Genomic DNA, 227,497 nt, shown 5'->3' on the forward strand with positions numbered 1-227,497 from the left:
AAGCCCGGCCCGGGCGTTGTCGGGCTAAGACTGGTGTTGGTGGGGCCGTTCGTGCGTGCGGGGGGCCCCACCGGGGGGCGCGGGGGGGCCGGCCCCCCCCGGGGGGGCCCCCCCCGCGGGGGGGGCCCCCCCTCTCCCTGCCTCGTGGCGGGTCTCCACGACCCGGCACGAAGGGATCAGTTGTGGCCGAAACGCTTCTGCCGGCCCTTGCCCCGGCCCATGTCGCCGGGGGTCACCTCCGTGGTGCGCTGCTCGTCGGGCGTCTCCATCGCGGTGGGCTGCGCCGCCCGCTGGGCGCGCTCGGCCTGCGGCTGCTTACGGTCACGGTTCTTGTTCTTGGCCATGGTGATGCCTCCTGTGGGGATCTAGGGGCCAGGGCCGGGACCAGATTCACATACCCTGATAAGCAGTGCATGTTGGACAATTACCGTGCGTGACAGGGGCGGTCGGCGAAGGAAGTGTGGAAACGCCACGCCGAAGATCGAGTTCGGGCCGTTAACCCCGGCCAGGTCGGGCAGACTCGAATCGAGCCCAGCCCGAAGCAAGCCTCCCGGAAAGAGGGTGGAACGCGTGGACCGCTGCATCGTCCTGGTGGACGCCGGGTATCTGCTGGGTGCCGCCGCCAGCCTCCTCGCCGGGGAGCCCTCCCGGTCCCGCATCACCGTCGACCACACCGCCCTGATCCAGGGGCTGCGCGAGCGCGCCGAGTCGGACACCGAGCAGCCGCTGCTGCGCATCTACTGGTTCGACGGCGCCCCCGACCGCGTCCCGCAGCCCGAACACCGCCGGCTGCGCGTGATGCCCCGGGTCACCGTCCGGCTGGGCGCCCTGACCCGCAGCGACGGACGCTGGGCGCAGAAGGGCGTGGACGCCGCCATGCACGCCGAGCTGACCGAGCTGGCCCGCAACCGCGCCTGCTCCGACATCGTCCTCGTCACCGGCGACGGCGACCTGCTGCCGGGCATGATGGCGGCCAAGGAGCACGGCGTCGCCGTCCACCTGTGGGCCGTGCAGGCCGCCGACGGCGACTACAACCAGTCCGAGGACCTCGTCGCCGAGGCCGACGAGCGCCGGGTGCTGGACCGGGCCTGGATCACCCGCGCGGTGCGGCCCAAGGAGTATCCCGGGACGTGCGCCCCGCCGCCCGCGCCCCGGCCCGAGATCGCCGCGATCCTGTCCGCGCCGCTGCCGGACTCCGCGCTCGCCGCGGCCGCCGAGCGGACCGCCCAGGAGCCCCGCGGCCCGGCCGCCCCCGGACGCAACGGCACGACGGAGCGCCCCCCGGCCACCAAGGGCGTCCCCACCCCGAAGGACCTGGCGGCCCTGCGGGGCCCGGGCACCCCGCACCCCCAGCAGCCCGCCTCGGCGACCCTGCGCTGGTCCTCCGACAAGGGCTGGGTCGACCGCCCCGCCGCCGAGCCCGCCGAGGCCGCGTCCATGCCGACCCTCGCCCAGCTGACCACGGCCGAGCAGCGCTGGGCCGACCGCGAGGAGGACATCACCACCGTCGGCGGCGACCCCTACGAGGTGGGGCAGGTCTTCGCCCGGCGCTGGGTGGAGCGCCTGGGCGACCAGACCCACATCCAGAAGCTGTCCGCCATGTACCCGCGCATCCCGCACCGCATCGACGGGGAGCTGCTGCGCTACGCCGCCCGCTTCGGCCTGCTCGCCCACAAGGACGACCAGATCGACGAACGCGACCGTTACGCCATCCGGGCGGGCTTCTGGCGCGAGCTCGACGTCCGGACCGGCACGGAACGCACGGCCGCCCCCGGGGAGTGACCCGGGCCGGCCCGCTGCCCCGCGTCCCCGCTCCCGAGGTCCGGCGGGCGCCGCCGGGTTGGTCGGGGTTGCGGCCGGTTCGACGCGCCGCGGGCGAAATGCGGGCCCGGGGGCGACCCGAGGGCGGGCCGGGGCCCACGACCCCGTAGTCTCGTCCCTTGTGAGTACGCGCGTGGCACAGGGAACCGGGCACGACGGCGAGGTCGTGTGTGCGGTGCGCGGGCTGACCAAGACCTATCCCGCGGTCCGCGGACGGCGCGGGGTGCCCGCGACACCCGAGGTCCGGGCCACCGACGACGTACGGCTCGACATCCGGCGCGGCGAGATCTTCGGGCTACTCGGCCCCAACGGCGCCGGCAAGTCCACCCTGGTGCGTCAGCTCACCGGGCTGATGCGCCCCGACCGCGGCAGCGTGGAGATCCTCGGCCACGACATCGTGCGCCACCCCGAGCGGGCCTCGCGCATCCTCGCCTACCTCGGCCAGGAGTCCACCGCCCTCGACGACCTCACCGTGTCGCTCGCCGCCGAGACCACGGGACGGCTGCGCGGCCTGGACGTCCGGCGCGCGCGGGCCGAACGCGACGCCGTCCTGGAGGAGCTGGGGCTCACCCCGCTCGCCGGCCGCCCGCTGCGCAAACTGTCCGGCGGGCAGCGCCGGCTGGCCTGCTTCGCCGCCGCGCTGGTGGGTCAGCGGCCGCTGCTCGTGCTCGACGAGCCGACCACCGGCATGGACCCGGTCGCGCGCCGCGCGGTGTGGTCCGCCGTCGACCGGCGCCGGGCCGAACACGGCACGACCGTGCTGCTGGTCACCCACAACGTCATCGAGGCCGAGACCGTCCTCGACCGGGTCGCCGTCCTCGACCGGGGCCGCGTCATCGCCTGCGACTCCCCGGCCGGACTGAAGGAGCAGGTCGCCGGAGAGGTCCGGGTCGACCTGGTGTGGCGCGAGACGGCACCGCTGCAGGTGCCCGAGGTGGCCGCGCTGCGGGACCGGGCCGTCGAGTCGGGCCGCCGGTGGACCCTGCGGCTCGCCCCCGAGGAGGCCCGCACCGTCGTCGCCACCGTCACCGGCGGGGCCGCCTTCGCCGCCCTCGACGACTTCACGCTGGCCACGCCCAGCCTGGAGGACGTGTACCTCGCGCTGGGCGGCGCCGTACGACAGGGACTGGTGAAGGCGTGAGCACACGGGCCGCGGCATCCGTACGGAACGGGGCGACCACGTCCGCCGGACCGGGCGACCCCCCGGAGCGGCGGCCGGGCCGACTTCCGGGCGAAGGGCCCAGGGTCTTCCGTCCGGATCGGGCCGGATCAGGGAGCGGGGCCGGCGAGCCCGGCACGATCCATACGAGAGGCCCTAGCGAAGGGGAGCAGCGCGACGTGAGTGTCGTACCCGCCGATGTCCTGCCGGGCGGTGCCCGGGGCGTGGAGGAGACCGCGCCGGCGCCGGCCGAGCTCGGCCCCCGGGCCCGGCTGTGGCCCTCCCTGGCGGCGGTGTACCGGGCGCAGCTGTCCCGGGCGAGGGTGGCGCGCATCCCCCTGCTGTTCGTGGCGACCTTCCAGTCCGTCGGGATCATGATCCTGATGCGCGGGGTCGTCGACGGCGGCGGCGAGGCCCGGGCCGTGGTCGCCGGATCGTCGGTCCTGGTCGTCGCCTTCGTCGCGCTGAACCTCCTGGCCCAGTACTTCGGCCAGCTGCGTTCCAGCGGCGGCCTCGACCACTACGCGACGCTGCCCGTCCCGCCGGCCGCCGTGGTGCTGGGCGCGGCCGGGGCGTACGCCTCCTTCACCGTGCCGGGGACGGTGGTCACCGCCGTGTTCGGGTGCGTGCTCTTCGGGCTCCCGCTGACCCACCTGTGGGTGCTGGCCGCGGTGATCCCGCTGGCGGGCGCCGCGCTCGCCGGGCTCGGTGCGGCCCTGGGCCTGCTGGCTCCCCGGCCGGAGCTCGCCACCCTGCTCGGCCAGCTCGGCATGTCGGCGGCGCTGCTGCTGGGCGTGCTGCCCGCGGAGCGGATGCCGGAGGCGGTGCGCCTGGCGCGTGACCTGCTGCCCTCGACGTACGGCGTGGAGGCCTACGCACGCACCTTCGCGCCGGACCCCGACTGGGCCTTCGTGCTCGGCGACCTGGCGGTCTGCGGGGTCGTCGGCGTCCTCTCGCTGGCCGTCGCCACCTGGGCGTACCGCAGGGCCGCCGTCCGATGACGCGCCGCACAGCGGCGCCTGGCACGATGTCAGGGTGAGCGCACCTCTGACACCACCACCGCCTCCGCACGAGCACTCCGCGCCCGGTGCGGGCCGGCCGCCGGCCGCCGGCCACGCGACCGCCCCGGCCGGGGACGCGACGAAGCCCGCGCACACCGGGCACACCGGGGACGGCTGGTACGGACAGGACGGCCCCGGGATGAAGACGGAACTGCGCGAGGCCGCCGTGGCCGCCGTGGCGGTGGCCCTCGGCGGCGTGCTCCTCGGTGTGCTGTGGTGGTGGCTGGCACCGCGCGTCCCGCTGGTCGGCGACGCGGTCGAGGGCAACTGGGTCGTCTACGTCAAGGAGACCGAGGGCGAGCAGGCCATCGGCGTGGACGGCACCTTCACGCTGCTGGCGCTGGCGCTGGGCGCGGTGAGCGCGCTCGCGGTGTTCCTGGTCCGGCGGCAGGGCGGCGTGCCGCTGGTGGTGGCGCTGGCCGTCGGGGGACTGCTCGGCTCGGTGCTGGCCTGGCGGCTCGGGGTGTGGCTGGGTCCCACCGAGGACGTCATCGCCGAGGCCCGGAGGGTGGGGGAGGGCGCCACCTTCGACGCCCCGATGAAGCTGGGCGCCAAAGGCGCCCTGCTGGCCTGGCCGCTGGCCGCCCTGGTCGTCCACCTGGGCCTGACCGCCCTGTTCGGACCCCGCGATCCCGAGCCCTACCCGCCGGCCGACCCGCACCTCCCACAGGGGCCGTACGGAGCGCCGGGGGCCTGACGCACGACCCGGGGCGGGATCCGCGGGCCGCGGAGGTGAGGCCCGTAACGGCTGACGTCGCGCCGGGCGCTCAACGGTCGCCGCCCGCCCTCCGGCGGGCTCAGCCGCGCCCGATGGGGGCGAGGACCGCGCCGGTCAGCGCCGCCAGGTCGTCCGGGGAGAGTTCCACCTCCAGACCGCGGCGGCCGGCCGAGACGCAGACGGTCCGGTGCCCGGCCGCCGACTCGTCCAGCACCGTGGGGAGCCGCTTGCGTTGGCCGAGGGGCGAGATGCCCCCGCGGACGTAGCCCGTGGTGCGCTCCGCCAGGGCCGGGTCGGCCATCGCCGCCCGCTTGCCGCCGACCGCCGCGGCCAGGGCCTTCAGGTCCAGCTGTCCTGCCACCGGCACCACCGCCACCGTCAGCGCGCCGTCGACGTCCGCCACCAGCGTCTTGAACACCCGGTCCGGGGAGACGCCCATCGCCTCGGCCGCCTCCTGACCGTAGGAGGAGTGCGCGGGGTCGTGCTCGTAGGCGTGCACCGTGTACTCGACCCCGGCCGACGTCAGCGCCACCGTCGCGGGCGTGCCGCCCGGCTGCTGCTTCCTGGACTTCTTCGCCATCGCGCTGCGTCCCTCCCCGCCCCGTACGGCTTCCGTGCCGCGGGTCTTCGCCTACGTCTCGTGCGTCTTCTGCGTCTCGTGCTTCTTCGTGCGTCCCCGCGCGTCCGGCGGCCCCGTATCGCGCGGGGCGGCGGGCCGGGCGCGGCCGGTCAGTTCAGGCTCGTCGGGGCCTGGGTCAGGTCGGCCGCGGGCAGCGACGGCAGGTTGCGGATGATGGCCGTCTCCGCCCGCAGCAGGGTGAGCTCGTCCCGCAGCCGGGACGCGGTGTCCGGGGCCTGGAGCAGGCGCTGCTTGGTCGGCGTGTCCAGCATCATCGCGGCGGCGACCAGGTAGGACACGACGCTCGGCTCGTCCGGCAGCTCCGTGCCCGTGGACAGGGACCGCTCACGCGCCCCGGCGAGCCGCTTCTGGTACTGCTGGAACGCCCGCAGCACACCCTCCGCCAGCGCCCCCGCCTCCTCGCCGGGTTCCTCGGCCAGCGGCTCCAGCTCCGCCGTCAGGTACGGCCCGGAGGCGTCGACCGACAGCAGCCGCACCCGGGTGGTGCCCGTCGCCAGCACCTCGAAGGTGCCGTCGGCCCGCTCCCGGATCGTCGCCGCGTCGGCCACACAGCCGATCCTGTGCAGGGCGCGCGCCGGGTCGGTGCCGAAACCGGCCGCCGGGCCGCGTTCGGGCACCGCCGTCGGGTCCGGCATGCCGGGGGCGCTGGGCGCTACCTCGTGGCCGTCGCGGATCGCCACGACGGCGAACCGGCGCGGCTCGTCCTCCGTGGTCTTCAGCAGCTCGCGCATCATGGCGCGATATCGCTCCTCGAAGACGTTCAGCGGGAGCACGAGCCCCGGGAACAGCACCGAGTTCAGGGGGAAGAGCGGGAGCCGGGCGGTGGTCACGACGCAAAAGCCTAATGGTCGCCGTGGCCGAGTCGTCCGCCCTGTGCACTCCGCGGATGGCCGGGGCGCCTGTGGAGGCGCTCGTGGCCGGGCGCCGGAACGCCGGACACCACCGCCTCGCGCACCGCCCGGCGCACCTGGAGGAACCGGCCCAGCGGATCCTCCGCGTCGCGGTCCCAGGGGAAGGACGTGGCGTACGGGCCGGTGCGCCGCAGCTGCTCCAGGGCGTCCGGCCAGCGCTCCAGGCGGACCAGGACGTCGACCAGCAGATTGCGCGGCCCCGCCGCCCAGGGCAGGTCCGCCGGGAGCCGGGCGGACAGGGCGACGGCGCGGTCGGCCGCCGCGTCGAGCCGGGCGCGCGGCACCTCGGGGCCGCAGCCGTCCGTCAGGTAGCCGTACGCCGCCCGCAGGGGGAGCGCCTGGACCAGCGAGTCCGGCGGGGCGTCCTGCGCCGCCCGGTCGGCGAAGTCGAGACACTCGTGGTGGGCGCCGTGCCAGGCGGACGCCAGATAGCGCAGGGCCGCCACATGGCAGCCGTAGTGGTGCGGGGAGCGGCGGACCGCCGCCGCCCACACCTCCTCGAAGTACCGGTGCCCGGCGCGGGCGCCGCGCGCGTGGTCCAGGGCCACCCGCCAGGGCACCGGATCGCGGTGCTCGGCCCGGGCGGCGGCGGTGATCAGCGGGCTGACCTCGCGCAGCAGTTCCGCGCGGGCGGGCGAGTCCCAGGCGCGGTCCACCGCCAGCTGGGCCCGGACCAGCAGCAGGTCCGGGGCGGCCGGGTCCAGGGCCTGCCAGGTGTCGAGCCATTCGGGCCGGGAGCGGGCGAAGGCGGCGAGACGGCGCACATACCGGTCGCGGCGCTCCCAGGCACCCGTGTGCCGGGTGGCGGCGAGCAGTGCGGCGGCCAGCGCGTGGTCCCCGGCCGCCGCACCGACCAGCGCAGGACCCGACACGTCGTCGGGCGCGTCGAGCAGCACCTCGTCGTCGTCCGGCAGCGCGACGGCACCGGCGGAGGGGGGCGCGGGACGCCGGAACCCCCTGAGCCCGCGGATCCGGGACGAACGGGTGAAGCCGTGCAGCGAGGTCATGGTGTCGACCATTGAAAGACCGCAGGTCACAGAGGCGCCACCCCCTGCGCCGAAGTCGCGGAAGGTTGTACGCCACACAGTCAAGGGACGGCAAAATGGCAGCCCTCCGGCACCATGCGTTCCCCGGGGGACCCGACTGGTCCGGAACCAGGAGCCCGCCTGGCCGGGAACCGGAAGCCCGCCTGATCGGGAACCAGGAGCCCGCCTGATCGGGAACCAGGAGCCCGCCTGGCCGGGAACCGGAAGCCCGCCTGGCCGGGAACCGGGAGCCCGCCCGGTCCGGAACCGGAAGCCCGCCTGGCCGGGAACCAGGAGCCCGCCCGGTCCGGGACGGCAGGCCCGCACCGGTGCCGGGCCGCGACGGCGCTTGCGGCGCGCGCGGGGCGCCGGTCAGTGACGCCGCAGTGTGCGGGTGGCGCCCGCCGCGACCGTGGTGGCCAGGATCCAGCCCAGCAGGATGAACGCCGCCGCCAGCCACTGCCAGCCGCCCCGCAGCTGCCAGAACCCCACCTGGCCCAGGTCGATGACCGGCAGCAGCAGGTCGAGGGCGAACAGGGACGGGTTCCAGGCCGGGTGCTCCCCGCTCTTGATCGGCGGGTGGTGGGCGTGGGCGAAGGCCAGGGTCCCGCCCGCCCACAGCACGGCCATCCACACGGCGGCCCGGCCCGGCCGGTACCCGTAGGCGACGGTCCAGTCCTGGGCGTACCCCCAGAGTTTGGCCGCCACCGGCAGGCTCTCGCGGCGGCGGCGCTGCTTGGCGAGCAGCACCTCGCGGGCGTCCTCGTCCTCGCCGCCCTCCCGCAGGACCGCGGCCAGCCGCTCGTAGGGCTCCGGGTTGTACTCGGCGCTCGCGGCGGCCACCCACCGCAGCCTCATCCGCAGCGGGAACGGCCCGCGCGGGACCAGGTTCTCGTAGACGAAGCCGCCCATGTGCAGCCGGCCGGGGCCGGGCCAGCTGTCGGCGCGGTCCATCAGGTTGACCACCCGCGCCCCGGACAGCACCACCCTGCCGCGGGCCGGACGCTCGCCGAGGAAGCGCAGCTCGGACGTCTGCACCCGGCGCAGCGACAGCTCCTGGTCGTCGGTGAGGACGAACCGGGCCCGCTCGAAGTCCACCGCGTCCCCGAACCGGCCGTCGTCCAGGCGTATCCCGCCCCGGCAGTCGAAGCGCTGGATGCGCGTGCCGCGCGCCGGGGTCATCCCGCTGCGCGCCTGGGAACCGAGCCCCGCGGGGGTGAGGTACAGCGAGCGCTCGACGGTCAGCTGCGGTGCGTTCAGCGCGAGCCGGGCGTGCGGGTTGTTCAGGCGGGCGCCGCGCAGGCTCAGCGAGACGCCTATCTGCGCGCTGCGCAGGCTCAGCTCGCCGTGCGACTCCAGCATCTCCGCCGTCAGGTCCTGGCCCACCGTCATGCCGTCCCCGGCGATCGACCGGCCGCTGCGGTCCCGGTGCACGACGGCCTGGTTGAGCAGCAGGTCCGTGCCGATCCGGGCGTCGGTCAGCCGTATGCCGCCCAGGAACCGGCAGCGCGGCAGGTGCAGGTCGCCCTCGGTGTGCAGCCGGGCCGCCTCCAGCCGGGGGACCGAGCAGTCCACCAGCCGCACCGTGGTGAAGCGGGCCTCCGGCAGCAGCACGTCCCGCTCGAAGCGGCAGCCGCGCATCTCCAGGTACGGCGTCACGACACCGCCCGCCAGGTCCAGCGTGCCGCTGATCCGCACCCCCACCAGCTTCAGTGAGGACACCCGGCCGGTCAGCGCGGGCGGGCCGTCCAGCAGCAGCCAGCACACGACCCGCGCGCGGACGGTCCGCTCCGGTCCCCAGGGGTGCACCCCGTGCGGGTCGTCGACGCCCGGGTCGCCGCTGCTCAGGTCGTAGACACTGCCGTTGCGGAAGGCCTGCCACATGCCCGCCTCCACGGGTGTCAGGTCCTCCGGCGGCTCTCCGCTGCGCGGCCCCGCCCCCTCGGTCACGGCTTCCCCCTCCCTCCCGCATACTCGCCGGTTCGGTCCTTCGTACAACCGGTGATGCCCGATACCGTGACGGGTTGAACACGGAACGTGAGGTGAATGTGGTTCGCGTGTGCGGACGGTCACCGGAAGCGACCCGTATCAGCCATTGGAACGGGCGCACGGCCCCGGACGCGGGTCTGAGAGAATTGGTCCCGTGCTGCAACATTCCTTCCTGGCCCGACTCGATCTGCGCGGTGACGCCCTCCCCGAGGGCCCCGCGCTGCGCGACCTGCTGCCGCGCGCCGACTTCGACGTGGCGACCGCCCTGGACAAGGTGCGGCCGATCGCCGAGGCTGTGCATCATCGGGGCGACGCCGCGCTGATCGACTTCGCCGAGAAGTTCGACGGGGTGCGTCTGGAGTCCGTCCGGGTCCCGGCCCGGGCGCTCACCGACGCCCTGGAGGGGCTCGACCCCGCCGTCCGCGCGGCCCTGGAGGAGTCCATCCGCCGCGCCCGGACCGTCCACCGCGAGCAGCGCCGCACCACCCGCACCACCCAGGTCGTGCCCGGCGGCACGGTCACCGAGAAGTGGGTCCCGGTCGACCGCGTGGGGCTCTACGCGCCCGGCGGCCGGTCCGTCTACCCGTCCTCCGTGATCATGAACGCGGTCCCGGCCCAGGAGGCGGGCGTCCCGTCGATCGCCCTCGCCTCCCCGGCGCAGGCCGACTTCGGCGGGCTGCCGCACCCGACGATCCTCGCCGCCTGCGCCCTCCTCGGCGTCGACGAGGTGTACGCGGCGGGCGGCGCAACCGCCGTCGCGATGTTCGCGCACGGCACCGAGTCCTGCCCGCCGGCCACCATGGTCACCGGCCCCGGCAACATCTGGGTCGCCGCCGCCAAGCGTTACTTCACCGGGAAGATCGGCATCGACGCCGAGGCCGGTCCCACCGAGATCGCGATCCTCGCCGACGCCACCGCCGACCCGGTGCACGTCGCCGCCGACCTGATCAGCCAGGCCGAGCACGACCCGCTGGCCGCCGCCGTCCTGGTCACCGACTCCGTCGAGCTCGCCGACGCCGTCGACGAGGAGCTCACCCGGCAGGTCGCCGCCACCAAGCACATCGACGACCGGATCGTGCCGGCCCTGTCCGGCAAGCAGTCCGCCACCGTCCTCGTCGACGGCATCGACGAGGGCCTGCGCGTGGTCGACGCCTACGCCGCCGAGCACCTGGAGATCCAGACCGCCGACGCCGCCGCGGTCGCCGAACGCGTGCGCAACGCGGGCGCGGTCTTCGTCGGCCCCTGGGCCCCCGTCTCCCTCGGCGACTACGCGGCCGGCTCCAACCACGTCCTGCCCACCGGCGGCTGCGCCTGCCACTCCTCGGGCCTGTCCGTGCAGTCCTTCCTGCGGGGCATCCACATCGTCGACTACGGCCGGGACGCGCTGGCCGACGTCGCCCACCACGTGGTGACCCTGGCGGAGGCGGAGGACCTGCCCGCGCACGGCGCGGCGGTCAAGGCGAGGTTCGGCTGGAAGGTACCGACGAGCAAGTGACCACCACCATCGACGATCTCCCCGTACGGGACGAGCTGCGCGGCAAGTCGCCCTACGGCGCGCCCCAGCTGGACGTGCCGGTACGGCTGAACACCAACGAGAACCCCTACCCGCTGCCCGAGCCGCTCGTCGAGAGCATCGCCGAGCGGGTCCGCGAGGCCGCCCGGAACCTCAACCGCTACCCGGACCGGGACGCCGTCGAGCTGCGCACCCGGCTCGCCGCCTACCTCACGGACACCTCCGGACACCCCGTCGGCGTGGGCAACGTCTGGGCGGCCAACGGTTCCAACGAGGTCATCCAGCAGCTGCTGCAGACCTTCGGCGGGCCCGGCCGCACCGCGATCGGCTTCGAGCCGTCCTACTCGATGCACGCCCTGATCGCCCGGGGCACCGGCACCGGCTGGATCTCCGGCCCGCGGGGCGCCGACTTCTCCGTCGACCTCGCCGCCGCCGAGCGGGCGATCGCCGAGCACCGCCCCGACGTCGTCTTCGTCACCACGCCCAACAACCCCACCGGCAACGCCGTCCCGGCCGACACGGTCCGCGCGCTGTACGACGCGGCGCAGGCCGCCAGGCCGTCGATGGTGGTCGTGGACGAGGCGTACGTCGAGTTCAGCCACGGCGACTCGCTGCTGCCGCTGCTCGACGGCCGGCCGCACCTGGTCGTCTCCCGCACCATGTCCAAGGCGTTCGGCGCGGCCGGACTGCGCCTCGGCTACCTCGCCGCGCACCCCGCGGTCGTGGACGCCGTCCAGCTCGTCCGGCTGCCGTACCACCTGTCGGCGGTCACCCAGGCGACCGCCCTGGCCGCCCTGGACCACACCGACCTGCTGCTGAAGTACGTCGAGCAGCTGAAGGCGGAACGGGACCGGCTGGTCACCGAGCTGCGCGCCCTCGGGTACGAGGTGACCGAATCGGACGCGAACTTCGTCCAGTTCGGCCGGTTCCCCGACGCGCACGCCGCCTGGCGCAGGATCCTCGACCGGGGCGTCCTGGTCCGGGACAACGGAGTACCGGGGCACCTGCGGGTCACCGCGGGCACCCCGGCGGAGAACGACGCGTTCCTCGACGCGGTCCGTGACAAACAGTTGTTGACGGGGGACACCCCCACGTCCTCCCCGAAGGAGCAGAGCGCATGACCCGCGTAGGACGCGTGGAACGCACCACCAAGGAAACGACCGTCCTCGTCGAGATCGACCTCGACGGCACCGGGAAGACCGAGATCTCCACCGGTGTCGGCTTCTACGACCACATGCTCGACCAGATCGGCCGGCACGGTCTGTTCGACCTGACCGTGAAGACCGAGGGCGACCTCCACATCGACTCGCACCACACCATCGAGGACACCGCTCTCGCGCTGGGCGCCGCCTTCAAGCAGGCCCTCGGCGACAAGAAGGGCATCTACCGCTTCGGCAACTGCACGGTGCCCCTCGACGAGTCCCTCGCCCAGGTCACCGTCGACCTCTCCGGCCGCCCCTACCTCGTGCACACCGAGCCCGAGAAGATGGCGCCGATGATCGGCGAGTACGACACCACGATGACCCGGCACATCCTGGAGTCCTTCGTGGCCCAGGCCCAGGTCGCGCTGCACGTCCACGTGCCCTACGGGCGCAACGCGCACCACATCGTCGAATGTCAGTTCAAGGCCCTCGCCCGCGCCCTGCGCTACGCCAGCGAGCGCGACCCGCGGTCCGCGGGCATCGTGCCCTCCACGAAGGGCGCCCTGTGAACGGCCTGTCCACCCTCCTGATCGTCGTCGGCCTGTTCTTCGTCGGCGGCGTCATCTCCTTCATCAAGCAGGGGCTGCCCAAAGGCGTGACCGCGGTGCTCGGCATCGGCGCCGCGCTGTGTCTCCTCGCGGGCATCCTCAGGCTGGAGGTGTGACGTGAGCACCACCAAGAAGGTGGTGGTCTTCGACTACGGCTTCGGCAACGTGCGCTCGGCCGAACGGGCCCTCGCCCGCGCCGGGGCCGACGTCGAGATCACCGGCGACTACGACCGGGCGATGAACGCCGACGGGCTGCTGGTCCCCGGCGTCGGCGCCTTCGCCGCCTGTATGAAGGGCCTCAAGGAGGCCCGCGGCGACTGGATCGTCGACCGCCGGCTGGCCGGCGGGCGCCCCGTCATGGGCATCTGCGTCGGTATGCAGATCCTGTTCGCCCGCGGCATCGAGCACGGCGTGCGCACCGAGGGCCTCGACGAGTGGCCCGGCTCCGTCGAGCCGCTGCAGGCCGACGTCGTGCCCCACATGGGCTGGAACACCGTGGACGCGCCGGAGGGCTCCGAACTGTTCGCCGGCCTGGACGCGGACGCCCGGTTCTACTTCGTGCACTCCTACGCCGTGCACGACTGGTCCTTCGAGGCGCAGAACCCGGCGATGCGCCCGCCCGCGGTCACCTGGGCCACCCACGGCGAGCGCTTCGTGGCCGCCGTGGAGAACGGCGCCCTGTGGGCCACCCAGTTCCACCCCGAGAAGTCCGGCGACGCCGGTGCCCAGCTCCTCACCAACTGGATCGGAACCCTGTAGCGACATGGCCAAGCTCGAACTCCTCCCCGCCGTCGACGTCCGGGACGGCCAGGCCGTCCGCCTCGTGCACGGCGAGTCCGGCACCGAGACCTCCTACGGCTCCCCGCTCGACGCCGCCCTCGCCTGGCAGCGGGCCGGCGCCGAGTGGCTGCACCTGGTCGACCTGGACGCCGCGTTCGGAACCGGGGACAACCGGGAGCTGATCGCCGAGGTCACCGCCGCCATGGACCTCAAGGTGGAGCTGTCCGGCGGCATCCGCGACGACGACACCCTGGCCGCCGCGCTCGCCACCGGCTGCACCCGCGTCAACCTCGGCACGGCCGCCCTGGAGACGCCCGAGTGGGTCGCCCGCGTCATCGCCGAGCACGGCGACCGGATCGCCGTCGGCCTGGACGTGCGCGGCACCACCCTGCGCGGCCGCGGCTGGACCCGCGACGGCGGCGACCTGTACGAGACGCTGGAGCGCCTCGACAAGGAGGGCTGCGCCCGCTACGTCGTCACCGACATCGCCAAGGACGGCACCCTCCAGGGTCCCAACCTGGAGCTGCTGAAGAACGTCTGCGCCGCCACCGACCGCCCGGTCGTCGCCTCCGGCGGTGTCTCCTCGCTCGACGACCTGCGCGCCATCGCCGGCCTCGTCCCGCTCGGCGTCGAGGGGGCCATCGTCGGCAAGGCCCTGTACGCCAAGGCGTTCACCCTGGAAGAGGCGCTGGAGGCCGTGGCCCGATGACATCCGATGCCGTGCGGCGCGTGCAGAGCCAGAACCCCTACGAGGACACCTTCGGCTTCGCACGGGCCGTCGCGGCGGGGGACCGCGTCCTCGTCGGGGGCACCACCGCCTTCCGGGGCGACGTGCTGCACGGCGAGGGCGACCCCTACGAACAGGCCAAGGCGGCCTTCACCCTCGCCCTGGAGGCGATCGGTGAGTTCGGGCTCGGCCCCGAGGCGGTGATCCGCACCCGGGTGCACCTCGCGCACTCCCGGGACATCGACGCCGCGGGCCGCGCCCACAAGGAGCTGTTCGACCCGGTGCGCCCGGTCACGACCTTCCTCGTGGTGGAGGGTTTCGTCGACTCGCGCGTGCTGGTGTCGGTGGAGATCGAAGCATTCAGAGGAGCCGTGGATTCATGACCCTGGCGGTCCGAGTCATCCCCTGCCTGGACGTGGACAACGGCCGGGTCGTCAAGGGCGTGAACTTCCAGAACCTGCGGGACGCGGGCGACCCCGTCGAGATGGCCAAGGTGTACGACACCGAGGGCGCCGACGAGCTGACGTTCCTGGACATCACCGCCTCGTCGGGCAACCGCGAGACCACCTACGACGTGGTCCGGCGCACCGCGGAGCAGGTGTTCATCCCGCTCACGGTGGGCGGCGGCGTCCGCACCGCCGAGGACGTGGACCGGCTGTTGCGGGCGGGCGCCGACAAGGTCGGCGTCAACACCGCGGCGATCGCCCGCCCGGACCTCATCCGGGAGATCGCCGAGCGCTTCGGCCGCCAGGTCCTGGTGCTGTCGGTGGACGCCCGCCGCACCCCGGCCGGCTCGGACGGCCCCGCCTACGAGGTGACCACGCACGGCGGCCGTCGCGGCACCGGCATCGACGCCGTCGAGTGGGCCCACCGGGCGGCCGAACTGGGCGCCGGCGAGATCCTGCTCAACTCCATGGACGCCGACGGCACCAAGGACGGCTACGACCTGGAGATGATCACCGCGGTCCGGGGGCACGTCACGGTCCCGGTGATCGCCTCCGGCGGCGCGGGCCGGCTCGACCACTTCGCGCCCGCCGTCGACGCCGGGGCGGACGCGGTCCTGGCCGCCTCCGTCTTCCACTTCGGCGACCTGCGCATCGGCGAGGTCAAGGACAGCCTGCGCCGGGCGGGCCACCCGGTCCGCTGACGCCGGGCCGGGCTCAGATGCCGAGCTGCTTGGTCTCCCGCAGCCGGGTGATCGCGTCGTCGTCGCCGTCCAGGTCCACCTTGGCGGCGCTCTGCCGGCCGTAGGCGAACAGCACCAGCTCGGACGGCTCGCCGGTCACCGTGACCACCGGGGTGCCCCGGTGGGCGACGACCGTCTGGCCGTCCGGGCGGCGCAGCACCAGGCCCGTCGGCACCGAGCGGCCCATCAGCCGGGCGGTGCGCTCCAGCCGCGACCACAGGGCGTTCTGGAACACCGGGTCGAGCTCCCGCGGCGACCAGTCCGGCTGCGCCCGGCGGACGTCCTCGGTGTGCACGTAGAACTCGACGATGTTCGACATCTCGTCGACCTGTTTGAGGTTGAAGGGCGAGAAGCGGGGCGGGCCGGTACGGATGAGCTGGATCAGCTCCTCGTACGGCTTGGCGGTGAATTCCGCCATCACCCGCTCCAGACGGGGCGCGAGCTGTTTGACCAGCATCCCCCCGGCGGCGTCGGGGCGGCGCTCGCGCACCACCACATGGGCGGCCAGGTCCCGGGTCCGCCATCCCTCGCACAGGGTGGGCGCCTCGGGCCCGGCGGTCTCCAACAGATCGGCCATGAGAAGTCGTTCACGCTTGGCATGGGTCGACATGCCGGCCAGCCTACGGCCGCCCGCGCGCCGCGCCCACCCGTCGCCCTCCGTCCCGGCCGGGTCCGGCGGCCGCCGCGGGCCGCGTCCCGCGCGTGTGTCCTCCCTGTGGACGCATGCCGTGCCGGCCCGCCCGGCGCGGCACAATGGCCCCCATGACCAGCACGTCCCGGCCCAGCCCGCTCGCCCCCGAGATCGCCGCGCGCCTCAAGCGGACCCCCGACGGCCTCCTGCCCGCCATCGCCCAGCAGTACGACACCGGAGAGGTGCTCATGCTGGGCTGGATGGACGACGAGGCGCTGCACCGCACCCTCACCACCGGCCGCTGCACCTACTGGTCCCGCAGCCGCGGCGAGTACTGGGTCAAGGGCGACACCTCCGGCCACGTCCAGTGGGTGAGGTCGGTCGCCCTGGACTGCGACGCCGACACCGTGCTGGTCAAGGTCGACCAGGTCGGCGCCGCCTGCCACACCGGGGCCCGCACCTGCTTCGACGCCGACGTGCTGCTGCGGGACGGCGATCACGGCGTCCCCGGCTCCGGTCAGTAGGGTCAGCCGTCATGGACCTCGAGACGTTCCGCAAGCTGGCCACCGACCGCCGCGTCATCCCGGTCACCCGCAAGCTGCTCGCCGACGGCGACACACCGGTGGCGCTCTACCGCAAGCTGGCCGCCGAACGGCCCGGCACCTTCCTGCTGGAGTCGGCGGAGCAAGGGCGCTCCTGGTCCCGGTACTCCTTCGTCGGGGTCCGCAGCGCCGCCACCCTCACCGAGCGGGACGGCCGCGCCCACTGGGAGGGCACCCCGCCGGTCGGCGTCCCCGTCGAAGGGGACCCGCTGGCCGCCCTGCGCGCCACCCTCGAAGCCCTGCACACCCCGCGCGACCTCGCCCACGACCTGGGCCTGCCGCCCTTCACCGGCGGCATGGTCGGCTACCTCGGCTACGACGTGGTGCGCCGCCTGGAGAAGGTCGGCGCCGGCGAGCGCGACGGCACCGACCCGACCAGCGTGCCCGAGCTGACCATGCTCCTCACCAGCGACCTCGCCGTCATGGACCACTGGGAGGGCGCCGTCTGGCTGATCGCCAACGCGATCAACCACAACGACCTGGAGACCGGCGTCGACGAGGCGTACGCCGACGCCGTGGCCCGCCTGGACGCCATGCAGGCCGACCTCACCCGGGCGGTCGCCCAGCCCCCGGCGCTCCTGCCGCCCTCGGAACTGCCCCCCTACACCGCCCGGTGGGGCGGCGAGGAGTTCCAGACGGCCGTCGAGGACATCAAGGAGCGCATCCGGGCCGGCGAGGCCTTCCAGGTGGTCCCCTCGCAGCGCTTCGAGGCCCCGTGCACGGCGACCGCCCTGGACGTCTACCGGGTCCTGCGGGCCACCAACCCGTCGCCGTACATGTACCTGTTCCGCTTCGACGGCTTCGACGTGGTCGGTTCCTCCCCCGAGGCGCTGGTGAAGGTCGAGGACGGCCGCGCCATGGTCCACCCCATCGCCGGCACCCGGTGGCGGGGGGCGACCCCGCAGGAGGACCAGGCCCTCGCCGACGAGCTGCTCGCCGACCCCAAGGAGCGGGCCGAGCACCTGATGCTGGTCGACCTGGGCCGCAACGACCTCGGACGGGTCTGCGAGCCCGGCTCGGTCGAGGTCGTCGACTTCATGTCGGTCGAGCGGTACTCCCACGTCATGCACATCGTGTCGACGGTGACCGGGCAGGTCGCGTCCGGCCGCACCGCCTTCGACGTGCTCACCGCCTGCTTCCCCGCGGGCACCCTGTCGGGCGCGCCCAAGCCCCGGGCGCTGCAGATCATCGACGAGCTGGAGCCGTCCCGGCGCGGCCTGTACGGCGGCGCCGTCGGCTACCTCGACTTCGCCGGCGACTCCGACACGGCCATCGCCATCCGCACCGCCCTGCTCCGCGAGGGCACGGCCTACGTGCAGGCGGGTGCGGGAATCGTCGCCGACTCCGACCCCGTCGCCGAGGACACCGAGTGCCGCAACAAGGCGGCGGCGGTGCTGCGCGCCGTGTACACCGCGAACCGGCTGGGAACGGCCTGAGCCGAACCCCGGGTGACACATCGCCCGGGGTTCGCGCGATAGTGGAGGGCGTGACTGCTGTACCTCACCCCCGTTCCGAAGCCGCCGGCCCCTCCCGGGCCGGCCGCCGCAGCCTCGCCCTCGCCCTGCTGAGCGGCGCCGCGGGCGCGGCCGTGGCCCTGCTCGCCACCCGGCAGCAGTGGTCGGAGGGCACCGCGACGGTGGCCGGCGGCGCCTTTCCCCTGACCGCCCGGGGCAGCGACGTCACCGGCGTCCCCGCCGCCCTGGCCGTGGTGGGCCTGGCCGCCCTGGTCGCCGTGTTCGCGGTGCGCCGAGCGGGCCGCCTCGCCGTGTCCGCGCTGCTCGCCCTGTCCGGCGCGGGCACCGTCGCGGCGGCCCTGCTGGGCGCCTCCGACCGCGGCGCGCTGGAGCAGAAGGCCGCCGAGGCCTCCGGCGACACCTCCGCGACCGTCGCCGCCCTCAGCCACACGGCATGGCCGTACGTGGCCGCCGCGGGCGGCCTGCTGATCCTGCTGGCCGGGGTGCTCGCCCTGCGCTACGGCCGGCTGTGGCCCGCCATGTCCGGCCGCTACGAGCGCGACGGCACCCCGCGCCCGCGCCGCAGGCCCGCCGCGGTCGACCCCGACCGCCCCGAGGACCTGTGGAAGGCCCTGGACCGCGGCGAGGACCCCACCGGCGCCTGACCCCGCGCCCTTCCCGCCCGGCCTTCCCGCCCGGCCTCCTCGCGGCCGGACGGGGCACCCGGCGACGGGCGTCCGGCGCGCTGGGAACACCCCCGCTGACGCCGGACGCGCGCGTGCGGGACAATGAGGGCGAGCATCCTGCTCAGACACGTACACAGCAACGAGGAGCAAGCAATGGCGGGCAGCAGCCACGGTCACACCCCGGCCGCCTGGACCGGTGTCATCATCGCCTTCATCGGTTTCTGCGTCGCGGGGACGTTCATGGTGATGGACCAGCCGGCGGGCTTCTGGGCCGGTATGGGCATCGTGCTCCTCGGTGCCCTGGTCGGCGGGATCATGAGCGTGATGGGCATGGGCCAGCCGAAGCACGTCCACCCCGTGCACAAGGTCACCGGCGAGGGCGCGCCGGCCCGCGCCCAGAGCTGAGACACCGCACCACCGCACCACCGCGCCGCCGGGGGCGGGCCGGCACACGCGTGCCGACCCGCCCCCGGCGCGCGTGCCGGGCACAATGCACAGGGTGAACGCCGTCAGCCCGCCCGCGTCCCGCGGCACCGCCGCCCGCCTGGCCGTCCCCGCCGGAGTGCTGGCCGCCGTCGTGGCGGCCTTCGCCTACGTCGGCGCCGTGGACCCCAACGAACCCGGCCACTACCCGGCCTGCCCGCTGCTGCGCCTCACCGGCCTGTACTGCCCCGGCTGCGGCGGACTGCGCAGCGCGCACGCCGTCGTCCACGGCGACCTCCTGACGGCGCTGCAGGCCAACGCGCCCGCCGTCCTCGGCTACGCCGGCTTCGCCGTGCTGTGGACCGTCTGGGTGGTCCACGCCGCCCGCGGGAAGCCCCTGCGGATCGACCCCGGGCCGGCGCTCCTGTGGTCGCTCGGGGCTTTGCTGCTGGTCTTCACGGTTGTCCGGAACCTGCCGTTCGGTGGCTGGCTGCATCCTTGATCGACCGGGGGATGTCCAGCTAGTGGGACCGGCGTCAACCGGATGCGGGGCATACGCCCGGCTGCGGATACCATCGCAGTGACCACCGGTTCCGTCCGGCGGCCCGACCACCGAGGCGGGCACCCCGGCACCCGGAACCAACGCACCGAAGACCACCCGTCAGGAAGGGGGCCGCTCGCGTGAGTGTGCTCGACGAGATCATCGACGGAGTGCGGGCCGACCTCGCGGAGCGGCAGGCGCGCGTCAGCCTCGACGAGCTCAAGGAGCGCGCCGCGAAGGCCCCCGCCGCCAAGGACGGCGCCGCCGCGCTGCGCGGCGACGGCGTCAAGGTGATCTGCGAGGTCAAGCGCTCCAGCCCCTCCAAGGGCGCGCTCGCCGCGATCGCCGACCCGGCCGGCCTCGCTGCCGACTACGAGGCGGGCGGCGCGTCCGTGATCTCCGTGCTCACCGAGGAGCGCCGCTTCGGCGGCTCGCTGGCCGACCTGGAGGCGGTCCGCGCCCGGGTGGACATCCCGGTTCTGCGCAAGGACTTCATCGTCACCTCCTACCAGCTCTGGGAGGCCCGCGCGCACGGCGCCGACCTCGCGCTGCTGATCGTCGCCGCCCTCGACCAGGCGGCCCTGGAGTCCCTCATCGAGCGCGCCGAGTCCATCGGCCTCACCCCGCTCGTCGAGGTCCACGACGAGGACGAGGTCGAGCGCGCGGTCGACGCCGGTGCCAAGGTCATCGGTGTCAACGCCCGCAACCTCAAGACCCTCGAGGTCGACCGCGGCACCTTCGAGCGGGTCGCCCCGGAGATCCCCGCCCACCTGGTCAAGGTCGCCGAGTCCGGCGTCCGCGGACCGCACGACCTCATCGCCTACGCCAACGCCGGCGCCGACGCCGTCCTGGTCGGCGAGTCGCTGGTCACCGGCAAGGATCCCAAGACGGCCGTCTCCGACCTGGTGGCGGCGGGGGAGCACCCCGCGCTGCGCCACGGGCGGAGCTGACCCCACCGCCAGGCTGCCCCCGATGACCACTGCGCCGACCCCCGCCCGGGACCCGTACGCCCGCCTCGCGCGCGGCTGCCGGCCCCGCGGCTGCCGGGCTCCCGCCCGCCGGGTGCACGGCCGCAGGGTCCGCTACGTCATCGGCGACGAACCCGGGCAGGTCAACGGCATGCGATGGCAGCACCCTGCTCCCCGGGGGAGCGGGGCCGCGCCGCACCAGCGGCCGACGGCCCCGCCCCCACGGCGCAAGCTGCCCCACCGACACTCACCGTGAGGTTCCGCATGCCCAGCACCTTCTTCATCCCCGACCCCGAGGGCCGGGTCCCCAGCGCCGAGGGTTACTTCGGCGCCTTCGGCGGCAAGTTCATCCCCGAAGCCCTCGTGGCGGCGGTCGACGAGGTCGCCGTCGAGTACGACAAGGCCAAGTCCGACCCCGAGTTCGCCCGCGAGCTCGACGACCTCCTGGTCCACTACACGGGCCGCCCGAGTGCCCTGACCGAGGTCCCCCGGTTCGCCGAGGAGGCGGGCGGAGCCCGGGTCTTCCTCAAGCGCGAGGACCTGAACCACACCGGCTCCCACAAGATCAACAACGTGCTCGGCCAGGCCCTGCTGACCAGGCGCATGGGCAAGACCCGCGTCATCGCCGAGACCGGCGCCGGGCAGCACGGCGTGGCCACCGCCACCGCCTGCGCCCTGTTCGGCCTCGACTGCACGATCTACATGGGCGAGATCGACACGCAGCGCCAGGCCCTCAACGTGGCCCGGATGCGGATGCTCGGCGCCGAGGTCGTCGCCGTGAAGTCCGGCAGCCGCACCCTGAAGGACGCCATCAACGAGGCGTTCCGCGACTGGGTCGCCAACGTCGACAGCACCCACTACCTGTTCGGCACCGTCGCCGGCCCGCACCCCTTCCCGGCCATGGTGCGCGACTTCCACCGGGTCATCGGCGTCGAGACCCGCCGCCAGCTCCTGGAGCGCGCCGGCCGGCTGCCCGACGCGGCCGTCGCCTGCGTCGGCGGCGGCTCCAACGCCATCGGCCTGTTCCACGCCTTCATCCCCGACGAGGGCGTCCGGCTGATCGGCTGCGAGCCCGCCGGCCGCGGCATCGACACCGGCGAGCACGCGGCCACCCTCACCGCGGGTGAGCCCGGCATCCTGCATGGCTCCCGCTCCTACGTCCTCCAGGACGACGAGGGCCAGATCACCGAGCCGTACTCCATCTCGGCCGGGCTGGACTACCCGGGCATCGGCCCCGAGCACTCCTACCTCAAGGACTCCGGCCGCGGGGAGTACCGGGCGGTGACCGACGACGCCGCCATGCAGGCGCTGCGGCTGCTGTCCCGCACCGAGGGCATCATCCCGGCCATCGAGAGCGCCCACGCCCTCGCCGGGGCCCTGGAGGTCGGGCGGGAGCTGGGCCCGGACGGGCTGATCGTGGTCAACCTGTCGGGCCGCGGCGACAAGGACATGGACACCGCCGCGCGCTACTTCGGCCTGTACGACACCGACGCCGAGGTCGCCGCCGACGAGGCCGGCGGCACCGCCGAGATCGAGGGGGACGCCAAGTGAGCGGGAACCTGCGGCTGCTGAACGACACCCTCGCCGCGGCGAAGGCCGAGGGCCGTGCCGCCCTCATCGCCTACCTCCCGGCCGGGTTCCCGACCGTGGACGGCGGCATCGACGCGGTCCGGGCCGCCCTCGACGGCGGCGCGGACGTCGTGGAGGTGGGCCTGCCGCACAGCGACCCGGTGCTCGACGGCCCGGTCATCCAGACCGCCGACGACATCGCCCTGCGCGGCGGCGTGCGGATCGCCGACGTGATGCGCACCGTCCGCGAGGCGCACGCCGCCACCGGCAAGCCGATCCTCGTCATGACCTACTGGAACCCCATCGACCGCTACGGCGTCGAGCGGTTCACCGCCGAACTCGCCGAGGCGGGCGGTGCCGGGTGCATCCTGCCCGACCTGCCCGTCCAGGAGTCGGCGCTGTGGAAGGAGCACGCCGACAAGCACGGTCTCGCCACCGTCTTCGTCGTCGCGCCCAGCAGCAGGGACGCCCGCCTGGCCGAGATCACCGCGGCCGGCAGCGGCTTCGTCTACGCCGCCTCCCTGATGGGGGTCACCGGCACGCGTGAGTCGGTCGGCGCCCAGGCCGAGGACCTGGTGCGGCGCACCCGGGCCACCACCGACCTGCCGGTGTGCGTCGGGCTCGGGGTCTCCAACGCGGCGCAGGCCGCCGAGGTGGCCGCCTTCGCCGACGGCGTCATCGTCGGTTCGGCCTTCGTCAAGCTGATGCTGGACGCTCCCGACGCCGCCGCCGGCGTGGCGGCCGTCCGCTCGCTCGCCGGTGACCTGGCCGCGGGGGTCCGCCGCCGGGTCTGACCCCCGGGAGGGACCCGGGGCCGGCCCGGCCGGTCATACGGATCCCTCGTACGGGTGGACCTGGGACCGGGGAGGCGCGGTGCGCCTCCCCGGTTCGTTCTGCGGGGTGTGAGCGAGAAGAACCGTGACGCGAAGAGGCGCACCGCCCGGGAGCGGCTGGCGGCCGAGCGAGAGAAGCAGAAGGCCGCGGAGAAGCGGCGCCGCACCCTGATCGTGGCCGCGAGCGTGGTCTGTGTCCTGGGGCTGGCGGCGGTGATCGGCGTCGTCGCCGCGAACGCCGGCAAGGACGACGGCAGCGAGTCGGCGGGCCCGGTCGTCGCGCCCTCCGGCGCGCTGGGCAAGGACGGCCTCGCCATCCCGGTCGGCAAGGAGAGCGCCGGTTCCACGCTCACGGTGTGGGAGGACTTCCGCTGCCCGGCCTGCAAGTCCTTCGAGACGGCCTACGGCCCCACCATCCACGAACTGACCGACGCCGGCGAGCTGAAGGTGGAGTACCACCTGGTCACGCTCATCGACGGCAACATGGGCGGCACCGGCTCCCGCGCCTCCGCCAACGCCGCGGCCTGCGCCCAGGACGCGGGGAAGTTCACCCCGTACCACGACGTTCTGTTCGCCAACCAGCCGCCGGAGACCGACGACGCCTTCGCCGACGACGGCAAGCTGATCGAGCTGGCCGGCAAGGTGGAGGGCCTGGACACGCCCGCGTTCCGCAGCTGCGTCGAGGACGGCACGCACAACAGCTGGGTCGTGAAGTCCAACGAGGCTTTCCAGAAGGGCGACTTCTCGGGGACGCCGACCGTCCTGCTCGACGGGAAGAACATCTACCAGGACCAGTCGATGACCCCGGCCAAGCTGAAGCAGCTGGTCCAGGAGGCCAACCAGGGATGACGGCGGCGCGCGGCCCGCCCGGCGGCGCCCTGGGAGGCGGTCCCTGTTATGGAGAGGTAGTTATGGAGACGTAGCCGGGCCACCCGGCGCGCGGCCGGTCGGGCAGGGTAGCGTCGACCCTGCCATGGAACTTGCCTACATTCCCAGCCCGTCGAGCGGGGTGCTGTACCTCGGCCCCGTCCCGCTGCGCGGCTACGCGTTCTGCATCATCATCGGCGTCTTCGTCGCCGTCTGGCTCGGCAACAAGCGCTGGATCGCCCGGGGCGGGCGGCCCGGGACGGTGGCCGACATCGCCGTCTGGGCCGTCCCGTTCGGCCTCGTGGGCGGCAGGCTCTACCACGTGATCACGGACTACCAGCTGTACTTCAGCGAGGGCCGTGACTGGGTGGACGCCTTCAAGATCTGGGAGGGCGGCCTCGGGATCTGGGGCGCGATCGCGTTCGGCGCGCTCGGCGCCTGGATCGGCTGCCGGCGCCGGGGCATCCCGTTGCCGGCCTACGCCGACGCCGTCGCGCCGGGCATCGCCTTCGCCCAGGCCATCGGCCGCTGGGGCAACTGGTTCAACCAGGAGCTGTACGGGCGGCCGACGGACCTGCCGTGGGCGGTGGAGATCACCTCCTCGGCCGACGGGCGGGTGCCGGGCACCTACCACCCGACGTTCCTGTACGAGTCCCTCTGGTGCATCGGGGTGGCCCTGCTGGTCATCTGGGCCGACCGCCGCTTCCGGCTCGGGCACGGCAGGGCGTTCGCCCTGTACGTCGCCGCGTACTGCGTGGGCCGGTTCTGGATCGAGTACCTGCGCGTCGACGAGGCCCACGAGATCCTTGGCCTGCGGCTCAACAACTGGACCTCGGTCCTGGTGTTCCTGCTGGCGGTGCTCTACATCGTCCTGTCGGCGCGGAAGCGGCCGGGCCGCGAGCCCGTGGTCGAGCCGGGCGCGGAGGGCGACGGCACGGGCGAGGACACCGGCGACGAGGACACCCCGGGGAGCGAGAAGGCCGCCGAGGACGCGGAGAAGCCGTCCACCGCCGACGCGGGCGGGAACGGGCCGGAGGCCGAGGACGACGGCTCCGGCGAGCGCGCCGCGTCCGCGGACGAGGCCGACGGCGGTGCCAAGGACGGGGCGGGTTCGGCCAGGAAGAGCTGACCCCCAGCCGTACGAGACCGAGGGCGCCCGGAGGGATCCGGGCGCCCTCGGCGTGTGTGCGGGGGGAGGCCCCGGGGAGTGGCCCGGGAGGCCGGAAATCGGCAAAACCGCAGGTTAGCCCAGCCTTTCCTTGCTGGCAGCGGAGCGCGGACCGGCGTACATTGGGCAATGTCAAAGACTGGAACATGTCTAAGGTAAGCCTGAGTTAACTCCCTGGGGGACAGCATGGCGATCATCGAGACCGAGGCTGCGCTGCACGAGGCGCACCGCGACAACCACACGCACCGGGACGTGAACGGCGGCTGGCTGCGCCCGGCCGTGTTCGGGGCGATGGACGGTCTCGTCTCCAACCTGGCGCTGATGACCGGTGTCGCGGGCGGTGCGGCCGGACAGCAGACGATCGTGCTCAGCGGCCTCGCGGGACTCGCCGCCGGCGCCTTCTCCATGGCGGCCGGTGAGTACACCTCCGTGGCCTCCCAGCGCGAACTGGTCGAGGCCGAGCTGGACGTCGAGCGGCGCGAGCTGCGCAAGCACCCCCAGGACGAGGAGGCCGAACTGGCCGCCCTCTACACGGCCCGCGGCGTCGAGCCGGAGCTGGCCCGTGAGGTGGCCCGGCAGCTGTCGAAGGACCCCGAGCAGGCCCTGGAGATCCACGCCCGTGAGGAACTGGGCATCGACCCCGGTGACCTGCCCTCCCCGACCGTCGCCGCGGTGTCCAGCTTCGGTTCCTTCGCGCTGGGCGCCCTGCTCCCTGTGCTGCCCTACCTGCTGGGCGCGAGCAGCCTCTGGCCGGCCGTCGTGGTCGCCCTGCTGGGCCTGTTCCTGTGCGGTGCGGTGGTGGCCAAGGTGACGGCACGCAGCTGGTGGTACAGCGGTCTGCGCCAGCTCGCGCTGGGCGGTGCGGCGGCCGGTGTGACGTACGCCCTGGGCACACTGATCGGTACGGCCATAGGATGACCCGGCTCTCACCTGTGCGCCGAGCCGCACAGGTGAGGTTGTCCGTGGCGGTAGAAGTCGTATTATGCGCGGGCCGCATCAGTCGTTACTCGCTGGTTTCGGCGACGTGACCGCTGGGCATGAGCCGTACGCGTTGTGGGCAATGAGGCCCGCGGCGTGCCTGCGGGGCGGACGAGGACGCCCGCCCCCACAGCGGGCCGACGCGGACATCGACCTGTCCGGCCCGGCCCGCCGCCCCCTCCCACAGCCCCACCGCCGGACGCGGGACCCCGCCGCGGATCCGCGCGACCCTTCCGGGACCCCCTGGGTGTCCGCATGCTGAAACGGAATATCCCGGTAGGCGAGAACCGCTCCATCATGTAATCTGCCTGACATTTCCCACCCCACGCAGAGGGCCAACGTCGTCCCTCGGCACCTGACACATGCCAACAGACGACGACGGGAGAGCCGATGCGTACGCCGCGCCAGCCGTCCCAGCATTCCGGGAACGACCGATCCAGCTGGTCGTTCATGGATGCTCGCCCTGCCCCGCAGGGCATGTACGACCCCCGTGACGAGCATGACGCCTGCGGTGTCGGCTTCGTCGCCACCCTTACCGGCGAGGCGTCCCACACCCTGGTCGAGCAGGCCCTGACCGTCCTGCGCAACCTCGAGCACCGCGGTGCCACCGGGTCCGAGCCGGACTCGGGCGACGGTGCCGGCATCCTCTCCCAGGTCCCCGACGCCTTCTTCCGCGAGGTCGCCGGGTTCGAGCTGCCCGAGGCCGGCGGCTACGCCGTCGGCATCGCCTTCCTGCCGGGCGACGGCACCGAGGACGCCGTCGCCCGCATCGAGCGGATCGCCGCCGACGAGGACCTGACCGTCCTCGGCTGGCGGGAGGTGCCGGTCGCGCCCCAACTGCTCGGCGCCACCGCCCGGTCCACGATGCCGGTCTTCCGCCAGATCTTCGTCACCGACGGCGCGTCCACGGGCATCGCCCTGGACCGCAGGGCCTTCGCGCTGCGCAAGCGCGCCGAGCGCGAGGCCGGTGTCTACTTCCCGTCGCTGTCCGCGCGGACCATCGTCTACAAGGGCATGCTGACCACCGGCCAGCTGGAGCCCTTCTTCCCGGACCTGTCCGACCGCCGCTTCGGCTCCGCGATCGCGCTCGTGCACTCCCGGTTCTCCACGAACACCTTCCCCTCGTGGCCGCTCGCCCACCCCTACCGGTTCGTCGCGCACAACGGTGAGATCAACACCGTCAAGGGCAACCGCAACTGGATGCGCGCCCGCGAGTCGCAGCTGATGTCCGACCTGTTCGGCACCGGCAGGGAGCTGGAGCGCGTCTTCCCGGTCTGCACGCCCGACGCCTCCGACTCCGCCTCCTTCGACGAGGTCCTGGAACTGCTGCACCTCGGCGGCCGGTCGCTGCCGCACTCCGTGCTGATGATGATCCCGGAGGCGTGGGAGAACCACGACTCCATGGACCCCGCGCGACGCGCCTTCTACCAGTACCACTCCACGATGATGGAGCCCTGGGACGGACCGGCCTGCGTCACCTTCACCGACGGCACCCAGGTCGGCGCGGTCCTCGACCGCAACGGCCTGCGCCCCGGCCGCTACTGGGTCACCGACGACGGCCTGGTCGTCCTCGGCTCCGAGGTCGGCGTCCTCGACATCGACCCCGCCAAGGTCGTCCGCAAGGGCCGCCTCCAGCCCGGCCGCATGTTCCTCGTCGACACCGCCGAGCACCGCATCATCGAGGACGACGAGATCAAGGCCGCCCTCGCCGCCGAGCACCCCTACGCGGAGTGGCTGGAAGCCGGCGAGATCGAGCTGTCCGACCTGCCCGAGCGCGAGCACATCGTCCACACCCACGCCTCGGTCACCCGCCGCCAGCAGACCTTCGGCTACACCGAGGAGGAGCTGCGCGTCATCCTCGCGCCGATGGCCAAGGCCGGTGCCGAGCCGATCGGTTCGATGGGCACCGACTCGCCGATCGCCGCCCTCAGCGACCGGCCGCGGCTGCTGTTCGACTACTTCACCCAGCTGTTCGCGCAGGTCACCAACCCGCCGCTGGACGCCATCCGGGAAGAGCTCGTCACCTCCCTGCGCTCCTCCCTCGGCCCGCAGGGCAACCTGCTGGAGCCGACCGCGGCCTCCTGCCGCAGCGTCGTCCTGCCCTTCCCGGTCATCGACAACGACGAGCTCGCCAAGCTGATCCACGTCAACGCCGACGGCGACATGCCCGGCTTCAAGGCCGCGACTCTGTCCGGCCTGTACCGGGTCTCCGGCGGCGGCGAGGCGCTCGCCGCGCGCATCGAGGCGATCTGCGCCGAGGCCGACGCGGCCATCGGCAACGGCGCCCGCCTGATCGTGCTGTCCGACCGGCACTCCGACGCCGAGCACGCGCCGATCCCGTCGCTGCTGCTCACCTCGGCGGTCCACCACCACCTCATCCGCACCAAGCAGCGCACCCAGGTGGGCCTGCTGGTCGAGGCCGGCGACGTCCGCGAGGTCCACCACGTGGCCCTGCTCATCGGCTACGGCGCGGCGGCGGTCAACCCCTACCTGGCGATGGAGTCCGTCGAGGACCTGGTCCGCGCCGGCACCTTCCTGCCCGGCATGGAGCCCGAGACGGCGATCCGCAACCTGATCCGCGCCCTCGGCAAGGGGGTGCTGAAGGTGATGTCCAAGATGGGCATCTCCACGGTCGCCTCCTACCGGGGCGCCCAGGTCTTCGAGGCCGTCGGCCTCGACCAGGGCTTCGTGGACCAGTTCTTCAACGGCACCGCCACCAAGATCGGCGGCGTCGGCATCGACGTGGTCGCCCAGGAGGTCGCCGCCCGCCACGCCAAGGCGTACCCCGTCTCCGGCATTGCCCCGGCGCACCGCGCGCTGGACATCGGCGGCGAGTACCAGTGGCGCCGCGAGGGCGAACCGCACCTGTTCGACCCCGAGACGGTCTTCCGCCTCCAGCACTCCACGCGCTCCGGCCGCTACGACATCTTCAAGAAGTACACGGAGCGGGTGAACGAGCAGTCCGAGCGGCTCATGACGCTGCGCGGCCTCTTCGGCTTCACGTCCGGGCGGGGACCGATCCCGCTCGACGAGGTCGAGCCGGTCTCCGAGATCGTCAAGCGGTTCTCCACCGGCGCCATGTCGTACGGCTCCATCTCCCAGGAGGCGCACGAGACGCTCGCCGTCGCCATGAACCAGCTGGGCGGCAAGTCCAACACCGGTGAAGGCGGCGAGGACCCCGAGCGCCTGTACGACCCGGCCCGCCGTTCGGCGATCAAGCAGGTCGCCTCCGGCCGCTTCGGCGTGACCTCCGAGTACCTGGTCAATGCCGACGACATCCAGATCAAGATGGCCCAGGGCGCCAAGCCCGGCGAGGGCGGCCAGCTGCCCGGCCACAAGGTCTACCCGTGGGTCGCCAGGACGCGTCACTCGACGCCGGGCGTGGGCCTCATCTCCCCGCCCCCGCACCACGACATCTACTCCATCGAGGACCTGGCCCAGCTGATCCACGACCTGAAGAACGCCAACCCCCGGGCGCGCATTCACGTCAAGCTGGTCTCCGAGGTCGGTGTCGGCACCGTCGCCGCGGGCGTCTCCAAGGCCCACGCCGACGTGGTGCTCATCTCCGGTCACGACGGCGGCACCGGCGCCTCCCCGCTGACCTCGCTGAAGCACGCGGGCGGCCCCTGGGAGCTCGGGCTGGCCGAGACCCAGCAGACCCTGCTGCTCAACGGCCTGCGGGACCGGATCGTCGTGCAGACCGACGGCCAGCTCAAGACCGGCCGCGACGTCGTCATCGCCGCCCTGCTCGGCGCCGAGGAGTTCGGCTTCGCGACCGCCCCGCTGGTGGTCTCCGGCTGCGTCATGATGCGCGTCTGCCACCTCGACACCTGCCCGGTCGGCATCGCCACCCAGAACCCGGTGCTGCGCGACCGCTACGCCGGCAAGGCCGAGCACGTGGTGAACTTCTTCCGGTTCATCGCCGAGGAGGTCCGTGAACTGCTGGCCGAGCTGGGCTTCCGCTCCATCGAGGAGGCCGTCGGCCACGCCGAGGTGCTCGACGTGACCCGCGCCGTCGACCACTGGAAGGCCCAGGGCCTCGACCTCGCGCCGCTGTTCCATGTGCCGGAGCTGCCCGAGGGCGCCGTCCGCCACCAGCTGACCGCCCAGGACCACGGCCTGGAGAAGGCCCTCGACAACGAGCTGATCAGGCTTTCCGCCGACGCCCTGGCCGCGTCCGACGCCGCCGGTGCCCAGCCGGTGCGCGCCCGGGTCGCCATCCGCAACATCAACCGCACGGTCGGCACCATGCTCGGCCACGAGGTGACCAGGAAGTTCGGCGGTGCGGGCCTGCCCGACGACACCATCGACATCACTTTCACCGGCTCCGCCGGCCAGTCCTTCGGCGCCTTCGTCCCGCGCGGTGTCACCCTCCGTCTGGAGGGCGACGCCAACGACTACGTCGGCAAGGGCCTGTCCGGCGGCCGCATCGTGGTCCGCCCCGACCGCGGCGCCGACCACCTCGCCGAGTACAGCGTCATCGCGGGCAACACCCTCGCCTACGGCGCCACCGGCGGCGAGATGTTCCTGCGCGGCAGGGTCGGCGAGCGGTTCTGCGTCCGCAACTCCGGGGCGCTCGTCGTCTCCGAGGGCGTGGGCGACCACGGCTGCGAGTACATGACCGGCGGCCACGCCGTCGTCCTCGGCGAGACCGGCCGGAACTTCGCGGCCGGCATGTCCGGCGGTGTCGCCTACGTCATCGACCTGGACCGCGACCACGTCAACGCCGGCAACCTCGACGCCGTCCGGCCGCTCGACGACGCCGACCGGACCTGGCTGCACGACGTGGTGCGCCGGCACCAGGAGGAGACGGGCTCCACCGTCGCCGGGAAGCTGCTCGCCGAGTGGGACACGGCCGTGGAGCGCTTCAGCAAGATCATCCCCAGCACGTACCAGGCAGTGCTCGCCGCCAAGGACGCCGCCGAGCGAGCCGGGCTCTCCGAGTCCGAGACCCACGAGAAGATGATGGAGGCGGCGATCAATGGCTGACCCGAAGGGCTTTCTGAACCACGGCCGCGAACTCGCCGCGACCCGCCCGGTCGAGGAGCGCGTCAGGGACTGGAACGAGGTCTACGTCCCCGGCTCGCTGCTCCCCGTCATCAGCAAGCAGGCGAGCCGGTGCATGGACTGCGGCATCCCGTTCTGCCACAACGGCTGCCCGCTGGGGAACCTCATCCCCGAGTGGAACGACTACGCCTACCGCGGGGACTGGGCGGCGGCGAGCGAGCGCCTGCACGCGACGAACAACTTCCCCGAGTTCACCGGGCGCCTGTGCCCGGCCCCGTGCGAGGCGGCGTGCGTGCTCGGCATCAACCAGCCGCCGGTCACCATCAAGAACGTCGAGGTCTCCATCATCGACAAGGCGTGGGAGGCCGGTGACGTCGCCCCGCAGATCCCGGAGCGGCTGTCCGGCAAGACCGTCGCCGTCGTCGGCTCCGGCCCGGCCGGCCTGGCCGCCGCCCAGCAGCTGACCCGGGCCGGCCACACCGTCGCCGTCTACGAGCGGGCCGACCGCATCGGCGGCCTGCTGCGGTACGGCATCCCCGAGTTCAAGATGGAGAAGCGGCACATCAACCGCCGCATCGAGCAGATGCGCGCGGAGGGCACCAAGTTCCGCACCGGCATCGAGATCGGCCGCGACATGCCGGCCACCGCGCTGCGCAAGCGCTACGACGCCGTCGTCCTGGCGGTCGGCGCGACCACCCCGCGCGACCTTCCGGTGCCCGGCCGCGAGCTCAAGGGCATCCACCAGGCCATGGAGTACCTGCCGCTGGCCAACAAGGTGCAGGAGGGCGACTACGTCGCCCCGCCGATCACCGCCGAGGGCAAGCACGTCGTCGTGATCGGCGGCGGTGACACCGGCGCCGACTGCGTGGGCACCGCCCACCGCCAGGGCGCCGCCTCCGTCACCCAGCTGGAGATCATGCCCCGCCCCGGCGAGGAGCGGGACCCGGCGGCCCAGCCGTGGCCGACCTTCCCTATGCTGTACAAGGTGACGTCCGCGCACGAGGAGGGCGGCGAGCGGGTCTACTCCGTCTCCACCACCCACTTCGAGGGCGACGCGGACGGCAACGTCCAGTGGCTGCACCTGAGCGAGGTCGAGTTCGTCGACGGACGCCCGGTCGGCAGGCCGGGCACCGAGCGCAAGATCCCCGCCCAGCTGGTCACCCTCGCCATGGGCTTCACCGGCACCGACCGGGACAACGGATTGGTCGAGCAGTTCGGCCTGGAGCTCGACGCGCGGGGTAACATCGCCCGGGACGCCGACTTCCAGACGAACGTGCCCGGCGTGTTCGTGGCCGGTGACGCCGGACGCGGGCAGTCGCTCATCGTGTGGGCGATCGCCGAGGGCCGCTCGGCCGCGCGGGGCTGCGACCGCCTCCTCACGGGGGCGAGCGACCTGCCGGCACCGATCCGTCCGACGGACCGCGCACTGGCGGTCTGACGGCCCGCACCGGGACCTGACGGTCCCTCACCGACGTGACGTACAAAGGCGTACGGACACAGACGGCGCCCGCCCGCGTCCCCGACCGGACACCTGGGCGGGCGCCGTCGCACTTCCCGGGCCGGGCCCGGCTCAGGCCACCTTGTAGGGCGTCCCGTACATCTCCCATTCCAGCGGGGTGTCGAGGCCGAGGTTGCCCTCGTCGAGGAAGTGGCGCTGGGCGGTGACCCGGCTGGTGTCGTGGGCGGGGTGCAGCCGGTTCATGGCCGTGCGGCGCACCTCCAGGAACACGGCCAGGTACTCCTCCTCGTCACCGCCCCGGGCCGGCGGGTCCGCCCGCTCCATCGCCGCCGCGCGGATGCCGCCGAAGCTGGTGGGGCCGTCCCCGGGGCCGTGGTAGACGATCGCGTCGTAGTACACGAACTGGCCCAGTGCGGACAGCCCGTCCCGCTCGGCCCTGCGCACCGCCGGGCCGAAGTACTCGGCATCGCGCTTGGCGTCCTGCGCGGCGCGGAACGCCGGCCGTTTCGCCTCCGCCTTCCACGCCGCCGTGAAGCCGGGGTCCAGCCCCTCGTGCGAGTCCGTGCCGTCGACCGCGCGCAGGGCGGGCAGGTAGCGGGCGAGGCCGTTGCCGGGGTGGCCGGCCGTGTAGTCCTCGACCAGGGTCAGCAGGTCGTGGGTGCCGGTGCAGAAACCGATGATGCCCGCCGTGTATCCCTGGCCGTCGCCTATGTCCTCGATGTAGCCGTAGGCGCTGCGCCAGTCCAGCGTCCCGTTCTCGGCGCTCGCGACGATCTGCTGGGCCAGCTCCTTCTTCGCCGGGCTCGCCAGCCCCGCCCCGTCCGGCTCTCTCGCGGAGGCACCGGTTCCGGAGGAGGAGCAGCCGGACACCGCGACAACGACGACGCACAGGGCCGTGAGCAGGGCACGTTTCATGCGCCAAGACTACGGAGCGACCGTGCCCGCGGCGCCGCGGATCCCCCGGAAACGGACCCGCCGCCCGGCCGGCCTTCAGCCGCCTACGTGTCGCACTCCAGCACCGTCCGGCACAGCCCGCACCGGGCCCGGACCCGCCCCCGCACCGGCACCCTGATGCGCTGCCGGCAGGTCGGGCAGGGGAAGGACACCTTCAGCGGGCCGTGGCCCTCCGGCGCGAAGCGGTACGGGACGTCCGTCCGGGCGGGCGCGGCACCGGCGTGCGGCTCCTGCGCCTGCCGGCGGTCGCGGGCGTACCGGCGGCGGCCCGTCCAGCCGGCCGCCGTCAGCGGCGGCTGCTGCTCGTCGCGCCGGGCCAGCGCCATGCCCTTGCCGTACGCCGTGTACGCCTGCGGGCTGGTGAACCACACCGACGGGTCCTCGCCGAAGAACAGCGACCGCTTCGCCAGGACGTACCCGAACTCCTCCGGTGTGAGGTACCCCAGTTTCTGCGAGGACGCCCCGTCCTCCCGGAACGCGTCCAGCAGCAGCCAGCCCGCCCCCAGGTACGTCGCCGCCGTGTCGGTGAGGATCTCGTTCTCCCGCGTCCCCGGGAAGGACAGGCCGAGCCGGTGCAGGTAGACGTGCATCACCTCGTGCGCCAGCGCCGCCCCGATGTCCCGCCGGTGCGCGCGGAAACGGTCGTTCAGCTCGACGAAGTACTCCGGTCCCGCCGCCAGTTCGACGTTCGCCGCGTGCGTCATCGCCCGGAAACCGATGATCAGCCGCGCGTCCGGCAGCCGGTAGTGCCGCACCATCTCCCGGGCCACCCGCTGCGCGCCCAGATGCAGGTCGTCCGTGTCGCAGAACGCCACGTCGGCCGGCGCGACACTCGTCGAGAAGGTCCGGACCGTGTCGTAGGTCAGCCGCCGGTACAGCGCCGTGATGGACTCCCGCACCGTCTCCAGGTGCGGGAAGCCGTGTTCGACCGGTCCGCCGTTCGCCACGCCTCACCCCCACAGACGTCCTGAACCCGGTTCCACTGTACGGTCCGGCCCGCCCGGACACCGCCTGCCCGCGGCGTGTCCGGGCGCCCCGACCACGGTGCGGACCGTTCCGGCCCCGCCCGGCCCCGGCCCGTAGGCTGACGCCCCATGACCACCAGCTCCACCGGCACCCCGGACGTCGACCCCGCCGTGCGCGAGGAACTCACCCGGCTGCGCGACAGCATCGACAACATCGACGCCGCCGTCGTCCACATGCTCGCCGAACGCTTCAAGTGCACCCAGCAGGTCGGCCGCCTCAAGGCGCAGCACCGGCTGCCGCCCGCCGACTCGGCCCGCGAGGCCCGCCAGATCGCCCGGCTGCGTGACCTCGCCGAGAACGCCCGGCTCGACCCGGCCTTCGCCGAGAAGTTCCTGAACTTCATCGTCGCCGAGGTGATCCGCCACCACGAACGCATCGCCGAGGACACCGCGGGAGACGCGGACCGCACCACCGGCTGACCGCGAGCCTGCTCCCCGGGGAGTGACAGGGGGGCGTGCGCGGGGCATTCTATGGGCACTCCTTGTCAGCCGACGGACACCGCCCGTCAGCACCCGGACGAGACTCCGGTCCCCTACGAGGAGGGACGTCCGCCATGCCCCGGGATGCCAGGATCCTCATCGTCGACGGCCACGACGACACCCTCTACGCGCTGGAGAGCGCCCTCGCCCCGCTGGGCCACCTGCTGGGCCGCGCCACCACCAGCGAGGAGGCCCTCAAACAGCTGCTGCGCGGCACCGTCGGCCTGGTGCTGCTCAACATCCGCACCCCCGGCACCGGCGGCCTGGACGTGGTCCGCTACATGCGGCGCCTGGAACAGACCCAGCACATCCCGGCCGTCCTGCTCACCGCCTTCGGCCGGGACCGCGAACTCGGCGCCGCCGCCTACGCCCTCGGCGTCGCCGACGTCGTGCCCAAGCCGGTCGACCCGTGGGCCCTGCGCATCAAGATCCGGCACCTCTACGACGCGCACCAGCGGCGCCTCGCCCTCGAACGCGAGATCCGCGAGCTGCGCGCCCGCCTCGCCCCCGCCCCGGCCGGCGCGCCGCCACGCGCCGCCCTTCCCCACCCCACGCCCCACCCGCCCCCCGGGCACCCCGCGGGGGCGTACGCCGAGGAGCTCGAACCCGACCGGACATAGGCCGCGTACCGAACCGCCCCTGTGCCGTGCGGACGGCATCGGGCAGCATGGCCTGCATGTCCGTACTCACGCGCGACGAAGCGCAGAACCGAGCACAGCTCCTCGACGTCCACCGCTACACGATCGAACTCGATCTGACCGTCGGGGACGAGGTCTTCGACTCCCGCACCGCGATCCGGTTCACCGTGCTCGCGGACCAGGAGGCCACGGACACCTTCGTCGAGGTCAAGCCCGCCGCACTGCGCTCCGTCACCCTCGACGGACACCCCCTGGACCCCGGGACCCTCGACGGCAACCGCCTGCCGCTGAAGGGCCTCACCCCCGGCGAGCACGAGCTGCGCGTCGACGCGAGCATGCGCTACTCCCGCACCGGCGAGGGCATGCACCGCTTCACCGACCCCACCGACGGCGAGACCTACGTCTACACCCAGCTCTTCCTGGACGACGTGCAGCGCGTGTTCGCCGCGTTCGACCAGCCCGACCTCAAGGCCGTCTTCGAGGTGAGCGTCACCGCCCCGCCCGCCTGGACCGTCCTCGCCAACGGCATCACCGAACACCTCGGCGACGGCCGCTGGCGGGCCGCCCCCACCCCGCTCATCCCCACCTACCTCGTCGCCGTCGCCGCGGGACCCTGGCACAGCGTGCGCACCGAGCACCGCGGACTGCCCTTCGGCCTGCACTGCCGCCGCTCCCTGGCCCCCCACCTCGACGCCGACGCCGACGAACTCCTCGACATCACCCGCGCCTGCTTCGACCGCTACCACGAGAAGTTCGAGGAGCCCTACCCCTTCGACTCCTACGACCAGGCGTTCGTCCCCGAGTTCAACGCCGGGGCCATGGAGAACCCGGGGCTGGTCACCTTCCGCGACGAGTTCGTCTACCGCTCCGCCGTCACCGACACCGAGCGCCAGACCCGTGCCATGGTCGTCGCCCACGAGATGGCCCACATGTGGTTCGGCGACCTCGTCACCCTCACCTGGTGGGACGACATCTGGCTCAACGAGTCCTTCGCCGAGTACATGGGCTACCAGATCACCTCCGAGGCCACCCGCTTCACCGACACCTGGACGGACTTCGGCGTCGCCCGCAAGACCTGGGGCTACGACGCCGACCAGCGCCCCTCCACCCATCCCGTCGCCCCCGAGCACGTCGAGGACACCGCCTCCGCGCTGCTCAACTTCGACGGCATCTCCTACGCCAAGGGCGCCTCCGCCCTGCGCCAGCTCGTCGCCTGGCTCGGCGAGAAGGACTTCCTGGCCGGGATCAACATCCACTTCGCCCGGCACCGCTTCGCCAACGCCACCCTCGCCGACTTCATCGACTCCCTTGCCGCCGCCACCGACCGCGACGTCCACGCCTGGGCCGACGCCTGGCTGCGCACCACCGGCGTCGACCGGCTCACCGCGGCGGTCGACTCCCGCCCCGGGCAGTGGAGTCTCGCCCTCGACCGCGACGGCCACCGCCCGCACCGCGTCACCGTCGGCGTCTACGACCGCGACCTCAGCGACGGCCGCGCCCTGGTCCTGCGGGAACGCTTCGAGACCGACGTGCCGGGGGACGCCGCCCCCACACCCCGCCCGGGCACCCACCCCGCCCTCGTCGTGCCCAACGACCTGGACCTCACCTACGCCAAGATCCGCCTCGACGACACCTCCCTCGAAACGGTCCTGCGCGGCCTGTCCGGCATCCCCGACGCCCTCACCCGGGCCGTCGTCTGGAACGCCCTGCGCGACATGGTCCGCGACGGCGAACTCGCCCCCGGCGACTACCTCGCCACCGCCTGCGCCCACCTCCCCGAGGAGACCGACCTCGCCCTCGTCCAGGGCGTCCTGGCCTTCGCCGCGACCCAGATCGCCGACCGCTACCTCGCCCCCGGGCAGCGGCCCGCCGCGCTCGGCGCGCTGACCCGCCTGTGCCGCGACCTGGTGCGCCGCACCGAGGACGGCGACAACCCCGGCCTGCGCCTGATCGCCGTCCGCCACTTCATCGACGCCGCCGCCCACCCCGAGACCATCGCCAGCTGGCTCGACGACGGCACCGTCCCCGGCGGCCCCGAACTCGACCCCGAGCTGCGCTGGCGGATCCTCGCCCGCCTCGCCGTCCTCGGAGCCACCGACGAGGCGGCCATCGCCGCCGAACTCGAACACGACCCGAGCGCCACCGGGCAGGAGGGCGCCGCCCGCTGCCGCGCCGCGCTGCCCGACGAGGACGCCAAGGCCCGTGCCTGGTCCGCCCTGTTCGACTCCGACGACCTGTCGAACTACCTGTTCACCGCCACCGCCCGGGGCTTCTGGCAGCCCGAACAGGCCGACCTGCTCCGCCCGTACGTGGCCCGCTACTACCAGGACGCCGTGCGGCTCGCCGCCCGCCGCGGCCCCGCCATCGCCGAGGCCGCCGGACGCTGGGCCTTCCCCGCCCACGCCGTCGACGCCGAACACCTGCGGCTGGGCGAGAAGTGTCTGCGCAAGGGCGACCCGACCCCCGCCCTGCGCCGCAGGCTGGTCGACCAGCTCGACGACCTGGCCCGCGCCCTGCGCGTCCAGGAGGCCTGACCGGCCGGCGCCCGGCCCCCGGGACACCCCTCGCGCGGGGTGCCGGGGCCGGGCCGCCCGCAGGGTCAGAACACCGGCGTGCCGTCCCGGGTCAGCCGCCAGTCCACGGACGCGAAGTCCCGCGGGTCCAGCAGTCCCTTCGCGGTGACCCACTCCGCGATCCGGGTCCGGATCTCCGTCGACTCCGACCACAGCTCCGGCGCCGACGCCACGTGCGGGAACGCCCCGCCGCCGTTCGCCCGGTAGTTGTTCACGGCGAACACGAACTGCCGCGCGTCGTCCAGCGGTGCGCCCTCGAAGCGCAGATCACGGATCCGCGACCCCGCAGGGCGGGCGATGTCGATCTCGTACTGCAGGCCCGACACGTAGTCGTAGTTGTAGTCCGGACGGCCGCCCGCGTTCGTCAGCCGGTCCACGTCCACCGGCGCGCCGGCCGCCGTCTGCACGAAGTACTCCGCCGAGTACTCCAGGTACGCCCGGACCTGCGCGCCCGTCATCAGCTTCGCCACCAGCGTGTTGTCGTACACGTACAGGCTCGACAGGTCCCGGACGGTCACGTCGCCCGCCGGGATCTCGGAGGTCCGCGAGAACGGCGACGCCTGCGACAGCACCGGCAGTCCGGCGTACTCCGTGCCCGCCAGCGCCTGACGCACCACGTCCTCCTGCACCCGGCTGATCAGATCGATGATCGGGGCGTCCTTGTAGCGCGCCTCCACCGTGGTCAGCGTGTCGGTGGCACGGCCCACCACCTGGTTGACGTACGCCACCACCTTCTCGTGCTCGTCCGTCAGCAGCCGCGTGATGCGCGGGTCGTCCGCGACCGTCGCCGAGTCCCGCAGCGACGCGGACACCGACTCCACCCGCCACCGGCCGCGTTCGAAGGCCAGCTCGATGTCGAACAGCGTCAGCCGCTCCGCGTAGCACAGCGGCTCCGACAGCACGACCTCCCGGCCCGTCTCCTCGTTGGTGACCCGCAGTTCGGCGATCTCCTGGTGCGCGTGCCCCACCAGGATCGCGTCGATGCCCGGCACCTGCCGCGCCACGTTCGCCGCCGCGTTCTCCACGTACGGCAGCTGGTCCCCGTACGACGACGTCCCCGACGAACCCGAGTGCGCCGACACCACGACCACGTCCGCGCCCATCGACCGCAGCTTCGGCACCCACTTCGCCGCCTGCTCCTCCAGGCCGGGGAAGGCCAGCCGGCCCTGCACGTACGCCTTGTCCCAGATCGCGATGCCCGGGTTCGTCAGGCCCAGCACCGCCACCTTCACCGGCGGCGCGCCCTTCACCCGGAACGTCTTCATGAAGTACGGCGGGAAGGCGGGCCGCAGGGTCTTCGCGTCGACCGCGTTCGCGCCGAGCAGCGGGAACCGGCACTGCCGCTCGAACGCGCGCAGCGTCTCGATGCCGTAGTTGAACTCGTGGTTGCCGAGGGCCACCGCGTCGTACCCGATGGCGTTCATCGCCTGCGCCATCGGGTGGACCGGGCCGCCCTCCGCGGTGATGGGGTCCACCTTGGCGTAGTAGTACGTCAGGGGCGTCCCCTGGATGGTGTCGCCCGCGTCGATCAGCAGGGTGTTGTGCCGGCCCTTCTCCGCGCGGACCTGGTCCACGAGCGTGGACACGCGGGCCAGGCCCTGTGCGTTGCCCGCCGGGTCGGTGTACTCCGCATCCTTGAAGTAGTCCCAGTTGAAGACGTGCCCGTGCAGGTCGGTCGTGCCCATCACGGTGAGCGCGTACCGCTTCTGACGCTTCCTTCCCCGGTCCCCGGCGCTCTCCGCGGCCCGGGCCGCCGGAGCCGCCGCCGCACCCGCCAGCGCCACCCCCGCCCCCGTCACGGCGGACTGCGTCAGGAACTTCCGGCGGTCGAACGGCATATCGGATCTCCTCGTACCAACGACGAACAACGCGCGTAGATTTCAGGCGATGATTCTGACCTGAACACGTCGTGCGGGAACACCCCCCGCGCGTTGCGATCCGGTGTCCGGCCCGGTGTCGAAACGGAGGCGGGCTGACAGAGTGGGACGTATGGCACCCACCCCCGACGGACTCCCCGCGGCGGACCGGCCCGGCCCCCGCCCCGCCCCCGACGCGCCCCGCCTCACCGTGCGTGGCGAGGCCCACCTCGACGTCGCGCCCGAGCTGGCCCGCCTCGACATCACCCTCACCGCCCGCGGCCGCGACCGGCGCACCACCCTCGACGACCTCACCCGCCGCAACGCCACCGTCCTGGACCTCGTGAGGTCCTACGGCGACGGTGTCGACCACCTGGAGACCGGCAGCGTCACCGTCGCCCCGGAACTGAGCTCCCGGGGCCGGGGCGAACGGGTGCGTACCCACCACGGCACCCTGCGCCTCACGGCCGAGCTGGGCGACTTCGCCGTCCTGGGCGAGCTCGCCACGCGCCTCGCCGACCTCGAACTCACCCGCGTCGACGGCCCCTGGTGGTCCCTGCGGCCCGGCTCACCCGCCCACCGCACCGTCCGGCAGCAGGCGGTCCACGACGCCGTCCGGCGCGCCCACGAGTACGCCGCGGCCCTGGACACCACCGTCGCCGCCCTCGTCGAGCTCACCGACACCGGCGCCCCCGACGCCCTCCCGGAGACCTTCGCCGGCGTCCCGCGGGGCTTCGCCCGTGCCGCCGACGACCAGGCGCCGCCCCCGCCGCTGAACCTGGAGCCGCAGCGCCGGCACCTGCACGCCGAGGTCACCGCCCGCTTCACCCTGGTGCCGCCACGCCTCTAGGCGGCCCTTGCACAGCACCGCCGCTCACCTCCGGAGCCCTTTCGGGAAAGGCCGCGGCACGCCGCCGAAGGTGATCGTCCGAGCATTCCCGCGCACCCTTCAAAAGGTGTCGCCAAGGCTTTACCCGCGGGCTTGTCGGCCGTCACCGGACGCCACGTGCCTACTCGGCGGTAAGCCATAGGCTCGTATCATGCGCCGAGCGAAAATCGTCTGCACACTGGGCCCCGCCACCGATACCTACGACCGGATCAAATCCCTGGTCGACGCCGGAATGGACGTGGCCCGATTCAACCTCAGCCACGGCAGCCACGCCGAGCACGAGGAGCGGTACCGACGGGTGCGCAAGGCCGCCGACGAGACCGGTCGCAGCGTGGGGATCCTGGCCGATCTGCAGGGCCCGAAAATCCGCCTCGGCCACTTCACCGAGGGGCCTGTACTTCTCGAACGCGGCGACACCTTCACCATCACCGTCGAGGAGGGCGCCGAGGGCGACCGCCACCGGTGCGGCACCACCTACGCCGGCCTCGCCGACGACGTCACCCCGGGCGAACGCATCCTCGTCGACGACGGCAAGGTCACCCTCGAAGTCACCGCCGTGGACGGCCCCGAGGTGCGCACCGCGGTCGTCGAGGGCGGGGTGGTCTCCGACCACAAGGGCCTCAACCTGCCCGGTGTCGCCGTGTCCGTGCCCGCCCTGTCCAAGAAGGACGAGGACGACCTCCGCTGGGCCCTGCGCACCGGCTTCGACATCATCGCCCTCTCCTTCGTGCGCAGCGGGCGGGACATCAGGGAAGTCCACCGGATCATGGACGAGGAAGGCCGCCGCCTTCCCGTCGTCGCGAAAATCGAAAAGCCCCAGGCGGTCGAGAACATCGACGACATCGTGGCCGCCTTCGACGCCCTCATGGTGGCCCGCGGGGACCTCGGTGTCGAAATGCCCCTCGAACAGGTTCCCATCGTTCAGAAGCGCGCCATCAAACTCGCCACACGGAATGCCAAGCCGGTCATCGTCGCCACCCAGATGCTCGATTCCATGATCGACAACGCCCGGCCCACCCGCGCCGAGGCGTCCGACGTCGCCAATGCCGTCATCGACGGCACGGACGCCGTGATGCTGTCCGGCGAGACCAGCGTCGGCAGGCACGCCGTCGAGACGGTGCGCACCATGGCCCGCATCATCGAGGCCGTCGAGGAGGACGTCCTCGCCAAGGGGCTGCCGCCGCTCACCGAACGCAACAAGCCGCGGACCCAGGGCGGGGCGGTGGCCCGCGCGGCGGCCGAGATCGGCGACTTCCTCGGCGCCCGCTTCCTCGTCGCCTTCACCCAGTCCGGCGACACCGCCCGCCGCCTGTCCCGCTACCGCTCGCCGATCCCGCTGCTCGCCTTCACTCCGGACCCGGCCACCCGGTCCCAACTGAGCCTGTCCTGGGGGGTGGAGACCTTCCTCGGTCCCCATGTCGAGTCGACGGACGCCATGGTCGACCAGGTGGACGAGCTGCTGCTGAAGTACGCGCGGTGCGGGAAGGGGGAGACGGTCGTCATCACGGCCGGTTCCCCGCCGGGGGTCTCCGGCTCCACCAACCTGGTCCGGGTGCACCACGTGGGTGAGGACGACAGTCCGAAGTGAGGTCGGAAGGGCGCTCCCGCCCACTCCCGGTAGGGGACCTTGCAATCGGAGGAAAAGTACCCCGGGTCGGATTCGAACCGACGCTGGATGGTGTTTGAGACCATTGCCTCTACCGCTGGGCTACCGGGGCGCCCTTCGAAACGAAGGTCGGCGGTCACCCGCCGTCCACCCACCTTACCGCAGCTCGGTACGCTCTTGTCAGCAGTACCGGCCTGCCCCGCACCAAGGAGCCCACGTGAGTGCCCCCGAGTCGCCCCAGCCCGTCGACGTGCCAGAAGACGACCAGTCGCACGTGCCCCCGATGACCACGCGCGTCGTCATCGCCGAGGACGAGGCGCTGATCCGGCTCGATCTGAAAGAGATGCTCGAGGAGGAGGGCTACACGGTCGTCGGCGAGGCCGGGGACGGCGAGCGGGCGGTCGAACTGGCCCGGGAGCACCACCCCGACCTGGTGATCCTCGACGTGAAGATGCCGAAGCTGGACGGCATCTCGGCCGCCGAGAAGATCGCCGAGGAGCGGATCGCGCCGGTGCTGATGCTGACCGCGTTCTCGCAGCGCGAGCTGGTGGAGCGGGCGCGGGACGCCGGGGCCATGGCGTACCTGGTGAAGCCGTTCTCCAAGAGCGACGTCGTGCCGGCGATCGAGATGGCGGTGTCCCGCTTCACCGAGCTGAAGGAGCTCGAGCGCGAGGTCGCCGACCTCAGCCAGCGGCTGGAGACGCGCAAGCTGGTGGAGCGCGCGAAGTCGGTGCTGCAGACGGAGTACGGGCTGTCGGAGCCGGCGGCGTTCCGCTGGATCCAGAAGACGTCGATGGACCGCCGGATGTCCATGCAGCAGGTGGCCCAGGCGGTCATCGACGACGCCGAGGAGAAGAAGGCGTCCAAGGGCTAGAATCCGTCGTCCGGCGAGCGGATGCCGCACGACGGCGCGAGGCCCGCGTCCCCCGAAGGGGGCGCGGGCCTCGTTCCGTTTCCTGCGCGGTGCCGTCAGTCCTCGCCGAGGTAGGCCTTGCGGACGGACTCGTCGTGCAGCAGGTCGCGTCCGGTGCCGGACAGGACGATGTTGCCGGTCTCCATCACATGACCCTGGTCGGCCAGGGACAGCGCCGCCTGGGCGTTCTGCTCGACCAGCAGGATCGTGGTGCCCTGCGCCTTCAGCTCCGCGATGGTCGCCATGATCTTCTGCATCATGATCGGCGAGAGACCCATGGAGGGCTCGTCGAGCATCAGCAGCTTGGGCTGGGACATGAGGGCCCGGCCCATGGCGAGCATCTGCTGCTCACCGCCGGAGAGGGTTCCGGCGGCCTGCTTGCGGCGCTCCCCGAGGATGGGGAACAGGTCGTAGGCGCGCTTGATGTCCTTCTCGATGCCCGCCTTGTCACTGCGCAGGAAGGCACCGAGGCGGAGGTTGTCCTCGATGGTCATGCGCGGGAAGATGTGCCGCCCCTCGGGGGAGTGGGCGAGCCCGTGGGACACGATGTCGTGGGCCGGGATCTTCTTCAGCGACTTGCCGTTGAACCTGATCTGACCGCCGACCGGCTTCAGCAGGCCGGACAGGGTCCGCAGGGTGGTGGTCTTCCCGGCGCCGTTGGTGCCGATGAGAGTGACCACTTCGCCGGCCTCGACCTTGAAGGAGATGCCCTTGACGGCCTGGATCTTGCCGTAGGCGACCTTGAGGTCTTCGACTTCGAGGAGTGCGGTCATCGGTCGTTCTCCTTGCCGGGCGCTGCGTCGGTGGTGGCCTCGGCGGCTGCTTCCGCCGCTTCGACCTCGGCCGCCTCCTCGGCGCCGGGGTCGTCCGCGATGGGCTCTCCGATGTAGGCGGCGATGACGCGTTCGTCGCCCTGGACGGTGGCGGGGTCGCCCTCCACCAGCTTCTGACCCTGGACCAGGACGGCCACACGGTCGCAGAGGTTGAAGATGAACCGCATGTCGTGCTCGATCACCAGGACGGCGATGCCCATGTCCCGGATGGCGAACACGAGCTCTTCCGTCTCGCGGGTCTCCTGCGGGTTCATGCCGGCGGTCGGCTCGTCCAGGAGGAGCAGACCCGGCTCGCTGGCGAGGGCACGGGAGATCTCCAGCCGCCGCTGCTCACCGTAGGGCAGGTTGCGCGCGAGGTGGTCGGCCTTGTCGGCGAGGCCGACGAACTCCAGCAGCTCCATGGCCCGCGCGCGGGAGGCGGCCTCGGCGCGGTGGAAGCCCGGACCGCGCAGGAGGGCGGACCAGAGCCCTTCCTTGGTGCGGGTATGCCGGCCGACGAGGACGTTCTCCAGCACCGTCATGTTGCCGAACAGGCGGATGTTCTGGAACGTCCGGGCGATGCCGGCGGCGGTCACCTTGAAGGACTTGGGCGGAAGGATCTTGTCCTTGTAGCGGACCTCGCCCTCGGTGGGGATGTACAGCCCCGTCAGGCAGTTGAAGAAGGTGGTCTTCCCCGCGCCGTTGGGCCCGATGAGTCCGACGATCTCCCCGCTGTGGACGGTGAGGTCGACCTCGCGGACGGCGGTGAGGCCGCCGAAGCGCATGGTCACGCCGCGGGCGTCGAGGATCGTCTCGCCCTTGGCGGCACCGGCGGACGCGCTCTTGGTGGTGGTGTCGGTTGTCATGGTGGTCAGGCCCCTGCCTTGCTGAGGACTGTCGGCGCTTCGGCATCGTCGTGGAACTCGAGCTGCCGCCGCCGGTTGGGGATGAGGCCCTCGGGCCGGAAGCGCATGAGCAGGACGAGCGCGAGACCGAAGGCGAGGAGCTGGTAGTCGCCGAGGAACTGGAGCTTGGCGGGGATCAGGTAGAGCAGCGCGGCGCCGACCAGCGGACCGCTGATGGTGCCCATGCCGCCGAGGACGACGGCCGCCAGCAGGAAGGCACTGTTGGGCGGCACCACGTGGGCGAACATGTACTGCTCGGGCGTCACCGTGTAGGTGACGTGTGCCTGCACCGTACCGGCCAGACCGGCGAGGGTGGCGCCGAGGGCGAAGGCGATCAGCTTCACGCGGAAGCCGTTGATGCCCATGGCGCGGGCCGCGGTCTCGTCCTCGCGGATGGCGACCCAGGCCCGGCCGATCCGGGAGTCGCTGCTGCGCCGGAAGACCACCACGACGACCAGCGTGATGAGCAGCATCAGCAGGAAGTAGTTGGCGAACCGGGCGATGGTGAACCCGAAGATGGTGTGCTCCTGGCCGAAGTCGAAGCCCAGGATGTTGAGGTTCGGGATCGAGGAGATGCCGTTGGAGCCGTTGGTGACGTCGGGTCCGGAGGTGCCGTCGGTGTTGAGGACGGCGATGCGGAAGATCTCACCGAAGCCGAGGGTGACGATGGCGAGGTAGTCGCCGCGCAGCCGGAGCGTCGGGGCGCCGATGAGGACACCGAAGATCATGGCGACGAAGGCGCCCAGGAGGGCGCTGGCCCAGAACGGCAGGTGGATGTTGAACGGGCTGGAGGGGCTTCCGGAGACCATGGCGGCGGTGTAGGCGCCGACGCCGAGGAAGGCGACGTATCCGAGGTCGAGGAGGCCGGCCAGGCCGACGACGATGTTGAGGCCCAGGGCGACGGTGGCGAAGATCAGGATGTAGACGCCGATGGTGGCGTACTGGTCGTCGGACTGGGTGAAGGGGAACGCCGCCGCCGCGACGAACGCGCCGATCATCGTGACGTTGCGGTGCTTGGACGTGATCCCGGAGATGCGGTTGATCAGGCCGGCCTTGATGAAGGCGGCGAAACCGAACCCGGCGGTGATCAGGAAGCCGATGAACAGCTCGTCGTACTCGGTGCCGATGCCGTAGGTGAAGACCAGCAGACCGACGGCGAGGGCGCCGACGATGACGAGGATCTCGGCGTAGGCCGGCATCGGGCGCGGAGCCCGGGTGCGGCCGGTGGCGATGGCCGCGCGCAGGGTGCCGAAGGCGTCCCGGGCGTCGTGGCGGAACTTCTCCCAGCCGGTGTCGTCCGGGTCGTGCGGGTCGGGCTCGGGCCGCTCGAACGGCAGGGACAGCGCGCCGAGGACGGCGAGCAGGCTGGCGACCGCGGCGACCCAGGCGCCCGGTTCGAGGTGGACCAGTCCGCCGAGGGTCGCGCTGATGGCGAGGACCGTGTACCAGGTCGTGCCGAGGGCGGCGAGCGCCGACAGCTTGATGGCGCTGTCCGCGCCGGCGGGCGTCAGCCACTGCAGGCCCTTGACGCCGTAGGAGGCGAGGCCGAACAGCGCGGTGAGGGCGCCGCCGATGAGCACCAGGACCTGGAGGCCGCCCGGGTAGCCGTAGACGGTGAGGTCACCGGGGAACGCGGACGTCCAGGTCCAGGCGAGGAACGTGGACAGGACGGTGAGGACGCCGCCGCCGGTGGCGAGGGCGCGGGCGAGGTGCTCCGGCAGGCCGATCAGACCCCTGGGGGTGTCGACGGCGGGGGAGTCGGGGGTCTTTGCGGTGGTGGTCTGTGTCGTCATCGGTGTCACGCCCTGTCCGCGACGCGCTCGCCGAGCAGACCCTGCGGCCTGAAGAGGAGCACGAGGATGAGGAGTACGAAGGCCCAGACGTCGGCCCAGGACTGGCTGCCGAACTGCTGCATGCCGGGGATGTCGGAGATGTAGGCGGTGGACAGGGCTTCGGCGACGCCGAGGACCAGTCCGCCGAGCATGGCTCCGTAGATGTTGCCGATGCCCCCGAGGACGGCTGCGGTGAAGGCCTTGAGACCGAGGATGAAGCCCATGCGGAAGTCGATCTGGCCGTACTTCAGGCCGTAGGCGACTCCGCCGACGGCGGCGAAGACGGCGCCGAGCGCGAACGCGATGACGATGATGCGGTCGGTGTTGACGCCCATGAGCTTGGCGGTGTCCGGGTCCTGGGCCGTCGCCTGCATGCCGCGCCCGGTGCGGGTGCGCATGACGAAGTAGCCGAGGATGGCCATGCTCAGCGGGGCGGCGCAGAACACGAAGATGTCACCGGTCTGGATGGTGACGGAGCCGATCTCGAAGGGCCCGCCGGGGATGTTCGGGAAGGTGCGGGCGGACTTGGCCTCGGGGTACCAGGCCCAGACGGCCTGCTGCAGGGCCAGGGACAGGCCGATCGCGGTGATGAGCGGTGCGAGGCGTGGAGCGCCGCGCAGGGGACGGTAGGCGAACCGTTCCGCCCCCACGGCCACGGTGGTGGCCACGATCATGGCTCCGATGAGCATGAGGGGCAGGGCGATCAGCATGGAGGTGCCGTCGGGCAGGATGTACACGTAGACCGTGAGCGCGCCGAAGGCGCCGGTCATGAAGATCTCGCCGTGGGCGAAGTTGATGAGCTGGACAATGCCGTAGACCATTGTGTAGCCGAGGGCGACCAGCCCGTACATGGATCCCAGTAGCAGGCCGTTGACCAGCTGCTGCGGCAGTTCGTTCACCGCATGTCCTCCGAGACGTTCGGAAAGTTCGACGGATGGGGCCGGATGCGAGACCGCGCGGGGCGCCAGTGGTGCGGCGCCCCGCGCGGCTCGTGTGGTGCGGGCTGGGTCAGCCGGTGAAGGTGCCGGACTTGACGTCCTTCCAGTCGCCGTTCTCGACGGCGTAGACGGTCAGCTGCTTGTTGGTGGCGTCGCCGTACTCGTCGAACGAGACCTTGCCGGTCACTCCGTCGAAGGAGACGTTCTGCATGGCCGCGGTGACCTTCTCGCGGGCGTCGTCGGGCAGCTTGCCGTCGTTGTCCTCGACGACCTTCTTGACGGCCTCGATCACGGCCCAGGCCGAGTCGTAGGAGTAACCGCCGTAGGCCTCGTAGGCCTCCTTGTAGCCCGCGGCCTTGTAGTTGGCCACGAACTCCTTGGCCGAGGGCAGCTCCTCGACCGGCGCGCCGACCGAGGTGGCCAGGTCGCCGGTGCCGCTGGCGCCGGCCAGCTTGATGAAGTCGGCGCTGTAGATGCCGTCACCGCCGACCAGCGGGATCTTGGCTCCGGCGGCCTTGATCTGCTTGCTGAGCGGGCCGGCCTGCGGGTACTCGCCGCCGTAGTAGACCACGTCGGCGCCGGAGTTCTTCACCTTGGTGGCGACCGCGGAGAAGTCCTTGGTGTCGGGGTTGATGTGCTCGGTGCCGACGACCTTGCCGCCGAGCTTCTTGAACTCCGTGGTGAAGGTGGCGGCGAGGCCCGCACCGTAGGTCTTCTTGTCGTCGATGACGAAGACCTTGCGCTTCTTGGAGTCGTTGTACAGGTACTGCGCGGCGAACGGGCCCTGGATGGCGTCCGTGGTCGACGTGCGGAAGTACGACTTGTACGGACGGGTCTGGCTCTTCTGCCAGTCCTGGCCCTGGGAGAGGGCCGGGTTGGTGTTGGCCGGCGAGACCTGGACCAGCTTGGCGTCGTCGAAGACCTTCTGCATGGACTCGGCGACGGAGGAGTTCAGCGGGCCGACGACGCCCAGGACGTCGTCGTTGGCGACCAGCTTGGTGGCGTTCTGCTGGCCGGAGGAGGGCTGGGCCTGGTCGTCCAGAGCCTCGATCTTGAAGGTGACGCCCTCGACGAACTTCTCCTTGTTGGCGGTCTTGGCGGCGAGGTCGGCGGAGTTCTTGATGCCGAGACCCAGTGCCGACAGGTCGCCGGTCAGCGGCGCGTCGACGCCGATGACGACGGTGGTGCCACCGTTCCCGGAGTCCGAGCCGCCGCCGTTGTCGTCGCGCGAGCCGCAGGCGGTGAGGGTGAGTGCTCCCGCTGCCAGCGCGGCGGTGATGGCGATGAGCGAACGTTGACGCACGATCCAGTCCTTTCCCCTGACAACCGCCTCCCGGTGGAAACGGCCGAGTCGAGCGCTGGGCCGAAGTGACAATCGGGCGGCGCGGTGACTGGCCGTGACTCTAAGCGGGTGTGGGGAACGTGGAGGAGGGTCTGGCCAAGGCTGTGACTCTCTTGTTATGACACGACGTATTGCAGAGCGGTACTGAGTGGGGGGAACGGAGGAATTCTCGCCGTTTTGCCCTGTCCGCATCCTGAGAAACCGCAGGACCGGCGCGGGTCCGTTCAGGCGTCTCGACCCTTTTGGTGATTACCTAAAATCGTTGCCACAGGCTACCTGCAGGGCCTGGGAGAGGTCCCGTGCGTAGCGTGGGCCGAGGATGAAGCTGTGGTCCTGTATTGCGCGCGTATTACGTAGAGTCACGTCCAGAAAGGGGAGCCCAGCGTTCCGCGGGACATTTCCACAATCCGTCACGCGGAGCGTGATCATGATCTTGCGCGGGGAGCCTGCTTTTGTCCGGAAAGGCGCGCGTGGGGCAGAGATCACCGAAACTCCCGCGTAGGGCTGGGATATCCGCGTCACGGTGACCGGAGGGCCGGAATCCACTTGTATCTCCACGCCGAACGTGAAGCGGCGGACGTCCGATTCCGGGGCGCCGGCCTGCGGTTCCAGATAGGCGAGCCGGGTCACTTGGGACGGGAACGGCGGCGCCGCCGGCGGCACCGGCACCGGCCGGGTCGCCCACAGGTAGCCCCCGCCCGCGAGGACGGCCGCGGTCGCGAACACGCCGATCAGCGGCCTGCGGTGCCTCCTCAACGTCCTTGCCGGGAGGGCGCGTCGGGCGGTCCGGGGGAGTGGTGCGGCCTCCCGGGCCCGGGTTCCCTCGCCCGGTTCGACGGGGCCGACCCCGCTCATCGCCAGGGGCCTTCGCCGGGTCCGGCGCCCCGATGGCGCTCGGCGCACGCCGCACGGACCCGACGGTCCATCAACCGGTGTGCCGCCTCGGTGCCTTGGCGTTCCCTGACGGGGCGTGCGGCGGCCACGGCCGCCCGCAGGATCTCGTACTGACCGTTGGACAGGCCCATGGACTGGTAGTCGCCGTAGGCGGTGCCGCCCAGCACCTCCCGCGACCAGTGGGTCACCAGCCGCACGCACACGTCCTCGGCGGAGGTCGCTCGCGGTGACGGGGCCGGCGCGGACGCCGTGCGGGTGCCGGTGCCTTCGTCCGCACCGGGCGAGCCGCAACCGGTCACCGGGACGCCCGCCAGCAGCACCGCCGCGAGCACGGCGGACGGCGCCCTCATGCCGGGCCGCGCGCCGCCTCCCCGCTCCATGACGGGAACGCTAGAACGCCCGCCGCGCCCCGGCAATGGGGACGCACGGTGGGGGTTCCGGGGCGGGGCCGGGCGGGCGGGGGGCGGTCGGCGCGCGGGGTGCGGGGCGGAGCCGGGGCTGGACGGGTGCGGGGGGCGCGGCGGGGTGCGGCGGGGGGCGGCGGACGGGGTGCGGGAGTGCGGGGCGGAGCCGGCGCTGGACGGACGCGCGGGGGTGCGGCGCGGGGCGGTCGGCGCGCGGGGATGCGGGGGTGCGGGGCGTGGCGGGGGACGAACGGCGCGCGGGGGTGCGGGGCGGATCGTGTGCCCCGCACCCCCGCGGGAGTGCGCCGTATACGGTGGTCGCGGCGGTGAGTTCGCCGTCGCCCGGTCAGCCGGCCGTTCCGGCCTGCTCCTTGTCGCCGGGGTTCACGTCCCGCAGCAGGCAGGTCAGGCGTGCCGTGCACACCCGCTTGTCCGCCTCGTCGGTGATCACGATCTCGTACGTCGCCGTGGTCCGGCCGCGGTGCACGGGAGTGGCCACACCGGTCACCAGACCCGACCGCACCCCGCGGTGGTGCGTGCAGTTGAGGTCCACGCCCACGGCGATCTTGGAGACCCCGCCGTGCAGCATCGAGCCGACCGATCCCAGTGTCTCGGCCAGGACGGCCGAGGCCCCGCCGTGCAGCAGCCCGTACGGCTGGGTGTTGCCCTCCACCGGCATCGTCCCCACGACCCGCTCGGCCGACGCCTCGACGATCCGCACGCCCATCCGGTTGCCCAGGTGGCCCGCGGAGAAGAGCGCCTGCAGGTCCACGCCCAGGGCGGCGTACTCGTCGATGACCTCACTCGGGAACTTCACGCTCTGCTGCTCGCCCATGGGCCGTGCTCCGTTCGTCGTCGTCAACTGCGGCCACCGCGCGGCAGGCCGGCGCCGGTCCGGCCGCCATCGCACCGCGCGGTCGCTGAGCAAACGCTCAGTCGGTCGCCGATTGTTCCAGACGGACCACCACGGACTTGCTGGCCGGGGTGTTGCTGGTGTCCGCGGTGGCGTCCAGCGGCACCAGGACATTGGTCTCCGGGTAATACGCGGCGGCGCAGCCCCGGGCCGTCGGGTAGTGCACGACACGGAAGCCGGGCGCCCGGCGTTCCACCCCGTCCTTCCACTCGCCCACCAGGTCGACGTACGAGCCGTCCGCGTGCCCCAGCGCCCGCGCGTCCTCCGGGTTCACCAGCACCACCCGGCGGCCGTTCTTGATGCCCCGGTAGCGGTCGTCCAGGCCGTAGATCGTGGTGTTGTACTGGTCGTGCGAGCGCAGCGTCTGGAGCAGCAGCCGCCCCTCGGGCACCTTCGGGTACTCGACCGGCGCGGCCGTGAAGTTGGCCCGGCCGGTGGCCGTCGGGAAGCGGCGCTCGTCGCGCGGGGCGTGCGGGAGGGCGAAGCCGCCCGGGCGGGCGACGCGCGCGTTGAAGTCCTCGAAGCCGGGGACCACACGGGCGATGCGGTCGCGGATGGTCGCGTAGTCCTTCTCGAACTCCTCCCACGGCACCACGCTGTCCGCGCCGAGCACCCGGCGGGCCAGCCGGCACACGATGGACGGCTCCGACAGCAGCCGCGGGCCGGCCGGTTCCAGCCGTCCGCGCGAGGCGTGCACCATGCCCATGGAGTCCTCGACGGTGACGAACTGCTCGCCGCCGTCCTGGACGTCGCGCTCCGTGCGGCCGAGGGTCGGCAGGATCAGCGCCCGCGCCCCGGTCACGGTGTGCGAGCGGTTCAGCTTCGTCGACACGTGCACGGTCAGCCGGGCCCGGCGCATCGCCGCCTCGGTGACCTCCGTGTCGGGGGAGGCGGAGACGAAGTTGCCGCCCATGGCGAAGAACACCTTGGCCCGTCCGTCGCGCAGGGCGCGGATGGCCCGCACGACGTCGTAGCCGTGCTCGCGGGGCGGCGCGAAGCCGAACTCCTTCTCCAGGGCGTCCAGGAAGGCCGGCGCGGGCCGCTCGAAGATGCCCATGGTGCGGTCGCCCTGCACGTTGGAGTGGCCGCGCACGGGGCACACGCCCGCGCCCGGACGGCCGATGTTGCCGCGCAGCAGCAGGAAGTTGACGATCTCCCGGATCATCGGCACGGAGTGCTTGTGCTGGGTCAGGCCCATCGCCCAGCACACGATGATCCGCTCCGACTCCAGGACCATCCGCAGACACCGCTCGATGTCCTCGCGCGTCAGACCGGTCGCCGTCAGCGCCTCGTCCCAGCCGGCGGCGCGCGCGGTCTCGGCGAACTCCTCGAAACCGTGCGTGTGCTCCCGCACGAAGTCCTCGTCCACCGCGCCCGGCGTCTCGAGGATCAGCTTGTTCAGCACCCGGAACAGGGCCTGGTCGCCGCCCAGGCGGATCTGCAGGAACAGGTCGTTCAGGGCGGCGCCGGTGGTCAGGCCCTTGGCGGTCTGCGGGTTCTTGAACCGTTCCAGCCCGGCCTCGGGCAGCGGATTGACGCTGATGATCCGCGCGCCGTTCGCCTTCGCCTTCTCCAGGGCGGACAGCATGCGCGGGTGGTTGGTCCCCGGATTCTGTCCCGCCACGATGATCAGATCGGCCTGGTACAGGTCCTCCAGCAGGACGCTGCCCTTGCCGACCCCGATCGTCTCGGACAGGGCCGAGCCGGACGACTCGTGGCACAGGTTGGAACAGTCCGGCAGGTTGTTGGTGCCGAGCTCGCGCGCGAAGAGCTGGTAGAGGAAGGCCGCCTCGTTGCTGGTGCGGCCGGAGGTGTAGAAGACGGCCTCGTCCGGGGAGGACAGGGCGTCGATCTCCTCGGCGACGATGTCGAAGGCGCGCTCCCAGGTGACCGGCTCGTAGCGGTCGCCGCCGTCGGGCAGGTACACCGGGTGCGTCAGCCGCCCCTGCTGCCCCAGCCAGTAGCCGCTGCGGCCGGCCAGGTCGGACACCGGGTGCCGGGCGAAGAACTCCGGCGTGACCCGGCGCAGCGTGGCCTCCTCGGCCACGGCCTTCGCACCGTTCTCGCAGAACTCCGCCCGGTGCGGGTGCTCCGGCTCCGGCCAGGCACAGCCCGGGCAGTCGAAGCCGTTCTTCTGGTTGACGCTGAGCAGCGTCAGCGCCGTGCGCCGCACGCCCATCTGCTGGTGTGCCATGCGCAGGGTGTGCCCGATCGCGGGGAGCCCGGCCGCCGCTCGCTTCGGCTCGCCGACCTGCGGCGCGTCCTGAACCGGATCACTCTTGGGCGGTTTCGTGGCCATCGCGCACTCCCCTTCGCGTACCCGTGTGACGTACCTCTGTCGATCCTCGCACGTCGCGGACGGGGGCGGCGGGGCCCACGCCCCGGCAGCGGGGGCGGCGGGCGCGGACCGCGGGGGCGGGGTGGCGCGGAGCGGGGCGTGGACGGGGAGCGGAGTGCCGCCGGAATCGCCGGGGCGGGGGCGGGGGTGGGCGAGGGACGGCAGGAGCGGGGCGCCGTCGGGTCGTCGGGGGCGGGGCGGAGCCGGGTGTCAGTGGGGCGTGGCAGGATCGGGGGCGTGGCAGAGACAGCATCGAAGAAGACCGACAAGACCTCCGGCGCCGGCCGGCCGCGACTGATGCTCATGGACGGGCATTCGCTGGCCTATCGCGCGTTCTTCGCGCTGCCCGCGGAGAATTTCACCACCGCGACCGGCCAGCCGACGAACGCGATCTACGGTTTCGCCTCGATGCTGGCCAACACCCTGCGTGACGAGGCGCCCACCCACTTCGCGGTGGCCTTCGACGTCTCCCGCAAGACCTGGCGCTCCGAGGAGTTCACCGAGTACAAGGCGAACCGCTCCAAGACCCCCGACGAGTTCCGTGGCCAGGTCGAGCTGATCGGCGAGCTGCTCGACGCGATGCACGCCCAGCGTTTCGCCGTCGAGGGCTACGAGGCCGACGACGTCATCGCCACGCTCGCCACCCAGGCCGAGGCCGAGGGCTTCGAGGTCCTCATCGTCACCGGCGACCGGGACTCCTTCCAGCTGGTGTCCGAGCACACCACGGTGCTGTACCCCACGAAGGGGGTCTCCGAGCTGACCCGGTTCACCCCGGAGAAGGTCGTCGAGAAGTACGGATTGACGCCCGCCCAGTACCCCGACTTCGCGGCCCTGCGCGGCGACCCCTCCGACAACCTGCCCGGCATCCCCGGCGTCGGCGAGAAGACGGCCGCGAAGTGGATCAATCAGTTCGGTTCCTTCGCACAGCTCGTGGAGCGGGTCGACGAGGTCAAGGGCAAGGCCGGGCAGAATCTGCGCGACCACCTGGAGGCGGTCAAGCTGAACCGCCGCCTGACCGAGCTGGAGCGGCGGGTCGAGCTGCCCAAGGGCGTCTCCGACCTGGAGCGGACCCCCTACGACCGCAAGGCCGTGGCGATGATCCTCGACACCCTGGAGATCAGGAACCCCTCGCTGCGCGAGCGGCTGTTCGCCGTCGACCCGGGCGCCGAGGAGGCCGAGGCCACCCCGGTCGTCCAGGAGGGCGTGGAGCTGGACGGCAGTGTGCTGGGCGCCGGCGAGCTGGCCGGCTGGCTCACCGAGCACGCCACCGGGCCGCTCGGCGTCGCCACGCTCGACACCTGGGCGCTCGGCACCGGCTCGGTCGCCGAGGTCGCGCTGGCCTCGGCCGACGGACCGGCCGCCTGGTTCGACCCGGCCGAGCTGGACGAGGGCGACGAGCGCGCCTTCGCCGCCTGGCTCGCCGACGCGGAGCGGCCCAAGGTGTTCCACAACGCCAAGGGCGCCATGCGGGTCTTCGCCGAGCACGGCTGGACCATCGAGGGCGTCACCATGGACACCGCCCTGGCCGCCTACCTCGTCAAGCCCGGCCGCCGCTCGTTCGACCTGGACGCGCTGTCCCTGGAGTACCTCCACCGCGAGCTGGCGCCCGCCGCGGCGGCCGACGGCCAGCTGGCGTTCGGCGCGGACGACAGCGCCGAGGCCGAGGCGCTCATGGTGCAGGCCCGCGCGGTCGTGGACCTCGGCGAGGCGTTCCGCACCCGCCTCGACGAGGTGGGCGCGGCCGACCTGCTCCGGGACATGGAGCTGCCCACGTCGGCCCTGCTCGCCCGCATGGAGCGGCACGGCATCGCTGCCGACCGCGCCCACCTGGAGGCCATGGAGCAGATGTTCGCGGGCGCCGTGCAGCAGGCCGTGAAGGAGGCCCACGCGGCGGCGGGACACGAGTTCAACCTGGGCTCGCCCAAGCAGCTCCAGGAGGTCCTCTTCGGCGAGCTGGCCCTGCCGAAGACCAAGAGAACCAAGACCGGCTACACCACCGACGCCGACGCCCTCGCCTGGCTCGCCACCCAGACGGACAACGAACTCCCGGTGATCATGCTCCGGCACCGCGAGCAGGCGAAGCTGCGGGTGACGGTCGAGGGGCTGATCAAGACGATCGCCGCGGACGGCCGCATCCACACCACCTTCAACCAGACCGTCGCCGCCACCGGCCGGCTCTCGTCCACCGACCCGAACCTGCAGAACATCCCCGTCCGCACCGACGAAGGGCGCGCCATCCGCCGCGGCTTCGTCGTCGGCGAGGGCTTCGAGTCGCTGATGACGGCCGACTACAGCCAGATCGAGCTGCGCGTGATGGCCCACCTCTCCGAGGACGCGGGGCTGATCGAGGCGTTCACCTCCGGCGAGGACCTGCACACCACCGCCGCCGCGCAGGTCTTCTCCGTCGAGCCCACCGCGGTCGACGCGGAGATGCGCCGCAAGATCAAGGCCATGTCCTACGGCCTCGCGTACGGCCTGTCGGCCTTCGGGCTCTCCCAGCAGCTGAACATCGAGGCGGCCGAGGCGCGCGCCCTGATGGACGCCTACTTCGAGCGCTTCGGCGGGGTGCGGGACTACCTGCGCCGGGTCGTGGACGAGGCGCGGGCGACGGGCTACACGGCGACCCTCTTCGGCCGCCGCCGGTACCTGCCCGACCTCAACAGCGACAACCGCCAGCGGCGGGAGGCCGCCGAGCGCATGGCGCTCAACGCGCCCATCCAGGGCACCGCCGCGGACATCGTCAAGATCGCCATGCTCAACCTGGACCGCGCCCTGCGCGAGGCCGGGCTGACCTCCCGCATGCTCCTCCAGGTCCACGACGAAATCGTCCTGGAGATCGCCCCGGGCGAGCGGTCCCAGGTGGAGGAACTGGTCCGCCGCGAGATGGGAGCCGCCGTCCAGCTCCGCGTCCCCCTGGGCGTCTCGGTCGGCGCGGGCCCGGACTGGGAGTCGGCGGCGCACTGATCCGTCCGCGGGGGCGGACGTCGTCCGGGGTCTTGCGGTGGGGGCCGCTGACCGGGCTCGGCATCGGGGGCCGCTGGCCGTGCGCGGGGCCATGCCTGGGCTCGCCTCCGGGTCCGGCCCGGCCTTCGGGTCCGGCCCGGCCTTCGGGTCGGATCTCGCCTTCGGGTCGGGTCCTGCCTTCGGGGCTCGGCTTCGGGGGTCGCTGGCCGTGCGGGGGGCCATGCCCGGGCTCGCCTCCGGGTCCGGCCCGGCCTTCGGATCCGGTCTCGCCTTCGGGTCGGGTCTTGCCTTCGAGGCTCGGCGTCGGGGGTCGCTGGCCGTGCGGGGGCCATGCCGGGGCTCGCATCCGGGTCCGGCCCCGCCTCCGGGTCGGGTCCTGCCTTCGGGGCCCGTCCCGCGTCCGGCCCGGCCCAAGTCCTGGGCCCACGGACGTCCCCGGCTCGCCCGCTCCGCCCTCCAGCCCGCAGCGGCGCCCGGGACGGGGCGGACCGGTGTGTCGGGGCCTCCGCGTCCGGTCGGGGGCGGCGTGCGCCGGGCCATGGGCCCATTGGCCGCCCGGTACGCCCGTACCCGGTGCGGGTGCGGGTGCGGGTGCGGGTGCCGGGCGGTGACCCCCGTCCGCGCCTGCCGCCGGACCGGACGCCAGGCGCCGGGGCGCGCCACAGGAGCCCCGCGCCGTGGCGACCCCGCCATGGGCCCCCAGCGCCGCACACCCCCGCGTCATGACCCCGTGTCGCACACCCCCGTGCCGCACACCCCGTGTCGCACACCGCGTGTCGCACACCGCGTGTCGCACACCCCCGTGCCGCACACCCGCGTGCCGCACACCGCGTGCCGCACGCCCCACGGCGCTCTCGCCCCGTCCCAGCCGTCCCATGCCGTTTCACTCGCGTGGCCCTCGCGGAACGGCCGGGGGCGGGTGCGGCGGTCAGGATGCGGGGCATGGGTATACGCATGCTTCACCGCACAGCGGGACCCCCGCCCCGGGCCGGCACCGATGGACCCGGACCCGAGGCGCATCCGTCGGTTCCCGTGTTCGCGACCACCGCGAGTACCGCCCGCATCCCCGTCACCCTCGCGACCGCACTGCGGCGCGCCACCACCGGCCTCGGCCGCCGGATCGCCGGCACCGTACGGCCCGCCACCGCCGCCCTGCCCGACGGCCCGCTGCCCTGGCGGCAGTGGGCGGAGGCGGCCCGCGGCTGTCTCACGCTGGTCCTCACCCTGCTGCCCCGGCCCCGTCCCGTCCGCACCATCACGGTGTTCGTGGCGGCCGGTGACCCCGTCAGTGTGCGGCGGTACGGCTCGGGGCCTCAGTACCGGGGGTTCCAGGGGCCTGGATGGCCGGAGCCGGGCGGCGCCACACCCTGACCGCCACCGCGAACAGCGGCAGTGCGACGACGATCGCCGCCCCCGCCCCGAAGCACACCGTCGGGATGATCTCCCAGGGTTTCGCGGACGCCCCCCAGTAGGCCCACCACCGCGACGCCCGCTGCACCGCCCCCGCCAGGGCGCAGCCGCCGAGCAGGGCGACGGCCGCCCACCGGTCGGGGGCGGACAGCAGCGGAACCCCGGCCGCCGGGCCGCCGGGCGGCATCCGGCGCAGCGCCCGTGCCACGAAGAGGGCGATCACCACCGCGGCCACCGCCGAACCCCCGTACTGCAGGTACCAGTACAGCGGCGACCCCGCGATCTCCTCCCCGAGGACGGGGAACATCCGCATCCCCCACCGGTCGAGGTGCGTGAACGCGTCCCAGACCACGTGCGTCAGCGCGCCGAGCGCCGCCGACACGTACCAGCGCGCCACCAGCGACGGCCGCACGCGGGCGCGGGGCGTCCCGCACCGCAGCAGAGCGGCCGGCCGGCCCTGGAGGGCCCGCGGCAGCAGGCCCACCAGCGGCTCGCGGACCAGCAGCCACAGGCCCACCAGCGCCCACGCGAGGAGCACGTCCACGGTGAACACGCCGGGGAACGAGTGCGTGACGTCCCCGAACTCCATGGCCCCGGTCACCGCACTGGCCGCGTAGTAGGTCAGGTCGGGAGCGAAGGTGCCCGCGACGAGCACCGCCGGCACCAGCGGTCCGCGGCCGCGTCCTTCGGCGCGGAGGGCGGGCAGGACCGCCGCCGCGTGGCTCAGCGTGAACGGCAACTCGGCTCCTCGGGTGGGGCAATGACCGGGATCGGCCCGGGCCGGTGATCGTCCGGCCCGGCCGGAGCCCAAGTATGCGGCAACGCCGGCCCGCCGGTCCGTGACCGGCGAACATGGTGAACCGGTGAATATCGGGCAGGAACAGGTGTCCGGGCCAAGGAAGTTGTCGTAGGGTCGCGAGCGTCGCCGTGCCGGAAGCACGCCGAGCGGGTGTGGACGGGGAACGACCGGGCATCTCCACGCCGTCGTGGGCAACCGGTGGGGCGGGCCGATCGTCACACACAGGGCGGGCACGACACACACGTCGACGGACGTCCCGGCGTCCACGGGAGGGGTTCACTGTATGGCGGCGCATTTCGGCAGGAGGCTGCGCAAGGGGGCGACCACCACCGCCGTGGCGGCGGCAGCGGTCGCGGCCCTGTCCGCGTCGCAGGCGCCGGGGGTGACGGTCGACCAGCACGGCCGGCAGAGCACCGCGGACGCCGCGCCCACCCCCGACGCGGCCGACGGAGCCGACAGCGCCACCGGCAACTCCCCCTACTACACCGACCTTCCGCCCTTGAACAGCCCGAACCCGGCGCCCTCCGCGAGCAACGGCCCGGCCGCGGGCAGCAGCGAGGCCGGCATCCCGGCGACCGTCCTGGACGCCTACAAGAAGGCCGAGGCAGCGCTGCGCGAGACGAAGCCCGGCTGCAACCTGCCCTGGCAACTGCTCGCCGCCATCGGCAAGGTGGAGTCCGGGCAGGCCCGCGGCGGCAAGGTCACCGCCGACGGCACCACGCTCTCCCCGATCCTCGGCCCGCAGCTCGACGGCAACGGCTTCGCCCTCATCAAGGACACCGACAACGGCGCCTATGACGGCAACAGCCGCTACGACCAGGCCGTCGGCCCCATGCAGTTCATCCCCTCCACCTGGGCGTGGGCCGGCCGCGACGGCAACGACGACGGCGTCGAGGATCCCAACAACATCTACGACGCCGCCCTGGCGGCCGGCCACTACCTGTGCCGCTTCGGCTGGGACCTGTCCGACCGGACGGACCTGAAACGGGCGATCCTCAGCTACAACCAGTCGACGGCCTACTACCACACCGTCCTGTCGTGGCTGGACTACTACCGCAAGGGCACCCACGAGATCCCCGACGGCACCGGGCCCCTGCCCGGGAACCGCAGCGACGCCCGCACCCCGCGCCCCGGCAGCACGACTCCCGGCACCTCCACACCGAAGCCGCCGCGGACCGACCGGCCCTCCGACAGCCGGCCCGGCCCCCGCCCCACCAAGCCGGGCGGAGGCACCGGCACGCCCGGCACGCCGCCCCCCTCTGCCAACCCCACGCCCACGACACCGCCCGGCACCCCGCAGACGCCCACCGACACGGTGCACCACCTCGAGGACGCCGGAACGGCGGAGCTCAGCGCCCGCGCGGGCGACGCGTTCACGCAGCGGATCAGCGCCCGCGCCGAGACGGACGCCGGGAAGACCGTGGCGAAGGTGCGGGTCAGGTTCACGGTCGTCGGTGCCACCGACACCACCTTCACCGGCGGCGAGAAGGTCGCCACCGTCGTCACCAACAGTTCGGGCGTCGCCGTGGCACCGGCGCTGCGCGCGGGCGAGAAGGCCGGGACCTTCACCGTCCGGGCCACCGTCGTCGGCCGCACGGTCCCGGCCCTCGACTACCGGGCCACCGTCACCGAACGCACCGCCGACCGCCTCGTCCGCGTCGGCGAGGAGGAGCTGACCTGCACGCCGGGCGGCACGTTCGAGCAGCGCGTGCAGGTGAAGGCCACCCTCGACGGGGCCGTCGCCGACCGGGTCGCCGCCACCGCCACCCTCGTCACCGCCGGCGACGAGCCCGCCGAGAACGACGAGGGCCCCTTCTTCAAGGACGCCGACGACCAGCCGGTGCGCACCCTCACCGGCCTGGAGACGGACCCGGACGGCCTGGTGAAGCTGCCGCCGCTGTACGCGGACGACACCACCGGCACCTTCCTGCTCCGCATCACCACCGCGGGCGGCGCCACCCTCACCGTGGAACTGACCGTGGCCGAGGACCCGGCACCGTCCCCGGCCCCGTCGGAGCCCGCTGCCGACTGAGCCCCGTCCGGACCCGTCCCCGACGGCACGAGGGCGCCCTTCCGCATCCGCGCGAGGGGCGCCCTCGCCGTCCTGCGCGGACTGTTCTCATCTCGGCCGCCCGTTGCTACGGTGCGCCACCTGACGCCCTGTCAGGAACGCTCGGTGCTCCGCCCGCGCGTACCGTCCGGCACGTCCCGAGTCCCACGTCCCCCGTCCGCAGGGAGGCCCGCATGCGTGCCCTCGTCGCCGCCGTCGCCGGTCTCGCCGCCGCGTGCGCCCTGGTGTTCGCGCTGACCGCACTCGGCGGGACCACCGGCGGGACCTCCCCGGAGCCCCTCCTGACGACGGTGCCCGCCCACCCCTGACCGACCCGCCCGGGAGGGAGGCCGACATGCGCCGCACGTCCGGCCTGGTCCTGCTCGCCCTCGCCGTGTTCTTCGCGGCCCTGTCCCCGCTGCTGCGCTGGTACGCCTTCCCGCGCCTGGCGAAGGTCCCGCCGGACACGTATCAGACCATGGTGCTGGAGGCGAAGGACGCCACCCTGCTCGACTACACCACCCTGCGGTCCAGGAAGGTCCCCGAAGTCACCGTCGTGCAGACCCTCAAGGGCAACGTGGAGGAGTCGGAACGCATCGAGCGGACCACCGACCGCGACGTCGTCGTCTGGGACGGCCTGACCTACGTCGTCGGCCCCGACGGCGAGACCGTGTCCCGCATCCCCGAGCGCTACATCTTCGACGCCCACACCCAGGAACCCGTCCACGCCGAGGGCGAAACGGTCGACGGCGACCCGGTGGAACGCCGGGGCATCGAGTTCAAGTGGCCGTTCCTGACGGAGAAGAGGGACTACGCCTACTTCGACGCCCAGGCCCGCACCACCGCACCCATCCACTACCGGGGCACCCGCGACTTCCGCGGCCTGGAGGTCTACTACTTCGAGCAGACCATCCCCTGGACGCAGGTCCCCTACCCCAAGACCCTGCCCGTGGAGGGCATCACCCCCGAGGGCATCGCCGCCACCGGCACCACCCGCTGGTACACCACGGTCCGCAGGTTCTGGGTCGAACCCGTCACCGGAGCCCCCGTCTACGGCGAGGAGATCCACCGCGAGGAACTGCGCGGCGGCGACCTCCTCGGCGGCCGGGACAAGGTGACCGCGTTCGCCGGTCACGTGAAGATGCGCGAGGACTACGTCCGGCACACCGTCGACCTCGTCGCGTCCCAGCGCACCCCGGTGCTGCTGCTGACCTTCTACCTGCCGTGGGGCTTCCTCGGCCTCGGCCTGGTCCTGCTGGCGCTCGCGCTCCACCTGGAGGCCCGGGGCCGCCGCGCCGCCCGCTCGGGGGCCGCCGCCGGGTCCCGGTCCGAGCCGCAGGTCACCGCCTGAGCCGGGCGTTGGTGTGCCGCGTCGGCTCCGCCGTCGCCGGGTCCTCGGGCCACGGATGCTTCGGGTACCTCCCGCGCAGTTCCGCCCGGACGCCCCGGTAGCCGTCCTGCCAGAAGGACGCCAGATCGGCGGTCACGGCGGCGGGCCGTCCGGCCGGGGACAGCAGGTGCACCAGCAACGGCACCCCGGCCACCCGCGGCGTCTCCCGCAGACCGAACATCTCCTGGAGCTTCACGGCGAGCACCGGACGCCCGGGGTCCGCATAGTCGATCCGGATGCTCGACCCGCTGGGCACGGTGATCCGCTCGGGTGCCAGATCGTCCAGCCGGGCCGCCTCCCCGGACGCCCACGGCAGCAGCCGGGCCAGCGCCTGTCCCGCGTCGATCCGCGCCAGATCGGCCCGACGCCGGGCCCGGCCCAGCTCCGGCTCCAGCCACTCGTCCACACGCGCGTCGAGCGCCTCGTCGGACACGTCCGGCCAGGGCGCGCCGAACCGCCGGTACAGGAAGGCCAGCCGCTGCCGCAGCGTCACGGCCCCCTGCGGCCACCGCAGCAGCCCGAACCCCTCCCGCCGCAGCCCTTCCAGCAGCGCTGCCCGCACGAGCGCCGGGTCGGCGTCCCGGAGCGGGCGCACCGACAACTCCACCGCCCCCAGCCGCTCGACCCGGCGTGCGACGACATCCCCGTCCGCCCAGCGCACCTCCTCGGCCGTATCCGCGAGCGCCCCCGCCGCGTACCGCGCGACGGCCTCGTCGACGGCCGCCCCCAGGCGTACGCGCGCGTGTCCGCGGCCCACCGGCCGGTCGGCCACCGCGACCGCGATCCAGGGCGCGCCCGGCAGCGCCGTGCCCTCACCCGGCTCGGCCCGGGTGCCGGACACCATGAGATACGAACCGCCGTCCCGGCGCGCGACCCGCTCCGGGAAGGCCAGCGCGGCCACCAGCCCGGCCCGGGCGTCCTCACCGGCCACCGGCCCGACCGGAACGTCCGGCCCCCCGGCCCGCCCAGTCCGCGCGTCAGTACCGTCAGCGCCGTCTGCCGTCGGCTCGCCGCCGTTCCCCCCGGACACCTCGCCGCTGTTCCCCCCGGACACCTGCTCGGCGGACGACCGCAGCCGCCGCACCTCCGCCCGCCAGCGGGCCGCGTAGCCGTCGCCGCCGCGCCGCGCGCCCCGCAGCGCACCGGCCAGGTCGTCGCCGTACTCCCGCGGCGCCTCCTCGCTCAGCAGCGCCACCACCTCGGCGGCGAACTCCGCGCCCACCACGGGCGCCGCGTCCAGCAGCGCCCGCCCCAGACGCGGATGCAGCCCCAGCCGCGCCAGCCGCGCGCCCCGCCGGGTGGCGCGCCCGTCCGGGTGCACGGCGCCGATCGCCGTCAGGACGCTCCGGGCGGCGGCCATCGCCCCGGCGGGCGGCGGATCGAGCAGCGCCAGCCCCGACGCGTCCGGATCGCCCCAGCAGGCCGCCTGCAACGCGAACGCCGTCAGGTCGGCCACCGCGATCTCGGGGGAGGGGAACCGGGGCAGCCGCGCGTCCTCCGCCTCCGCCCAGCAGCGGTACACCGTGCCCGGCGCCTCCCGGCCGGCCCGCCCCGCCCGCTGCCGTCCCGCGGCCCGCGAGGCCCGGACGGTGGTCAGCGCGCTCAGCCCGCGCGCGTGGTCCACCCGCGGCTCACGCGCGAGACCCGCGTCCACGACCACCCGCACCCCGGGAACCGTCAGCGACGACTCCGCCACCGACGTCGCCAGCACCACCCGGCGCCGTCGGCCGGGGGAGAGCACCGCGTCCTGCACGGCCGCCGGAGCCCGCCCGTGCACCTGGAGCACCTCCACGCCCCCGGCGTCCCCGAGGTGTGCCGCGACCCGGGCGATCTCCCCCACCCCGGGCAGGAACACCAGCACGTCCCCGTCCCGTTCGGCGAGCGCCCGCCGCACCACCGACGCCACATGCGTCAGGAACACCGGATCCACGCGCGTCCCGTGCGGCGGCCGGACCGGGCGCGCGGGAGGCGCCCACACCACCTCCACCGGGAACGCGGTGCCGGCCGCCTCGACCACCGGCGCGCCGCCCAGCAGCCGCGCCCAGCCCTCCGCGTCGGTCGTCGCCGACGCGGCCACCAGCCGAAGCTCCGGCCGCAGCGCCTCGCGGACGTCCCACAGGAACGCCGCCGCCGTGTCCGCGTCCAGATGCCGCTCATGGCACTCGTCGAGCACCACCGCGTCCACCCCGGCCAGCTCCTGGTCGCGCTGCAGGCGCTGCAGGAGCACGCCGGTGGTGACCACCTCCACGCGCGTGTGCCGCCCCACGGCCCGCTCCCCGCGCACCGTGAAGCCGACGGACCCGCCCACCCGCTCGCCCAGCAGCCACGCCATCCGGCGGGCCGCCGCGCGGGCCGCGATCCGGCGCGGCTCCGCCACCACGACCCGCCGCGCCGGGCCCCCGCCCAGCAGCCCGGCCAGCTCCAGCGGAACCAGGGTCGTCTTGCCGGTGCCCGGCGGGGCCACCAGCACCGCGGTGCCCCCGTCCTCCAGCGCGCCGTTCAGCGCGGGCAGCGCGGCGCGGACCGGCAGGGCCTCCAGGGCGTCGTGCCGGATCACGCCCTCAGTCCCGCACGCACACGAAGATCGCCGTGCCCGGGATCAGGTGCCCGCGCAACGGCGACCAGCCGCCCCACTCGGCCGTGTTCCACGACGGCCACTCCGGCTCCACGAGGTCCACCAGGCGGAAACCGGAACCCACCACGTCACGTACCCGGTCGCCCAGCGTGCGGTGGTGCTCCACGTAGACGGCTTCGCCGCGCTCGTCCTGCTCCACGTACGGCGTGCGGTCGAAGTAGGACCCGGACACGCTCAGCCCCTCGGGGCCGGGCTCGTCGGGGAACGCCCAGCGGACCGGGTGCGTCACCGAGAAGACCAGCCGTCCGCCCGGGCGCAGCACCCGGTGCACCTCGCGCAGCACCAGCCGCGGGTCGGCGACGAAGGGCAGCGCCCCGTACGCCGAGCAGGCCAGGTCGAAGGACGCGTCCGCGAACGGCAGCGCACAGGCGTCCGCGCAGATCAGGGGGAACTCCCCGCCGATGCGCAGGGCGTGCTGCAACTGCCGGTGCGAGATGTCCAGCGCCACCGGGCGGGCGCCCTGGCCGGCCAGCCAGCGGGAGCACTGGGCCGCTCCGGCGCCCAGCTCCAGGACGTCGCGGCCCTTCAGTTCCTCGGGCGGGCCGAGCAGCTCGGCCTCCACCTCGTCCAGTCCCTCGGGTCCCCACACGAAACGGTCGTCGCCGAGAAAGGTGCCGTGCTCGACCTGGTACTCGTCGGCGTTGCGGTCCCACCAGCCCCGATTGGCTCGGGTGCTCTCGCCGACGCCGGCCTCCCGCCGGGTCGCCTCCGGTTCGGGCGCTTCGGGCTCTTGGATGATCGGCTCCCTCGTCGTACTCTTCCGTCCAGCCGGACCCCCGTCCGCCGTCGGACGGAGTCCATGGGCCCTGCCGGGCTCGGGCGCACCTGACGTGCGGCTCTTCCGCCGCGCGGGCGAATTGTGCCGGTTATGCGGCGATCCGCCCCGGGTGGGCGGCTTCGTGCATTGACCCTGCCCGGCTGCCCCCGTATGCTACAAGTTGCGCTGCGAGCCTGCGTGCCTCAGACGTAGCAGGCTGCGCTCGCGTCTGTTGTATGTCCCCTCGGTTCTCGAGGCGCCGTCATCAGTTTCTGATGGGGCGCTTCCTTGGCTGTCCGGCTTCTACAGAGCGAAACGGGCTCCGGCGTAGCAGTACCTACGACTTCAATGTCCGTACCGGAGCCCTTTCCCACATGACGAGCAGCACCGAGACCACCGCCACCACCCCGCAGGTAGCGGTCAACGACATCGGTAACGAGGAAGCATTCCTCGCAGCGATCGACGAGACGATCAAGTACTTCAACGACGGCGACATCGTCGACGGCGTCATCGTGAAGGTCGACCGGGACGAGGTCCTGCTCGACATCGGTTACAAGACCGAAGGTGTCATCCCGAGCCGAGAGCTCTCGATCAAGCACGACGTCGACCCGAACGAGGTCGTCGCCGTCGGCGACGAGATCGAGGCCCTGGTCCTCCAGAAGGAGGACAAGGAAGGCCGCCTGATCCTCTCGAAGAAGCGCGCGCAGTACGAGCGTGCCTGGGGCACCATCGAGAAGATCAAGGAAGAGGACGGCATCGTCACCGGTACCGTCATCGAGGTCGTCAAGGGTGGTCTCATCCTCGACATCGGCCTCCGCGGCTTCCTCCCGGCCTCCCTGGTCGAGATGCGCCGCGTCCGCGACCTCCAGCCCTACGTGGGCAAGGAGCTCGAGGCGAAGATCATCGAGCTGGACAAGAACCGCAACAACGTGGTCCTGTCCCGCCGTGCCTGGCTCGAGCAGACCCAGTCCGAGGTCCGCCAGACGTTCCTCACCACCCTCCAGAAGGGCCAGGTGCGTTCCGGCGTCGTCTCCTCGATCGTCAACTTCGGTGCCTTCGTGGACCTGGGTGGCGTCGACGGTCTGGTCCACGTCTCCGAGCTGTCCTGGAAGCACATCGACCACCCCTCCGAGGTCGTCGAGGTCGGCCAGGAGGTCACGGTCGAGGTCCTCGACGTCGACATGGACCGCGAGCGTGTCTCCCTGTCGCTGAAGGCGACCCAGGAAGACCCGTGGCAGCAGTTCGCCCGCACCCACCAGATCGGCCAGGTCGTGCCCGGCAAGGTCACGAAGCTGGTGCCGTTCGGTGCGTTCGTCCGCGTGGACGAGGGCATCGAGGGTCTGGTCCACATCTCCGAGCTGGCCGAGCGCCACGTGGAGATCCCGGAGCAGGTCGTCCAGGTCAACGACGAGATCTTCGTCAAGGTCATCGACATCGACCTCGAGCGTCGCCGGATCTCGCTGTCCCTGAAGCAGGCCAACGAGTCCTTCGGCGCCGACCCGTCGGCCGTCGAGTTCGACCCGACCCTGTACGGCATGGCCGCGTCCTACGACGACCAGGGCAACTACATCTACCCCGAGGGCTTCGACCCCGAGACCAACGACTGGCTCGAGGGCTACGAGAAGCAGCGCGAGGAGTGGGAGCGCCAGTACGCCGAGGCGCAGAGCCGCTTCGAGCAGCACCAGGCGCAGGTCATCAAGTCCCGCGAGGCGGACGAGAAGGCCGCTGCCGAGGGTGGCGGCGAGGCCGCTGCTCCGGCCGCGTCCGGTGGCGGTTCGTACTCCTCCGAGGGCCCGGACAACTCCGGCGCGCTGGCCTCGGACGAGGCGCTGGCCGCCCTGCGCGAGAAGCTGGCCGGCGGCCAGAGCTGATCGCGGCCGCTGAGGCAAGCCGCAGAGGTCCGACCGATCTCTGACCGAGGGCCCGCACCTTCCGGGGTGCGGGCCCTCGGCGTTCCCCGGCGCGCGGCACTCGCGCCGGGCCGTCGCAACCCGTCCCGCGGCCGGCCGCTCCACTCGCCCGCGTCACCAGGGAAGTTGCCGCGATCCGGGAATGTCAGTGCCGCCTGGCACGTTGTCCTGTACGGACACGAGGAGGAGCGGTCACTGTGCTTGATCCGCAGGGTTTGTACGCATGGGAGCCGAAGGGGCTGGCGGTCGTCGACATGGCGCTCGCCCAGGAGTCGGCCGGCCTGGTCATGCTCTACCACTTCGACGGATACATCGACGCGGGTGAGACCGGCGACCAGATCGTCGACCGGCTGCTCGGCTCGCTGCCCCACCAGGTCGTCGCCCGCTTCGACCACGACCGGCTCATCGACTACCGCGCCCGCCGCCCGCTGCTGACCTTCACCCGCGACCGCTGGACGGCGTACGACGACCCGGCCCTGGAGGTCCGTCTCGTCCAGGACGCCACCGGAGCGCCCTTCCTGCTGCTGTCCGGGCCGGAACCGGACGTCGAGTGGGAGAGGTTCGCCGCCGCCGTCGGCCAGATCGTGGAGCGGCTCGGCGTCCGCCTGGCCGTGAACTTCCACGGCATCCCCATGGGCGTCCCGCACACCCGCCCCGTCGGGCTCACCCCGCACGGCAACCGCACCGAGCTCGTCCCGGGCCACGGCAGCCCCTTCGACGAGGCCCAGGTGCCCGGCAGCGCCGAAGCACTCGTCGAGTACCGGCTGATGCAGGCCGGCCACGACGTCCTCGGGGTCGCCGCCCACGTGCCGCACTACATCGCCCGCTCCCCGTACCCGGACGCGGCGCTCACCGTCCTGGAGGCCATCACGGCCGCCACCGGGCTGGTCCTGCCCGGCATCGCCCACTCGCTGCGCACCGACGCCCAGCGCACCCAGACCGAGATCGACCGGCAGGTCCAGGAAGGCGACGAGGAGCTGACCGCCCTCATCCAGGGCCTGGAGCACCAGTACGACGCCGCCGCGGGGGCCGAGACCCGGGGCAACATGCTCGCGGAGCCGGCCGACATCCCGTCGGCGGACGAGATCGGCCGCGAGTTCGAGCGGTTCCTGGCGGAGCGGGAGGGCGAGAGCTGATCCGCTACGCTGCCACACGCCCGGTCGGCGGCCTGCCGGGGCGTGGGGTCCCCGCACCGGCGGGGCAGTCAGGGGTGGAGGTGCGGTCATGCTGTCCGTGGGTCTGACCGGCGGCATCGGCGCCGGCAAGAGCGAAGTGTCGCGGCTGCTCGTCGAGCGCGGTGCCGTACTGATCGACGCGGACCGCATCGCGCGCGAGGTCGTCGCCCCCGGGACGCCCGGGCTGGCGGCGGTCGTGGAGACCTTCGGCGAGGAGGTCCTCGCCGAGGACGGCAGCCTGGACCGGGCCCGGCTGGGCTCGATCGTCTTCGCCGACCAGGAGAAGCTGGCCGCCCTCAACTCCATCGTCCACCCCCTGGTGGGGGCCCGCTCGAAGGAGCTGTCGGAGGCCGCCCCCGACGACGCCGTCGTCGTGCACGACGTACCGCTGCTCACCGAGAACGGCCTGGCCCCCCTCTACGACCTCGTCGTCGTCGTCGACGCGAGCCCCGACACCCAGCTCGACCGGCTGGTCCGGCTGCGCGGCATGACCGAGGAGGACGCCCGCGCGCGGATGGCGGCCCAGGCCACGCGCGAGCAGCGCCGGGCCGTCGCGGACATCGTCATCGACAACGACGTACCGCTCGACGAGCTGACCCGGCGGGTCGACGAGGTCTGGGCGGAGCTGGTCCGCCGGGCGAAGGAGCCGCGCCCGCGGACCGGGCAGGAATAGCGATCACCCCGGCGGGCGTTGCACACGTTCGACGAGGGAAGGATGTCGCCGTGCCCGAGATCAGCGGTTCGACCGGACGTACGCCGGAGACGCATGTCATCGACTTCCGTGCCGCCGAGCATCTCCTCGCCTCCCGGGATCCCCGTGGCGCGGTGAAACTGCTCGACGGCGTCATCGACGTGTATCCCGAGAACACCGCGGCCCGCCTGCTGCGTGCGCGGGCCTTCTTCGCGGCCGCCCAGCTGCGCTCCGCCGAGCTGGAGTTCTCGCTCGTCCTGGAGCGCGAGCCGGACAACGCGTTCGCCCACTTCGCCCTGGCCCGCACCTACGAGCGTCAGGGACGCCCCCACCCGGCCAGGCGCCACTTCCGCCTGGCCGCCGCCCTGGACCCGAACCCGGAGTACCTCAGGGCGGCACGCTTCGACGCGTAGCGTCCGGGCGGCCCGGCCTCCGACGGGCGGCGACATCGCTCGGACGGCCCCGCCGCGTCACGGTGGATCCCTGGGCGGCAGGTAGGGCGGCACGTCACGGCCCGGCTGGTAGTGCGGGCCCTGACGGATGTGCCGGACGACGATGATCAGGTCGATCGTCATGATCAGCCACAGCAGTCCGCAGGCCAGCGCCCACCCCCGGCGGTCCGTGATCGCGAAGGCGGCGGTGCCGAACAGCGTCCACGCCACGCCCCACAGACTCAGCCAGAACCGCAGCCGCAGGGCACTGCGCGCGGTCACCGGTTCACTGCCCGTACGCATCACGACCACCGTCCAGTCCGTGACCCGAGGATTCCGGGTCGGGTTCCCTGACCGGGAGTTCCCACAGAGCCGGCTCTTCGGGAAGGTTCTTCCCCTTCACTCTCTCACTCGGGCCGGCTCACTCGGTCGAGTGAATCTGTTCGGTGCTGGAACGGGTGTGCGGCTCCGGTCCGTTGGACGGACATGGAGACGACCATGCGTGAAGGGTACGAGGGGACGGGCCCCGGGGCGATCACCCCGGACGGTTGCGCGGTCGAGCTGTATGCCCGGCTGCCCGTGGGGGACGAGCCGGAAGTCATCGCGGGTGCGGTGCCGGCGGGCGCACGCCTGCTGGAGCTGGGGTGCGGCGCGGGTCGCGTGACGCACGCGCTGGTGGAGCGCGGCTTCCCGGTCACGGCGGTGGACGAGTCCGCCGCGATGCTGGAGCGGGTGCGCGGCGCCCGCACGGTGTGCAGCCCGATAGAGCGGCTCGCCCTGGGCGAGCGCTTCGACGCGGTGCTGCTCGGGTCCTTTCTCGTGCACGCGGGCGACCCCGCCGTGCGACGCGGGCTACTGCGCACCTGCGTGCGGCACCTGGCGGAGGGGGGCTGCGTCCTGATCCAGCGCGAGGGCGAGGACTACCACAGCGACGTGCCACGCGAGCGCGTGGACCCCGCCGGCTTCACCGTGCGGATCCTCTCGGCGACACCGGTGGGCGACGGCGCCGTCTCCGTGCACGCGGAGTACGTGTTCCCCGACGCGACCTGGACTCAGACCTTCCGGTCCCGTCCGATGACACGGGAGGAGTTCGAGGACGCGCTGGGGGAGGAAGGGCTGCGCGTGGACCGGTACCTGACGGAGGACCACATGTGGGTGCGGGCGGTCCGGACGGAGGAGTCGGGAGAGGCAGGCGAGCAGGGGTAGTTGGGGGAGCCGGGGGCGTGCGGCACATGGCGGAGGAGGGTTGCGTCCTGATCCAGCGCGAGGGCGAGGGGTACCACAGCGACGTGCCGCGCGAGCGCGTGGACCCCGCCGGAGCGCGGGGAACCCGGGGGAGTCGGCGACGGGGAGGGGGGTGATCGGACACAGCGGAGGCAAGTGGCGCGCCGTAGGGGCGATGAGTTCCGGGACCCGGACCGGTCCTACTCCCGACAGCGACGCCACCACCGACCGCGTTCCCAGGAGACCCTCATGTCCGACACCACCGCTTCCTCCGCCGCCACCGCTTCCTCCGCCGGTGTTGCCACCGCCGCAGACCCTGTCGCCGGCCGGGCCGTGCCCGGGCGGGTACGGCTGGGCCGTATCACGCTGCGCGTGGTGCAGGTGCTGCTCGCGGTCTTCTTCGCGTTCGCCAGCGCGCTGCCCAAGCTGATCGCGCACGCCTCGGCCGTCGAGTCCTTCGACGAGATGGGCTGGGGAAGCGCGGGGATGTACGCCATCGGGGCACTGGAACTCGCGGGCGCGATCGGGCTGTTGATCCCGGTGCTGCAGTCGGCGGCGGCGATCGGGCTGAGCGCGATGATGGTGGGTGCGTTCGTGGTGCAGGTCGCCGTCTTCGACGGCGAATACGCGGCGACGCCGCTCATCGTGATGGTGCCGCTCGTCCTGATCGCCTGGTTCCGGCGCGCCCACAACGCCGACCTGGTCGGACTCCTGCGCGGCAAGGGGCGCGGGGAAGGTAGCGCCTAGATGTGTTGTCCGGGCAGTCGACTGCCGGTGGCTGGCAGCCGGCGGCGGCGCAGCCGGGAGCCGGGAACCGGGATAGGGGGCGGGGCCCAGGGCCCCGCCCTCGCATGACCGACCGAACCCGGGGAGCTGAGGGAGCCGGAAGGCGTCAGCGATGGGCGCTGCCCGGCCTGCCCCCGCGAGACCGGCGGTCACCGCCGCCGCGCCTGCCGCCTCGCTCGCGAGGGCGGCCGGCCGGCTCGACGGGATCACCGAACCCGTCGGGATGGCCCGGTTCAGCGGCTCCTCCCGCAGCCCCCGGGACGGGCGGCCCGCCGAGGCCGCCGAGTCCGCGCAGACGCTCCAGCTCGCGCCGGTCGCGCTTCGTCGGTCGGCCCGCGCCGCGATCACGGATCCCGGCGGGGGCGACGGCGTCGCGGGGCGGGGGCGGCGGGGAGTTGTCGATGTAGCACTGCACGGCCACCGGGGCGCCGACGCGCTTGCGGATCAGCCGCTTGACGACGACGACCCGTTCCCGTCCCTCGTGCCGCAGCCGCACCTCGTCTCCGACGCGGACCGCGTGCGAGGGCTTGACCCGCTCACCGTTCACCCGCACATGCCCGCCGCGGCAGGCGGTGGCGCCGAGAGAACGCGTCTTGACCAGGCGTACGGACCAGATCCAACTGTCGACCCGGACGCTCCCGCCCTCCGGCGGCCCGGCCGCCTCGGCGGCCGCCACGGCAGCGGCGACCCTGGGATCCCGAGCCTCGGCCGGCTCCGGACATAGCCCCTCGCCCCGGGCCGCCGACGCGTCACCGGTTCCGTCTCCCCGCGTCCGGTCGTCTTCCGCACCCTCAGAAGCCATGCGTCCGACCCTATCTCTCCCCGCCCCCGCACCGCCCTCCCCCTTTCCCAAACTAATTTTGCAAAAAGTCTTTTGCTGAGTGCCCTGACCGTTCTACGCTCGCCGCATGGTCAGTGACGAGCAGAGACGTGTCCTCGATCCCGAGCGCGACACCGCCGCGTTGAAGGCCCTCACGCACCCGCTGCGGATCCGGCTGCTGGGGCTGCTGCGGCAGGACGGCCCGGCCACCGCCAGCGAGCTGGCCGACCGGACGGGGGAGTCGTCGGCGTCGACCAGTTACCACCTGCGGGTGCTGGCGAAGTACGCCTTCATCGCCGAGGCGGAACACCGCGACGGGCGGGAGCGGCGCTGGAAGGCGCTGCACACCGTCACGTCGTGGAGCAACGAGGCGATGGAGTCCTCCGCCGCCGGCCGCGCCTACGTCGGTCTGGCACGCCGGCGCCAGATCGACCACCTCGACGCGTCCCTCACCCGGCACGAGGCGGACCTCGCCGAAGGACGGCTGGACCGGGAGTGGGTCGAGCCCTCCGGGATCAACGACTACCTGCTCCGGCTGACCCCCGAGTCGCTCGGCGAGCTGTGGGAGGTCATCGCCCGCACGCTGGACGAGCTGACCGCCCGCGACGAGCACGACCCCCGCGCCCGGCGGGTGGCCTTCGTCGCGGCCGGGCTTCCGCTCGCAGCACCGCTCCCCACCGACGACCACGCCCACGACGAGGGCGACGACTCCGGCCACGACGAGGGCGACGACCACGTCCACGACGACCCCGACGGCGCCGACCGCCCCGAGCCCGGTGCGTCGCGCGACCCGGGGGGCACGCCGTGAGCCGGGCGCCCAAGCGCGGCGGGGACGGTGTGCCGAAGCCGACGGCAGCACCCGGGACCGGGTCCGGCGCCGGGACCGAGGCCGCGCTGCGGGTGGCCCGCCGCCGGTACGTCACCGTCTGCGCGCTGTTCTGGCTGCCCCCGGGACTGGCCATGGCACCGCTGGTGCTGCTGTTCACCGAACGCGGTATGGCGCTCACCGCCGTCGCGGGGTTCTTCGCCGCGCACTCCCTCACCGTCGCGGCGCTGGAACTGCCCACCGGTGGCCTCTCCGACACGCTCGGCCGCCGCCCGGTGCTCGCCGTGGCGGGCGCGCTCAACGCGATCGCGCTGGTGATCCACGGACTCGCGGGAACCGCATGGGTCCTGGTCCTGGGCATGGTGCTGATGGGCGCGGCCCGGGCCCTGGCCAGCGGGCCGGCGGAGGCGTGGTACGTGGACAGCGTGCAGGCGGCCGCCGGCCCCGACGCCGACCTGCGCACCGGTCTGGCGCGCGGCAGCTCCGCCACCGCGGCCGCCCTCGCCGTCGGGATCGTGCTCGGCGGTGCCGTGCCCTGGCTGCTCGACCGGACCGCCGGCCTCGGAGCGCTGCTGACGAAGTCGACCTCGGGCCTGGTGCTGCCGCTGTCCGTGCCGGTCCTGATGGGTGCCGCGGTCGAGATCGTCTTCCTCTGCTACGTCCTGAGTGCCCTGCGCGAGCCGCCCCGGCCGCCGGTCACCTCGCGCTCGGTGCTGCGCGGTGTGCCGGGTGCCGTGCTGAGCGGTGTGCGGCTGGGCGGGCGCGACGCGACGGTGCGCCGGGTCCTGCTGACCGCGGCCGCCGCGGGAAGTGCCGTCGCCGCCCTCGAACTGCTCATGCCGGGCCGGGCGGTGACGCTGACCGGGGCGCCCGAGTCGGGGGCGCTGCTGTTCGCCGCGCTCGCCTGCGGCGGGTTCGTGTGCTCCGGAGTCGGCAGTCACCTGGCTCCGTTCCTGGCGCGGCTGACCGGCAGCGGCGAGCGCGCGGTGCTGGCCGGACTCGGCACGGGCACGGCCGGTCTGCTGCTGCTCGGCGTGACGGCGACCGGGACACAGCGGGATCCGGTCTCCTTCGCCCTGGTCGCCGCCGGTTTCGGCCTGGTGTATCTGGGGCTCGGCGCGGCGGGCCCGAACGAGAACGAACTGCTGCACCGGCAGGTCCCCGGCGACGCCCGGGCCACCGCCCTGTCCGTGCAGTCGCTCGCCCAGCAGTCGGTCGGAGCCGTCACCGGTGTGGTGGTCGGCGCACTGGATCCGGGCCCGTGGCCCTGGCTGCTGACCGCGGCCGTGCTGCTCACCGGCGCGCTGCTGTGGACGCGTCGCGGCGACCGGCCCTCGACTGCCGGAGGGCCCGACCGGCCCGCCGGGCCGCCGGAGGCGCCGCAGAGCCAGGAGCGACGGGAGACGTCGGCCGCGACCACGGCCCCTACCGTGGAGACATGACCCCCACTGGCCGCCCCGGACCGTCAGATCCTCCCGGACCGTCAGATCCTCCGGGACCCTCAGGTCCTCCCGGACCGTCAGATCCTCCGGGACCCTCAGGTCCGCCGCGCCTGTCAGGTCCTCCTGGCCCGCCCGGCCCGCCCGGCCCGCCCGGCCCTCCCGCACCCTCCGACCCCGACCGTCCCGAACTGTCCGGCCTCCCCGTCCTCGACCGGCGCATTGCCGACTGCCGTGCCTGCCCCCGGCTGGTCGCCTGGCGGGAGGAGGTGGCCCGTACCAAGCGGGCCGCCTTCGCCGACTGGACGTACTGGGGCCGGCCGGTGCCGGGCTTCGGGCCCCCGGACGCCCGCCTGCTGATCGTCGGGCTCGCGCCCGCCGCGCACGGCGGCAACCGCACCGGGCGGATGTTCACCGGTGACCGATCCGGAGATGTGCTGTACCAGGCGCTGTACGACGTGGGCCTCGCCTCCCAGCCGACCTCCGAGCACGCGGAGGACGGCCTGGAACTCCACGGTGTGCGGATCACCTCCCCCGTCCACTGCGCCCCCCCGGCCAACAAGCCCACGCCGGGGGAGCGGGACACCTGCCGCCCCTGGCTGGTCCGGGAACTGCGGCTGCTGCGGCCCACCCTCCGGGCCGCGGTCGTCCTCGGCGCCTTCGGCTGGCAGGCGGCGCTGCCCGCGTTCACCGAAGCGGGCTGGACCGTCCCCCGTCCTCGCCCGGCCTTCGGCCACGGCGTCCGCGTCACCCTGCCCGCCCCGGACGGCGCCGGCCTCGACGTCTTCGGCTGCTTCCACGTCAGCCAGCGCAACACCTTCACGGGCCGGCTCACTCCCGGCATGCTCCGCGAGGTCCTGCGCACGGCGGCCGGGGCGGCGGGGCTGCCCACCCGTAAATGAGCTGAAGGCGCCCGGCACCGCCCGCTACGGTGCCGCGATGAGCCTGTACCCGGAGATCGAACCGTACGACCACGGCATGCTCGACGCCGGCGACGGCAACCTCCTCCACTGGGAGATCTGCGGCAACCCGCGGGGCAAGCCGGCTCTGGTCCTGCACGGCGGCCCGGGCAGCGGTACCGGCCCACGGGCCCGGCGCTACTTCGACCCCGCCCGCTACCGCATCGTCCTGCTGGACCAGCGCGGCGCCGGACGGTCGACACCCCCGGCGAGCGACCCCGCCACCGACATGAGCGTCAACACCACCGCCCACCTGATGGCCGACCTGGAACTCCTGCGCGCGCACCTGGGGATCGAGCGGTGGCTGGTGTGGGGCGCGTCCTGGGGATCGGTGCTCGGACTGCGTTACGCCCAGACCCGTCCCGGGGTCGTGTCGGAACTCGTGCTGACCGCGGTCGCCACCGGCTCCCCCGCCGAAGTGGACCTGCTGACGCGCGGCCTGGGCCGGTTCTTCCCGGACGCCTTCGAGCGGTTCCTCGCCCCACTGCCCGCCGACGCACGGGACGGCAACCTGGCGGCCGCCTACCACAGGCTGCTGGAGTCGCCCGACCCGCAGGTGCGGCAACGCGCGGCGCGTGCCTGGACGGACTGGGAGACGGCGACGATCCCCGCGCCGCCCCGTTCGGTCGCGCGGTTCGAGGACCCGGAGTTCCGCATGGGCTTCGCCCGCACCGTCACCCACTACTGGGGCAACGACCACTTCCTGGGCGAGGCCCCCGGCGAAGGGGTCGTCCTGCGGGACGCGCATCTCCTCAAGGGCATCCCCGGCACGCTGGTCCAGGGCAGCCTCGACTTCGGCAACCTCCTCGGCATCGTGTGGCGGCTCCACCACGCCTGGCCGGACAGCGACCTGGTCGTCGTGGACGAGGCCGGTCACGACGCGGGACCGGCCGGGGACGCGGCCCTGGTCGCAGCGACGGACGCGTACGCCCGCCGGCACCACTGACCACCGGTACCGCTGAGCACTGGCCCCGGCGCCCCTCTCCACGCCCAGGACCGCCGACCGTAAGGAGACATCCCGCATGCCACCCTTTGCCCTTCGCGACCGGGAGTTCCTGGACCGGACCGCCGACCGGCTCGCCGCCCTCCCCGGTGTCCACGCCGTCGCACTGGGCGGTTCGCGCGCCCAGGGCACTCAACGGCCCGACAGTGACTGGGACATGGCGGTCTATTACCGGGGCGCCTTCGACCCGGACGACCTGAGAGCCGTCGGCTGGGAGGGCGAGGTCTCCGAGATCGGCGGGTGGGGCGGCGGCGTCTTCAACGGCGGTGCCTGGCTGACCGTCGAGGGCCGCCGGGTCGACGTCCACTACCGCGACCTCGACGTCGTCGACCACGAACTGGCGGAGGCGCGGGAGGGCCGCTTCCGCGTCGAGCCGCTGATGTTCCACCTGGCCGGCATCCCGACGTACCTGCTCGTCGCGGAACTCGCCCTCAACGTCACGCTCCGGGGCGCACTGCCCCGCCCCGCCGGCTACCCGGCGGCGCTGCGCCGCACCGCGCCCGGGCGCTGGCGCGCGACGGCCACCGCCACCCTCGCCCACGCCGCCGCGAACCACGCGCCCCACGGCCGCCTGACCGAGGTCGCCGGGGCCGTCGCCACCGCGGCCCTGCACACCGGGCACGCCGTGCTGGCCGGGCGCGGGGAGTGGGTGACCAACGAGAAGCAGCTGCTCACCCGTGCGGGACTGCGGGACGTGGACACCATCATCGCGGGGATGCGGCCCTGCCCGGAGTCCCTGACCGCCGCCGTCGCCGCGGCCGGGGAACTCTTCGCCGCACCCTGACACCGGCCCGCACCGCCACGCGCGCCGGGAGCCGGAAAAATCTCCCGGCCCCAGCGATGAGTTCCGGTGACCCCGGCGGTCACTTCCTGCAACGGGACCGTTGCACAGGAGGAACCATGTCGCTTCCGGAGATCGTCTCGCGTGCCGAGTGGCGCGCGGTGCGGGAGGAACTGCTCGTTAAGGAGAAGGCCCTCACCCGCGCCCGGGACGGGCTCAACGCCGATCGGCGCCGGCTGCCCATGGTCGAGATCGACACGGGGTACGTATTCGAGGGCGGTGACGGGAAGGCCGGGCTGCTCGACCTCTTCGAGGGCCGGCGGCAGCTCATCGTGTACCACTTCATGTTCGCGCCGGAGTGGGACGCCGGGTGCCGCAGCTGCTCCGCGTTCCTCGACCAGATCGGCCACACCGCCCACCTGAAGGCCCGCGGCACCACCTTCGCCGCCGTCTCCCGGGCGCCCTACACGCGGATCCTGCCGTTCAAGGCCCGGATGGGCTGGACCGTGCCGTGGTACTCCGCCCTGCCCGGTCTCTTCGGCAACGACTTCGGCCGGGACTTCGAGGTGACCCGCGAGCACGACGGCGAACTCGTCGACCGGCCGGGCCTGAGCTGCTTCCTGCGGGACGGCGACCGGGTCTTTCACACCTACTCGACGTACGAGCGCGGACTCGACGGGCTGGGCTCGACCACCAGCCTGCTGGACCTCACCGCCCTCGGCCGACAGGAGGCGTGGGAGGCGCCGGCGGGGCGCGCGTCGTCGTACGGGGCGCCTGCGGGAAGTGAGGCGATCCGCTATCACGACGAGTACGACGATTGATACGGAAGGTGACCGGATACTCCGAAAAGCTGAGACCGGGCTCACACGTGGCGGTGAACGAGTGTCAACTACGTCTCAGTACCGTCACTGAACGAGGCATCCGCCCCATGGTTGGCGTTTAACTCTACGAGTACAGCGCGACATGGAGGTGGCAGGGTGAACGGGCGAACAGTGCTCGAACGCTTTCCCGCAGGTGGGCCGCGGGGGTCATGGCCCGCGGAGGAGTTCGCGCAGGAACGGCGCCGGGAAGGCCTGCCCGCCGAGGTTGTCATGGACCTCGCCACCGACATGTTTCTCGTGATCGTCCGCAGCGGCGGCGGGAGCGGTGATGCCGCGGCGTGAGCCCGCACCCCCGGCTCCCTCCGTGACCCGTCAGCTGCCCGCGTCCGGACCGGCCCGCCGGGGCCCCGGCACCGGCGCGGTGTGCGGGGTGGGTGTGCTCGCGAACTGTTCCGCCTGCAGCGCGTACAGCTGCGCGTAGAGTCCCCCCTCGGCCAGCAGCTCGTCCGGCGGGCCGGACTCCACCAGCCGGCCCCGGTCCAGGACGTGCACCAGGTCGGCGTGGCGCACGGACGCGAGCCGGTGGGTGATCAGCACGACCGTCTGGCCCCGGCCCGCCAGGGCGCGGATCCGGTCGAAGACCTCCAGTTCGGCGCGGGCGTCCAGGGCGGCCGTCGGCTCGTCCACGATCAGGATGCTGCCGCGCCGGTACGCCGCCCGCGCGATCCCGAGCCGCTGCCACTGCCCGCCGGACAGTTCGTGTCCGCCGCTGAACTGGCGGGCCAGCAGGGTGTCGAGTCCGCGCGGCAGGTTCTCCACCACCTGTCCCGCCCCGGCCTCCGCGACCGCCGTGGACAGCCGTTCCTCGGTCATCGCCGCCGACGGGGAGCCGATGGCGATGTTGACGCGGGCGGTGAACGGCCAGCGCTTGAAATCCTGCGCCAGCATCGCGACCCGCTCGGCCAGCAGGTGCCGGTCCACGGCGGACGCGTCCACGTCGTCCCACATGATCCGTCCGCGTTCCGGCGTGTACAGCCCGGCGAGCAGCTTGACCAGGGTCGTCTTGCCGGAGCCGTTCTCCCCGACCAGCGCGACGATCCGCCCCAGCGGCAGGGTGAGCGAGAGGTCCTCCAGAGCGGGGCGCGCGCCGTCGCCCGGGTAGCGGAAGGTGACGTTCTCGAAGCGGACCTCGCGTGGATCGTCCGGCAGGGGGAGCCCGCCGACCGGGATGGCGCGCGCGGCGGCCTCGACGTAGAGCCGTTGCAGGTCGCCGACGAACAGGGCCTCCTCGTGCAGTTGGTTCACCTCCAGAACCAGCGTGTCCAGGCTGGCGGAGCCGGTCCGGATCGCGATCACCGCGGTGCCCGCGACCGACAGGGCCATCGCCCCCGCCAGCAGCAGCCCGCCGAGCGTGGCGTACGTCGCCACCGTCGCCACCCCGGTCCAGCCCGCCGCGAACAGCCCCGTGCGGGCCGCCAGCCGGGCCAGCCTGGCCTGCTCCGCCTCGGCCGTCTCCGACATGGTGCGGAAGTGGCGCAGCAGGAACGGTCCCACCCCGTGCACCCGGATCTCGGGGGCGGACTCCGGTTCGGTCAGCAGCGAGCTGATCAGATGACCGGCCCGGGCGTGCTGCACCCAGGTGTGGAAGGAGGCGTAGCGGCGGCGCGCGTTCGTCAGCGCGCTCCAGGCGCTCGGCACCGTCATCGTCACCAGCAGCGGGAGCAGCGCGGGATGCAGCACGGTGAGCACACCGGCCGCCGCGACCAGCGAGATCGCCGCGTTGATCACCCGAGCCCCGTACATGATCATCCGCCTGGCGGAACTCGCGCCGTACTGCGCGGTGTCCAGCAGCTTGTGGAAGGCGTGGTCCTCGATCGCCGACAGCTCCACCGCCGCCGCGCGCTGCAGGTACAGCTCGGTCGCCACCCGCTCGACCTTCGGTTCCAGCCGCCCGGTGGCATAGGTGCTCGCCGCCCGCAGCAACGCCGCGACCAGCATGACGGCGGCCACCGTGACCAGCGCGGGAGCGGCGCCGCGCAGCCGCTCCTCCATGGCCCCGTCGCCCAGCAGCCGGCCCAGCGCGCTGTTGACCGCGAGCAGACTCACCGCCTGGGCCAGCCCCCGGGCCACCTCGGCGGCCAGCACCGTGTGCGCGGCGCGCCGGTCCGCCTGCACGGCCAGCCGGAAGCTGGACGCCAGCAGCGCGGGCAGCCGGGTGATCATCGCCCGGAAGGACAGCTGGAGGAAGGCGCCGCGATGCTGGTTCCAGCCCATGTCGTAGCGCAGGGGGCCGCCGAAGAGCAGTTGCTCCGACTCGGACAGGGGCGCGGAGTCCGGGTCGGGCGGCGCGCCGCGGCCCCCCGCCCCCCGCCTCTTCCGTTTCCGGCCTCCCGCACTCGGTTCTCGCGTCGTTCCCATCGGTGACCTCCCCCGACGACCCGTCCCGGACAGACGGTCACTATCGCGGCGCGGGAACCGGACGGGCAGGGCGTGGACCAGGGCGGACGAGGCGCGCGGGCGCACGTCGCCACGCGTGGGGCGGCACGAGCGTCCTGAGGCGGTCCGGGCGCACAGGGGCCGGCCCGCGCGCCGTGTCGGCGTCACGGGCGCGGCGGACGTACGCCGGGCGGGGCGGGGCCCGGAGGCGGGACTGGCGTACGCCGGGGCGGGGCCCGGAGGCGGGACGGGCGGAGGCCGGGCCGGGGCCCGGAGGCGGGACGGGCGGAGGCCGGGACGGGGCCCGGAGGCGGGACGGGCGGACGCCGGGCTGGGCCAGGTGCGCGGGGGAGGGGATGGGCGGACGCCGTCAGGCGCCTGGGCGGCGGGACGCGGGTGCCTGTCGTGCCCGTCGGGCGCTGATGCGGCGGGGTCCGGGCAAGTGTGCTTCGGGGCCGTCAGGCGCTGATGCGGCGGGACCAGGTGGGTGTCGTGCCCGTCAGGCGGCACACCGCCAGGTAGAGGGGTATCGGCGGGGTGTAAGGGAACGTGCCGTCGGGGCGGTGGATCAGCCCGGGCAGGTCAGGTACGCCGGACAGGAGCGCGCCGGTGGCGTAGCGGGCGGGGGCCGGCCACTCCAGCGCGTAGTCCGAATCGGACGGGACCAGCCACCACCAGTGCGTCTCATCGGCGTAGACGCACCCCACCCGGGGCAGCCGGGGCATCACCATCGGGCCGAGACGGGCGGGCACCGCCACCGCGTCGCAGCCCATCGGGGCCGTCATCCCGTCCGGGACGGGCAGCCGCCGAGGGGTGCCGGAAGCCGCCTGCAGCGTGCGCCGCAGGCGGACCAGCGAGTCGAGACTCAGGACCGGTGCGCCCCTCACGCCCCCTCGCCTCCCCGGTACCGCCGGCGGTGCGGTACGCCGAGGGCCTCGGGCGCGGGCTGTGCGCGGCCGTCCGTACGGGAGGTGTCGCCCTCGTCGTCGCCGTCGTCCGGCCCGTCGGCCGGTGCCGGCTTCGGGCGGGCGCCCCAGCCCAGGTCGCCGCGAGGCTCACCGGGCTCGCGCGGGGTGCCCGCGTTGCGGGGGAGGTCGGCCCAGACGAGCAGTCCGAGTCCGTGCTCGTGGGCTCCCCAGGCATGACTGAGGGCGTCGACGAGGAGCAGTCCCCTCCCGTGCTCCTCCTCCGGCCGCTGCCGGGTGTTCGCGCGGGGCGTGCCCGGCGCGCAGCCCTCGTCCCGCACCGCGATGCGCAGCAGGTCGTCACCGTCGTGCAGCTCGCAGACGATGTGGCTGCTGGCGGTGTGCACGATGGCGTTGGTGACCAGTTCGGAGACGACCAGGGCCGCGGTGTCGCAGGTGTCCTCGCACACCGACCAGCCGTCCAGCCGGGCCCTCGTCAGGCGTCTCGCCTGCGCGGGGGAACCCGGATGTGCGGCCAACTCGAAGCGGAACCGGCGCTCGGCAGCGACCCCCGAGGGGGTGGCTTCCGGCGCGGCACCGAGAGCGACGGGGCCCGCGGCGGCGTCTGCTCCTAAGGGCACGGACGGAATCACGCTTGCCACTATCGCCCCGCCGTGAACACTTGGCAAGTGTCACTCTGAAAATTGCAGAGTGCTGTGTGACGGTCTGGACGGCCGTGGCACACTGCTCGCAACAGCACCTCGCGCGGCGCCAGTTGGGATCGTCGACGGCTCGATTCATTCGAATGAGTATTCGGATGAAGAGTTCGATCGAACGTATCTTCGAATGGCGCCGCCGGGCTGTCAGGAACCCTTTTCGTGGAGGTGGAGCGTGAGCGAACCGCGGTCCGCGCCGACGGTCGGGCAGGTCGTCCTCGGCCGGCGCCTACTGGATCTGCGGGAGCGCGCCGGGCTCAAGCGCGAAGAAGCGGCCCGTATCCTCCGCGTCGCCCCGGCCACCGTCCGCCGCATGGAGATGGCCGAGGTCGCGCTCAAGATCCCCTACCTCCAGCTCCTGCTGAAGGCGTACGGCGTCTCCGACGAGGAGGCCGACGCGTTCGTGAACCTGGCCGAGGACGCCAACCGCCCCGGCTGGTGGCAGCGCTTCCACGACATCCTGCCCGGCTGGTTCTCGATGTACGTCAGCCTGGAGGGGGCCGCCTCCCTCATCCGCGGCTACGAACCCCACTTCGTCCCCGGACTGCTCCAGACCGAGGACTACGCCCGCGGCGTCCTGCGCTCGGGCGCGATCGGACAGACCCGGCCCGAGGACATCGAACGCCACGTCGCCCTGCGCATGCAGCGGCAGGACCTCCTCACCCGCGAGGACGCACCGCGGCTGTGGTTCGTCATGGACGAGACCGCCCTGCTCCGCCCCGTGGGCGGCCCGGAGGTGATGCGGGCCCAGATCGACCGCCTTCTCGAAGCGGCGCGGCTGCCCAACGTGACCCTCCAGGTCGCCCCGTTCGCGAGCGGGCCGCACCCCGGCACGTACGGCCCGTTCGTGCTCTTCCGGTTCGCCGTGCCCGAACTTCCGGACATGGTCTACAGCGAGTACCTGACCGGCGCCGTCTACCTGGACGCCCGCAGCGAGGTGGCGACCCACCTCGAGGTCATGGACCGCATGGCGGCCCAGGCCGCCGGCGCCCAACGCACGAAGGAGATCCTCCGGGATCTCCGCAAGGAGCTCTGAATGAATCTCGTCAAAACCCTTCCCCAGCCACGGATTCCCGGCCGGCGCATCTACAACGGCATGCCCGCGCGGGAACTCGGCAGCGAGGGCTGGCACAAGCCGTGGAGCGGAGGCAACGGGGGCAACTGCCTGGAGGCGATGAAGCTGGACGACGGCCGCATCGCCGTCCGCCAGTCCACCGACCCGGACGGACCGGCCCTCATCTACACCTCCGCCGAAATGACGGCCTTCATCGAGGGCGCCAAGGCCGGAGAGGCGGACTTCCTGCTGTCCTGAGGCCGATGCCCGCTGACCGTTGCCGATCCCGAACCTGCCTTTCCCCGCTGTCCGTTGTTTGCCCCGTCCCCTTTCCCCCTGTACGAGCTGCCTTTCCCGGCCGGCCTCCCGCCGGTACCGACCACCGACTGAGTTGACTGAGCTGACTGAATTGATCACCAACCCTTGCAGAGACTTACGGAGTCCTTCATGACCGGACGACCCCCCGCCGGCATCGACACCAGCAAGCCGCACCCGGCCCGCATGTACGACTGGTACCTGGGCGGCAAGGACAACTACCCCGTCGACGAGGCCATGGGCCGGCAGATGCTCGGCCTCGACCCGAGGGTGCCGGTGATGGCCCGGGTGAACCGCGCGTTCATGCACCGGGCCACCCGGTGGCTGGCCGGCCGGGGCATACGCCAGTTCCTCGACGTCGGCACCGGCATCCCCACCGAGCCCAACCTCCACCAGATCGCCCAGGGCGTCGCCCCCGACGCGCGGGTCGTCTACTGCGACAACGACCCCATCGTGCTGGCCCACGCGGAGGCCCTCCTCAGGGGCACGGACGAGGGCGTCACCGAGTACCTCCAGGCGGACGTGCGCGACCCGGACACCATCCTGGACGCCGCGCGGAAGGTCCTCGACTTCAGCCGGCCCGTCGCGCTGTCCCTGATCGCGCTGCTGCACTTCGTCCCCGACGAGGACGGCGCGCACGACCTGGTCGCCCGGCTGATGGCCCGGCTGCCCTCCGGCAGCCACCTGGTGATCACCCACGCGACGGCCGACTTCACCCCCGAGGAGTCGAAGGCGGCCACCGAGCAGCTCAAGGCCGCGGGAGTCACCCTGGCCCTGCGCTCCCGCGAGGAGTTCACCCAGTTCTTCGACGGCCTCGACCTGGTGGAGCCGGGCGTCCGGGTCCCCCACGAGTGGCACCCCGAGCTGGGGGAGCCGGTCGCCGGCCAGGACGACGGGGTCATCCCCGGCTACGGCGCGGTCGGACGCAAGCCCTGACACCGCCCGCCCCCGCGGGGGGAGCGGGAGCCCGCGCGTCGTTCGCGGGGGCGCCCGAGTGGCCCGAGCGGATCGTCCCGCGCGGTCGTCCCGCTCTCCCCGGCGGGCCGGGCCATCGGCCCGGCCCGCCGCACTCAGGCCGTCATCGGGCGGTCGTACGGGCCGATCGGAGCCGGGAGGCGGGACGTGCCGCCGGTGAGGTGGCGGTCGACGGCCGCCGCGACGGCGCGGCCCTCAGCGATCGCCCACACGATCAGCGACTGTCCGCGCGCGGCGTCCCCGGCCGCGAACACCCCCGGTACGTTCGTCGCGAAACCGGCGTCCCGGGCGAGCGTCCCGCGGGGCTCCAGCTCCAGCCCCAGCTGGGCGATCAGACCGTCCTCCCGGTCCGGCCCGGAGAACCCCAGCGCGAGCAGCACCAGGTCGGCGGGCAGGGCGCGCCCGCTGCCCGGCACGGCGCGGCGCTCCGCGTCCACCTCGACCAGGTGCAGCCACCGCACCCGCCCGTCCGCGTCCCCGGAGAAGCGCAGCGTGGACGCGGCGAACAGCCGCGCGTCGGCGTCCGCCGACGGCGCGGTCCCGAGCTCCCCGGCCTCCTCGTGCGCGACGGACAGCCGGTAGAGCCGGGGATACGTGGGCCACGGCTCGGTGTCCTCGTCCCGCTCGGTGCCCGGCCGGCCGTAGATGTCCAGTTGGGTCACCGACGCGGCGCCCTCCCGCACCGCGGTCCCCAGGCAGTCGGCGCCGGTGTCACCGCCGCCGACGATGACGACATGCCGGCCGGCGGCCGACAGCGGCGACACCTCCAGGTCGCCCTGGCACACCCGGTTGGCCAGCGGCAGGTACTCCATCGCCTGGTGAATGCCCGTCAGCTCCCGGCCAGGCACCGGGAGTTCGCGCCAGGCCGTCGCCCCCGTGGCGATCACCACCGCGTCGTAGCGGTGCCGCAGCGCGGCCGCGTCCACATCGCGTCCGACCGCGGTGCCCGTACGGAACTTCGTGCCCTCGGCGCGCATCTGCCCGATGCGCCGCTCCAAGTGCCGCTTCTCCATCTTGAACTCGGGGATGCCGTACCGCATGAGCCCGCCGATCCGGTCGTCCCGCTCGTACACGGCGACCGTGTGCCCGGCCCGGGTCAGCTGCTGGGCCGCGGCCAGCCCGGTGGGGCCCGAGCCGATCACCGCCACCGTCCGCCCGGACAGCCGCTCCGGCGGGGCGGGCGGCGCGAAGCCCTCCTCGAAGGCCCTGTCGGCGATGGCACACTCGACGTTCTTGATGGTGACGGCCGGCTGGTTGATGGCGAGCACACACCCCGCCTCACAGGGCGCCGGACACAACCGGCCCGTGAACTCGGGGAAGTTGTTGGTCGCGTGCAGCCGTTCCGCGGCGGCCCGCCAGTCGTCGCGGGAGACCAGGTCGTTCCACTCCGGGATCAGGTTGCCCAGCGGACACGCCTCGTGGCAGAACGGCACACCGCAGTCCATGCACCGGTCGGCCTGCGGACCGATCAGCGGCAGCAGCGCCCCCGGGACGTACACCTCGTCCCAGTCCTGGACGCGCTCCTCCACGGGCCTGCGCGGCCATTCCCGGCGGGGAGTGGTGAGGAAACCCTTGGGATCGGCCATGGCCGTGTTCCTTGCGTGGGCGGGGGCAGGCCGTGCGGCGTCGGGCGGCACTCTTCCGGTTCACGATACGTCGCACCCCGCCGCTCCGCAGAGCGCCGGACGGTCCCTCCCGCCGTCCCGCCGTCCCGCCGTCCCGCCCGGGGCCGCGCCCGCGCCTCAGGTGAGCGCCAGCACGTACGCCAGGGCGGCCCCGGCGGACGCGACCGTGCGGACGTGGTTCCACCGGGTCCACTCGCGGACGTAGCCGGGCCAGTACGCCGCCGCCTCCGCGGTGCCCGGGTCGAGCCGGGCCAGCGCCTCGTTGCGCGGCACGTTCGCCGCCACCGTCACCCCGAACGCGCCGAAGAGGTACAGCACACTGCCCACCAGCAGCTCCGCGCCGCCCGCCGGCGGCCACACCACCACCGTCACCACGGCGATCACCGCGCACAGCACCGCCGAGCCGAGGAACAGCAGCATGAACGCCGCCGTCACCGCGGCCTGGTTGACCGCCCGCATCGCGGCCACACCCTGCGCGGCCGGCAGCGCCGCCAGCCCCTTCATCACGAACGCCGAGAAGGCGCAGAAGACCCCGGCCACCAGCGCGGTGCCGAGCACCCCCGCCACCGCCAGCACGAAGTACGGTCCCTCGATCACGTCGTCGCCTCCCGCCTGCCGCCCGGGCCGGTGGCCCGGCGCACCCGCCGTCATCACCAGTGAAGCCGGGCGCGGAAGCCCTGCCCATGGCCGAGGGACGCGGGGGCATGCGCGAGCGTCCAGGGCGGGCCGCGACCCGGCCGCCCCGGGCCTCACCCGGTGGACTGCTGCCCGGGCCGCGCCCAGCCGGTCAGCACCGTCTCCACGGCCGCCGCGATCCGCCGCCGCGCCTCGTGCCGGGGCACGCCGCTCATCAGCAGCCGGTCGTAGGGAGTCTCCAGATGCCGTACGGACGCCACCACCGCCGAGATCACCGCCCGCTCGGACAGGGCCCGCCCCGCCGCGCTCCGGCCGACCCGCCCGCTGCCCCGCACCGAGGCGTGCGCGGCGACGGCCCGGGCGCGCTCCTGCGGGCAGCCGGGGAACAGGCGCAGGATCTCCGCCGCGAACGCCTCCGTGAACCGCGCGTCCTCGGCGGCCCGGCGCCGGGCGTCGCGCATCCGGCGCCGCCGCCGTGCCTCGGCGTCCGCCGGACACCGCCGTTCGGCACGGGCCAGTGCCTCCTCCTCGACCAGCACGCCCTGCCGCTCGTACCGGCCCTTGCGCCGGCTGAACCGGACGACCACCGCCGACAGGGCGCTCTCCTCCCGCGCCCTGCGGGTCAGCGCGGTGTCGCCGCGCGGCAGGAGGACCAGGTGGCCGAGGTCGGCGCAGTCGAGACAGCGCGGCGCTCCGTTCTCCAGGACGACCAGCGGGAGGGGGCCACGGCGGCAGGCGGCACAGTGGCGTCGTCCGGCGGCCTGGTGGACGACAAGTCCTACGGGGAGGGAGGGAGTTGCGCGGGACGACGCCATGGTTGATTCGTTCCCCTCCCGGCGGCTGACGCATCATGGCCGTGTGCGACTGGAAGCGATCACCTGGGAGCGGCTCGGCGATCTCCTCGCCGACCGTCTGCTGGACCTGCGGACGGCCGACGGCGGTCCCTGGCCGCGGGTGGCGCTCGACGGTGCCCCGGCCGGGCGGCCGGGAGAGCTCGCCCTGCGGGTCGCCGAGGCGCTGCGGGTGCGCGGGCGGGCGTCGCTCGTGGTGGCGACCGACGGCTTCCTGCGCCCCGCGTCGGTCCGGCTCGAGCACGGCCGCCAGGACGTCGACTCCTACTACGACGGCTGGTACGACACCGGGGCCCTCTGGCGCGAGGTGTTCGGGCCGCTCGAACCGGACGGCAGCGGCCGGATCCTCCCCGACCTGCGGGACCCGGTCACCGACCGGGCCACCCGCAGCGCCCGCGTGCCGCTCCCGCCCGGTGGTGTCCTGCTGCTGCACGGTCCCCTCCTGCTGCGTCACTGGTTCCCCTTCGACCTGAGCGTCCACCTCGAGCTGTCCGCGGGCGCCCTGCGCCGCCGCACCCCCGAGGCCGAGCACTGGACCCTGCCGGCCTTCGAGCGCTACGCGCAGGAGACCGACCCGGCCGGCACCGCCGACGTCCTGGTACGGGCCGACGACCCGCGCCGCCCGGCCTGGCGGGGCTGAGCCGGGGCCACCGCGCGGCACGCGTCGGGGCCGGTGCCTCCGCATGCGGGCGGGGGACCGCACGGCCACAATGAAGGGCGTCGGGACTCGCGGTGCGCTCCCGCGCCGCGCCGGCCGGCCGGAACCGGGAGGTACTTCATGACCACCGCCGGAGACATCACGCACCGCGGCGCCCAGTGGATCCCCGCCCACGAGACCCTCGACCGCGCGGCCCAGCTGATGCGTGAACTGAACGTCGGAGCCCTGCCGATCAGCGACGAGAACGAACGGCTGTGCGGCATCCTCACCGACCGCGACATCGTCATCGGCTGCGTCGCCATGGGGCACGACCCCGCCCGGGTGACCGCGGGGGAGATGGCCAAGGGCACACCCCGCTGGATCGACGCGGACGCCGATGTCGGCGAGGTCCTCCAGGAGATGCAGGAGCACAGGATCCGCCGGCTGCCCGTCATCCAGGACAAGCGACTGGTCGGCATGATCAGCGAGGCCGACCTCGCCCAGCACCTGACGGAGGACCAGATCGCCACCTGGGCCGAGAAGGTCTACGCCCGGCGGTAGCCGTCTCCCGGTACGTCACACCTCCCGTCACGCCTCTCGTCCCCCGTGGCACGTCAGTCTGCCAGGACCTCGCCGAGCCCGTCGGACCTGTGGGAGAGCGGTGTTCCGCTTGGTTCCCGGCTGTGGACGAATCGGCTCCACGCGTCGCGTCCACCGCTGGGAACATCACGGATAAATGGGATGATCGCGGCATGATGCGATCCGACGGGAACCTGCTCGACCACCGGCCGGACGAGGCGGCGGAGCGCCTCGACGCCTTCGCCGCGCTCTTCGACCCCACCACGTTCCGCCATCTCGAAGCCATCGGCACCGGTCCCGGCTGGCGCTGCTGGGAAGTCGGCGCCGCCGGCACGTCGGTGCTGGCCTGGCTGGGGAGACGGGTCGGCCCGACCGGGCGGGTCCTCGCCACGGCCACCGACCCGGCGCGCCTGTCGGCCGCCGCCCGGCCGCCGGTGGAGGTGCGTGCCCACGACATCGCCACGGAGGAACCGCCCGCCGAGGGAGGCTTCGACCTGGTGCATGCGCGGCTCCCGTTCCTCGGCGCGGCGGAACCCGAGCGGGTCATCCGGTTCATGGTCCGGGTACTTCGGCCCGGCGGGCGGCTGCTGGTGGAGGACACCGACCCCGCGCTCCAGCCCCTGCTCTGCCCCGACGAGCACGGCCCCGAACAGCAGCTCGCCAACCGGCTGCGGAACGGCCTGCGACGGCTCCTCGCCGACCGCGGGACGGACCTCGCCCAGGGCCGCCGCCTCCCGCGACTGCTGAGGGAGGCGGGCCTGAGCGGCGTGCGGGCCGACGTGTACTTCCCCCTGGCCGCACCGGAGTGCGCCGCCCTGGAGTCCGCCACCGTGCGCCTGGTGCGCGACCGGCTCGTCGGGGCCGGCATCGCCACCGCCCAGGACGTCGACCGCCACCTCGCGAACGTCGCCGCGGGCGCCCTGGACCTGTCCACCGCACCCCTGGTGACGGCGTGGGGACGCAAGCCCTGACGGGTTTTCGCAGGCAACGGAGCACTGCACTTCCCGGCACGCGGGCACGCGGGCACGCGACACGCGGCGGGGGCCCAGGACGGACGACCGGAGCGGATGCCGTAGAGCAGACCGATCTGCGGAACGGGTCCCGGGCGCCGACAGCCGGCACCGACACCCGGGCACCGACCACTGGGGACGGCACTCGGGACTGGCACCTGCGAACGGCCCCGAATCGGATCCCAGGAACCGCCCCAGAACTGCCCCGGAACCCGACCCGGGGGCCGCCCCCGGGGGAGATGCCCTCCGGTGCCCAGCCGTTCGACCAGGCGGCCCGGCCCGCATGGCGTCGTCAGCCGGGGCGGCGGCGACCCGCCCACGCCCTGCACGGGCCCGGTCCGCGCGGCGCCGTCAGTCGGGCGGAGCGGTTGGTTCGGGTGCGCTGTGCTCGCGGCCGGTCGGCCGGGCGAGGCGGGTGGGCGGGGCGGGCGATCCGCCCACGACCTCCACTGGCCGGCCCGCGCGGCGCCGTCAGTCGGGCGGAGCGGCGGGTGCGGGTGCGCCGGGGGCCCGCGGCCGGTCGGCCGGGCGGGGTGGGCGACCGCCCACGACCTCCACCGCCCGCGCCCCCGCACGGCAGCCCTCCCGGACCGCGTCGGCTTCGTCGGCGCCCGACAGCAGCGCGGCGAGGAACGCGCCCGTGAACGCGTCGCCCGCGCCCGTGGTGTCCCGAGCGCGGGCGGTCACGGCGGGGACCCGGGCCCGCACCTCACCGTTGCGCGCCAGCAGCGCCCCCTGCGCGCCGCACGTGACCGCCACCAGGGCGATGTCCCGGCTCAGCGCCGCCGCCGCCTCGGCCGGGTCGGACAGCCCGGTCAGCAGGCACGCCTCGTCCCGGCTGGGCAGCAGCACGTCCACCCCCTCCACGAGGGCCAGGAACCGGTCCGCGCCCAGACCGGCGAGGAAGCCCGCCGAGGCCGGATCCAGGCTCACCGGCACCCCGCGCGCCCGAGCCGCCTTCAGGGCCACCGCGACGAAGGCGCGTCCCGTGTCGGAGAACAGCGGATAACCCGACAGGTGCAGCCGGGCCACCCCGTCCAGCAACGCCTCGGACCAGTCACCCGGTTCCAGACGCAGCGACGCCCCGCTGTCCGTGAGGAAGGTCCGCTCACCCGCCGCCTCCTCGTCGACGAGGCAGATCACCGTGCCGGTGGGGGCCGTCTCGTCGACGACGAGCAGCGGCCGCACCCCGTGCACGGCCAGCTCCCGCTCGTGCCAGGCCGCCGAGTCGGCCCCGACCCGGCCGAGCATCCGCACCTCCCCGCCACCCGACCGGGCGGCCCAGCAGGCCACGTTGGCCCCGGCACCGCCGGGCACCCGGCGGACCGACGCCACCGTGTCCGTGCCCGGCGCGAGCGGACCACGGTGCCGGGCGACCACGTCCGTGACGACGTCGCCGACGACCAGCAGCGCACCGCCGCCCGCGCGCGCCCCGGCCGCACGCCCCGCGGGCACGCTCACGTCCCGGCCCGCGCCGCCGCGATCCGCGCCGCCAGCCGCACGTTGCCCCGCACCGCCGCCAGGTTGGCGGCCAGGGAGGCGCCGTCGGTGTGCCGGACCAGGTGGTCCAGCAGGAACGGGGTGACCGCCTGCCCCGTGACGCCCCGCTCCGCGCAGGCGCGCAGCGCCTCGGACAGCACCCGCGCGTGCACCGCGGGATCCAGCTGCTCCTCCTCGGGCACGGGGTTGGCCACGATCAGCGCCGACGCGGGCCCGCCCAGCGCGTCCTGGGCCCGCATGACGTCGGCCACCTGCGCGGGCGTGTCCAGCCGCCAGTCCACGGGGTGGCCCGAGTCGGACAGGTAGAAGCCGGGGAACCGGTCCGTGCCGTATCCGGCCACCGCCACCCCGAGGGTCTCCAGACGCTGCAACGTGGCCGCCACGTCCAGGATCGACTTCACGCCCGCGCACACCACGGTGATCCGGGTCCGCGCCAGCAGCCCCAGGTCGGCCGACTCGTCCTGGGTCACGGTCCATTCCCGGTGCACCCCGCCCAGCCCGCCCGTCGCGAACACCCGCACACCCGCCAGCGCCGCCAGCAGGGCGGTGGCCGAGACCGTGGTCGCCCCGCTCGCCCCGCGGGCCGCCGCCAGGGCTAGGTCGCGGTGGCCCAGCTTGCGTATCCCGTCCTCGTTGGCGACCCGCTCCAGCTGTTCCTTGTCCAGGCCGACCCGGGGCACGCCGTCCAGCACCGCGACGGTGGCGGGCACGGCGCCCTCCTCCCGCACCGCCGCCTCCAGCTCCACGGCCACCTGCAGATTGCGGGGACGGGGCAGCCCGTGCGCGATGATCGTGGACTCCAGCGCCACCACCGGCCGGTCCGCGTCGAGCGCCTCCCGCACCTCTCCCGACACCCTCAGCACCACGTGCCCGCCTCCCGTCAGCCGCTCCTTCCTCATCTCTGGCGACCCGCGCGCCCGGTCAAACCCCTTGCACGTCGGCGCGGGCATCACCCAGCCTGGGAGCCATGACGGACCACACGGCACGCCTCGACCACGTCGTCCTCTGGGTGCGCGATCCCGTCGCCGCCGCGCACTTCTACGCGGAGGCCGTCGGGCTGGAACCGGTCCGGCTCGCCGAGTTCTCCGCCGGAGCGGCCCCGTTCCCCTCGGTGCGGGTCAACGACGAGACGATCATCGACCTCATGCCGGCCGAGATGGCGCGCCGCATGACGATGCTGCCCGGCGCCGCCGACAGCTCGGGCCACCCCGTCAACCACGTGTGCCTGTCCCTGCCGGCCGCCGGCTTCGACGCGCTGCGCAGCCGTCTGGAGGAGCGCTCCGTGCCCCTGACGGACTTCTCCCACGACTCCTTCGGCGCGCGCGGCCCCGCGAAGCGCAGCTTCTACTTCCGGGACCCGGACGGCAACGTGTTCGAGGCGCGGCACTACGACTGACCCGGCGCGTCCGCCCAGGGGTGCCGGCCCGGCCGGTCAGAACAGCGGCTCGGGCAGGACCCCCTCCAGGGCCAGCAGCCGCCGCTTGGTCTCCAGCCCGCCGCCGAAGCCGCCGATCCCGCCGTCGCTCTCCACGACGCGGTGACACGGCACCACCACCGGCAGCGGGTTGGCGCCCATCGCCATGCCCACGGCCTGGGCACCGCCGGGCCGGCCCACCCGCCGTGCCAGGTCGCCGTAGCCGACCACCTCGCCGTACGGCACCCCCGTGGCCAGCTCGCGCAGGACCGCCCGGTTGAAGCCCGAGATCAGCGACCAGTCCAGCGGCACCTCGAAGTCGTGCCGTTCGCCGGCCAGATATGCCTCGACCTGGCGTATCGCCTCGGCCAGCAGGGGAGAGCCGGGATCCTCGACCGGTGCCGTGCCGAGCCTCGACGCCAGCCGCTCCAGCGCGCGCTCGCGCACCGGGCCGGTGGCGTGGAACACGACGTTGACCAGGCCCGCCCCGGTGGCGGCCAGCAGCAGCGGACCGATCTCCGTGTCCACGACGGCCCACACCGGTGGCTGTCCGTCCCGCGCATCACTGCTCATGCGGACCACGGTACGGCCCGCCACTGACATTGATCCTGATACTCAGCCGGGGCAGGGGCGACAGCGGGCCCGCGGCCCCGGCCCGCGCGGGTGACGGCGCCCCGGAGCCGGCCGGGCCCGGCCGGTTCAGCCGCCCACCGCGTCCCGGACCACGTCCGGCGTGTTGCTGATGATGCCGTCGACGCCGTACCCGGCGACCCGCCGCGCGGCGGCCGCGTCGTTCACGGTCCAGGTGAGCACCTGCATCCGCGCGCCGTGCGGTCCGGCAAAGGACTGCACGGCGGCGACGTAGCCGCTCGTCAGGGAGGAGTGCGACGGGTTGATCTGGTCGGCGAAGGCCGCGTACCCCGGCAGGTCCGCCACCGGCGGCGTGCCGAGCAGGCCCGTCTTCACGGCGGGCTTCAGCTCGTGGACGGTGCGCACACTGGCGGCGTCGAAACTCTGCACGACCAGCCGGTCCCGCACGTGCTGCCGGTCCAGCCAGCCCTCGTTGCTGAGCACCTTCAGGGTCTCCTGCTCGATGCCCGGGTACAGCTCGGGGTTCTTGAGCTCCAGCAGGAGCTTCTGGCCGTGCTTCTCCACCCGGCGCACGAACTGCTCCAGCGTCGGCACGCGCGTGCCCGCGTAGGACGGCGAGAACCAGCTGCCCGCATCCAGGCGGGCGATCTCCGCGGCGGTGAAGTCCTTCACCTTCCACGGGGACCGCCCCGGGAAGACCTCCTCGGCATCGGTGGTGCGCCGCAGGTTGTCGTCGTGGACGACGACGAGGGTGCCGTCCTTGGTGCGCTGTACGTCGTTCTCCACCCACTCGATGCCCAGCGCCGCCGCCCGGTCGACGGCCGCCAGCGTGTTCTCCGGCGCGTACCCGGAGGCGCCCCGGTGGGCGACGACGAGGGGAACCCCCGCCGGGGCGGCCCCCGCGGGGGAGACGGGGAACAGGAGGGCGGCGGCCCCCAGGAGTGCGGTGATCGAGGCGGCGACCGGGCGCGCGTGCATACGTACTCCTCACGTGCAGCAATGGAAACGTCACGGACAGTTCCACTGTGACACCGGACGGCCGACGTGAAAGGTGCACAAGGTGGCCACAGAATGAACGCGACTCCTCCCATGCCGCACACCACTGGCGCACAACTGGGGCAAGGGCGTGTTTCTTTACCGGAAAGTCGTTCGACCATTCCGGTGGAGGTCATACTCTCTGCGTCAACCCTGACCGCCGGTGCGGTCCTGGGAGGGGGGCCACAACAGGAGTTCCAGGGCGAAACAGGGCGGGAAGGGCAGCCGCGCATGCAAGGCACGGTCGACGGTTTCAACTACGGTCTGGTCACACCGCTGGTGGCCTACCTCATGGCCTGCCTCGGCGGAGCCCTGGGGCTGCGCTGCACGGTCCGGTCCCTGACCGCGACCGGGCCCCGGCGCGCGGCCTGGCTGGCCCTGGGCTCGGCGGCGATCGGCTCGGGCGTGTGGACCATGCACTTCATCGCCATGATGGGCTTCACCATCGAGGGCACCCCGATCCGCTACGACCGGGCGATGACCTTCTCGAGCCTCGCCGTCGCCGTCGTCATGGTGGGCATCGGCACGTTCATCGTCGGCCACCGTGGGGCGTCCGGCACCGCCCTGTTCACCGGGGGCACCATCACGGGGCTGGGCATCGCCTCCATGCACTACCTGGGCATGGCGAGCATGCACCTCGACGGGACGCTGGAGTACAACACCCTCCTCGTCGCCGCGTCCGTCGTCATCGCCATGGCGGCCGCCACCGCCGCCCTGTGGGCGGCCGGCCAGGTCAAAGGGTTCCTGTGGAGCGTCGGCGCCGCCCTCGTCATGGGCCTCGCGGTCACCGGGATGCACTACACCGGCATGGCCGCCCTGGAGGTGCACGTGCACGGCACGACCGCCCCCGCCACGGGCGAGTCCGCGGCCGCCCTGCTGGGGCCCATGCTGATCGGGCCGCTGGCCTTCCTCGGCCTCCTCGGCCTGCTGGTGGTCTTCGATCCCCTGGTGATCACCGGGCGCCCCGCCCCCGCGCCCGCCGAGCACCGGCCGGGCATCCCGGCCCACCCCGACCTGCACCACTCCCCGGCACGCCACCGGCTGCGCGCCCGCGGACCCGTCGAACACCGCCCCCGCACCGCGCAGAAACGCTGACCCCTCCGCGCGCGGGGGGCGCCCGGCCGCCGGTCCGCGCCCGTTGTCAGTGGCGGGTCGTACGGTTGATGGCATGCGGCCCGTTTCCCACATCGAACGCACGGTGGCGCCCTTCGAGGTCGTCAGCCCCTACCAGCCGAACGGCGACCAGCCGGCGGCCATCGCCGACCTCGCCCGGCGCATCGAAGCCGGTGAGAAGGACGTCGTGCTGCTGGGCGCGACCGGTACCGGCAAGTCCGCCACCACCGCGTGGATGATCGAAAAGCTCCAGCGCCCCACCCTGGTGATGGCGCCGAACAAGACGCTGGCCGCCCAGCTGGCCAACGAGTTCCGCGAACTCCTGCCGAACAACGCGGTCGAGTACTTCGTCTCGTACTACGACTACTACCAGCCCGAGGCGTACGTCCCGCAGTCGGACACCTACATCGAGAAGGACTCCTCGATCAACGAGGAGGTCGAGCGGCTGCGGCACTCCGCGACCAACTCGCTGCTCACCCGCCGGGACGTCGTCGTGGTCGCGTCCGTGTCCTGCATCTACGGCCTGGGCACCCCGCAGGAGTACGTGGACCGCATGGTCCCCCTCCGCGTCGGCGACGAGGTCGACCGCGACCAGCTGCTGCGCCGCTTCGTGGACATCCAGTACACGCGCAACGACATGGCCTTCAGCCGCGGCACCTTCCGCGTCCGCGGGGACACCATCGAGATCTTCCCGGTGTACGAGGAGCTGGCCGTCCGCATCGAGATGTTCGGCGACGAGATCGAGGCGCTGTCCACGCTGCACCCGGTCACCGGCGAGATCGTCAGCGACGACCAGCAGCTCTACGTCTTCCCCGCCTCCCACTACGTCGCGGGCCCCGAGCGCATGGAGCGCGCGGTCAACGACATCGAGAAGGAGCTCGCCGAGCGCCTGACCGAGCTGGAGAAGCAGGGCAAGCTGCTGGAGGCCCAGCGGCTGCGCATGCGCACCACCTACGACCTGGAGATGCTCCGCCAGATCGGCAGCTGCTCCGGCGTCGAGAACTACTCGATGCACTTCGACGGCCGCCTGCCCGGCTCCCCGCCCAACACCCTGCTGGACTACTTCCCGGACGACTTCCTGCTCGTCATCGACGAGTCCCACGTCACCGTCCCGCAGATCGGCGCCATGTACGAGGGCGACGCCTCCCGCAAGCGCACCCTCGTCGACCACGGCTTCCGGCTCCCCTCGGCCCTGGACAACCGTCCCCTGAAGTGGGAGGAGTTCCAGGAGCGCATCGGCCAGACCGTCTACCTGTCGGCCACCCCCGGGCAGTACGAGCTGTCCCGCTCCGACGGCGTCGTGGAACAGATCATCCGCCCCACCGGCCTCGTCGACCCGGAAGTGGTCGTCAAGTCGACCGAGGGCCAGATCGACGACCTGGTGCACGAGATCCGCACCCGCGTCGACAAGGACGAACGCGTCCTGGTCACCACGCTCACCAAGAAGATGGCCGAGGACCTCACCGACTACTTCCTGGAGCTCGGGATCCAGGTCCGCTACCTGCACAGCGACGTCGACACCCTCCGCCGGGTCGAACTGCTTCGGGAACTGCGCAGCGGCGAGTACGACGTCCTCGTCGGCATCAACCTGCTTCGTGAGGGCCTCGACCTGCCGGAGGTCTCCCTGGTGGCGATCCTGGACGCCGACAAGGAGGGCTTCCTGCGCTCCGGCACATCCCTGATCCAGACCATCGGCCGCGCCGCGCGCAATGTCTCCGGCCAGGTCCACATGTACGCGGACAAGATCACCCCGGCGATGGAGAAGGCCATCGACGAGACCAACCGCCGCCGGGAGAAGCAGATCGCGTACAACCAGGAGAACGGCATCGATCCCCAGCCGCTCCGCAAGAAGATCAACGACATCGTCGCCCAGATCGCCCGCGAGGGCGTCGACACCGAGCAGCTGCTCGGTACCGGCTACCGCCAGCAGCGCAAGGACGGCGGCGGCACCAGGACGCCCGTGCCGGCTCTCGGGGGCAAGGCCGCCAAGGGCGCGAAGGGCGGACGGGGCAAGGCCGCGGAGAGCGTGCCGACGGACCGCCCGGCCGCCGAGCTCGCCGGGCAGATCGAGGAGCTCACCGCCCGCATGCGGGCCGCCGCGGCGGACCTCCAGTTCGAGATCGCGGCCCGGCTGCGCGACGAGGTCTCCGAAATGAAGAAGGAGCTGCGGCAGATGCGGGAGGCGGGCCTGTCCTGACCCGCGCGTGACGGCGCCGGCCCGCGGCGGGGGCGGGGCGGCGCCCCCGCCGTCCCACCCGCCGCGGCCGGGCACGGGCTGTGTTGCAAGACCGACACAAAGTGCGCTCCCGGGTACGTCACTGTCAGTGCCCCTGCGTAGGGTTCTCGACAACCGCGGCTTTCGCGGCAACAGGGGACGTCCGAGAGGGGAATCAGCGCGTGACCGTCAACATGACCAAGGGTCAGGCCATCAGTCTGCAGAAGAACGACGGCGGCAGCCTGACCGCGGTGCGCATGGGTCTCGGCTGGCAGGCGGCTCCCCGTCGCGGCCTGTTCGGCTCGCGCACCCGGGAGATCGACCTGGACGCCTCCGCCGTCCTGTTCGCCGACAAGCAGCCGGTCGACGTCGTCTTCTTCCGCCACCTCGTGAGCGACGACGGCTCCGTACGCCACACCGGTGACAACCTCGTCGGCGGGGTCGGCCAGGGCGGCGACGACGAGGCCATCCTCGTCGACCTGTCCCGCGTCCCGGTCCACATCGACCAGATCGTCTTCACCGTGAACTCCTTCACGGGCCAGACCTTCCAGGAGGTCCAGAACGCCTTCTGCCGCCTGGTCGACGAGACCAACGGCCAGGAGCTGGCCCGCTACACGCTGGCCGGCGGCGGCGCCTACACGGCCCAGATCATGGCGAAGGTGCACCGCGTGGGCACCGGCTGGTCGATGACGGCCCTGGGCAGCCCGGCCAACGGCCGCACCTTCCAGGACCTGATGCCGGCGATCCTGCCGGTCCTCTAGGCCATGTCTTTCGGAGCACTCCGACTCGGATCGCCGGTGCCTTGACGGTGCCGGTGAGCGGGGCCCGGTGCGTGCAGCTGCACGGCGGGGGAGAGCGTCGATGCGGAGCATCGGCAACCGACGACAGCGCGGCTGGGGGTGCCCCCTCCGGGGGAGTGCGTGCCTCACCCCGCGGCCCCGGGGTGATCCGAAGACACGGCCGCCCAGGTCCGGTGCCGGGGCGGCGGATCCCGGCGGACCACACCACATACGCGACACAGGGGGAAGAAGGCGATGACGGCCGAGCTGGTGCGGGGACAGAACCACCCGCTGTCCCGGTCCCGTCTGGAGGTCCGGGTCTCGGCCGGCACGCCGGTCGTGGCCTCGGCCGCGCTCGGTGACGCGTCAGGCCGGATCCACGGCGTGGACTGGGTCGCCCACCCGGGCGCGCCCACCCAGCCCGGCCTCGAGGTGCCCCGGCAGGCGGCCGCCGACCACCGTCTCGCGGTGGACCTGGACGCCATGCCCGACGCCGTGCACCGCGTCAGCGTGCTGCTCTCCCTGCCGTCCGCGGGCGGCGGACCGGGCCCCGTCCGGTTCGGCGCCGTCGCGGCCCCCTTCGTCGCCGTCACGGGCCTGGACGGCACCGAGGTCGCCAGCTACACCATCACGGGGCTGGACAGCGAGACGGCCGTCATCGCCCTGGAGCTCTACCGGCGGCAGGGCGCCTGGAAGGTGCGCGCGATCGGGCAGGGATACGCCGGCGGCCTCGCCGAACTCCTCACCGACCAGGCCCTGCCCGAGGCGCAACAACTGGCCGCCGACGTGCACCGGGCCACCGCCCAGTCGCTCGCCCGCTCCGTGCAGGCCCCGCCGCCCCGCCCTGCGGACGGCGAGCGGTCCCGCCAGGCCGCCGCCCCCGCGCTCGGCCCCGACCAGGGCGGCACCGCGGCCCGGAGCACCTCCGGCCCCGCCACCCCGTCCCACGGCGACCGCCCCCAGCCGGGCGCCGCGCAGCCGGGCCACACCGCGGCGGGGGACCCGTCCCCGGCCGCGTCCGGCGGCCGCGTCGACTACAGCCACCCCCGGCGGCAGAGCGCCGCGCCGCCCCCGCCGCCGCCTGCCGCCCCGCCGACCCGGCCCGGGGAACCCGCCCGGCCCGTGGCCGGCGACGCGACCGGCTGGTCCATGGACGAGCGGCTCTACAACCAGGTCTGGGGCATGTTCGAGGACCTGGCCCGCACCACCGCCGCCTACCGCAGCGCGGTCGACTTCGCCGAGTCGCGCATGGACAAGGAGCTGGAGCAGGTCCTGTCCGACCCGCGCAGCCGGATCGGCGGCCAGGCCGATGCCGCGCGCGAGGCCGCCCGTGCCCGCCGGGACCAGCTCGTCGAGCAGGCCCGCGACGTGCTCGACCGGGACCTCGCCCAGCTGGTCGCCGAGGCCGAGGTCGTCGAACCGGCGCTGCCCCCGGCCTTCGCGCGCTGGGACAACCCCGTCTGGCACGCCTACCGGGTCCCGATGGAGATCCCCATGGCCCTGCGGCTGGGCGACCTCCACCTCCCGGAGGCCGGCCGGGTCCGCATCCCGATGCTGCTCCGGCTGCCCCTGGAGCGCGGCCTGTGGATCGACAGCGGGCGCACCGAGGGCCTCGACGGCTCCTTCACCGACGCGCACGACCTGCGCCGCCTCGCCGTGGAGACGGCGGTGGCGCACGCCGCCCGGCTGCTCGCGGTGTACCCGGCGGGCGAGTTCACGGTGCACGTCGTCGACCCGGCCGGATCCGGGGCGCAGGCGCTGGCCCCGCTCACCGGGACCGGGGTGCTGGCGGCCCCGCCGGCCCAGGGCGCCGCGGGCGTGACGGACACGCTGGCCAGGCTCATCGAGCGGGTCGACCTGGTGCAGATGGCGCTGCGCGCGGGCGCCGCGGACTCGCTGCCGCCGGGCTTCGACACCTCCCAGCAGCTCCTGATCGTCAACGACTTCCCGCACGGCTTCGACGACCGGGCCGTCAACCAGCTGCGGTACCTCGCCGACGAGGGCCCGGCCGTCGGCGTCCACCTGATGATGGTGGCCGACCGGGAGGACGCCGCCGCCTACGGGCCGCTGCTCGACCCGCTGTGGCGGGGGCTGCTGCGGCTGACGCCGGTGGCCGACGACCACCTCGCCGACCCGTGGGTCGGCCACGCCTGGACCTACGAGCCGCCGCTCGTCCCGTCCGGCAGTCAGGTGCTCCAGCAGGTGCTCACACAGGTGACGGAGGCCCGGCGCGCCTGGAACCGGTGAGGTTCTCCGGGCAGCGCCAGGACCGACACACCGCCCCCGACCTGCGACTTGGAATTTCTTTTACCGTTCTCTTTACCAATCCTTGGTGATGCCGGTACAGTTCAACGGACGGAGGGGAGTACTCCCCATCTGTGCGGTGACCCCGTCAGTACGGATCAGGCCAGATCCCGGGGCGTCGGCCCGAGAGCTCCACGGGCGCTGTGAGAAGCGCCGGAGTCTCGGGTGGAAGAGACCTCCGGCAGCGACGACGCTGACACCTGTCCTGACGTATCTGCCGGAGGCGCAGTGGATGTTTCCCTGACCCTGTGGGTCCTGACGATCCTGGGCCTGGCGGCCCTGATCTCGGTCGATTTCTTCATCGGCCGCAAACCGCACGACGTGTCCATCAAGGAAGCCGGGATCTGGACCATCGTCTGGATCGTCCTGGCCGTGCTCTTCGGCATCGGCCTGCTGATCTTCGGCGGCGGACAGCCCGCCGGCGAGTTCTTCGCCGGCTTCATCACCGAGAAGTCGCTGAGCGTCGACAACCTCTTCGTCTTCGTCCTGATCATGGCGAAATTCGCGGTGCCCTCGCAGTACCAGCAGCGGGTGCTCCTCGTCGGCGTCCTCATCGCCCTGGTGCTGCGGGCGATCTTCATCGCCGCCGGTGCGGCGATCCTGGCCAGCTTCTCCTGGGTCTTCTACATCTTCGGTGCCTTCCTCATCTGGACCGCCTGGAAGCTCATCCAGGAGGCCCGGGCCGACGAGGAGGACGAGGAGTTCGAGGAGAACAAGCTGCTCAAGGCGGCCGAACGGCGCTTCGGCGTCGCCGACCGCTACCACGGCACCAAGCTGTGGATCGAGCAGAACGGCAAGCGGATCATGACCCCGATGCTGGTCGTGATGCTCGCCATCGGCACCACCGACGTGCTCTTCGCCCTCGACTCGATCCCCGCGATCTTCGGTCTGACCCAGGACCCGTACATCGTCTTCACGGCGAACGCGTTCGCCCTCATGGGGCTCCGGCAGCTGTACTTCCTGATCGGGGGCCTGCTGAGGAAGCTGGTCCACCTCTCCTACGGCCTGTCGATCATCCTCGGCTTCATCGGCGTCAAGCTGGTGCTGCACGCGCTGCACGAGTCCGGGGTACACGTGCCGGAGATCAGCATCCCCGTCTCGCTGGGCGTCATCTGCTCCGTCCTGGTGGTCACCACGATCACCAGCCTGCGGGCCTCCCGCAAGCAGGCGGAGGCCGCGGCCGCGCGGAGCGCGGGCGACGACAAGGACAGCATCGACGTGTGACCCGGACCGGGACCGCACCGGGAGCGGGGGCCGCATCGCGCCGCCACCCCTCCCGGTGCCGCCCCGTGCTCCGTCCCGGCCGCACACCGGCGGGCCCCACCGCACCACTCCGCGCCGCGTTCCGGCGCACCGGACCCACCCGACTCACACAAGGAGGCCATGCGCACTCATGACGACCCCGAGGCGATCAGGACGGCGAGACGGACGGGTGCTCGGAGCGCCGGTGAGCGGAATGCGGCAGGTCCACCCGTCTGCGACGATCGCCGCATGATCGCTCGGCTCAGGTCGCTCGCGGCGCGATGGACGATCCTGGTGCCGGCGCTGGCGGCCGTGCTGCTGGTCCTCACCTGGGGACGCGATCTCCCCGGCCTCGTCGTCGGTCTGGCGACCGTCGTCCTCGCGGGTGCCGTCCTGGCTGCGGTGCACCACGCGGAGGTCGTTGCCCACCGGGTCGGTGAACCGTTCGGTTCACTCGTCCTGGCCGTCGCCGTCACGGTCATCGAGGTCGCACTGATCGTCACCTTGATGCTGGACGGCGGCGACAAGAGCGCCACGCTGGCCCGGGACACCGTCTTCGCCGCCGTGATGATCACCTGCAACGGCATCATGGGGCTCAGCCTCCTGGTGGGTTCCCTGCGCCACGGCACGGCGGTCTTCAACTCGGAGGGCACCGGAGCCGCCCTGGCCACGGTCGCCACCCTGGCGACCCTCAGCCTGGTGCTGCCGACGTTCACCACGAGCCAGCCCGGCCCCGAGTTCTCCAGCGTGCAGCTCACCTTCGCCGCCATCTCCTCGTTGATCCTCTACGGCCTGTTCGTGGCCACCCAGACGGTGAGACACCGGGACTACTTCCTGCCCCTCACCCGTCAGGGCGAGGTCATCTCGGGCGAGGAACACGCCGAGGCACCCTCCAACCGCACGGCCCTGATCAGCCTCGGCATGCTGGGCCTCGCCCTGGTCGGTGTGGTCGGCCTCGCCAAAGGAGTGTCACCGACCATCGAGACCGGGGTGGACCGGGCCGGGCTGCACCACGCCGTCGTCGGTGTGATCATCGCCCTGCTGGTGCTGCTGCCCGAGACCATCGCCGCGGTGCGCGCCGCGCGCCGCGACCGCGTCCAGACCAGCATGAACCTGGCGCTCGGCTCGGCCATGGCCAGCATCGGCCTGACCATCCCGGCGGTCGCCCTCGCCTCCCTGTGGCTCTCCGGACCCCTGGTCCTCGGCCTCGGCAGCACCCATATGGTGCTGCTCGCCCTGACCGTCGTGGTGAGCGCGCTGACCGTGGTCCCGGGCCGGGCGACACCCCTGCAGGGCGGAGTCCACCTGGTGCTGTTCGCCGCCTACCTGGAACTGGCGATCAACCCGTAGCGCCCGTACGCCCCGGGCGCCGGGGCGGCGTCAGTAGGTGACGGTGATGCGCCGGGCGGGCCCGTCGACGCGCACCGTGCCCCCGTAGGGGATCACCACCTGCGGATCCGTGTGACCGAGGTCTACGTCGAAGACCACCACGGTGCCGGGGGTGTACGTCCGCACGGCGCGCAGCACGGCCTCCCGCTGCTCGGCCGCGTAGGCCGCGCCCTCCTCGGGACTGTGCCGGCGGTCGAGGAACCAGGTCTTCGGCCGCCCCCACAGCAGGGCCGGGAAGCGACCGAGGAGGCCCCGCTCGCCCATGTTCCGCAGGATGCGGAAGACCGTCCCGGCGCTCGGCATCTCCTCGGACGTCTCCAGGAAGAGGACCCCGCCGTCGTACTCCGCCGGGTCGTCGGCGACGTCCCGGCCCGCCATGAGCAGGTCGCCGACCGTCTCCAGGCTGCCGCCCCAGGTGCGGCCCTCGACCACCCGGTCCGCGTTCACCCACGTCCACCCCAGGCCCCGCCGGGTCTCCGGCTCGGTGGCCAGGGCGCCCGGGTCGGCCCAGTCCACGTCGACGTCCCGCCAGCGTTCGGCGGGCCGCAGCTCGTAGGGGCCCGGCGTGAACAGGGCGGCCCGCAGCGAGTCGGCCGTCTGCGGATGCAGGGCACCGGGCCGGCCCAGTTCCGGCATCACACTCGCCCCGTGGAAGCCGACGATGCCGCAGGAGCGCAGCCAGGCGAGCAGATGGGTGTTGTCGCTCATCCCGAAGAACGGCTTCGGGTGGGCCCGCACCATCTCCCGGTCCAGCAGCGGCAGCACGGTGATCTGGTCGTCGCCGCCGATCGCCGCCATCACCGCCTTGATGCCGGGGTCGGCGAACGCGGCATGCAGGTCGTCGGCACGCTGCCGGGGCGTCGAGCCCATGACCCGTGTCGCCGGGTACTCCACCGGCTCCAGCCCGTACTCCTTGCGCAGCCGCCGCAGGCCCAGCTCGAACGGGAGCGGGAACACCCCCGCCAGGCCGGAGGAGGGCGACAGCACGGCGATACGGTCGCCCGGCACGGGTTTCGGCGGGTACACGGCGTCGATCATGAGGTGAGCGTAGGACCCGGCGGGCACGCCGCGCACCGTGATAAACCGGGTCCCAGCGGCGGCCCGGCAGGCCCGCCCGCCCGCACGCCGAACGGACCGGAGGAACCGTGCCCCGCACCCTGGCCAACGCCCCGATCATGATTCTCAACGGCCCCAACCTGAACCTGCTCGGACAGCGCCAGCCGGAGATCTACGGGTCCGACACGCTCGCCGACGTCGAGACCCGGTGCGCCGAGGCGGCGGCCGTGCACGGCGGCACGGTGGACCTGCGCCAGTCCAACCACGAGGGTGCCCTGGTGGACTGGATCCACGAGGCACGGCTCGACCACTGCGGCATCGTCATCAACCCTGGCGCCTACTCGCACACCTCGGTCGCGATCCTGGACGCCCTCAACGCCTGCGACGGCCTGCCGGTGGTGGAGGTCCACATCTCCAACATCCACCGGCGCGAGGCGTTCCGGCACCACTCGTACGTGTCGCTGCGCGCCGACGGGGTCATCGCCGGCTGCGGTGTGCAGGGGTACGTGTTCGCCGTCGAGCGGATCGCGGCCCTCGCCGGTCCCGCCCGCGCCCACACCTGACCGGCCCGGCGGACCGTGCCGTCCCCCGTGGAGCCCGGCCTCCGGGCACGCGGTCCCGGCCGGCGCCGCACGGCGCGCCCCGCCCGGGCCGCCGGCCGAGGGCGGGGTGAGGACCGGCGGCCCGACCGCCGGGGAGCCGAGCTCCCGAGCGGAGTGTCACCAGTTGACTGCGCCGCGGCACACAACGGGAGCGCGCACGGCGCGCGGAAGCGTGCGAAGCCTTCACACGGGGTGTGTTCACCAGCCCCGCGCGCGCCACTCCGGCAGGTGCGGGCGCTCCGCGCCCAGGGTGGTGTCGTTGCCGTGGCCGGGGTAGACCCAGGTCTCGTCCGGCAGCACGTCGAAGATCTTGGTCTCGACGTCATGGATCAGGCGGGCGAACGCCTCCGGATCCTGATGGGTGTTGCCGACGCCGCCCGGGAACAGGCAGTCCCCGGTGAAGACGTGCGGATGCCCGTGCGGGTCGTCGTAGACGAGGGCGATGGAGCCCGGCGTGTGCCCCACCAGGTGCCGCGCGGTGAGCTCGACCTGCCCGACGCGGAGGGTGTCGCCGTCGTCGACCAGCACGTCGGTCGGTACGGGGATGCCCTCGGCGTCGTCCCGGCCGGCGTGGGTGCGGGCGCCGGTGGCGGCCACCACCTCGGCGAGCGCCTGCCAGTGGTCCCCGTGCCGGTGGGTGGTGACGACGGAGGCGATGCCGTCGTCGCCGATCGTGCCGAGCAGTGTCCCGGCGTCGTTGGCCGCGTCGATCAGCAACTGCTCGTCGGTGGCCCGGCAACGCAGCAGATAGGCGTTGTTGTCCATGGGGCCGACCGCGACCTTGGTGATCATCAGGTCCTTGAGTTCGTGCACGTCGGCTGGGCCGCCGACCGTCACCCGACCGCTGTACGTCATGGCCGTCAGCCTATAGCGCACGGCCCGCGCGGTCGCCCCCGCACATCGGCGGGGAGCGCACCGCGCGGCCCGTGGCGGGGACGGCGGGTTACAGCGGGGGCAGTACCGGGAGCGCGCCGTCCTTGACCGTCAGCCCCGACCCGTCGCGCCGGCCCGCGAGCCAGCCCATCAGGTCGGCCGGGGCCCCCTCCACGGTGACCGGCACGTCCCCCGTGCCGCCGGTCGTCCAGGAGCGGCCGTCGGCGGTCCGCAGCCGGGTGGCGGGCACGTCCGGGTGCCCGCGGAACCGCTCGGTCAGGAAGTCGATCTCCCGCTCGGTGAAGTCCGCGGGGAGATCTTCGAGCTCATGGCCGATGCCGAGGTCCACGTGGTGCAGGGCGACCTCGACCCAGCGCCGGAAGGGCAGGCGGGCCGCCCGGTCCGTGACGCCGTTGCGCAGTGCGACCGTGCGCTCCCAGTCGGACTCGGCCGCGCACAGCTCGTGGAAGCGGGCCGCGCTCTCCCGCACGTCGGCGAGCTGGTCGGCGAGCGGACGCGGGGCGTCCCGCTCGATGTCGGCCTCCCGCGCCTCGGCGGAGAGGTACATGGGGCGTCCCTGGAGGACGTTCACCAGGGCGTCCGCGTTGCGCGCGAGATGGGCCAGCACGTGGCCGCGGGTCCAGCCCGGCAGACGTGACGACTGGGTCACAGCGGCGTTGTCCAGGGCGGCGACGTCGCTCAGCAGCCGTTCCGTAGCGGCTTGTAGGGACGCCAGGTCATGAGCGTGATCATTCATGGAGCTGACACTAGTCGGGCCACACCTTCGGGTGAAGGTGGCAGGAAGCCGCCTTAAATCGAATGCACGTGCTATAAGGTCGTCGGTGGCGTCGGGCATGCTGGAGAGTCGGGGATTGTTGTCAACCCGTGAATCCGACCGGCGTTGTCAGTGGCTCCCCCTAGTCTGAGAAAGACGGGGGCCCCGCCCCTGTCACTTCTCTCAAGAAAGGTGCGGACCGGCGTGGCCGACCGTCTCATCGTCCGTGGAGCGCGCGAGCACAACCTCAAGAACGTCTCGCTCGACCTCCCGCGCGACTCGCTCATCGTCTTCACGGGCCTGTCGGGGTCGGGCAAGTCCTCGCTGGCCTTCGACACCATCTTCGCCGAGGGGCAGCGTCGCTACGTCGAGTCGCTCTCCTCGTACGCCCGGCAGTTCCTCGGCCAGATGGACAAGCCGGACGTCGACTTCATCGAGGGCCTGTCCCCGGCGGTCTCCATCGACCAGAAGTCGACCTCGCGCAACCCCCGCTCGACCGTCGGCACCATCACCGAGGTCTACGACTACCTCCGGCTGCTCTTCGCGCGCATCGGCAAACCGCACTGTCCCGAGTGCGGGCGCCCGATCTCCCGCCAGTCGCCGCAGGCCATCGTCGACCGGGTCCTGGAGCTGCCGGAGGGCAGCCGCTTCCAGGTGCTGTCGCCGCTGGTGCGCGAGCGCAAGGGCGAGTTCGTCGACCTCTTCGCCGACCTCCAGACCAAGGGCTACTCCCGCGCGCGGGTGGACGGCGAGACCGTCCAGCTGTCCAGCCCGCCCACGCTGAAGAAGCAGGAGAAGCACACCATCGAGGTGGTCGTCGACCGCCTCACGGTCAAGGACAGTGCCAAGCGCCGCCTCACCGACTCCGTCGAGACCGCCCTCGGCCTGTCCGGCGGCATGGTCGTGCTCGACTTCGTCGACCTCCCCGAGGACGACCCCGAGCGCGAGCGCATGTACTCCGAGCACCTGTACTGCCCGTACGACGACCTGTCCTTCGAGGAGCTGGAGCCCCGCTCCTTCTCCTTCAACTCGCCCTTCGGCGCCTGCCCGGAGTGCACCGGCATCGGCACGCGCATGGAGGTCGACCCGGAACTCATCGTGCCCGACGAGGACAAGAGCCTCGACGAGGGCGCCATCCACCCCTGGTCCCACGGCCACACCAAGGACTACTTCGACCGCCTGGTCGGCGCCCTGGCCGACGCGCTCGGCTTCCGTACCGACATCCCGTTCGGCGGTCTCCCGCAGCGCGCCAGGAAGGCCCTGCTGTACGGCCACAAGACGCAGGTCGAGGTCCGCTACCGCAACCGCTACGGCCGCGAGCGCCGGTACACCACGGCGTTCGAGGGCGCCATCCCCTTCGTCAAGCGCCGGCACAGCGAGGCCGAGAGCGACTCCAGCCGCGAGCGCTTCGAGGGCTACATGCGCGAGGTGCCGTGCCCCTCCTGCCAGGGCACCCGCCTCAAGCCGGTCGTCCTCGCGGTCACGGTCATGGGCAAGTCCATCGCCGAGGTCTCCGCGATGTCCATCAGCGACTGCGCGGACTTCCTGGGTGAGCTGAAGCTCACCGCCCGCGACAAGAAGATCGCCGAGCGCGTGCTGAAGGAGGTCAACGAGCGGCTGCGCTTCCTGGTCGACGTCGGCCTGGACTACCTCTCCCTCAACCGGGCCGCCGGCACCCTGTCCGGGGGCGAGGCCCAGCGCATTCGCCTGGCCACCCAGATCGGCTCCGGTCTGGTCGGCGTGCTCTACGTCCTCGACGAACCGTCCATCGGGCTGCACCAGCGGGACAACCACCGGCTGATCGAGACCCTGGTGCGGCTGCGCGACATGGGCAACACGCTCATCGTCGTGGAGCACGACGAGGACACGATCAAAATGGCCGACTGGATCGTCGACATCGGCCCCGGTGCCGGTGAGCACGGCGGCAAGGTCGTGCACAGCGGCTCGCTGAAGGAGCTCCTGGCCAACGGGGAGTCGCAGACCGGCCAGTACCTGTCGGGCCGCAAGGCCATCCCGCTGCCCGGCATCCGACGGCCCCTCGACCCGTCCCGCGCGCTCACCGTGCACGGCGCCCGGGAGAACAACCTCCAGGACATCGACGTGTCCTTCCCGCTGGGCGTGTTCACCGCGGTCACCGGCGTCTCCGGCTCGGGCAAGTCCACCCTGGTCAACGACATCCTCTACACCCACCTGGCCCGCGAGCTGAACGGCGCCCGGAACGTGCCGGGACGGCACACACGTGTGGACGGCGACGACCTCGTCGACAAGGTCGTGCACGTCGATCAGTCGCCCATCGGCCGCACCCCCCGGTCCAACCCGGCCACCTACACCGGCGTCTTCGACCACGTGCGCAAGCTGTTCGCCGAGACCACCGAGGCGAAGGTCCGCGGCTACATGCCCGGCCGCTTCTCCTTCAACGTCAAGGGCGGCCGCTGCGAGAACTGCGCGGGCGACGGCACCATCAAGATCGAGATGAACTTCCTCCCGGACGTGTACGTCCCGTGCGAGGTCTGCCACGGCGCCCGCTACAACCGGGAGACCCTGGAGGTCCACTACAAGGGCAAGTCCATCGCCGACGTCCTGAACATGCCGATCGAGGAGGCCATGCACTTCTTCGAGGCCGTCCCGGCGATCTCGCGCCACCTGAAGACGCTCAACGACGTCGGTCTCGGCTACGTCCGGCTCGGCCAGGCGGCCACCACCCTGTCCGGTGGTGAGGCGCAGCGGGTGAAGCTGGCCAGTGAGCTGCAGAAGCGCTCCACCGGCCGCACGGTCTACGTCCTGGACGAGCCCACCACGGGGCTGCACTTCGAGGACATCAACAAGCTCCTGAAGGTGCTGTCCGGACTGGTCGACAAGGGCAACACGGTCATCGTCATCGAGCACAACCTCGACGTGATCAAGACCGCCGACTGGATCGTCGACATGGGTCCCGAGGGTGGCTCCGGTGGCGGCCTGGTCGTGGCCGAGGGCACCCCGGAGGAGGTCGCCGCCGTGCCGGCCAGCCACACCGGGAAGTTCCTGCGGGAGATCCTCGGCGCCGACCTGGTCAGCGACGCCACCCCGGCCCGGCGTAAGGCGGCGGCGAAGAAGACCGTCGCGGCGGACGCGAACGCCCGGACGGCCACCGTCAAGGCGAAGACCGCCAAGACGGCCAGGACCGCGAAGACCGCCAAGGCGGCCGGCACCGCCAAGAGCGGCGAGTCCGCCACCACCGCGAAGAAGACCGCGGCGAAGCGGACGACGAAGGCGGCCAAGGCCTGACCGGCGCTCCCGCCTCGCCACGCACCGCATGCCACGCGCCCTGTCCCGGCAACCACCGGGACGGGGCGCGTCGCGTCTGCCCGCCGCCGCGAGGCAGTCTGGGCCCAGCGGCCCGGGCCGGGACCCCTGTCCGGCCTCCTAGCCGTTCAGCTCGTGGGCGTACGGCGGTTCAGCGCCCGCCCGGGAGCAGGTGACCGCCGCCGCCCGGGCCGCGAAGCCCAGCAGCCCGGCCCAGCCGTCGGCACCCAGCCCGGCGGTGCCCGCGTCGCTCAGCGCGTCCCGGGCCGCGAGGCCGTGCAGCAGCGCGGCGTTCACCGTGTCGCCCGCGCCGATCGTGTCCACCACCCGCACCCGCTCACCCGGCACGGCGTACTCGCCCCCGTCCCGGGTGAAGGCGACCAGCCCGTCGGCGCCCCGGGTGACCACGACCGCCGCCGGCCCGGCCGCCAGCCACTCCCGCGGACTCCCGCCGAGCCACGCCGCGTCCTCCTCGGACAGCTTCAGCAGCGACACCGACGGCAGCCAGCTGCGAAAACGAGCCCGGTAGGCGTCGGCGTCCGCGATGAGCCCCGGCCGGATGTTCGGGTCCAGCGCGGTGAACACACCCCGGTCCGACGCGGTGCGCATCAACTCCTCGTAGGCGCTCGCGCCCGGCTCCAGCACCAGGGAGCACGTCCCGAAGGACACCGCGCGCGTGCCGGGGGGCAGGGATCCGGGGGCCGTGAACAGGCGGTCCGCGGTCCCCTCCACGTAGAACGAGTACGCGGCCGAACCGTCCGCACCGACCGTGGCGACGGCGAGCGTCGTCGGCTCCTCGCCCCGCTGCACCGCGCTCACGTCGACGCCCGTGGCCCGCAGCCGGTCCAGCAGCGCCTCACCGAAGGCGTCACGGGAGACGCGGGAGCAGAAGGCGGTGGGGGAGCCGAGCCTCCCCAGCGCCACCGCCGTGTTGTACGGGCCGCCGCCGAGCGCCGGGGTCAGCGGCGCGAGCGCACCCGTCTCCTGCTTCTCCTGCGGTACCAGGTCGATCAGGGCCTCACCGGCTACGACGATCACGAGGACTTTCCTTTCCGGGGCGCACGGGATGCGCGGGATGCGCGGGGCGCACGGGATGCGCGGGTCTCATCGGGTGCAGGGGTCGTCTCCCGGGGCGGGTGGGCGGCGGACGACCGGGCCGCTTCGACCGGCACCCGCTCCTCCGGCCCGTCCGGGCAGCCGCAGGACGTGCGGTGCACGAAGGTGCACGGCAGCCGCACCGTCCGGACGGGTCCCTCCGGTTCGGCCAGCCGGTCAAGGAGCACCTCGACGGCGCGGGCACCGATGTCCTTGCTCGGCTGGGCGATCGCCGTGAGCCGGGGGGAGAACAGGTCCGCCCACGCGAAATCGTCGAAACAGCACAGTGCGATGTCGCCGGGCACGGTCAGACCGTGCGCGCGCAGCGCCCGGAGCGCGCCGATCGTCATGGCGTTGTTGGCGGTGACCAGCGCGGTGGGGGCGGAGCCCAGGGCCAGCAGCGCCCCGGTGGCGCGTTCGGCGCCCGCCGACTCGGAGTCGCCGTGCACCAGGAGCCGCTCGTCGAACGGAAGACCCGCAGCGGCGAGGCCGTGGCGGTAGCCGGTGATCCGCTCGCTGGTGGTGCTGAGCCCCGTCAGCCCCGCCACCAGCCCGATCCTGCGGTGTCCGAGTCCGGCGAGGTGGGTGACGAGGCGGGCCATGGGCCCAGCGTTCTCGGCGCACACCTGGTCGAAGCGCGGCTCGTCGTCGGGAGCCCCGCCCGCGGCCTGGACGGCCAGCCGGTCCAGGAACACGGCCGGTACGCGATGGCGTGCCAGGTGGTCGATCAGCCCGCGCGGCTGCGCCGAGGGGGCGACGATCACCCCGTCCACCCGGCGCTCGTGCAGCAGCCGGGCGGCCCTGAGCTCGTGCTCCGGATCGTCGTGCGGGTCGGCGAGGAGCAGGCTGTAGCCGTGCTCCAGGGCCGCTGCCTCGACCCCCTGGAGGATCTCCGTGAAGTACGGATTGCTGATCGCCGAGACCGCCAGCCCGATCGAGCGGGTCCGGGACGTCACCAGGGAGCGGGCCAGGGTGTTGGGGGTGTAGCCGAGCTCCTCCACCGCGTCCAGGACGGCCTGGCGGGTGTGGGAGAGGACCGGGCGGGTGCCGTTCAGCACGTGGGAGACCGTCGCCACGGAGACGCCGGCGCTCCTCGCCACATCGGCCATCGTCGCCATCGCGCGCCGCCTCCTCACCTGATCCAGCCCGGGGGTCCGGGCATAGCCGTCCCGGTCACCACGGCCGTCCTCGTCCTCGGGCCGGCCGGTCAGGACCGTACCCCATCGGACGGTGCCGCGTAAACGTTTGCGCGAGCGCTTGCGTAAGCGCTTACGCAAGCCTTTGCGAGCTTGGCCGGCGGCCACCGCCGACACGCAGCGCACCCGCCCCCATCCCACCCGTCAGCCCTCCCGTCAGCCCGCCCCACAACCGGAAGGAGCGGCCCCGGTATCGTCCCTGTCGTCCCCCGAGTGCCGTCCGACCAGCAGGAGCCCGTCATGCCCGCCCGTCCCGCCGCGAGTCGCCGCACCGTGCTGAGGGGCGTGGCCCTCACTCCGGTCGTAGGGCTCGGGCTCACCGCCTGCGGCAGTACCGACGACAAGCCGACCGGGCTGACCGGGCCGGTCGAGCTCGGCGCCGAGAGCGAGGTGGCCGCGGGCAGTGCCCGGCTCTACCGGGACCACAACGTCGTCGTCAACCGGGCGGAGGACGGCACCCTCACGGCGTACAGCACGATCTGCACGCACGCGCGGTGCCCCGCCAACAAGCTGGACGGCGACCGGCTGATCTGCCCCTGCCACGGCAGTGAGTTCGACGTCGCCACCGGCAAGGCCACGCGGGAGCCGGCCGTCGCGCCGCTGGACCGCCTGGCCGTCGCGGTCGAGAACGGCAAGATCGTGGCCCGCCCGGAAGCCTGACCCCGGCCCGCGCCGCCCGGCCGGCCCGCGCCGCCCCGCCGATGGCCGGCTGCACCCGGCCCGCGCCGCCCCCCGACGCCTGTCCGGCTGACTCGGCCCGCGCCGCCCGGCCCCAGTCCGGCCGCCTGGCCGCCGGCCCTGTCGCTGTACGGAGTCCCGGCCTTTCCCGCCGCCCGGGGGCCCGCCCTCACCCCCGCCCGCGGCCCCTGCCCACACCGCTGCCGCTCAGGCCCAGTCCCAGGCGATCCCCACATACCCCGACCGCGCGCGGGTTTCGACCAGGTGCACCGAGGGGTGCCGTCCGCTGAGCGGCAGGGAGTGGCGGCCGCCGCGCGGTGCCGCGGCCGAGGGCTGGGTGAACCGGTGGCAGCGCACCGGAAGCGCCCCGGGGTCGAAGCCGACCTGGAGCGCGTACTGGCCCCCCGGAGTGTCCGTGCGGTGCACGTACTCGCGTGAGATGCCCGCCGTGCCGTCCTGAACGGCGTAGCGGAACAGGTAGGTGTCCCCGGCCCGCAGCCGGGTGTCGAAGAGCAGCTCGGCCGCGAGCACTCCGGTGTCGTGGTGCCGGCGGATCCTGCCGGTGCGGCAGTTCTCCAGGGCGTGCACCGTCATCCGCGCGGGGGCGGCACCCGGGTCACCGTGGTGGACGGCGACGAAGCGGTCGACCCCGTCCAGGTGGGCGCGGACGATGAGGTGCGACTCGCGCTCGGCCAGTTCGCGGCGGGCGCCGATGCGGACCCGCTCGTGCTCGCCGAGGGTGTGCAGCCCGCTGCCCCGGGGGACGCCGAAGTCGGCCAGCAGCCGCTCCACGACCCCGGACGCCTCCACCAGCGACCGGTAGGAGCGCCCGCCGTCGCGCCGGTCCGCCGAGCGGTCGCCGGCCTCCCCGGAGTCCGCGAGCAGCCGGATCAGTGACTCCTGGGGGAGTTGCAGGATCTCCTCCAGCGCCCGGACGGCCCGCAGCGACTCGGGGCGCTGCGGGCGACGGGCGCCCTGCTGCCAGTAACTCAGGCTGGTGACACCGACCTTCACGCCGTGGCGCGACAGGTGGTGCTGCACCCGCTGCAGGGGCAGGCCGCGGGCGGCTATCGCGGCGCGCAGGGCGACGTGGAAGGGGCCGCCGCGCAGGGCCGAGTCCAGGTCCGCGGTGACGACGTCAGCGTGCGGTGTGGCGTGCGGCATGCAGGGGCCTTTCTGTGATGGTCCACAACGGCGGGTCAGACCGTTCGCGCGCGCACCCGGGCCCCGTCCCGTCGGCCGGCGGGGGTCTTCACATCCGTACGCCGCCGTTCAGGCCCCGAGTTCCCCCGCATTGAAGCGTGTTGACCAGGTCCCGACAACACCTCTGCCGCACAGTGGCGCACACCGCAGGGGCCGCACCGGCCCTCCGGCCGGCACGGCCCCTCTGTCCGTCCCCGTATGCGCAGTTGGTTCAGTGATGCGCCATTCACCCCGTTCGCGGGTGTTCACCCGCCTCCGGGCCGTCGGCACGGGTCGCCTCAGGCGCCACCCCTGCTGCCGAGGTCCCGGGCGCGCAGGCGCTTGGCCCGCACGATGTCGGGATCGCGGGGATCGAGGGAGTCGAAGGGGTCGACGAGCAGGGCCGCCTCGTCCGTGTACCGGCGGGACCGGGCCGGCCGTCGTGGTTTCTCGATCCGCATCCGTCGCATCCGACCAGCCCTCCGACTCATGACCGCCTCACGGCCGTCCGTCTCCGCCCCGAGGCGTGGACCCCCCACCTTCCCGCTCCCGCCGCCGATAACCCCTCCGCACCCCGCGGGCCCGCGTGACCGCCCGCTGCGCCACCCCGTCGGCACCCCGGAGTGTCGGTCGCCGCCAGTAGGGTGTGAGACATGGCCGACCCCTCCAGCTACCGCCCCAAACCGGGCGAGATCCCCGACTCGCCGGGGGTCTACCGGTTCCGTGACGAGCACCGCCGGGTGATCTACGTCGGGAAGGCGAAGAGCCTGCGCCAGCGCCTGGCGAACTACTTCCAGGACCTGGCCGGTCTCCACCCGCGTACCCGCTCCATGGTCACCACGGCCGCGTCCGTGGAGTGGACGGTGGTGTCCACGGAGGTCGAGGCGCTCCAGCTGGAGTACTCCTGGATCAAGGAGTACGACCCCCGGTTCAACGTCAAGTACCGCGACGACAAGAGCTACCCCTACCTCGCGGTCACGATGAACGAGGAGTTCCCGCGCGTGCAGGTGATGCGCGGTCACAAGAAGAAGGGCGTGCGCTACTTCGGGCCGTACGCGCACGCCTGGGCCATCCGCGACACCGTGGACCTGCTGCTGCGCGTCTTCCCCGTGCGCACCTGTTCGGCCGGCGTCTTCAAGAACGCCGCGCGCACCGGCCGCCCGTGCCTGCTCGGCTACATCGACAAGTGCTCGGCGCCGTGCGTCGACCGGGTCTCCGCCGAGGACCACCGGGAACTGGCCGAGGAGTTCTGTGACTTCATGGCCGGCCGCACCGGCACCTATCTGCGCCGTCTGGAGCAGCGCATGGCGCAGGCGGCCGAGGACATGGAGTACGAGCGGGCCGCCCGCCTGCGCGACGACATCGGCGCGCTGAAGAAGGCCATGGAGAAGAACGCGGTCGTGCTCGCCGACGCGACCGACGCCGACCTGATCGCGGTGGCCGAGGACGAGCTGGAGGCGGCCGTCCAGATCTTCCACGTGCGCGGCGGGCGCGTGCGCGGTCAGCGCGGCTGGGTCACCGACAAGGTCGAGGAGATCACCACCGGCGCCCTGGTGGAGCACGCCCTGCAGCAGCTCTACGGCGAGGAGACCGGCGACGCCGTCCCCCGCGAGGTCCTGGTCCCCGCCCTGCCCGACCCGGTCGAGCCGGTCCAGCAGTGGCTCACCGGCCGGCGGGGGGCGAACGTCTCCCTGCGCGTCCCGCAGCGCGGCGACAAGAAGGCGCTGATGGAGACGGTGCAGCGCAACGCCCAGCAGGCGCTGGTGCTGCACAAGACCAAGCGCGCGTCCGACCTGACGACGCGCTCGCGCGCGCTGGAGGAGATCGCCGACGCCCTGGGTCTGGACAGCGCCCCGCTGCGGATCGAGTGCTACGACGTCTCCCACCTCCAGGGCGACGACGTGGTGGCCTCCATGGTCGTCTTCGAGGACGGGCTGGCCCGCAAGAGCGAGTACCGGCGCTTCCAGATCAAGAGCTTCGCCGGGCAGGACGACGTCCGCTCCATGCACGAGGTCATCACCCGGCGCTTCCGGCGCTACCTCGCCGAGAAGGAACGGACGGGGGAGTGGACCGACGGGGAGGCCGGCGAGAGCGTGCCGGGCACCGCCCCCGACGGCCTCACCGAACCGCCGGAGAACACCCTCACCGATGACGACGGCCGCCCCAAGCGCTTCGCCTACCCGCCCCAGCTCGTCGTGGTCGACGGCGGCGCGCCGCAGGTCGCGGCGGCCCGGCGGGCCCTGGACGAGCTCGGTATCGACGACATCGCCGTGTGCGGCCTGGCCAAGCGGCTGGAGGAGGTCTGGCTGCCGGGCGACGACGACCCGGTGGTGCTGCCCCGCACCAGCGAGGGCCTCTACCTGCTCCAGCGCGTCCGGGACGAGGCGCACCGCTTCGCCATCACCTATCAGCGCACGCGGCGCGCCAAGCGCTTCCGGGCGGGCCCCTTGGACGAGGTGCCCGGCCTCGGGGAGACCCGCAAGCGCGCTCTGATCAAGCACTTCGGTTCGGTGAAGAGGCTGCGATCGGCGACAATCGAACAGATCTGTGAGGTTCCGGGCATAGGCCGCAAGACCGCCGAGGTGATCGTCGCGGCCTTCGCCCGGGCGGAGCCCCCGGCTCCTGCCGTGAACACGGCGACGGGAGAGATCATGGATGACGAGGAGGAACCCGGGCAGGCGACGGGTTCTCCCGGGGAGCCCGTGTCCGCGGGCGCCCCGGACGACCGACGGGGGCAGGAGAGATGACCGACCACGAGGAACGGCCCGGCGCAGGTCAGGACCGGGCGGCCCAGGAACCCGCGGACCAGGAACGCGCGGCCCAGGCGGGCGCGGAGCAGGAGCGCGCGGAGCACACCCGCGCGCAGCAGGACGATGGGCAGCAGGACCCCGCGCCGCAGGACCGCGCGCGACAGGAGGCCGCCGGCGGGACCGGCCGCGGCACACGCCAGGACATCGGAGCACAGGTGAGTACGGGCAAGGAAAAGGCCGGGGCGCCCGAGGTGGCCATCCCCGAGCTGGTGATCATCTCCGGCATGTCCGGGGCCGGCCGCTCGACGGCCGCGAAGTGTCTGGAGGACCTCGGCTGGTTCGTCGTCGACAACCTCCCGCCCGCGCTGATCCCCACCATGGTGGAACTCGGCGCGCGCTCCCAGGGCAACGTGGCCCGCATCGCGGTCGTCGTCGACGTGCGCGGGCGGCGCTTCTTCGACAACCTCCGCGAATCCCTCGCCGACCTGGACTCCCGCGGTGTCACCCGGCGGATCGTCTTCCTGGAGTCCTCCGACGACACCCTGGTGCGCCGCTTCGAGGGCGTGCGCCGGCCCCACCCCCTCCAGGGCGACGGCCGCATCGTGGACGGCATCGCCGCCGAGCGGGAGCTGCTGCGCGAGCTGCGCGGCGACGCCGACCTGGTGATCGACACCTCCAGCCTCAACGTGCACGAGCTGCGCGCCAAGATGGACGCCCAGTTCGCCGGCGAGGAGGAGCCCGAGCTGCGGGCCACCGTCATGTCCTTCGGCTTCAAGTACGGCCTGCCCGTCGACGCCGACCTGGTCGTCGACATGCGCTTCCTGCCCAACCCGCACTGGGTCCCCGAGCTGCGCCCGTACACCGGACTCAACGAGGAGGTGGCGTCCTACGTCTTCAACCGGCCCGGCGCCAAGGAGTTCCTCGACCGGTACACCGAGCTGCTGCGCCTCGTCGCCGCGGGCTACCGCCGCGAGGGCAAGCGGTACGTGACCATCGCGGTCGGCTGCACCGGCGGCAAGCACCGTTCGGTCGCCATGTCGGAGAAGCTCGCCGCGCGGCTCGTCGCCGAGGGCGTGGAGACGGTGGTCGTCCACCGGGACATGGGACGGGAATGACCGGACGTTCACCGCGGCTGAGCCGGCTGCGCCGGGCGGTGCCCGAGGGGCGCGCCGGGCGGCCGGTCGAGGCCCGTGGCGGCAAGCCGCGACGCCGGGGCACCCAGCCCAAGGTCGTGGCCCTCGGCGGCGGCATGGGCCTGTCGGCCTCGCTCGCCGCGCTGCGCCGGATCACCGGCGACCTCACCGCCGTCGTCACGGTGGCCGACGACGGCGGCTCCAGCGGGCGCCTGCGCGACGAGCTGGGCGTGCTGCCGCCCGGCGACCTGCGCAAGGCGCTGGCCGCGCTGTGCGGCGACGACGACTGGGGCCAGACCTGGTCCCGGGTCATCCAGCACCGCTTCCAGTCCAAGGGCGACCTGCACGAGCACGCGGTCGGCAATCTGCTGATCGTCGCCCTGTGGGAGCAGCTCGGCGACCATGTGCAGGCCCTGGACCTGGTGGGCCGGCTGCTCGGCGCGCACGGACGGGTGCTGCCCATGTCCGCGGTGCCGCTGGAGCTGCAGGCCCTGGTCAGGGGCCACGACCCCGAGCGCCCGGAGGACGTCGACACCGTCCGGGGCCAGGCGACCGTGGCCCTCACGCCGGGCGAGGTGCAGTCCGTGCACCTGGTGCCGAACGACCCGCCCGCCGTCCCCGAGGCGGTCGAGGCGGTGCTGGACGCCGACTGGGTGGTGCTCGGCCCCGGCTCGTGGTTCTCCTCGGTCATCCCGCACCTTCTCGTGCCCGATCTGCTCGACGCCCTCGTCCAGACGAAGGCGCGCCGGGTGCTGTCGCTGAACCTCGCCCCGCAGCCCGGAGAAACCGAGGGCTTCTCCCCGCAGCGTCATTTGGAGGTTTTGGGACGACACGCCCCTAAACTCGCCCTGGACGTGGTGCTCGCCGACGAGGCCGCCGTACCCGACCGCGACTCGCTGACCGACGCCGCCAAGGGATTCGGCGCGGCGGTCGAGCTGGCGCCGGTGGCCCGGCCCGACGGCAGTCCCCGGCACGACCCGGAACTGCTGGCCGCCGCGTACGACCGTATTTTTCGGATGCATGGAAGGATCGGCCCATGGCGATGACGGCAGCGGTGAAGGACGAGATCTCCCGGCTCCCCGTCACCCGGACCTGCTGCAGGAAGGCGGAGGTCTCCGCCCTGCTGCGGTTCGCCGGCGGCCTTCACCTGGTGAGCGGGCGCATCGTGATCGAGGCGGAGCTGGACACCGCGATGGCGGCCCGCCGCCTCAAGCGGGACGTGCTGGAGATTTTCGGCCACGGTTCGGAGCTGATCGTGATGGCTCCCGGCGGACTCCGCCGGGGTTCGCGTTACGTCGTCCGGGTGGTCGCGGGCGGTGACCAGCTGGCCCGCCAGACGGGTCTGGTGGACGGCCGGGGCCGCCCGATCCGCGGTCTGCCCCCGCAGGTGGTCTCGGGGGCCACCTGCGACGCGGAGGCCGCCTGGCGGGGCGCCTTCCTCGCGCACGGCTCGCTCACCGAGCCCGGCCGGTCGTCCTCCCTGGAGGTGACCTGCCCCGGACCCGAGGCCGCGCTCGCCCTGGTCGGCGCCGCCCGCCGGCTGTCCATCGCCGCCAAGGCGCGGGAGGTGCGCGGCGTGGACCGGGTCGTGGTCCGCGACGGCGACGCCATCGGGGCGCTGCTCACCCGGCTCGGCGCGCACGAGTCGGTGCTGGCCTGGGAGGAGCGCCGGATGCGCCGCGAGGTGCGGGCCACGGCGAACCGGCTGGCCAACTTCGACGACGCCAACCTGCGCCGGTCGGCCCGCGCGGCCGTCGCCGCCGGTGCCCGGGTGCAGCGCGCCCTGGAGATCCTCGCCGACGACGTGCCCGAGCACCTCGCCGCGGCCGGGCGGCTGCGCATGGAGCACAAGCAGGCGTCCCTGGAGGAGCTGGGCGCGCTGGCCGACCCGCCGCTGACCAAGGACGCCGTCGCCGGCCGCATCCGCCGGCTGCTCGCGATGGCGGACAAGCGCGCCGCCGACCTCGGCATCCCGGGCACGGAGGCCAACCTCGGCGAGGAGCTGGCCGACAACCTCGTCGGCTGACCCGACAGCCCGTCAGAACGCCGGTGCCGTCGCCCACTTGGGTGACGGCACCGGCGTCCGCGTGTCGTTCTCGCGCCCTTGACTCGATCATGGACTGTCATGAGCCTGGCATCCGTTCGCTGCTGTGGCGGACACACGCTAGGGGGCTTCATGAGACACAGAGCGAGATCGACCCTCGCCGTCGCCGCGCTCCTGATCGGCTCAGCGGGCTTCGCGCCCGTCGCGCGGGCACAACCCGGCACCACAGCGACACCGGACGCGGACGAGGTCAAGGTCTTCCGCGCCGAGATCTCCCAACGGCAGGTACCCCTGCTGCTGGCCGCCGGACAGGACGGCCACGAACTCGGCGAGCAGGTCCCCGACCGGGGCACCGCCACCGTCGAGGTGCACCTCACCGAGCGGCAGGCCGGGGAACTGGAGCGGCAGGGTGTCGACCTCGCCGAGCACACCCTGTCCGCCACGGCCGAGAAACGCGTCGAGCAGGCCGCCGACGGCGTGTTCCGCCCCTACAGCGGCAAGGGCGGGCTCAAGGAGGAGATCCTGCGCACCGCGCGGGAGCACCCGGACCTGACCAAGGTCGTCTCCATCGGCAGAACGGTCCGGGGCCAGGACATCCTCGCCCTGAAGCTCACCAAGCGGGCCGCGAAGACCCGGGACGGCTCCCGGCCGGCGGTGCTCTACATGTCCAACCAGCACGCGCGGGAGTGGATCACGCCGGAGATGACCCGGCGTCTGATGCACCACTACCTGGACGCCTACCGCACCGACCAGCGCGTCAAGCGGATCGTGGACTCCACCGAGCTGTGGTTCGTGCTGTCGGCCAACCCCGACGGCTACGACCACACCTTCGCCTCCGACGCCAACCGCCTGTGGCGCAAGAACCTGCGCGACGTCAACGGCGACGGCGTGATCGGCTCCGGTGACGGCGTCGACCTCAACCGCAACTTCCCCTACAAATGGGGCTACGACGACGAGGGGTCGTCCCCCAACCCGACCAGCCAGACCTACCGGGGCGCCGGCCCGGGCTCCGAGCCGGAGACCAGGGCCGTCGACGCCCTCCAGAAGCGGATCGGCTTCGCCTACGGCATCAACTACCACTCCGCCGCCGAACTCCTGCTCTACGGGGTCGGCTGGCAGGTCGCCACCCCGACGCCCGACGACGTCCTGTACCGCGCCCTGGCCGGCACGCCCGGCAACTCCGCGATCCCCGGCTACCTCCCGCAGCTCTCCTCCGAGCTGTACACCACGAACGGCGAGGCCGACGGACACGCGTCCAACGTCAACGGCATGGCGATGTTCACCCCCGAGATGTCGACCTGCCAGACGGCGTCTCAGGCCGACCCGGACGACGCCTGGCAGCCGGGCGACTGCCGGTCGATCTTCACCTTCCCGGACGACGAGAAGCTGATCCAGCAGGAGTTCGCCAAGAACGTCCCGTTCGCGCTGTCCGTGGCCGAGAGCGCCGCCCGTCCCGACCGGCCGGTCTCCGCCCTCGGTCTGGAGGCCGCGGACTTCACCCCGGCCGCCTTCGACACCTCCTACGCGCGCGGCGGCCACCAGGAGGTCTCCGTCGTCGTCCGCAGGGCGGTGCGCGACAAGGAGCTCAAGTACCGCGTCAACGGCGGCCGGACGCACGACGTGGACCTGCGGCCCTGGAAGGGCGGCGAGCGGTTCGGCGGTGAGGACGACCTCCACTTCGACGAGTACCGCGCCGCGGTCCGCCACGGCCGCCCCGGCGACCGGGTCGAGGTGTGGTTCACCGGAGAGGACCGGCGCGGCCGGGACATCTCCAGCGAGCGCTTCACGTACCGGGTGGCCGAGCGGCCCCGCGCGGACGTCCTGGTGGTCGCGGAGGAGGGCGCCGGGGCGCCCCACGCGCGCACGTACGTCGACGCGCTGCGGGCGAACGGCCGTACGGCGGCCGTCTGGGACGTCGCCGAGCGCGGCGCGCCCGACGCGCTCGGGGTGCTGAGCCACTTCCGCACCGTTGTCCACCACACCGGGGCCGGCGTTCCCGGCGTCGCCACCCAGCTCCAGCTGCGGGCCTTCCTCAACGAGGGCGGCAAGCTGATCGAGGCGGGCGAACGGGCCGGCGGCAGCGTCGACCTCGGTGACGGCACCCCGTCCGACGACTTCAGCCAGTACTACCTGGGCGCCTACTCCCGTACGTCCGCCCCCGGGGCCACCGCGTTCACCGGCGGCGGCGCGCTGAGCGGCTTCGCCGGTCCGCTCGCCGACGCGCCCGGGAACCCGCTGGACCGGGCGGGCACCTACGGCGTCACCTCGGACGAGCTGCCGCCCGAACGGTTCCCGCGGTTCGCGAGCGCGGGCGCGGGCGCGTTCCCCGGCACCGTCAACCCCTACGGACCGTACGCGGGCTCCTACATGGCGGCCGCGGTGCACACCGACGACGGCTACAAGCGACTCAGCCGCACCGTGGACCTCACCGGTACCACCGCCGCCGAGCGGCCGGCCCTGCGGGCCCAGCTGCTCTGGGACACCGAGGAGGGCTACGACCACGTCATCGTCGAGGCGCGCACCGCGGGCGGCGACGACTGGACGACCCTGCCCGAGGCGGGCGGTGCGACCTCCACGGACGTGCCCGCCGAGTGCGAGGCCGGGTTCTACGCCGCCGGGCACCCCTGGCTGGAGCACTACCTGACGGTCGCCGACGACGGCTGCGCCGCCACCGGCAGCACCGGCGGCTGGAACAGTCTCACCGGCTCCTCGGGCGGCTGGCAGCAGGTGGAGTTCGACCTCGCCGCGTACGCCGGGAAGAAGGCCGAGATCTCCCTCAGCTACGTCACCGATCCGGGCAGCGGCGGCCGGGGCGTCCTCGCGGACGAGACCTCCGTGGTCGTCGGCGGCACGGCCACCGGGACCGAGGGCTTCGAGACCTCGCTGGGCCCCTGGACGGTCGCCGGGCCGCCCGCGGGCAGCCCCGCCGTGCCGAAGGACTGGGTACGGACCGGAACGCTGTTCCGCACCTACGCGGCGGTCACCACCGACGACACCGTGCTGCTCGGCTTCGGCCTGGAGCACCTGACGTCCCCGGCGGACCGGGCGGCCCTGATGAGGAAGGCGCTGGCGGCCCTGGACGCCTGACCGGGCGCCCCGGCGCGCCGCCGCGTCCCGGAGAAATGGCGCGAAAGGCCCTCCGGCCTGGGCGGTCCGTACCCTACTGACGGGTACGGACCGCACTGCCGGGTATGGGGCAACTCGATGTCACGGCCGGGGCCCCGGAGAGGTAGGGTCGACAGTGGTCGGGGACATCCCAAATACAGCTCGCCGGCGTCACAGCCGGCGTACCAACGAGGAGATCGGTTCGTGACGATCCGCGTAGGCATCAACGGGTTTGGCCGCATCGGGCGCAACTACTTCCGCGCACTGCTGGAACAGGGCGCCGACATCGAGATCGTGGCTGTCAATGACCTGGGTGACACCGCGACCACCGCACACCTGCTGAAGTACGACACCATCCTGGGGCGCCTCAAGCAGGAGGTCACCCACACCGAGGACTCCATCACCGTCGGCGACAAGACGGTCAAGGTGCTCTCCGAGCGCAACCCCGCCGACATCCCGTGGGGCGAGCTGGGCGTCGACATCGTCATCGAGTCGACCGGCATCTTCACCAAGAAGGAAGACGCTGAGAAGCACATCACCGGTGGCGCCAAGAAGGTCATCATCTCCGCCCCGGCGAAGAACGAAGACGTCACCATCGTCATGGGCGTCAACCAGGACCAGTACGACCCGGCGAACCACCATGTCATCTCCAACGCCTCCTGCACCACCAACTGCGTGGCGCCGCTGGCGAAGGTGCTCGACGAGAACTTCGGCATCGTCAAGGGCCTGATGACGACGGTGCACGCCTACACCAACGACCAGCGGATCCTGGACTTCCCGCACAAGGACCTGCGTCGCGCGCGTGCCGCCGCCGAGAACATCATCCCCACCACCACCGGTGCCGCGAAGGCCACCGCGCTGGTGCTGCCGCAGCTCAAGGGCAAGCTGGACGGCATCGCGATGCGCGTCCCGGTCCCCACCGGCTCGGTCACCGACCTGGTCGTCGAGCTGGGCCGCGAGGTCACCAAGGAAGAGGTCAACGCCGCCTTCCAGAAGGCCGCCGAGGGCGAGCTCAAGGGCCTCCTCGAGTACACCGAGGACCCGATCGTCTCCTCCGACATCGTCAACGCCCCCGCGTCCTGCACCTTCGACTCGTCCCTGACCATGGTCCAGGACGGCAAGAACGTGAAGGTCATCGGCTGGTACGACAACGAGTGGGGCTACTCCAACCGTCTCGTCGACCTGACGGTCTTCGTGGGCAACCAGCTCTGAGCGTGGAGCAGGCAACCTGATATGAGTGCAGGGCTCGGCCGGCGCACCGACGCGTCGACCGGGCCCTGACGCACGTATCGGAGCAGCCGCGCTCTTTCGATCACGAGCGATCACGAGCGAACACGAGCTCCGCAGGAGCTCTACAGGGAGCCCATATGAAGACGATCGACGAACTCCTCTCCGAAGGGGTCGCGGGCCGGCGGGTCTTCGTCCGCGCCGACCTCAACGTGCCGCTGGACGGCACCACCATCACCGACGACGGACGCATCCGCGCCGTCCTGCCCACCGTCGAAGCGCTCGCCGAAGCGGGCGCCCGCGTGGTCGTCGCCTCGCACCTGGGCCGCCCCAAGGGCGCCCCCGATCCCGCCTTCTCCCTCGCCCCGGCCGCCGCGCGCCTCGGTGAACTCCTCGGCACCGACGTGGCGTTCGCGACCGACACCGTCGGCGAGTCCGCCGCCTCCACCGTCGCGGGCCTGGCCGACGGGCAGGTCGCCGTGCTGGAGAACCTGCGCTTCAACGCGGGGGAGACCAGCAAGGACGACGCGGAGCGCGCCGCCTTCGCGGACCGGCTGGCCGCTCTCGCCGACCTCTACGTCGGCGACGGCTTCGGCGCCGTGCACCGCAAGCACGCCTCCGTCTACGACCTCCCGGCCCGCCTGCCGCACGCGGCCGGTTACCTCATCGCCACCGAGGTCGGCGTCCTGAAGAAGCTCACCGAGGACGTCCGGCGGCCCTACGTGGTCGCCCTCGGCGGGGCCAAGGTCTCGGACAAGCTCGCGGTCATCGACCAGCTGCTGGACCGGGCCGACCGCATCCTCATCGGCGGCGGCATGGCGTACACGTTCCTCAAGGCCAAGGGCCACGAGATCGGCGCGTCCCTGCTGCAGGAGGACCAGATCCCCGTCGTCCGGGAGTACCTGGAGCGCGCCGAGAAGACCGGCGTCGAGCTGGTCCTGCCGGTCGACACCCTGGTCGCCGCCGAGTTCCCGGACATGAAGACCAAGGCCCCGGCCCACCCCGAGACCGTCGCCGCGGACGCCATCCCCGCCGACCGCATGGGCCTGGACATCGGGCCGGAGACCCGCAAGCTGTACGCCTCGAAGCTGGCCGACGCCGCCACCGTCTTCTGGAACGGCCCGATGGGCGTCTTCGAGCACCCCGACTACGCCGAGGGCACCCGCGCGGTCGCCCAGGCCCTCCTCGACTCCCCGGGCTTCACCGTGGTGGGCGGCGGCGACTCCGCCGCGGCCGTCCGTACCCTGGGCTTCGACGAGCAGGCATTCGGCCACATCTCGACCGGAGGCGGCGCCTCCCTCGAATACCTCGAGGGCAAGACGCTCCCCGGCCTCGCCGCACTGGAGGACTGACCCTCAATGACCACCCGTACGCCGCTGATGGCGGGCAACTGGAAGATGAACCTCAACCACCTCGAGGCCATCGCCCACGTCCAGAAGCTGGCCTTCGCCCTGGCCGACAAGGACTACGAGGCCGTCGAGGTCGCCGTCCTGCCGCCCTTCACCGACCTGCGGTCCGTGCAGACCCTGGTCGACGGCGACCAGCTGAAGATCAAGTACGGCGCCCAGGACATCTCGGCCCACGACGGCGGTGCCTACACCGGCGAGATCTCCGGCCCGATGCTCGCCAAGCTGAAGTGCACCTACGTCGCCGTGGGCCACTCCGAGCGCCGCCAGTACCACGCCGAGACCGACGAGATCGTCAACGCCAAGGTCAAGGCCGCCTACAAGCACGGCCTCACCCCCATCCTGTGCGTCGGCGAGGAGCTGGAGGTCCGTGAGGCGGGCAACCACGTCGCCCACACCCTCACGCAGGTCGAGGGCGGTCTGAAGGGCGTCCCCGCCGAGCAGGCCGAGACCGTCGTGGTCGCCTACGAGCCCGTCTGGGCCATCGGCACCGGCAAGGTCTGCGGCGCCGAGGACGCCCAGGAGGTCTGCGGCGCGATCCGCGGCAAGCTGGCCGAGCTGTACAGCCAGGAGGTGGCCGACCGGGTCCGCATCCAGTACGGCGGCTCCGTGAAGTCCGGCAACGTGGCGGAGATCATGGCGCAGGCCGACATCGACGGTGCGCTGGTCGGCGGCGCCTCCCTGGACGCGGACGAGTTCGTGAAGATCGTCCGCTTCCGCGACCAGTGAGCCGCCCGGCGGGCCGGGCAGTGAGTATGCGCTGACGGCGATCCGTCGTACCCTTGCGGGGTCCGGCATCGTGCCGGGCCCCGCGTCGTCCGTCCGAATCCGAGGAAGTTGGTCCAGTCGTGGTCATGGGGTTCTCGATCGCCCTGATCGTCTTCAGCCTGCTGCTGATGCTGCTGGTGCTGATGCACAAGGGGAAGGGCGGCGGCCTCTCCGACATGTTCGGTGGTGGCATGCAGTCCTCCGTCGGCGGCTCCTCCGTCGCCGAGCGCAACCTCGACCGGATCACCGTGGTGGTCGGTCTGCTGTGGTTCGCGTGCATCGTCACGCTCGGCATCATGATGAAGATGAACAACTGAGCCACACACACCATCCGGACGCATTTCCGGACGCACCCCCTACGCATTCCGTACGTAAGGCCCCATGTTCGGTACGCGCGGCCAAGCGCGGCCTATCATGGGGCTTGCGTCTGGAAATGGGGGCGGTAACTCCAATCACTGGACGCGCGTTGGGCCTTACGTAAACTGAGGCGCTCGCAGTGAAGCGGAACGCCGACTCGCTTCGCGGCACCATCACGCAGGGAGTTACGACCGTGGCAAGTGGCAACGCGATCCGGGGAAGCCGGGTCGGGGCGGGGCCGATGGGCGAGGCCGAGCGCGGCGAGTCCGCGCCGCGGCTGCGCGTCTCCTTCTGGTGCTCCAACGGACACGAGACCCAGCCCAGCTTCGCGAGCGACGCGCAGGTGCCCGACACCTGGGACTGCCCCCGCTGTGGCTTTCCGGCCGGGCAGGACCGCGACAATCCCCCGGACCCGCCGCGCACCGAGCCCTACAAGACGCACCTCGCCTATGTGCGCGAGCGGCGCAGCGACGCCGACGGTGAGGCGATCCTCGCCGAGGCGCTCGCCAAACTCCGCGGCGAGATCTAGGCGTTGACGGCCGGCCAGGCACCGCGCCGGGCCTGACCCGACCGCCGCCTCACCCCCGCCCGCCCTCCCGCGGGCCGGCCCGGCACCGTGTCAGTGGTGCCCCCTACGGTTTCCGCAACGGTGCGCGTGCACCGCCGGGACCGTGAGGAGCGGCAGTGACGACAGCGGAGTCCGCGGGCCGGTGTGCGCCCACCTGGCGCGGAGGGTTCGGACGGCTGTGGAGCGCGGCGGTGCTGTCCAGCTTCGGAGACGCGCTGCGCACGGCCGCACTGCCCCTGCTGGCCGTGACCCTCACCGACGATCCGCTGCTCATCGCCTCCGTCACCGCCTGCGGCTACCTGCCGTGGATCGTCTTCGGACTCCTCGGCGGCGCCGTCGCCGACCGCGTCGACCAGCGGCGCGCCATGTGGACGGTCGACGCCCTGCGGGGCCTGCTGGTGGCCGCCTTCGCCGTGGCCGTGGCATTGGGACACGCCTCGATCGCCCTGCTCGTCGCGCTCGCCTTCACCCTCACCACGCTCCAGACCCTCTTCGACAACGCCGCCACCGCCCTGCTGCCCGCCCTCGTCGGCCGGGAGGCCCTGGGCAGCGCCAACGCCCGCCTGATGACCGGCCAGCGCCTGGCCGGCGGCCTGCTGGGCGGCCCCGTCGTGCCGCTGCTGCTGACCGCGGGCGCCGCGGCGCCGTTCGCCGTCGATGCGGCCACCTACCTGCTGGCCGCCGCCCTGATCGCCACCCTGCGCACCCCCGCGCCCGACCGCGCCCCCCGGCCGGCGGGCAGCACCCTGCGCCGGGAGATCGCCGACGGCCTGCGCACCCTCGTCCGGGACCGGGCACTGCGCGGACTGTGCACCGCCACCGCCCTGTGCAACGTCGGCATGGGCGCCCTCATCGCGACCCTCGTCGTGCTGGTGACCGACTGGCTCGGCGCCGGGAACACCGGCTATGCGGTCGCCCTCACGGCGTACGCGGCCGGCAGCCTGGCCGGGGGAGCGCTCAACGGGCGCCTGGCCGACCGCCTCGGCCGGACCCGGGCCGTGCTCCTGGCCGGCACCGTGCAGTGCGCCGCCCTCGTCGCCATGGGCGCCGTCCGCCACCTCGGCGCCCTCACCGCCGCGCTGGCCGTCTTCGGCTTCATGGGCATGGTGTGGAACGTCAACACCACGACCCTGATGCAGGAACGCAGTCCCGCCGCCATGCTCGGCCGGATCAGCTCCGCCCACCGCACCCTCGCGGTCGCCGGGGCGCCCGTGGGCGCGCTGCTCGGCGGTGCCGTCGCCGCCGCCTGGGGCACCCGCACCCCGCCGCTGCTCGCCGCCGCCTTCTTCGTCCTGTCCGTCGCCGCGCTGATACCCGGAAGCCGTACGGACGTACCCCTTGTTGCGCCGGACGACGGCGTCACGACAGCTCACGTCCACCGCTGATCAATTAGGTTGGTAAGGGCAGCGGGGCAGGTACGCACAGGCAGCAAGGAAGAAGGCTGAAGTCCGAGATGAACGCAGACGGCCGTACCAGGCTCAACCAGACGCCGGAGTGGACCGCACTGGCCAAGCACCGCGAGGAGCTCGCCGAGGTGGGGCTGCGCGAGCTGTTCGCCGCCGACCCCGGCCGCGGCACCGGGTACACCCTGGGCGTCGGCGACCTGTACGTCGACTACTCCAAGCACCTGGTCACCGACGAGACCCTGCGGCTGCTGCGGGAGCTGGCCGCCGCCACCGACGTGTTCGGTCTGCGCGACGCCATGTTCCGCGGCGAGCGGATCAACACCACCGAGGACCGCGCGGTGCTGCACACCGCCCTGCGGGCCCCCCGCGACGCGGTGGTCGAGGTCGACGGGGAGAACGTCGTGCCGGCCGTGCACGCCGTCCTCGACCGGATGAGCTCCTTCGCCGACCGCATCCGTTCCGGCGAGTGGACCGGCCACACCGGCAAGCGGATCCGCAACGTGGTCAACGTGGGCATCGGCGGCTCCGACCTCGGCCCCGCCATGGCGTACGAGGCGCTGCGCGCCTACACCGACCGCGACCTCACCGTGCGCTTCGTGTCCAACGTGGACGGCGCCGACCTGCACGAGGCCACCCGCGACCTGGACCCGGCCGAGACGCTGTTCGTCATCGCGTCCAAGACCTTCACCACCATCGAGACCGTCACCAACGCCACCTCGGCCCGCACCTGGCTGCTCGACGCGCTGGGCGGCGACGAGGCCGCGGTGGCCAAGCACTTCGTGGCGCTGTCCACCAACGCGGAGAAGGTCGCCGAGTTCGGCATCGACACGGCCAACATGTTCGAGTTCTGGGACTGGGTCGGCGGCCGGTACTCCTACGACTCCGCGATCGGGCTGTCCCTGATGATCGCCATCGGCCCGGACCGCTTCCGGGAGATGCTCGACGGGTTCCGGATCGTCGACGAGCACTTCCGCACCGCGCCCCCCGAGTCCAACGTCCCGCTGCTGCTGGGCCTGTTGGGCATCTGGTACAACAACTTCCACGGTGCCCAGTCACACGCCGTGCTGCCGTACTCGCACTACCTGTCGAAGTTCACCGCCTACCTCCAGCAGCTCGACATGGAGTCCAACGGCAAGTCCGTCGACCGCGACGGGCGCGAGGTGGACTGGCAGACCGGCCCCGTCGTCTGGGGCACGCCGGGCACCAACGGGCAGCACGCCTACTACCAGTTGATCCACCAGGGCACCAAGCTGATCCCGGCGGACTTCATCGGCTTCGCCGAGCCGGTCGCCGAGCTGAGCGACGAACTCAAGGCCCAGCACGACCTGCTGATGGCCAACTTCTTCGCCCAGACGCAGGCCCTCGCCTTCGGCAAGACGCCGGACGAGGTGCGCGGCGAGGGGGTGCCCGAGGAGCTGGTGCCGCACAAGACCTTCCGCGGCAACCACCCCACGACGACCATCCTCGCGCGGGAGCTGACGCCGTCGGTGCTCGGCCAGCTCGTCGCGCTCTACGAGCACAAGGTGTTCGTGCAGGGCGCGGTCTGGAACATCGACTCCTTCGACCAGTGGGGCGTGGAGCTGGGCAAGGTCCTCGCCAAGCGGGTGGAGCCGGCGCTCACCGAGGGCGCCGACGTGCCCGGACTGGACGTCTCCACCCAGGCCCTGGTCGCCAGGTACCGGGAGCTGCGCGGACGGCGGTGAGACGCGGTACGGGAGGCGGACGGCCGGGCGCCGTCCGCCTCCCGTACCGTTTCCGGCCGGCCCGCGCGGCTCGGGCCACGGCGCTCGGGCCACAGCGCTGCGGCGCAGGCCACGGCGCTCAGGCCACGGCGCTCAGGCCACGGCGCTCAGGGTGTCCGCGAGGCGGCGGCGGGCGGCCCGGGCGGCGGGTACCGTCGCCAGCGCGGCGGCGCCCAGTACGGCCGCCGCCCCGAGGGCCAGCAGGAAGAGGGCGGGCGGCCCCTGGGCGATGCCCGCGCCGATGCCGCTCGACCGGCCCTGGGCGTCGATCAGCCAGTGCGCCAGGGGCAGCCCCAGGGCGACGGCGACGACCACCGCCGCCAGGGCCGTGCCCGCCGTCGCGGTGACGGTGATCGCGGTGATCTGCCGGGGGGAGAGACCGATCGCCTTCAGGGCCAGCAGGTCCCGCTCCCCCTCGCGCACCGTGCCGCCGATCGCGGTCAGCAGCTCGATCAGCCCGATGAGGGCGAGCACGACGACGAGCCCGAGCACCACCGCCCGCAGCGGGGACAACCCGTCGGCCGGGTTGGCCACCGCGTGCACGTCGAGATGGCCGTCGCCCGCGGCGGTCAGCCGGTCGGCCACCACCCGCGGATCGGCGCCGGGGGTCAGTTCGAGCTGGTGCAGGGTGGGCCGCAGATCCGGGTCGTTCGCGCGGAGCGTGTCGAGGGGGGTCGAGATCACCCGGCCGGCGTTCTCCGGTTCGATGCTGCGTCCCACGATGTGCAGGATCTGCGGCCGGTCGCCGACGGTGACCCGCACCCAGTCGCCGACCCGCACGTGCAGCAGGTCGAGCAGCCCCTGGCCGGCCACCGCCTCGTCCGGACCGCGGGCCGCCCTGCCCTCGGCCAGCGTGAACGGGTACGGCTCCTGGTGCGTGCCCAGGCCGCGCAGCGCGATGGTGGCGGTCTGCCCGGGCACCAGGGCGGCCACCTCCACCCCCGGATGGGCGGCCACGACCTGCGGATCGCGCTCCAGCAGGGCGCGCGCCCGAGCGTCGTCCAGGGTGGCGTCGGCGCGGGCGCTGAGCGCCGCGGGCAGTCCCATCCGCTCGGGGCTGCTGTGGAAGCGGTCGATGGTGGTCCACGCGCTCATCGCGACCACGATCAGCAGCAGCGGCAGCGTCAGCCGCGCGACCGTGCCCAGGGACCGCGGGCGGCGCGAGTACGCCTTGTGCCAGCCGAGCACCAGCGCCGGCGGCACCCGCACGCCCAGCGCCCGCCGGGCCAGGTTCGTCAGCCGTCCGCCGGGCGTGACCGCGGGCCGCGGCACCGGTACCGGCGGCACCCGTCCGGCCCGCCAGGCGGCGAGCCCGGTGGTCGCGCCGATGAACAGCACCGCTCCGGCCGGGACGGCGAACAGGGCGACGGTGTGCCCGGGCAGCCCCTGCCACACGGCCAGCGCGTCACCGAGGCGCCCCGGCACCGCACTGCCCAGCGTCCCGATGAGCACGGCGGCGGCGACGGCGCCCAGCAAGGCGTAGAGCAGGTGCTGGACGAGGAACACCCGCACCACCTGGCCGGGCGTGAAACCGATGGCCTTCAGCACGGAGATGTCCCGCAGGTGGCCCCGGATCCGGGTGCCGATGGCGCCGTGCACGGCGAACCCGGCCGCGACCAGCGCGCCCAGCCCGAACAGGCCGAGCACCTGGCCCAGCAGCCGGTTGTCGCCCTGCGCCTCGGCGCGCGCCTGCTGCCAGGTGGACACCTCGCCGATCGCCCCGGCCCCGAGCACGGTCACCGCCCGCTGCACCGCGTACCCGGTGTCGCCGGGGTCGGTCAGCCGCAGCCCGATCACCTGCCCGCCCGGCTCGGCCAGGGCGGACGGCAGGGCCCAGACCAGGCCGCGCTGCTCACCCGGCCGGTAGCGCGGCTCGGCGCTGTCGGCGATGCCCACCACGGTCAGCGTGCGTCCCGTGCCGGGCACGGTCAGGGTCTCCCCGGGCGCGGTGAGCAGGGCCCGGGCGAGACGGCTCTCCAGGACCACGCCGTCCGGTGCCGCCGGGTCCAGCCAGTGCCCGGAGACGATCAGCGGGCGTCCGGTGTCGGGCCGCTCGGCGGTGCCGCGCAGCTCCACCGAGGCCCGGCTGCCGCGCGAGGCGAGCGTCACCGACTCGGTGGGGTGGGGGCCGGAGACGGAACGCACGCCGTCCAGCCCGGCCAGCTCGCCCGCGTTCGCCGCGGCGGTGGTGTGCAGGGTCACGTGCGCGCCGTGCGCCTGGGTGAAGACGCGCTGCCACGGGTTGGTGGCGTAGCCGAACAGCGCGGTGGCCAGCAGCAGCGACGCGACGATGCCCGCGGTGGCGAGGACCAGGAACAGCGCCTCGCCGCGGTGCGTGCGCAGATCGGAGTGCGCCCAGCGCAGAGTGGCTCGCACGGGTCTCACCCCCTCGGCACGCAGCAGTCGGACACCGGCATGTCAGTCCTTGAGCTCCAGCACGCCGGAGATGCCCTTGCCGCGCGGCGCCGGGCCGTCGAGGCGGGCGTCGTCGGCTATCCGGCCGTCGAAGAAGCTGATCACCCGGTCCGCGGCGCTGGCGAGCCGCGCGTCGTGGGTGACCATGACGATCGTCTGGCCGCGCTGGTGGAAGCGGGACAGCAGCCGCATCACCTCGCGGGTGCCCTTGCTGTCCAGGCTGCCCGCGGGCTCGTCGGCCAGCAGCAGCGGCGGGTGGTTGACCAGGGCCCGGGCGAGGGCGACCCGCTGCTGCTCACCGCCGGACAGCTCGCCCGGCATGCTCCGCTCCTTGCCCGTCAGGCCCAGCTCGGCGAGCAGCGCCTCGCGCTCCTCGCGGGCCTTGCGGGGCGCCACCCCGGCGAGCAGGGCGGGCAGCTCCACGTTGTCGGCCACGGACAGGTCGGAGACCAGGTTGAAGAACTGGAAGACGATGCCGATGCGCTTGCGGCGCTCGACGGCCCAGCGTGCCTCGCTGTAGCCGTCGGTGCACTCGCCGTCCAGCCAGATGCTGCCCTCGTCGGGGTGCTGGAGCCCGCCGAGCAGGTGCAGCAGCGTCGACTTGCCCGCGCCGGACGGGCCGGTGACCGCGACGAACTCGCCCCGGTCCACGGACAGGTCCACACCGCGCACGGCGTGCGCGGGGGCGCCCTCGCCGTGGTGCGTCTTGACCAGGCGCTCGGCGCGCAGCACGGGAGCGGTGGTGGTCTCGCTCACTCCAGCTCCTCCAGCTCTTCCTGGCACCGCTCGAGCCAGTCGAGGTCGGCCTGCAGGTGCAGCATCGCACCCTCGATGAGGAGATGGGCGATGCGGTTGTCCCGGTCTTCGGCGGCGGCCAGTCTCGACAGCTCCCGCATGGTGTTGAGGTACTGCCGCCGCTGCTTGTTGATCAGGGTGATCTGGTCCGTGGCACCGGACTGGGGGGCGAGGGCCAGCTTCATGAAGAACTCGTCCCGCACCCGCGGCTCGTCGGCCGTGTCCTCGAACCAGGCGTGAAGTGCCTCACGCCCGGCGTCGGTGAGGTGGTAGACCTTCTTGTTGGGCCGGCTCGACTGCTCCACGTCCTCGCCCTCGATCAGCCCCGACTTCTCGAGGCGGCCGAGGGTGACGTATATCTGGCCGACGTTCGGCTGAGGGTACGCGGAGCCCAGCAGTTGCTCAAGGTCCTGCTTGAGCTCGTATCCGTGCGCCGGGCCGCGCGCGAGCAGCGCCAGGAGGGGCAGCCGCACTCGTGCTCTCCTCCTCGCGTGTGGGTAATGTGCCGCAGGCCCTAGTATCGCGCATACCTAACCGGTATACATGGCCTCTGACTCCCGGACGAGGGTGCCCGGGTGCCGGTGTACAGGGAGGAACCTATGCGGTGGATCCATGCCGCGGGTAGGGGCCTCCTCGTCCTCGTCGTCGTCCTCACCGGCTATGTGGCCTCCGGAGCACAGGCCGGCGAGGGCTCCTCCGGGGGGCGGGGCCCGCTCACCCTGGCCACGGCCGGGGACCTCACCGGCTATCTCGGCCCCCTGCTCCAGGGCTGGAACCGCAGCCATCCCGACGAGCGCGTCACCCTCGTCGAACTGCCCGACTCGGCGGACGAGACGCGCGCCCAGATGATCACCGACCTGCGGGCCGGGGAACGCGGCCGGTTCGACGTCCTCAACATCGACGTCAGCTGGACCTCGGAGTTCGCCGCGGCGGGCTGGATCCGTCCGCTGCCGCCGGACAGCTTCCCGCTGGACACCTTCCTGCCCCGGGTCGTCGACACCGCGACCTACGACGACCGGCTCTACGCGGTGCCCTACGTCACCAACGCCGGACTGCTGCTCTACCGCAAGGACGTCCTCGCCGCCGAGGGCGTCCCGCCGCCGCGCACCTGGGCGGACCTGGAGCGGGCCGCGCGGACGCTGGCGCCGAAGTACCGACTGGACGGCTACGCGGGCCAGTTCCTGCCCTACGAGGGCCTGACCGTCAACGCGGCCGAGGCCGTCTACTCGGCGGGCGGCACCATCCTGGGCGACGAGGGCGAGCGGGTCACGGTGAACTCGCGTGCCGCCCGGGAGGGCATCGGCTTCCTCGCCCGGGGCGTCCGCGAGGGCTGGATCCCCGAGGCCGCGCTGGCCTACAAGGAGGAGGAGTCCAAGCAGGCGTTCCAGGACGGCCGGCTGCTCTTCCTGCGGAACTGGCCCTACGCCTACGTCGCCGCCTCCGCCCCGGAGTCGAAGGTCGCCGGCAAGGTCGGCGCGGTGCCGCTGCCGGGGTCGGACGGGCCGGGGACCAGTGTCCTGGGCGGCTCCAACCTGGCCGTCAGCAGCCAGGCCCGGCACCCCGACTCCGCCGCCCGCCTGATCGCGTACTTGACCAGCGAGCGCGTGCAGCGCCAGGTCCTCACCCACGGTGCCCTGCCGCCGGTGCGGGCGGACCTGTACGACGATCCGGACCTGGTCCGGCGGTTCCCGTACCTGCCGACCCTGCGCGAGAGCGTGCTCGCCGCCGAGCCGCGTCCCAAGAGCCCGCACTACGACCAGGTGAGCCTGGTGGTGCAGGCGGTCGTGCACGACGCGATGACCGGGCGGCAGACGCCCGAGGCCGCGGTGCGCCGGCTGGCGACCGAGCTGGCCGCCGTCTCCTCCCGCTAGCCGCGGGGACCCCTGCCGGACTCTTCTAGTTACTTGTTAAGTAACGCGGACATCTCAACTGTGTCCGAAACGCTCATGTTCGCCCCTGTTTGCGCGGCCCAACTTTCCGGTGGTGTGCGTACGTTCATTGACACCCTCGGGACGCGCCTACCTAACATGCATGCATAACGAACAGCACTCCTCACAGACAGGTCAATGGGGTGAACAGGCACCACTGGTGGCGTGACGCGGTGATCTATCAGGTGTACGTCCGCAGCTTCCTGGACAGCACCGGTGACGGCATCGGCGATCTCGCCGGCGTCAGGACGGGACTTCCGTACCTGAAGAAGCTCGGCGTGGACGGGATCTGGCTCAGCCCGTTCTACCCCTCACCGCAGCACGACCACGGCTACGACGTCGCCGACTACTGCGGCGTCGACCCGGTCTTCGGCGATCTCGACGAGTTCGACCGGCTGGTCGGCACCGCCCGGCGGCTGGGGATCAAGGTGCTGCTGGACATCGTCCCGAACCACTGCTCCAGCGAGCACCCCTGGTTCCGGCAGGCGCTCGCCGCGGCACCCGGCAGCCCGGAGCGCGCCCGCTTCCACTTCGCCGACGGCCGCGGCCCGGACGGCGACGAGCCGCCCAACAACTGGCACGCCATGTTCGGCGGCCCCGCCTGGACCCGCGTCACCGAGCCGGACGGCCGGCCCGGCCAGTGGTACCTGCACATGTTCACGCCCGAGCAGCCGGACTGGAACTGGCGCGACCCCGAGGTCGCCGCCGAGTTCGACCGCACCCTGCGGTTCTGGCTCGACCGGGGAGTCGACGGCTTCCGCATCGACGTCGCCGCCGGCCTCTTCAAGCACCCCGAGCTGCCCGACTCCCCGGACCCGGAGGCCGACGCCCGCACCCGCGACTCGGTCAACCCGCTCGCCTGGAACCAGCCCGAGGTCCACGACGTGTGGCGGCACTGGCGCGCCGTGTGCGAGGAGTACACCGCCCGCGACGGCCGCGAACGCCTCCTGGTCGGCGAGGTCTCCGTGCCCTCCGCCCGCGAGCACGCCAAATACGTCCGCCCCGACGAACTGCACCAGGCGTTCTTCTTCGACCTGCTGGGCGCCCCCTGGGACGCCGACGCCTTCCGCAAGGTCATATCCGAGGCCATGCAGGACATCGCCGGCACCGGCTCGACGGTCACCTGGGTCCTCAACAACCACGACCAGGTCCGCACCGTCACCCGCTACGGCGAGCCCACCCCCGAGAGCAGCGGCCTCGGCCCCGCCCGCGCCCGGGCCGCCGCGCTGCTGATGCTGGCGCTGCCCGGCGCCGCCTACATCTACCAGGGCGAGGAGCTGGGCCTGCCCGAGGTCGTCGACCTGCCCGACGACGTGCTCACCGACCCGATCTTCCGCCGCACCGGCAGCCGGGCCCGGATCCGCGACGGCTGCCGCGTCCCGCTGCCCTGGTCCGGCCAGGCCTCCCCGTTCGGCTTCACCTCCGGCACCGAGGCCGCCCGGCCCTGGCTGCCGCAGCCGGACTGGTTCGCCGAGTACGCCACCGAACGCGCCCTCGCCGACACCCGGTCCTTCTGGCACCTCTACCGCGACGGCCTGCAGCTGCGCGCCGCCCTCGACCAGCTGGGCGACGGCCCGCTGCGCTGGCTGGACACCCAGCCCGGCGTCCTCGCCTTCGTCCGCGGCGACGACCTGGTCTGCGCCGTCAACTTCGGCACCGCCCCCGTACCCGCCCCGGTGGACGGCGTCCCGCTGCTCGCCAGCGGCCCCTGCCCGCCCGGGGTGCTGCCCGGCTCCACCGCCGCCTGGTGGATCACCGGCACCTGAACCCCCACGCCTGCCGTTCTCCCCTCTCCACGTATCCCGAAGGGACATCAACGATGATGCGACGACGCACCACCCTGATCACCGGATGCACCGCCCTCGTCCTCGCCCTCGGCGCCACCGCCTGCGGCGGCGGCGACCCGGTCTCGGCCGGCGGCGGCGACAAGTCGCTCGACGGCCAGACCGTCACCGTCGCCGGCGTCTGGTCCGGCAGCGAGCAGCAGAACTTCCAGAAGGTGCTGGACGCCTTCACCGAGAAGACCGGCGCCAAGACGCAGTTCGTGTCCACCGGCGACAACGTCTCCACCGTCGTCGGCAGCAAGATCGAGGGCGGCAACGCCCCCGACGTCGTGATGGTCCCCCAGGTCGGCGTCCTCAAGCAGTTCGCCGAGAAGGGCTGGCTCAAGCCGCTGGACAAGGACGTCCAGTCGACGGTGAAGGACAACTTCGCCCAGGTGTGGCGCGACTACGGCACCGTCGACGACACCCTGTACGGCCTCTACTTCAAGGCCGCCCACAAGTCCACCGTCTGGTACAGCCCCGAAGCCCTCGAACAGGCCGGGGTGAAGGAGCCCAAGACCTTCGACGAGATGCTGGAGAACGGGAAGACGATCTCCGACTCCGGTCTCGCCGCGTTCTCCGTCGCCGGTCAGGACGGCTGGACGCTCACCGACTGGTTCGAGAACGTCTACCTCTCCCAGGCCGGGCCCGAGAAGTACGACGCCCTCGCCGCCCACGAGATCAAGTGGACCGACCCCACCGTGGTCGACGCGCTCACCACCCTCGGCAAGCTGTTCAAGGACAAGCAGCTCATCGCCGGCGGCCAGAAGGGCGCCCTGAACACCGACTTCCCCGGCTCCGTGGAGAAGGTCTTCGGCCCCAAGGCCGAGGCCGCCATGGTCTACGAGGGCGACTTCGTCGCCGGTGTGGCCAAGGACCAGTTCGGCCGGACCATCGGCACCGACGCCAACTTCTTCCCCTTCCCGCCGGTCGGTGACGGCAAGGCGCCCGTGGTCAGCGGCGGCGACGCGGCCGTCGTGCTCAAGGACGGCAAGAACTCCGAGGCCGGCATGGCCCTCATGGAGTACCTCGCCACCCCCGAGGCCGCGGCCGTGTGGGCCGAGGCCGGAGGCTTCCTCTCCCCGAACAAGAAGCTGGACCTCGCCTCCTACGGCGACGACGTCACCCGCGCCACCGCCGAGTCCCTGATCAACGCCGGAGACTCGGTCCGCTTCGACATGTCCGACCAGGCCCCCGCCGCCTTCGGCGGCACCAAGGGCGCCGGCGAGTGGAAGATCCTGCAGGACTTCCTGCGCGACCCGGCCGACCCGGCGAAGACCGCCGCCGAGCTCGAGGCCGCCGCGGCCAAGGCCTACGGGAACTGACCGCCGTGACCGCCACCGTGCTGAAAGAGGCGAAGCCTCCGGCACCCGTGCATCCCGACGGCGCGCGCAGCCGGCGCGCGCGCCGCCGGGGGCGGGTCATCGCCCTGCTGTTCGTCCTGCCCGCACTGCTCCTGCTGGGCGCGCTCGTCGTGTACCCCGTGCTGTTCTCCGTCGGCCGGAGCCTGTTCGACGCCTCCGGCTCGCAGTTCGTGGGGGTCGACAACTACACCGAGATGTTCCGCGACCCGACCACCCTCACCGCCGTGCGGAACACCGCCATCTGGGTCGTGGTCGCCCCCACCCTGCTCACCGGCCTGGGCCTGATCCTGGCGGTGCTGGTGGAGAAGATCCGCTGGGCCACCGCCTTCAAGCTGCTGCTCTTCATGCCGATGGCGGTGTCCTTCCTGGCGGCCGGCATCATCTTCCGGCTCGCCTACGACGAGGACCCCGACAAGGGCGTCCTCAACGCGGCCGTCGTCGGCGTCCACGACGCCTTCAAGGGCACCTCGTCCTACCCGGACGCCCGCCCGCGCGACGACGAGGGCCTGACCCGGCAGCCGGACGGCTCGTACGCCACCGGCGCGGACGTCTCGCCCGGCGGCACGGCGGCCCTCGGCCTGGTCGGCATCGCCCCCAAGGACCTGCCGGGCGACGCCGAACCCGCCCGCGAGGCGGCCGCCGCCACGGCGGGCGCCGACGAGGTGCGCGGCGTGGTCTACCTCGACTTCACGCCCGGCGGGGGAGGGGAACCGGGAGTCGTCGACGACCGGGAGAGCGGACTGCCCGGGATGAAGGTCGAGGCGGTCCGGGACGGGAAGACCGTCGCGAGCACCACCACTTCGGCCGACGGGTCCTTCCGCTTCACCGGCCTCGAAGGCGGCGGCTACACCCTGAAGCTGCCCGCCGACAACTTCGCGCCGCCCTACGAGGGCATCTCCTGGCTGGGCCCCACCCTCGTCACCCCGGCCATCATCGGCGCCTACCTGTGGATCTGGACCGGCTTCTCCATGGTGCTGATCGGCGCGGGCCTCGCCGCCCTGCCCCGGGACGCGCTGGAGGCCGCCCGGATGGACGGCGCCAACGAATGGCAGATCTTCCGGAAGATCACCGTGCCGCTGCTGGGGCCGGTGCTCACCGTCGTGTTCGTCACCCTGGTGATCAACGTGATGAAGGTCTTCGACCTCGTCTACATCATCGCGCCGGGGCCGGTGCAGGAGGACGCGACCGTGCTGGCCACCCAGATGTGGCTGGTGTCGTTCGGCGGCGGCAACGACCAGGGGCTGGGCAGCGCCCTCGGCGTGCTCCTGCTGCTGCTCGTCATCCCCGCCATGGTCTTCAACGTCCGACGCTTCCGAAGGAGCCAGCGATGAACGCGATCCGGCGCGGACTGAGCAGCGCCGTGGTGCAGGCCTTCCTGGTCGTCATCGGCCTGGTGTGGATGACCCCGCTGGCCGGGCTGTTCCTGTCCTCGATGCGGTCCGCCGAGGACACCGCCAAGGGCGGCTGGTGGACCGTCTTCACCGCTCCGGGGCAGTTGTCCTTCGACAACTACACGGCGCTGCTGAAGAACTCGGGCATGACCCAGGCGTTCTGGAACACCGTGCTGATCTCGGTGCCGACCACCGTGCTGGTCGTGGTGGTCGCCGCGCTCGCCGGATACGCCTTCGCCTGGCTGGACTTCCCCGGCCGCGAACCCGTCTTCCTGCTCGTGGTCGCCCTGCTGGTCGTCCCCGTGCAGATCGGTCTGCTGCCGGTCGCCAAACTCTTCGGCCAGCTGGGGCTGTTCGGCACCATCCCCGGTGTCGTGCTGTTCCACGTGGCGTACGGGCTGCCGTTCGCCGTGTTCCTGCTGCGCAACTACTTCGCGGAGATGCCGAAGGAGATGCTGGAGGCCGCCCGGATGGACGGCGGCAGCGAATGGCGGATCTTCACCCGCCTGGTGCTGCCGGTGGGCCGCCCGGCCATCGCCAGCCTGGCCATCTTCCAGTTCCTGTGGGTGTGGAACGACATGCTGGTGGCGCTGCTCTTCGCGGACAGCTCCTCGCAGCCCCTGACGGTGGAACTGCAGTCGCAGATCCGCCAGTTCGGCAGCAACATCGACGTGCTCGCGCCGGGAGCGTTCCTGTCCCTGGTGGTGCCGGTGGCCGTGTTCTTCGCGTTCCAGCGGCACTTCGTGCAGGGCGTCATGGCGGGGTCCGTGAAGTAGCCCGACGGCGAAGGGGCGGTGAGGGAATCACCCTCACCGCCCCTTCGCCGTTCGGTACGCCCGGCGGGCCGCCTACGGCGACGCCGGCGGGTACAGCGACCGCGGCAGCTGCGACGCCGCCGCCGCGTCCAGCAGCCACAGGGTGCGGGCCCGGCCGCGGGCGCCCGCCGCCGGTGCCTGGATCTCGCCCGCGCCCGACAGGGCGATGGCCGCGGCCTCCGCCTTGTCCTGACCGGCGGCCAGCAGCCACACCTCGCGGGCCGCCCGGATCGCCGGCAGGGTCAGCGACACCCGGGTCGGCGGGGGCTTCGGCGCGCCGTGCACCCCCACCACCGTGCGCTCCGTCTCGCGGACCGCGGGCAGCTCCGGGAACAGGGACGCCACATGCGTGTCCGGCCCCACGCCCAGCATCAGGACGTCGAACTCCGGGACCGGTCCGTGGTCCTCGGGGCCCGCGGCCCGGGCCAGCTCCTCCGCGTACGCGGCGGCCGCCGCGTCCACGTCGGCGCCGTGCGGGCCGTCCGAGGCGGGCATGGCGTGCACCCGGTCCGGGTCCACCGGCACCGCGTCGAGCAGCGCCTTGCGCGCCTGGGTGACATTGCGGTCCGGGTCGCCCTCGGGCAGGAACCGCTCGTCGCCCCACCACAGGTCGATCCGGCCCCAGTCCACCGCGTCCCGCGCGGGGGCCGCCGCCAGCGCGGCCAGCAGGCCGTTGCCGTTGCGGCCACCGGTCAGCACGACCGACGCCGAACCCCGCGAGGACTGCGCGTCCACGATCCGGGTGATCAGCCGGGCCGCCGCGGCCTGCGCCATCAGCTCCGTGTCGCGGTGCACGACCAGCTGGGGTGCCGTACTCATGTCGCTCCCGCCTTCTTCACCGGTGCCTCCTCGGTCGCTTGGGCCGCGGGTGCTTTCGCAGCCGACTCGACGGGGGCGGGGACCGCCTCGGCCCCGGTGTCTCCTTTGGCGGGCCCGTCACCGGCGGCGGCCGTCGGGGCCGCCCCGGACGGTGCCCGGCCGCCCGTCCTCAGCCGCTCGACGCCGTACCGCAGCGCCGACGCGTAGGTGTCGTCCGGGTCCAGGCGGCGCAGCTCCTCCGCGATCAGCTCCGCCGTGTCGCGGCGCTTGAGCGCCACCGCACGCTTGGGCTGACCCTGGATGGACAGCGTCGCCAGCGAACCGTCGGGCCGGTCCAGCACCACCGGCCCGCAGTCGGTGTCCATGCGGACGGCGGTGAGGCCCGGCCCGTTCGACAGCGAACGCCGCACGGGGACGTCCAGCCGGTCCGCGAGCCACATCGCCAGCAGCTCGCAGCTCGGGTTGAACTCCTCGCCCTCCACCTCGACGCCCTGCACCTTGCAGGTGACCTGGTCCAGCGCCGCGGCCAGCATCGAGCGCCACGGCGTGATGCGGGTCCACGACAGGTCCGTGTCGCCCGGGGTGTAGGCGGCGGCGCGGGCGGTGAGCTCCCGCACCGGCTGCTCGCAGGCGTAGGTGTCGGTCACCCGGCGCTGGGCGAGCGCGCCCAGCGGGTCCCCGGCCGGGTCGAGCGGGGCGTTGACCGGCCACCACACCACCACCGGGGCGTCCGGCAGCAGCAGCGGCAGGACCACCGACTGGGCGTGGTCGACGACCTCGCCGTGCAGCCGGAGCACCACCGTCTCGCCGGTGCCGGCGTCGGCGCCCACCCGCACCTCGGCGTCCAGCCGGGACTGGGTGCGGTCGCGCGGCGACCGCGAGACGCGCCGGATGACGACGAGCATCCGCGAGGGGTGCTCGTGGGAGGCGTCGCTCGCCGCCTTCAGCGCGTCGTAGGCGTTCTCCTCGTCCGTCACGATGACCAGGGTGAGGACCATGCCGACGGCCGGGGTGCCGATCGCCCGGCGGCCCTTCACCAGCGCCTTGTTGATCTTGCTGGCCGTGGTGTCCGTGAGGTCTATCTTCATGGCCGGCGCCAGCTCCGTCCGTCTCGCTCGAGCATTTCGTCCGCCTCCACCGGCCCCCACGTACCGGCCGGGTACTGCGCCGGCCTGCCGTGGGCGTCCCAGAACTCCTCGATCGGGTCGAGGATCTTCCAGGACAGCTCGACCTCCTCCGTGCGCGGGAAGAGGTTGGAGTCGCCGAGCAGCACGTCGAGGATGAGCCGTTCGTACGCCTCCGGGCTGGACTCGGTGAACGACTCGCCGTAGGCGAAGTCCATCGACACGTCCCGGATCTCCATCGACGTGCCCGGCACCTTCGAGCCGAACCGCACCGTGACGCCCTCGTCGGGCTGCACCCGGATGACGATCGCGTTGGAGCCCAGCTCCTCGGTGGCCGTCGTGTCGAAGGGGGAGTGCGGGGCCCGCTGGAACACCACCGCGATCTCGGTGACCCGGCGGCCCAGCCGCTTGCCGGTGCGCAGATAGAAGGGGACGCCCGCCCAGCGGCGGTTGTCGATGCCCAGCTTGATCGCGGCGTAGGTGTCGGTCTTGGAGGAGGCGTCGATGCCGTCCTCCTCCAGATAGCCGACGGCCTTCGCGCCGCCCTGCCAGCCGGCCGCGTACTGCCCGCGCACGGTGTCCCGGCCCAGGTCCTTCGGCAGCCGGACGGCGCCGAGCACCTTGGTCTTCTCCGCGGCCAGCGCGTCCGCGCCGAAGGAGGCCGGCTCCTCCATCGCGGTCAGCGCCAGCAGCTGCAGCAGGTGGTTCTGGATGACGTCACGGGCCGCGCCGATGCCGTCGTAGTAGCCGGCCCGGCCGCCGATGCCGATGTCCTCGGCCATGGTGATCTGCACATGGTCGACGAACGACCGGTTCCAGATCGGTTCGAACATGGTGTTGGCGAAGCGCAGCGCCAGGATGTTCTGGACGGTCTCCTTGCCCAGATAGTGGTCGATCCGGAACACCTGGTCCGGCGCGAACACCTCGTGGACGATCGCGTTCAGTTCCTCGGCCGACTTCAGGTCGTGACCGAACGGCTTCTCGATGACCGCGCGCCGCCAGGAACCGCCCGTCTGGTCCGCCAGACCGTGCTTCTTCAGCTGCTGGATGACCACCGGGAAGGAGCGCGGCGGCACCGACAGGTAGAAGGCGAAGTTGCCGCCCGTGCCCTGCGCCTTGTCCAGCTCCTCGATGGTGCCGCGCAGCCGCTCGAAGGCGTCGTCGTCGTCGAAGGTGCCCTGGACGAAGCGCATCCCCTGGATGAGCTGCTGCCAGACCTCCTCCCGGAAGGGAGTGCGGGCGTGCTCCTTGACCGCGTCGTGGACCTCCTGCGCGAAGTCCTCGTGGGCCCACTCCCGGCGGGCGAAGCCGACCAGCGAGAAGCCCGGTGGGAGCAGTCCCCGGTTGGCCAGGTCGTAGACCGCGGGCATGAGCTTCTTGCGTGACAGGTCGCCCGTGACGCCGAAGATGACCAGGCCCGACGGCCCCGCGATGCGCGGGAGCCGTCGGTCCGCGGGGTCACGCAGCGGGTTGCTGCTCGACAACGTGTCAGCCCTCCGAGGGGGCGAGGCGCGCCAGCTCCGCCTCGGTCGACTTCAGCAGGTCGTTCCAGGACGCCTCGAACTTCTCGACGCCCTCGTCCTCCAGGAGCTGGACGACCTCGTCGTAGGAGATGCCCAGCTTCTCCACCGCGTCGAGGTCGGCGCGGGCCTGCTCGTAAGTGCCGGAGACGGTGTCGCCGGTGATCTCGCCGTGGTCCTCGGTGGCGAACAGGGTGGCCTCGGGCATGGTGTTGACCGTGTTCGGCGCGACCAGCTCGGTGACGTACATGGTGTCCTGGTACGCCTTGTCCTTCACACCGGTGGACGCCCACAGCGGACGCTGCTTGTTGGCGCCCTCGCGCTCCAGCGCGTTCCAGCGATCGGAGGAGAAGATCTCCTCGTAGGCCTGGTAGGCGAGGCGCGCGTTGGCGATGGCGGCCTTGCCGCGCAACGCCTTGGCCTCGTCGGTGCCCAGGGCGTCGATCCGCTTGTCGATCTCGGTGTCCACGCGGGACACGAAGAACGAGGCCACGGAGTGGATCTTCGACAGGTCCAGGCCGCGCTCCTGGGCCTTTTCCAGGCCGGTCAGGAACGCGTCCATCACCTTGCGGTAGCGCTCCAGGGAGAAGATCAGCGTGACGTTGACGCTGATGCCCAGGCCGATGGTCTCGGCGATCGCCGGGATGCCGGCCTCGGTCGCCGGGATCTTGATCAGGGTGTTGGGGCGGTCCACCAGCCACGCCAGCTGCTTGGCCTCCGCCACGGTCGCCCGGGTGTCGTGCGCCAGGCGCGGGTCGACCTCGATCGAGACCCGGCCGTCCCGGCCGTCGGTGGAGTCGAACACCGGGCGCAGGATGTCGGCGGCGTCCCGGACGTCCGCCGTGGTGATCATGCGGATGGCCTCTTCGACGGTGACCTTGCGGGCGGCGAGGTCGGTGAGCTGCGTGTCGTAGCCGTCGCCCTCGCTGATCGCCTTCTGGAAGATCGTCGGGTTGGTGGTGACGCCCACGACGTGCTGCTGGTCCATCAGCTCGGCGAGGTTGCCGGACGTGATGCGCTTGCGCGACAGGTCGTCCAGCCAGATCGCGACGCCTTCCTCGGAGAGGCGCTTGAGTGCGTCGGTCATGGAATTTCCATCTCCTACGTGTCGTGTATGAGCGTCAGCGCTGAGCAGCGGTGAGCGATTCCCGGGCGACGGCGGCCACGTTCTCGGCCGTGAAGCCGAACTTCTCGAACAGCACCTTGCCGTCGGCCGACGCACCGAAGTGCTCCAGGGACACGATGCGCCCGGCGTCCCCGACGTACTTGTGCCAGGTGAGACCGATGCCGGCCTCCACCGCGACGCGCGCCCGCACGGACGGCGGCAGGACGCTGTCCCGGTACCCCTGGTCCTGCTCCTCGAACCACTCCACGGACGGCATGGACACCACGCGCGTCGGCACGCCCTCGGCCTGGAGCCGCTCGCGCGCCTCCACCGCCACGTGCACCTCGGAACCGGTCGCGATCAGGACGACCTGCGGCTCACCGCCGTCGGCCTCGAACATCACGTAGCCGCCGCGGGCCGCGTCCTCGTTGGGCTCGTACGTCGGCACGCCCTGCCGGGTCAGCGCCAGGCCGTGCGGGGCGCCCACGCCGAACTCCTTGGTCCAGCGCTTGAGGATCTCCCGCCAGGCGATCGCGGTCTCGTTGGCGTCCGCGGGGCGCACGACGTTCAGACCGGGGATGGCGCGCAGCGAGGCCAGGTGCTCGACCGGCTGGTGGGTCGGGCCGTCCTCGCCCAGACCGATGGAGTCGTGCGTCCACACGTACGTCACCGGCAGGTGCATCAGGGCCGACAGCCGCACCGCGTTGCGCATGTAGTCGGAGAACACCAGGAAGGTGCCGCCGTAGATCCGGGTGTTGCCGTGCAGCGCGATGCCGTTCATCTCCGCGGCCATGGCGTGCTCGCGGATGCCGAAGTGGATCGTCCGGCCGTACGGGTCCGCCTCGGGCAGCGGGTTGTCCGCCGGGAGGAAGGACGACGTCTTGTCGATCGTGGTGTTGTTGGAGCCCGCCAGGTCGGCCGAGCCGCCCCACAGCTCCGGGATCACCGCGCCGAGGGCCTGCAGCACCTTGCCGGATGCGGCACGGGTGGCGACGCCCTTGCCCGGCTCGAACACCGGGATGCTGTCCTCCCAGCCCTTGGGCAGCTCACCGGCCGCGATGCGGTCGAACTCGGCCGCGCGCTCCGGGTTGGCCGAGCGCCACTCCTGGAAGGACTTCTCCCACTCGGCCTTCGCGCGGCTGCCGCGCTCCAGGGCCTTGCGGGTGTGCGCGATGACCTCGTCGGACACCTCGAAGCTCTGCTCCGGGTCGAAGCCCAGGACGCGCTTGGTGGCCGCGACCTCCTCCTCGCCCAGCGCGGAGCCGTGCGCGGCCTCGGTGTTCTGCGCGTTCGGCGCGGGCCAGGCGATGATCGAGCGCATGGCGATGAAGGACGGCCGGTCGGTGACCTTCTTCGCCTCCTCGATCGCGTCGTAGAGCGCGTGCGGGTCCAGGTCGCCGTCCGGCTTCGGGGCCACCCGCTGCACGTGCCAGCCGTACGCCTCGTAGCGCTTGACGGTGTCCTCCGAGACGGCCGTCTCGGTGTCGCCCTCGATCGAGATGTGGTTGTCGTCCCACAGCAGCACCAGGTTGCCCAGCTTCTGGTGCCCGGCCATCGAGGACGCCTCGGCGGAGATGCCCTCCTGCAGGCAGCCGTCACCGGCGATGCAGTACACGAAGTGGTCGAAGGGGGACTCGCCCTGCGGCGCATCGGGATCGAACAGGCCGCGCTCGTACCGGGCGGCCATCGCCATGCCGACCGCGTTGGCGACGCCCTGACCCAGCGGGCCGGTCGTCGTCTCCACGCCCGTGGTGTGTCCGTACTCCGGGTGGCCCGGGGTCTTCGAGCCCCAGGTGCGGAAGGACTTCAGATCGTCCAGCTCCAGGCCGAAACCGGCCAGGTACAACTGGGTGTAGAGGGTCAGGGACGAGTGGCCGGCGGACAGCACGAAACGGTCGCGTCCGACCCAGTTCGCATCGGCCGGGTCGTGGCGCATCACCTTCTGGAAGAGGGTGTAGGCAGCGGGCGCGAGGCTCATCGCCGTACCCGGATGGCCGTTGCCAACCTTCTGTACGGCATCGGCGGCCAGGACGCGGGCGGTGTCCACGGCCCGCTGGTCCAGTTCGGTCCACTCGAGGTCTGTGGTGGTCGGCTTGGTGCTCACCCTGAGTCAGGGCTCCTCTCCACATGTCGGATGCCGGTGATTTCCCACCGGCGTGGTCGAGCCTACCCCCGTAGGACGTGCGATTTTTCGAGCCATTCCAGACTGCCGGGCCTCCTCGGGATCCGCCTCCCGACCGGGAAGCACCGGCATTCGGCAGATGAATACGGAGCCGCTCATCCGGGTGCTCAATCGAGCTTCGATCCGCACCTCCGGGACCCCCCGGGACGCCCCCCGCGACGCCGTCTTCCAACACGAGCCCACCCCCGCGAATGTCCGGGTCTGGGCAACGTCTACAGTGGCGTGGTACGCGCGAGCCTTTACCGTGGCTTCACACGCCGAGGCTTGCTGGGATGTCTCTGTAGGGGTGTGCGTGACGGCCGTTGAATCCCGTCCACCGGGAGTACTGGGGGCCAGCCAGAGCCCGGCCCGTCGGCCGTTCGGGGCCCGCGTGATGGCGTTCGTGGCCCTCACCAAGCCGCGGATCATCGAGCTGCTCCTCATCACCACCGTGCCGGTGATGTTCCTGGCGCAGCAGGGCGTGCCCGACCTGACGCTGGTGCTGCTCACCTGCGTGGGCGGTTACCTGTCGGCGGGCGGTGCCAACGCGCTCAACATGTACATCGACCGCGACATCGACGCGCTGATGGACCGCACCTCGCAGCGGCCGCTGGTGACCGGCATGGTCAGCCCCCGCGAGTGCCTCACCTTCGGCATCGCCCTGGCGGTCGTCTCCACCCTGCTGTTCGGCCTGACCGTCAACTGGCTGTCGGCCTGGCTCGCGCTCGGCGCCCTCCTCTTCTACGTGGTCGTCTACACGATGATCCTGAAGCGGCGCACCGCGCAGAACATCGTGTGGGGCGGCATCGCGGGCTGCATGCCGGTGCTGATCGGCTGGTCCGCGGTCACCAACTCGCTGTCCTGGGCGCCGGTCGTGCTCTTCCTCGTCATCTTCTTCTGGACGCCGCCGCACTACTGGCCGCTGTCCATGAAGGTGAAGGAGGACTACGCGCGCGTGGGCGTGCCGATGCTGCCGGTCATCGCCGGCAACAAGGCCGTCGCCAAGCAGATCGTCCTCTACAGCTGGGTCATGGTGGCGGTCTCCCTGCTGCTCACCCCGCTGGGCTACACCGGCTGGTTCTACACCGCGGTCGCCCTGGCGGCCGGCGGCTGGTGGCTGTGGGAGGCGCACGCGCTGCTGAACCGCGCCAAGGCCGAGGTGACGGGCGCCAAGCTCAAGGAGATGCGCCTGTTCCACTGGTCCATCACCTACGTCTCCCTGCTGTTCGTCGCGATCGCCGTGGACCCCTTCCTGCGATAGCGGCACACCACCGACGCCGTACCGGGCGGGGCACAGTGGCCAAGGCCACGGACCCCGCCCGTCGCCGTTTGATCTACCCGTCGGTAGCATCCTGACCATGGCAGACACGCAGCAGGCGGACCCGAAGGCCGCGCAGAAGGCCGCACGCAAGGCGGACCGGCTCGCCCAGCAGATCAACAGCTTCGCCAAGCGCCACGGCACGACCGAGGGCCACGTCGCGTACCTGGGCGAACGCGGCGCCCGCATCGTCCTCGTCGCCGAGAACGGCGACTGGGGCGACCTGGTGGCCCCCTCGACCGACATCGCCCGGCAGGCCGTCGAGAAGGCGGGCATCACCGTCCACGAGGAGTTCGACGGCGAGTTCGCCGCCCGGGTCAGGACCGGCCCGTACGAGTGGTCCCGCATGGCGGGCATCCAGGTGGGCGGCCCGAGCAACACCTGAGGGCGCCCTCACCCGTTAGGACCGTAGGAGCGCGGGACCCGGCGACGGGTCGGTGGGGAGCGCACGGTCCCGTCACGGGGAGCCCGGATGATCGACACGCCGTCCCTGGTGGACCAGTACTGCCACGGCGTCCTGCGCACGGAGCTGGGCCTCGGCACCTTCGAGGCCCAGCTGTCCCGCACCGAGGGCCCGCCCGCACCGGGCACCACCCTCTTCGACACCCAGACCGGCTTCGCGGTGCGCCGCTGGTGCCCGCCGCTGCTCGGCCTGGAACCGCACTGCCCGCCCGCCCGGTACCTCGCCCGGCGCCGGGAACTGGGCGTCGCCGAGGCCGGGCGCCGGCTGCTGCGGGGCAGCGGCATCACCACCTACCTGGTCGACACGGGGCTGCCCGGCGACCTTACCGGCCCCGCCGAGCTGGCGGCCGCCGGGGACGCCGCGGCGCACGAGGTCGTGCGCCTGGAGCAGCTGGCCGAGCAGGTCGCCGACACCTCCGGCACCGTGGAGTCCTTCCTCGCCAACCTCGCCGAATCGGTGCACGGCGCGGCCGCCCACGCCGTCGCCTTCACGTCCGTCGCCGGTCTGCGGCACGGGCTGTCCCTCGTCCCGGAACCGCCCGGGCCGGGGGAGGTGCGGGGGGCGGCGGGGCGCTGGCTGGCGGCCCGCCCGGTCGGCGGCGAGCTGAGCGACCCCGTCCTGCTGCGGCACCTGCTGTGGATCGCCGTCGCCTCCGGCCGGCCGCTGCAACTGCATGCCGGGCTCGGTGACCCGGGCGCCCGCATCGACCGCACCGACCCGGTGCTGCTCAGCGACTTCGTGCGGGCCACCGCGGGACTGGGCACCGACCTGGTGCTGCTGCACGGCTACCCCTACCACCGGCACGCCGCCCATCTCGCGGGGGCGTTCCCCCACGTCTACGCCGACTCCGGGGCCGCCCTGGTGCGGACCGGAGCCCGTGCGGCGACCGTGCTCGCGGAGATCCTGGAGCTCGCCCCGTTCGGCAAGATCCTCTTCTCCAGCGGCGCCAGCGGACTGCCCGAACTGCACGTCGTGGGCGCCCGGCTGTTCCGCGACGCGCTGGCCCGGGTGCTCGGCACCTGGGTTGCCGAGGGCGCGTGGGCGCTGCCGGACGCGGAGCGCGTGGCGGGCCTGCTGGCCGAGGGGAACGCACGGCGGGTGTACGCACTGGAGTGACGGGGCCCCGGCGACCCGCTCGGGCGCGGGACCGCCGGTTCAGGGGTGCCGGGAGCCTGCGGTCAGGCCTTGGTGAGCGTGGCCTCCGGCGACGGGCCCGGCACGTCGGGCACCACCTCGGGGCGCTCCCGCAGCGACAGCAGCAGCCGCACGACCCAGATCCACATCACGCACGACCCGAACATGTGCAGGCCGACCAGCACCTCGGGGAGGTCGGTGAAGTACTGGACGTAGCCGATGACGCCCTGGAGCAGCAGGATGACGAACAGCTCCCGCGTGCGGTGCAACGGCCCCCGGGGAGCGTCGACCGCCTTCAGCACGAACCACAGCGCGAACGTCAGCGTGACCACGATCCACGCCAGGACGGCGTGCAGCTTGCTCACCGTCTCCCAGTCCAGCGGCATCCGCTCGACCTCGCTGGAGTCGCCCGCGTGCGGCCCCGCGCCGGTCACCACCGTGCCGACGGCGATCAGCAGCACCGCGGCGGCCACCAGGAACCACACGAGCTGCTGCACGGCCTTGCCGACCAGCGGCCGGGGCTCCCCGTCGCCCTCGCGGACCCGCTGCCACATCACCGTGGCCACCGCGATCAGCGCCGACGACAGCATGAAGTGCGCCGCGACCGTGTACGGGTTCAGGCCGACCAGGACCACGATCCCGCCGAGGATCGCGTTGCCCATGACGATCCAGAACTGGGCCCAGCCCAGCCGGATCACGCCCCGCCGGGCCGGCTTCGCGGACCGCGCGGCCACGATCGCCCAGCCGACGGCCGCGCACAGCACGTAGGTCAGCAGACGGTTGCCGAACTCGATGACGCCGTGCACGCCCATCTCGCGGGTCGCGGCGATCGAGTCGTCGGTGCACTTGGGCCAGGTCGGGCAGCCGAGGCCCGAGCCGGTCAGCCGCACGGCGCCCCCGGTGACCACGATGACCACCGACATGACGAGCGCGGCGAGAGCCGCCCGCCGGACCGTCCGGGGATCCGGGGTCCAGCGTGCGGCGATGAAGGCGAGCGGGTTGCGCAGCGCGCTCTGGGCGTCGGCGCGGGTCACGTTTGGCACGCGTCCCATCGTAGGCCGCCGCTTGTGCACGCTTTCACGAGGGTCGTGCATGGTGGCTCGGTTCCCTCTCACTCCCAGCGGAAGAACTTCCCCGCGGCCGCGAGTCCCGCGACCGCCCACACGGCGAGCACGGCCAGGCTGCCCCAGGGCATCCCGGCCCCGTGCTGCAGGACGTCCCGCAGGCCCTCGGACAGCGCGGAGATCGGCAGCAGACCGAGCACGCCCTGGGCCACGTCCGGGAACTTGTCCAGCGGGACCACGACCCCGCCGCCGATCAGCAGCAGCAGGAACACCAGGTTGGCCGCGGCGAGGGTCGCCTCCGCCTTCAGGGTGCCCGCCATGAGCAGGCCGAGCCCGGAGAAGGCGGCGGTGCCCAGCACCAGCAGCAGGAACACCGCGAACGGGTTGCCCCGCGGCGACCAGCCGAGGGCGAGGGCGATCACGGCCACCAGGAGGACCTGGAGGATCTCCGTGACCAGGACGGACAGCGACTTGGCGGTCATCAGGCCCCAGCGGGGCAGCGGGGACGCGGCGAGCCGCTTCAGCACCCCGTAGCGCCGCTCGAAACCGGTGGCGATGGCCTGTCCGGTGAACGCCGTCGACATCACGGCGAGCGCGAGGATGCCGGGGGCGAGGAAGTCCACGGCCCGCCCCTCACCGGTGTCGACGATGTCCACGGTGCTGAACAGCACCAGCAGCAGCGTCGGGATCACCACGGTGAGCAGCAGCTGCTCACCGTTGCGCAGCAGCATCTTCGTCTCGAGCACCGCCTGCGCCGCGATCATCCGCGGCAACGGGGCCGCACCCGGCCGGGGCGCGTAGGTACCGGTCGCCGTCATGAGCGCAACTCCTTGCCGGTCAGCTCCAGGCTGTGCTGTCCCGGGGGGCGGCCCCCGGAGCCCCGGCCGGTCGGTGTGCCGGTCGCCGTCATGAGCGCAACTCCTTGCCGGTCAGCTCCAGGAAGACGTCCTCCAGGGTGTGCCGCTCCACCGAGATCCGGTCCGGCATGACCCCGTTCTGCGCGCACCAGGAGGTGACGGTGGCGAGCAGCTGGGGGTCGACCTTGCCGAGCACCCGGTAGGAGCCGGGCGCCGGTTCGTCGGCCGCCGTGTCCGGGGGCAGGGCCTTCAGCAGCGAGGCCACGTCCAGGCCGGGACGCCCGCTGAAGCGGAGGGTGTTCTCGGCGCCGCCCCGGCACAGTTCCTCGGGGGAGCCCTGGGCGATCACCCGTCCCGCGTCGATGATCGCCACGTCGTCGGAGAGCTGCTCGGCCTCGTCCATGTGGTGCGTGGTGAGGATGACGGAGACCCCGTCGTCGCGCAGGTCGCGCACCAGGTCCCAGGTGGCGCGGCGGGCCTGGGGGTCGAGGCCGGCGGTCGGCTCGTCGAGGAACACCAGCTCGGGGCGTCCGACGACGGCCATCGCCAGGGCGAGCCGCTGCTGCTGGCCGCCGGACAGCCGCCGGTAGGAGGTCCGTCCGCAGGAGCCGAGCCCGAGCCGTTCGATCAGCGCGTCCACGTCCAGCGGGTGCGCGTGCAGCTTCGCCACGTGCCGCAGCATCTCGTCGGCGCGTGCGCCCGAGTAGACGCCGCCGGACTGGAGCATCACGCCCACCCGGGGCCGGAGCGCGGCGGACTGCCGCAGGGGGTCGAGGCCCAGGACGCGCACCGTGCCGGAGTCGGGCCGCCGGTACCCCTCGCAGGTCTCGACGGTGGTCGTCTTGCCCGCGCCGTTGGGTCCGAGCACGGCGGTCACACCCTGCCGGGCCACCAGGTCGAGGCCGTTCACCGCGGTCCTCGTGCCGTACCGCTTCACCAGGGCCTGGACCTGGACCACGGGCTCACTTCGCATGGGTCACGAGTCTAGGGAGGCGGCCGGTCCCCCCGGGCCGGGGGTGCAAAAACCCGTGCGGGAGGATCGTGACGCCGGCCGGACCGCGGGTGCCGTCACCGGCCGCTTTGATCGATCAAAGATCGTTTCCGCAGGTCGCATTAGGTTTACCTAAGTGATGCAGCGCACGATCATGCCGTCCGGGCGTGGCTTGCCCGGGCCGGATGAATTACGCAACAATGGCGTTGTGAAAAACGTTGGCGAGGCTCCCCACGAGGAACTGGCAACCGGTGAGCGGTCCACCCGCAACCGCGTCGCCCGGTCCATCCTGGACCACGGCCCGTCGACCGTCGCCGAGCTGGCCCAGCGCCTCGGGCTCACCCAGGCCGCTGTGCGCCGGCACCTGGACGCCCTGGTCACGGACAACGTCGTGGCCGCACGCGAGCGACGGGTCTACGGCGCGCGCACGCGCGGACGCCCGGCCAAGGTGTTCGCGCTCACCGACTGCGGCCGGGACGCGTTCGACCAGTCCTACGACAAGCTGGCCGTGGACGCACTGCGCTGGATCGGCGAGAAGGAGGGCGGCAGTGACGCGATCACCGCGTTCGCCCGCGCCCGGATCGCCGCCCACGCGGACGCGTACCGGGCGGCGGTCGAGGCCGCTCCCCCCGAGGAGCGGACGGAAGCGCTGGCCAGGGCCCTGAGCGCGGACGGGTACGCTGCGACAGCGCGCAGCGCACCGGTCGGCGAGCAGCTCTGCCAGCACCACTGCCCCATCGCCCACGCCGCCGAACAGTTTCCGCAGCTGTGCGAGGCCGAGACGGAATTTTTCGCCGAGCTCCTCGGTACGCATGTGCAGCGGCTGGCGACCATCGCCCACGGCGACGGCGTCTGCACGACGTACATCCCCAAGATTTCCCACCACGCACCTGCAAGCACGTCCGGGAGGAACCCCGCATGACTCTCCCCACGGAGACTGCCCACCCCGAGCTCGAAGGCCTGGGCAAGTACGAATACGGCTGGGCCGACTCCGACGAGGCCGGCGCTGCTGCCAAGCGTGGTCTCAACGAGGACGTCGTCAAGGACATCTCGTCGAAGAAGGACGAGGCGGAGTGGATGACCAAGCTCCGCCTCAAGGGCCTGCGCCTGTTCGAGAAGAAGCCCATGCCGAACTGGGGCTCGGACCTGTCGGGCATCGACTTCGACAACATCAAGTACTTCGTACGCTCCACGGAGAAGCAGGCGCAGTCCTGGGAGGACCTGCCCGAGGACATCAAGAACACCTACGACAAGCTGGGCATCCCGGAGGCGGAGAAGCAGCGCCTGGTCGCCGGTGTCGCCGCGCAGTACGAGTCGGAGGTCGTCTACCACCAGATCCGTGAGGACCTGGAGGAGCAGGGCGTCATCTTCCTGGACACCGACACCGCCCTGAAGGAGCACCCCGAGCTCTTCAAGGAGTACTTCGGCACGGTCATCCCGGCCGGCGACAACAAGTTCGCCGCGCTGAACACGGCCGTGTGGTCCGGCGGTTCCTTCATCTACGTGCCGAAGGGCGTGCACGTGGAGATCCCGCTCCAGGCCTACTTCCGGATCAACACCGAGAACATGGGCCAGTTCGAGCGGACCCTGATCATCGTCGACGAGGGTGCCTACGTGCACTACGTCGAGGGCTGCACCGCGCCGATCTACAAGTCGGACTCGCTGCACTCCGCGGTCGTCGAGATCATCGTCAAGAAGAACGCCCGCTGCCGCTACACGACCATCCAGAACTGGTCGAACAACGTCTACAACCTGGTCACCAAGCGCGCCGTGGCCTACGAGGGCGCGACTATGGAGTGGGTCGACGGCAACATCGGCTCCAAGGTGACGATGAAGTACCCGGCCGTCTACCTCATGGGCGAGCACGCCAAGGGCGAGACCCTGTCCATCGCCTTCGCCGGCGAGGGCCAGCACCAGGACGCGGGCGCCAAGATGGTCCACATGGCCCCGAACACCTCGTCCAACATCGTCTCCAAGTCGGTGGCCCGCGGCGGCGGCCGCACCTCCTACCGCGGCCTGATCGAGATCGGCGAGGGCGCCCCGGGCTCCAAGTCCAACGTGCTCTGCGACGCGCTGCTGGTCGACACGATCTCCCGCTCGGACACCTACCCCTACGTGGACGTCCGCGAGGACGACGTGTCCATGGGTCACGAGGCGACCGTCTCCAAGGTCTCGGAGGACCAGCTCTTCTACCTGATGAGCCGCGGTCTGAGCGAGGACGAGGCGATGGCCATGATCGTGCGCGGCTTCGTCGAGCCGATCGCCAAGGAGCTGCCGATGGAGTACGCACTCGAGCTCAACCGGCTGATCGAGCTCCAGATGGAAGGCGCGGTCGGCTAGCCACCGGCGCCGTTCCGTCAAGACCCCTTACGCAAAGGAAAGCGAGCACTACGACAGCCATGGCTGAGGCTCCTAACATCCCGGTCGGTTCCGCGACCGCTGGTTCGATCGCGGTGGCCGCCGAGTCGACCGTCGCCACCCGCATGAGCGCGCCCCCGTCCTTCGACGTGGCGGACTTCCCCGTCCCCCACGGCCGCGAGGAGGAGTGGCGGTTCACCCCGCTGGAGCGGCTGCGCGGGCTGCACGACGGCACCGCCACCGCTGACGGCGGCATCAAGGTCGCCGTCCAGGCGCCGGAGGGCGTCGTCGTCGAGACGGTCGGCCGGGACGACGCGCGGCTCGGCCGCGCCGGCACCCCGGTGGACCGCGTCGCCGCCCAGGCGTACTCGGCCTTCGAGCAGGCCTCGGTCGTGACCGTGCCCAAGGAGGCCGTCCTCACCGAGCCGATCCGCATCGCGGTGCACGGCGAGGGCGGCACCGCCTACGCCCACCAGGTCATCGAGCTCGGCGCCTTCGCCGAGGCCGTCGTGGTCATCGACCACACCGGCGACGCGGTGCTCGCCGCCAACGTCGAGTTCGTGCTCGGCGACGGCGCCAAGCTGACCGTCGTCTCCGTCCAGGACTGGGACGACAAGGCCGTGCACGCCGCCCAGCACAACGCGCTGGTCGGCCGCGACGCCACCTTCAAGTCGGTCGTCGTCACCTTCGGCGGCGACGTCGTCCGGCTGCACCCGCGGGTCGCCTACGCCGGTCCCGGCGGTGAGGCCGAGCTGTTCGGCCTGTACTTCACCGACGCCGGCCAGCACCAGGAGCACCGCCTCCTGGTCGACCACAACGTCCCGCACTGCAAGTCGAACGTCGTCTACAAGGGCGCGCTCCAGGGCGACGACGCGCACGCCGTGTGGATCGGTGACGTGCTCATCGAGGCCGCGGCCGAGGGCACCGACACCTACGAGATGAACCGCAACCTGGTGCTCACCGACGGCGCCCGGGTCGACTCCGTGCCCAACCTGGAGATCGAGACCGGCGAGATCGTCGGCGCCGGCCACGCCTCGGCGACCGGCCGCTTCGACGACGAGCAGCTGTTCTACCTGATGGCCCGCGGCATCCCGGAGAAGGACGCCCGCCGCCTGGTGGTGCGCGGCTTCTTCGCCGAGCTGGTCCAGCAGATCGGCGTCGCCGACCTCGAGGAGCGCCTGATCGCCAAGATCGAGGAGGAGCTGGAGGCGGCGGTCGGATGAGCTTCGTACGCGCCTGCGGGCTGAGCGAGCTGGAGGAGGACACCCCCAAGCGGGTGGAACTCGACGGCACGCCGGTCTCCATCGTGCAGACCTGCGGGGAGGTGTTCGCGATCAACGACATCTGCTCGCACGCGAACGTGTCCCTGTCGGAGGGCGAGGTGGACGACTGCCACATCGAGTGCTGGCTGCACGGTTCGCGTTTCGACCTCCGCTCCGGCAAGCCCGACGCCCTCCCGGCGACCCGTCCCGTTCCCGTATACCCCGTAAAGATCGAAGGGGACGACGTGCTCGTCTCCGTCACCCAGGAGTCCTGAGGCACCCATGGCAACGCTTGAAATCCGAGACCTGCACGTCACCGTCGAGGCCGACAACGCCACGAAGGAAATCCTCAAGGGCGTCGACCTCACCGTGAAGCAGGGCGAGACGCACGCCATCATGGGCCCCAACGGCTCGGGCAAGTCGACGCTCGCCTACGCGCTCGCCGGTCACCCCAAGTACACCGTCTCCAGCGGCTCCGTCACCCTCGACGGCGAGGACGTCCTGGAGATGTCCGTCGACGAGCGCGCCCGCGCCGGCCTGTTCCTCGCGATGCAGTACCCGGTCGAGGTCCCCGGCGTCTCGGTCTCCAACTTCCTGCGCACCTCCGCCACCGCGATCCGTGGCGAGGCCCCCAAGCTGCGCACCTGGGTGAAGGAGGTCAAGGAGGCCATGGAGCGCCTCAACATGGACCCCGCCTTCGCCGAGCGCAACGTCAACGAGGGCTTCTCCGGCGGTGAGAAGAAGCGCCACGAGATCCTCCAGCTGGAGCTGCTCAAGCCGAAGATCGCCGTCCTCGACGAGACCGACTCCGGCCTGGACGTCGACGCCCTGCGCGTCGTCTCCGAGGGCGTCAACCGCGTCCGCGAGGCCGGTGAGGTGGGCACCCTGCTCATCACGCACTACACGCGCATCCTGCGCTACATCAAGCCCGACCACGTCCACGTGTTCGCCGGCGGCCGCATCGTCGAGTCCGGCGGCGCCGAGCTGGCCGACAAGCTGGAGGCGGAGGGCTACGAGGCATACGCGAAGCGCGACGAAGCCGACACGAAGGGTGGCGCATCCGCGTGACATTGCTGCCGGGCCTCCTCGACACCGAGGCGATCCGCAAGGACTTCCCCGTCCTGGACCGTCAGGTCCACGACGGCCGGAAGCTCGTGTACCTGGACAACGCGGCGACCTCGCAGAAGCCGCGCCAGGTGCTGGACGCACTCAGTGAGTACTACGAGCGCCACAACGCCAACGTCCACCGCGGTGTGCATGTGCTCGCCGAGGAGGCCACGGCGCTGTACGAGGGCGCGCGCGACAAGGTCGCCGCGTTCATCAACGCGCCCAGCCGCGACGAGGTGATCTTCACCAAGAACGCCTCCGAGTCGCTCAACCTCGTGGCGAACATGCTCGGCTGGGCCGACGAGCCCTACCGAGTGGACCACGAGACCGAGATCGTCATCACGGAGATGGAGCACCACTCCAACATCGTGCCGTGGCAGCTGCTCGCGCAGCGCACCGGAGCGAAGCTGAAGTGGTTCGGCCTGACCGACGACGGCCGGCTCGACCTGTCCAACATCGACGAGGTCATCACCGAGAAGACGAAGATCGTCTCCTTCGTGCTGGTCTCCAACATCCTGGGCACCCTCAACCCGGTCGAGGCGATCGTCCGCCGCGCCCAGGAGGTCGGCGCGCTCGTCTGCATCGACGTCTCCCAGGCCGCGCCCCACATGCCGGTCGACGTGCAGGCGCTGCAGGCGGACTTCGTGGCCTTCACCGGCCACAAGATGTGCGGTCCGACCGGCATCGGCGTCCTGTGGGGCCGCCAGGAGCTGCTGGAGGACCTGCCTCCGTTCCTCGGCGGCGGCGAGATGATCGAGACCGTGTCGATGCACTCGTCGACCTACGCGCCCGCCCCGCACAAGTTCGAGGCGGGCACCCCGCCGATCGCGCAGGCGGTCGGCCTCGGCGCGGCGATCGACTACCTCCAGGCCATCGGCATGGACAAGATCCTCGCCCACGAGCACGCGCTCACCGAGTACGCCGTCAAGCGGCTGGGCGAGGTCCCCGACCTGCGCATCATCGGCCCCGCCACGGCCGAGGACCGCGGTGCGGCGATCTCCTTCACGCTCGGGGACATCCACCCGCACGACGTGGGCCAGGTCCTCGACGAACAGGGCCTCGCGGTCCGGGTCGGCCACCACTGCGCCCGCCCGGTCTGCCTCCGGTACGGAATTCCTGCGACCACGCGAGCGTCGTTCTATCTGTACTCCACGCCGGCCGAGATCGATGCTCTGCTCGACGGACTGGAGCACGTACGGAACTTCTTCGGCTGAGGGGCTGGCTGGGCGTGAAGCTGGATTCGATGTACCAGGAAGTCATCCTGGACCACTACAAGAACCCGCACGGGCGGGGCTTGCGGGATGGCGACGCCGAGGTGCACCACGTCAACCCGACGTGCGGTGACGAGATCACCCTGCGGGTCAAGTACGACGGGACGACCGTCCGGGACGTCAGCTACGAGGGGCAGGGCTGCTCGATCAGCCAGGCGAGCGCCTCCGTGCTGAACGAACTGCTGGTCGGCAAAGATCTGACCGACGCGCGGCGGGTCCAGGAGACCTTCCTGGAACTGATGCAGTCCAAGGGGAAGATCGAGCCGGACGACGCGATGGAGGAGATCCTGGAGGACGCGGTCGCGTTCGCCGGGGTCTCCAAGTACCCGGCCCGGGTGAAGTGCGCCCTCCTCAGCTGGATGGCGTGGAAGGACGCGACGGCCCAGGCTCTGGGCTCCGACGCCGAAAGGACAACGGCATGAGCGAGACCGTGCAGATGAAACCGGCCTCGGAGGAAGAGGTCCGCGAGGCCCTGATGGACGTCGTCGACCCCGAACTGGGCATCGACGTCGTCAACCTCGGCCTGATCTACGGCGTCCACGTCGACGACTCGAACGTGGCGACCATCGACATGACCCTGACCTCGGCGGCCTGTCCGCTGACGGACGTCATCGAGGACCAGGCCAAGTCCGCCACGGACGGCCTGGTCAACGAGCTGCGGATCAACTGGGTCTGGATGCCGCCGTGGGGCCCCGACAAGATCACGGACGACGGCCGTGAGCAGCTCCGGGCGCTCGGCTTCAACGTCTGAGACCCCGCACCGCGCACGACCGCATCACGGCACGACGGCCCCCGGCGACACCCGCCGGGGGCCGTCGTCGTGTCCGGACCCCCTTTCGGCGAGCTCTGGGTATGTACGAGCGTCCACATCGATGGGTACGCTTGTACATATGGGATATCTGCTGCTGGCCGGCGCCATCGCCGCCGAGGTGGGCGCCACCACCGCCATGAAGTACAGCGACGGCTTCAGCAGGCTCTGGCCCTCGCTGCTCACGCTGGTCGGCTACGTGATCTCCTTCGGCCTCCTCGCGCAGACCCTGCGCACCGTCTCGGTCGGCACGGCCTACGCCATCTGGGCCGGGGTGGGCACCGCCGCCATCGCCACCATCGGCGTGGCCTTCATGGGGGAGGGCCTGACCGCGGTCAAGGCGCTCGGCATCGGCCTGATCATCGTGGGGGTGGTGGTGCTGAACCTGGGAGGTGCGCACTGATGGCCCGGCGCTACGACCCCGAGCGGCGGCAACGGATCATCGACGCGGCGATCCGGGTCGTGGGCCGGCGCGGCATCGCCGGGCTCACCCACCGCAGCGTCGCCGCCGAGGCCGACGTACCGCTCGGCTCCACCACCTACCACTTCAAGACCCTCGACGAGCTGCTGGTCGCCGCCCTGCGCCAGGCCAACGAGGGCTTCGCCAAGGTGGTCGCGGCACACCACGGGCTGCGGGACCCGCACACCGACCTCGCGTCCGAACTCGCCGCGGTGATGGGCGAATGGCTGGCCGGCGAACGCACCGGCGTCGAGCTGGAGTACGAGCTCTACCTCGCCGCCCTGCGCCGCCCCGCCCTGCGCCCTGTCGCGGCCGATTGGTGCGAGGGCGTCGCCGCCCAGCTCGCCCACCGCACCGACCCCGTCACGGCCCGCGCCGTGGTCGCCCTGCTCGACGGCATCTGCCTCCAGGTGCTGCTGACGGGCACGCCGTACGACGAGGACTTCGCGCGCGATGTGCTGGCCCGGGTCCTGCCGCCCTCCGCGCAGCCGCCCGCCCCGGACCGCGCGGGATGACCCGGGGGACCGGTACCCGAGACGCCCGGCCCACCGGTTCGCCTCCCCGGGCCCCGGCCGGTTAGGTTGCCCTCATGACCGACACGACTGCTCAGAGCCCTTCCGGCGCAGTGGCCGCCGGCCTCGCCACCATCGCCGCCGACGGAACCGTCCTCGACACCTGGTTCCCCGCGCCCGAACTGACCGCAGCGTCGGCCGAGGGCCCGTCCGGCACCGAGCGGCTGTCCGCCGAGCGCGCCGCGGAACTCCTCGGCGGGGGCGCCACCGCGGCGGTCGGTCCGGACGCCCGCCGGGGCGTCGAGGTGGTGGCGGTCCGCACGGTCATCTCCTCGCTCGACGAGAAGCCGGTCGACGCGCACGACGCCTACCTGCGTCTGCACCTGCTCTCCCACCGCCTGGTCCGCCCGCACGGGCTGAACCTCGACGGCATCTTCGGCTGCCTCGCCAACGTCGCCTGGACCTCCCTCGGCCCGGTCGCCGTGGACGACGTCGAGAAGGTGCGCCTCAACGCCCGCGCGGAGGGCCTGCACCTGGCCGTCACGTCCGTCGACAAGTTCCCCCGCATGACGGACTACGTGGCCCCGAAGGGCGTCCGCATCGCCGACGCCGACCGGGTCCGCCTGGGCGCGCACCTCGCCGCCGGCACCACGGTCATGCACGAGGGCTTCGTCAACTTCAACGCCGGCACGCTCGGCACCTCGATGATCGAGGGCCGCATCTCGGCCGGCGTGGTCATCGGCGACGGCTCCGACATCGGCGGCGGCGCGTCCACCATGGGCACGCTCTCCGGCGGCGGCGACGTCATCATCTCCATCGGCGAGCGCTGCCTGATCGGCGCCGAAGCGGGCGTCGGCATCGCCCTCGGCGACGAGTGCGTGGTGGAGGCCGGCCTGTACGTCACGGCGGGCACCCGCATCACCATGCCCGACGGCGAGATCGTCAAGGCCCGCGTCCTCTCCGGCGCCTCCAACATCCTCTTCCGCCGCAACTCGGTCAGCGGCGCGGTCGAGGCCCGCCCCAACCACGCCAACTGGGGCGGCCTGAACGAGGTGCTGCACAGCCACAACTGACCGGTGGCGGCCGCGAGCTGCGGCCGCGTGGTCGGTATCCGTCGACGACGGTCCACGCACGAGCGCCCTTCCACGGCCGGAGAACGGCCCGGGAGGGCGCTCGTGCGTGCGGCGGGCGGCTTCGGCCGAGGCCGGGAATCGGGAGGGCCTCCCGCAGGGTTCTCCGGGACAGCGGTCACTGTCACGCCCCCGCCACGCCCAGGAGGCCCCGCCCATGGCACAGCCGGAGATCGATGCCGTCGTGGTCGACGTGCTCGGCACCCTCGTCGACGAACCCGCCGGCCTCCGGGCCGGACTGCGTGAACTGGCCCCGGCCCTCGACGCGTCCGGGATCGAGGAGCTCCTGTCGCTGTGGCAGCGGCACACCGCCCGCGAGCAGCGCGACGTCGTCGACGGTGTCCGGCCGTACGTCACCGGCGATGTCCTGGACCTGGAGGCGGCCCGGCTCGTGGCCGACGCCGCCGGGGCCGGCGATCCCGCCGCCGTGGCGGCCCTGGCGCGGTCGGGCCGGCGGCTCCCGCCGTGGTCCGACACCGTGGCGGGGCTCGCCCGGCTCGCGGAACGCTTCCCGCTGATCGGGCTCTCCAACGCGAGCAGGACGGCCCTGCTGGAGATCAACGCCCACGCCGGACTGCGCTGGCACCAGGCCCTGTCCGCCGAGGACGCCCGGACCTACAAGCCGGACCCCGCGGTCTACCGGCTGGCCGTCACCGTCTCCGGACGGCCGCCGGAGCGGCTGCTGATGGTCGCCGCCCACGCCTGGGACCTGCGCGGAGCCCAGGACGCCGGCCTGCGCACCGCCTACGTCGCCCGCCCCGTCGGCGACCCGCCCGCCCCCTCGGACCGCTTCGACCTGCACGCCGACGGTCTGGCCGACCTGGCCGAGCGGCTCGGCGCCGCTTAGCCACGAGGTGCCTCTGCCGTCGTGCCGTCAGCCCGACACGAGGGCCTCGTGGGCGGCCCTGAGGCGGTCCGTGGTGGCGCCGTCGGCGGGGCGCAGCGGTGGGCGGGGCGGGCCCGCCGGGAGGCCCAGGGCGGTCAGCAGGGCCTTGGCGGTGACCGTGCCGGGGAGGCCGCTCGCCATGACGGCCTCGATGAGCGGGATCGCCGCGTGCTGGAGGCGGGCCGCGAGGGCCGTGTCGCCCGCGTCGAAGGCGTCGAGCACGGCGCGCAGGTGGTCCGGGACGACGTTGGCGACCGTGCTGACGTAGCCGGCGCCGCCGACCGCGTAGAGGGCCAGGTTGTGCTCCTCGCAGCCCGCGTAGTAGGCGAGGCCGGTGCGGGAGATGATCTTCTGGGCGGCGAGGAAGTCGTACGAGCAGTCCTTGACCGCGACGATGCGGGGGTGCCCGGCGAGCCGGAGCAGGGTGTCCGGCTCGATGCGGGTGCCCGTGCGGGCCGGAATGTCGTAGAGGGCCACCGGGAGGCCCGTGCTGTCGGCGATCTCCCGGAAGTGGGCCTCGACGGCGTCCTGCGGGGGACGGCTGTAGTAGGGGGCGACCAGCAGCAGGCCGTCGGCGCCCGCCTGCTCAGCCCGGCGGGCCAGTTCGGCGGTGTGCGCGGTGTCGGGCGTGCCGACGCCCGCGACGACCCGGGCACGGTCGCCGACGGTCTCCCGCACGGCCGTGATCAGGGCGGACTTCTCCGCGTCGGTGGTGGTGGGGGACTCGCCCGTGGTGCCGGACAGGACCAGGCCGTCGCATCCCCGGTCCACCAGGTGATCGGCGAGGCGCTGGGCGCCGTCCAGGTCGAGGGCGCCGTCGGGGGTGAAGGGTGTGATCATCGCGCACAGGGCGCGCCCGAAGGGCGGGGGCGTCGTCATGAGGTCAGTGTCGGCCTCCCGACGGTGAAGCTCCACTTACATTTGCTTGCCGGTACCGGTTAGCCCTGCTGCGCGGTGGGGTGGCCGGTGGCGCAGGCGTAGCCGCGGCGCGGCGCGGGTACTCGGGTGCCTTCCTACCGAGAGGAGGCGGACCACCGTGACCGGAACCATCGACCACCGGCCGGTTCGCGACGAGCACAGCGTGGGCGAGCTCGTCGGACAGGCCACCGAACAGCTTTCCCGGCTCGCCCGGCAGGAAGTGGCCCTGGCGAAGGAGGAGCTGGCCGCCAAGGGCCGCCGCGCCGGGCGTGGCGGCGGCATGCTGGGAGCGGCGGGCGCCTTCGCCTACGCCGGTCTGCTGGCGCTCGCCGGCACCGGCGCCGCTGCGCTGGCACTGGTGCTGCCCGTCTGGCTGGCGGCACTGATCGTCACGGCCGTGCTGTTCGTGATCGCGGGTGTGCTGGCCGTGGCCGGCCGCGCGCAGTTGCGCAGGGCCACACCGGCCACGCCCGAGGAGGCGCTGGGCAGCGTGAAGGCCGACGTGGAGGAGATCAAGGGAAGGGCACACCGATGACACAGGACGTGACGGGCGCGAGCGCGGGCGGGGCGGGCTCCGGCTCGACCGCGGGGGGCGAGGCTGCCGCACGCGGCGCCAAGGGGCCGGATGAACTGCGCCGGCAGATCGAGCGGACCCGCCACGAACTGGGCGACACCGTCGAGCAGTTGGCGGGAAAGATGGACGTCAAGGGGCGGGCCAGGGCCAGGGCGGAGGATCTGCGGGACAAGGCCGGGGCGATGTCCGTACAGCTGCGCAGCAGCGCCACCCAGGCAGGACGCAGCGGGCTGCGGCACCCCCGCCCGGTGCTGATCGCCGGGGCGGCGGCGGGGGCCGTCGTGGCCGCCGGGGTCGTGCTGCGCCGACAGGGCAGCCATCGCTGAACGGGCCGTGCGACGAGAGGGCGGTCATCGCTGATAGGCCGTGCGCCGGCAGGGCGGTCACGCTGAACGCGGGCCGTGCCCCGGCGAAGGGGCACGGCCCCGGGCCGGCCGGACGCGGGCGTCCGGCCGGCCCGCCGTGCGTCACGGCCTGAAGCGCAGGACCTGCGGGTCGTGGTCGCTGATCTGGTCGTGGAACTCGGCGTTGATGTGCACGCTGTCGTAGCTGAACGCGCAGCCCCGGCGGATCGACGGGCTGATCAGGATCTGGTCCAGCACCTGGCTGTTGCCCTGGTAGACGTAGGAGTAACGCTCGCTCTTCGGCAGGGACTTGATGGCCGGCCAGAGCACTCCGTCGCCCTGCAGGATCTTCGTCGTCCGGGAGAACTCGAAGTCGTTGATGTCGCCCAGCGCGACGACGTGCGCGTTCTTCTGGGTCTTGAGGACCTCGGCGGTGAAGTCGTGCACCGCCTGCGCCTGGAGGTGGCGCTGGGTCTCCGAACTGCGGGCCGGCGGCTGGAACTGTGAGGTGAGGGCCTGGTCGCCGCCCTTCGACGCGAAGTGGTTGGCGATCACGATGACCGTCCGGCCGCGGAAGACGAACTCGCCGGCCAGGGGCTTGCGGCTGTCCTCGAACGCGGCGGCGGCCGGGTCGATGCGGCCCGGGGAGTGCGTCAGGGCCGCCTTGCCGCGGACCTTGGTGACGCCGACGGGCGTGGTGGCGTCGCCCCCGGCCCGGTCGGTGAAGGAGACCCGCTCGGGGTTGTACAGGAACGCCTGGCGGATGTTGCCGCCCGGCTGGCCGCCGTCCGCCTTGTCGGCCGGGTCGACCGAACGCCACGCGTAACGGGGACCGCCGGCCGCCTCGACGGCCTCGATCAGCTTCGCCAGGGTCAGGTCCGCGGCGACCGTGCCGTCGTCGGTGGCGCCGCTGTTGTCCTGGATCTCCTCCAGGGCCACGATGTCCGGCGACCGCAGGTGGTCCACGATCGCGGCGGCGTGCGCGGCGAAGGTGTCGTCGGAGGGGTCCAGGTTCTCCACGTTGTAGGTGGCGACGGCGAGTTCGCGCGCGTGCTGCTTGCGGGTGGTCTCGCGGGCCGGGCCGCGCTGCCGGAGAGTGCCGAGCTCGTTGGCCACCAGGGTGTAGCCGCCGAACTGGTTGTAGTCCAGCGGGCCCGAGGTGGTGCCGGCGAGCCGGTCGCCGACGTTCGCGTCGGGGAAGTCCGCGGCCGGGCCCAGTGACTGGATCTGGAGGCGGCCGGTGTTCTGGTCGTCGTAGGAGCCGTAGACCGTGCCGCCGCGCGGGGTGCGGTTCTCCCACGGCTTCACCGTGACCCACAGCTCGGTGTACGGGTCGGTGGCGCCGACCACCCGAGTGTCGGCGACGCGGACGTGCATGCCCTCCAGGGACTCGTAGCGGTCCAGGGCGTAGCGGGAGGGACGCAGGCGCAGCCCGTTGACCGAACCGCCCGCGGCGGGGTCCCCGTCCGGGGTGTAGGCGGCCGGGACGGACCGCGCGTCCAGGGTGACGGGCGCGGGGAGCGCGTTGCCGCTGGAGGTCACCGTGACCGTGGGGCGGCTGATCTGCGTCAGCGACTGGTTGCCGGAGGTCAGACCGCCGGGGACGTACTCGGTCACCGTGCCGGAGACGGTGACGGCGTCACCCACGGCGACGCCCTGCGGGGTCGAGCCGGTGTAGACGAACACGCCCTCACTGGTGGCCGGGTCGGCGTCCGGCTCGGGGTCCTGGATCCAGAACCCGCGGGACGAACCGTAGGTGCGCACCCCGGTGACGATTCCGGCCACATCGGCGACCTGGCGGCCGGCGAGCGGGGATATCCGGGTGTCGCCCTGGATGTCGTGGATGCGTACGGAGTCGGCGTGCGCCGGTGAGGTGAGGACGACGGTGGACGCCGCGGAACAGACGGCGGCGACGGTGAGCGCGGCGAGGCGCGCGGACGGCTTGGTCGGCAACGGATCCCTCCGGGGATGTGTGGTGTGCCGGGACGAGGGTGGGGTGCGGACGGCGCGAGCCGCACCGGCGGGGCGGCTCGACGCGCGGAGAGGACCGGCGGGTGCGATGTGGCCCCCGTGCTTCCGGTGAACAACTGTCCGCCGATTTCTACGCGCGTCAATCTCCAGCCTGGCCACGCCACTTGTCAAGGTTTCGGCCATGTACGTCCGTCGACGGGGAGAGGAAGCGGGCGGCATGGGTGGAAATCCGTCTAGGCTGAGCGGTTGAGTCCTCACCAGGCGTGCTAGGAGATTCAGCCGATGTCAGACAGCTCCACCCTGCCGCCCGCGCGGCTGCACCCCGAAGCGGAGCTGGCGCGCGACGCGCTGTCCACCCCGTTGCTGTCCCGGGCCGTCCGGCTCGCCCGCTGGGCCGGGCCCGCCACCCGGGTCGACGCCGGCGGCGGACTCGTCGAGGACCAGGTGTCCGCCGCCGCCGAGGCGCTCGGGCTGACCGGTGAGGACGCCGCGGCCGACGCCGCCGAGGCCTGGCGGGCCGCCGTCGACGCCGGGCTCGTCGAGGTGACCGATGAGGAGGAGGGCACGGTCGCGGCCGGCGCCGACCTCGGCACGGTCACCGGGGGCGGCTCGCCGCACGAGGTCCTGGAGGTGTGGCTCGCGGCCCTGGAGACCGTGCTCGCCGACGCGAGCGTCCCCGACCTCGGCGGACTCGTCGACGCCATCGCCGCCGAAGACGGCTCCGGCGAACTCGACCTCTCCTCCCTCGACTGGGACCCCGAGGCCGACGCGGAGTTCCTCGACGGCGTCCTCGGCAACCTGTACCTGCTGACCGTGGGGGACGACGGGGCCGAGGCCGCCCCGGTGCCGCTGCCCGCGCTGGCCGCGTCCGTCATCGTGCCGGACGACATGGGGGAGCCGACCGACGACGTCCTGGAGCAGGTGTCCGAGGCGATGATGCGCCTGGACGACCAGTTCCGGATGCTGGAACCCGCCGGGCTGGTGGAGTACCAGCCGGTGGACGAGGCACTGATGGCCGACGCCGACGAGGAACCGGCGGCGCCCGTGGACGAAACCGAGGTCTCCCGCTACGGCATGGTGCGGCTCACCCCGCTCGGCCTGTACGGCCTGCGGGCCCGGCTGCTTGAAGCCGGGTTCGACGCCCCGGCGGTCGGCGACCTCGCGGACAAGGGGGCCGACGCACTCCTCGACGGCACCGCCGTTTTCCCGCCGGCGGCGGCCCACGCGGAGACCGAGCAGTGGCTGACCCGGCGTGAACCGCTGGCAGCGGCACGCGAGTTGCTGGCGGCGGCGCGGGGCACCGACGAGGGCGCACCCCTGCGCCGGCTGCAGTGCCAGCAAGCCCTGTCGCTCGTCGGCGCCGACGCCGAACCCGCCCTGCGGGAGGTGCTGGACGACGCCGAACTCGGCGGCCTGGCCCGGGTCTGGCTGACCGAGCACGGCGCGGCCGACGTGCCCCCGCCGTCCGAGGCCATGATCTTCTGGCTGACCATCGACACGGTGGCCGCCCAGCTCGCGGCCGAGGGCAACTCCGAGGAGCTGCGCGCCCTGGTGGAGGGCCTGGCGGCCCAGCACAGCGGCTTCTTCTCCACCGTCTGGCGCGTATCCCACCCGGCCACGGCCGACGTGCTGGAGGCGATGGGGCGCCTGCACCCGGACAAGAGGATCGCCAAGGAGGCCCGCAAGGCGGCGTTCAAGGCCCGTTCGCAGCACGGCGGTTGACACAGCGGCTGACAGGCGGTGACCGGGCGCCCGTCGGGGCACCCGGCCGCCCCGCCGGCCGCAGCGCGCATCCGGTCACGGCGCGCGCTGACCGGTCGGCGCCGTGAGGCCGCGCGCGACCCGGACCAGCCCGTGCGCGGAACGGCGGGCCTGCTGGTCCGGAGTGCCCGCCCGCTCGGCCGCGCCCTGCAGGTCCCCGATCGCACCTGCGTCTTCCGGTCTCTTGTGGCGCCGTCCTCTGACATCTAACATTTCAGTTGTGAACGCCCTTCGACCCGTCCCGCGCACCCTGCTGCGGGACCGCGCCTACGAGGCCATCCGGGACGCCATCGTGGCCGGGGAGATCGAACCCGGCGCCGTCGTGCGGGACGCCGACCTCGCCGAGCGGCTCGGGCTCTCCCGGGCGCCCGTGCGCCAGGCGTTCGCGCGGCTGGTCGACGAGGGTCTCCTGGAGAGCAAGCCGCAGAGCCACACCCGCGTGACCCCCCTGGTGGCCGCCGACGTGCGGGACGCCGCGGCCGTGGTCGGCGCCATGCACGAACTGGTCACCCGGGCCGCCGTGCCCCGCCTGCGGACGGCGGACACGGACGCCATGCGCGCCGCCAACGAGCGGTTCGCGGCGGCCGTCCGCACCGGCGACGTGGACGCCGCGCTGCGCGCCGACGACGCCCTCCACGACGTCCTCGTGCACGTCAGCGGCAACCGGGCCGCCGCCGCGACCGTCGCCCGGTACACCCCGCTCATCCGGCGGCTGGAACGGCGCCGCTTCGGCGAGGGCGGCGCCTGCCGCTCCGCCGGCCTGCACGACCGGCTGATCGCGGCCTGCGCCGCCGGCGACACGGACGGGGCGGTGCGCGTCACCGCCGAGATCTGGCGGGGCCTGGAGGAGCTCGCCGACATTCCCTGACCGGCCCTGCCCACTGGCCCGGCCCGAGCGGAAGGAACCCTCATGTCCCTTGCCTCCCACCGGCGTTACCCCCTGCTGTTCGGACCCTCACCCGTGCACCCGCTCGAACGGCTCACCGCCCGCCTCGGCGGCGCCGCCCTGTGGGCCAAGCGCGAGGACTGCAACTCCGGCGTCGCCTACGGCGGCAACAAGACCCGCAAACTGGAGTACCTGGTCGCCGACGCGCTCGACCAGGGCTGCGACACCCTGGTGTCCATCGGCGGCGTGCAGTCCAACCACACCCGCCAGGTGGCCGCCGTCGCCGCCCGCGCCGGCCTCAAGTGCGTGCTGGTGCAGGAGAGCTGGGTCGACTGGCCGGACGCCGTGTACGACAAGGTCGGCAACATCCTCGTCAGCCGGCTCGCCGGGGCCGACGTACGGCTGGTGCGGGCCGGGTTCGGGATCGGCTTCAAGGAGAGCTGGGAGCAGGCCCTGCGGGAGGTCGAGGAGTCGGGCGGCAAGCCGTACGCCATTCCCGCCGGTGCCTCCGACCACCCCCTCGGCGGGCTCGGCTTCGCCGGGTGGGCGTACGAGGTCGCCGAGCAGGAGCGGGCGGCGGGCGTCTTCTTCGACACCGTGATCGTGTGCTCGGTCACCGGTTCCACCCAGGCGGGCATGGTCGCCGGGTTCCGGGCGCTCGAGGAGGCGGGCGGCCGTCCCCGGCGAGTGATCGGCATCGACGCCTCGGCCGACCCCGTCCGGACCAAGGAGCAGATCGCGCGGATCGCGGACCGCACCGGGCGTCTCCTCGGCGTCAAGGCCGAGTTGTCCGTGGACGACATCGAGCTGGACGAGCGCTACCACGCCGGGACCTACGGCATACCGGACGAGCGGACCCTGGACGCGATGCGCCTCGCGGCGCGGACCGAGGGGATGGTCACCGACCCGGTCTACGAGGGCAAGTCCATGGCCGGGATGATCGACCTGGTGTCCCGGGGCGAGATCGCCCGCGATGCCACCGTCCTGTACGCCCACCTCGGCGGACAGCCGGCGCTGAACGCCTACAGCGCACTGTTCTGAGCCGGAGGCCGCCACCGGCCGCAGGCCGCGGGCTCCGTGGTCCGTGGTCCGCAGGCCGCACTGCGCAGTTCGCGGGCGGGCAGCCGCAGCCCCGGGTCCCCTCCGCGCCCCTCGATAGGGTGAGGGCGGAGGGGACACGCGGCGTCGAGGAGGGCCGGTGGCACAGGTCAGGCCCATGCGGGCCGATGCCCGGCGGAACCGTGAGCGGCTGCTCGCGGCGGCGGTCGAGGCGTTCGCCGCCCAGGGCGAGGGCGCCTCCCTCGACGACATCGCCAAGCGGGCCGGCGTCGGATCCGGCACCCTCTACCGGCACTTCCCCACCCGGAGGGCCCTGCTGGAGGCCGTGTACGCCGACCGGATCGACGCCCTCGCGGCCCGGGCCGGCGACCTGGCGGAGCGCCTGCCGCCCGGCCCCGCCCTGCGTGCGTGGCTGGACGAACTCGGCGCCGGGATGATCCGGATCCGCGGCCTGCGCGCCCTGCTCGGTCCGGCCGTCGGGAGCGGCCCGGACGGCGGTCCTGGCTGCTGCGACCCGCTGCTGGGCGCGGCGGAACTGCTGGCCGGAGCGGCGCGACGGGCGGGGGAGCTGCGCCCGGACGTCGAGGCGGTCGACGTGCTGCGGCTGGTGCACGGGGTGGCGGCGGCCTCCGAACTCGCGGACGGCGACGGCAGCCAACTGGGCCGGTACTTGGGTCTCCTGGTGGAGGGCCTCGCGCCCCGGCCCCGGGCATGAACGGGACGGCCCCCGGGCATGAGCGCCCCGGCCCCCGGGCATGAGCGCCCCGGCCCCCGGCATGAGCGGGCCGGCCCCGGTATGAGCGGGCCGGCCCCGGGCATGAGCGGGCCGGCCCCGAGCCCGGGGCCGTCCCGTGACAGGTGGGTCCCCGCCCCGGGGAGGGGAACACCGGGGCGGGGACGTCGGCGGGCCGGCGGCGGTGGCCGCGCGGCCCCGGCGGCTACAGGGCCTGCGCGGCGGGCTTCACCATGCCGCGCACCGTGCGGGACTTCACGAAGTCGCCCATGGCGGTCATCTCCCACTCGCCGGAGAACTGGCGGATCAGCTTCGCCATCATCACGCCGGTCTGCGGCTCGGCGGAGGTGAGGTCGAAGCGGACCAGCTCCTCACCGGTGGTGCCGTCCAGCAGACGGCAGTACGCCTTGGCGACCTCGGTGAACTTCTGGCCGGAGAAGGAGTTGACCGTGAAGACCAGACCGGAGACCTCCTGGGGGAGCCGGCCGAGGTCGACGGTGATCACCTCGTCGTCCCCGGCGCCCTCGCCGGTGAGGTTGTCGCCGGAGTGCTGGATCGCACCGTGCAGGATCTGCAGCTTGCCGAAATAGCAGCTGTCGATGTGGTTGCGCTGCGGCCCGTAGGCGATGACCGAGGCGTCCAGGTCGATGTCCTTGCCGCGGTACGCCGGCTCCCAGCCGAGACCCATCCGGACCTGGGAGAGCAGCGGGCGTCCGCCCTTCATCAGGGAGACGGTCTGGTTCTTCTGGAGACTGACCCGGCCCTTGTCCAGGTTGATCTTGCCCGGGCCGGCGGCCGGGGCGGGCGGGGCCGGGGGAGCGGCGGGCGCGGGCGGGGCCTGCGGGGCGGACACCGGCGGCGCGGGCGGCGCCGGCGGCGGCTGGACGGCGGCGGGCGGCGGGGTGACGGGCTGGGCGGCGGGGGCGGCGGGTTCCTCGACGGAGACGCCGAAGTCGGTGGCGATGCCGGCCAGCCCGTTGGCGTAGCCCTGGCCGACGGCGCGGGCCTTCCAGGCGCCGTTGCGCAGGTAGATCTCGACGATCACCAGGGCGGTCTCGGTGCCCAGGCGCGGCGGGGTGAAGGTGGCCAGGACCGCCTGGTCGTCCGCGCCGCGGAGGGTGGCCGTCGGTTCGATGCCCTGGAAGGTCTGGCCGGGGGCGTCGGGGCTGGCGGTGATGACGATCTTCTCGATGCCGGGCGGGAGGGCGGTGGTGTCGACCGTGATCGCGTCAGGGGCGGTGCCGCCGCCCGAGCGGTAGGTCACGCCGGGGCCCGAGGGCTGGTTGTAGAAGATGAAGTCGTCGTCGGAGCGCACCTTGCCGTCGGCGGTGAGCAGCAGGCCCGATACGTCGAGCCGCACCGGTGCGGCGACGTCCACCGTCACGCGGGCGGTGGGAAGGGGGATGTTCGAGCCGGGGGTCATAGCTGTCATGCCCGGTCAACGAGCGGGACGGTTTTGCCGTTCCCTTACCCGTGGCCCGAATGGAGCAGTCGGTTTCCGGCCGGGGTCAGCGGCGGTTGCGGGGGTGGTTGCGGGCGGTGCGTTCGTTGCCGTGCTTGTAGTTCCCGGTCCAGCGGGCCATGACGAGCTGGGGGTCGGGCGAGGTGGTCACCTCGGTGAGGAACCGGGCGGCCCGGTCGCCGTTCAGGGTGGTGGCGTGGCGGTTGTGGTGGGTGATGTCCACGCTGCCGTTCGCGTGGTCGGTGTAGGCGAAGCCGTGAGGTCGGGGCATGACGGGAGGGTAGGGCGGCCGGGGCGGGGCGGCCCAGCGGTTTTTCCTCCGTCGCCCCGGCACCCGGCCCCGTCGCCCCGGCGGCCCCTGTGGTCAGGGCACCACCACGATCTTCCGGCCCACGCCCGACGCGAACTGCTCCAGGGCCTCGGGGTAGCGGTCCAGGGGGATCCGGTCGCTGATGAAGATCTCGGGGTCCAGCACGCCGTTGGCGAAGAGTTCGGCAGCGCGCTCGTAGCTGTGCAGCACGGCCATCGAGCCGGTGATGGTGATCTCCTGGTTGTAGATGCGGTACGGGTCGATGGTCACGCGGGTCGCGTAGTCGGCCACCCCGAACTGGAGGAACGTTCCGGCCTTCGCCACGCGCTCCAGGCCGTCCTGGATGGCCCCGGCGTTGCCCGTGGCGTCGATGACCAGGTCCCAGCCCTGCGGGCGGTCCAGTTCGTCGGCGTTCGCCGCGGAGGAGGAGACGCCCAGCCGGGCCGCCGTCTCCAGGCGGGCCGGGTTCACGTCCACCATGTCGACGCTGGCCGCTCCCGTCCGCTTGGCCAGCTCCAGCATCATCAGGCCCATCGTCCCCGAGCCGTAGATCAGCACATGGGCGCCGAGGCGGGACTGCAGGACGTCGTAGCCGCGGACCGCGCAGGACAGCGGTTCGATCAGGACCGCGTCGGCGGTGCGCACGTGTTCGGGCAGCTTCACGCAGTTCGCCACGGGGGCCACCGCGTACTGCGCCGCACCGCCGGCCGTGGTGACGCCGATCGCCTGCCAGCGTTCGCACAGGTTGTTGTGGCCGGTACGGCAGTAGCGGCACTCGTAGCAGTACAGGGACGGGTCGACGGCGACCCGGTCGCCGACCGACACCTCCGTGACCGCGGAGCCGACGCCGACCACCTCGCCCGCGAACTCGTGCCCGGGCACGATCGGCAGCTTGGGCGCGAACTCGCCCTGGAGGATGTGCAGATCGGTGCCGCACAACCCGCAGGCCGCGACCTCCACGACGACGTCGCGCGGCCCGGGCGTCGGGTCCGGGACCTCGGCGACGACGGCCCGGCCCACGGACTCGATGACGGCGGCCTTCATTTCACGGCTCCCAACGACAGGCCCTGGACGAGTTTGTCCTGGGCGGCGAACCCCGCGGCGAGCACCGGCAGGGAGATGACGAGCGACGCGGCGCACACCTTGGCCAGGAACAGGCCCTGGCTGGTGATGAAGGTGGTGAGGAAGACCGGGGCGGTCTCGGCGACCACGCCGGTGAGCACCCGCGCGAACATCAGCTCGTTCCAGCTGAAGATGAAGCAGATCAGGGCGGTCGCCGCGATGCCGGGCAGGGCGATCGGCGCGACCACGCGGCCCAGCACGGTCGGCAGCCGGGCGCCGTCGATCTGGGCGGCCTCGATGATCGCCACCGGGACCTCGGACAGGAACGACTGCATCATCCAGACCGCGATCGGCAGGTTCATCGCGGTGTAGAGGATGACCAGCGTCCAGATGTTGTCGAGCATGCCGGTGTTCTTCGCGAACAGGTAGATCGGCAGCAGGGCGGCCACCAGCGGCAGCATCTTGGTGGACAGGAAGAAGAACAGGACGTCGGTCCACTTCTTCACCGGCCGGATGGACAGCGCGTAGGCGGCGGGCAGCGCGAGCAGCAGGGTCAGCAGGGTGGAGACCAGCGAGGCGGTCATGGAGTTGATCAGCGACGGCCAGGGGCTGGCGCCGCCGGTGAGACCGAAGAACTCGCGGTAGCCGTCCAGGGTCAGCGTGGCCGCCACGGACGGCGGGTTGGTCGCCGCGTCCGCCTCCGAGTGCAGAGAGGTCAGCACCATCCAGAGGAGGGGCGCGACGAAGACGAGACCGGCCAGCCAGGCGGCGACGCCCGCGGCGGCCCCCCGGACCCTGCCGGGCGCCCGGCGCTGCCGCGGGGCGGCGGGAGTGACGGTGGCCATCAGCGGGACACCTCCTCACGGAACAGCGACGACACCACGCGCAGCGCGAAGGTCGCCAGGACGAGCGAGCCGAGGACGACGATGACGCCCGCCGCGGAGGCGAGACCGTTCTCGTGCGCCTGGTAGAAGGTCTGGTAGATCGTGTACGGCAGGTTGGCCGTGCCCAGGCCGCCGGAGGTGATGGTGAACACCGCGTCGAAGTTCTGCACGATGTAGATCGAGCCGAGCAGCACGCCGAGTTCGAGGTAGCGGCGCAGGTGGGGCAGCGTGATGTGGACGAACACCTGCCAGTCGCTCGCGCCGTCCATCCGGGCCGCCTCGACGAGCTGGGGGTCGCGGCTCTGCAGCCCGGCCAGCAGGATCAGCATCATGAACGGGGTCCACTGCCAGATCAGCGCGGCCTCCACCGCCATCAGCGGCATCTCGGAGATCCAGTCCGGCTGCGGCGCCCCGTCCCCGCCGACGGCGTTCAGGATGCCGTTGAACAGCCCGTACTCCGGGTTGAACAGCAGGTGCTTCCACATCAGCGCGGCGGCGATCGGCACCAGCAGGAACGGGGCGATCAGCATCGTCCGCACGGCGCCCCGGCCGCAGAAGCGCCGGTCCAGCAGCAGCGCGAGGAGCAGCCCGAGCAGCAGGCTGACCAGCACCACGGTGACGGTGAGCAGGACGGTCGTCCACACCGACCTGCGCAGGTCGGGGTCGGTCAGCACCTCGCCGTAGTTGGCGAAGCCGGCGAAGCTGCGCTGGTCCGGGTAGAGCGCGTTCCAGTCGAAGAACGAGATCACCAGGGTGGCCACGAAGGGCAGCTGGGTGACGACGATCATGAAGATGAGCGCCGGCATCAGGGGCGCCCGGGTGGCCCAGGCGCGCATCCGGTTCGGGCGGGGGGCCGCCGGCCGTCCGGGGACGGTCGCGGCGGCCCGCTTCGGGGACGTCACGGTCACGACGCCTCGTACTTCTCGGCGACGGCCTCGGCCAGCTTCTGCGACTTCTTCAGCGCGCTGTCCACGGACTGCCGTCCGGCGATGGCGGAGCTGATCTCCTGGGAGACCTTGGTGCCCAGGTCGGTGAACTCGGGGATACCGACGAACTGGATGCCGGGCGCGGGCCGGGGCTGCACGCCCGGGTCCTCGGGCTTGGCGCCCGCGATGGCGTCCCGGGTGACGTCGGCGAAGGCGGCGGCCTCCTCGCGGTACTCCGGGATGTCGTACGTCGAGGCACGCTTGCCGGCCGGCACATTAGACCAGCCGACCTTCTCGCCGACCAGCTTCTCGTACTCCTTGCCGGAGGCCCAGGAGATGAACTTCCAGGCGTTGTCGGCGTTCTTGGACGCCTTCTGGATGCCCCACGCCCAGGTGTAGAGCCAGCCCGAGCTGTCCGTCTTCTCGACCGGCGCCGGCACGTAGCCGATCTTGCCCTTGACCGGGGAGCCGTCGGCCTCCAGGGAGCCCGCCCCGGCGGTGGCGTCGTACCACATGGCCGTCTTGCCCTGGGTCATGTTGTTGAGGCACTCCGCGTACCCGGACTGGGCGGCGCCTGCCTCACCGTGCTCGCGGACCAGGTCGACGTAGAACCGCGTGGCCTCCTTGAACTCCTTGGAGTCCAGCCGGGCCGTCCAGTCCTCGTCGAACCAGGTGCCGCCGAAGGTGTTGACGACCGTGGTCAGCGGGGCCATGACCTCGCCCCAGCCGGGCAGTCCGCGCAGGCAGATGCCCTTCATGCCGGCACTGGAGCCGTCCACCTTCGCGGCGATGTCGGCGACCTGCTTCCAGGTGGGCTTGGCCGGCATGGTCAGGCCCTCCTTCTCCAGGACGTCCTTGCGGTACATCAGGAAGGAGGACTCGCCGTAGAAGGGCTCGCCGTACAGCTTGCCGTCCTCCGCGGTGAGCGCCTTGGTCATCGGGGGGAGGATGTCGTCCTGGTCGAAGGCGGTGTCCTTGCCGACGTGGTCGTCCAGCGCGTGCAGCCAGCCGTTCTTGGCGTAGATCGGGATCTCGTAGTTGCTGAGCGTGGCGACGTCGTACTGCCCGGCCTGGTTGGCGAAGTCCTGGCTGATCTTGTCGCGGACGTCGTTCTCCGGCAGCACGGTGAAGTTCACCTTGATGCCGGTGTCCTTGGTGAAGTTCGCGGCGGTCAGCTTCTGCAGCTCCACCATCTGCGGGTTGTTCACCATCAGGACGTTGATGGAGTCGCCGCCGGAGGATCCTTGGGAACCGCCGGCGCCCGAGCAGGCGGCGAGCGGAGCGATCAGCGTCACTGTCGCCACCGCGGCGAGGAGGTTCCGCGGTGAGCGTCGGCTCTGGGTGCGCATGGGGTACTCCAGAAATGTCGGTATGTGCGGGGTTCTGTGGGGGACAGGGGTGCCCTACGCGTGGGGTGGGCGGACTGCGTACGGTCTGGGGAGTTGTGGTGGTGCGGAGCGGGTACGGCCGTCAGACCCGGACGACCTGCGGGCCGAGCAGTGCGTAGCGGTGGGCCTCGGAGCCCGGGAGCAGGGTGCTGGTGACGATCGCTTCCAGTGCGCCGACCTCGGCGAACCGGCAGAAGCTGACCGCCCCGAACTTGGTGTGGACGCCCGCGAACACCACGCGCCGCGCGGCCCGGACCGCCTGCGCCTTGACCTCGCTGACCGCCGGGTCGGGCGTGGTCAGGCCGTGTTCGCGGGAGATGCCGTTGGCGCCGATGAACGCCAGGTCGATGACGAAGCCGGAGAGCATCTTCGTGGTCCAGTGGTCCACGGTGGCGAGGGTGCCGGAGCGGACCCGCCCGCCGAGCAGCAGGACGGAGATGGTGCCGGTCTCGGCGAGCGCGCCCGCGACCGGCAGGGAGGCGGTGACCACGGTGAGCGGCCGGTCGGTGGGCAGGGCCTCGGCGATGAGCTGCGGGGTGAAGCCCTCGTCGATGAAGACCGTCTCGGCGTCCCCGAGGAGTTCGGCGGCGGCGGCCGCCACCCTGCGCTTCTCGGGGACGTGGCTGGTGGCACGGAAGGCGAGGGTGGTCTCGAAGCCGGCGCTCTCCACGGGGTAGGCGCCCCCGTGGGTGCGGCGCACCAGCCCGTGGTCCTCCAGGGCGCGCAGGTCCCGCCGCACCGTCTCCTTGGCCACACCGAGGTCGGCGGCGAGCGCGGTCACGTCGACCGAGCCGGTGGCGCGTGCCAGCCGCACGATCTCGCGCTGGCGCTCCTCGGCCGTCCACTGCCCCATGGACCGACCACCTGCTTCCTGATCTCGCTGCCCGTTCGGGCCCGGTTCGGGCCTTGCAGGATGTTGTACAGCGGGTGCACGGTTCTGACCAGGCTTGTTATGACTTCGTTCCTGCCCGCTTGTGCCCGTTCGGATCGGGCTGTGCCCGCCGCGGACCTGCATGGGGACGGTGCGGAACGTGAGAACGGGCGGGCCGCGTGCCCGAATGGGGTGGACGGGAAGCCCGTTCGCTGCCCGCGCCCCTCCGCCGGCGTCCGTTTTCCGCCGCCGGGCGGGCCCGATGGCCCGTTCTCACCGGTCCCGGTGGGCACTGCGGCGGACCGGCGGAGGGGGTACGACATGAGGGAAGCGCCGGGACCCGACGGGCCCCGGGCGTCAGCGCCGACCCTCCGTCCCCCGCGCCTGCGGTGACGGGCCCGGGGCGGCCGGCCCGGCTCCCGTCCGGCCCCGGGACTGCGCCACCGCCACCCCCGCCAGGGCGAGCCCCGCGACCACCAGCGGCACCCGGTGGCCGGCCGGTCCGACCAGCGCCGCCCCGCCGGCCAGCCCGAGCACGTTCGGGGTGAACACCAGCGTCTGGGCGGTGGCGGTGACCCGGCCCAGCAGATGGCCGGGCGTCTCCCGCTGCACGGCGGTCAGCGTGGCTACCAGCACGGCGGGCAGCCCCGCCCCGATCGCCAGGCTGCACACCAGCGCCGACGCGTCGTCCGGCACGGCCCGCAGCGCCACCGCCGCGCCCAGCAGCGCGATCCCGCAGGCCGCGAAGCGCCGTTCGCCGAACCGGCGCAGGAGGGGGCCCGCCGACAGGCCGAGCACCACCGACCCCGCGCCCTGCACGGCGTACAGGACACCGGCGTACGCGGGGGAGCGGCCCAGATCCTCGACCACCGCGTACACCAGCGCTCCGCTCAGTCCCGCGCACAGCATGGTGGTGCCGGCCGCCGACACCAGCGGGCGCAGTCCGGGGTGCGACCACAGGTGACGGGCGCCCTCCACGGTCTGCCGCCAGGCACCGGCCGACGGCCGTACGGGCCGCTGCTCCCGCACCGGCAGCAGCGCGTACAGGACCACCGCGAGCAGGAAGGTGACGGCGTCCAGCAGGGCGACGCCCGGCCCGCCGTACGCGGTGTACAGGCCCGCGCCCGCGAGGGGCGCCAGGAGCTTCATGCCCTCGCCGGCGGTGGTGCGCAGGCCGTTGAAGTCACCGAGCAGGGACCCGTCGACGGCCGTGGCGACCAGCGCCGACTCGGCCGCGTCGTGGACGACGCCCGCCGCGCCGTACACGAACAGCACCGCGTACAGCAGCCACAGGCCGTGCGGCGAGTCCACGCCGAGGAGGGTCAGCAGCAGCCCCGCCATCAGCAGGCTCGCCGCGATCAGCAGCGGCTTGCGGCGGAACCGGTCGGCGAGCGTGCCCAGCAGGGGGCCCGCCAGGACGGGGGCCCACAGGGCGAGCATGCACAGCGCGGCCAGCCCGTCCGATCCGGTGAGGTCCTTGACCCACACCCCGGAGGCGAGCCACAGCGCGGACGTGCCGAAGCCCGACACCACCACCCCGGCGAGGCAGAGCCCCGCGTTCCTGTCCCGCAGCAGGCGTGCCGCCGCTCCGCCCCGGCCGTCCGCCGCACGGTCCGTTCTTCCGGTCGTCATGACCGGTCATCGTGGGACCCGGGGGCCCGGGCACACATCGGGCATCTGCCGGGATTCCCGGGGCGGCGAGCGATGAGTCCGGGCGGCGGGATCGGTCGTCCTCCTCAGAAGCGGCGGCATCCGCCGCTGCCCGGACGGTCAGGACCTGAGGAGCACCCGATGACCGACATCCCTCTCGACCTCGGACCGCAGGCGCGGATCGTGGCCCGGCTGGCCGGGGCCGTCACCGACGAGCAGCTGGCGGACCGGACCCCGTGCCCCGACTACGAGGTGCGCCACCTGCTGGGCCATCTGACCGGGCTGGCCGTCGCCTTCCGTGACGCGGCCCGCAAGGATCTCGGCGGGACCACCGACACCGACCCGACGAGCGCCGTGCCCGACATCGGGCCCGGCTGGCGCCGGGAACTGGACGAGGCGCTGGACGGCCTCGCCGAGGCGTGGCGGGACCCGCGGGCGTGGACCGGCACCACCCGGGCCGGCGGCGTGGACCTGCCGGGCGGGGTCGCCGGTGCGGTCGCCGTCGACGAACTGCTCGTCCACGGCTGGGACCTGGCCCGCGCCACCGGCCGCGACTACGCGCCGGACCCGGCCGCCCTGGCGGCGTCGCACGCCTTCCTGCGGGCCGCCGCGGAGGAGTCGGGCGGCGCGGGCAACGGCATCTTCGGCCCCGTCGTGCCGGTGCCGTCGGACTCCCCGCTGCTGGACCGGACGGTGGCCCTGAGCGGCCGCGACCCGGGCTGGACCCGGCCCGACGGGATGCCGTCGGCGCGCCCCTAGCCCGGGCATCCCCCGGGCCGGGGCGGGCCTCCCCCGGCCCGGCCGGGGTGGGTCCTCCCGGCCAGGGCATCCCTCCCGGCCGGGGTGGGTCCTCCCGGCCGGGGCGTCCCTCCCGGCCGGGGCGGGTCCTCCCGGCCGGGGCGTCCCTCCTGGCCAGGGCGGGCCCCGGCCGGAGCGCTGCCGCAACCGGCTCGCCGCATGCCCGGTTCGTCCCGGTGCGGTGGGCCGACGCGGCGGGCCGGACGGTCCGGGAGCGGCCGCTCGCGGATTCCGTCACACGAAGAACACCCGAACTCCTCGGTGCTTGGGCACAATCCAGCCAGCATCCGCGACCACTCGCCCACGCACGAGGAGAGTCCGCCATGTCCGACACCCGGAAGACCGACCGCGCCACCGCCGCCCCGCCACCCGCGGGACGGGGCCCGGACCGCTTCTTCAGAATCACCGAACGCGGTTCAACCCTCGGCCGGGAGATACGCGGCGGCTTCGCCACCTTCTTCACGATGGCCTACATCCTCGTCCTCAACCCGCTGATCCTCGGCAGCGCCGAGGACAAGTTCGGCCATCAGCTCGACACCGTCCAGCTCACCACGGCCACCGCGCTGGTGGCCGCCGTGATGACCGTCATCATGGGCGTCGGCGGCAACCTCCCCCTCGCCCTGGCCGCGGGCCTCGGACTCAACGCCGTCGTCGCCTTCCAGATCGCCCCGCTGATGAGCTGGGCCGACGCGATGGGCCTGATCGTGGTGGAGGGCCTGCTGATCTGCCTGCTGGTGGTGACGGGGCTGCGCGAGGCGGTGATGCGGGCGATCCCGCAGCCGCTGAAACAGGCGATCAGTGTCGGCATCGGCCTGTTCATCGCTCTCATCGGCTTCGTCGACGCCGGCTTCGTCAGCCGCGTCCCGGACGCCGCAGGCACCACCGTGCCGGTCCAGCTGGGCGGCACCGGCACCCTCACCGGCTGGCCCATGCTCGTCTTCTGCCTGGGCGTCCTCCTCACCGTCGGGCTGCTCGCCCGCAAGGTGCGGGGCGCCATCCTGATCAGCATCGTCATGATGACCGTGGTGGCGCTCGTCATCAACTCGCTGGCCGACGTGCGCTCCTGGGGCCTGACCACCCCCGAGTGGCCCGACCGGATCGTCGGCGCCCCGGACTTCGGGCTGATCGGTGACTTCAGCCTGTTCGGCGCCTTCGGGCAGGCGGGCGTGGTCACCGTCGTGCTGCTGGTGTTCACGCTGGTCCTGTCCGACTTCTTCGACACCATGGGGACCGTCGTCGGCGTCAGCGCGGAGGCCGGGCTGCTCGACGAGGAGGGCAACGTGCCCCAGCTCGGACGGGTGCTGCTCATCGACGGCGCCGCGGCCGTCGCGGGCGGCGCCGCATCCGCCTCCTCGGCGACCTCCTACATCGAGTCGGCGGCCGGTGTCGGCGAGGGCGCCCGCACCGGCTTCGCCAACCTGGTCACCGGCGGCCTGTTCGCCCTGGCCCTGTTCCTGACCCCGCTGCTCACCATCGTGCCGCTCCAGGCGGCGGCACCCGCCCTGGTCGCCGTCGGATTCCTGATGATGACCCAGGTCCGGCACATCGAGTGGGACCGCTACGACATCGCGATCCCGGCGTTCCTCACCATCGCCGTCATGCCGTTCACGTACTCGATCACCAACGGCATCGGCGCGGGCTTCCTCGCCTACGTGGTCGTCAAGACCGTGCTCGGCCGGGCCCGGGAGGTGCACTGGCTGCTGTGGGGGACCTCGGCGCTGTTCCTGGTGTACTTCGCGATCGACCCGATCGAGCAGCTCCTTGGCGTGAAGTAACCGCACGGCGTGCCGACGGGGCCGTGAAGTAACCGCACGGCGTGCCGACGGGCACGGAGCGGGCCGCCCCCCGGGGGGAGGGGGGCGGCCCGTCCGTCCCTACAGACGGCGGCGGGGCCGCGAAGGTTCACTCGCGGCCCCAACTCCCTCCGGCCGCACGGCCGGGACCACCTCACGCGCCGAGCGTGAGGACCAGTTCCTCGATCTCCGCCCCGCGCGCCGGCGCGTAGCCGGTGGCCCGGGCGGACACCTCGAAGCCGCACGTGCGCAGCACCCGCAGCGAGGCCGCGTTGTCGGCGGCCACCCGCGCGAACAGGGGGCGTTCGTCCACCTCGGCGAGCAGGGCGCGCAACGCGGCGGTGGCGATGCCCTTGCCCCAGTACGCGCGGTCGATCCAGTACGTCACCTCGCGCTCACCCGGCTCGCCGTACACCGCGGCGCTGCCCAGCACGTCACCGTCGCCCAGCACGGTGCGCACGACGACCTGCCCGGACGCGCGGATGCGCGCCCAGTGCGCCTCGAACGCCTCCCGGTCGGCCGGGTCCTCGGGGGTGAAGGCCGCCATGTGCAGCGCCTCCGGGTCGTTCATCTGCCGGAAGAAGACCGGCAGATCGCTGTCGTGGACCGGGCGCAGTGACACGTCCATGGTGTTCGGAACCTCCGGGGGGCCAGGGTCGCGGGTGTGCGGTACGGGACGGCCACCGGGTGGCAGCACAGCCCGACGGCGGCCATGGCCTCGGCCCCTTCGCCGCCGGGAGGCTGAAGTTATAGTCTCCGACAACAGTTCATCATTCTGGACGGCGTTCAGTATATCGAACAACACCGGCCCGATGACGTCGTACCTACTGCGGCAGTGCGAGCGGCAGTCGAGTGGAGGGATCCGCGGTGGCAGCAGCACCAGTGTGGAGTGTCGACCCCCGAACCGGGAAGCAGCGGGAGCAGGTTGCGGTGGAGGCGACGCCCCAGGAGGTGGACGCCACCGTCCGGGCCGCCGAAGAGGCGCGCGGCGCGCTGACCGACCGCACCGTCCGCGCGGCCTTCCTGCGCGCCGCCGCCGAGGAACTGGAGGCGGCGCGGGACGCGCTCGTGGAGACCGCGGACGCCGAGACGGCACTCGGCCCCGTCCGTCTCACCGGTGAACTCGCCCGGACCTGCTACCAGTTGCGGGCCTTCGCCGGCATCGTCGACGAGGGTGCGTTCCTCGACGTGGTCGTCGACCACCCCGACGACACCGCCACGCCCCCCGTGCCCGACCTGCGCCGCTACAAGGTGCCGCTGGGCGTCGTCGCGGTCTACTCCGCCTCCAACTTCCCCTTCGCCTTCTCCGTCCCCGGCGGTGACACCGCGAGCGCGCTCGCCGCGGGCTGCCCCGTCGTCGTCAAGGCCCACCCCGACCACCCCGCCCTGTCCGAACTGGTCGCCGCGGTCCTGCGCCGGGCCGCCGCGCGGCACGGCGTCCCCGCGGGCGTGGTCGGACTGGTGCACGGCTTCGACGCCGGGGTCGAGCTGGTCCGGCACCCGCTGATCACGGCGGCGGGCTTCACCGGATCGGTCCGCGGCGGCCGCGCCCTCTTCGACGCGGCGGCCGCCCGCCCGGTCCCGATCCCCTTCCACGGCGAGCTCGGCTCGCTGAACCCGGTCGTCGTCACCGAGGCCGCGGCCGGCGAGCGGGCCGAGGCGATCGGCGCGGGCCTCGCCGGCTCGATGACCCTGGGCGTCGGCCAGTTCTGCGTGAAGCCGGGCCTCGTGCTGGCCCCGGCGGGCGCGGCCGGCGACCGGCTGGTGAAGTCGCTGACGGACGCCGTCAGCGACACCGAGGCCGGGGTCCTGCTCGACCGCCGGATGCGTGACGCCTTCGTCGCCGGAGTAGCCGAGCGGGCCCAACTGCCCGACGTGGAGTCCCCGGTGACCCCGGGCGCGGGCGGCGAGCACACCGTCAGCGCGGGCTTCCTCACCGTCCCGGCGGGCCGGCTCGCCGCGGAGGGCGAGCACGACCTGCTCCTGGAGGAGTGCTTCGGCCCGGTCACCGTGGTGGCCCGCTACCAGGACGACGCCGAGGTGCGGGCCGTGCTGTCCCGGCTGCCCGGCAACCTCACCGCGACCGTCCAGCTGTCCGAGGAGGAGGCCCGCGGCGAGGGCCGCGGCGCGGACCTCCTGGCGGAGCTGACCCCGCTGGCCGGACGGGTCCTGGTCAACGGCTGGCCGACCGGCGTCGCCGTGGCCCCCGCCCAGCACCACGGCGGCCCCTACCCGGCGACCACCTCGACCTCCACGTCCGTCGGCGGCACCGCGATCGAGCGCTGGCTGCGGCCGGTGGTCTACCAGAACACCCCCGAGGCCCTGCTGCCGCCGGAGCTGCGCGACGACAACCCGCTCGGGCTGCCGCGCCGCTTCAACGGGGCACTGGAGCGCTGACGCCGCTCCCTGATCCGGTCTGATCCGGCCTGATCCGGACGAAAGGCCCTGGGCGCGGCGGGCGGGGGAGGAGCTGGCACACTCCGGGGATGGACCTGACCCTTCCCGAACTCCCCTTCTCGCTGCGCACCTACGGCCCCGACGGCCACTGGTCCCACGAGGACGGGGTCCTCACCGGCTGGGCCGGGCCGCGTCAGGACAGGTTCGTCCCGCCCACCGGTGAGGCCCTGGACCCCGCCGCCGACGCCCCCCGCCTCCTCGGCGCGCCCGAGGGCGACTTCCAGCTGATCGCCCGCGTCACGGTCGGCTTCGCCGCCACCTTCGACGCGGGCGTGCTCTACGTGCACGTCGGGGAGCGGGCCTGGGCCAAGCTCTGCCTGGAGTTCTCCCCGGACGTCCCGACCGTCTGCACGGTGGTCACCCGCGGGCACTCCGACGACGCCAACTCCTTCACCGTGGACGGGAGTTCCGTCTGGCTGCGGGTCAGCCGCACCGGCCGTGCCTTCGCCTTCCACGCCTCCCGGGACGGCAAGCGGTGGACCTTCGTCCGGCTGTTCACCCTGGGCGACGAGACCGCGTCGGGGGCGGCGCTGGTCGGCTTCATGACCCAGTCGCCGATGGGCGAGGGCTGCGTGGTGACCTTCGACCACCTCGAGTACCGCCCGCGGTGGCCCGAGGACCTGCGCGACGGCAGTTGAGCGGGGGCCCGCCCCGTCGCTCCCGGGCCCCGGGACGGAACCGCCGGGCGGCCCGGAAGCGTCCCTCCCCTCATGATCGAAGCGCACCGGGCCGTTCCGCTCCCGCTGATCAGGACCGCCCTGACCACCGAGGCCGAGGAGGTCGCCGCGCTGCACCACCGGGCGCGGTCCACCTACTACCCCGACGGCCTCCCGGAGGACGGCACCGACTGGCCGGCACGATGGCGGGAGGCGATCGGGCGGCCCGACGGGACCGTGCTGTGCGCGGTGCGGGACGGGCGCCTGGCCGGTATCGCCTCCTTCCGCGTCCCGGACGGCGGCCCGGCGCACACCGTGAAGCTGTTCCAGTTCCACGTGGAGCCGGACCTGTGGGGGAGTGGCATCGGCAGCGCCCTGCACCGTGCCTGCGCCGAGCAGTGGCGCGCGGACGGCCACCGCGGCGCCGTGCTCGACGTGCACGCCGGCAACCACCGCGCCCGGCGCTTCTACGCCCGCCACGGCTGGAGCCCCGACCCGCTGCACCCGCCCGCCCCGGACGACCACCACCTCCACCTGCGGTGGTCCGTACCGGCAGGGAGCCCGGGAGACGGCGCCGGGAATGAACCACACTGATTGAACGTTCACGCGCACGACGGAGGGAGTCTCCGTTCTTCCGTGCGACGTGGAGAGTGTCTGCCCGATGCGTGTCGAAATCTGGTCCGATATCGCCTGCCCCTGGTGCTACGTCGGAAAGGCCCGCTTCGAGAAGGCGCTGTCGGCCTTCCCGCACCGCGACGAGGTCGAGGTCGTGCACCGCTCCTTCGAGCTGGACCCGGGCCGCGCCAAGGACGACATCGAGCCGGTGCTGACCATGCTCACCCGCAAGTACGGCATGAGCGAGGAGCAGGCACAGGCCGGTGAGGAGAACCTCGCCGCGCAGGCCGCCGCCGAGGGCCTGCCCTACCGCACCCGGGACCGCGACCACGGCAACACCTTCGACATGCACCGCCTGCTCCATCACGCCCGCGAGCAGGGCCGCCAGTCCGAGCTGCTGGACCTGCTGTACCGGGCCAACTTCGCCGAGGAGCGCTCCGTCTTCAACGACGACGAGCGCCTCGTCGGCCTCGCCGTGGACGCCGGTCTCGACGCGGACGCCGCCCGCAAGGTTCTCGCCGACCCCGAGGCGTACGCCGCCGAGGTCCGCGAGGACGAGCGCGAGGCCGCACAGCTCGGCGCCCGCGGGGTGCCCTTCTTCGTCCTCGACCGCTCCTACGGCGTCTCCGGCGCCCAGCCCGTCGAGGTGTTCGGCCGCGCGCTGACCCAGGCCTGGGGCGACCGCACCCCGCTGCGCAGCGTCGTCGTCGGCGACGACGCGGACGCCGCCGCCTGCGGCCCGGACGGGTGCGAGATTCCGCAGCGCTGAACGCGGCCCGCACCGCAGCACCGGCGGTGTGGATCCGGTCCGCGCAGGTCGGGCGGCACGTACAAGGGGTGCTTGGCGCCGCCGTCGGGAATCCGGCGATGGACGGGGAGATCCGCACGCCGCACAGTGGACGGATGGAGACCTTCGAGAACCTCGTCCGCGCAGAGTTCACCCCGAAGAACACCTACCTCAACACCGCCAGCAACGCGCTGCTGCCGGCCCGCACCGTGACCGCCCTCGCCGAGGCGGCGCGGATGCGGGCCGAGGGCCGTTCCCTCGACCCGTTGTACGACGACGTCGAGGCGTCCCGGGCGGCCTTCGCCCGGCTGGCCGGGGTGCCGGCCGAGCGGGTCGCCGTCGGCAGCACGGCCGCCCTGTACACCGCGCTCGTCGCGGCCTCGCTGCCGCCGGGCGCGGACGTGCTCACCGCCGAGGGCGACTTCGCGTCCGTGCTCAACGCATTCCACGTCCGGGGCGACCTCAAGGTGCGGGCCGTGCCCCTGGAGCGGCTCGCCGAGTCCGTCCGCCCGGACACCGCCCTGGTCGCGGTCAGCTCCGCGCAGTCCGCCGACGGCCGCATCGCCGACCTGCCCGCGCTGCGCGAGGCGGCCCGCGCGCACGGGGCCCGCACGTACGTCGACCTCTCCCAGAGCGCCGGCTGGCTGGACATGGACGGCGACGCCCACGACTACGGCGTCTCCATCACCTACAAGTGGCTGCTCGGCCCGCACGGCGCGGCCTTCCTCGTGGTGCCGGAGGACTTCGGCGACCTGCGGCCGGTGCAGGCCGGCTGGGTCGCGGGGGAGGTGCCCTGGGAGAGCTGCTACGGCCCGGTCACCGAACTCGCGCGGTCCGCGCGGCGGTTCGACACCAGCCCGGCCCTGTTCACGTACGCGGGGCTGCGCGCCTCGCTGGAACTCGTGGAGGAGCTCGGGGTGGACGCCGTCCGCGCCCACGACCTGGCCCTGGCCGAGCGGTTCCGCGCCGGACTCGCCGAGGCCGGGCACACCCCGGTGCCCGCGCCCGGCTCGCCGATCGTGTCGGTGCCCGGACTCGGCCACCGCCGGCCGGAGCTGGCACGGGCCGGCATCCAGGTCTCGGACCGCGCCGGCCATCTGCGGGCGTCCTTCCACCTGTACAACACGGCCGACGACGTGGACCGGCTGCTCGACGCCCTGACCGGCTGAGCGCACGGCAGCGGGCCGGTGCCTCCCTGTCCCACACGAGGAGGCCCGGCCCGCAGTCCCGTCGGGTGCGTCACCGCACCCGACGTATTCGGCTACTTCACCGGGGTGAAGTCCCGCGCCCCGATGAACTCGGGACGGCGCACGGGGGCCGCGAACGGCTCCACCGCCGTGTTCTCCACGCTGTTGAACACGATGAACACGTTGCTGCGCGGGAACGGCGTGATGTTGTCGCCGGAGCCGTGCATGGCGTTGCAGTCGAACCAGGTCGCCGAGCCGGCCCTGCCGGTGAACAGCTTGATGCCGTGCTCGGACGCCATCGAGGTCAGCGCCTCGTCGGACGGCGTGCCCGCGTCCTGCATCTGCAGCGACTTCTTGTAGTTGTCCTTCGGGGTCTCCCCGGCGCAGCCGAGGAACGTCTTGTGCGACCCCGGCATGATCATCAGACCGCCGTTGGTGTCGAAGTTCTCGGTCAGCGCGATCGACACGGACACCGTCCGCATCCGGGGCAGCCCGTCCTCGGCGTGCCAGGTCTCGAAGTCCGAGTGCCAGTAGAAGCCACTGGCCCCGAAGCCCGGCTTGACGTTGATCCGCGACTGGTGGACGTACACGTCCGAGCCGAGGATCTGCCGGGCCCGGCCGACGACGCGCTCGTCGCGCACCAGGCGCGCGAACACCTCGCTGATCCGGTGGACCTCGAAGACCGAGCGGATCTCCTTGGACTTCGGTTCCACGATCGACCGCTCGTCGGCCCGGATGTCCGGGTCGGTCACCAGCCGGTTCAGCTCGTTCTGGTAGACGGCCACTTCGTCCGCGCCGATCAGTTCGTCGATGGCGAGGAAGCCGTCGCGCTCGAACGACCCCAGCTCGGCCGGGGCGAGCGGTCCGGGCGCGTCCGGGGCGCCCCAGACGACCGGGTCCTGACGCGGGGTGAGCACCTCGGTGGCCCCGCGCGTCGGGTAGAGGTCGGGGACCTTGGTGTCGGGAGTGGTCGCGGTGGTCATGTGAACCTCACACCTCCTCGGTGAGCAGCGGATAGACGCCGTTCTCGTCGTGGTCCTCCCGTCCGGTGACGGGCGGGTTGAAGACACAGATGCAGTGGAAGTCCTCCTTGACCTTGAGCGTGTGCCGCTCGTGGCCGTCCAGGAGGTACATGGTGCCGGGCGTGATGGTGTACGTCTTCCCGGTCTCCCGGTCGGTCAGCTCGGCTTCGCCCTGCGTGCAGACGACGGCCTCGATGTGGTTCGCGTACCACATGTCGGTCTCCGTACCCGCGTACAGGATCGTCTCGTGCAGGGAGAAGCCGACCTTCTCCTTGGCGAGGACGATGCGCTTGCTCTCCCACGTGCCCGACGCCGATTTCACGTGCCGGTCGGTGCCTTCGATCTCCTTGAACGAACGGACGATCACGGTTCTGCGATGCCTCCTAGGCTGTGGTGTGTGTGGGTCAGGCTGTCTCGCGGACGGCGCGGGCGAGCGTCGTCAGACCCTCGTCCAGCTCGTCCGGAGTGATGGTCAGGGCGGGCAGCAGCTTGGCCACCTCGCTCTCGGGGCCGGACGTCTCGACCAGCAGCCCGAGCTCGAACGCCCGCTGGGCGACCTTCCCGGCGCGCTCCTTGTCGTGGAACTCCATGCCCCAGACCAGCCCGCGGCCCCGGTACTCCTTGACGTCGGCGAGGTTCTCCTCGGTGATGGAGATCAGCGCCTGCTCGACCTGCTCGCCGCGCGAACGGGTCTGCTTCTCCATCGCGGACCCGTCGGCCCAGTACGCCTCCAGGGCCGCGGTGGCCGTGACGAAGGCGGGGTTGTTGCCGCGGAAGGTGCCGTTGTGCTCGCCCGGCTCCCAGACGTCCAGCTCGGGCTTGAACAGGGTCAGCGCCATCGGCAGGCCGTAGCCGCTGATCGACTTGGACACGGTGACGATGTCGGGCGTGATGCCGGCCTCCTCGAAGGAGAAGAAGGCACCGGTACGGCCGCAGCCCATCTGGATGTCGTCGACGATCAGCAGCATGTCCTGCCGTTCGCACAGCTCGGCCAGGGCGCGCAGCCACTCGGGCCGGGCGACGTTGATGCCGCCCTCGCCCTGCACCGTCTCCACGATCACCGCGGCGGGCTTGTTGAGGCCGGAGCCCTGGTCCTCCAGGATCCGCTCGAACCACAGGAAGTCGGGGACCTGGCCCTCGAAGTAGTTGTCGAAGGGCATCGGGGTGCCGTGCACCAGCGGGATGCCCGCGCCGGCCCGCTTGAAGGCGTTGCCGGTCACGGCGAGCGAGCCCAGCGACATGCCGTGGAAGGCGTTGGTGAAGGACACGATCGCCTCGCGGCCCTTGACCTTCCGGGCCAGCTTCAGCGCGGACTCCACGGCGTTGGTGCCCGTCGGGCCCGGGAACATGACCTTGTAGGGCAGGTCGCGCGGGCGCAGGATCCAGTTCTGGAAGGACTCCAGGAAGGCCCGCTTGGCCGTGGTCGACATGTCCAGGCCGTGCGTGACGCCGTCCCGCTCCAGGTAGTCGATCAGGGCGCGTTTCAGGACGGCGTTGTTGTGGCCGTAGTTGAGTGAGCCGGCTCCGGCGAAGAAGTCGAGGTACTCGTGGCCGTCCTCGTCGTACATGCGGCTGCCGTGCGCACGGTCGAAGACGGTGGGCCAGCCGCGGCAGTAGCTGCGCACCTCGGACTCAAGGGTCTCGAAGACGCTCAGGTCGGGCTGGGTGATGGTCACGACGAATCGCTCCTCGGTGGCGTGGGAGGTCAGAGGGAGTCGGGCGGTCGGCGGACCGGCCGGCCGCTGGGCCGGGCGGGCGCGCCGGATCGACCGGGCCGCGCGGGCGGCCGCGATCGAAGGTCGGAAGGGATCGGATCGGTCGGCTCCGTGGACCGGCCGGCGGGCCGGTCGTGCCGGTCAGGACGTGAGTGGTCCGATGCGGTACAGCACCTCGGGGTCGTGCGGGCCGTCGGGGAACTGGCCGGCCTCGAACAGCACCTCGCGCTCCAGCCCGGCGCCGTGGCGCCCGGCGAACGCGGTGAACAGGCGCTCGGAAGCGGTGTTGCCCGGCGTGATGGTGGTCTCCACGGTCGTCACCCCGCGCTCGGCCGCGGTCCTCGCGGCCAGGCTGTCGAGCATCGCCGCGGCCAGGCCCCGGCCGCGGTGTGCCCCGTCGACCGCGACCTGCCAGACGAGCAGGGTGTGCGGGCTGTCGGGGCGTACGTATCCGGTGACGAAACCGATCGGCTCGCCGCTCTCGTCGCGAGCGACGGCCGAGGTGGCGGCGAAGTCCCGGCACCACAGCAGATAGCTGTACGACGAGTTCAGGTCGAGGACCTTCGAGTCCCTGGCTATCCGCCACAGCACGGCTCCGTCCGCCACGGTGGGGCGGTCGATTTGCAGGTCTGCTTGTGCGGCAGTCATGCGAATTGAATTTACCGAGGGAAATTCAAAATTGCATCGCCCGACGGGGTTACGTATGGGCTTGATCTGTGTTATCACGCGGGCGTGTGGGGACGCGCGAGCTCTGGGCGTGATGTCCTGGTTCGTGCCGGAAATACGGCGCAAATCGGGCGACCTGTGAAGCCGGTCACAAGTATGTAACTCCGGTGACCGGTGTCCGGAATACGTCGGTTTCCGTTCTCGGAATCGTTGCGTTTAGGCCCGGAAAAAGCGGGCAGAAGAAGATGGGAAGCTGCTCTGGAATGTCATCACGAGATAAGCGGGAGAATCAGCCGGGGATTGTGTGTTCAGCATTTTTGATAATCCCACTGATTTGCGTTCCGGTCACCTCGCGGCCACGCTCCGGAAGCAAGGCGGCGCCGCACACCGGGCCGCCCTCCGCCTTCCCGGCCGCTTGTTCAGCGCCGGCCGGCGCCCTCGGCCGCGCGCAGCGCCTCGTCCAGACGCACCGGGACACCCTGCTCCGTCAGGGCCGTCGCCAGCGCGGTCAGCGCGGCCCGCACCACACCCGGCGTCGCGTCCGGGCCGTAGTGGTTGACCCGGATCATCTCCTTGGCCAGGGCCCCGCCGCCCGCACTCAGCGGCACCCCGGGATCGGCCGCCAGCGCCCGGGCCACCAGCTCCGAGGCCGACGTCCCCGACGGGGCCCGCAGCGTCGTCGCCACCGGGGCCGCCTCCGCCGCGTCGTGCACATACGGCTCCAGCCCGCCGCCCAGCGCCAGGGCCCCCGCCCGGGTGGCCGCGGCGGCCGACGCGTGCCGCGCCGTCACCGTGTCCAGACCGACCGCCTCGATCTCCGCCAGGCACGCCTCCAGCGCCAGCATCTCCAGCTGCGCCGGAGCGTGCGGCAGCGCCCTGCGCCCGGCGTCGACCCAGCGCTCCTTCCAGTCCAGCAGGGACAGGTACGAGCGGCGCGGCGCGGCCGGGTTGGCCGCCATCCGCGCCCAGGCCCGCTCGCTCACCGACACCGCGGACACCCCGGCCGGGCCGCCCATCGCCTTCTGCGCGCCGATCACGCACAGGTCCACGCCCCACGCGTCCACCAGCACCGGCTCCGCCCCGACCGAGGCCACCGCGTCCAGGTAGAACAGCGCGCCGTGCTCCCGGACCACCGCACCGATCTCCGCGACCGGGTTGGTGTTCCCGGTCGCCGCCTCCGCGTGCACCAGGGACACGAAGCCGATCTCCGGGTTCCGGGCCAGGGCCTCGCGGATCTGCCCGGCCGTCACCGCCGTGTGGAAGGGCACGGCCAGGTCGATCACCGTGGCACCGCAGTCCCGCAGCCAGTCCCCGAAGGTCTGCCCGTAGGGACCGGTGATGACGTTCAGGGCGGTCGTGCCGGGACCGGCGGTCCCACGGATCGCCCCCTCCAGCGGCAGCAGCGCCTCACCCTGCATGATCACGACGTCCTGCGTGGTGCCCAGCAGCCGCGCCACACGGTCCTCGATCGAGGCGAAACGCGCGGCGCTCAGCGGGGCCAGACCGAGGAGGGGATGGGTCACTGCGGTGCTCTCTTCACTTCGCGGACGGCACGCGCACGGCACGGGAGGGCACCGGTGCGACGCACCACGACGTCATCGACTGTAACCGCACCCCACCGCCCGTCCGGCCGGGGGTTTCTCGCGCCCGAGGGCCCTGATTAGGGTGCGGGGCATGAGCGAACGCGCGGTGCTGCACGTGAAGGGGCGGATCCTCGCCGGGCCGGACGAGGACCAGGTCCACGACGAGCTGTGGGTGGTCGACGGAAGGATCACCTACGACCGGCCCGGCGGCGCCCGGGACGTCCGCACCGTCGAGGGCTGGGTGCTGCCCGGCCTCGTCGACGCCCACTGCCACGTCGGCCTCGACCGGCACGGCGCCGTCCCCGACGAGGTCGCCGAGAAGCAGGCACTCACCGACCGGGACGCCGGCGCCCTGCTGCTGCGCGACGCCGGTTCGCCCTCCGACACCCGCTGGGTCGACGACCGCGACGACCTGCCGAAGATCATCCGGGCCGGGCGGCACATCGCCCGCACCCGCCGCTACATCCGCGGCTACGCCTGGGAGGTCGAGCCGGAGGACCTGGTGGCGTACGTCGCCGAGGAGGCCCGGCGCGGGGACGGCTGGGTCAAGCTGGTCGGCGACTGGATCGACCGCGACCTGGGCGACCTGTCCGCCTGCTGGCCGCGCGGCGCCGTCGAGGCCGCCATCGCCGAGGCCCACCGGCTCGGTGCCCGGGTCACCGCCCACTGTTTCGCCGAGGACTCCCTGCGGGACCTGGTCGAGGCCGGGATCGACTGCGTCGAGCACGCCACGGGCCTGACCGACGAGACCATCCCGCTGTTCGCCGAACGGGGCGTCGCGATCGTGCCGACGCTGGTCAACATCGCCACCTTCCCGGACCTCGCCGACGGCGGGGAGAGCAAGTTCCCCCGCTGGTCGGCCCACATGCGCCGGCTGCACGAGCGCCGCTACGAGACCGTGCGCTCCGCCTACGACGCCGGGATCCCCGTCTTCGTCGGCACCGACGCGGGCGGCTCCCTCCCGCACGGGCTGGCGGCGGACGAGGTGGCGGAACTGGTCCGGGCAGGCCTGCCGCCCGTCGACGCGATCGCGGCCGGCACCTGGGCGGCCCGCGCCTGGCTGGGCCGCCCCGGCCTGGACGAGGGCGCCCCGGCGGACCTGGTCGTCTACGCCTCCGACCCGCGTGAGGACGTCCGCACCCTCACGGACCCGCGCCGGATCGTCCTGAACGGCCGCGTGGTCGGCTAGCCGGTGTCCGGGCCGGGCGGGCGGCGCCGGGGCGTACCCGTGCGCCGCCTGGCGTTCGCCCGCAGGAGCGTATGCCGAGGGCCGGCGGGGAACAGCCGTACCCCCGTAATCGAATGGATCCGCTAAACCGCCCCGAAGGAGTGAAGTGTCCGCGGATCGCTGACGGCCCGGAGCCGGTGTGGACATTCTGTGCGGGTCCCACCCGAGTCTCATGGGGGTCCCACCACCTTGAACAGCATCAACTTCCGTATGCCCGCACGCCGTTGGGCCGTCGTCGCCGCGGCCACCGTCCTCGCCGCCGGGCCCGCGGCGCTGGCCGGCGCGGGCCCGGCACAGGCCACCGGGGAGCACGGCTCCGCGAGCGCCGCGGTCCTGCGCACCGGGCTCGACGTGGCCCTGATCAACAAGAGCGTGCACGCCCCGCTCGCGGTCTCCCTCAACGCCGTCGAGGCACCTGAGAGCGCGCAGAAGACGACTCTGACGGCCACCGTGGACGGCGTCCACGGTGGAAAGCCCTTCAGCGTGCTGCGCGCGGAGGTGGCCGACGCCCGGGCCACGGTGGAGGGGGCGAAGGCCGAGGCGTCCACCACCCTCGCCAAGGCCCGCATCCACGTGCCCGGCCTGCCCCTGCTCTCGCTCATCGAACTGGAGAAGGTCACCTCCAAGGCGGTCTGCGAGGCCGGGAAGACCCCGCTCGCCTCGGCGACCCTGCCCGGCTCGGTGACCGTCCTCGGCAAGCGCGTCACGCTCACCTCCGAGGGCACCACCGAGGTCAAGGTGCCGGGCGTCGGCGAGGTGAAGCTGGAGCTCTCGAAGACCGCGACCACCTCCCGCACCGCCGCCGCCACCGCGCTGCGCCTCCAGGTCGCCGTCAACCCGGCCGAGCTCAACGTCGCCGAGGTCGACGGCACCGTCACCCTGGCCGAGGCCACGTGCGAGGCCCCCGCCGCGGCGGAGGAGGAGCAGGGGGCGGCGGCCCCGGAGACCGAGGAGAAGGCCGCCCCGGCCGGGCAGGACGCCGGCGACGTCCAGCCGCAGGGAGCGCGCGCGAAGGAGGCCGCGGCGGACGAGGCCAACCTGGCCGAGACCGGCGGTGACTCCACGACCCCGTACATCGCGGGCGGCGCGGTCGCGCTCCTCGCGGCGGGCGGCGCGGCGGTCGCCATCTCCCGCCGGAGCCGCCGCACCTGACGCGGCGGAGGGGCGGTACGGGGGGCGGGGGCTGCGCCCGGCCCCTGTACCGGCCGGCTCCCGACGCGCCCGGCGCGCGGCTCGACGGCTCCACGGCTGACGGCTCGACGGCTCCTCGGCCACGGCCCACGGTGCGGCGTGGCCCCGACGGTCGGCCCGCCCTGGGTCCCGCCGGGCGGTCGGCTCCGTCCCGTCGGTCCCCGGTCCCGTCCGTCCGGTCCCCGGTCCCGTGTCCGGTCGGGTCCCCGGTCCCATGTCCGGCCGCAGATCCCGTCCCGGTCCCGTCCCTGTCCCTGGACGGGACCGAGCGGTTGCCGTCTCCCGGTCGCTGCCTCCTGGTTGCCGTCTCCCGGTCGCTGCCTCCTGGTTGCTGTCTGCCGGTCGCTGGTTCCTGGTCGCCGTCTCGCGGTTGCCGTCTCCCGGCGGCGGGCCGTTGCCGGTTCACCGCCGGGCCGCCGGGCCGCCGGCCGGCGGCCCGGCGTTCCGGGTGGGCTCACCCCGACGTCCGCGGCCCGCAGTTCAGTTCAGCCCGGCTCCAGCGCCCGCTCCAACGCCGCCAGGAAGCCGTCCACCGTCTCCCGGTCGCGCACGGCGAGGCGCAGCCACTCCTGGTCGAGGCCGGGGAAGGTGTCCCCGCGGCGCACCGCGTAGCCGAGGTCGCGCAGCCGGGCCCGTACCGTGGCCGCGTCCGGCAGCCGGACCAGCACGAAGGGTCCTTCGGCGGCCGGCACCACCCGCACGCCGTGCGGGGACAACCGCCGCAGTCCCGCCACCAGATGGGCGCGGTCCGCGGCCACGCGCCGGGCGGCACGCTCGGCCTCCGCCAGGGCGGGCCCCTCCACGCACGCCTGAGCCGCCACCAGCGCGGGCGTGGACACCGGCCACAGCGGCTGCGCCCGCTCCAGCGCCGCCACGGTCTCCGGCGCCGCCAGCACGTAGCCGATCCGCAGCCCGGCCAGCCCCCACGTCTTGGTGAGGCTGCGCAGGACCACCAGCCCCGGCACGTCCGTCCGCCCGGCCAGCGTCTCCCGCTCGCCCGGCACCGCGTCCATGAACGCCTCGTCCACGACCAGCGTCCGCCCGGGCCGGGCGAGCCCGGCGAGTACGGCGGCCGGGTGCAGCACCGACGTCGGGTTCGTCGGGTTGCCGACGACCACCAGGTCCGCGTCCTCGGGCACCGCCGCCGGGTCCAGGCGGAACCCGTCCGCCTCCCGCAGCAGCACCCGGTCCACGGCGTGCCCGGCGTCGCGCAGCGCCGCCTCCGGCTCCGTGAACTGCGGGTGCACCACCACCGGGCGGCGCGCCCGCAGGGCCCGGGCCAGCAGGACGAACGCCTCCGCCGCCCCCGCCGTCAGCAGCACCCGCTCGGCCGGCAGCCCGTGCCGCGCGGCCACCGCCGCCCGTGCCGCCCGACCGTCGGGGTAGGCGGCCAGCCCGGTCAGCGAGGCGGCGATGCGTGCGCGCAGCCAGGCCGGGGGAGTGTCCGCGCGGACGTTCACGGCCAGGTCGACCAGGGCGGCCCCGCTGTCGCGGACCTCGGCGTCGCCGTGGTGCCGCAGGTCGTGGGCGGCCCCGGCGGGCGGGGCGGCGGCCGGGCCGGGGCGTGGCGGAGAGTGCGTGTCCATGCCCGTGATGGTGCCGCGAGCGCCGTCCGCGCCCGTCGCCGGGGTGGGGGTGACGCTCCGGGAGCCCGGCCGCCGTACGACGGCGCACGTCGCCCGCGCGGGCCGGCCGTCCGTCCGCGCCGAGGTCCGCTTGGGCACCAGGAGGTCGCCCCCGCCGAGCAGTGCGGCGGCCTCCGCGACCGACGGGGTGCCGACCGCGGCCAGCGGCGCGGACGAGGGGTGCGGCACCCCGACCCGCGCCAGGTCCCGGGCCCCGTACGCCACGAGCGGCACGCCGAGCCGCCGCGCCGCCTCCACGAGGCCCGGTTCGGCGGCCCGGGAGTCCACGGTGGCCAGTTCGGCGACGGACGCAGCCGGCAGCCCCGCCTCCCGCAGGGCGTCCCCGACCAGCGCGAGCACCTCCTCGGCGTCGACGCCCGTCGACGCGCCCACGCCGACGACGACGCAGGGTGGTGCGGTCACCATGTCGGCCTCGGCCATGGGGGTCGTCCTCCGGTTCCCGGTCACGACGGCGGGTGAAGACACGCTGTCACGCGTGCACCACGTGCGCACGATCCGCTACGAAGGGGCTCATGGCCGTACTCGTCGCGCTCGGCGCGTTCCTGATGACGCTGGCCGGCGGCTGGACGGCGCACCGCGTGACCGACCGCCGTCACCTCGTGCTGGGCCTGGCCGGCGGACTGATGCTCGGCGTGGTCGGCCTCGAACTGCTCCCGGAAGCGCTGGAGGCCGCCGGGACCGAGGTGTACGGCGTGCCGGCCGGGCTGCTGCTGTTCGTGGGCGGCTTCCTGCTGGCCCACCTGGTGGAGCGGCTGCTGGCCCACCGGCAGGCCGCGCACGGCGCGGAGGAGCACAACGGACGGGCCCCGCAGGTGGGGCTCACGGCGGCCGCCGCGATGGTCGGGCACAGCGCCATGGACGGGGTCGCGATCGGGGCCGCCTTCCAGGTCGGCGGCGGCATGGGCGCCGCCGTCGCGGTGGCGGTGATCGCACACGACTTCGCGGACGGCTTCAACACGTACACGCTGACGCGGGTGTACGGCAACGCCCGCCGGCGGGCGCTCGGCATGCTCCTCGCGGACGCCGTCGCACCCGTCGCGGGGGCCGCCTCCACGCTGTTCTTCAGCCTCCCCGAACCCGTACTCGGCGGCTACCTGGGCCTGTTCGCCGGGGCGCTGCTCTATCTCGCGGCGGCCGAGATCCTGCCCGAGGCGCATCACGAGCACCCGGCCCGCTCCACGCTGCTGTGCACCGTCGCGGGCGTGCTGTTCATCTGGCTGGTGGTGGGCACCGCGCACTGAGCACGGTCCGGCACCGGCCCTTCCGGGCGTTCCCGGCCCGTTCACGAGGCCAGGCACCGCTCGACGAACCGCCGGGCCACCGCGGGCTCGGCCGCCCAGTGGGTGTGCAGGTAGCTCGCGTGCACCCCGTCCCGCACGAAGCCCTCGACGCGCGGCTCGGGCGTCCGCAGGCCCCAGGCGGGCTCCGGCCCGGCACCCGGCTCCACCACCGTCCGGTGGAACTCGTGCCCCCGCATCCGGTTCCCCGCAGCGGCCAGCGCACTGTCGGTCAGGGCCACGGCGTCCCGGTAGCCGAGCGTCAGCCGTCCGGTCATCCGGGCGGAGGCGTCCAGCACCCCGCACATCGGCAGCCCGTCCAGGTCCCGGCACAGGTACAGCAGCCCGCCGCACTCCCCCGCCACCGGGGCGCCGCCGAGGGCGAGCTGGGCCACCGCCTTGCGCAGCTGCTCGTTGGCGGACAGCTCCGCCGCGTACACCTCGGGGAACCCGCCGCCGATCACCAGGCCGTCCACGCCGTCCGGCAGGTGCTCGTCCCGCAGCGGATCGAAGGGGACCACCTCCGCCCCGGCCGCGGCGAGGAGTTCGCAGTGCTCGGCGTAGGTGAAGGTGAACGCCCGGCCGCCGGCCACGGCCACGCGCACCCGGCGCCCGCCCTCCGGCGCGAGGTCCGGCCCGCCGGAGGGCACCGGCCCCGCCGACGCCGCGGCGGCCAGCTCCCGCTCCGCGTCCCAGGCCGGGTCCGCCAGCGCCCCCGCCCCGCGGGCCAGCGCCACGAGCCCCTCCAGGTCGCACCCCGCGGCCACCTGGGCGGCCATCGCGGCCACGGCGTCCACGGCCGTCGCCCCGCGCTCCGCGACCGGCACCAGCCCCAGGTGACGCGACGGCGTCTCCATCCGCGCGGCCCGCCGCAGCACCCCCAGCACCGGCACCCCGACGGCCTCCAGCGCGTCCCGCAGCAGCGCCTCGTGCCGGTCCGACGCCACCTTGTTCAGGATGACGCCGCCGACCCGCACCTGTGGATCCCAGCTCACGAAGCCGTGCACCAGCGCCGCCACCGACCGCGACTGCGACGCCGCGTCGACGACCAGCACCACCGGCGCCCGCAGCAGCTTCGCCACATGCGCGGTCGACGCCAGCTCACCCTGCCCGGACACCCCGTCGTACAGGCCCATCACGCCCTCGACCACGGCGATGTCGCAGCCGCGCGCGCCGTGCGCGAACAGCGGGGCGATGCGCTCCGGGCCGCACAGGTACGCGTCCAGGTTGCGCCCCGGCCGGCCGGTGGCGAGCGCGTGGTAGCCGGGGTCGATGTAGTCCGGCCCCACCTTGTGCGGGGACACGGCCAGCCCCCGCCCCGCCAGCGCGGCCATCAGCCCGGTGGCGACGGTGGTCTTGCCGCTGCCCGAGGCGGGCGCGGCGACCACCAGCCGGGGCACCGACGACGACGCGTTCACCACTCGATGCCCCTCTGCCCCTTCTGCCCGGCGTCCATCGGGTGCTTCACCTTGGACATGTCGGTCACCAGGTCGGCGAAGTCCAGCAGCGCCTGGGGCGCGTTCCGCCCGGTGATCACCACGTGCTGGGTCCCCGGGCGCCCGCGCAGCACCTCCACGACCTCGTCGGTGTCCACCCAGCCCCAGTGCAGCGGATACGCGAACTCGTCCAGCACGTACAGCCGGTACCGTTCGGCCGCCAGGTCCCGCTTGACCTGCTCCCAGCCCTCCCGGGCCTTGGCCTCGTTGTCCAGCTGCGCGTCCCGCTGCACCCACGACCAGCCCTCGCCCATCTTGTGCCAGTCGACGGTCCCGCCCTCGCCGGAGTCGCCCAGCACCCGCAGCGCCCGCTCCTCGCCGACCTTCCACTTCGCCGACTTGACGAACTGGAACACCCCGACCGGCCAGCCCTGGTTCCAGGCCCGCAGGGCGAGCCCGAAGGCGGCCGTCGACTTGCCCTTGCCGACGCCCGTGTGCACCATCACCAGCGGCCGGTTGCGACGCTGACGGGTCGTCAGCCCGTCGTCCGGCACCACATTCGGCTGTCCCTGCGGCATTACGCGGCCCTCCTCGTCCCGTTCCCACGGGCGTCCCGTACCTCACGCACATCCCTGACCAGCCCGGCGATCGCGTCCGCCCGCAGGTCGTCCAGCGTCACCGCGCCGCCCCCGAGTTCCGCGGCGAGCTGCCCCGCGAGGCCCAGCCGCACCGGTCCCGTCTCGCAGTCCACGACCACCGACGCCACGCCCTCGGCCGCGAACAGCCGCGCCGCCCGCCCGGCCAGCGCGACCGGCTCGGGGCCGCCCGTGGCCCGGCCGTCGGTCACCACGACCACCAGCGCCCGCCGCGCGGGGTCCCGCAGCCGCTCCACCCGCAGCACGTCGTGCGCCTTCAGCAGCCCGGCCGCCAGCGGCGTACGGCCCCCGGTGGGCAGCGACTCCAGCCGGGCCGCCGCCGCGTCCACCGACGACGTCGGCGGCAGCGCCACCTCCGCCCCCGAGCCCCGGAAGGTCACCAGCCCCACCTTGTCCCGCCGCTGGTAGGCGTCCAGCAGCAGCGACAGCACCGCGCCCTTGACCGCCCCCATCCGCTGCCGGGCCGCCATCGACCCCGAGGCGTCCACCACGAACAGCACCAGGTTGCCCTCCCGGCCCTCGCGCGCCGCCTGCCGCAGATCGTCCCGACGCACCACCAGCCCCCGGCCGGACCGGCCCCGCGCCCGCTGATGCGGTGCCGCCGCCTGCACGGTCGCCGCCAGGTGCAGCCGGGTCAGCGTGCCCCGCGGGCGGTGCGCCCCGGTCGTGCGCCCGTGCTCGGTCCGCGCCCGGGACCGCCGCCCGGCGGTGCCCTCACCGACGCCGGGCACGCTCAGCACCTTCGTCCGGAACGGCTCGGCCGCCTTCACCGGGGACTGCTCACCGGCGCCCGCCCCGCCCGGCCGGGGCTCACCGGCGCCCTCGCCGTCCCCCGCCCCGCCCTGCGCGGGGACCTCACTGCCCTGCGGACCGTCACTGCCCTGCGGACCGTCGCCGGCCGGCGGCTGCCCGCCGCCGCCTCCGCCACCGCCGTCGTCCGGCCCGTCCGGGCCCGGATCCGGCTCGTCGTCGCCGAACTCCTCCAGCGTCTCGTCGAGTCTGTCCTCGTCGAGGCCCGGCGCGTCGAACGGGTTGCGCCGCCGCCGGTGCGGGAGCGCCAGCAGCGCCGCCTGCCGCACGTCCTCGGCCAGCACGTCCGTCCGCCCCGCCCAGGCCGCGAGCGCGGTCGCGGTGCGGGCCATCACGATGTCCGCCCGCATGCCGTCCACCTCGAAGGCCGCACAGGTCGCCGCGATCTGCCGCAGCGCCCCGTCCCCGAGACGCACCGACGGCAGCAGCTCCCGCGCCGCCACGATCCGGTCCCGTACGGCCGCCTCCTCGTCGGCCCACCGGGCGGCGAAGGCGGCCGGGTCGTCGTCGTGGGCGAGACGCCGCCGCACGACCTCCACCCGCTCGTCGGGCTCCCGCGAGGCGGCCACCTCGACCGTCAGCCCGAACCGGTCCAGCAACTGCGGCCGCAGCTCGCCCTCTTCGGGGTTCATCGTCCCCACGAGCAGGAAACGCGCCGCGTGCCGCACCGACACACCCTCGCGCTCGACGTACGAGGCGCCCATCGCGGCGGCGTCCAGCAGCAGGTCGACCAGGTGGTCGTGGAGCAGGTTGACCTCGTCGACGTAGAGGATCCCGCGATGCGCGTGGGCCAGCAGGCCCGGCTCGAACGCCTTCACGCCCTCCGCGAGCGCCCGCTCGATGTCGAGGGCCCCGACCAGCCGGTCCTCGGAGGCACCGACGGGCAGCTCCACCATGCGCGCGGCCCGCTCCGTGCCGCCGCCGGGCTCGTGGGGGCCGTCCGGGCACGCGCCGTCGGGCGCCGCCGGGTCGCAGGAGAAGCGGCAGCCCGGAATCACCGCCACCGGCGGCAGCAGCGCCGAAAGGGCGCGCACCGCCGTGGACTTGGCCGTGCCCTTCTCCCCGCGCACCAGCACCCCGCCGACCGCCGGGGAGACGGCGTTCAGCAGCAGCGCCAGGCGCAGGTCGTCCTGCCCCACCACCGCGGTGAACGGAAAGGGAATACTCACGTGTCGTTGCCCTCCGAGTCGCCGACGTCCGCGTCGTCGTGTCCGTGTGCGTGCCGGTGTGCGTGCCGGTCCGTGTGCGTTCCGCCGTGCCTGCCGGTGGTTCCCGGGGCGGGGCTCACGCGGGCGCCCCCGGCGCGAGGAACGGCAGCCCGTCCGGCGCGCCCGACTCCACGAGCCGCCACAGGGCGTCCGTGTCCGCGTGCTGTTCGATCAGGTCCCCGAGCCGGTCGAGCTGCTCCTCGCGCAGCGCGGCGAACGACGTGTCCGGAGCGGGGACGAAACGCCGCCCCGCCGCTGCCGCCACCTCGCGCAGGAACGCCCGCCGGAAGCCGTCCGACTCCAGCGAACCGTGCCAGTGCGTGCCCCAGACCTGCCCCTCACGGCAGCCGTCCAGGAAGGGGTCGCCCCCGGTGACCTCGGCGACGCCGTGATGGATCTCGTAGCCCTCGACCCGCTCGCCCAGCGCCTCACCGGCCGGCCGGGCCAGCGTCTTCTCCGGCGCGAACCGCACCCGCACCGGCAGCAGCCCCAGCGCGTCGACCCGCCCGGCCCGGCTCTCCACGTCGTCCTCGATGTGCTCGCCGAGGATCTGGAAGCCGCCGCAGATGCCCAGCACCGGACGCCCCTCGGCGGCCCGCCGCCGCAGCGCCCCGGCCAGACCGCGCTCGCGCAGCCAGCGCAGGGCCCGCACCGTGCCGCGGGTGCCGGGCACCACGACGAGGTCGGCGTCGGCCAGTTCCTCCGGCCGGTCCACGAACCGCACCACCACGCCCGGTTCGGCGGCCAGCGCGTCGACGTCGGTGAAGTTCGACATCAGCGGCACCGCGCACACCGCCACGCGCAGCACGTCCGCCCCGGCCGGCGCGGCCACCGCGGACTCCCGCACGGCGCCGCGCAGCGACACCCGCAGCCCGTCCTCCTCGTCGATGCCGAGCCCGTGCCGGAACGGAAGCACACCGTACGTCCGCCGCCCGGTCAGGCCGCGCAGCATGTCCAGCCCCGGCTCCAGCAGCGACACGTCGCCCCGGAACTTGTTCACCAGGAACCCGGCGACCAGCTCCTGGTCCTCCCGGGACAGCAGGGCCACCGTGCCGAAGAACGAGGCGAACACACCCCCGCGGTCGATGTCGCCGACCACCAGCACCGGCAGCCGGGCACCCCGCGCGAGACCCATGTTGACGATGTCCGTGCGGCGCAGATTGATCTCGGCCGGGCTGCCCGCCCCCTCGCAGATCACGGCGTCGTACGTGCCCCGCAACTGCTCCAGACAGTCCAGCACCGTGCCGAGCAGCCGCTCCTGGCGCCCGGCGTGGTAGCCGCGGGCGCTCAGCTCGCCGACCGGCCTGCCGAGCAGCACCACCTGGCTGCTCTGCTCCCCGCCGGGCTTGAGCAGCACGGGGTTCATCAGCGCCGTCGGCTCGATCCGGCACGCCTGCGCCTGCATGGCCTGTGCCCGGCCGATCTCCGCCCCCTCGCGGGTGACGAAGGAGTTCAGCGACATGTTCTGAGCCTTGAACGGCGCCACCGCGACGCCCTGCCGCGCCAGCCACCGGCAGATGCCCGCGGTCACCACGCTCTTGCCCGCGTCCGACGTGGTCCCGGCGACCAGCAGGCCGCCCCCGCGCCCGCTCACCGCCCGCGCCCCCGCGCCAGGAGCCGCGCGGCGGCGCCCACGCCGAGCGCGAGCCAGCCCACGCGCCGGGACAGCCGGACCGCCCGGCCGATGTCCGGCACGGTCACCGGCCGGCCGCCGCCGTTGAGGACGGGGCGGTGCTCGACCCGCCCGGCGTAGGAGAGCGTCCCGCCGAGCCGGACACCGAGGGCGCCGGCGAACGACGCCTCCACCGGCCCCGCGTTGGGGCTCGGGTGCCGCCCTGCGTCGTCCCGCCAGGCCCGCACGGCGCCCCGGGGGTCGGGGCCGGCGGCCGCGGCGAGGGCGGCGGTCAGCCGCGCGCCGGGCCAGCCCGCGACGTCGTCGAGCCGGGCGGACGCCCAGCCGAACCGCAGGTGACGGGGGGACTTGTGCCCGACCATCGCGTCCAAGGTGTTGACCGCCCGGAAGCCGAGCAGCCCGGGCACCCCCGCCACGGCCCCCCAGACCAGGGCGCCCACCACGGCGTCGGAGGTGTTCTCGGCGACGGACTCCACCACCGCGCGGGCGATCCCGTCGGCGTCCAGGGCCTGCGGGTCCCGCCCGCACAGGTGCGGCAGCCGCGCGCGGGCGGCCTCGACGTCCCCGTCCTGAAGCGCCCGCCCGATGGCGCGCGCCTCCCGGGCCAGCGAGGTCCCCCCGACGACGGCCCAGGTGGCGGCGGCGGTCAGGGCGACGGAGGCGGCGGGGGAGGAGCGGACCCGGCGGGCGGCGAGAGCGCCGAGCGCCACGGCGCCGCCCACGCACACCCCGGTGTGCAGGGCGCCCCGGCCCCGGCTGTCCCGCCACAGCACCCGTTCCACGGCGGCCGCGGCCCGTCCGAACGCGGCGACCGGGTGCCCGCGGCGGGGATCGCCGAGGAGCAGGTCGCCGAGGAGGCCGGCGGCGGCGCCGTACGCGAACACGCGATCGGCACGCATGGCGTCAGCCGGTGACGGATCCGCGGGAAACGGCCCCGGAGCGGGGCAAGGAGGGGTTGACCGACCTCGACAGGCAGCCGCGCATGGCGATATGTCCTCACTCAGGGTGTCCACGCCCTGGTTCGACGAGACCGGCGGCGAGAGTTCCTGGCTCCCGGGGGCGTCGACCCCCGGTGACAGTGGCGGGACCGCGCCGGAGTCGCACCGGCTTCCTCTCCTGCCGCCGTGTTGGCCCCGGAAGTCCACCACGGTCCCCGAACACCCGTCAACTTGCCGCTGACCTGCGGGGCTGAAGTGTGCCGAGGCACACAGCGGGACGTGCGCCGCGAGGGCGAGGGCCCCCGGGGACACGCGACGGCGGGCGGTCGCAGGGCGGGGCCCCGCGACCGCCCGCCGGGCGGAACGTCGGATCAGGCGGTGGTCACGCCATGATCAGGTAGATGCCGTAACCCACCGCCGCCACGCAGGCGGCGAAGCAGGCGTAGGCGCCGGTGACCGCCAGGGTCGCGGACTGGCCCTGTTCGGCGGCCTGCTCGCGCCGGGACAGACCGGCGATGCCGAGGGTGAACAGGCCGACCAGGGCCACGGTGACCACGAGACTGACGCCGAAGACGGAGCCGAGGGCCGCCCAGTCGATTGTCATGGTGCTCTTCTTCCTTCGTACCGGGTCGCGGTCAGACGGTGGTGGGGGCCGCCGGAGCCGCCGGGTCGGCGGTGGCGCCCACGGGGGCCGGGATGGTGGCCGCGAGGTCGTCGGCGAGGGCGCCCGCCGGGGGCGGGGTCACGGCGGCCATGGCCGTGGTCACCACGCCGGCCGGCTCGTCGGCGGTGGCCGGGGTGTCGTCGGTGTCGTTGACGTTGGTGTGGTCCACGATCTCGCGCCGGGAGATCTTCCAGATCGCCGCGCTGGAGACGACGAGGAAGACGGCCACCGCGGCGGTGCCCCAGGCGCCGAAGCCGCAGACCCACTCGGCGATCGCCGCGACGAGGGCCGCGGCGGGCAGCGTCAGGCCCCAGGCGACGAACATGCGCGTGGCGGTCGACCAGCGGACGACACCGCCCTTGCGGCCCAGGCCGGCGCCCATCACGGAGCCGGAGACGGAGTGCGTGGTGGAGAGGGAGAAGCCGAGGTGCGAGGAGGCCAGGATGACCGTCGCGGCGCTGGTCTGGGCGGCGAAGCCCTGCTGCGGCTGGAGGTCGGTGAGGCCCTTGCCCATGGTGCGGATGATGCGCCAGCCGCCGAGGTAGGTGCCGAGCGCGATGGCCACGCCCGCGGAGACGATGACCCACATGGGCGGGTCGGAGTCCGGGACGAGCACGCCGCCGGAGACCAGGGCCAGGGTGATGATGCCCATCGTCTTCTGGGCGTCGTTGGTGCCGTGGGCCAGGGAGACCAGGCCGGCGGAGGCGATCTGCCCGGCGCGGTAGCCCTTCTCGGCCGCCTTGCCGTTGGCCTTCTTGCCCATGCGATAGGTCAGCCGGGTCGCGAACATCGCGGCGAGACCGGCGACGATCGGGGCGGCGATCGCGGGGATCAGGACCTTGGTGACCAGCACGTCGCCGTGCACCGCGCCGAAACCGGCCGAGGCGACGGTGGCGCCGATCAGGCCGCCCATGAGGGCGTGCGAGGAGCTGGACGGCAGGCCGACCAGCCAGGTGAGGAGGTTCCAGAGGATCGCGCCCACCAGAGCGGCGAAGATGACCTCAGGACGGATGCCGGCCTCGTCGACGAGGCCCTTGGAGATCGTGTTGGCGACCTCCACCGAGAGAAAAGCACCGACAAGGTTCAGCACGGCGGACATGGCCACCGCGACCTTGGGTCGCATCGCACCGGTCGAAATGGTCGTTGCCATCGCGTTGGCGGTGTCGTGGAAACCGTTCGTGAAATCGAACGCGAGTGCGGTTACCACCACAATCGCGAGGATCAGCGAGAAGCTTTCCATTTACCCAGGCAATCGTTCGAGGTCATTGGCGCGTCGAACGTAGGTAACGCGGGTGAACGGAAGATGAACTGGGACGGGCGCCACGGTGACCGGAAGAGGGGGGTACCGCTCCGCCCTCCGGGCGCACTGCGTGACCCCCCGAGAGCCCTGTGTTCGCACGGCTTTCGCCGACCGTGCCACACCTGGGCCGAGGCGCCGGAGCGAGCCTGGAAGGATCTCCGCATGGCAGAGGAAAAAGCGGCCGGCGGACGGAACGGACCCGGCAAATGGCACGACATGCGAGCAGGTGACATGCGTCACACCGAGGCCCGGGCGTGGGCCGGACTCGTCGCAGCCGCCCGCCGCACGGTCACCGACGGACTCGTCGTCGGCACCTCCGGCAACGTCTCGGTGCGGGTCGGCGACACCGTGCTCGTCACCCCCTCGGGAGTGCCCTACGACCGGCTGACCCCCGAGGACGTCACCGGCGTCGACCTGAGCGGGCGGCAGGTCCTCGGCACGCTCGTCCCGACCAGCGAGCTGCCCATGCATCTGGCGGTCTACCGCGCGACCGGCGCCCGCGCCGTGGTCCACACCCACGCCGTGCACGCGACGGCCGTCTCCACGCTCGTCGACGAACTCCCTCTGGTCCACTACATGGCCGCGGCGCTCGGCGGCCCCGTCCGCGTCGCCCCCTACGCCCCCTACGGCACGGACGAACTGGCCGGACACGTGCTCGACGCCCTGCGGGACCGCTCCGGCTGCCTCCTGCGCAACCACGGCACGCTCACCCACGGCACCACGCTCGACCAGGCGTACGACCGCACCGCGCAACTGGAGTGGATGTGCCGCCTCTGGCTCACCGCCTCCTCCGTCCCGGGCCTGACCCCGTCGCTGCTGACCCGGGCGCAGGTGGCCGAGGTGGGGGAGCGCCTGCGGGGGTACGGGCAGCCGGGGTGAGGGGGCGCCCCGGCGGGGCGGCGGGCGCGCGGTCCCGTCCGGCCTGGGGACTCCGGGGCAGCCCGGGCGGCACCCCCGGGTGCACCGGCCCACTGGCCCGGGGCGCGGTCCGCCGGGACACTGGACGGGTGCGCACTGTCAGAGCGACGGCCGCTGCCGTCACCGCCGTGATCGGGGCCGGCGCCGCCGCGGTGGCCGCCGGCCGACTCGCCAGCGACGCCGCCCTCAGGGCGCCCGCCGGCAGACCCCTGCCCACCGAACCCCGGCTCACCGTGCACGGCACCGCCGCGGGCCGGGTCACCCTCACCCGGCACCTCGCCGCCCTGCGGCCCGGCCGGTACGGCCTCTCCGGCGACGGCGTCCACGCCGTCGTCGGCCCCGTGCTCGCCGGGGCGTCGGACACCGCCGACACCGTCGTCCGACGGCTGGAGAGCGTCACCCACGGCGCCCTGGAACCCGGCAACCGGGTACGGCTCACCCCCGGCCTGCACATCGGCGACCCCGGGACCGCCCTCGGGCTGGACCACGCCGACGTCCCGGTCGCGGGCGAACTCGGCCCCCTGCCCGCCTGGTTCGTGCCCGGCCCGCGCGACACCTGGGTGCTCACCGTGCACGGCCTCGGCGGCGGCCGGGAACACACCCTGAACGTGATGGGGTTCCTGCACCGCCTCGGCTTCCCCGTGCTCGCCCCCGCCTACCGCGGCGACCGGGGTGCCCCGCGCTCCCCGGACGGCCTGAACCACCTCGGCGAGACCGAGTGGCGGGACCTCGACGCGGCGATCCGCCACGCGGTGGACAACGGCGCCCGGCAGGTCGTCCTGCACGGCTGGTCCACCGGCGCGACCATGGCCCTGCGCGCGGGCGCGCGCTCCGGACTGCGCGAACGGATCGCGGGCTTCGTCCTCGACTCCCCGGTGCTCAGCTGGGAGGCGACCCTGCGCTCGCTCGCCGCCGCCCGGCACACCCCCGGCGCGCTGCTGCCGCTCGCGGTCCGCGCCGCCCAGGGCCGCACCGGCCTCTACGGGGACCGCCGCGCCGACGCGGTCCGCCTGGACCGGGTCGCGGTGCCCGCCCTGGTCTTCCACGGGCCCGGCGACACCGTCGCCCCCTGGTCCCTGTCCCGCCGGCTCGCCGCCGCCCAGCCGAACACGGTCACGCTGCGCACCGTCCCGGACGCGCCGCACGGCGCGATGTGGAACGCCGACCCGGCCGCCTACGAGGAGTCCCTGCGCCGCTTCCTCACCCCGTTCATGTGACGCCGCGCGGGCCGCCGGACACGGGGGCGGGCAAACCGACCGCGCGCCCCGTCCCGGCCGTTCCGCGCCGCACCGTTCAAAGGCGTACGACTGGCCAGATTTCCCCCCTCGACGACGCGTCGCGGACCGTGCTCCGGCCTCCTCCCCGCCCACCCGGGGTCCTCCGTTTGGGATTTCGGACCGTCACCCGCAAGACTGCACTCGTGACGTCCCGTATCCCGCGCGACTCCAGGCTTCGACTCGTTGGCCCCCGACCCCTGGCCGCCGCCCCTCAAGTGATGCACCAGCGGCGCCCGCGCCGCCCGGCGCCGCGCCCCCCGGAGGGCACTCCGGCGCGGGCCGAGCTGGCCGGAATGGCACGCTCCGGTCTGGCCGGTGCGGCCCGGATCGCCCGCTGGGCGGACACCGCCCTGGGCCCCGGCCGGGGGAGCCCGGCGGGCGACGGCAAGGCCACCCTCTCCGACGCGAGCGCCGAACGCGCCGCCGCCGACCTCGGTCTGACCACCGCACAGGTCCGCGCCGACTGGGACACCGCCCGGCTCGCCGGCCTGGTCGAGGTGCACGGCGACAGCGCTCGCCCCGGCTGGCGGCTGCGGGCCTGGAACCGTGACGACAGCGCCGTACTGCGCGGCTGGGTGGCGTTGTTCGACGCCTGGTCGCTCGCCGTCCCCGAGCCGGAGGACCAGGAGCCCGCCGCCGTCGCCGAGGTCGTCTCGGCCATGCCGCAGGTGCTCTCCTTCCTCCAGCTCTCCGCGGGCCCCGTCCCCGTGCCCCAGCTGCTCGACCTCCTCCAGCAGCGGGTCACCGAACTGCGCACCGCACGCTGCGAGATCGACTACGCCGCCCAGAGCGAGCCGGGCGAGCCGGGCGAGCCGGACGGGCCGGACGGGCCGGGGGACGCCCGCGCGGCCCGGCTCCGCCTCGCCCCCGCCGCCCCCGAACCCGCCGACGCCGGGCCCACCCCGCTCGAACCGCTCCTGGACTGGGCCCTGCGCGCCCTCGCCTCCGTCGGAGCCCTCACCTACGGCGGCGGGCACGCCACCCTCACCGCCCTCGGCAGCTGGGCGGTCTGGGTCAAGCTGGAGCAGATCTGCGTCGCCGCGCAGAGCCCCGCCGGCAACATCGAGCAGGGCGCCGAGGACATGCTCCGCGGCTGCGCCCAGCTGCGCCCCAACGCGGCCCGCGCCGAGTACCGCGCCTGGCTGGCCGCCCGCCCCGTCGGCAGCGCCGTCACCGAACTGATCGCCGCCGCCCGCGGCGAGGACGCCCTGCTGCGCGGCCTCGCCTTCGAGGCGCTGCGCGTGGTCGGGGCGCCCGCCGAGCCCGAGGTGCGTGCCGTCGCCGACGATCCGACTCTGCGCCCCTACGCACTGCTGTGGCTCGCCGAGCACGACGGCGCCGACCCCGAGGACGCCCACGACATCCTCACCCGCGAGGAGGCGACCTGGCTGTGGGTCGACACCGCCGCCGCCGTCGCCGACCACGGTGAGGCGCCGCTGCTGGTGCGGCACCTGGAGTCCGCGGTGCAGCCGACCGTCCCCGCGCTGCTGAACGAGGTCCGGGCGGTCGGGCACCCGCGCACCGTGCAGGTGCTGGTCGCGCTCGCCGCCGCGCACCCCGACCCGGCGCTGGCGAAGGCCGTCCGCCGGGCCGCCTTCCAGGTGCACACCGGAGGCTGACCGGATCCGGCCGGTACCGGCCGGGCCGCAGGGCGGCGGGCGTCAGCCCTTGATCTCGGGGGCGTACGTGCCGAAGCTCCAGATGTTGCCCTCGAGATCGCGGGCCATGTAGTCCCGGGAGCCGTAGTCCTGGTCGGTCGGGGGCATGAGGATCTCCGCGCCGTGCTCCACCGCGCGGCGGTGGTGCGCGTCCACGTCGTCCACCACGATGTACGCCGCGGCCGGGCCCGCGCCCTTCATCGCGGTGTCGAAGGCGCCGCCCCGCCCCTTCGACCCGAGCATCACCATGCCGTTGCCCTGGGCCAGTTCCGCGTGCGTCACCGCGCCGTCCTCGCCCTCGTACACCGCCAGGTCACGGAACCCGAAGGCCTCCGTGAGCTGCCGGATCGCCGCCTTCGCGTCCGCGTACAGCAGCGTCGGGACGATGGTCGGACGCGCTCCGTCCGTGCCTGCCATGGAGATCACTTCCCTGGGTCTCGCAGCCGGAAAAGTCACTGGTTGTCCATCCGCCGCCCAGTGTGACACCGGCCACTGACAACGCCCGGCGGCCCGCCGAACGCGCACGGTCGAACACCCGCACGCAGAAAAAGTGGTTGCGGGGTCCCGTTAGAATGGCCCGCATGGCCATTCTCCTCGCGCATTAGACGGCGGGACCGTCCTCAGCCGCCCACCGCCACCCTTCCCCCGCTCGTGACCCTGCCCGAGCCGGGGCCCCAACGCCCGGGAGTCTGTCCGTGATCTCCGCCTCCGGCATCGAGCTGCGCGCCGGTGCCCGTGTCCTCATCGAGAGCGCCACCTTCCGCGTCGCCAAGGGCGACCGCATCGGCCTGGTCGGCCGCAACGGCGCGGGCAAGACCACCCTCACCAAGGTCCTCGCCGGCCAGGGCATCCCCGCCGCCGGCACCGTCACCCGCTCCGGCGAGGTCGGCTACCTCCCGCAGGACCCGCGCACCGGCGACCTCGACATCCTCGCCCGGGACCGCATCCTCTCCGCGCGCGGCCTGGACGTCCTCATCCGCAAGATGCGGGAGAACGAACAGCGCATCGCCAGTGGCCAGGGCGCCACCCGAGAGAAGGCGCTGCGCCAGTACGAGCGGCAGGAGACCGAGTTCCTCACCAAGGGCGGGTACGCCGCCGAGGCCGAGGCCGCCACCATCGCCGCCGCGCTGAACCTCCCCGACCGGGTGCTGGGCCAGCCGCTGCACACGCTCTCCGGCGGCCAGCGCCGCCGTATCGAGCTGGCCCGGATCCTGTTCTCGGACGCCGACACCCTGCTGCTCGACGAGCCGACCAACCACCTCGACGCCGACTCGATCGTCTGGCTGCGCGACTACCTCAAGACCTACCGCGGCGGCTTCATCGTGATCTCCCACGACGTCGACCTGGTCGAGACGGTCGTCAACAAGGTGTTCTACCTGGACGCCAACCGCGCGGCCATCGACATCTACAACATGGGCTGGCGGCTCTACCAGCAGCAGCGTGAGGCCGACGAGAAGCGCCGCAAGCGCGAGCGGGCGAACGCCGAGAAGAAGGCCGCCGCGCTGAACGCCCAGGCGGACAAGATGCGCGCCAAGGCCACCAAGACGGTCGCCGCGCAGAACATGGCCCGCCGGGCCGAGCGGCTGCTGTCCGGTCTGGAGGAGGTCCGCCAGTCCGACAAGGTGGCCAAGCTGCGCTTCCCCGAGCCGGCGCCCTGCGGCAAGACCCCGCTGATGGCCGAGGGCCTGTCGAAGTCGTACGGCTCGCTGGAGATCTTCACCGACGTCGACCTGGCCATCGACAAGGGGTCCCGGGTCGTCATCCTCGGTCTCAACGGCGCCGGAAAGACGACTCTGCTGCGCCTCCTCGCGGGCGTCGAGCAGCCCGACACCGGCGCCGTCGTGCCCGGTCACGGACTCAAGCTGGGCTACTACGCGCAGGAGCACGACACCCTCGACCAGGAGCGCACGGTACTGGAGAACATGCGCTCCGCCGCCCCCGACATGGACCTGGTCGAGGTGCGCAAGGTGCTCGGCTCGTTCCTGTTCTCCGGCGACGACGTCGACAAGCCGGCCCGGGTGCTCTCCGGCGGGGAGAAGACCCGCCTGGCGCTCGCCACCCTGGTGGTGTCGTCGGCGAACGTGCTGCTCCTCGACGAGCCCACCAACAACCTCGACCCGGCCAGCCGCGAGGAGATCCTCGGCGCGCTGCGCACCTACAAGGGCGCCGTCGTCCTGGTCACCCACGACGAGGGCGCCGTCGAGGCGCTCCAGCCGGAGCGGATCATCCTGCTCCCGGACGGCGTCGAGGACCTGTGGGGCGCCGACTACGCCGATCTCGTCGCGCTGGCCTGAGCACCCCCGGTGAGCGTCCGGCCACCCGCCGTAGGCGCGTGGCCGGACGCAGCTGTGATCCACTGCGTATGGATCATTCGGCCCATCGGTGATCCACCATCTGTGTGAGATCTCCTCATCCCGGGGTGTGTCCTACACGGATTTCGTGGCCGCGTGCGCCATGGGCCGCTGCTCGGCCGTCGCGCCTTTCTGACCAGGTACTTCGCGGAGGAATCCGTTCAGCGATGCCGTCGGCACCGCTTGGAATCCGCTGTTCCGTTTGTGGGGACGTGCTCCCGTCGTCACAACCTTGTCTCACCGACCTTGCCGAATGGGTGGCCATCGGGCCCGGTAGGGGTGATCATGAGAAGACCAGAGCGCACTTCCCATGAGGAGGCACGGGTGGCCGAGACTCTGAAGAAGGGCAGCCGGGTGACCGGCGCCGCGCGCGACAAGCTCGCGGCAGACCTGAAGAAGAAGTACGACGCCGGTGCGAGCATCCGGGCGTTGGCCGAGGAGACCGGCCGCTCGTATGGCTTCGTGCACCGCATGCTCAGCGAGTCGGGCGTCACGCTCCGAGGGCGTGGCGGGGCGACCCGGGGTAAGAAGGCCTCGTCGGCCTGACCCCCGGCGCCCCACAGCACCGATGGTGGCCACCCGGTCGGCCGACTGACCGGCCGGGTGGTTACTGTGCAGTCACTTAGGCGTGCCGCGGTCCGGGACCCACCCTGTCGCACGGCACGCGAGACGACCGCACCCATCGGAGGCGCCCCATGGCTTCGCCCGCCCAGGACCTCGGTCCGGTACTCGACAAGGACGGCGTACGGCTCACCGTGGACGACGCGATCGCCACGGTGACGCTGACCAACCCCGCCAAGCGCAACGCCCAGAGCCCCGCCCTGTGGCGCGCGCTGACCGAGGCGGGCCGGCTGCTGCCGGGCTCCGTCCGGGTCGTGGTACTGCGCGGCGAGGGCAAGTCCTTCTCCGCGGGGCTCGACCGGCAGATGCTCTCGCCCGAGGGCATCGAGGGCGAACCGTCGTTCGTCGACATGGCCCGCGGTGACGAGGCCGCGCTCGACGCGATCATCGCCGAGTACCAGGAGGCGTTCACCTGGTGGCGGCGCAGCGACCTGGTGTCCGTTGCCGCCGTGCAGGGCCACGCCATCGGCGCCGGCTTCCAGCTCGCTCTCGCCTGTGACCTGCGCGTCGTCGCCGACGACGTGCAGTTCGCGATGCGCGAGACGAGCCTCGGACTGGTGCCCGACCTGACCGGCACCCATCCCCTGGTCGGCCTCGTCGGCTACGCCCGCGCGCTGGAGATCTGCGCGACGGGCCGCTTCGTCCTGGCCGAGGAGGCCGTGAACACCGGTCTGGCCAACCTGGCGGTGCCCGGCGACGAGCTCGACGCGGCGGTGCGCGACCTGGCGGCGGCGCTGCTGGCCGCGCCCCGGGACGCCGTCATCGAGACCAAGGCGCTGCTGCGCGGCGCGCAGGACCGCACGTACGAGGAGCAGCGGGTCGCCGAGCGTGCCGCCCAGGGGCGCCGCCTGCGCGACCTGGCGGGTTTCGGCGACTGACACCCCGGCCGGCCGTCCCGGCCCCGGCGGCCGCTCAGTCGGCGTCCGTGACCAGGACGGCCACCGTGGGACGGTCCGGCAGCGCGTCCCGCACCGCCGCGCGGGCTGCCCGGGCCACGTCGAGCGCCCGGTGGCGGGCCGCCACGGCGAGGTCCACGCGCACATGACGGTGCGACAGCGCCGCCTCGCCCGACGGCGTCACCGTCAGCCGGACGGGGCGGCCCGGCGTGCCCGTCAGCCGGACGACCCCCGGGACGGCGAGGACCGCGAGAGCCACCCGCCGCTCGTCGCCCTGCCCCGGGACGCCGTCCGCCGCCTCCGATGACGAGGACGGCGACGACGCCGAGGACTCGGAGGACTCAGAGGACTCAAGGGACTCGGAGGACTCAAGGGACTCGGAGGACTCCGAGGACGGCGTCGACACCGGGGACGCCCGGAACCGCGGCGGCAGCGTCCCGTCGGCCCGGGTGTCCGGCTCGCCGCCCGCCTCCTGCGGGGGCTCGCCGTCGAACCCGTCGAGCAGTTCCGTGACCCGCACATCCACCTCGGCGACCTCCAGGCCGAGCCGCTCGGCGGCCGCCCCGGCCAGCGCGGCCCGCAGCCGGTCCGCCGTCACCGGCAGCGGCTCCGCCGCCGTGGCCGCGCACTCCGCCGCCACACGGAGCGCCCCCGGCGGCAGGGCACTCGCCGGTGCCGGCACCACCGGCTCCCCCGCCTCCTCCGGTGCGGCGAGCCCGATCCGCAGGCCGTCCAGCCGCACGCCCTCCACCGCCCGTGCCGCCGACCGCAGGACCGACGCCGCGGCCCGCTCGGCGATCCACGCCCCGTCCCGGGGCCCGCCCAGGGGCAGGAACCGTCCCAGCCCCACCTGCTCCCGCACCGCTCGCGTCCACCGCTCCGCCGTCATTCCTCCAGCCTGCCGCATCCCTGGCGCGCGATCACGCAACCGCGCATACCGTGGTCGTGAGGACCACGACCGGAAGGACGCGCGGCATGACCGACATGACCGAGGGCGGCTCCCCGAGGGCCGCCGAGCTGGAGAAGACGTCGAACGAGACCTCCCCGCGCAAGGGGCAGGCCACCCGGCGCGGCGGCGGCGACCCGGCCGGACGGGGCCGCACCACCATCGCCGACGGCGTGGTCGAGAAGATCGCGGGCATGGCCGCCCGGGACGTCCTCGGCGTGCACGCCATGGGCAGCGGGCTCTCCCGCACCTTCGGCGCCGTCCGCGACCGGGTGCCCGGCGGGACCAAGTCGGTGGCCCGCGGGGTCAAGGCCGAGGTCGGCGAGGTGCAGACCGCACTGGACCTGGAGATCGTCGTCGACTACGGGGTGTCCATCAAGGACGTCGCCCGGGCCGTGCGGGAGAACGTCATCGCGGCCGTGGAGCGGATGACGGGCCTGGAGGTCGTCGAGGTCAACATCGCGGTCAGCGACGTGAAGCTGCCGGACGAGGAGGACGACGAGGAGCCGGAGTCCCGGCTTCAGTGAGCCGCCGGCCGGGCAGACGGACAGGCAGACGGACAACGGACGGCGCCGCGGACCGACGGCGGCGCGGACGGACACGGGCGCGCAGCCACGGCGGCGCGCCCACGGGGACGAGCGGTGACGTACGGCTGAGGAGCTGAGGAGCGCACCATGAACATGGCCGTGGTCGGCATGATCGCCGGCATGGCACTGGGCTTCGCCGGATACTTCGGCGGGTTCGGGGCATTTCTGCTGGTGGCGGCCCTGGGCGCCGTGGGGTTCGTCGTCGGGCGGTTCCTCCAGGGAGACCTGGAACTCGGTGACCTCTTCCGTCCCCGCGACGAACGGCGGCGGTGACGCCGGTGGACACGGTGGCCGGTGAACTCGGCCGTGGCCCGGCCGTCGTGACGCCGGGCGAGCGCGGTGCGACCCGGATCGCCGACCGGGTGATCGCCAAGATCGCCTCCCGGGCGGCGCGCGAGGCGGTGGAACCGCTGCCGCCGGACGCCGCGGCCCCGCACGCGACGGTCGTCGTCCACCACGACACCGCCCGCTTCCGGGTGCACGTCGAACTCGACTACCCGGGCGACCTCGGCGAACGCTGCGCGCGGGTGCGCCGCAGGGTGACCGAGCGGGTGACCGATCTGGTCGACCTGCACGTCACCGAGGTCGTCGTGCAGGTCGAGCGGCTGCACCTGGCGGCGGCCCTCGGCGCGGCCCGGGGGAGGACGCGGTGAGCGGGCCCCCGGACACCGGGGCGGACCCGCACACCACCGGACGCCCCGGACCCGGCCCCGGGACCGAGGAAGCACCCGGCGGGCACCGGCGCCTGTGGTCCGCACGCCGCGCCCCCGCGGCCCTGCTGGCCCTGGTGCTCCTCGTGGTGGCCGGCGCGTTCCTCTACGACGTGGCCGCCGTCCGCGCCGGCCGGCCCGCCATGGCCTGGCGCCGGGAACTGGCCCGGCAGCTCGCCGAACGCCCCCTGGACGACATCTGGGTGCTGGTCGGCGCCGGTGTCGCCGCCGCGCTCGGCCTCTGGCTGCTCCTGCTGGCGTTCACCCCCGGCCTGCGCGCCCTGCTCCCGATGCGGCGCACCCACCCCGACGTGCGGGCCGCGCTGCACCGGGACGCGGCGGCGATGGTGCTGCGGGACCGGGCGATGGAGGTGGCCGGTGTGCAGTCGGTGCGGGTCCGCACCACGCGGCGCCGGGCCGATGTCCGCGTGGTGTCGCACTTCCGTGAACTGGACGACGTGCGCGGCGACCTGGACCTGGTGCTGGCCGAGGCGGTGCGGGGGCTGGGCCTGGCCCGGCCGCTCGGGCTGTCCCTGCGGGTGCGCCGGCCCGGACGGAAGGGGTGAGGTCCGTGCTCGGAGTCGTCAACCGCGTGCTGCTGGGCGTCGTCGGCCTGGTCCTGCTCGCGCTCGGCGGGTCGGTCCTGGCGATCGGCCTGGGCGCGCCGGCGCCGTCCTGGTGGCTCCACGACGGACGGCACGACGTGCTGCTGGACCAGGCCGAACGCACCCGGTGGCGGTCGGAGGGCTGGTGGTGGCCCGTCGTCATCGCGGTGCTCGCGGTGCTGGTGCTGCTGGCCTTGTGGTGGCTGGTGGCGGCGCTGCGCCGGCGGCGTCCGGCCGAGGTGTTCCTCGACACCGGCGACGGCGAGGGCGCCATGGTGCGCGGACGGGCCCTGGAGGACGCGCTGGTCGAGGAGGCCGGCCTGCTGGAGGGCGTCCAGAAGGCGCGGGCCCGGCTCACCGGGCGGCGGGACGCGCCGGCCGCCCGGGTCCGGCTCCTCCTGGAACCCGACGTCGACCCGGGCACCGCCCTGGACGCCCTGACCGCCGGCGCCCTCACCCACGCCCGCGAGTCGGCGGGCGTGGCGGCGCTCCCCTCCGAGGTGCGCCTGCGCGCGGTCAAGCACGGTGCGGAGCGGGTGAGCTGACCGCCCCGCCGGTCCGGCCCGCCGATCTGGCCTCGCTGGTCCGGCCCGCCGATCTGGCCTCGCTGGTCCGGCCCGCCGATCTGGCCTCGCTGGTCCGGCCCGCCGATCTGGCCCCGCTGGTCCGTCCCCTTCGGTGTGGCCCTGCTGGTCCGTCCCCGTCGGTGTGGCCCTGCTGGTCCGCCTTGCTGGCCCTGCCCGCTGGCCCTGCCCTGCTGGTCTGGCCTCGCTGGTCCGTCCCCTTCGGTGTGGCCCTGCTGGTCCGTCCCCTTCGGTGTGGCCCTGCTGGTCCGCCCCGCTGGCCCTGCCCTGCTGGCTGGCCTTGCTGGTCCGTCGCGCCGGTCTGCCCTGCCGGCCCGTCCCGCTGGCCCCCGCCGGTCCGGCCCCGCTGGCCCTGCCCGCCGGACCGTCCCGCCGGCTGTCTCGGCCGGTCCGTCCCTTTCGGTCCGGCGTCTTCGGTCCGCCCGCCGGGTCAGAACCCGTGCCGTACCCCGCCGTCCACCGGCAGCATCACGCCCGAGAGGTAGGACGCCGCGGGCGACAGCAGGAACGCCGCCGTGCGGCCGAACTCCTCCGGGGTGCCGTAGCGGCGCAGGGGGATGCGCGACTCGGCGGCCCTGCGGGTGGCCTCCGGGTCGGCGGACAGGGCGTCCAGCTCCCGGACCCGGTCGGTGTCGATCCGGCCGGGCAGCAGGCCCACCACGCGGATGCCGCGCGGGCCCAGCTCGTCCGCGAGGGACTTGGCGAACCCGGCGAGCCCGGGACGCAGCCCGTTGGAGATGGTCAGTCCCGGGATCGGCTCGTGCACCGAGCCGGACAGCACGAACCCGATGACACCGCCCTCGCCGAGTTCCGCGGCGGCCGTGCGGGCCAGCCGCACCGCGCCCAGGAACACCGACTCGAAGGCCGCCTGCCACTGCTCGTCGGTGGTGTCCGCGACGAACCCGGGCGGCGGACCGCCCACGCTGACGAGAATGCCGTCCAGGCGGTGGAACCGCTCACGCGCGGTCGCGACCAGCCGGGCCGGGGCCTGCGGGTCGGCGTTGTCGACGGCCACCCCGACCGCGTTCGGGCCCAGCGCCGCGGCGGCCTCGGCGACGCTCTTGTCCTCCCGTCCCGTGACGACCACCTTCGCGCCGTCGGCGACCAGCTCGTGCGCGGTGGCGTGGCCCAGCCCGCGGGTCGCCCCGGTGACGACGTACACCCGGTCCTTCAGTCCAAGATCCATGGACCTATCCTGCCTCCTCGCCGCCGAACAGGGCGAGGGCGGTGTTCACCAGACCGATGTGACTGAACGCCTGCGGGACGTTGCCGAGCTGCCGTTCGCCCACCGTGTCGTACTCCTCCGACAGCAGACCCACGTCGTTGGCGAGCCCCAGCAGCCGCTCGAACAGCTCCCGGGCCTCGCGCGTCCTGCCGGTCATGTGCAGGGCGTCCGCGAGCCAGAACGAGCACACCAGGAAGGTGGCCTCGTCGCCGGGCAGCCCGTCGACCGCGGTCGTCGCCGCCGGCGTGTACCGGCGCAGCAGCCCGTCCCGCCCGAGGTCGGCGCGGATCGCCTCGATGGTGCCGAGCACCCGCGGATCGTCCGGCGGCAGGAAGCCCACCCGGGGGATGAGCAGCAGGGCCGCGTCGAGCTCGCGCGAGCCGTAGGACTGGGTGAAGGTGTTCCGCTCGGTGTCGAAGCCCTTCTCGCACACCTCCCGGTGCACCTGGTCGCGCAACTCGCGCCAGCCGTCGAGGTCGCCGTCGAGCCGCGGGTCGTCCTCCAGGGCGCGCACCGCGCGGTCGGCGGCCACCCACACCATGACCTTCGAGTGCACGAAGTGGCGCCGCCCGCCGCGCACTTCCCACAGTCCCTCGTCCGGCTGCTGCCACACCGTGCGCAGGAACTCCATCAGCACCTTCTGCAGTGCCCACACGTCCGGCTGCGGCGACAGGCCCGAACGGCGGGCCAGGTCCAGGGAGTCCATGACCTCGCCGTACACGTCCAGCTGGAGCTGGTTGACGGCGTCGTTGCCGACCCGGACCGGTGCGGCGCCGCCGAAACCGGACAGCCAGGGCAGTTCGAACTCCGGCAGCCGCCGCTCGCCCGCCAGCCCGTACATGATCTGCAGATCGGCGGGGTCGCCCGCGACCGCGCGCAGCAGCCAGTTCCGCCACGCCTCCGCCTCCTCCTGGTATCCGGCCGCCAGCAGCACGTTCAGCGTCAGGGTGGAGTCCCGCAGCCAGCAGAACCGGTAGTCCCAGTTGCGCACCCCGCCCGGGTCCTCCGGCAGCGAGGTGGTGGCCGCGGCGACGATGCCGCCGGTGGGGGCGTAGGTCAGCGCCTTCAGGGTGATCAGCGACCGGACCACCATGTCCCGGTGCGGGCCGTCGTAGCGGCAGCGCGACGCCCACGCCTGCCAGTCCGCGACGCTGTGCCGCAGCGAGGTGTACGGGTCGACGAGCGGCGGGCGCGGCTCGTGGGAGGGGTGCCAGGTCAGCACGAACGCGACCCGCTCGCCCTCCTTGACCGTGAACTCCGAGACGGTGCCCATGTCCTCGCCCCAGGTGCGCACCTCCGGATCGCTGCGCAGCCACACCGAGTCGGGCCCGGCGACCGCCACCCGGTGCCCGTCGGCCCGGCGCACCCAGGGCACCACCGAGCCGTAGTCGAAGCGCAGCCGCAGGGTGCTGCGCACGGTCACCTCACCGCGGACGCCCTGCACGATGCGCACCAGGTCGGGTGCCCGGTGGCGCTGCGGCATCAGGTCGGTGACCCGGACGGTGCCCTCGCCGGTGTCCCACTCGGTGTCCAGGACCAGGGTGTCCGGCCGGTAGGCGCGCCGCGTGCAGCGCTCCGCGCCGACGGGGGCGATGCGCCAGTGCCCGTTGTCCTCGTCGCCGAGGAGCCGGGCGAAGCAGGCCGCGGAGTCGAAGCGGGGCAGGCAGAGCCAGTCGACGGAGCCGTCCGTGCCCACCAGGGCAGCGGTCTGTTCGTCGCCGATGAGCGCGTAGTCCTCGATACGGGTCACGAGGTGCGGGTTCCCGGCCCCCCGGGGCCGCAATCAGGGGTGGAGCCGGGGGAGTGACGGGCCGTCGGCGGACGGGGAGCCGTTGCCGGAGAAGATGACCCCGGGGTCGGCGGGAGCCTGGTTGAGCACCCACAGCCCGATCAGCACGGCCAGTGCGAAGACGACGGCGACGAGCACCGTGAGGACGAGCCGCCGGCGGCGTTCCCGGCGCAGCCAGGTGCCGCGTGCCGTGCGGTAGGCGTCCGGGTCGGGCAGCACGCCTCCGGCGAGCGCCTGGAGGGCGTCGCGCAGGTCCTGTTCGGTGCGGTCGGCGCCCGGCGGGCGGGGCACGGGCCGGTCGTCGGGCGTGCGGTCCGCACCGGTGCCGTGCGACGGAGTCGCGTCTCGGTGCGTCATCGCCGGGCCTCCATCGCCTGGGTCAGCGCGGCGATGCCGCGCGAGGTGTGCGTCTTCACGGAGCCGCGCGTGATGCCCATCGCGGCGGCGATCTCGCGCTCCTTCAGCCCCAGCCAGTGCCGCAGCACCAGGGCCTCGCGCTGCCGGGTCGGCAGCTGCTGGAGCGCGTCGATCAGCACCCGCTGGTCGTCGCGCAGCAGCGCGGTGTTCTCGGCGGACGCCACGGTGTCGTCCGGCGGGGCCTGCGGCACGACGCGGCGCACGACCTGGAGGTGCCGTATCCGCATCCGGGTCAGATTGCAGACCGTGGAGCGCAGATACGCCTCCGCCGCGCCCACGTCCTTCAGCCGCCGCCACTTGCGGTAGATCTGGTAGTACGCCTCGGCCACCACGTTCTCCGGGTCGTCGGCGCCGAGCAGCACGGCCAGCCGCAGCATGGAGGAGTAGTGGGCCTCGAAGAGGCGCGCGACCCCGGCCTCCCGCTCGAGGTCGGCCGGGCCGGTGACGGGCGGGCCGAGCGGTTCGGCGCGGACCGTCGCCGGGGGCGGTGCCGGGGCAGGCACCGCCGGGGCGGGCGGCAGGGTGCTCGGGGACTGCTGTCGGCGTCTCACGGGTTGTTCGCTCCCGTCTCCGGGCGCCGCCTGACCATCAGGCGGGACGGCAGGTCGGTGGCGTCCGCGCCGCGCGGGACGCCGAGGCGGTGCAGTGCCGCGGTGCAGGCCACCGCGACGGTCAGGTTGAGCACGAGGGCGGCGACCCCCGCGTAGATCTCCAGCGGTCCGCCGCCGGGACCGAGCGGCACGATCGAGGAGAACCCCTCGCGCACCACCAGCCACGTCCCGGTGACCATGCCGGCGGCCCAGCCGGCGAGCAGCGCCCGCGGGTGCAGCCACCGCGTGTACAGGCCGACCGCCACCGCGGGGAAGACCTGGAGGATCCACACCCCGCCGAGCAGCTGCAGGTTGATGGCGTCCTGGTCGCGCAGCCCGAACACGAATGCCACGGCGCCCAGCTTCGCGGTGAGCGACACCGCCTTGGCGATGCGCACCTGGCGTTTCGGGGTGGCCGTCGGATGCACGTACTCCACGTACACGTTCCGCACGAAGCTGGTCGCCGCCGCGATCGACATGACGGCCGCCGGGACCAGCGCGCCCACCACGATCGCGCCGAACACCAGCCCGGCGAGCGGGCCGGGCATGAGCCGGTCGACGAGCATCGGCACCGCCGCCTCCGCGCCGCCCTCGGGCGCGCGCACCCCGGCCGCGAGGGCCGCGATGCCCAGAAAGCCGAACAGGGCCAGCAGCGCGGTCCAGGCGGGCAGCCCCGCCGACACCTTGCGCAGGGTGCGCGGCCCGTCGGCGGCGAATCCGGCGGTGAGGACGTGCGGGTACATCAGCAGCGCCAGCGCGGAGCCGAGGGCGAGGGTGGCGTAGGCGGGCTGCTGTTCGGGGGTCAGCAGCAGCGGGGAGTGGGCCGTGTCCGTGCCGCCGAGCGCGCGGGCCGCCCCGTCGAAGACGGCACCGGGCCCGCCGAAGCGCCGCAGCACCAGCCAGCACACGGCGGTGAGCGAGACGAACACCGCGACGGCCTTCAGGGCCGCGATGACGGTGGGCGCCCGCAGCCCGTGCCGGTACGTCGCCACCGCGAGGCCGGCGAAGACCGCCACCATCACCAGGTCGCCGGTCGCGCCGTACGGGTACAGGCCGCCCGCGGCGAGCACCGCCCGGATCCCGAGCAGTTGCAGCGCCAGGTACGGCATCGTCGCGAGGATCCCGGTCAGCGCCACCGCCAGCGCCAGGGGCGGCGACCCGTACCGGCCGCGCACGAAGTCGGCCGCGGTGACGTATCCGTGCCGCCGGGCCACGCTCCACAGCCGGCTCAGCAGCACGAAGGCCAGCGGGCAGACGATCACGGTGTACGGCACCGCGAAGAACGCCGGCGCGCCGTTGCCGTACGCCAGACCCGGGACGGCGGTGAAGGTGTACGCCGTGTAGACGGTGCCGCCGAGCAGCAGCCAGGTCCAGCCGGCGCCGAGGCTGCGGTCGGCCAGCGCCCAGCCCTCCAGGGAGGGCAGCCGGTCGTTCGGCCGGAGCCGGCGCGCGGTGACGGCGAGCAGCGACGCCCCGCCGATCACGGCGAGGAACGTCGTGGTCATGGCGCCGTCGGCCATGCGTCACCGTCCTTGGTGTGCCCTGTACCCGTTGGAGAGTTGCGCCGACGGCCGTGGTGGAGGACAGGAACCGGACGGCCGTCCGTCCCGGGCGCGGCGCGGGCCGCGTCCCCATAGCCCGCAAACTCTCGCACACGCGACGGGCGGCCGGGAGAGGGGCGCAGGTCACGGCTGTTCCGGGCGGCGCCCGGACGGGGGAGGGGCCGACGGGGGCACCGCTCAGACGGTGGCCGGTTCCGTTTCCTCGGCGTCCGCGGGCCCGGCCGCCTCGCGGGCGGCCCGCTCCCGCGTCTCACGGCGCACCAGCACGGCCCAGCCGACCGGCACGGCCGCGGCGAACAGCCACCACTGGAGGGCGTACGCGTAGTTCAGCGCCGTGTTCTCCTCGCCCGGGCTGCCGATCATGCGGGGGCTGCCGCCGCTGGGCTCCGGCGCGGTCTGCACCACGTGGCCGCCGAGCACCTCGGCCTTCAGGCGCCGGGCCTCCAGCTCACTGTTGATCAGCATGATCTGCCGGTCGGGCAGGCCTTCGAGGTTCTTGATGCCGCTGGCCTCGGTGGTCTCGTCGGGCATCAGCCGGCCGGTGATCGTGACCTCGCCGGAGGGCGGCGGGGGGATGTCCGGGAACGTCGTCTGGCTCGGCCCGTCCGAGGGGATCCAGCCCCGGTTGACCAGCAGGATCCTGCCGTCCTGGAGGACGAACGGGGTCAGCACGTGGTAGCCGACCTCGTCGTCGGAGTTCGTGCGGCGGCGGACGACGACCTCCCGGTCCGTGTCGAACCGTCCGGTGGCGGTCACCGTGCGGTACCGCTCCTCGCGGGTGACGGCGTGCCCCGGGGAGGCGAGCCGCTGCACCGGTACGGGCTCCGCGTCCAGCGCCTCGGCGACGAGCCGGTTGCGGGCGGACCGTTCCTCGTAGCGGTCCATCTGCCAGAAGCCCAGCCGGATCATCGTGGGGATGAGCAGCAGGGCGACCAGGGTGATGGTCACCCACTGGCGGGACAACAGGAAGCGGTACACCCCACGACCGTACAACTCGGTCGTGGGGTGCACGGAGGCGGGTACGCCGTCATACCCGGTCGACGATGCCCGCCTTTCCCTCCGCGCGGGCGCAGTGGGCACCGCAGTACCAGTGGCCGTCGGCCTCCACGCCCTGACCGATGATCTGCACCCGGCAGTGCTCGCAGATCGGGGCCATGCGGTGGATCGCACAGGAGAAACAGTCGAACACGTGCACGGCACCCTGGGCGTGCACCTCGAAGGTCATTCCGTAACTGTTGCCGCATACTTCGCATGTCGCCATGCGCCACAGGGTGAGCCGTCGTTCCGCGCGGGGCGAGCGGGCGGCAGGCGCGTCGCCCGGCAATCACCCGTCCGTACGGTCGCGCGGACGGCCGGGGCGCGGACCGGCCCGGCTCAGCCCTCCGACGCGGGTTCGACGTGGCCGAGCAGCTGTCCGAACGCGGCCTCGTCCACCACCGGCGTGCCGAACTGGCGGGCCTTGACCACCTTCGACGTCCCGGAGTCGGGGTCGTTGGTGACCAGCAGGCTGGTCAGCCGGGACAGGCTGGTGGCGACATGCAGGCCGGCCTCGGTCGCCCGGTCCTCCAGCAGGTCCCGCTCGACGGAGGTGTCACCGGAAAAGGCGACCCGCATGCCCTGCTTGAGCGGTTTGCCCGGTTCGTACCGCCCCGGGTTGGGGTACGGGCACGCGGGCCGCTTGCGGGAGGGGCGCCAGGTGCCCGGACGGCCGCCGTAGCCGCCCTGCGGTCCGATCCGCGGCCGGTCCGTCCACTCCGTCAGCGGCCGGCACTCGTGCAGCGGCAGCCGCACGTTCCCCGCCGCCGCGGCCCGCAGGCTGGGCCGGAACGCCTCCGCCAGCACCCGCGCGTCGTCCAGCGCGTGGTGCGCCCGCTGCTGCACGACGCCGAAGTGCGCGGCGAGCGACTCCAGCTTGTGGTTGGGCAGCGGCAGCCGGAGCTCCTTGGCCAGGGCGATGGTGCACAGCCGCTGCCGCACCGGAGCCTCGGCGCGTGCGCGGGCGTACTCCCGGGCGATCATCTGCCAGTCGAACACCGCGTTGTGCGCCACCAGGACCCGGTCCCGGAGCCGCTCCGAGAACTCCGCGGCGATGTCGCCGAACAGCGGCGCGCCCTCGAGCGCCTCGCTCGTCAGGCCGTGGATCCACACGGGGCCGGGGTCCCGCTCCGGATTGACCACCGTGTACCAGTGGTCCTCGACCTCGCCGCGTGCGTCCAGCCGGTACACGGCCGCCGAGATGATGCGGTCGTCCCGGGCCAGCCCCGTCGTCTCCACGTCAACGACCGCGTACCCCCGGGGATAGGCCGCCGGCCACACGCCGGGGAAGGAGGCAGCGGTCGTCAGGTCTTCGAGCATGGTCACTGAGGATACGGGGCCCGGCCGACAGTGCGGTCCGTCAGGTGCCGTGCGGGGCGCGGGCGTTGGCATGCCGGGAATGTCCGCGAGGAGTCCTTTGTGTGGGTGTCGGGACGCGGCGCGGCCGGTGCGCCGAGCGGTCCGGACGGTGCGCCGGGCCGGGGGCGGAGGCGCGGCCCCCGGCCTGACGACTTCTCAGCTTCCGTGACCCGGCGGTCCGGTGAGCGCCGCCGTCACCAGCGGAT

General features: G+C 73.1%; 211 protein-coding genes, 1 tRNA gene and 1 riboswitch (1 of these 213 running past the window's edge). Of the genes, 125 read left to right on the top strand and 87 right to left on the bottom strand.

The window, feature by feature from the left end; genetic code table 11:
* Positions 1-176: 176 nt before the first annotated feature.
* Positions 177-344 carry a hypothetical protein gene (locus ACIRPP_RS20740; RefSeq protein ID WP_192231494.1) on the bottom strand — a complete coding sequence of 56 codons (168 nt, stop codon included), beginning with the start codon at positions 342-344 and terminating at the stop codon, positions 177-179.
* A gap of 226 nt (positions 345-570) precedes the next feature.
* Between ACIRPP_RS20740 and ACIRPP_RS20745 the strand changes: the two genes are divergently transcribed.
* From ACIRPP_RS20745 to ACIRPP_RS20760, 4 genes are all read left to right on the top strand, one after another.
* Positions 571-1,782, top strand: a complete 1,212-nt coding sequence (locus tag ACIRPP_RS20745; RefSeq protein ID WP_403644766.1) for an NYN domain-containing protein — start codon at positions 571-573, stop codon at positions 1,780-1,782.
* A gap of 205 nt (positions 1,783-1,987) precedes the next feature.
* A complete protein-coding gene (locus ACIRPP_RS20750) occupies positions 1,988-2,962 on the top strand; it encodes an ABC transporter ATP-binding protein (RefSeq protein ID WP_205076880.1) in 975 nt (324 codons plus the stop codon).
* 197 nt (positions 2,963-3,159) lie between these two features.
* Positions 3,160-3,981: an ABC transporter permease gene (locus ACIRPP_RS20755; RefSeq protein WP_164443899.1), complete on the top strand. Its 822-nt coding sequence runs from the start codon at positions 3,160-3,162 to the stop codon at positions 3,979-3,981.
* Between the two features lie 34 nt (positions 3,982-4,015).
* Complete coding sequence (locus ACIRPP_RS20760) at positions 4,016-4,738, top strand: AAA family ATPase (protein WP_403644769.1); 723 nt, start codon at positions 4,016-4,018, stop codon at positions 4,736-4,738.
* Between the two features lie 100 nt (positions 4,739-4,838).
* Here the strand turns inward: ACIRPP_RS20760 and ybaK are convergent, their stop codons facing one another.
* The 4 genes from ybaK to ACIRPP_RS20780 all read right to left on the bottom strand — a co-directional run bounded on the left by ybaK (position 4,839) and on the right by ACIRPP_RS20780 (position 9,285).
* Complete coding sequence (gene ybaK / locus ACIRPP_RS20765) at positions 4,839-5,339, bottom strand: Cys-tRNA(Pro) deacylase (RefSeq protein ID WP_403644772.1); 501 nt, start codon at positions 5,337-5,339, stop codon at positions 4,839-4,841.
* Between the two features lie 149 nt (positions 5,340-5,488).
* Positions 5,489-6,229, bottom strand: a complete 741-nt coding sequence (locus ACIRPP_RS20770; RefSeq protein WP_403644775.1) for an LON peptidase substrate-binding domain-containing protein — start codon at positions 6,227-6,229, stop codon at positions 5,489-5,491.
* A gap of 11 nt (positions 6,230-6,240) precedes the next feature.
* A complete protein-coding gene (locus tag ACIRPP_RS20775) occupies positions 6,241-7,329 on the bottom strand; it encodes a hypothetical protein (RefSeq protein ID WP_403644778.1) in 1,089 nt (362 codons plus the stop codon).
* A gap of 378 nt (positions 7,330-7,707) precedes the next feature.
* A complete protein-coding gene (locus ACIRPP_RS20780) occupies positions 7,708-9,285 on the bottom strand; it encodes an oxidoreductase (protein ID WP_403644781.1) in 1,578 nt (525 codons plus the stop codon).
* 193 nt (positions 9,286-9,478) lie between these two features.
* Between ACIRPP_RS20780 and hisD the strand changes: the two genes are divergently transcribed.
* The 8 genes from hisD to hisF are packed head-to-tail and all read left to right on the top strand — an operon-like array spanning position 9,479 to position 15,241.
* Positions 9,479-10,819, top strand: a complete 1,341-nt coding sequence (gene hisD / locus ACIRPP_RS20785) for a histidinol dehydrogenase (RefSeq protein WP_403644783.1) — start codon at positions 9,479-9,481, stop codon at positions 10,817-10,819.
* Positions 10,816-11,958, top strand: coding sequence for a histidinol-phosphate transaminase (locus tag ACIRPP_RS20790; protein ID WP_164344527.1), 1,143 nt, complete (start codon positions 10,816-10,818; stop codon positions 11,956-11,958). Before hisD ends, ACIRPP_RS20790 begins: the two co-directional genes overlap by 4 nt.
* Positions 11,955-12,548 carry an imidazoleglycerol-phosphate dehydratase HisB gene (gene hisB / locus ACIRPP_RS20795; RefSeq protein ID WP_164338392.1) on the top strand — a complete coding sequence of 198 codons (594 nt, stop codon included), beginning with the start codon at positions 11,955-11,957 and terminating at the stop codon, positions 12,546-12,548. The genes ACIRPP_RS20790 and hisB overlap by 4 nt, the downstream gene beginning before the upstream one ends.
* The gene (locus tag ACIRPP_RS20800; RefSeq protein WP_192230919.1) at positions 12,545-12,703 is read left to right on the top strand and encodes a hypothetical protein; all 159 of its coding nucleotides are present in this window, start codon (positions 12,545-12,547) and stop codon (positions 12,701-12,703) included. Before hisB ends, ACIRPP_RS20800 begins: the two co-directional genes overlap by 4 nt.
* Position 12,704: 1 nt before the next feature.
* Positions 12,705-13,346: an imidazole glycerol phosphate synthase subunit HisH gene (hisH, locus tag ACIRPP_RS20805; RefSeq protein ID WP_403644786.1), complete on the top strand. Its 642-nt coding sequence runs from the start codon at positions 12,705-12,707 to the stop codon at positions 13,344-13,346.
* A 4-nt stretch (positions 13,347-13,350) separates the two neighbouring features.
* The gene (gene priA, locus ACIRPP_RS20810) at positions 13,351-14,076 is read left to right on the top strand and encodes a bifunctional 1-(5-phosphoribosyl)-5-((5-phosphoribosylamino)methylideneamino)imidazole-4-carboxamide isomerase/phosphoribosylanthranilate isomerase PriA (RefSeq protein WP_403644789.1); all 726 of its coding nucleotides are present in this window, start codon (positions 13,351-13,353) and stop codon (positions 14,074-14,076) included.
* Complete coding sequence (locus ACIRPP_RS20815) at positions 14,073-14,477, top strand: Rid family hydrolase (protein WP_403644792.1); 405 nt, start codon at positions 14,073-14,075, stop codon at positions 14,475-14,477. Before priA ends, ACIRPP_RS20815 begins: the two co-directional genes overlap by 4 nt.
* Positions 14,474-15,241, top strand: a complete 768-nt coding sequence (gene hisF, locus ACIRPP_RS20820; protein WP_403644795.1) for an imidazole glycerol phosphate synthase subunit HisF — start codon at positions 14,474-14,476, stop codon at positions 15,239-15,241. Before ACIRPP_RS20815 ends, hisF begins: the two co-directional genes overlap by 4 nt.
* A gap of 13 nt (positions 15,242-15,254) precedes the next feature.
* On the opposite strand, the gene ACIRPP_RS20825 is transcribed toward hisF, so the two are convergent.
* Positions 15,255-15,890 (bottom strand): TIGR03085 family metal-binding protein, encoded by a 636-nt coding sequence (locus tag ACIRPP_RS20825; RefSeq protein WP_403644798.1) that lies wholly within the window; start codon positions 15,888-15,890, stop codon positions 15,255-15,257.
* Between the two features lie 152 nt (positions 15,891-16,042).
* Here ACIRPP_RS20825 and hisI point away from each other — a divergent pair, with 152 nt between their 5' ends.
* The 14 genes from hisI to ACIRPP_RS20895 all read left to right on the top strand — a co-directional run bounded on the left by hisI (position 16,043) and on the right by ACIRPP_RS20895 (position 32,445).
* Positions 16,043-16,435, top strand: a complete 393-nt coding sequence (gene hisI / locus ACIRPP_RS20830) for a phosphoribosyl-AMP cyclohydrolase (protein WP_403644801.1) — start codon at positions 16,043-16,045, stop codon at positions 16,433-16,435.
* Positions 16,436-16,446: 11 nt separating this feature from the next.
* Positions 16,447-17,949, top strand: a complete 1,503-nt coding sequence (locus tag ACIRPP_RS20835) for an anthranilate synthase component I (RefSeq protein WP_403644803.1) — start codon at positions 16,447-16,449, stop codon at positions 17,947-17,949.
* A gap of 41 nt (positions 17,950-17,990) precedes the next feature.
* Positions 17,991-18,632: a TIGR02234 family membrane protein gene (locus ACIRPP_RS20840; RefSeq protein ID WP_205077279.1), complete on the top strand. Its 642-nt coding sequence runs from the start codon at positions 17,991-17,993 to the stop codon at positions 18,630-18,632.
* 174 nt (positions 18,633-18,806) lie between these two features.
* Positions 18,807-19,058 carry an HGxxPAAW family protein gene (locus ACIRPP_RS20845; RefSeq protein ID WP_164337979.1) on the top strand — a complete coding sequence of 84 codons (252 nt, stop codon included), beginning with the start codon at positions 18,807-18,809 and terminating at the stop codon, positions 19,056-19,058.
* A gap of 85 nt (positions 19,059-19,143) precedes the next feature.
* Entirely contained in the window at positions 19,144-19,578 is a 435-nt protein-coding gene (locus ACIRPP_RS20850) for a DUF2752 domain-containing protein (RefSeq protein WP_403644805.1), read from the top strand.
* A gap of 179 nt (positions 19,579-19,757) precedes the next feature.
* Positions 19,758-20,567 carry an indole-3-glycerol phosphate synthase TrpC gene (gene trpC, locus ACIRPP_RS20855; RefSeq protein ID WP_403644808.1) on the top strand — a complete coding sequence of 270 codons (810 nt, stop codon included), beginning with the start codon at positions 19,758-19,760 and terminating at the stop codon, positions 20,565-20,567.
* A gap of 22 nt (positions 20,568-20,589) precedes the next feature.
* The gene (gene trpM / locus ACIRPP_RS20860) at positions 20,590-20,841 is read left to right on the top strand and encodes a tryptophan biosynthesis modulator TrpM (RefSeq protein ID WP_403644811.1); all 252 of its coding nucleotides are present in this window, start codon (positions 20,590-20,592) and stop codon (positions 20,839-20,841) included.
* A gap of 8 nt (positions 20,842-20,849) precedes the next feature.
* Complete coding sequence (gene trpB, locus ACIRPP_RS20865) at positions 20,850-22,136, top strand: tryptophan synthase subunit beta (protein ID WP_403644814.1); 1,287 nt, start codon at positions 20,850-20,852, stop codon at positions 22,134-22,136.
* Positions 22,133-22,948, top strand: coding sequence for a tryptophan synthase subunit alpha (gene trpA / locus ACIRPP_RS20870; protein ID WP_403644820.1), 816 nt, complete (start codon positions 22,133-22,135; stop codon positions 22,946-22,948). Before trpB ends, trpA begins: the two co-directional genes overlap by 4 nt.
* A 108-nt stretch (positions 22,949-23,056) precedes the next feature.
* On the top strand, positions 23,057-23,836 hold the full coding sequence (locus ACIRPP_RS20875; protein ID WP_403644823.1) for a thioredoxin domain-containing protein: 780 nt from the start codon (positions 23,057-23,059) through the stop codon (positions 23,834-23,836).
* 124 nt (positions 23,837-23,960) lie between these two features.
* Positions 23,961-24,983: a prolipoprotein diacylglyceryl transferase gene (gene lgt, locus ACIRPP_RS20880; protein WP_403644826.1), complete on the top strand. Its 1,023-nt coding sequence runs from the start codon at positions 23,961-23,963 to the stop codon at positions 24,981-24,983.
* 225 nt (positions 24,984-25,208) lie between these two features.
* Positions 25,209-25,940, top strand: a complete 732-nt coding sequence (locus ACIRPP_RS20885) for a VIT1/CCC1 transporter family protein (protein ID WP_403644829.1) — start codon at positions 25,209-25,211, stop codon at positions 25,938-25,940.
* A gap of 450 nt (positions 25,941-26,390) precedes the next feature.
* Positions 26,391-30,989, top strand: a complete 4,599-nt coding sequence (gene gltB, locus ACIRPP_RS20890) for a glutamate synthase large subunit (protein ID WP_403644832.1) — start codon at positions 26,391-26,393, stop codon at positions 30,987-30,989.
* Positions 30,982-32,445 carry a glutamate synthase subunit beta gene (locus ACIRPP_RS20895; protein ID WP_403644835.1) on the top strand — a complete coding sequence of 488 codons (1,464 nt, stop codon included), beginning with the start codon at positions 30,982-30,984 and terminating at the stop codon, positions 32,443-32,445. Before gltB ends, ACIRPP_RS20895 begins: the two co-directional genes overlap by 8 nt.
* Positions 32,446-32,577: 132 nt before the next feature.
* Here ACIRPP_RS20895 and ACIRPP_RS20900 read toward each other — a convergent pair whose 3' ends face one another.
* Complete coding sequence (locus ACIRPP_RS20900; RefSeq protein WP_403644838.1) at positions 32,578-33,381, bottom strand: chitosanase; 804 nt, start codon at positions 33,379-33,381, stop codon at positions 32,578-32,580.
* An 83-nt stretch (positions 33,382-33,464) separates the two neighbouring features.
* Positions 33,465-34,367 carry a hypothetical protein gene (locus tag ACIRPP_RS20905; RefSeq protein WP_403644840.1) on the bottom strand — a complete coding sequence of 301 codons (903 nt, stop codon included), beginning with the start codon at positions 34,365-34,367 and terminating at the stop codon, positions 33,465-33,467.
* A 147-nt stretch (positions 34,368-34,514) separates the two neighbouring features.
* Between ACIRPP_RS20905 and ACIRPP_RS20910 the strand changes: the two genes are divergently transcribed.
* From ACIRPP_RS20910 to pepN, 3 genes are all read left to right on the top strand, one after another.
* Positions 34,515-34,865, top strand: coding sequence for a chorismate mutase (locus ACIRPP_RS20910; RefSeq protein ID WP_403644843.1), 351 nt, complete (start codon positions 34,515-34,517; stop codon positions 34,863-34,865).
* A gap of 134 nt (positions 34,866-34,999) precedes the next feature.
* Positions 35,000-35,545 carry a two-component system response regulator gene (locus ACIRPP_RS20915; RefSeq protein ID WP_403644846.1) on the top strand — a complete coding sequence of 182 codons (546 nt, stop codon included), beginning with the start codon at positions 35,000-35,002 and terminating at the stop codon, positions 35,543-35,545.
* Between the two features lie 47 nt (positions 35,546-35,592).
* Complete coding sequence (gene pepN / locus ACIRPP_RS20920) at positions 35,593-38,097, top strand: aminopeptidase N (protein WP_403644849.1); 2,505 nt, start codon at positions 35,593-35,595, stop codon at positions 38,095-38,097.
* Positions 38,098-38,162: 65 nt separating this feature from the next.
* Here the strand turns inward: pepN and ACIRPP_RS20925 are convergent, their stop codons facing one another.
* Positions 38,163-39,974 (bottom strand): bifunctional metallophosphatase/5'-nucleotidase, encoded by a 1,812-nt coding sequence (locus ACIRPP_RS20925; RefSeq protein WP_403644851.1) that lies wholly within the window; start codon positions 39,972-39,974, stop codon positions 38,163-38,165.
* Between the two features lie 151 nt (positions 39,975-40,125).
* Here ACIRPP_RS20925 and ACIRPP_RS20930 point away from each other — a divergent pair, with 151 nt between their 5' ends.
* Both ACIRPP_RS20930 and pyk read left to right on the top strand, forming a co-directional pair.
* A complete protein-coding gene (locus ACIRPP_RS20930; RefSeq protein ID WP_403644854.1) occupies positions 40,126-40,842 on the top strand; it encodes an SIMPL domain-containing protein in 717 nt (238 codons plus the stop codon).
* A gap of 190 nt (positions 40,843-41,032) precedes the next feature.
* Positions 41,033-42,469, top strand: a complete 1,437-nt coding sequence (gene pyk / locus ACIRPP_RS20935) for a pyruvate kinase (protein ID WP_403644857.1) — start codon at positions 41,033-41,035, stop codon at positions 42,467-42,469.
* 57 nt (positions 42,470-42,526) lie between these two features.
* Here the strand turns inward: pyk and ACIRPP_RS20940 are convergent.
* Positions 42,527-42,599, bottom strand: a tRNA-Leu gene (locus tag ACIRPP_RS20940).
* A 105-nt stretch (positions 42,600-42,704) separates the two neighbouring features.
* Between ACIRPP_RS20940 and ACIRPP_RS20945 the strand changes: the two genes are divergently transcribed.
* Positions 42,705-43,361 carry an ANTAR domain-containing response regulator gene (locus tag ACIRPP_RS20945; protein ID WP_403644859.1) on the top strand — a complete coding sequence of 219 codons (657 nt, stop codon included), beginning with the start codon at positions 42,705-42,707 and terminating at the stop codon, positions 43,359-43,361.
* A 95-nt stretch (positions 43,362-43,456) separates the two neighbouring features.
* Here the strand turns inward: ACIRPP_RS20945 and ACIRPP_RS20950 are convergent, their stop codons facing one another.
* The 9 genes from ACIRPP_RS20950 to ACIRPP_RS20990 form a co-directional block, all read right to left on the bottom strand.
* The gene (locus tag ACIRPP_RS20950) at positions 43,457-44,173 is read right to left on the bottom strand and encodes an ABC transporter ATP-binding protein (RefSeq protein ID WP_164334332.1); all 717 of its coding nucleotides are present in this window, start codon (positions 44,171-44,173) and stop codon (positions 43,457-43,459) included.
* A complete protein-coding gene (locus tag ACIRPP_RS20955; RefSeq protein ID WP_403644863.1) occupies positions 44,170-45,078 on the bottom strand; it encodes an ABC transporter ATP-binding protein in 909 nt (302 codons plus the stop codon). Before ACIRPP_RS20955 ends, ACIRPP_RS20950 begins: the two co-directional genes overlap by 4 nt.
* Positions 45,079-45,083: 5 nt before the next feature.
* Complete coding sequence (locus ACIRPP_RS20960) at positions 45,084-46,910, bottom strand: branched-chain amino acid ABC transporter permease (protein WP_403644866.1); 1,827 nt, start codon at positions 46,908-46,910, stop codon at positions 45,084-45,086.
* 5 nt (positions 46,911-46,915) lie between these two features.
* A complete protein-coding gene (locus ACIRPP_RS20965) occupies positions 46,916-47,848 on the bottom strand; it encodes a branched-chain amino acid ABC transporter permease (protein WP_403644869.1) in 933 nt (310 codons plus the stop codon).
* Between the two features lie 109 nt (positions 47,849-47,957).
* Positions 47,958-49,190, bottom strand: a complete 1,233-nt coding sequence (locus ACIRPP_RS20970) for a branched-chain amino acid ABC transporter substrate-binding protein (RefSeq protein ID WP_403644872.1) — start codon at positions 49,188-49,190, stop codon at positions 47,958-47,960.
* A 288-nt stretch (positions 49,191-49,478) separates the two neighbouring features.
* Positions 49,479-50,084, bottom strand: a complete 606-nt coding sequence (locus tag ACIRPP_RS20975; protein WP_403644875.1) for a Tat pathway signal sequence domain protein — start codon at positions 50,082-50,084, stop codon at positions 49,479-49,481.
* Positions 50,081-50,503: a hypothetical protein gene (locus tag ACIRPP_RS20980; RefSeq protein ID WP_403644878.1), complete on the bottom strand. Its 423-nt coding sequence runs from the start codon at positions 50,501-50,503 to the stop codon at positions 50,081-50,083. Before ACIRPP_RS20980 ends, ACIRPP_RS20975 begins: the two co-directional genes overlap by 4 nt.
* Positions 50,504-50,873: 370 nt before the next feature.
* Positions 50,874-51,362 (bottom strand): PaaI family thioesterase, encoded by a 489-nt coding sequence (locus tag ACIRPP_RS20985; protein ID WP_403644880.1) that lies wholly within the window; start codon positions 51,360-51,362, stop codon positions 50,874-50,876.
* Between the two features lie 97 nt (positions 51,363-51,459).
* Positions 51,460-53,739 carry an FdhF/YdeP family oxidoreductase gene (locus ACIRPP_RS20990; RefSeq protein WP_403644883.1) on the bottom strand — a complete coding sequence of 760 codons (2,280 nt, stop codon included), beginning with the start codon at positions 53,737-53,739 and terminating at the stop codon, positions 51,460-51,462.
* A gap of 276 nt (positions 53,740-54,015) precedes the next feature.
* On the opposite strand from ACIRPP_RS20990, the gene polA reads away from it, so the two are divergent.
* Entirely contained in the window at positions 54,016-56,742 is a 2,727-nt protein-coding gene (gene polA, locus ACIRPP_RS20995) for a DNA polymerase I (protein ID WP_403644886.1), read from the top strand.
* A gap of 1,032 nt (positions 56,743-57,774) precedes the next feature.
* Positions 57,775-58,113: a hypothetical protein gene (locus ACIRPP_RS21000; protein WP_403644888.1), complete on the top strand. Its 339-nt coding sequence runs from the start codon at positions 57,775-57,777 to the stop codon at positions 58,111-58,113.
* On the opposite strand, the gene ACIRPP_RS21005 is transcribed toward ACIRPP_RS21000, so the two are convergent.
* Complete coding sequence (locus ACIRPP_RS21005; protein WP_403644891.1) at positions 58,028-58,891, bottom strand: DUF4184 family protein; 864 nt, start codon at positions 58,889-58,891, stop codon at positions 58,028-58,030. The two genes, ACIRPP_RS21000 and ACIRPP_RS21005, sit on opposite strands and share 86 nt — an antisense overlap.
* Positions 58,892-59,234: 343 nt before the next feature.
* Here ACIRPP_RS21005 and ACIRPP_RS21010 point away from each other — a divergent pair, with 343 nt between their 5' ends.
* From ACIRPP_RS21010 to ACIRPP_RS21020, 3 genes are all read left to right on the top strand, one after another.
* Positions 59,235-60,983 (top strand): lytic murein transglycosylase, encoded by a 1,749-nt coding sequence (locus tag ACIRPP_RS21010; RefSeq protein ID WP_403644894.1) that lies wholly within the window; start codon positions 59,235-59,237, stop codon positions 60,981-60,983.
* A 212-nt stretch (positions 60,984-61,195) separates the two neighbouring features.
* The gene (locus ACIRPP_RS21015) at positions 61,196-61,330 is read left to right on the top strand and encodes an SPW_0924 family protein (RefSeq protein ID WP_403644896.1); all 135 of its coding nucleotides are present in this window, start codon (positions 61,196-61,198) and stop codon (positions 61,328-61,330) included.
* A 26-nt stretch (positions 61,331-61,356) separates the two neighbouring features.
* The gene (locus ACIRPP_RS21020; RefSeq protein WP_403644899.1) at positions 61,357-62,352 is read left to right on the top strand and encodes a DUF3068 domain-containing protein; all 996 of its coding nucleotides are present in this window, start codon (positions 61,357-61,359) and stop codon (positions 62,350-62,352) included.
* On the opposite strand, the gene hrpB is transcribed toward ACIRPP_RS21020, so the two are convergent.
* Together hrpB and ACIRPP_RS21030 are read right to left on the bottom strand one after the other, a co-directional pair.
* Positions 62,342-64,948, bottom strand: coding sequence for an ATP-dependent helicase HrpB (gene hrpB, locus ACIRPP_RS21025; RefSeq protein ID WP_403644902.1), 2,607 nt, complete (start codon positions 64,946-64,948; stop codon positions 62,342-62,344). The two genes, ACIRPP_RS21020 and hrpB, sit on opposite strands and share 11 nt — an antisense overlap.
* Before the next feature lie 4 nt (positions 64,949-64,952).
* Positions 64,953-65,765, bottom strand: a complete 813-nt coding sequence (locus ACIRPP_RS21030) for a class I SAM-dependent methyltransferase (RefSeq protein ID WP_403645312.1) — start codon at positions 65,763-65,765, stop codon at positions 64,953-64,955.
* A gap of 392 nt (positions 65,766-66,157) precedes the next feature.
* Between ACIRPP_RS21030 and rpsA the strand changes: the two genes are divergently transcribed.
* The 4 genes from rpsA (at position 66,158) to ACIRPP_RS21050 (ending at position 69,972) form a co-directional block, all read left to right on the top strand.
* Positions 66,158-67,654 (top strand): 30S ribosomal protein S1, encoded by a 1,497-nt coding sequence (gene rpsA, locus ACIRPP_RS21035; protein ID WP_164334913.1) that lies wholly within the window; start codon positions 66,158-66,160, stop codon positions 67,652-67,654.
* A gap of 236 nt (positions 67,655-67,890) precedes the next feature.
* A complete protein-coding gene (locus ACIRPP_RS21040) occupies positions 67,891-68,829 on the top strand; it encodes a PAC2 family protein (protein WP_403644906.1) in 939 nt (312 codons plus the stop codon).
* Positions 68,830-68,917: 88 nt separating this feature from the next.
* Positions 68,918-69,541, top strand: a complete 624-nt coding sequence (gene coaE / locus ACIRPP_RS21045) for a dephospho-CoA kinase (RefSeq protein WP_403644909.1) — start codon at positions 68,918-68,920, stop codon at positions 69,539-69,541.
* Between the two features lie 50 nt (positions 69,542-69,591).
* Positions 69,592-69,972, top strand: a complete 381-nt coding sequence (locus ACIRPP_RS21050) for a tetratricopeptide repeat protein (protein ID WP_403644912.1) — start codon at positions 69,592-69,594, stop codon at positions 69,970-69,972.
* A gap of 57 nt (positions 69,973-70,029) precedes the next feature.
* On the opposite strand, the gene ACIRPP_RS21055 is transcribed toward ACIRPP_RS21050, so the two are convergent.
* Positions 70,030-70,293 (bottom strand): DUF6343 family protein, encoded by a 264-nt coding sequence (locus ACIRPP_RS21055; protein WP_403644915.1) that lies wholly within the window; start codon positions 70,291-70,293, stop codon positions 70,030-70,032.
* A 183-nt stretch (positions 70,294-70,476) separates the two neighbouring features.
* On the opposite strand from ACIRPP_RS21055, the gene ACIRPP_RS21060 reads away from it, so the two are divergent.
* Together ACIRPP_RS21060 and ACIRPP_RS21065 are read left to right on the top strand one after the other, a co-directional pair.
* Complete coding sequence (locus tag ACIRPP_RS21060) at positions 70,477-71,196, top strand: class I SAM-dependent methyltransferase (protein WP_403644918.1); 720 nt, start codon at positions 70,477-70,479, stop codon at positions 71,194-71,196.
* A gap of 267 nt (positions 71,197-71,463) precedes the next feature.
* Positions 71,464-71,961, top strand: a complete 498-nt coding sequence (locus ACIRPP_RS21065; RefSeq protein ID WP_403644921.1) for a DoxX family protein — start codon at positions 71,464-71,466, stop codon at positions 71,959-71,961.
* 145 nt (positions 71,962-72,106) lie between these two features.
* Here the strand turns inward: ACIRPP_RS21065 and ACIRPP_RS21070 are convergent, their stop codons facing one another.
* Positions 72,107-72,802 carry an RNA-binding S4 domain-containing protein gene (locus ACIRPP_RS21070; RefSeq protein WP_403644924.1) on the bottom strand — a complete coding sequence of 232 codons (696 nt, stop codon included), beginning with the start codon at positions 72,800-72,802 and terminating at the stop codon, positions 72,107-72,109.
* A 106-nt stretch (positions 72,803-72,908) separates the two neighbouring features.
* On the opposite strand from ACIRPP_RS21070, the gene ACIRPP_RS21075 reads away from it, so the two are divergent.
* From ACIRPP_RS21075 to ACIRPP_RS21105, 7 genes are all read left to right on the top strand, one after another.
* Positions 72,909-73,628 carry a helix-turn-helix domain-containing protein gene (locus tag ACIRPP_RS21075; RefSeq protein ID WP_403644927.1) on the top strand — a complete coding sequence of 240 codons (720 nt, stop codon included), beginning with the start codon at positions 72,909-72,911 and terminating at the stop codon, positions 73,626-73,628.
* Entirely contained in the window at positions 73,625-75,088 is a 1,464-nt protein-coding gene (locus tag ACIRPP_RS21080; RefSeq protein ID WP_403644930.1) for an MFS transporter, read from the top strand. Before ACIRPP_RS21075 ends, ACIRPP_RS21080 begins: the two co-directional genes overlap by 4 nt.
* 188 nt (positions 75,089-75,276) lie before the next feature.
* Positions 75,277-75,987 (top strand): uracil-DNA glycosylase, encoded by a 711-nt coding sequence (locus ACIRPP_RS21085; RefSeq protein ID WP_403645315.1) that lies wholly within the window; start codon positions 75,277-75,279, stop codon positions 75,985-75,987.
* Positions 75,988-76,024: 37 nt separating this feature from the next.
* Positions 76,025-76,990, top strand: a complete 966-nt coding sequence (gene pip / locus ACIRPP_RS21090) for a prolyl aminopeptidase (RefSeq protein ID WP_403644932.1) — start codon at positions 76,025-76,027, stop codon at positions 76,988-76,990.
* A gap of 76 nt (positions 76,991-77,066) precedes the next feature.
* Positions 77,067-77,831 (top strand): nucleotidyltransferase family protein, encoded by a 765-nt coding sequence (locus ACIRPP_RS21095; RefSeq protein WP_403644935.1) that lies wholly within the window; start codon positions 77,067-77,069, stop codon positions 77,829-77,831.
* Between the two features lie 116 nt (positions 77,832-77,947).
* The gene (locus ACIRPP_RS21100; RefSeq protein WP_403644937.1) at positions 77,948-78,649 is read left to right on the top strand and encodes a DUF899 domain-containing protein; all 702 of its coding nucleotides are present in this window, start codon (positions 77,948-77,950) and stop codon (positions 78,647-78,649) included.
* 156 nt (positions 78,650-78,805) lie between these two features.
* Positions 78,806-78,991, top strand: coding sequence for a hypothetical protein (locus ACIRPP_RS21105; protein ID WP_164333266.1), 186 nt, complete (start codon positions 78,806-78,808; stop codon positions 78,989-78,991).
* 30 nt (positions 78,992-79,021) lie between these two features.
* Here ACIRPP_RS21105 and ACIRPP_RS21110 read toward each other — a convergent pair whose 3' ends face one another.
* The 3 genes from ACIRPP_RS21110 to ACIRPP_RS21120 form a co-directional block, all read right to left on the bottom strand.
* Positions 79,022-80,923 carry an ABC transporter ATP-binding protein gene (locus ACIRPP_RS21110; protein ID WP_403645317.1) on the bottom strand — a complete coding sequence of 634 codons (1,902 nt, stop codon included), beginning with the start codon at positions 80,921-80,923 and terminating at the stop codon, positions 79,022-79,024.
* A 620-nt stretch (positions 80,924-81,543) separates the two neighbouring features.
* Complete coding sequence (locus ACIRPP_RS21115) at positions 81,544-81,972, bottom strand: hypothetical protein (protein WP_403644940.1); 429 nt, start codon at positions 81,970-81,972, stop codon at positions 81,544-81,546.
* Positions 81,969-82,652, bottom strand: a complete 684-nt coding sequence (locus tag ACIRPP_RS21120; RefSeq protein ID WP_403644943.1) for an ATP-binding protein — start codon at positions 82,650-82,652, stop codon at positions 81,969-81,971. Before ACIRPP_RS21120 ends, ACIRPP_RS21115 begins: the two co-directional genes overlap by 4 nt.
* A gap of 229 nt (positions 82,653-82,881) precedes the next feature.
* On the opposite strand from ACIRPP_RS21120, the gene ACIRPP_RS21125 reads away from it, so the two are divergent.
* The 3 genes from ACIRPP_RS21125 (at position 82,882) to ACIRPP_RS21135 (ending at position 85,011) form a co-directional block, all read left to right on the top strand.
* Positions 82,882-83,742 (top strand): helix-turn-helix transcriptional regulator, encoded by an 861-nt coding sequence (locus ACIRPP_RS21125; protein ID WP_403644946.1) that lies wholly within the window; start codon positions 82,882-82,884, stop codon positions 83,740-83,742.
* Positions 83,743-84,018: a DUF397 domain-containing protein gene (locus ACIRPP_RS21130; RefSeq protein WP_164441904.1), complete on the top strand. Its 276-nt coding sequence runs from the start codon at positions 83,743-83,745 to the stop codon at positions 84,016-84,018.
* A gap of 189 nt (positions 84,019-84,207) precedes the next feature.
* Complete coding sequence (locus ACIRPP_RS21135; RefSeq protein WP_403644949.1) at positions 84,208-85,011, top strand: SAM-dependent methyltransferase; 804 nt, start codon at positions 84,208-84,210, stop codon at positions 85,009-85,011.
* Positions 85,012-85,145: 134 nt separating this feature from the next.
* Here the strand turns inward: ACIRPP_RS21135 and ACIRPP_RS21140 are convergent, their stop codons facing one another.
* The 3 genes from ACIRPP_RS21140 to ACIRPP_RS21150 all read right to left on the bottom strand — a co-directional run bounded on the left by ACIRPP_RS21140 (position 85,146) and on the right by ACIRPP_RS21150 (position 88,126).
* Positions 85,146-86,636 carry a glutamate synthase subunit beta gene (locus ACIRPP_RS21140; protein WP_403644951.1) on the bottom strand — a complete coding sequence of 497 codons (1,491 nt, stop codon included), beginning with the start codon at positions 86,634-86,636 and terminating at the stop codon, positions 85,146-85,148.
* 156 nt (positions 86,637-86,792) lie between these two features.
* Entirely contained in the window at positions 86,793-87,272 is a 480-nt protein-coding gene (locus tag ACIRPP_RS21145) for a DUF1772 domain-containing protein (RefSeq protein WP_403644954.1), read from the bottom strand.
* Positions 87,273-87,424: 152 nt separating this feature from the next.
* Positions 87,425-88,126 carry a DUF2293 domain-containing protein gene (locus tag ACIRPP_RS21150; protein ID WP_403644957.1) on the bottom strand — a complete coding sequence of 234 codons (702 nt, stop codon included), beginning with the start codon at positions 88,124-88,126 and terminating at the stop codon, positions 87,425-87,427.
* A 43-nt stretch (positions 88,127-88,169) separates the two neighbouring features.
* Between ACIRPP_RS21150 and ACIRPP_RS21155 the strand changes: the two genes are divergently transcribed.
* The 3 genes from ACIRPP_RS21155 to ACIRPP_RS21165 all read left to right on the top strand — a co-directional run bounded on the left by ACIRPP_RS21155 (position 88,170) and on the right by ACIRPP_RS21165 (position 90,349).
* Positions 88,170-88,802, top strand: a complete 633-nt coding sequence (locus tag ACIRPP_RS21155) for a uridine kinase (protein WP_403644960.1) — start codon at positions 88,170-88,172, stop codon at positions 88,800-88,802.
* A 138-nt stretch (positions 88,803-88,940) separates the two neighbouring features.
* The gene (locus ACIRPP_RS21160) at positions 88,941-89,360 is read left to right on the top strand and encodes a CBS domain-containing protein (RefSeq protein ID WP_403644963.1); all 420 of its coding nucleotides are present in this window, start codon (positions 88,941-88,943) and stop codon (positions 89,358-89,360) included.
* 191 nt (positions 89,361-89,551) lie between these two features.
* A complete protein-coding gene (locus tag ACIRPP_RS21165) occupies positions 89,552-90,349 on the top strand; it encodes a methyltransferase domain-containing protein (RefSeq protein WP_403644965.1) in 798 nt (265 codons plus the stop codon).
* A gap of 510 nt (positions 90,350-90,859) precedes the next feature.
* Here the strand turns inward: ACIRPP_RS21165 and ACIRPP_RS21170 are convergent.
* Together ACIRPP_RS21170 and ACIRPP_RS21175 are read right to left on the bottom strand one after the other, a co-directional pair.
* Positions 90,860-91,843 carry a carbohydrate kinase family protein gene (locus ACIRPP_RS21170; RefSeq protein ID WP_403644968.1) on the bottom strand — a complete coding sequence of 328 codons (984 nt, stop codon included), beginning with the start codon at positions 91,841-91,843 and terminating at the stop codon, positions 90,860-90,862.
* Positions 91,844-91,845: 2 nt separating this feature from the next.
* Positions 91,846-92,754, bottom strand: a complete 909-nt coding sequence (locus ACIRPP_RS21175; RefSeq protein WP_403645320.1) for a pseudouridine-5'-phosphate glycosidase — start codon at positions 92,752-92,754, stop codon at positions 91,846-91,848.
* A 101-nt stretch (positions 92,755-92,855) separates the two neighbouring features.
* On the opposite strand from ACIRPP_RS21175, the gene ACIRPP_RS21180 reads away from it, so the two are divergent.
* Positions 92,856-93,284 (top strand): VOC family protein, encoded by a 429-nt coding sequence (locus ACIRPP_RS21180; protein WP_403644971.1) that lies wholly within the window; start codon positions 92,856-92,858, stop codon positions 93,282-93,284.
* 36 nt (positions 93,285-93,320) lie between these two features.
* Here ACIRPP_RS21180 and ACIRPP_RS21185 read toward each other — a convergent pair whose 3' ends face one another.
* Positions 93,321-93,875 carry a methylated-DNA--[protein]-cysteine S-methyltransferase gene (locus ACIRPP_RS21185; protein WP_403644974.1) on the bottom strand — a complete coding sequence of 185 codons (555 nt, stop codon included), beginning with the start codon at positions 93,873-93,875 and terminating at the stop codon, positions 93,321-93,323.
* A gap of 126 nt (positions 93,876-94,001) precedes the next feature.
* Positions 94,002-94,871 carry a glycerophosphodiester phosphodiesterase gene (locus ACIRPP_RS21190; protein WP_403644977.1) on the bottom strand — a complete coding sequence of 290 codons (870 nt, stop codon included), beginning with the start codon at positions 94,869-94,871 and terminating at the stop codon, positions 94,002-94,004.
* 288 nt (positions 94,872-95,159) lie between these two features.
* Here ACIRPP_RS21190 and ACIRPP_RS21195 point away from each other — a divergent pair, with 288 nt between their 5' ends.
* The 6 genes from ACIRPP_RS21195 to ACIRPP_RS21220 all read left to right on the top strand — a co-directional run bounded on the left by ACIRPP_RS21195 (position 95,160) and on the right by ACIRPP_RS21220 (position 103,931).
* Positions 95,160-96,023, top strand: coding sequence for an MHYT domain-containing protein (locus ACIRPP_RS21195; RefSeq protein ID WP_403644979.1), 864 nt, complete (start codon positions 95,160-95,162; stop codon positions 96,021-96,023).
* Between the two features lie 73 nt (positions 96,024-96,096).
* The gene (gene uvrB / locus ACIRPP_RS21200; protein WP_403644982.1) at positions 96,097-98,238 is read left to right on the top strand and encodes an excinuclease ABC subunit UvrB; all 2,142 of its coding nucleotides are present in this window, start codon (positions 96,097-96,099) and stop codon (positions 98,236-98,238) included.
* Positions 98,239-98,438: 200 nt separating this feature from the next.
* Complete coding sequence (locus tag ACIRPP_RS21205; RefSeq protein WP_403644985.1) at positions 98,439-99,017, top strand: TerD family protein; 579 nt, start codon at positions 98,439-98,441, stop codon at positions 99,015-99,017.
* A 273-nt stretch (positions 99,018-99,290) separates the two neighbouring features.
* On the top strand, positions 99,291-101,282 hold the full coding sequence (locus tag ACIRPP_RS21210) for a TerD family protein (RefSeq protein ID WP_403644988.1): 1,992 nt from the start codon (positions 99,291-99,293) through the stop codon (positions 101,280-101,282).
* 285 nt (positions 101,283-101,567) lie between these two features.
* Entirely contained in the window at positions 101,568-102,563 is a 996-nt protein-coding gene (locus ACIRPP_RS21215; protein WP_403644991.1) for a TerC/Alx family metal homeostasis membrane protein, read from the top strand.
* Between the two features lie 267 nt (positions 102,564-102,830).
* Positions 102,831-103,931, top strand: a complete 1,101-nt coding sequence (locus tag ACIRPP_RS21220; RefSeq protein WP_403644994.1) for a calcium:proton antiporter — start codon at positions 102,831-102,833, stop codon at positions 103,929-103,931.
* Between the two features lie 30 nt (positions 103,932-103,961).
* Here ACIRPP_RS21220 and ACIRPP_RS21225 read toward each other — a convergent pair whose 3' ends face one another.
* On the bottom strand, positions 103,962-105,008 hold the full coding sequence (locus tag ACIRPP_RS21225) for a S66 peptidase family protein (protein WP_403644997.1): 1,047 nt from the start codon (positions 105,006-105,008) through the stop codon (positions 103,962-103,964).
* A gap of 107 nt (positions 105,009-105,115) precedes the next feature.
* Here ACIRPP_RS21225 and aroQ point away from each other — a divergent pair, with 107 nt between their 5' ends.
* Positions 105,116-105,589 carry a type II 3-dehydroquinate dehydratase gene (gene aroQ, locus ACIRPP_RS21230; protein WP_403645000.1) on the top strand — a complete coding sequence of 158 codons (474 nt, stop codon included), beginning with the start codon at positions 105,116-105,118 and terminating at the stop codon, positions 105,587-105,589.
* Positions 105,590-105,826: 237 nt separating this feature from the next.
* Here aroQ and ACIRPP_RS21235 read toward each other — a convergent pair whose 3' ends face one another.
* Both ACIRPP_RS21235 and ACIRPP_RS21240 read right to left on the bottom strand, forming a co-directional pair.
* Positions 105,827-106,483, bottom strand: a complete 657-nt coding sequence (locus ACIRPP_RS21235) for an MBL fold metallo-hydrolase (protein WP_164332687.1) — start codon at positions 106,481-106,483, stop codon at positions 105,827-105,829.
* A gap of 88 nt (positions 106,484-106,571) precedes the next feature.
* Positions 106,572-107,258 carry a maleylpyruvate isomerase family mycothiol-dependent enzyme gene (locus tag ACIRPP_RS21240; protein ID WP_403645004.1) on the bottom strand — a complete coding sequence of 229 codons (687 nt, stop codon included), beginning with the start codon at positions 107,256-107,258 and terminating at the stop codon, positions 106,572-106,574.
* Between the two features lie 222 nt (positions 107,259-107,480).
* On the opposite strand from ACIRPP_RS21240, the gene uvrA reads away from it, so the two are divergent.
* The gene (gene uvrA / locus ACIRPP_RS21245) at positions 107,481-110,540 is read left to right on the top strand and encodes an excinuclease ABC subunit UvrA (RefSeq protein ID WP_403645007.1); all 3,060 of its coding nucleotides are present in this window, start codon (positions 107,481-107,483) and stop codon (positions 110,538-110,540) included.
* Between the two features lie 138 nt (positions 110,541-110,678).
* Here uvrA and ACIRPP_RS21250 read toward each other — a convergent pair whose 3' ends face one another.
* Together ACIRPP_RS21250 and ACIRPP_RS21255 are read right to left on the bottom strand one after the other, a co-directional pair.
* The gene (locus ACIRPP_RS21250) at positions 110,679-111,596 is read right to left on the bottom strand and encodes a carbohydrate kinase (RefSeq protein ID WP_403645010.1); all 918 of its coding nucleotides are present in this window, start codon (positions 111,594-111,596) and stop codon (positions 110,679-110,681) included.
* The gene (locus ACIRPP_RS21255; RefSeq protein ID WP_403645013.1) at positions 111,593-112,771 is read right to left on the bottom strand and encodes a LacI family DNA-binding transcriptional regulator; all 1,179 of its coding nucleotides are present in this window, start codon (positions 112,769-112,771) and stop codon (positions 111,593-111,595) included. The genes ACIRPP_RS21250 and ACIRPP_RS21255 overlap by 4 nt, the downstream gene beginning before the upstream one ends.
* A gap of 318 nt (positions 112,772-113,089) precedes the next feature.
* On the opposite strand from ACIRPP_RS21255, the gene ACIRPP_RS21260 reads away from it, so the two are divergent.
* Entirely contained in the window at positions 113,090-113,509 is a 420-nt protein-coding gene (locus tag ACIRPP_RS21260; protein WP_403645016.1) for a Rieske (2Fe-2S) protein, read from the top strand.
* A 225-nt stretch (positions 113,510-113,734) separates the two neighbouring features.
* Here ACIRPP_RS21260 and ACIRPP_RS21265 read toward each other — a convergent pair whose 3' ends face one another.
* Together ACIRPP_RS21265 and ACIRPP_RS21270 are read right to left on the bottom strand one after the other, a co-directional pair.
* Positions 113,735-114,691 carry a hypothetical protein gene (locus tag ACIRPP_RS21265; RefSeq protein WP_403645019.1) on the bottom strand — a complete coding sequence of 319 codons (957 nt, stop codon included), beginning with the start codon at positions 114,689-114,691 and terminating at the stop codon, positions 113,735-113,737.
* A 317-nt stretch (positions 114,692-115,008) separates the two neighbouring features.
* Complete coding sequence (locus ACIRPP_RS21270) at positions 115,009-115,170, bottom strand: hypothetical protein (protein WP_403645022.1); 162 nt, start codon at positions 115,168-115,170, stop codon at positions 115,009-115,011.
* 192 nt (positions 115,171-115,362) lie between these two features.
* Here ACIRPP_RS21270 and uvrC point away from each other — a divergent pair, with 192 nt between their 5' ends.
* The 12 genes from uvrC (at position 115,363) to pgi (ending at position 131,176) form a co-directional block, all read left to right on the top strand.
* Positions 115,363-117,456 carry an excinuclease ABC subunit UvrC gene (uvrC, locus tag ACIRPP_RS21275; protein WP_403645025.1) on the top strand — a complete coding sequence of 698 codons (2,094 nt, stop codon included), beginning with the start codon at positions 115,363-115,365 and terminating at the stop codon, positions 117,454-117,456.
* Positions 117,453-118,574, top strand: a complete 1,122-nt coding sequence (gene rapZ / locus ACIRPP_RS21280) for an RNase adapter RapZ (protein ID WP_403645028.1) — start codon at positions 117,453-117,455, stop codon at positions 118,572-118,574. The genes uvrC and rapZ overlap by 4 nt, the downstream gene beginning before the upstream one ends.
* A complete protein-coding gene (yvcK, locus tag ACIRPP_RS21285; protein WP_164344993.1) occupies positions 118,571-119,638 on the top strand; it encodes a uridine diphosphate-N-acetylglucosamine-binding protein YvcK in 1,068 nt (355 codons plus the stop codon). The genes rapZ and yvcK overlap by 4 nt, the downstream gene beginning before the upstream one ends.
* A complete protein-coding gene (whiA, locus tag ACIRPP_RS21290) occupies positions 119,629-120,618 on the top strand; it encodes a DNA-binding protein WhiA (RefSeq protein WP_403645031.1) in 990 nt (329 codons plus the stop codon). Before yvcK ends, whiA begins: the two co-directional genes overlap by 10 nt.
* Before the next feature lie 150 nt (positions 120,619-120,768).
* Positions 120,769-123,723, top strand: a complete 2,955-nt coding sequence (locus tag ACIRPP_RS21295; RefSeq protein ID WP_403645034.1) for a M14 family zinc carboxypeptidase — start codon at positions 120,769-120,771, stop codon at positions 123,721-123,723.
* A 222-nt stretch (positions 123,724-123,945) separates the two neighbouring features.
* On the top strand, positions 123,946-124,953 hold the full coding sequence (gene gap, locus ACIRPP_RS21300) for a type I glyceraldehyde-3-phosphate dehydrogenase (protein ID WP_164338073.1): 1,008 nt from the start codon (positions 123,946-123,948) through the stop codon (positions 124,951-124,953).
* Between the two features lie 155 nt (positions 124,954-125,108).
* Positions 125,109-126,320, top strand: coding sequence for a phosphoglycerate kinase (locus ACIRPP_RS21305; protein ID WP_403645038.1), 1,212 nt, complete (start codon positions 125,109-125,111; stop codon positions 126,318-126,320).
* Between the two features lie 6 nt (positions 126,321-126,326).
* Positions 126,327-127,103 (top strand): triose-phosphate isomerase, encoded by a 777-nt coding sequence (gene tpiA / locus ACIRPP_RS21310; protein WP_403645041.1) that lies wholly within the window; start codon positions 126,327-126,329, stop codon positions 127,101-127,103.
* Between the two features lie 125 nt (positions 127,104-127,228).
* Positions 127,229-127,459, top strand: a complete 231-nt coding sequence (secG, locus tag ACIRPP_RS21315; RefSeq protein ID WP_203609785.1) for a preprotein translocase subunit SecG — start codon at positions 127,229-127,231, stop codon at positions 127,457-127,459.
* A gap of 233 nt (positions 127,460-127,692) precedes the next feature.
* Entirely contained in the window at positions 127,693-128,028 is a 336-nt protein-coding gene (locus tag ACIRPP_RS21320; protein ID WP_078066843.1) for an RNA polymerase-binding protein RbpA, read from the top strand.
* Between the two features lie 155 nt (positions 128,029-128,183).
* A complete protein-coding gene (locus tag ACIRPP_RS21325; protein ID WP_403645045.1) occupies positions 128,184-129,452 on the top strand; it encodes an MFS transporter in 1,269 nt (422 codons plus the stop codon).
* Positions 129,453-129,520: 68 nt separating this feature from the next.
* On the top strand, positions 129,521-131,176 hold the full coding sequence (gene pgi, locus ACIRPP_RS21330) for a glucose-6-phosphate isomerase (RefSeq protein WP_403645048.1): 1,656 nt from the start codon (positions 129,521-129,523) through the stop codon (positions 131,174-131,176).
* Positions 131,177-131,308: 132 nt separating this feature from the next.
* On the opposite strand, the gene ACIRPP_RS21335 is transcribed toward pgi, so the two are convergent.
* From ACIRPP_RS21335 to ACIRPP_RS21345, 3 genes are read right to left on the bottom strand one after another with little or no spacing between them, the layout of a single operon-like run.
* Entirely contained in the window at positions 131,309-133,591 is a 2,283-nt protein-coding gene (locus ACIRPP_RS21335) for an FtsX-like permease family protein (RefSeq protein ID WP_403645051.1), read from the bottom strand.
* 42 nt (positions 133,592-133,633) lie between these two features.
* Positions 133,634-134,386 carry an ABC transporter ATP-binding protein gene (locus tag ACIRPP_RS21340; protein WP_403645054.1) on the bottom strand — a complete coding sequence of 251 codons (753 nt, stop codon included), beginning with the start codon at positions 134,384-134,386 and terminating at the stop codon, positions 133,634-133,636.
* Positions 134,383-134,898 (bottom strand): PadR family transcriptional regulator, encoded by a 516-nt coding sequence (locus tag ACIRPP_RS21345; protein WP_403645057.1) that lies wholly within the window; start codon positions 134,896-134,898, stop codon positions 134,383-134,385. The genes ACIRPP_RS21340 and ACIRPP_RS21345 overlap by 4 nt, the downstream gene beginning before the upstream one ends.
* A gap of 126 nt (positions 134,899-135,024) precedes the next feature.
* Between ACIRPP_RS21345 and ACIRPP_RS21350 the strand changes: the two genes are divergently transcribed.
* The 5 genes from ACIRPP_RS21350 (at position 135,025) to ACIRPP_RS21370 (ending at position 141,707) form a co-directional block, all read left to right on the top strand.
* Positions 135,025-136,296 carry an ABC transporter substrate-binding protein gene (locus tag ACIRPP_RS21350; RefSeq protein WP_403645060.1) on the top strand — a complete coding sequence of 424 codons (1,272 nt, stop codon included), beginning with the start codon at positions 135,025-135,027 and terminating at the stop codon, positions 136,294-136,296.
* Between the two features lie 200 nt (positions 136,297-136,496).
* Positions 136,497-138,119 carry an alpha-amylase family glycosyl hydrolase gene (locus ACIRPP_RS21355; protein ID WP_403645064.1) on the top strand — a complete coding sequence of 541 codons (1,623 nt, stop codon included), beginning with the start codon at positions 136,497-136,499 and terminating at the stop codon, positions 138,117-138,119.
* Positions 138,120-138,172: 53 nt separating this feature from the next.
* Positions 138,173-139,501: an ABC transporter substrate-binding protein gene (locus tag ACIRPP_RS21360; protein WP_403645067.1), complete on the top strand. Its 1,329-nt coding sequence runs from the start codon at positions 138,173-138,175 to the stop codon at positions 139,499-139,501.
* Positions 139,502-139,506: 5 nt separating this feature from the next.
* Complete coding sequence (locus tag ACIRPP_RS21365) at positions 139,507-140,871, top strand: ABC transporter permease subunit (protein WP_403645070.1); 1,365 nt, start codon at positions 139,507-139,509, stop codon at positions 140,869-140,871.
* Positions 140,868-141,707: a carbohydrate ABC transporter permease gene (locus tag ACIRPP_RS21370; protein ID WP_403645073.1), complete on the top strand. Its 840-nt coding sequence runs from the start codon at positions 140,868-140,870 to the stop codon at positions 141,705-141,707. Before ACIRPP_RS21365 ends, ACIRPP_RS21370 begins: the two co-directional genes overlap by 4 nt.
* A gap of 72 nt (positions 141,708-141,779) precedes the next feature.
* On the opposite strand, the gene pgl is transcribed toward ACIRPP_RS21370, so the two are convergent.
* The 5 genes from pgl to tkt are packed head-to-tail and all read right to left on the bottom strand — an operon-like array spanning position 141,780 to position 148,418.
* Positions 141,780-142,565, bottom strand: coding sequence for a 6-phosphogluconolactonase (gene pgl, locus ACIRPP_RS21375; protein ID WP_403645076.1), 786 nt, complete (start codon positions 142,563-142,565; stop codon positions 141,780-141,782).
* On the bottom strand, positions 142,562-143,653 hold the full coding sequence (gene opcA, locus ACIRPP_RS21380) for a glucose-6-phosphate dehydrogenase assembly protein OpcA (RefSeq protein ID WP_403645079.1): 1,092 nt from the start codon (positions 143,651-143,653) through the stop codon (positions 142,562-142,564). Before opcA ends, pgl begins: the two co-directional genes overlap by 4 nt.
* Positions 143,650-145,173 carry a glucose-6-phosphate dehydrogenase gene (gene zwf, locus ACIRPP_RS21385; protein WP_403645082.1) on the bottom strand — a complete coding sequence of 508 codons (1,524 nt, stop codon included), beginning with the start codon at positions 145,171-145,173 and terminating at the stop codon, positions 143,650-143,652. The genes opcA and zwf overlap by 4 nt, the downstream gene beginning before the upstream one ends.
* Positions 145,174-145,177: 4 nt before the next feature.
* The gene (tal, locus tag ACIRPP_RS21390) at positions 145,178-146,296 is read right to left on the bottom strand and encodes a transaldolase (RefSeq protein ID WP_403645085.1); all 1,119 of its coding nucleotides are present in this window, start codon (positions 146,294-146,296) and stop codon (positions 145,178-145,180) included.
* A 34-nt stretch (positions 146,297-146,330) separates the two neighbouring features.
* A complete protein-coding gene (tkt, locus tag ACIRPP_RS21395) occupies positions 146,331-148,418 on the bottom strand; it encodes a transketolase (RefSeq protein ID WP_403645088.1) in 2,088 nt (695 codons plus the stop codon).
* Positions 148,419-148,782: 364 nt separating this feature from the next.
* Here tkt and ACIRPP_RS21400 point away from each other — a divergent pair, with 364 nt between their 5' ends.
* From ACIRPP_RS21400 to ACIRPP_RS21410, 3 genes are all read left to right on the top strand, one after another.
* The gene (locus ACIRPP_RS21400; RefSeq protein WP_164346352.1) at positions 148,783-149,736 is read left to right on the top strand and encodes a heme o synthase; all 954 of its coding nucleotides are present in this window, start codon (positions 148,783-148,785) and stop codon (positions 149,734-149,736) included.
* Between the two features lie 97 nt (positions 149,737-149,833).
* Positions 149,834-150,178: a hypothetical protein gene (locus tag ACIRPP_RS21405; protein WP_403645091.1), complete on the top strand. Its 345-nt coding sequence runs from the start codon at positions 149,834-149,836 to the stop codon at positions 150,176-150,178.
* A gap of 87 nt (positions 150,179-150,265) precedes the next feature.
* On the top strand, positions 150,266-151,372 hold the full coding sequence (locus ACIRPP_RS21410) for an amidohydrolase family protein (RefSeq protein ID WP_403645094.1): 1,107 nt from the start codon (positions 150,266-150,268) through the stop codon (positions 151,370-151,372).
* A gap of 62 nt (positions 151,373-151,434) precedes the next feature.
* On the opposite strand, the gene ACIRPP_RS21415 is transcribed toward ACIRPP_RS21410, so the two are convergent.
* The 3 genes from ACIRPP_RS21415 to ACIRPP_RS21425 all read right to left on the bottom strand — a co-directional run bounded on the left by ACIRPP_RS21415 (position 151,435) and on the right by ACIRPP_RS21425 (position 154,269).
* Entirely contained in the window at positions 151,435-152,442 is a 1,008-nt protein-coding gene (locus ACIRPP_RS21415; protein ID WP_403645097.1) for a heme A synthase, read from the bottom strand.
* A gap of 59 nt (positions 152,443-152,501) precedes the next feature.
* Entirely contained in the window at positions 152,502-153,272 is a 771-nt protein-coding gene (locus tag ACIRPP_RS21420; RefSeq protein ID WP_403645100.1) for an ABC transporter permease, read from the bottom strand.
* Between the two features lie 88 nt (positions 153,273-153,360).
* Positions 153,361-154,269, bottom strand: a complete 909-nt coding sequence (locus ACIRPP_RS21425; RefSeq protein ID WP_403645323.1) for an ABC transporter ATP-binding protein — start codon at positions 154,267-154,269, stop codon at positions 153,361-153,363.
* A gap of 241 nt (positions 154,270-154,510) precedes the next feature.
* On the opposite strand from ACIRPP_RS21425, the gene ACIRPP_RS21430 reads away from it, so the two are divergent.
* From ACIRPP_RS21430 to ACIRPP_RS21485, 12 genes are all read left to right on the top strand, one after another.
* Positions 154,511-155,224, top strand: coding sequence for a metalloregulator ArsR/SmtB family transcription factor (locus tag ACIRPP_RS21430; RefSeq protein ID WP_164347655.1), 714 nt, complete (start codon positions 154,511-154,513; stop codon positions 155,222-155,224).
* On the top strand, positions 155,221-156,642 hold the full coding sequence (sufB, locus tag ACIRPP_RS21435; RefSeq protein ID WP_164337494.1) for a Fe-S cluster assembly protein SufB: 1,422 nt from the start codon (positions 155,221-155,223) through the stop codon (positions 156,640-156,642). Before ACIRPP_RS21430 ends, sufB begins: the two co-directional genes overlap by 4 nt.
* Positions 156,643-156,701: 59 nt before the next feature.
* Positions 156,702-157,883 (top strand): Fe-S cluster assembly protein SufD, encoded by a 1,182-nt coding sequence (sufD, locus tag ACIRPP_RS21440; protein ID WP_164337495.1) that lies wholly within the window; start codon positions 156,702-156,704, stop codon positions 157,881-157,883.
* Positions 157,880-158,197, top strand: a complete 318-nt coding sequence (locus ACIRPP_RS21445; RefSeq protein WP_164337496.1) for a non-heme iron oxygenase ferredoxin subunit — start codon at positions 157,880-157,882, stop codon at positions 158,195-158,197. Before sufD ends, ACIRPP_RS21445 begins: the two co-directional genes overlap by 4 nt.
* 7 nt (positions 158,198-158,204) lie before the next feature.
* Positions 158,205-158,990 carry a Fe-S cluster assembly ATPase SufC gene (gene sufC / locus ACIRPP_RS21450; RefSeq protein WP_403645105.1) on the top strand — a complete coding sequence of 262 codons (786 nt, stop codon included), beginning with the start codon at positions 158,205-158,207 and terminating at the stop codon, positions 158,988-158,990.
* Entirely contained in the window at positions 158,987-160,243 is a 1,257-nt protein-coding gene (locus ACIRPP_RS21455) for a cysteine desulfurase (protein WP_403645108.1), read from the top strand. The genes sufC and ACIRPP_RS21455 overlap by 4 nt, the downstream gene beginning before the upstream one ends.
* Positions 160,244-160,257: 14 nt before the next feature.
* Positions 160,258-160,722 carry a Fe-S cluster assembly sulfur transfer protein SufU gene (sufU, locus tag ACIRPP_RS21460; protein WP_362088897.1) on the top strand — a complete coding sequence of 155 codons (465 nt, stop codon included), beginning with the start codon at positions 160,258-160,260 and terminating at the stop codon, positions 160,720-160,722.
* Positions 160,719-161,051 (top strand): metal-sulfur cluster assembly factor, encoded by a 333-nt coding sequence (locus ACIRPP_RS21465; RefSeq protein WP_164337500.1) that lies wholly within the window; start codon positions 160,719-160,721, stop codon positions 161,049-161,051. Before sufU ends, ACIRPP_RS21465 begins: the two co-directional genes overlap by 4 nt.
* Before the next feature lie 139 nt (positions 161,052-161,190).
* Positions 161,191-161,511 carry a DMT family transporter gene (locus ACIRPP_RS21470; protein ID WP_403645113.1) on the top strand — a complete coding sequence of 107 codons (321 nt, stop codon included), beginning with the start codon at positions 161,191-161,193 and terminating at the stop codon, positions 161,509-161,511.
* Positions 161,511-162,083: a TetR/AcrR family transcriptional regulator gene (locus ACIRPP_RS21475; protein WP_403645116.1), complete on the top strand. Its 573-nt coding sequence runs from the start codon at positions 161,511-161,513 to the stop codon at positions 162,081-162,083. The genes ACIRPP_RS21470 and ACIRPP_RS21475 overlap by 1 nt, the downstream gene beginning before the upstream one ends.
* Positions 162,084-162,157: 74 nt before the next feature.
* The gene (gene dapD / locus ACIRPP_RS21480; RefSeq protein WP_403645119.1) at positions 162,158-163,153 is read left to right on the top strand and encodes a 2,3,4,5-tetrahydropyridine-2,6-dicarboxylate N-succinyltransferase; all 996 of its coding nucleotides are present in this window, start codon (positions 162,158-162,160) and stop codon (positions 163,151-163,153) included.
* Between the two features lie 214 nt (positions 163,154-163,367).
* On the top strand, positions 163,368-164,057 hold the full coding sequence (locus ACIRPP_RS21485; RefSeq protein WP_403645122.1) for a haloacid dehalogenase type II: 690 nt from the start codon (positions 163,368-163,370) through the stop codon (positions 164,055-164,057).
* 27 nt (positions 164,058-164,084) lie between these two features.
* Here the strand turns inward: ACIRPP_RS21485 and dapA are convergent, their stop codons facing one another.
* The gene (gene dapA, locus ACIRPP_RS21490) at positions 164,085-164,975 is read right to left on the bottom strand and encodes a 4-hydroxy-tetrahydrodipicolinate synthase (protein WP_403645125.1); all 891 of its coding nucleotides are present in this window, start codon (positions 164,973-164,975) and stop codon (positions 164,085-164,087) included.
* 157 nt (positions 164,976-165,132) lie between these two features.
* On the opposite strand from dapA, the gene ACIRPP_RS21495 reads away from it, so the two are divergent.
* A complete protein-coding gene (locus ACIRPP_RS21495) occupies positions 165,133-165,549 on the top strand; it encodes a phage holin family protein (RefSeq protein WP_164333410.1) in 417 nt (138 codons plus the stop codon).
* Positions 165,546-165,914: a DUF3618 domain-containing protein gene (locus tag ACIRPP_RS21500; RefSeq protein WP_403645129.1), complete on the top strand. Its 369-nt coding sequence runs from the start codon at positions 165,546-165,548 to the stop codon at positions 165,912-165,914. The genes ACIRPP_RS21495 and ACIRPP_RS21500 overlap by 4 nt, the downstream gene beginning before the upstream one ends.
* Before the next feature lie 141 nt (positions 165,915-166,055).
* Here the strand turns inward: ACIRPP_RS21500 and ACIRPP_RS21505 are convergent, their stop codons facing one another.
* Positions 166,056-167,885 carry an endonuclease/exonuclease/phosphatase family protein gene (locus ACIRPP_RS21505; protein WP_403645131.1) on the bottom strand — a complete coding sequence of 610 codons (1,830 nt, stop codon included), beginning with the start codon at positions 167,883-167,885 and terminating at the stop codon, positions 166,056-166,058.
* A gap of 300 nt (positions 167,886-168,185) precedes the next feature.
* Between ACIRPP_RS21505 and ACIRPP_RS21510 the strand changes: the two genes are divergently transcribed.
* The 4 genes from ACIRPP_RS21510 to ACIRPP_RS21525 all read left to right on the top strand — a co-directional run bounded on the left by ACIRPP_RS21510 (position 168,186) and on the right by ACIRPP_RS21525 (position 172,324).
* Positions 168,186-169,625 carry a hypothetical protein gene (locus ACIRPP_RS21510; RefSeq protein ID WP_403645134.1) on the top strand — a complete coding sequence of 480 codons (1,440 nt, stop codon included), beginning with the start codon at positions 168,186-168,188 and terminating at the stop codon, positions 169,623-169,625.
* 259 nt (positions 169,626-169,884) lie between these two features.
* Positions 169,885-170,532 carry a GntR family transcriptional regulator gene (locus tag ACIRPP_RS21515; protein WP_403645137.1) on the top strand — a complete coding sequence of 216 codons (648 nt, stop codon included), beginning with the start codon at positions 169,885-169,887 and terminating at the stop codon, positions 170,530-170,532.
* Between the two features lie 42 nt (positions 170,533-170,574).
* Positions 170,575-171,591, top strand: a complete 1,017-nt coding sequence (locus tag ACIRPP_RS21520; RefSeq protein ID WP_403645140.1) for a 1-aminocyclopropane-1-carboxylate deaminase — start codon at positions 170,575-170,577, stop codon at positions 171,589-171,591.
* Positions 171,592-171,748: 157 nt separating this feature from the next.
* Positions 171,749-172,324, top strand: coding sequence for a TetR/AcrR family transcriptional regulator (locus tag ACIRPP_RS21525; protein ID WP_403645143.1), 576 nt, complete (start codon positions 171,749-171,751; stop codon positions 172,322-172,324).
* A 223-nt stretch (positions 172,325-172,547) separates the two neighbouring features.
* Here the strand turns inward: ACIRPP_RS21525 and ACIRPP_RS21530 are convergent, their stop codons facing one another.
* The 8 genes from ACIRPP_RS21530 to ACIRPP_RS21565 form a co-directional block, all read right to left on the bottom strand.
* Positions 172,548-173,765, bottom strand: a complete 1,218-nt coding sequence (locus ACIRPP_RS21530; protein WP_403645326.1) for a TerD family protein — start codon at positions 173,763-173,765, stop codon at positions 172,548-172,550.
* A gap of 85 nt (positions 173,766-173,850) precedes the next feature.
* Positions 173,851-174,075 carry a hypothetical protein gene (locus ACIRPP_RS21535; RefSeq protein WP_164337374.1) on the bottom strand — a complete coding sequence of 75 codons (225 nt, stop codon included), beginning with the start codon at positions 174,073-174,075 and terminating at the stop codon, positions 173,851-173,853.
* Positions 174,076-174,168: 93 nt separating this feature from the next.
* Entirely contained in the window at positions 174,169-175,158 is a 990-nt protein-coding gene (locus ACIRPP_RS21540) for a zinc-dependent alcohol dehydrogenase family protein (protein WP_403645146.1), read from the bottom strand.
* A complete protein-coding gene (locus ACIRPP_RS21545) occupies positions 175,155-176,021 on the bottom strand; it encodes a carbohydrate ABC transporter permease (protein WP_403645150.1) in 867 nt (288 codons plus the stop codon). Before ACIRPP_RS21545 ends, ACIRPP_RS21540 begins: the two co-directional genes overlap by 4 nt.
* Positions 176,021-176,896: a carbohydrate ABC transporter permease gene (locus ACIRPP_RS21550; RefSeq protein ID WP_403645329.1), complete on the bottom strand. Its 876-nt coding sequence runs from the start codon at positions 176,894-176,896 to the stop codon at positions 176,021-176,023. The genes ACIRPP_RS21545 and ACIRPP_RS21550 overlap by 1 nt, the downstream gene beginning before the upstream one ends.
* A 68-nt stretch (positions 176,897-176,964) precedes the next feature.
* Positions 176,965-178,335, bottom strand: coding sequence for an ABC transporter substrate-binding protein (locus tag ACIRPP_RS21555; protein ID WP_403645153.1), 1,371 nt, complete (start codon positions 178,333-178,335; stop codon positions 176,965-176,967).
* A gap of 121 nt (positions 178,336-178,456) precedes the next feature.
* Positions 178,457-179,227, bottom strand: coding sequence for a DeoR/GlpR family DNA-binding transcription regulator (locus ACIRPP_RS21560; RefSeq protein ID WP_403645156.1), 771 nt, complete (start codon positions 179,225-179,227; stop codon positions 178,457-178,459).
* 375 nt (positions 179,228-179,602) lie between these two features.
* Entirely contained in the window at positions 179,603-180,877 is a 1,275-nt protein-coding gene (locus tag ACIRPP_RS21565) for an MFS transporter (RefSeq protein WP_403645159.1), read from the bottom strand.
* A gap of 159 nt (positions 180,878-181,036) precedes the next feature.
* On the opposite strand from ACIRPP_RS21565, the gene ACIRPP_RS21570 reads away from it, so the two are divergent.
* Together ACIRPP_RS21570 and ACIRPP_RS21575 are read left to right on the top strand one after the other, a co-directional pair.
* Positions 181,037-181,654 (top strand): TIGR03086 family metal-binding protein, encoded by a 618-nt coding sequence (locus tag ACIRPP_RS21570; protein WP_403645162.1) that lies wholly within the window; start codon positions 181,037-181,039, stop codon positions 181,652-181,654.
* Positions 181,655-182,016: 362 nt separating this feature from the next.
* Positions 182,017-183,468 (top strand): NCS2 family permease, encoded by a 1,452-nt coding sequence (locus ACIRPP_RS21575; RefSeq protein WP_403645165.1) that lies wholly within the window; start codon positions 182,017-182,019, stop codon positions 183,466-183,468.
* 172 nt (positions 183,469-183,640) lie between these two features.
* Here the strand turns inward: ACIRPP_RS21575 and ACIRPP_RS21580 are convergent, their stop codons facing one another.
* Positions 183,641-184,114, bottom strand: coding sequence for a GNAT family N-acetyltransferase (locus ACIRPP_RS21580; protein WP_403645168.1), 474 nt, complete (start codon positions 184,112-184,114; stop codon positions 183,641-183,643).
* Positions 184,115-184,353: 239 nt separating this feature from the next.
* Between ACIRPP_RS21580 and ACIRPP_RS21585 the strand changes: the two genes are divergently transcribed.
* The 5 genes from ACIRPP_RS21585 to ACIRPP_RS21605 all read left to right on the top strand — a co-directional run bounded on the left by ACIRPP_RS21585 (position 184,354) and on the right by ACIRPP_RS21605 (position 189,170).
* Positions 184,354-185,883, top strand: coding sequence for an aldehyde dehydrogenase (NADP(+)) (locus tag ACIRPP_RS21585; RefSeq protein WP_403645171.1), 1,530 nt, complete (start codon positions 184,354-184,356; stop codon positions 185,881-185,883).
* Positions 185,884-185,972: 89 nt separating this feature from the next.
* Complete coding sequence (locus ACIRPP_RS21590) at positions 185,973-186,581, top strand: DUF1349 domain-containing protein (protein ID WP_403645174.1); 609 nt, start codon at positions 185,973-185,975, stop codon at positions 186,579-186,581.
* A gap of 72 nt (positions 186,582-186,653) precedes the next feature.
* Positions 186,654-187,193, top strand: coding sequence for a GNAT family N-acetyltransferase (locus ACIRPP_RS21595; protein WP_403645177.1), 540 nt, complete (start codon positions 186,654-186,656; stop codon positions 187,191-187,193).
* 67 nt (positions 187,194-187,260) lie between these two features.
* Positions 187,261-187,983, top strand: a complete 723-nt coding sequence (locus ACIRPP_RS21600; protein ID WP_403645180.1) for a DsbA family oxidoreductase — start codon at positions 187,261-187,263, stop codon at positions 187,981-187,983.
* Between the two features lie 134 nt (positions 187,984-188,117).
* A complete protein-coding gene (locus ACIRPP_RS21605) occupies positions 188,118-189,170 on the top strand; it encodes an aminotransferase class V-fold PLP-dependent enzyme (RefSeq protein ID WP_403645183.1) in 1,053 nt (350 codons plus the stop codon).
* Between the two features lie 92 nt (positions 189,171-189,262).
* On the opposite strand, the gene thpD is transcribed toward ACIRPP_RS21605, so the two are convergent.
* The 5 genes from thpD to ACIRPP_RS21630 form a co-directional block, all read right to left on the bottom strand.
* On the bottom strand, positions 189,263-190,171 hold the full coding sequence (gene thpD, locus ACIRPP_RS21610) for an ectoine hydroxylase (protein WP_403645186.1): 909 nt from the start codon (positions 190,169-190,171) through the stop codon (positions 189,263-189,265).
* Between the two features lie 7 nt (positions 190,172-190,178).
* Positions 190,179-190,577 carry an ectoine synthase gene (locus ACIRPP_RS21615; protein ID WP_164336476.1) on the bottom strand — a complete coding sequence of 133 codons (399 nt, stop codon included), beginning with the start codon at positions 190,575-190,577 and terminating at the stop codon, positions 190,179-190,181.
* Positions 190,578-190,614: 37 nt separating this feature from the next.
* Positions 190,615-191,886, bottom strand: a complete 1,272-nt coding sequence (ectB, locus tag ACIRPP_RS21620; RefSeq protein WP_164336475.1) for a diaminobutyrate--2-oxoglutarate transaminase — start codon at positions 191,884-191,886, stop codon at positions 190,615-190,617.
* Between the two features lie 180 nt (positions 191,887-192,066).
* Positions 192,067-192,573, bottom strand: a complete 507-nt coding sequence (gene ectA / locus ACIRPP_RS21625) for a diaminobutyrate acetyltransferase (protein ID WP_403645191.1) — start codon at positions 192,571-192,573, stop codon at positions 192,067-192,069.
* A gap of 437 nt (positions 192,574-193,010) precedes the next feature.
* A complete protein-coding gene (locus tag ACIRPP_RS21630) occupies positions 193,011-194,114 on the bottom strand; it encodes a pyridoxal-phosphate-dependent aminotransferase family protein (protein ID WP_403645194.1) in 1,104 nt (367 codons plus the stop codon).
* A gap of 151 nt (positions 194,115-194,265) precedes the next feature.
* On the opposite strand from ACIRPP_RS21630, the gene ACIRPP_RS21635 reads away from it, so the two are divergent.
* Both ACIRPP_RS21635 and ACIRPP_RS21640 read left to right on the top strand, forming a co-directional pair.
* Positions 194,266-195,363 carry an amidohydrolase family protein gene (locus tag ACIRPP_RS21635; RefSeq protein WP_403645197.1) on the top strand — a complete coding sequence of 366 codons (1,098 nt, stop codon included), beginning with the start codon at positions 194,266-194,268 and terminating at the stop codon, positions 195,361-195,363.
* 249 nt (positions 195,364-195,612) lie between these two features.
* The gene (locus ACIRPP_RS21640; RefSeq protein WP_403645200.1) at positions 195,613-196,554 is read left to right on the top strand and encodes an SCO1860 family LAETG-anchored protein; all 942 of its coding nucleotides are present in this window, start codon (positions 195,613-195,615) and stop codon (positions 196,552-196,554) included.
* A gap of 524 nt (positions 196,555-197,078) precedes the next feature.
* Here the strand turns inward: ACIRPP_RS21640 and cobC are convergent.
* The gene (gene cobC, locus ACIRPP_RS21645; protein ID WP_403645204.1) at positions 197,079-198,659 is read right to left on the bottom strand and encodes an Rv2231c family pyridoxal phosphate-dependent protein CobC; all 1,581 of its coding nucleotides are present in this window, start codon (positions 198,657-198,659) and stop codon (positions 197,079-197,081) included.
* Between the two features lie 92 nt (positions 198,660-198,751).
* Here cobC and ACIRPP_RS21650 point away from each other — a divergent pair, with 92 nt between their 5' ends.
* A complete protein-coding gene (locus tag ACIRPP_RS21650; RefSeq protein WP_403645207.1) occupies positions 198,752-199,480 on the top strand; it encodes a ZIP family metal transporter in 729 nt (242 codons plus the stop codon).
* Positions 199,481-199,521: 41 nt separating this feature from the next.
* Here ACIRPP_RS21650 and ACIRPP_RS21655 read toward each other — a convergent pair whose 3' ends face one another.
* The 7 genes from ACIRPP_RS21655 to ACIRPP_RS21685 form a co-directional block, all read right to left on the bottom strand.
* Positions 199,522-200,937 (bottom strand): cobyrinate a,c-diamide synthase, encoded by a 1,416-nt coding sequence (locus ACIRPP_RS21655; protein ID WP_403645210.1) that lies wholly within the window; start codon positions 200,935-200,937, stop codon positions 199,522-199,524.
* The gene (gene cobO, locus ACIRPP_RS21660) at positions 200,931-201,530 is read right to left on the bottom strand and encodes a cob(I)yrinic acid a,c-diamide adenosyltransferase (RefSeq protein ID WP_403645213.1); all 600 of its coding nucleotides are present in this window, start codon (positions 201,528-201,530) and stop codon (positions 200,931-200,933) included. The genes ACIRPP_RS21655 and cobO overlap by 7 nt, the downstream gene beginning before the upstream one ends.
* Complete coding sequence (locus ACIRPP_RS21665; RefSeq protein ID WP_403645216.1) at positions 201,530-203,587, bottom strand: putative cobaltochelatase; 2,058 nt, start codon at positions 203,585-203,587, stop codon at positions 201,530-201,532. Before ACIRPP_RS21665 ends, cobO begins: the two co-directional genes overlap by 1 nt.
* Before the next feature lie 115 nt (positions 203,588-203,702).
* Positions 203,703-205,220 carry a cobyric acid synthase gene (locus tag ACIRPP_RS21670; protein WP_403645218.1) on the bottom strand — a complete coding sequence of 506 codons (1,518 nt, stop codon included), beginning with the start codon at positions 205,218-205,220 and terminating at the stop codon, positions 203,703-203,705.
* A complete protein-coding gene (locus tag ACIRPP_RS21675) occupies positions 205,217-206,158 on the bottom strand; it encodes a cobalamin biosynthesis protein (protein WP_403645221.1) in 942 nt (313 codons plus the stop codon). Before ACIRPP_RS21675 ends, ACIRPP_RS21670 begins: the two co-directional genes overlap by 4 nt.
* 141 nt (positions 206,159-206,299) lie before the next feature.
* Positions 206,300-206,374: riboswitch (cobalamin riboswitch) on the bottom strand.
* Positions 206,375-206,579: 205 nt separating this feature from the next.
* Entirely contained in the window at positions 206,580-206,801 is a 222-nt protein-coding gene (locus ACIRPP_RS21680) for a hypothetical protein (protein WP_403645225.1), read from the bottom strand.
* 31 nt (positions 206,802-206,832) lie between these two features.
* Positions 206,833-208,101, bottom strand: coding sequence for an anion permease (locus ACIRPP_RS21685; protein WP_403645228.1), 1,269 nt, complete (start codon positions 208,099-208,101; stop codon positions 206,833-206,835).
* Positions 208,102-208,377: 276 nt separating this feature from the next.
* Between ACIRPP_RS21685 and ACIRPP_RS21690 the strand changes: the two genes are divergently transcribed.
* The 3 genes from ACIRPP_RS21690 to ACIRPP_RS21700 all read left to right on the top strand — a co-directional run bounded on the left by ACIRPP_RS21690 (position 208,378) and on the right by ACIRPP_RS21700 (position 211,975).
* Entirely contained in the window at positions 208,378-209,040 is a 663-nt protein-coding gene (locus ACIRPP_RS21690) for a class II aldolase/adducin family protein (RefSeq protein ID WP_403645332.1), read from the top strand.
* A 128-nt stretch (positions 209,041-209,168) separates the two neighbouring features.
* Complete coding sequence (locus tag ACIRPP_RS21695; RefSeq protein WP_403645231.1) at positions 209,169-210,296, top strand: alpha/beta hydrolase; 1,128 nt, start codon at positions 209,169-209,171, stop codon at positions 210,294-210,296.
* 203 nt (positions 210,297-210,499) lie between these two features.
* Positions 210,500-211,975, top strand: coding sequence for a hypothetical protein (locus tag ACIRPP_RS21700; protein ID WP_403645234.1), 1,476 nt, complete (start codon positions 210,500-210,502; stop codon positions 211,973-211,975).
* A 42-nt stretch (positions 211,976-212,017) separates the two neighbouring features.
* Here ACIRPP_RS21700 and ACIRPP_RS21705 read toward each other — a convergent pair whose 3' ends face one another.
* The gene (locus ACIRPP_RS21705; protein ID WP_403645237.1) at positions 212,018-212,431 is read right to left on the bottom strand and encodes a VOC family protein; all 414 of its coding nucleotides are present in this window, start codon (positions 212,429-212,431) and stop codon (positions 212,018-212,020) included.
* A 278-nt stretch (positions 212,432-212,709) separates the two neighbouring features.
* Between ACIRPP_RS21705 and abc-f the strand changes: the two genes are divergently transcribed.
* From abc-f to ACIRPP_RS21720, 3 genes are all read left to right on the top strand, one after another.
* On the top strand, positions 212,710-214,308 hold the full coding sequence (gene abc-f, locus ACIRPP_RS21710; protein ID WP_403645240.1) for a ribosomal protection-like ABC-F family protein: 1,599 nt from the start codon (positions 212,710-212,712) through the stop codon (positions 214,306-214,308).
* Between the two features lie 381 nt (positions 214,309-214,689).
* Positions 214,690-214,911: a helix-turn-helix domain-containing protein gene (locus ACIRPP_RS21715; RefSeq protein ID WP_030404458.1), complete on the top strand. Its 222-nt coding sequence runs from the start codon at positions 214,690-214,692 to the stop codon at positions 214,909-214,911.
* Positions 214,912-215,060: 149 nt separating this feature from the next.
* The gene (locus ACIRPP_RS21720) at positions 215,061-215,864 is read left to right on the top strand and encodes an enoyl-CoA hydratase/isomerase family protein (RefSeq protein ID WP_403645243.1); all 804 of its coding nucleotides are present in this window, start codon (positions 215,061-215,063) and stop codon (positions 215,862-215,864) included.
* 34 nt (positions 215,865-215,898) lie between these two features.
* Here the strand turns inward: ACIRPP_RS21720 and ACIRPP_RS21725 are convergent, their stop codons facing one another.
* Entirely contained in the window at positions 215,899-216,771 is an 873-nt protein-coding gene (locus tag ACIRPP_RS21725) for a nucleopolyhedrovirus P10 family protein (RefSeq protein WP_403645246.1), read from the bottom strand.
* Between the two features lie 86 nt (positions 216,772-216,857).
* Between ACIRPP_RS21725 and ACIRPP_RS21730 the strand changes: the two genes are divergently transcribed.
* The 5 genes from ACIRPP_RS21730 to amaP all read left to right on the top strand — a co-directional run bounded on the left by ACIRPP_RS21730 (position 216,858) and on the right by amaP (position 219,275).
* The gene (locus tag ACIRPP_RS21730; RefSeq protein ID WP_403645248.1) at positions 216,858-217,355 is read left to right on the top strand and encodes an Asp23/Gls24 family envelope stress response protein; all 498 of its coding nucleotides are present in this window, start codon (positions 216,858-216,860) and stop codon (positions 217,353-217,355) included.
* A 147-nt stretch (positions 217,356-217,502) separates the two neighbouring features.
* Entirely contained in the window at positions 217,503-217,688 is a 186-nt protein-coding gene (locus ACIRPP_RS21735; protein ID WP_164334556.1) for a hypothetical protein, read from the top strand.
* Positions 217,685-218,068, top strand: coding sequence for a hypothetical protein (locus ACIRPP_RS21740; protein WP_403645251.1), 384 nt, complete (start codon positions 217,685-217,687; stop codon positions 218,066-218,068). Before ACIRPP_RS21735 ends, ACIRPP_RS21740 begins: the two co-directional genes overlap by 4 nt.
* Positions 218,065-218,691, top strand: coding sequence for a DUF6286 domain-containing protein (locus tag ACIRPP_RS21745; protein WP_403645254.1), 627 nt, complete (start codon positions 218,065-218,067; stop codon positions 218,689-218,691). The genes ACIRPP_RS21740 and ACIRPP_RS21745 overlap by 4 nt, the downstream gene beginning before the upstream one ends.
* A complete protein-coding gene (gene amaP / locus ACIRPP_RS21750; protein ID WP_403645257.1) occupies positions 218,688-219,275 on the top strand; it encodes an alkaline shock response membrane anchor protein AmaP in 588 nt (195 codons plus the stop codon). Before ACIRPP_RS21745 ends, amaP begins: the two co-directional genes overlap by 4 nt.
* Before the next feature lie 469 nt (positions 219,276-219,744).
* Here the strand turns inward: amaP and ACIRPP_RS21755 are convergent, their stop codons facing one another.
* The 9 genes from ACIRPP_RS21755 to ACIRPP_RS21795 all read right to left on the bottom strand — a co-directional run.
* On the bottom strand, positions 219,745-220,500 hold the full coding sequence (locus ACIRPP_RS21755; protein ID WP_403645260.1) for an SDR family oxidoreductase: 756 nt from the start codon (positions 220,498-220,500) through the stop codon (positions 219,745-219,747).
* Positions 220,501-220,504: 4 nt separating this feature from the next.
* The gene (locus tag ACIRPP_RS21760) at positions 220,505-222,289 is read right to left on the bottom strand and encodes a glycoside hydrolase family 15 protein (RefSeq protein WP_403645263.1); all 1,785 of its coding nucleotides are present in this window, start codon (positions 222,287-222,289) and stop codon (positions 220,505-220,507) included.
* A gap of 33 nt (positions 222,290-222,322) precedes the next feature.
* The gene (locus ACIRPP_RS21765) at positions 222,323-222,685 is read right to left on the bottom strand and encodes a hypothetical protein (RefSeq protein ID WP_403645266.1); all 363 of its coding nucleotides are present in this window, start codon (positions 222,683-222,685) and stop codon (positions 222,323-222,325) included.
* Positions 222,682-223,296, bottom strand: a complete 615-nt coding sequence (locus tag ACIRPP_RS21770) for an RNA polymerase sigma factor (RefSeq protein WP_403645269.1) — start codon at positions 223,294-223,296, stop codon at positions 222,682-222,684. The genes ACIRPP_RS21765 and ACIRPP_RS21770 overlap by 4 nt, the downstream gene beginning before the upstream one ends.
* The gene (locus ACIRPP_RS21775) at positions 223,293-224,855 is read right to left on the bottom strand and encodes a sodium:solute symporter (protein WP_403645272.1); all 1,563 of its coding nucleotides are present in this window, start codon (positions 224,853-224,855) and stop codon (positions 223,293-223,295) included. Before ACIRPP_RS21775 ends, ACIRPP_RS21770 begins: the two co-directional genes overlap by 4 nt.
* Before the next feature lie 219 nt (positions 224,856-225,074).
* Complete coding sequence (locus tag ACIRPP_RS21780; RefSeq protein WP_343242556.1) at positions 225,075-225,875, bottom strand: SURF1 family protein; 801 nt, start codon at positions 225,873-225,875, stop codon at positions 225,075-225,077.
* Positions 225,876-225,924: 49 nt separating this feature from the next.
* Entirely contained in the window at positions 225,925-226,158 is a 234-nt protein-coding gene (locus tag ACIRPP_RS21785; protein WP_142196184.1) for a hypothetical protein, read from the bottom strand.
* 113 nt (positions 226,159-226,271) lie between these two features.
* Positions 226,272-227,252, bottom strand: coding sequence for a DEDDh family exonuclease (locus ACIRPP_RS21790; RefSeq protein ID WP_403645276.1), 981 nt, complete (start codon positions 227,250-227,252; stop codon positions 226,272-226,274).
* Positions 227,253-227,485: 233 nt separating this feature from the next.
* Positions 227,486-227,497: the 3' portion of a CopD family protein gene (locus ACIRPP_RS21795; protein ID WP_403645279.1), read on the bottom strand. Its footprint extends 996 nt past the window's final position; the window shows 12 of its 1,008 coding nt (coding positions 997-1,008); its start codon lies beyond the right edge, outside the window; its stop codon occupies positions 227,486-227,488.

The organism is Streptomyces sp. NPDC101219, from assembly GCF_044767675.1.
In the GTDB taxonomy this organism is placed as follows: Bacteria; Actinomycetota; Actinomycetes; order Streptomycetales; family Streptomycetaceae; genus Streptomyces.

Bases quoted from the DNA above. Each gene is read 5' to 3' on its own strand.
- ACIRPP_RS21650 (WP_403645207.1), top strand. From the start codon at position 198,752: ATGGCCGTACTCGTCGCGCTCGGCGCGTTCCTGATGACGCTGGCCGGC.
- ACIRPP_RS21015 (WP_403644896.1), top strand. From the start codon at position 61,196: ATGCGTGCCCTCGTCGCCGCCGTCGCCGGTCTCGCCGCCGCGTGCGCC.
- ACIRPP_RS21135 (WP_403644949.1), top strand. From the start codon at position 84,208: ATGACCGGACGACCCCCCGCCGGCATCGACACCAGCAAGCCGCACCCG.
- opcA (WP_403645079.1), bottom strand. From the start codon at position 143,653: ATGAAGATAGACCTCACGGACACCACGGCCAGCAAGATCAACAAGGCG.
- uvrB (WP_403644982.1), top strand. From the start codon at position 96,097: ATGCGGCCCGTTTCCCACATCGAACGCACGGTGGCGCCCTTCGAGGTC.
- ACIRPP_RS21550 (WP_403645329.1), bottom strand. From the start codon at position 176,896: ATGCGCGCCTGGGCCACCCGGGCGCCCCTGATGCCGGCGCTCATCTTC.
- ACIRPP_RS21020 (WP_403644899.1), top strand. From the start codon at position 61,357: ATGCGCCGCACGTCCGGCCTGGTCCTGCTCGCCCTCGCCGTGTTCTTC.
- ACIRPP_RS21690 (WP_403645332.1), top strand. From the start codon at position 208,378: ATGCGAGCAGGTGACATGCGTCACACCGAGGCCCGGGCGTGGGCCGGA.
- ACIRPP_RS21265 (WP_403645019.1), bottom strand. From the start codon at position 114,691: ATGCCGCACGCCACACCGCACGCTGACGTCGTCACCGCGGACCTGGAC.
- ACIRPP_RS21520 (WP_403645140.1), top strand. From the start codon at position 170,575: ATGTCCCTTGCCTCCCACCGGCGTTACCCCCTGCTGTTCGGACCCTCA.
- ACIRPP_RS20980 (WP_403644878.1), bottom strand. From the start codon at position 50,503: ATGGAGCGGGGAGGCGGCGCGCGGCCCGGCATGAGGGCGCCGTCCGCC.
- ACIRPP_RS21535 (WP_164337374.1), bottom strand. From the start codon at position 174,075: ATGCCCCGACCTCACGGCTTCGCCTACACCGACCACGCGAACGGCAGC.
- ACIRPP_RS21545 (WP_403645150.1), bottom strand. From the start codon at position 176,021: ATGGCCACCGTCACTCCCGCCGCCCCGCGGCAGCGCCGGGCGCCCGGC.
- sufD (WP_164337495.1), top strand. From the start codon at position 156,702: ATGGCTGAGGCTCCTAACATCCCGGTCGGTTCCGCGACCGCTGGTTCG.
- ACIRPP_RS20990 (WP_403644883.1), bottom strand. From the start codon at position 53,739: ATGGCCACGAAACCGCCCAAGAGTGATCCGGTTCAGGACGCGCCGCAG.
- ACIRPP_RS21055 (WP_403644915.1), bottom strand. From the start codon at position 70,293: ATGCGTACGGGCAGTGAACCGGTGACCGCGCGCAGTGCCCTGCGGCTG.
- ACIRPP_RS21595 (WP_403645177.1), top strand. From the start codon at position 186,654: ATGATCGAAGCGCACCGGGCCGTTCCGCTCCCGCTGATCAGGACCGCC.
- ACIRPP_RS21785 (WP_142196184.1), bottom strand. From the start codon at position 226,158: ATGGCGACATGCGAAGTATGCGGCAACAGTTACGGAATGACCTTCGAG.
- ACIRPP_RS21675 (WP_403645221.1), bottom strand. From the start codon at position 206,158: ATGCGTGCCGATCGCGTGTTCGCGTACGGCGCCGCCGCCGGCCTCCTC.
- ACIRPP_RS21270 (WP_403645022.1), bottom strand. From the start codon at position 115,170: ATGCGGATCGAGAAACCACGACGGCCGGCCCGGTCCCGCCGGTACACG.
- ACIRPP_RS21570 (WP_403645162.1), top strand. From the start codon at position 181,037: ATGACCGACATCCCTCTCGACCTCGGACCGCAGGCGCGGATCGTGGCC.
- ACIRPP_RS21075 (WP_403644927.1), top strand. From the start codon at position 72,909: ATGGTCAGTGACGAGCAGAGACGTGTCCTCGATCCCGAGCGCGACACC.
- priA (WP_403644789.1), top strand. From the start codon at position 13,351: ATGGCCAAGCTCGAACTCCTCCCCGCCGTCGACGTCCGGGACGGCCAG.
- ACIRPP_RS21235 (WP_164332687.1), bottom strand. From the start codon at position 106,483: ATGACGTACAGCGGTCGGGTGACGGTCGGCGGCCCAGCCGACGTGCAC.
- ACIRPP_RS21220 (WP_403644994.1), top strand. From the start codon at position 102,831: ATGATCGCTCGGCTCAGGTCGCTCGCGGCGCGATGGACGATCCTGGTG.
- ACIRPP_RS21775 (WP_403645272.1), bottom strand. From the start codon at position 224,855: ATGGCCGACGGCGCCATGACCACGACGTTCCTCGCCGTGATCGGCGGG.
- thpD (WP_403645186.1), bottom strand. From the start codon at position 190,171: ATGACCACCGCGACCACTCCCGACACCAAGGTCCCCGACCTCTACCCG.
- ACIRPP_RS21360 (WP_403645067.1), top strand. From the start codon at position 138,173: ATGATGCGACGACGCACCACCCTGATCACCGGATGCACCGCCCTCGTC.
- ACIRPP_RS20895 (WP_403644835.1), top strand. From the start codon at position 30,982: ATGGCTGACCCGAAGGGCTTTCTGAACCACGGCCGCGAACTCGCCGCG.
- ACIRPP_RS21640 (WP_403645200.1), top strand. From the start codon at position 195,613: ATGCCCGCACGCCGTTGGGCCGTCGTCGCCGCGGCCACCGTCCTCGCC.
- ACIRPP_RS21070 (WP_403644924.1), bottom strand. From the start codon at position 72,802: ATGGCTTCTGAGGGTGCGGAAGACGACCGGACGCGGGGAGACGGAACC.
- ACIRPP_RS21370 (WP_403645073.1), top strand. From the start codon at position 140,868: ATGAACGCGATCCGGCGCGGACTGAGCAGCGCCGTGGTGCAGGCCTTC.
- pgi (WP_403645048.1), top strand. From the start codon at position 129,521: ATGAACGCAGACGGCCGTACCAGGCTCAACCAGACGCCGGAGTGGACC.
- ACIRPP_RS21210 (WP_403644988.1), top strand. From the start codon at position 99,291: ATGACGGCCGAGCTGGTGCGGGGACAGAACCACCCGCTGTCCCGGTCC.
- ectA (WP_403645191.1), bottom strand. From the start codon at position 192,573: ATGACTGCCGCACAAGCAGACCTGCAAATCGACCGCCCCACCGTGGCG.
- ACIRPP_RS21575 (WP_403645165.1), top strand. From the start codon at position 182,017: ATGTCCGACACCCGGAAGACCGACCGCGCCACCGCCGCCCCGCCACCC.
- ACIRPP_RS20835 (WP_403644803.1), top strand. From the start codon at position 16,447: ATGGACCTCGAGACGTTCCGCAAGCTGGCCACCGACCGCCGCGTCATC.
- ACIRPP_RS20815 (WP_403644792.1), top strand. From the start codon at position 14,073: ATGACATCCGATGCCGTGCGGCGCGTGCAGAGCCAGAACCCCTACGAG.
- secG (WP_203609785.1), top strand. From the start codon at position 127,229: ATGGGGTTCTCGATCGCCCTGATCGTCTTCAGCCTGCTGCTGATGCTG.
- ACIRPP_RS20950 (WP_164334332.1), bottom strand. From the start codon at position 44,173: ATGACCGCACTCCTCGAAGTCGAAGACCTCAAGGTCGCCTACGGCAAG.
- ACIRPP_RS20845 (WP_164337979.1), top strand. From the start codon at position 18,807: ATGGCGGGCAGCAGCCACGGTCACACCCCGGCCGCCTGGACCGGTGTC.
- ACIRPP_RS21590 (WP_403645174.1), top strand. From the start codon at position 185,973: ATGGACCTGACCCTTCCCGAACTCCCCTTCTCGCTGCGCACCTACGGC.
- ACIRPP_RS21705 (WP_403645237.1), bottom strand. From the start codon at position 212,431: ATGGCAGGCACGGACGGAGCGCGTCCGACCATCGTCCCGACGCTGCTG.
- ACIRPP_RS21140 (WP_403644951.1), bottom strand. From the start codon at position 86,636: ATGGCCGATCCCAAGGGTTTCCTCACCACTCCCCGCCGGGAATGGCCG.
- ACIRPP_RS21415 (WP_403645097.1), bottom strand. From the start codon at position 152,442: ATGGGACGCGTGCCAAACGTGACCCGCGCCGACGCCCAGAGCGCGCTG.
- trpM (WP_403644811.1), top strand. From the start codon at position 20,590: ATGACCACTGCGCCGACCCCCGCCCGGGACCCGTACGCCCGCCTCGCG.
- ACIRPP_RS21305 (WP_403645038.1), top strand. From the start codon at position 125,109: ATGAAGACGATCGACGAACTCCTCTCCGAAGGGGTCGCGGGCCGGCGG.
- ACIRPP_RS21190 (WP_403644977.1), bottom strand. From the start codon at position 94,871: ATGCACGCGCGCCCGGTCGCCGCCTCGATCACCGCACTCCTGGGGGCC.
- ACIRPP_RS21560 (WP_403645156.1), bottom strand. From the start codon at position 179,227: ATGGGGCAGTGGACGGCCGAGGAGCGCCAGCGCGAGATCGTGCGGCTG.
- ACIRPP_RS20740 (WP_192231494.1), bottom strand. From the start codon at position 344: ATGGCCAAGAACAAGAACCGTGACCGTAAGCAGCCGCAGGCCGAGCGC.
- ACIRPP_RS20885 (WP_403644829.1), top strand. From the start codon at position 25,209: ATGGCGATCATCGAGACCGAGGCTGCGCTGCACGAGGCGCACCGCGAC.
- ACIRPP_RS21165 (WP_403644965.1), top strand. From the start codon at position 89,552: ATGATGCGATCCGACGGGAACCTGCTCGACCACCGGCCGGACGAGGCG.
- lgt (WP_403644826.1), top strand. From the start codon at position 23,961: ATGGAACTTGCCTACATTCCCAGCCCGTCGAGCGGGGTGCTGTACCTC.
- ACIRPP_RS21420 (WP_403645100.1), bottom strand. From the start codon at position 153,272: ATGACGGCGACCGGTACCTACGCGCCCCGGCCGGGTGCGGCCCCGTTG.
- ACIRPP_RS21790 (WP_403645276.1), bottom strand. From the start codon at position 227,252: ATGCTCGAAGACCTGACGACCGCTGCCTCCTTCCCCGGCGTGTGGCCG.
- ACIRPP_RS20825 (WP_403644798.1), bottom strand. From the start codon at position 15,890: ATGTCGACCCATGCCAAGCGTGAACGACTTCTCATGGCCGATCTGTTG.
- hisB (WP_164338392.1), top strand. From the start codon at position 11,955: ATGACCCGCGTAGGACGCGTGGAACGCACCACCAAGGAAACGACCGTC.
- ACIRPP_RS20960 (WP_403644866.1), bottom strand. From the start codon at position 46,910: ATGACGACACAGACCACCACCGCAAAGACCCCCGACTCCCCCGCCGTC.
- sufC (WP_403645105.1), top strand. From the start codon at position 158,205: ATGGCAACGCTTGAAATCCGAGACCTGCACGTCACCGTCGAGGCCGAC.
- rapZ (WP_403645028.1), top strand. From the start codon at position 117,453: ATGACCGACCACGAGGAACGGCCCGGCGCAGGTCAGGACCGGGCGGCC.
- pyk (WP_403644857.1), top strand. From the start codon at position 41,033: ATGCGCCGAGCGAAAATCGTCTGCACACTGGGCCCCGCCACCGATACC.
- ACIRPP_RS21510 (WP_403645134.1), top strand. From the start codon at position 168,186: ATGTCAGACAGCTCCACCCTGCCGCCCGCGCGGCTGCACCCCGAAGCG.
- ACIRPP_RS21180 (WP_403644971.1), top strand. From the start codon at position 92,856: ATGACGGACCACACGGCACGCCTCGACCACGTCGTCCTCTGGGTGCGC.
- gltB (WP_403644832.1), top strand. From the start codon at position 26,391: ATGCGTACGCCGCGCCAGCCGTCCCAGCATTCCGGGAACGACCGATCC.
- ACIRPP_RS21060 (WP_403644918.1), top strand. From the start codon at position 70,477: ATGGAGACGACCATGCGTGAAGGGTACGAGGGGACGGGCCCCGGGGCG.
- pip (WP_403644932.1), top strand. From the start codon at position 76,025: ATGAGCCTGTACCCGGAGATCGAACCGTACGACCACGGCATGCTCGAC.
- ACIRPP_RS21580 (WP_403645168.1), bottom strand. From the start codon at position 184,114: ATGGACGTGTCACTGCGCCCGGTCCACGACAGCGATCTGCCGGTCTTC.
- ACIRPP_RS20955 (WP_403644863.1), bottom strand. From the start codon at position 45,078: ATGACAACCGACACCACCACCAAGAGCGCGTCCGCCGGTGCCGCCAAG.
- ACIRPP_RS21555 (WP_403645153.1), bottom strand. From the start codon at position 178,335: ATGCGCACCCAGAGCCGACGCTCACCGCGGAACCTCCTCGCCGCGGTG.
- rpsA (WP_164334913.1), top strand. From the start codon at position 66,158: ATGACGAGCAGCACCGAGACCACCGCCACCACCCCGCAGGTAGCGGTC.
- uvrC (WP_403645025.1), top strand. From the start codon at position 115,363: ATGGCCGACCCCTCCAGCTACCGCCCCAAACCGGGCGAGATCCCCGAC.
- cobC (WP_403645204.1), bottom strand. From the start codon at position 198,659: ATGGCCGAGGCCGACATGGTGACCGCACCACCCTGCGTCGTCGTCGGC.
- tpiA (WP_403645041.1), top strand. From the start codon at position 126,327: ATGACCACCCGTACGCCGCTGATGGCGGGCAACTGGAAGATGAACCTC.
- ybaK (WP_403644772.1), bottom strand. From the start codon at position 5,339: ATGGCGAAGAAGTCCAGGAAGCAGCAGCCGGGCGGCACGCCCGCGACG.
- ACIRPP_RS21540 (WP_403645146.1), bottom strand. From the start codon at position 175,158: ATGAAGGCCGCCGTCATCGAGTCCGTGGGCCGGGCCGTCGTCGCCGAG.
- ACIRPP_RS20900 (WP_403644838.1), bottom strand. From the start codon at position 33,381: ATGAAACGTGCCCTGCTCACGGCCCTGTGCGTCGTCGTTGTCGCGGTG.
- ACIRPP_RS21185 (WP_403644974.1), bottom strand. From the start codon at position 93,875: ATGAGCAGTGATGCGCGGGACGGACAGCCACCGGTGTGGGCCGTCGTG.
- ACIRPP_RS21010 (WP_403644894.1), top strand. From the start codon at position 59,235: ATGGCGGCGCATTTCGGCAGGAGGCTGCGCAAGGGGGCGACCACCACC.
- ACIRPP_RS20915 (WP_403644846.1), top strand. From the start codon at position 35,000: ATGCCCCGGGATGCCAGGATCCTCATCGTCGACGGCCACGACGACACC.
- ACIRPP_RS21260 (WP_403645016.1), top strand. From the start codon at position 113,090: ATGCCCGCCCGTCCCGCCGCGAGTCGCCGCACCGTGCTGAGGGGCGTG.
- ACIRPP_RS21475 (WP_403645116.1), top strand. From the start codon at position 161,511: ATGGCCCGGCGCTACGACCCCGAGCGGCGGCAACGGATCATCGACGCG.
- ACIRPP_RS21160 (WP_403644963.1), top strand. From the start codon at position 88,941: ATGACCACCGCCGGAGACATCACGCACCGCGGCGCCCAGTGGATCCCC.
- ACIRPP_RS21110 (WP_403645317.1), bottom strand. From the start codon at position 80,923: ATGGGCTGGAACCAGCATCGCGGCGCCTTCCTCCAGCTGTCCTTCCGG.
- ACIRPP_RS21095 (WP_403644935.1), top strand. From the start codon at position 77,067: ATGCCACCCTTTGCCCTTCGCGACCGGGAGTTCCTGGACCGGACCGCC.
- ACIRPP_RS20910 (WP_403644843.1), top strand. From the start codon at position 34,515: ATGACCACCAGCTCCACCGGCACCCCGGACGTCGACCCCGCCGTGCGC.
- ACIRPP_RS21605 (WP_403645183.1), top strand. From the start codon at position 188,118: ATGGAGACCTTCGAGAACCTCGTCCGCGCAGAGTTCACCCCGAAGAAC.
- ACIRPP_RS21350 (WP_403645060.1), top strand. From the start codon at position 135,025: ATGCGGTGGATCCATGCCGCGGGTAGGGGCCTCCTCGTCCTCGTCGTC.
- ACIRPP_RS21530 (WP_403645326.1), bottom strand. From the start codon at position 173,765: ATGACCCCCGGCTCGAACATCCCCCTTCCCACCGCCCGCGTGACGGTG.
- ACIRPP_RS21685 (WP_403645228.1), bottom strand. From the start codon at position 208,101: ATGGAAAGCTTCTCGCTGATCCTCGCGATTGTGGTGGTAACCGCACTC.
- dapA (WP_403645125.1), bottom strand. From the start codon at position 164,975: ATGACGACGCCCCCGCCCTTCGGGCGCGCCCTGTGCGCGATGATCACA.
- cobO (WP_403645213.1), bottom strand. From the start codon at position 201,530: ATGCCGCAGGGACAGCCGAATGTGGTGCCGGACGACGGGCTGACGACC.
- ACIRPP_RS20930 (WP_403644854.1), top strand. From the start codon at position 40,126: ATGGCACCCACCCCCGACGGACTCCCCGCGGCGGACCGGCCCGGCCCC.
- ACIRPP_RS21680 (WP_403645225.1), bottom strand. From the start codon at position 206,801: ATGACAATCGACTGGGCGGCCCTCGGCTCCGTCTTCGGCGTCAGTCTC.
- ACIRPP_RS21485 (WP_403645122.1), top strand. From the start codon at position 163,368: ATGGCACAGCCGGAGATCGATGCCGTCGTGGTCGACGTGCTCGGCACC.
- ACIRPP_RS21470 (WP_403645113.1), top strand. From the start codon at position 161,191: ATGGGATATCTGCTGCTGGCCGGCGCCATCGCCGCCGAGGTGGGCGCC.
- ACIRPP_RS21720 (WP_403645243.1), top strand. From the start codon at position 215,061: ATGGCTTCGCCCGCCCAGGACCTCGGTCCGGTACTCGACAAGGACGGC.
- ACIRPP_RS21635 (WP_403645197.1), top strand. From the start codon at position 194,266: ATGAGCGAACGCGCGGTGCTGCACGTGAAGGGGCGGATCCTCGCCGGG.
- hisF (WP_403644795.1), top strand. From the start codon at position 14,474: ATGACCCTGGCGGTCCGAGTCATCCCCTGCCTGGACGTGGACAACGGC.
- trpB (WP_403644814.1), top strand. From the start codon at position 20,850: ATGCCCAGCACCTTCTTCATCCCCGACCCCGAGGGCCGGGTCCCCAGC.
- coaE (WP_403644909.1), top strand. From the start codon at position 68,918: ATGCTGTCCGTGGGTCTGACCGGCGGCATCGGCGCCGGCAAGAGCGAA.
- pgl (WP_403645076.1), bottom strand. From the start codon at position 142,565: ATGAGTACGGCACCCCAGCTGGTCGTGCACCGCGACACGGAGCTGATG.
- ACIRPP_RS21725 (WP_403645246.1), bottom strand. From the start codon at position 216,771: ATGACGGCGGAGCGGTGGACGCGAGCGGTGCGGGAGCAGGTGGGGCTG.
- ACIRPP_RS21600 (WP_403645180.1), top strand. From the start codon at position 187,261: ATGCGTGTCGAAATCTGGTCCGATATCGCCTGCCCCTGGTGCTACGTC.
- ACIRPP_RS21735 (WP_164334556.1), top strand. From the start codon at position 217,503: ATGAACATGGCCGTGGTCGGCATGATCGCCGGCATGGCACTGGGCTTC.
- ACIRPP_RS21240 (WP_403645004.1), bottom strand. From the start codon at position 107,258: ATGAATGATCACGCTCATGACCTGGCGTCCCTACAAGCCGCTACGGAA.
- ACIRPP_RS20775 (WP_403644778.1), bottom strand. From the start codon at position 7,329: ATGGTCGACACCATGACCTCGCTGCACGGCTTCACCCGTTCGTCCCGG.
- ACIRPP_RS21755 (WP_403645260.1), bottom strand. From the start codon at position 220,500: ATGGATCTTGGACTGAAGGACCGGGTGTACGTCGTCACCGGGGCGACC.
- ACIRPP_RS21255 (WP_403645013.1), bottom strand. From the start codon at position 112,771: ATGGCGACGATGGCCGATGTGGCGAGGAGCGCCGGCGTCTCCGTGGCG.
- ACIRPP_RS21150 (WP_403644957.1), bottom strand. From the start codon at position 88,126: ATGGCGTCGTCCCGCGCAACTCCCTCCCTCCCCGTAGGACTTGTCGTC.
- ACIRPP_RS21130 (WP_164441904.1), top strand. From the start codon at position 83,743: ATGAATCTCGTCAAAACCCTTCCCCAGCCACGGATTCCCGGCCGGCGC.
- ACIRPP_RS21065 (WP_403644921.1), top strand. From the start codon at position 71,464: ATGTCCGACACCACCGCTTCCTCCGCCGCCACCGCTTCCTCCGCCGGT.
- whiA (WP_403645031.1), top strand. From the start codon at position 119,629: ATGGCGATGACGGCAGCGGTGAAGGACGAGATCTCCCGGCTCCCCGTC.
- ACIRPP_RS20850 (WP_403644805.1), top strand. From the start codon at position 19,144: ATGCACAGGGTGAACGCCGTCAGCCCGCCCGCGTCCCGCGGCACCGCC.
- ACIRPP_RS21500 (WP_403645129.1), top strand. From the start codon at position 165,546: ATGACACAGGACGTGACGGGCGCGAGCGCGGGCGGGGCGGGCTCCGGC.
- ACIRPP_RS21405 (WP_403645091.1), top strand. From the start codon at position 149,834: ATGGCAGACACGCAGCAGGCGGACCCGAAGGCCGCGCAGAAGGCCGCA.
- hisI (WP_403644801.1), top strand. From the start codon at position 16,043: ATGACCAGCACGTCCCGGCCCAGCCCGCTCGCCCCCGAGATCGCCGCG.
- dapD (WP_403645119.1), top strand. From the start codon at position 162,158: ATGACCGACACGACTGCTCAGAGCCCTTCCGGCGCAGTGGCCGCCGGC.
- ACIRPP_RS21100 (WP_403644937.1), top strand. From the start codon at position 77,948: ATGTCGCTTCCGGAGATCGTCTCGCGTGCCGAGTGGCGCGCGGTGCGG.
- ACIRPP_RS20975 (WP_403644875.1), bottom strand. From the start codon at position 50,084: ATGAGCGGGGTCGGCCCCGTCGAACCGGGCGAGGGAACCCGGGCCCGG.
- tal (WP_403645085.1), bottom strand. From the start codon at position 146,296: ATGACCGACGCACTCAAGCGCCTCTCCGAGGAAGGCGTCGCGATCTGG.
- ACIRPP_RS20985 (WP_403644880.1), bottom strand. From the start codon at position 51,362: ATGGGCGAGCAGCAGAGCGTGAAGTTCCCGAGTGAGGTCATCGACGAG.
- yvcK (WP_164344993.1), top strand. From the start codon at position 118,571: ATGACCGGACGTTCACCGCGGCTGAGCCGGCTGCGCCGGGCGGTGCCC.
- ACIRPP_RS21765 (WP_403645266.1), bottom strand. From the start codon at position 222,685: ATGACGCACCGAGACGCGACTCCGTCGCACGGCACCGGTGCGGACCGC.
- ACIRPP_RS21465 (WP_164337500.1), top strand. From the start codon at position 160,719: ATGAGCGAGACCGTGCAGATGAAACCGGCCTCGGAGGAAGAGGTCCGC.
- pepN (WP_403644849.1), top strand. From the start codon at position 35,593: ATGGCCTGCATGTCCGTACTCACGCGCGACGAAGCGCAGAACCGAGCA.
- ACIRPP_RS21195 (WP_403644979.1), top strand. From the start codon at position 95,160: ATGCAAGGCACGGTCGACGGTTTCAACTACGGTCTGGTCACACCGCTG.
- ACIRPP_RS21730 (WP_403645248.1), top strand. From the start codon at position 216,858: ATGACCGACATGACCGAGGGCGGCTCCCCGAGGGCCGCCGAGCTGGAG.
- ACIRPP_RS21410 (WP_403645094.1), top strand. From the start codon at position 150,266: ATGATCGACACGCCGTCCCTGGTGGACCAGTACTGCCACGGCGTCCTG.
- sufB (WP_164337494.1), top strand. From the start codon at position 155,221: ATGACTCTCCCCACGGAGACTGCCCACCCCGAGCTCGAAGGCCTGGGC.
- ACIRPP_RS20925 (WP_403644851.1), bottom strand. From the start codon at position 39,974: ATGCCGTTCGACCGCCGGAAGTTCCTGACGCAGTCCGCCGTGACGGGG.
- ACIRPP_RS21225 (WP_403644997.1), bottom strand. From the start codon at position 105,008: ATGATCGACGCCGTGTACCCGCCGAAACCCGTGCCGGGCGACCGTATC.
- ACIRPP_RS21445 (WP_164337496.1), top strand. From the start codon at position 157,880: ATGAGCTTCGTACGCGCCTGCGGGCTGAGCGAGCTGGAGGAGGACACC.
- ACIRPP_RS21295 (WP_403645034.1), top strand. From the start codon at position 120,769: ATGAGACACAGAGCGAGATCGACCCTCGCCGTCGCCGCGCTCCTGATC.
- ACIRPP_RS21565 (WP_403645159.1), bottom strand. From the start codon at position 180,877: ATGACGACCGGAAGAACGGACCGTGCGGCGGACGGCCGGGGCGGAGCG.